General features: G+C 42.3%; 201 protein-coding genes, 3 tRNA genes and 1 riboswitch (1 of these 205 cut by a window edge). Of the genes, 113 read left to right on the plus strand and 91 right to left on the minus strand.

Annotated elements, in window-relative coordinates; translation table 11 throughout:
- Window positions 1-664: 664 nt before the first annotated feature.
- Genes PQG45_RS00005 through PQG45_RS00020 form a run of 4 tightly spaced genes read right to left on the minus strand, consistent with a single transcriptional unit; the run spans window position 665 to window position 6541 of the window.
- Window positions 665-1090, minus strand: a complete 426-nt coding sequence (locus tag PQG45_RS00005) for a Fur family transcriptional regulator (protein WP_315577433.1) — start codon at window positions 1088-1090, stop codon at window positions 665-667.
- A gap of 2 nt (window positions 1091-1092) precedes the next feature.
- Window positions 1093-2901 carry an ABC transporter ATP-binding protein gene (locus PQG45_RS00010; RefSeq protein WP_315577432.1) on the minus strand — a complete coding sequence of 603 codons (1809 nt, stop codon included), beginning with the start codon at window positions 2899-2901 and terminating at the stop codon, window positions 1093-1095.
- Window positions 2902-2906: 5 nt separating this feature from the next.
- The gene (locus PQG45_RS00015; RefSeq protein WP_315577431.1) at window positions 2907-3917 is read right to left on the minus strand and encodes a gliding motility protein GldB-related protein; all 1011 of its coding nucleotides are present in this window, start codon (window positions 3915-3917) and stop codon (window positions 2907-2909) included.
- A complete protein-coding gene (locus tag PQG45_RS00020) occupies window positions 3917-6541 on the minus strand; it encodes a valine--tRNA ligase (protein WP_315577430.1) in 2625 nt (874 codons plus the stop codon). The genes PQG45_RS00015 and PQG45_RS00020 overlap by 1 nt, the downstream gene beginning before the upstream one ends.
- A gap of 110 nt (window positions 6542-6651) precedes the next feature.
- Between PQG45_RS00020 and PQG45_RS00025 the strand changes: the two genes are divergently transcribed.
- Entirely contained in the window at window positions 6652-7083 is a 432-nt protein-coding gene (locus PQG45_RS00025; protein ID WP_315577429.1) for a sterol desaturase family protein, read from the plus strand.
- 2 nt (window positions 7084-7085) lie between these two features.
- Here PQG45_RS00025 and PQG45_RS00030 read toward each other — a convergent pair whose 3' ends face one another.
- From PQG45_RS00030 to PQG45_RS00040, 3 genes are read right to left on the minus strand one after another with little or no spacing between them, the layout of a single operon-like run.
- Window positions 7086-8336, minus strand: coding sequence for a sulfate adenylyltransferase subunit 1 (locus PQG45_RS00030; protein WP_315577428.1), 1251 nt, complete (start codon window positions 8334-8336; stop codon window positions 7086-7088).
- A gap of 17 nt (window positions 8337-8353) precedes the next feature.
- Window positions 8354-9268, minus strand: coding sequence for a sulfate adenylyltransferase subunit CysD (gene cysD, locus PQG45_RS00035; protein ID WP_315577427.1), 915 nt, complete (start codon window positions 9266-9268; stop codon window positions 8354-8356).
- A gap of 9 nt (window positions 9269-9277) precedes the next feature.
- The gene (locus tag PQG45_RS00040) at window positions 9278-9970 is read right to left on the minus strand and encodes a phosphoadenylyl-sulfate reductase (protein ID WP_315577426.1); all 693 of its coding nucleotides are present in this window, start codon (window positions 9968-9970) and stop codon (window positions 9278-9280) included.
- A 96-nt stretch (window positions 9971-10066) separates the two neighbouring features.
- Here PQG45_RS00040 and PQG45_RS00045 point away from each other — a divergent pair, with 96 nt between their 5' ends.
- The 4 genes from PQG45_RS00045 to PQG45_RS00060 all read left to right on the plus strand — a co-directional run bounded on the left by PQG45_RS00045 (window position 10067) and on the right by PQG45_RS00060 (window position 14699).
- On the plus strand, window positions 10067-10777 hold the full coding sequence (locus PQG45_RS00045; RefSeq protein WP_315577425.1) for an AlbA family DNA-binding domain-containing protein: 711 nt from the start codon (window positions 10067-10069) through the stop codon (window positions 10775-10777).
- Complete coding sequence (locus tag PQG45_RS00050) at window positions 10774-12138, plus strand: hypothetical protein (protein ID WP_315577424.1); 1365 nt, start codon at window positions 10774-10776, stop codon at window positions 12136-12138. The genes PQG45_RS00045 and PQG45_RS00050 overlap by 4 nt, the downstream gene beginning before the upstream one ends.
- Before the next feature lie 190 nt (window positions 12139-12328).
- Entirely contained in the window at window positions 12329-14302 is a 1974-nt protein-coding gene (locus tag PQG45_RS00055; RefSeq protein ID WP_315577423.1) for a KUP/HAK/KT family potassium transporter, read from the plus strand.
- 1 nt (window position 14303) lies between these two features.
- Complete coding sequence (locus PQG45_RS00060) at window positions 14304-14699, plus strand: HIT family protein (protein ID WP_315577422.1); 396 nt, start codon at window positions 14304-14306, stop codon at window positions 14697-14699.
- On the opposite strand, the gene PQG45_RS00065 is transcribed toward PQG45_RS00060, so the two are convergent.
- On the minus strand, window positions 14691-15716 hold the full coding sequence (locus tag PQG45_RS00065; protein WP_315577421.1) for an NAD(P)H-dependent glycerol-3-phosphate dehydrogenase: 1026 nt from the start codon (window positions 15714-15716) through the stop codon (window positions 14691-14693). The two genes, PQG45_RS00060 and PQG45_RS00065, sit on opposite strands and share 9 nt — an antisense overlap.
- 102 nt (window positions 15717-15818) lie before the next feature.
- Here PQG45_RS00065 and PQG45_RS00070 point away from each other — a divergent pair, with 102 nt between their 5' ends.
- Window positions 15819-18515 carry a glycoside hydrolase family 2 protein gene (locus PQG45_RS00070; RefSeq protein WP_315577420.1) on the plus strand — a complete coding sequence of 899 codons (2697 nt, stop codon included), beginning with the start codon at window positions 15819-15821 and terminating at the stop codon, window positions 18513-18515.
- A 66-nt stretch (window positions 18516-18581) separates the two neighbouring features.
- Here PQG45_RS00070 and PQG45_RS00075 read toward each other — a convergent pair whose 3' ends face one another.
- From PQG45_RS00075 to ettA, 5 genes are all read right to left on the minus strand, one after another.
- Window positions 18582-19040: a DUF1569 domain-containing protein gene (locus PQG45_RS00075; RefSeq protein ID WP_315577419.1), complete on the minus strand. Its 459-nt coding sequence runs from the start codon at window positions 19038-19040 to the stop codon at window positions 18582-18584.
- 72 nt (window positions 19041-19112) lie between these two features.
- The gene (locus tag PQG45_RS00080; RefSeq protein ID WP_315577418.1) at window positions 19113-21299 is read right to left on the minus strand and encodes a glycosyl hydrolase family 28 protein; all 2187 of its coding nucleotides are present in this window, start codon (window positions 21297-21299) and stop codon (window positions 19113-19115) included.
- A 53-nt stretch (window positions 21300-21352) separates the two neighbouring features.
- On the minus strand, window positions 21353-22312 hold the full coding sequence (locus PQG45_RS00085; RefSeq protein WP_315577417.1) for an AAA family ATPase: 960 nt from the start codon (window positions 22310-22312) through the stop codon (window positions 21353-21355).
- Window position 22313: 1 nt separating this feature from the next.
- Window positions 22314-22685, minus strand: coding sequence for a DMT family protein (locus tag PQG45_RS00090; RefSeq protein WP_315577416.1), 372 nt, complete (start codon window positions 22683-22685; stop codon window positions 22314-22316).
- Entirely contained in the window at window positions 22686-24350 is a 1665-nt protein-coding gene (ettA, locus tag PQG45_RS00095; protein WP_315577415.1) for an energy-dependent translational throttle protein EttA, read from the minus strand.
- A gap of 193 nt (window positions 24351-24543) precedes the next feature.
- On the opposite strand from ettA, the gene PQG45_RS00100 reads away from it, so the two are divergent.
- The gene (locus PQG45_RS00100; RefSeq protein ID WP_315577414.1) at window positions 24544-25818 is read left to right on the plus strand and encodes a DUF349 domain-containing protein; all 1275 of its coding nucleotides are present in this window, start codon (window positions 24544-24546) and stop codon (window positions 25816-25818) included.
- Here PQG45_RS00100 and PQG45_RS00105 read toward each other — a convergent pair.
- Window positions 25807-27177: a UDP-N-acetylmuramate--L-alanine ligase gene (locus PQG45_RS00105; RefSeq protein WP_315577413.1), complete on the minus strand. Its 1371-nt coding sequence runs from the start codon at window positions 27175-27177 to the stop codon at window positions 25807-25809. The two genes, PQG45_RS00100 and PQG45_RS00105, sit on opposite strands and share 12 nt — an antisense overlap.
- 103 nt (window positions 27178-27280) lie before the next feature.
- On the opposite strand from PQG45_RS00105, the gene PQG45_RS00110 reads away from it, so the two are divergent.
- A complete protein-coding gene (locus PQG45_RS00110) occupies window positions 27281-28756 on the plus strand; it encodes an arginine decarboxylase (RefSeq protein ID WP_315577412.1) in 1476 nt (491 codons plus the stop codon).
- 11 nt (window positions 28757-28767) lie between these two features.
- A complete protein-coding gene (locus PQG45_RS00115) occupies window positions 28768-28890 on the plus strand; it encodes a hypothetical protein (RefSeq protein WP_315577411.1) in 123 nt (40 codons plus the stop codon).
- Here the strand turns inward: PQG45_RS00115 and glpK are convergent.
- Together glpK and PQG45_RS00125 are read right to left on the minus strand one after the other, a co-directional pair.
- Window positions 28887-30386, minus strand: coding sequence for a glycerol kinase GlpK (glpK, locus tag PQG45_RS00120; RefSeq protein WP_316070035.1), 1500 nt, complete (start codon window positions 30384-30386; stop codon window positions 28887-28889). The two genes, PQG45_RS00115 and glpK, sit on opposite strands and share 4 nt — an antisense overlap.
- A 1-nt stretch (window position 30387) precedes the next feature.
- On the minus strand, window positions 30388-31089 hold the full coding sequence (locus PQG45_RS00125; protein WP_315577409.1) for an MIP/aquaporin family protein: 702 nt from the start codon (window positions 31087-31089) through the stop codon (window positions 30388-30390).
- Between the two features lie 92 nt (window positions 31090-31181).
- Here PQG45_RS00125 and ruvB point away from each other — a divergent pair, with 92 nt between their 5' ends.
- The 3 genes from ruvB to PQG45_RS00140 are packed head-to-tail and all read left to right on the plus strand — an operon-like array spanning window position 31182 to window position 35484.
- Entirely contained in the window at window positions 31182-32207 is a 1026-nt protein-coding gene (gene ruvB, locus PQG45_RS00130; protein ID WP_315577408.1) for a Holliday junction branch migration DNA helicase RuvB, read from the plus strand.
- Window positions 32207-33382 carry an FAD-dependent oxidoreductase gene (locus PQG45_RS00135; protein ID WP_316070036.1) on the plus strand — a complete coding sequence of 392 codons (1176 nt, stop codon included), beginning with the start codon at window positions 32207-32209 and terminating at the stop codon, window positions 33380-33382. The genes ruvB and PQG45_RS00135 overlap by 1 nt, the downstream gene beginning before the upstream one ends.
- 2 nt (window positions 33383-33384) lie before the next feature.
- Window positions 33385-35484, plus strand: a complete 2100-nt coding sequence (locus tag PQG45_RS00140; RefSeq protein WP_316070037.1) for a prolyl oligopeptidase family serine peptidase — start codon at window positions 33385-33387, stop codon at window positions 35482-35484.
- A 68-nt stretch (window positions 35485-35552) separates the two neighbouring features.
- On the opposite strand, the gene PQG45_RS00145 is transcribed toward PQG45_RS00140, so the two are convergent.
- On the minus strand, window positions 35553-36299 hold the full coding sequence (locus PQG45_RS00145) for a T9SS type A sorting domain-containing protein (RefSeq protein ID WP_316070038.1): 747 nt from the start codon (window positions 36297-36299) through the stop codon (window positions 35553-35555).
- A 163-nt stretch (window positions 36300-36462) separates the two neighbouring features.
- Here PQG45_RS00145 and PQG45_RS00150 point away from each other — a divergent pair, with 163 nt between their 5' ends.
- Window positions 36463-38208, plus strand: a complete 1746-nt coding sequence (locus tag PQG45_RS00150; protein WP_316070039.1) for a sensor histidine kinase — start codon at window positions 36463-36465, stop codon at window positions 38206-38208.
- Entirely contained in the window at window positions 38198-38893 is a 696-nt protein-coding gene (locus PQG45_RS00155) for a response regulator transcription factor (RefSeq protein WP_316070040.1), read from the plus strand. Before PQG45_RS00150 ends, PQG45_RS00155 begins: the two co-directional genes overlap by 11 nt.
- On the opposite strand, the gene serS is transcribed toward PQG45_RS00155, so the two are convergent.
- The 4 genes from serS to PQG45_RS00175 all read right to left on the minus strand — a co-directional run bounded on the left by serS (window position 38890) and on the right by PQG45_RS00175 (window position 42735).
- On the minus strand, window positions 38890-40161 hold the full coding sequence (serS, locus tag PQG45_RS00160) for a serine--tRNA ligase (protein ID WP_316070041.1): 1272 nt from the start codon (window positions 40159-40161) through the stop codon (window positions 38890-38892). The two genes, PQG45_RS00155 and serS, sit on opposite strands and share 4 nt — an antisense overlap.
- Before the next feature lie 9 nt (window positions 40162-40170).
- Window positions 40171-41490, minus strand: coding sequence for an aspartate kinase (locus PQG45_RS00165; RefSeq protein WP_315577401.1), 1320 nt, complete (start codon window positions 41488-41490; stop codon window positions 40171-40173).
- A gap of 11 nt (window positions 41491-41501) precedes the next feature.
- A complete protein-coding gene (ribH, locus tag PQG45_RS00170; protein WP_315577400.1) occupies window positions 41502-41981 on the minus strand; it encodes a 6,7-dimethyl-8-ribityllumazine synthase in 480 nt (159 codons plus the stop codon).
- A gap of 73 nt (window positions 41982-42054) precedes the next feature.
- Window positions 42055-42735 carry a tetratricopeptide repeat protein gene (locus PQG45_RS00175; RefSeq protein WP_315577399.1) on the minus strand — a complete coding sequence of 227 codons (681 nt, stop codon included), beginning with the start codon at window positions 42733-42735 and terminating at the stop codon, window positions 42055-42057.
- 175 nt (window positions 42736-42910) lie between these two features.
- Between PQG45_RS00175 and PQG45_RS00180 the strand changes: the two genes are divergently transcribed.
- Window positions 42911-44461 carry a glycerol-3-phosphate dehydrogenase/oxidase gene (locus PQG45_RS00180; RefSeq protein WP_316070042.1) on the plus strand — a complete coding sequence of 517 codons (1551 nt, stop codon included), beginning with the start codon at window positions 42911-42913 and terminating at the stop codon, window positions 44459-44461.
- Here the strand turns inward: PQG45_RS00180 and PQG45_RS00185 are convergent, their stop codons facing one another.
- Window positions 44462-44683: a DUF2795 domain-containing protein gene (locus PQG45_RS00185; RefSeq protein WP_130895915.1), complete on the minus strand. Its 222-nt coding sequence runs from the start codon at window positions 44681-44683 to the stop codon at window positions 44462-44464. It abuts the gene before it with no gap.
- A gap of 134 nt (window positions 44684-44817) precedes the next feature.
- On the opposite strand from PQG45_RS00185, the gene PQG45_RS00190 reads away from it, so the two are divergent.
- On the plus strand, window positions 44818-45573 hold the full coding sequence (locus PQG45_RS00190; protein ID WP_316070043.1) for a copper homeostasis protein CutC: 756 nt from the start codon (window positions 44818-44820) through the stop codon (window positions 45571-45573).
- Here the strand turns inward: PQG45_RS00190 and ftsZ are convergent.
- The 6 genes from ftsZ to PQG45_RS00220 all read right to left on the minus strand — a co-directional run bounded on the left by ftsZ (window position 45570) and on the right by PQG45_RS00220 (window position 52425).
- Entirely contained in the window at window positions 45570-46847 is a 1278-nt protein-coding gene (gene ftsZ, locus PQG45_RS00195) for a cell division protein FtsZ (RefSeq protein ID WP_316070044.1), read from the minus strand. The genes PQG45_RS00190 and ftsZ overlap by 4 nt on opposite strands.
- A 52-nt stretch (window positions 46848-46899) precedes the next feature.
- Window positions 46900-48387 (minus strand): M28 family peptidase, encoded by a 1488-nt coding sequence (locus PQG45_RS00200; protein ID WP_315577395.1) that lies wholly within the window; start codon window positions 48385-48387, stop codon window positions 46900-46902.
- Window positions 48388-48455: 68 nt separating this feature from the next.
- On the minus strand, window positions 48456-49460 hold the full coding sequence (locus tag PQG45_RS00205; RefSeq protein WP_316070045.1) for a thioredoxin family protein: 1005 nt from the start codon (window positions 49458-49460) through the stop codon (window positions 48456-48458).
- A 24-nt stretch (window positions 49461-49484) separates the two neighbouring features.
- Window positions 49485-51014, minus strand: coding sequence for a YifB family Mg chelatase-like AAA ATPase (locus PQG45_RS00210; RefSeq protein ID WP_316070046.1), 1530 nt, complete (start codon window positions 51012-51014; stop codon window positions 49485-49487).
- Between the two features lie 44 nt (window positions 51015-51058).
- Window positions 51059-51961 (minus strand): S66 peptidase family protein, encoded by a 903-nt coding sequence (locus PQG45_RS00215; protein ID WP_316070047.1) that lies wholly within the window; start codon window positions 51959-51961, stop codon window positions 51059-51061.
- A 134-nt stretch (window positions 51962-52095) separates the two neighbouring features.
- A complete protein-coding gene (locus PQG45_RS00220; RefSeq protein ID WP_315577391.1) occupies window positions 52096-52425 on the minus strand; it encodes a DUF721 domain-containing protein in 330 nt (109 codons plus the stop codon).
- 349 nt (window positions 52426-52774) lie between these two features.
- On the opposite strand from PQG45_RS00220, the gene PQG45_RS00225 reads away from it, so the two are divergent.
- From PQG45_RS00225 to PQG45_RS00260, 8 genes are all read left to right on the plus strand, one after another.
- On the plus strand, window positions 52775-53611 hold the full coding sequence (locus tag PQG45_RS00225; protein WP_315577390.1) for a MotA/TolQ/ExbB proton channel family protein: 837 nt from the start codon (window positions 52775-52777) through the stop codon (window positions 53609-53611).
- A gap of 68 nt (window positions 53612-53679) precedes the next feature.
- The gene (locus PQG45_RS00230) at window positions 53680-54279 is read left to right on the plus strand and encodes an ExbD/TolR family protein (RefSeq protein WP_315577389.1); all 600 of its coding nucleotides are present in this window, start codon (window positions 53680-53682) and stop codon (window positions 54277-54279) included.
- A 26-nt stretch (window positions 54280-54305) separates the two neighbouring features.
- A complete protein-coding gene (locus PQG45_RS00235; RefSeq protein ID WP_315577388.1) occupies window positions 54306-54821 on the plus strand; it encodes an ExbD/TolR family protein in 516 nt (171 codons plus the stop codon).
- A gap of 34 nt (window positions 54822-54855) precedes the next feature.
- Window positions 54856-55674 (plus strand): energy transducer TonB, encoded by an 819-nt coding sequence (locus PQG45_RS00240; protein WP_315577387.1) that lies wholly within the window; start codon window positions 54856-54858, stop codon window positions 55672-55674.
- 69 nt (window positions 55675-55743) lie between these two features.
- On the plus strand, window positions 55744-55989 hold the full coding sequence (locus PQG45_RS00245; RefSeq protein ID WP_315577386.1) for a hypothetical protein: 246 nt from the start codon (window positions 55744-55746) through the stop codon (window positions 55987-55989).
- Window positions 55979-56911 carry a PstS family phosphate ABC transporter substrate-binding protein gene (locus PQG45_RS00250; protein WP_316070048.1) on the plus strand — a complete coding sequence of 311 codons (933 nt, stop codon included), beginning with the start codon at window positions 55979-55981 and terminating at the stop codon, window positions 56909-56911. The genes PQG45_RS00245 and PQG45_RS00250 overlap by 11 nt, the downstream gene beginning before the upstream one ends.
- Window positions 56912-57071: 160 nt before the next feature.
- The gene (locus PQG45_RS00255) at window positions 57072-58772 is read left to right on the plus strand and encodes a tetratricopeptide repeat protein (RefSeq protein ID WP_315577384.1); all 1701 of its coding nucleotides are present in this window, start codon (window positions 57072-57074) and stop codon (window positions 58770-58772) included.
- 50 nt (window positions 58773-58822) lie between these two features.
- On the plus strand, window positions 58823-59596 hold the full coding sequence (locus PQG45_RS00260) for an SDR family NAD(P)-dependent oxidoreductase (RefSeq protein ID WP_315577383.1): 774 nt from the start codon (window positions 58823-58825) through the stop codon (window positions 59594-59596).
- Between the two features lie 35 nt (window positions 59597-59631).
- Here the strand turns inward: PQG45_RS00260 and PQG45_RS00265 are convergent.
- From PQG45_RS00265 to PQG45_RS00295, 7 genes are all read right to left on the minus strand, one after another.
- Window positions 59632-59705: transfer RNA gene (locus PQG45_RS00265), tRNA-Pro, on the minus strand.
- Between the two features lie 34 nt (window positions 59706-59739).
- The gene (locus tag PQG45_RS00270; protein ID WP_315577382.1) at window positions 59740-62610 is read right to left on the minus strand and encodes an Ig-like domain-containing protein; all 2871 of its coding nucleotides are present in this window, start codon (window positions 62608-62610) and stop codon (window positions 59740-59742) included.
- A 502-nt stretch (window positions 62611-63112) separates the two neighbouring features.
- Entirely contained in the window at window positions 63113-64009 is an 897-nt protein-coding gene (locus PQG45_RS00275; RefSeq protein WP_315577381.1) for a hydroxypyruvate isomerase family protein, read from the minus strand.
- 18 nt (window positions 64010-64027) lie between these two features.
- Window positions 64028-64384: a hypothetical protein gene (locus PQG45_RS00280; protein WP_316070049.1), complete on the minus strand. Its 357-nt coding sequence runs from the start codon at window positions 64382-64384 to the stop codon at window positions 64028-64030.
- A complete protein-coding gene (locus PQG45_RS00285; RefSeq protein ID WP_316070050.1) occupies window positions 64384-66042 on the minus strand; it encodes a complex I subunit 4 family protein in 1659 nt (552 codons plus the stop codon). The genes PQG45_RS00280 and PQG45_RS00285 overlap by 1 nt, the downstream gene beginning before the upstream one ends.
- Window positions 66042-67901: an NADH-quinone oxidoreductase subunit 5 family protein gene (locus tag PQG45_RS00290; protein ID WP_316070051.1), complete on the minus strand. Its 1860-nt coding sequence runs from the start codon at window positions 67899-67901 to the stop codon at window positions 66042-66044. Before PQG45_RS00290 ends, PQG45_RS00285 begins: the two co-directional genes overlap by 1 nt.
- Before the next feature lie 61 nt (window positions 67902-67962).
- Window positions 67963-68208 (minus strand): MoaD/ThiS family protein, encoded by a 246-nt coding sequence (locus PQG45_RS00295; RefSeq protein WP_316070052.1) that lies wholly within the window; start codon window positions 68206-68208, stop codon window positions 67963-67965.
- Window positions 68209-68231: 23 nt separating this feature from the next.
- Between PQG45_RS00295 and moaA the strand changes: the two genes are divergently transcribed.
- The 3 genes from moaA to tnpA all read left to right on the plus strand — a co-directional run bounded on the left by moaA (window position 68232) and on the right by tnpA (window position 70887).
- On the plus strand, window positions 68232-69227 hold the full coding sequence (gene moaA / locus PQG45_RS00300; protein WP_316070053.1) for a GTP 3',8-cyclase MoaA: 996 nt from the start codon (window positions 68232-68234) through the stop codon (window positions 69225-69227).
- Window positions 69228-69230: 3 nt separating this feature from the next.
- Window positions 69231-70211 carry a bifunctional heptose 7-phosphate kinase/heptose 1-phosphate adenyltransferase gene (locus PQG45_RS00305; RefSeq protein ID WP_315577375.1) on the plus strand — a complete coding sequence of 327 codons (981 nt, stop codon included), beginning with the start codon at window positions 69231-69233 and terminating at the stop codon, window positions 70209-70211.
- A 256-nt stretch (window positions 70212-70467) separates the two neighbouring features.
- The gene (tnpA, locus tag PQG45_RS00310) at window positions 70468-70887 is read left to right on the plus strand and encodes an IS200/IS605 family transposase (protein WP_315577374.1); all 420 of its coding nucleotides are present in this window, start codon (window positions 70468-70470) and stop codon (window positions 70885-70887) included.
- Window positions 70888-71263: 376 nt separating this feature from the next.
- Here tnpA and PQG45_RS00315 read toward each other — a convergent pair whose 3' ends face one another.
- From PQG45_RS00315 to PQG45_RS00325, 3 genes are all read right to left on the minus strand, one after another.
- On the minus strand, window positions 71264-71650 hold the full coding sequence (locus PQG45_RS00315; protein ID WP_315577373.1) for a RidA family protein: 387 nt from the start codon (window positions 71648-71650) through the stop codon (window positions 71264-71266).
- A gap of 106 nt (window positions 71651-71756) precedes the next feature.
- The gene (gene cobA, locus PQG45_RS00320) at window positions 71757-72542 is read right to left on the minus strand and encodes a uroporphyrinogen-III C-methyltransferase (protein ID WP_316070054.1); all 786 of its coding nucleotides are present in this window, start codon (window positions 72540-72542) and stop codon (window positions 71757-71759) included.
- Window positions 72539-74623: a nitrite/sulfite reductase gene (locus PQG45_RS00325; protein ID WP_316070055.1), complete on the minus strand. Its 2085-nt coding sequence runs from the start codon at window positions 74621-74623 to the stop codon at window positions 72539-72541. The genes cobA and PQG45_RS00325 overlap by 4 nt, the downstream gene beginning before the upstream one ends.
- 114 nt (window positions 74624-74737) lie before the next feature.
- Here PQG45_RS00325 and PQG45_RS00330 point away from each other — a divergent pair, with 114 nt between their 5' ends.
- The 11 genes from PQG45_RS00330 (at window position 74738) to PQG45_RS00380 (ending at window position 81389) form a co-directional block, all read left to right on the plus strand.
- Window positions 74738-76210, plus strand: a complete 1473-nt coding sequence (locus tag PQG45_RS00330) for a S10 family peptidase (RefSeq protein ID WP_316070056.1) — start codon at window positions 74738-74740, stop codon at window positions 76208-76210.
- A gap of 23 nt (window positions 76211-76233) precedes the next feature.
- Window positions 76234-76321 (plus strand) — tRNA-Ser (locus PQG45_RS00335).
- A gap of 418 nt (window positions 76322-76739) precedes the next feature.
- Window positions 76740-77192, plus strand: coding sequence for a helix-turn-helix domain-containing protein (locus PQG45_RS00340; protein WP_315577369.1), 453 nt, complete (start codon window positions 76740-76742; stop codon window positions 77190-77192).
- Complete coding sequence (locus PQG45_RS00345) at window positions 77183-77770, plus strand: mobile mystery protein B (RefSeq protein WP_315577368.1); 588 nt, start codon at window positions 77183-77185, stop codon at window positions 77768-77770. The genes PQG45_RS00340 and PQG45_RS00345 overlap by 10 nt, the downstream gene beginning before the upstream one ends.
- A 1-nt stretch (window position 77771) precedes the next feature.
- Window positions 77772-78515, plus strand: a complete 744-nt coding sequence (locus PQG45_RS00350; RefSeq protein ID WP_316070057.1) for a glycoside hydrolase family 25 protein — start codon at window positions 77772-77774, stop codon at window positions 78513-78515.
- Window positions 78516-78709: 194 nt separating this feature from the next.
- Window positions 78710-79378, plus strand: coding sequence for a hypothetical protein (locus PQG45_RS00355; protein ID WP_315577366.1), 669 nt, complete (start codon window positions 78710-78712; stop codon window positions 79376-79378).
- Window positions 79379-79465: 87 nt separating this feature from the next.
- A complete protein-coding gene (locus PQG45_RS00360; protein ID WP_315577365.1) occupies window positions 79466-79696 on the plus strand; it encodes a hypothetical protein in 231 nt (76 codons plus the stop codon).
- Entirely contained in the window at window positions 79686-80021 is a 336-nt protein-coding gene (locus PQG45_RS00365) for a type II toxin-antitoxin system PemK/MazF family toxin (RefSeq protein WP_315577364.1), read from the plus strand. The genes PQG45_RS00360 and PQG45_RS00365 overlap by 11 nt, the downstream gene beginning before the upstream one ends.
- A 46-nt stretch (window positions 80022-80067) precedes the next feature.
- Window positions 80068-80313 carry a DUF6364 family protein gene (locus PQG45_RS00370; protein ID WP_315577363.1) on the plus strand — a complete coding sequence of 82 codons (246 nt, stop codon included), beginning with the start codon at window positions 80068-80070 and terminating at the stop codon, window positions 80311-80313.
- A gap of 160 nt (window positions 80314-80473) precedes the next feature.
- Window positions 80474-81064, plus strand: coding sequence for a 3-keto-disaccharide hydrolase (locus PQG45_RS00375; protein WP_315577362.1), 591 nt, complete (start codon window positions 80474-80476; stop codon window positions 81062-81064).
- A gap of 52 nt (window positions 81065-81116) precedes the next feature.
- A complete protein-coding gene (locus PQG45_RS00380; RefSeq protein WP_315577361.1) occupies window positions 81117-81389 on the plus strand; it encodes a rhodanese-like domain-containing protein in 273 nt (90 codons plus the stop codon).
- A gap of 39 nt (window positions 81390-81428) precedes the next feature.
- Here the strand turns inward: PQG45_RS00380 and lpdA are convergent, their stop codons facing one another.
- A complete protein-coding gene (lpdA, locus tag PQG45_RS00385) occupies window positions 81429-82823 on the minus strand; it encodes a dihydrolipoyl dehydrogenase (RefSeq protein WP_315577360.1) in 1395 nt (464 codons plus the stop codon).
- An 81-nt stretch (window positions 82824-82904) separates the two neighbouring features.
- On the opposite strand from lpdA, the gene prfB reads away from it, so the two are divergent.
- Window positions 82905-83979 (plus strand): peptide chain release factor 2 gene (gene prfB / locus PQG45_RS00390; protein WP_315577359.1). Its coding sequence is split into 2 segments (ribosomal slippage): window positions 82905-82964 and window positions 82966-83979, totalling 1074 coding nucleotides; the frame shifts between segments, so codons are not numbered across the junction.
- A 70-nt stretch (window positions 83980-84049) separates the two neighbouring features.
- On the opposite strand, the gene PQG45_RS00395 is transcribed toward prfB, so the two are convergent.
- The 7 genes from PQG45_RS00395 to PQG45_RS00425 form a co-directional block, all read right to left on the minus strand.
- Complete coding sequence (locus tag PQG45_RS00395; protein ID WP_315577358.1) at window positions 84050-84379, minus strand: hypothetical protein; 330 nt, start codon at window positions 84377-84379, stop codon at window positions 84050-84052.
- On the minus strand, window positions 84360-84722 hold the full coding sequence (locus PQG45_RS00400) for a phage holin family protein (protein WP_315577357.1): 363 nt from the start codon (window positions 84720-84722) through the stop codon (window positions 84360-84362). The genes PQG45_RS00395 and PQG45_RS00400 overlap by 20 nt, the downstream gene beginning before the upstream one ends.
- Window positions 84723-85106 (minus strand): TraR/DksA family transcriptional regulator, encoded by a 384-nt coding sequence (locus PQG45_RS00405; protein WP_315577356.1) that lies wholly within the window; start codon window positions 85104-85106, stop codon window positions 84723-84725. It lies immediately after the preceding gene.
- A gap of 154 nt (window positions 85107-85260) precedes the next feature.
- Complete coding sequence (gene pnuC, locus PQG45_RS00410; protein ID WP_316070058.1) at window positions 85261-85809, minus strand: nicotinamide riboside transporter PnuC; 549 nt, start codon at window positions 85807-85809, stop codon at window positions 85261-85263.
- Window positions 85806-86453: an endonuclease III gene (nth, locus tag PQG45_RS00415; protein ID WP_315577354.1), complete on the minus strand. Its 648-nt coding sequence runs from the start codon at window positions 86451-86453 to the stop codon at window positions 85806-85808. The genes pnuC and nth overlap by 4 nt, the downstream gene beginning before the upstream one ends.
- Window positions 86454-86492: 39 nt before the next feature.
- Entirely contained in the window at window positions 86493-86666 is a 174-nt protein-coding gene (locus PQG45_RS00420) for a hypothetical protein (RefSeq protein ID WP_315577353.1), read from the minus strand.
- Window positions 86667-86679: 13 nt separating this feature from the next.
- On the minus strand, window positions 86680-87279 hold the full coding sequence (locus PQG45_RS00425; protein WP_315577352.1) for an RNA polymerase sigma factor: 600 nt from the start codon (window positions 87277-87279) through the stop codon (window positions 86680-86682).
- Between the two features lie 245 nt (window positions 87280-87524).
- Here PQG45_RS00425 and PQG45_RS00430 point away from each other — a divergent pair, with 245 nt between their 5' ends.
- A complete protein-coding gene (locus PQG45_RS00430) occupies window positions 87525-88127 on the plus strand; it encodes a hypothetical protein (RefSeq protein WP_315577351.1) in 603 nt (200 codons plus the stop codon).
- A gap of 41 nt (window positions 88128-88168) precedes the next feature.
- Here PQG45_RS00430 and PQG45_RS00435 read toward each other — a convergent pair whose 3' ends face one another.
- From PQG45_RS00435 to PQG45_RS00450, 4 genes are read right to left on the minus strand one after another with little or no spacing between them, the layout of a single operon-like run.
- Window positions 88169-88885, minus strand: a complete 717-nt coding sequence (locus tag PQG45_RS00435) for a pyridoxine 5'-phosphate synthase (RefSeq protein WP_315577350.1) — start codon at window positions 88883-88885, stop codon at window positions 88169-88171.
- A gap of 34 nt (window positions 88886-88919) precedes the next feature.
- Window positions 88920-89912 (minus strand): aspartate-semialdehyde dehydrogenase, encoded by a 993-nt coding sequence (locus PQG45_RS00440; RefSeq protein WP_315577349.1) that lies wholly within the window; start codon window positions 89910-89912, stop codon window positions 88920-88922.
- A gap of 11 nt (window positions 89913-89923) precedes the next feature.
- The gene (locus PQG45_RS00445; RefSeq protein WP_315577348.1) at window positions 89924-90430 is read right to left on the minus strand and encodes a hypothetical protein; all 507 of its coding nucleotides are present in this window, start codon (window positions 90428-90430) and stop codon (window positions 89924-89926) included.
- A 30-nt stretch (window positions 90431-90460) separates the two neighbouring features.
- On the minus strand, window positions 90461-91078 hold the full coding sequence (locus PQG45_RS00450; protein ID WP_316070059.1) for a 5-formyltetrahydrofolate cyclo-ligase: 618 nt from the start codon (window positions 91076-91078) through the stop codon (window positions 90461-90463).
- A gap of 80 nt (window positions 91079-91158) precedes the next feature.
- Between PQG45_RS00450 and ileS the strand changes: the two genes are divergently transcribed.
- From ileS to PQG45_RS00480, 6 genes are read left to right on the plus strand one after another with little or no spacing between them, the layout of a single operon-like run.
- Window positions 91159-94563: an isoleucine--tRNA ligase gene (ileS, locus tag PQG45_RS00455; protein ID WP_316070060.1), complete on the plus strand. Its 3405-nt coding sequence runs from the start codon at window positions 91159-91161 to the stop codon at window positions 94561-94563.
- Between the two features lie 6 nt (window positions 94564-94569).
- Window positions 94570-95958 (plus strand): MBOAT family O-acyltransferase, encoded by a 1389-nt coding sequence (locus PQG45_RS00460; RefSeq protein ID WP_315577345.1) that lies wholly within the window; start codon window positions 94570-94572, stop codon window positions 95956-95958.
- Entirely contained in the window at window positions 95958-96998 is a 1041-nt protein-coding gene (locus PQG45_RS00465) for a hypothetical protein (RefSeq protein ID WP_316070061.1), read from the plus strand. The genes PQG45_RS00460 and PQG45_RS00465 overlap by 1 nt, the downstream gene beginning before the upstream one ends.
- Before the next feature lie 6 nt (window positions 96999-97004).
- Window positions 97005-98732, plus strand: a complete 1728-nt coding sequence (locus tag PQG45_RS00470; RefSeq protein ID WP_316070062.1) for a tetratricopeptide repeat protein — start codon at window positions 97005-97007, stop codon at window positions 98730-98732.
- Between the two features lie 25 nt (window positions 98733-98757).
- Window positions 98758-99582 carry a DUF4292 domain-containing protein gene (locus PQG45_RS00475; RefSeq protein WP_315577342.1) on the plus strand — a complete coding sequence of 275 codons (825 nt, stop codon included), beginning with the start codon at window positions 98758-98760 and terminating at the stop codon, window positions 99580-99582.
- Window positions 99582-100994 carry a murein hydrolase activator EnvC family protein gene (locus PQG45_RS00480; RefSeq protein WP_315577341.1) on the plus strand — a complete coding sequence of 471 codons (1413 nt, stop codon included), beginning with the start codon at window positions 99582-99584 and terminating at the stop codon, window positions 100992-100994. Before PQG45_RS00475 ends, PQG45_RS00480 begins: the two co-directional genes overlap by 1 nt.
- On the opposite strand, the gene PQG45_RS00485 is transcribed toward PQG45_RS00480, so the two are convergent.
- Complete coding sequence (locus tag PQG45_RS00485) at window positions 100991-103327, minus strand: TonB-dependent receptor (RefSeq protein WP_316070063.1); 2337 nt, start codon at window positions 103325-103327, stop codon at window positions 100991-100993. The genes PQG45_RS00480 and PQG45_RS00485 overlap by 4 nt on opposite strands.
- Window positions 103328-103525: 198 nt before the next feature.
- On the opposite strand from PQG45_RS00485, the gene PQG45_RS00490 reads away from it, so the two are divergent.
- The 5 genes from PQG45_RS00490 (at window position 103526) to PQG45_RS00510 (ending at window position 108080) form a co-directional block, all read left to right on the plus strand.
- Window positions 103526-104029, plus strand: coding sequence for an RNA polymerase sigma factor (locus tag PQG45_RS00490; RefSeq protein WP_315577339.1), 504 nt, complete (start codon window positions 103526-103528; stop codon window positions 104027-104029).
- Between the two features lie 117 nt (window positions 104030-104146).
- On the plus strand, window positions 104147-105619 hold the full coding sequence (locus PQG45_RS00495; RefSeq protein WP_316070064.1) for a phytoene desaturase family protein: 1473 nt from the start codon (window positions 104147-104149) through the stop codon (window positions 105617-105619).
- 7 nt (window positions 105620-105626) lie between these two features.
- A complete protein-coding gene (locus PQG45_RS00500; protein ID WP_315577337.1) occupies window positions 105627-106433 on the plus strand; it encodes a phytoene/squalene synthase family protein in 807 nt (268 codons plus the stop codon).
- Window positions 106433-107155: a sulfite exporter TauE/SafE family protein gene (locus tag PQG45_RS00505; RefSeq protein WP_316070065.1), complete on the plus strand. Its 723-nt coding sequence runs from the start codon at window positions 106433-106435 to the stop codon at window positions 107153-107155. Before PQG45_RS00500 ends, PQG45_RS00505 begins: the two co-directional genes overlap by 1 nt.
- A 7-nt stretch (window positions 107156-107162) precedes the next feature.
- Window positions 107163-108080 carry an ion channel gene (locus PQG45_RS00510; protein WP_315577335.1) on the plus strand — a complete coding sequence of 306 codons (918 nt, stop codon included), beginning with the start codon at window positions 107163-107165 and terminating at the stop codon, window positions 108078-108080.
- Window positions 108081-108220: 140 nt separating this feature from the next.
- Here PQG45_RS00510 and PQG45_RS00515 read toward each other — a convergent pair whose 3' ends face one another.
- Window positions 108221-110560, minus strand: coding sequence for a M1 family metallopeptidase (locus tag PQG45_RS00515; protein WP_316070066.1), 2340 nt, complete (start codon window positions 110558-110560; stop codon window positions 108221-108223).
- A 173-nt stretch (window positions 110561-110733) separates the two neighbouring features.
- On the opposite strand from PQG45_RS00515, the gene xylA reads away from it, so the two are divergent.
- From xylA to PQG45_RS00530, 3 genes are read left to right on the plus strand one after another with little or no spacing between them, the layout of a single operon-like run.
- Window positions 110734-112062, plus strand: a complete 1329-nt coding sequence (gene xylA / locus PQG45_RS00520; protein ID WP_316070067.1) for a xylose isomerase — start codon at window positions 110734-110736, stop codon at window positions 112060-112062.
- A gap of 18 nt (window positions 112063-112080) precedes the next feature.
- The gene (locus PQG45_RS00525; protein WP_316070068.1) at window positions 112081-114741 is read left to right on the plus strand and encodes a glycosyl hydrolase; all 2661 of its coding nucleotides are present in this window, start codon (window positions 112081-112083) and stop codon (window positions 114739-114741) included.
- Window positions 114738-115397: a DNA alkylation repair protein gene (locus PQG45_RS00530; RefSeq protein ID WP_316070069.1), complete on the plus strand. Its 660-nt coding sequence runs from the start codon at window positions 114738-114740 to the stop codon at window positions 115395-115397. The genes PQG45_RS00525 and PQG45_RS00530 overlap by 4 nt, the downstream gene beginning before the upstream one ends.
- Before the next feature lie 75 nt (window positions 115398-115472).
- Here PQG45_RS00530 and PQG45_RS00535 read toward each other — a convergent pair whose 3' ends face one another.
- On the minus strand, window positions 115473-117284 hold the full coding sequence (locus PQG45_RS00535; protein WP_315577330.1) for a glycosyltransferase: 1812 nt from the start codon (window positions 117282-117284) through the stop codon (window positions 115473-115475).
- A 3-nt stretch (window positions 117285-117287) separates the two neighbouring features.
- Complete coding sequence (locus PQG45_RS00540; protein ID WP_315577329.1) at window positions 117288-118217, minus strand: isoaspartyl peptidase/L-asparaginase family protein; 930 nt, start codon at window positions 118215-118217, stop codon at window positions 117288-117290.
- A gap of 129 nt (window positions 118218-118346) precedes the next feature.
- Between PQG45_RS00540 and PQG45_RS00545 the strand changes: the two genes are divergently transcribed.
- The 4 genes from PQG45_RS00545 (at window position 118347) to smpB (ending at window position 122307) form a co-directional block, all read left to right on the plus strand.
- A complete protein-coding gene (locus tag PQG45_RS00545; RefSeq protein ID WP_315577328.1) occupies window positions 118347-120773 on the plus strand; it encodes a penicillin acylase family protein in 2427 nt (808 codons plus the stop codon).
- Between the two features lie 4 nt (window positions 120774-120777).
- Entirely contained in the window at window positions 120778-121116 is a 339-nt protein-coding gene (locus PQG45_RS00550) for a hypothetical protein (RefSeq protein WP_316070070.1), read from the plus strand.
- Window positions 121117-121194: 78 nt separating this feature from the next.
- Complete coding sequence (locus PQG45_RS00555) at window positions 121195-121785, plus strand: OmpH family outer membrane protein (protein WP_315577326.1); 591 nt, start codon at window positions 121195-121197, stop codon at window positions 121783-121785.
- A 60-nt stretch (window positions 121786-121845) separates the two neighbouring features.
- Window positions 121846-122307, plus strand: coding sequence for an SsrA-binding protein SmpB (smpB, locus tag PQG45_RS00560; RefSeq protein ID WP_315577325.1), 462 nt, complete (start codon window positions 121846-121848; stop codon window positions 122305-122307).
- Here the strand turns inward: smpB and PQG45_RS00565 are convergent.
- From PQG45_RS00565 to PQG45_RS00575, 3 genes are read right to left on the minus strand one after another with little or no spacing between them, the layout of a single operon-like run.
- A complete protein-coding gene (locus PQG45_RS00565) occupies window positions 122297-122839 on the minus strand; it encodes a CopD family protein (RefSeq protein WP_316070071.1) in 543 nt (180 codons plus the stop codon). The two genes, smpB and PQG45_RS00565, sit on opposite strands and share 11 nt — an antisense overlap.
- A complete protein-coding gene (locus PQG45_RS00570; RefSeq protein ID WP_316070072.1) occupies window positions 122839-123573 on the minus strand; it encodes a polyprenol monophosphomannose synthase in 735 nt (244 codons plus the stop codon). The genes PQG45_RS00565 and PQG45_RS00570 overlap by 1 nt, the downstream gene beginning before the upstream one ends.
- 3 nt (window positions 123574-123576) lie before the next feature.
- Window positions 123577-124140: a DNA-3-methyladenine glycosylase I gene (locus PQG45_RS00575; protein WP_315577322.1), complete on the minus strand. Its 564-nt coding sequence runs from the start codon at window positions 124138-124140 to the stop codon at window positions 123577-123579.
- A 222-nt stretch (window positions 124141-124362) separates the two neighbouring features.
- A riboswitch (cobalamin riboswitch) is annotated at window positions 124363-124556 on the plus strand.
- A gap of 74 nt (window positions 124557-124630) precedes the next feature.
- Here PQG45_RS00575 and PQG45_RS00580 point away from each other — a divergent pair.
- The gene (locus tag PQG45_RS00580) at window positions 124631-126571 is read left to right on the plus strand and encodes a TonB-dependent receptor plug domain-containing protein (protein ID WP_315577321.1); all 1941 of its coding nucleotides are present in this window, start codon (window positions 124631-124633) and stop codon (window positions 126569-126571) included.
- A 31-nt stretch (window positions 126572-126602) separates the two neighbouring features.
- Here the strand turns inward: PQG45_RS00580 and PQG45_RS00585 are convergent, their stop codons facing one another.
- Window positions 126603-127136, minus strand: coding sequence for a DUF4833 domain-containing protein (locus tag PQG45_RS00585; RefSeq protein ID WP_315577320.1), 534 nt, complete (start codon window positions 127134-127136; stop codon window positions 126603-126605).
- 148 nt (window positions 127137-127284) lie between these two features.
- Here PQG45_RS00585 and PQG45_RS00590 point away from each other — a divergent pair, with 148 nt between their 5' ends.
- From PQG45_RS00590 to infB, 3 genes are read left to right on the plus strand one after another with little or no spacing between them, the layout of a single operon-like run.
- Window positions 127285-127824, plus strand: coding sequence for a ribosome maturation factor RimP (locus PQG45_RS00590; RefSeq protein WP_315577319.1), 540 nt, complete (start codon window positions 127285-127287; stop codon window positions 127822-127824).
- 18 nt (window positions 127825-127842) lie between these two features.
- The gene (gene nusA, locus PQG45_RS00595; RefSeq protein ID WP_315577318.1) at window positions 127843-129090 is read left to right on the plus strand and encodes a transcription termination factor NusA; all 1248 of its coding nucleotides are present in this window, start codon (window positions 127843-127845) and stop codon (window positions 129088-129090) included.
- A 59-nt stretch (window positions 129091-129149) separates the two neighbouring features.
- A complete protein-coding gene (gene infB, locus PQG45_RS00600) occupies window positions 129150-131882 on the plus strand; it encodes a translation initiation factor IF-2 (protein WP_315577317.1) in 2733 nt (910 codons plus the stop codon).
- A 53-nt stretch (window positions 131883-131935) separates the two neighbouring features.
- Here infB and PQG45_RS00605 read toward each other — a convergent pair whose 3' ends face one another.
- The 3 genes from PQG45_RS00605 to PQG45_RS00615 are packed head-to-tail and all read right to left on the minus strand — an operon-like array spanning window position 131936 to window position 136659.
- Complete coding sequence (locus PQG45_RS00605) at window positions 131936-133042, minus strand: GNVR domain-containing protein (RefSeq protein WP_316070073.1); 1107 nt, start codon at window positions 133040-133042, stop codon at window positions 131936-131938.
- A gap of 13 nt (window positions 133043-133055) precedes the next feature.
- Window positions 133056-135551, minus strand: coding sequence for an SLBB domain-containing protein (locus tag PQG45_RS00610; RefSeq protein WP_315576183.1), 2496 nt, complete (start codon window positions 135549-135551; stop codon window positions 133056-133058).
- A gap of 52 nt (window positions 135552-135603) precedes the next feature.
- On the minus strand, window positions 135604-136659 hold the full coding sequence (locus PQG45_RS00615; protein ID WP_315576181.1) for a PorP/SprF family type IX secretion system membrane protein: 1056 nt from the start codon (window positions 136657-136659) through the stop codon (window positions 135604-135606).
- An 86-nt stretch (window positions 136660-136745) separates the two neighbouring features.
- Between PQG45_RS00615 and PQG45_RS00620 the strand changes: the two genes are divergently transcribed.
- On the plus strand, window positions 136746-139547 hold the full coding sequence (locus PQG45_RS00620) for a T9SS type B sorting domain-containing protein (RefSeq protein ID WP_316070074.1): 2802 nt from the start codon (window positions 136746-136748) through the stop codon (window positions 139545-139547).
- Here PQG45_RS00620 and PQG45_RS00625 read toward each other — a convergent pair.
- The 3 genes from PQG45_RS00625 to uvrA all read right to left on the minus strand — a co-directional run bounded on the left by PQG45_RS00625 (window position 139544) and on the right by uvrA (window position 145849).
- Window positions 139544-141460 (minus strand): amidophosphoribosyltransferase, encoded by a 1917-nt coding sequence (locus tag PQG45_RS00625; RefSeq protein WP_316070075.1) that lies wholly within the window; start codon window positions 141458-141460, stop codon window positions 139544-139546. The two genes, PQG45_RS00620 and PQG45_RS00625, sit on opposite strands and share 4 nt — an antisense overlap.
- An 83-nt stretch (window positions 141461-141543) precedes the next feature.
- A complete protein-coding gene (locus PQG45_RS00630; protein WP_315576176.1) occupies window positions 141544-143019 on the minus strand; it encodes an NADH-quinone oxidoreductase subunit N in 1476 nt (491 codons plus the stop codon).
- A 4-nt stretch (window positions 143020-143023) separates the two neighbouring features.
- Window positions 143024-145849: an excinuclease ABC subunit UvrA gene (gene uvrA, locus PQG45_RS00635; RefSeq protein ID WP_315576175.1), complete on the minus strand. Its 2826-nt coding sequence runs from the start codon at window positions 145847-145849 to the stop codon at window positions 143024-143026.
- Window positions 145850-145968: 119 nt separating this feature from the next.
- Between uvrA and PQG45_RS00640 the strand changes: the two genes are divergently transcribed.
- Together PQG45_RS00640 and PQG45_RS00645 are read left to right on the plus strand one after the other, a co-directional pair.
- Window positions 145969-146541, plus strand: a complete 573-nt coding sequence (locus PQG45_RS00640; protein WP_316070076.1) for a hypothetical protein — start codon at window positions 145969-145971, stop codon at window positions 146539-146541.
- A gap of 91 nt (window positions 146542-146632) precedes the next feature.
- Window positions 146633-147613 carry a ribonucleoside-diphosphate reductase small subunit gene (locus tag PQG45_RS00645; RefSeq protein ID WP_315576171.1) on the plus strand — a complete coding sequence of 327 codons (981 nt, stop codon included), beginning with the start codon at window positions 146633-146635 and terminating at the stop codon, window positions 147611-147613.
- 46 nt (window positions 147614-147659) lie between these two features.
- On the opposite strand, the gene PQG45_RS00650 is transcribed toward PQG45_RS00645, so the two are convergent.
- A complete protein-coding gene (locus PQG45_RS00650; protein ID WP_315576169.1) occupies window positions 147660-148238 on the minus strand; it encodes a HupE/UreJ family protein in 579 nt (192 codons plus the stop codon).
- 104 nt (window positions 148239-148342) lie between these two features.
- Here PQG45_RS00650 and PQG45_RS00655 point away from each other — a divergent pair, with 104 nt between their 5' ends.
- A complete protein-coding gene (locus PQG45_RS00655) occupies window positions 148343-148774 on the plus strand; it encodes a nuclear transport factor 2 family protein (protein WP_316070077.1) in 432 nt (143 codons plus the stop codon).
- On the opposite strand, the gene bioA is transcribed toward PQG45_RS00655, so the two are convergent.
- From bioA to PQG45_RS00670, 3 genes are read right to left on the minus strand one after another with little or no spacing between them, the layout of a single operon-like run.
- Window positions 148763-150058 (minus strand): adenosylmethionine--8-amino-7-oxononanoate transaminase, encoded by a 1296-nt coding sequence (gene bioA / locus PQG45_RS00660; RefSeq protein ID WP_316070078.1) that lies wholly within the window; start codon window positions 150056-150058, stop codon window positions 148763-148765. The genes PQG45_RS00655 and bioA overlap by 12 nt on opposite strands.
- Window positions 150036-150641, minus strand: coding sequence for a dethiobiotin synthase (gene bioD, locus PQG45_RS00665; RefSeq protein WP_316070079.1), 606 nt, complete (start codon window positions 150639-150641; stop codon window positions 150036-150038). Before bioD ends, bioA begins: the two co-directional genes overlap by 23 nt.
- Window positions 150634-151788: an aminotransferase class I/II-fold pyridoxal phosphate-dependent enzyme gene (locus PQG45_RS00670; protein WP_316070080.1), complete on the minus strand. Its 1155-nt coding sequence runs from the start codon at window positions 151786-151788 to the stop codon at window positions 150634-150636. The genes bioD and PQG45_RS00670 overlap by 8 nt, the downstream gene beginning before the upstream one ends.
- Window positions 151789-152075: 287 nt before the next feature.
- On the opposite strand from PQG45_RS00670, the gene rho reads away from it, so the two are divergent.
- Together rho and ygiD are read left to right on the plus strand one after the other, a co-directional pair.
- The gene (gene rho, locus PQG45_RS00675; RefSeq protein ID WP_316070081.1) at window positions 152076-153599 is read left to right on the plus strand and encodes a transcription termination factor Rho; all 1524 of its coding nucleotides are present in this window, start codon (window positions 152076-152078) and stop codon (window positions 153597-153599) included.
- Between the two features lie 2 nt (window positions 153600-153601).
- A complete protein-coding gene (gene ygiD / locus PQG45_RS00680; RefSeq protein ID WP_316070082.1) occupies window positions 153602-154411 on the plus strand; it encodes a 4,5-DOPA-extradiol-dioxygenase in 810 nt (269 codons plus the stop codon).
- On the opposite strand, the gene rocD is transcribed toward ygiD, so the two are convergent.
- The 4 genes from rocD to gcvP form a co-directional block, all read right to left on the minus strand.
- Entirely contained in the window at window positions 154408-155625 is a 1218-nt protein-coding gene (gene rocD, locus PQG45_RS00685) for an ornithine--oxo-acid transaminase (protein WP_316070083.1), read from the minus strand. The genes ygiD and rocD overlap by 4 nt on opposite strands.
- Before the next feature lie 175 nt (window positions 155626-155800).
- Window positions 155801-156976: an acetyl-CoA C-acyltransferase gene (locus PQG45_RS00690; protein ID WP_316070084.1), complete on the minus strand. Its 1176-nt coding sequence runs from the start codon at window positions 156974-156976 to the stop codon at window positions 155801-155803.
- A 2-nt stretch (window positions 156977-156978) separates the two neighbouring features.
- Window positions 156979-159381 carry a 3-hydroxyacyl-CoA dehydrogenase/enoyl-CoA hydratase family protein gene (locus PQG45_RS00695; protein WP_316070085.1) on the minus strand — a complete coding sequence of 801 codons (2403 nt, stop codon included), beginning with the start codon at window positions 159379-159381 and terminating at the stop codon, window positions 156979-156981.
- A 174-nt stretch (window positions 159382-159555) separates the two neighbouring features.
- Window positions 159556-162435: an aminomethyl-transferring glycine dehydrogenase gene (gene gcvP / locus PQG45_RS00700; RefSeq protein ID WP_316070086.1), complete on the minus strand. Its 2880-nt coding sequence runs from the start codon at window positions 162433-162435 to the stop codon at window positions 159556-159558.
- Between the two features lie 105 nt (window positions 162436-162540).
- Here gcvP and PQG45_RS00705 point away from each other — a divergent pair, with 105 nt between their 5' ends.
- Entirely contained in the window at window positions 162541-164139 is a 1599-nt protein-coding gene (locus PQG45_RS00705) for a M28 family peptidase (RefSeq protein ID WP_316070087.1), read from the plus strand.
- A gap of 262 nt (window positions 164140-164401) precedes the next feature.
- On the opposite strand, the gene PQG45_RS00710 is transcribed toward PQG45_RS00705, so the two are convergent.
- The 9 genes from PQG45_RS00710 to PQG45_RS00750 all read right to left on the minus strand — a co-directional run bounded on the left by PQG45_RS00710 (window position 164402) and on the right by PQG45_RS00750 (window position 174089).
- Window positions 164402-166549: a DUF4954 family protein gene (locus PQG45_RS00710; protein WP_316070088.1), complete on the minus strand. Its 2148-nt coding sequence runs from the start codon at window positions 166547-166549 to the stop codon at window positions 164402-164404.
- Window positions 166546-166929 carry an SMU1112c/YaeR family gloxylase I-like metalloprotein gene (gloA2, locus tag PQG45_RS00715; RefSeq protein WP_316070455.1) on the minus strand — a complete coding sequence of 128 codons (384 nt, stop codon included), beginning with the start codon at window positions 166927-166929 and terminating at the stop codon, window positions 166546-166548. The genes PQG45_RS00710 and gloA2 overlap by 4 nt, the downstream gene beginning before the upstream one ends.
- 211 nt (window positions 166930-167140) lie before the next feature.
- A complete protein-coding gene (locus PQG45_RS00720; RefSeq protein ID WP_316070089.1) occupies window positions 167141-168559 on the minus strand; it encodes a glycoside hydrolase family 130 protein in 1419 nt (472 codons plus the stop codon).
- A gap of 204 nt (window positions 168560-168763) precedes the next feature.
- Window positions 168764-169084, minus strand: coding sequence for an MmcQ/YjbR family DNA-binding protein (locus PQG45_RS00725; RefSeq protein WP_316070090.1), 321 nt, complete (start codon window positions 169082-169084; stop codon window positions 168764-168766).
- Between the two features lies 1 nt (window position 169085).
- A complete protein-coding gene (locus PQG45_RS00730; protein WP_316070091.1) occupies window positions 169086-170036 on the minus strand; it encodes a phytanoyl-CoA dioxygenase family protein in 951 nt (316 codons plus the stop codon).
- Window positions 170037-170096: 60 nt separating this feature from the next.
- A complete protein-coding gene (locus PQG45_RS00735) occupies window positions 170097-170729 on the minus strand; it encodes a LolA family protein (protein WP_316070092.1) in 633 nt (210 codons plus the stop codon).
- On the minus strand, window positions 170729-171574 hold the full coding sequence (locus PQG45_RS00740) for an ABC transporter permease (protein ID WP_316070093.1): 846 nt from the start codon (window positions 171572-171574) through the stop codon (window positions 170729-170731). Before PQG45_RS00740 ends, PQG45_RS00735 begins: the two co-directional genes overlap by 1 nt.
- Complete coding sequence (locus tag PQG45_RS00745; RefSeq protein WP_316070094.1) at window positions 171571-172479, minus strand: ABC transporter ATP-binding protein; 909 nt, start codon at window positions 172477-172479, stop codon at window positions 171571-171573. Before PQG45_RS00745 ends, PQG45_RS00740 begins: the two co-directional genes overlap by 4 nt.
- A gap of 35 nt (window positions 172480-172514) precedes the next feature.
- The gene (locus PQG45_RS00750; protein ID WP_316070095.1) at window positions 172515-174089 is read right to left on the minus strand and encodes a hypothetical protein; all 1575 of its coding nucleotides are present in this window, start codon (window positions 174087-174089) and stop codon (window positions 172515-172517) included.
- A gap of 119 nt (window positions 174090-174208) precedes the next feature.
- On the opposite strand from PQG45_RS00750, the gene PQG45_RS00755 reads away from it, so the two are divergent.
- Genes PQG45_RS00755 through PQG45_RS00845 form a run of 19 tightly spaced genes read left to right on the plus strand, consistent with a single transcriptional unit; the run spans window position 174209 to window position 190124 of the window.
- Window positions 174209-174781 carry an ArsR family transcriptional regulator gene (locus PQG45_RS00755; protein WP_316070096.1) on the plus strand — a complete coding sequence of 191 codons (573 nt, stop codon included), beginning with the start codon at window positions 174209-174211 and terminating at the stop codon, window positions 174779-174781.
- Complete coding sequence (locus tag PQG45_RS00760; protein ID WP_316070097.1) at window positions 174781-175734, plus strand: glycosyltransferase family 2 protein; 954 nt, start codon at window positions 174781-174783, stop codon at window positions 175732-175734. Before PQG45_RS00755 ends, PQG45_RS00760 begins: the two co-directional genes overlap by 1 nt.
- A complete protein-coding gene (locus PQG45_RS00765) occupies window positions 175728-176603 on the plus strand; it encodes an alpha-1,2-fucosyltransferase (RefSeq protein ID WP_316070098.1) in 876 nt (291 codons plus the stop codon). Before PQG45_RS00760 ends, PQG45_RS00765 begins: the two co-directional genes overlap by 7 nt.
- A 17-nt stretch (window positions 176604-176620) precedes the next feature.
- Window positions 176621-177280: an FkbM family methyltransferase gene (locus tag PQG45_RS00770; protein WP_316070099.1), complete on the plus strand. Its 660-nt coding sequence runs from the start codon at window positions 176621-176623 to the stop codon at window positions 177278-177280.
- Window positions 177250-178233 carry a glycosyltransferase family 10 domain-containing protein gene (locus PQG45_RS00775; protein ID WP_316070100.1) on the plus strand — a complete coding sequence of 328 codons (984 nt, stop codon included), beginning with the start codon at window positions 177250-177252 and terminating at the stop codon, window positions 178231-178233. The genes PQG45_RS00770 and PQG45_RS00775 overlap by 31 nt, the downstream gene beginning before the upstream one ends.
- Before the next feature lie 44 nt (window positions 178234-178277).
- On the plus strand, window positions 178278-178859 hold the full coding sequence (locus PQG45_RS00780) for a hypothetical protein (protein WP_316070101.1): 582 nt from the start codon (window positions 178278-178280) through the stop codon (window positions 178857-178859).
- Complete coding sequence (locus tag PQG45_RS00785; RefSeq protein ID WP_316070102.1) at window positions 178849-179478, plus strand: HAD family hydrolase; 630 nt, start codon at window positions 178849-178851, stop codon at window positions 179476-179478. Before PQG45_RS00780 ends, PQG45_RS00785 begins: the two co-directional genes overlap by 11 nt.
- The gene (locus PQG45_RS00790) at window positions 179471-180199 is read left to right on the plus strand and encodes a glycosyltransferase family 2 protein (protein ID WP_316070103.1); all 729 of its coding nucleotides are present in this window, start codon (window positions 179471-179473) and stop codon (window positions 180197-180199) included. The genes PQG45_RS00785 and PQG45_RS00790 overlap by 8 nt, the downstream gene beginning before the upstream one ends.
- The gene (locus PQG45_RS00795) at window positions 180196-180516 is read left to right on the plus strand and encodes a hypothetical protein (RefSeq protein ID WP_316070104.1); all 321 of its coding nucleotides are present in this window, start codon (window positions 180196-180198) and stop codon (window positions 180514-180516) included. The genes PQG45_RS00790 and PQG45_RS00795 overlap by 4 nt, the downstream gene beginning before the upstream one ends.
- Window positions 180513-181331 (plus strand): FkbM family methyltransferase, encoded by an 819-nt coding sequence (locus PQG45_RS00800; RefSeq protein WP_316070105.1) that lies wholly within the window; start codon window positions 180513-180515, stop codon window positions 181329-181331. The genes PQG45_RS00795 and PQG45_RS00800 overlap by 4 nt, the downstream gene beginning before the upstream one ends.
- A gap of 5 nt (window positions 181332-181336) precedes the next feature.
- A complete protein-coding gene (locus tag PQG45_RS00805) occupies window positions 181337-182101 on the plus strand; it encodes a hypothetical protein (RefSeq protein WP_316070106.1) in 765 nt (254 codons plus the stop codon).
- Between the two features lie 2 nt (window positions 182102-182103).
- Complete coding sequence (locus PQG45_RS00810) at window positions 182104-182856, plus strand: glycosyltransferase family 2 protein (RefSeq protein ID WP_316070107.1); 753 nt, start codon at window positions 182104-182106, stop codon at window positions 182854-182856.
- Window positions 182840-184366, plus strand: coding sequence for a lipopolysaccharide biosynthesis protein (locus tag PQG45_RS00815; protein ID WP_316070108.1), 1527 nt, complete (start codon window positions 182840-182842; stop codon window positions 184364-184366). The genes PQG45_RS00810 and PQG45_RS00815 overlap by 17 nt, the downstream gene beginning before the upstream one ends.
- 3 nt (window positions 184367-184369) lie before the next feature.
- Window positions 184370-185326 carry a WavE lipopolysaccharide synthesis family protein gene (locus tag PQG45_RS00820; protein WP_316070109.1) on the plus strand — a complete coding sequence of 319 codons (957 nt, stop codon included), beginning with the start codon at window positions 184370-184372 and terminating at the stop codon, window positions 185324-185326.
- Window positions 185287-186504: an O-antigen ligase family protein gene (locus PQG45_RS00825; RefSeq protein WP_316070110.1), complete on the plus strand. Its 1218-nt coding sequence runs from the start codon at window positions 185287-185289 to the stop codon at window positions 186502-186504. Before PQG45_RS00820 ends, PQG45_RS00825 begins: the two co-directional genes overlap by 40 nt.
- Complete coding sequence (locus tag PQG45_RS00830; protein ID WP_316070111.1) at window positions 186491-187555, plus strand: glycosyltransferase family 4 protein; 1065 nt, start codon at window positions 186491-186493, stop codon at window positions 187553-187555. Before PQG45_RS00825 ends, PQG45_RS00830 begins: the two co-directional genes overlap by 14 nt.
- Window positions 187552-188421 carry a hypothetical protein gene (locus PQG45_RS00835; RefSeq protein WP_316070112.1) on the plus strand — a complete coding sequence of 290 codons (870 nt, stop codon included), beginning with the start codon at window positions 187552-187554 and terminating at the stop codon, window positions 188419-188421. Before PQG45_RS00830 ends, PQG45_RS00835 begins: the two co-directional genes overlap by 4 nt.
- Window positions 188422-188424: 3 nt before the next feature.
- Window positions 188425-189237 carry a glycosyltransferase family 2 protein gene (locus PQG45_RS00840; protein WP_316070113.1) on the plus strand — a complete coding sequence of 271 codons (813 nt, stop codon included), beginning with the start codon at window positions 188425-188427 and terminating at the stop codon, window positions 189235-189237.
- Complete coding sequence (locus tag PQG45_RS00845) at window positions 189234-190124, plus strand: NAD-dependent epimerase/dehydratase family protein (protein WP_316070114.1); 891 nt, start codon at window positions 189234-189236, stop codon at window positions 190122-190124. The genes PQG45_RS00840 and PQG45_RS00845 overlap by 4 nt, the downstream gene beginning before the upstream one ends.
- Here PQG45_RS00845 and glmS read toward each other — a convergent pair whose 3' ends face one another.
- Window positions 190125-191960 (minus strand): glutamine--fructose-6-phosphate transaminase (isomerizing), encoded by a 1836-nt coding sequence (gene glmS, locus PQG45_RS00850; protein ID WP_316070115.1) that lies wholly within the window; start codon window positions 191958-191960, stop codon window positions 190125-190127.
- A 268-nt stretch (window positions 191961-192228) separates the two neighbouring features.
- Here glmS and PQG45_RS00855 point away from each other — a divergent pair, with 268 nt between their 5' ends.
- The 3 genes from PQG45_RS00855 (at window position 192229) to PQG45_RS00865 (ending at window position 196882) form a co-directional block, all read left to right on the plus strand.
- Window positions 192229-194082 (plus strand): glycoside hydrolase family 13 protein, encoded by a 1854-nt coding sequence (locus tag PQG45_RS00855; protein WP_316070116.1) that lies wholly within the window; start codon window positions 192229-192231, stop codon window positions 194080-194082.
- A gap of 266 nt (window positions 194083-194348) precedes the next feature.
- On the plus strand, window positions 194349-196271 hold the full coding sequence (locus PQG45_RS00860) for a sensor histidine kinase (RefSeq protein ID WP_315576100.1): 1923 nt from the start codon (window positions 194349-194351) through the stop codon (window positions 196269-196271).
- 5 nt (window positions 196272-196276) lie between these two features.
- Window positions 196277-196882 carry a DNA-binding response regulator gene (locus PQG45_RS00865; protein WP_316070117.1) on the plus strand — a complete coding sequence of 202 codons (606 nt, stop codon included), beginning with the start codon at window positions 196277-196279 and terminating at the stop codon, window positions 196880-196882.
- Between the two features lie 198 nt (window positions 196883-197080).
- Here the strand turns inward: PQG45_RS00865 and PQG45_RS00870 are convergent.
- From PQG45_RS00870 to PQG45_RS00880, 3 genes are all read right to left on the minus strand, one after another.
- Window positions 197081-197152, minus strand: a tRNA-Arg gene (locus PQG45_RS00870).
- A 12-nt stretch (window positions 197153-197164) separates the two neighbouring features.
- The gene (locus PQG45_RS00875; RefSeq protein ID WP_315576090.1) at window positions 197165-197881 is read right to left on the minus strand and encodes an RluA family pseudouridine synthase; all 717 of its coding nucleotides are present in this window, start codon (window positions 197879-197881) and stop codon (window positions 197165-197167) included.
- Window positions 197882-198035: 154 nt separating this feature from the next.
- Complete coding sequence (locus PQG45_RS00880; protein WP_316070118.1) at window positions 198036-199214, minus strand: anhydro-N-acetylmuramic acid kinase; 1179 nt, start codon at window positions 199212-199214, stop codon at window positions 198036-198038.
- A gap of 183 nt (window positions 199215-199397) precedes the next feature.
- Between PQG45_RS00880 and lhgO the strand changes: the two genes are divergently transcribed.
- From lhgO to PQG45_RS00920, 8 genes are all read left to right on the plus strand, one after another.
- The gene (gene lhgO, locus PQG45_RS00885) at window positions 199398-200600 is read left to right on the plus strand and encodes an L-2-hydroxyglutarate oxidase (protein WP_315576087.1); all 1203 of its coding nucleotides are present in this window, start codon (window positions 199398-199400) and stop codon (window positions 200598-200600) included.
- 277 nt (window positions 200601-200877) lie between these two features.
- A complete protein-coding gene (locus tag PQG45_RS00890; protein WP_315576085.1) occupies window positions 200878-202626 on the plus strand; it encodes an ABC transporter ATP-binding protein in 1749 nt (582 codons plus the stop codon).
- 99 nt (window positions 202627-202725) lie between these two features.
- Window positions 202726-204402, plus strand: coding sequence for a dihydroxy-acid dehydratase (ilvD, locus tag PQG45_RS00895; protein ID WP_316070119.1), 1677 nt, complete (start codon window positions 202726-202728; stop codon window positions 204400-204402).
- 86 nt (window positions 204403-204488) lie between these two features.
- The gene (gene ilvB, locus PQG45_RS00900; protein ID WP_316070120.1) at window positions 204489-206231 is read left to right on the plus strand and encodes a biosynthetic-type acetolactate synthase large subunit; all 1743 of its coding nucleotides are present in this window, start codon (window positions 204489-204491) and stop codon (window positions 206229-206231) included.
- Between the two features lie 4 nt (window positions 206232-206235).
- Window positions 206236-206766, plus strand: coding sequence for an acetolactate synthase small subunit (gene ilvN / locus PQG45_RS00905; protein ID WP_315576192.1), 531 nt, complete (start codon window positions 206236-206238; stop codon window positions 206764-206766).
- 32 nt (window positions 206767-206798) lie between these two features.
- On the plus strand, window positions 206799-207842 hold the full coding sequence (ilvC, locus tag PQG45_RS00910) for a ketol-acid reductoisomerase (RefSeq protein ID WP_316070121.1): 1044 nt from the start codon (window positions 206799-206801) through the stop codon (window positions 207840-207842).
- A gap of 89 nt (window positions 207843-207931) precedes the next feature.
- Complete coding sequence (ilvA, locus tag PQG45_RS00915; protein ID WP_316070122.1) at window positions 207932-208930, plus strand: threonine ammonia-lyase IlvA; 999 nt, start codon at window positions 207932-207934, stop codon at window positions 208928-208930.
- Window positions 208931-209143: 213 nt separating this feature from the next.
- Window positions 209144-210283, plus strand: a complete 1140-nt coding sequence (locus PQG45_RS00920; RefSeq protein WP_316070123.1) for a 2-isopropylmalate synthase — start codon at window positions 209144-209146, stop codon at window positions 210281-210283.
- Here the strand turns inward: PQG45_RS00920 and PQG45_RS00925 are convergent.
- Together PQG45_RS00925 and PQG45_RS00930 are read right to left on the minus strand one after the other, a co-directional pair.
- Complete coding sequence (locus PQG45_RS00925; protein ID WP_316070124.1) at window positions 210272-211762, minus strand: hypothetical protein; 1491 nt, start codon at window positions 211760-211762, stop codon at window positions 210272-210274. The two genes, PQG45_RS00920 and PQG45_RS00925, sit on opposite strands and share 12 nt — an antisense overlap.
- The gene (locus PQG45_RS00930) at window positions 211759-212832 is read right to left on the minus strand and encodes a mechanosensitive ion channel family protein (protein WP_316070125.1); all 1074 of its coding nucleotides are present in this window, start codon (window positions 212830-212832) and stop codon (window positions 211759-211761) included. Before PQG45_RS00930 ends, PQG45_RS00925 begins: the two co-directional genes overlap by 4 nt.
- A gap of 50 nt (window positions 212833-212882) precedes the next feature.
- On the opposite strand from PQG45_RS00930, the gene PQG45_RS00935 reads away from it, so the two are divergent.
- Both PQG45_RS00935 and lptC read left to right on the plus strand, forming a co-directional pair.
- Window positions 212883-214256, plus strand: a complete 1374-nt coding sequence (locus tag PQG45_RS00935) for a hypothetical protein (protein ID WP_316070126.1) — start codon at window positions 212883-212885, stop codon at window positions 214254-214256.
- Between the two features lie 4 nt (window positions 214257-214260).
- On the plus strand, window positions 214261-214806 hold the full coding sequence (gene lptC, locus PQG45_RS00940) for an LPS export ABC transporter periplasmic protein LptC (protein ID WP_316070127.1): 546 nt from the start codon (window positions 214261-214263) through the stop codon (window positions 214804-214806).
- On the opposite strand, the gene PQG45_RS00945 is transcribed toward lptC, so the two are convergent.
- The 4 genes from PQG45_RS00945 to recN are packed head-to-tail and all read right to left on the minus strand — an operon-like array spanning window position 214803 to window position 217860.
- The gene (locus PQG45_RS00945) at window positions 214803-215210 is read right to left on the minus strand and encodes a c-type cytochrome (RefSeq protein WP_316070128.1); all 408 of its coding nucleotides are present in this window, start codon (window positions 215208-215210) and stop codon (window positions 214803-214805) included. The genes lptC and PQG45_RS00945 overlap by 4 nt on opposite strands.
- The gene (locus tag PQG45_RS00950) at window positions 215210-215761 is read right to left on the minus strand and encodes an SCO family protein (RefSeq protein ID WP_315576067.1); all 552 of its coding nucleotides are present in this window, start codon (window positions 215759-215761) and stop codon (window positions 215210-215212) included. The genes PQG45_RS00945 and PQG45_RS00950 overlap by 1 nt, the downstream gene beginning before the upstream one ends.
- 52 nt (window positions 215762-215813) lie before the next feature.
- Complete coding sequence (locus tag PQG45_RS00955) at window positions 215814-216203, minus strand: hypothetical protein (protein ID WP_315576066.1); 390 nt, start codon at window positions 216201-216203, stop codon at window positions 215814-215816.
- Window positions 216193-217860 carry a DNA repair protein RecN gene (recN, locus tag PQG45_RS00960; protein WP_316070129.1) on the minus strand — a complete coding sequence of 556 codons (1668 nt, stop codon included), beginning with the start codon at window positions 217858-217860 and terminating at the stop codon, window positions 216193-216195. Before recN ends, PQG45_RS00955 begins: the two co-directional genes overlap by 11 nt.
- A gap of 141 nt (window positions 217861-218001) precedes the next feature.
- Between recN and sucD the strand changes: the two genes are divergently transcribed.
- The 12 genes from sucD to priA all read left to right on the plus strand — a co-directional run.
- Window positions 218002-218880 carry a succinate--CoA ligase subunit alpha gene (sucD, locus tag PQG45_RS00965; protein ID WP_315576062.1) on the plus strand — a complete coding sequence of 293 codons (879 nt, stop codon included), beginning with the start codon at window positions 218002-218004 and terminating at the stop codon, window positions 218878-218880.
- A gap of 10 nt (window positions 218881-218890) precedes the next feature.
- Window positions 218891-220081, plus strand: a complete 1191-nt coding sequence (locus PQG45_RS00970; protein ID WP_316070130.1) for a hypothetical protein — start codon at window positions 218891-218893, stop codon at window positions 220079-220081.
- 91 nt (window positions 220082-220172) lie between these two features.
- Window positions 220173-220964 (plus strand): uroporphyrinogen-III synthase, encoded by a 792-nt coding sequence (locus tag PQG45_RS00975; protein WP_315576058.1) that lies wholly within the window; start codon window positions 220173-220175, stop codon window positions 220962-220964.
- 94 nt (window positions 220965-221058) lie between these two features.
- Complete coding sequence (locus tag PQG45_RS00980; protein ID WP_315576056.1) at window positions 221059-222039, plus strand: PorP/SprF family type IX secretion system membrane protein; 981 nt, start codon at window positions 221059-221061, stop codon at window positions 222037-222039.
- Window positions 222040-222200: 161 nt separating this feature from the next.
- Window positions 222201-223328 carry a T9SS ring complex lipoprotein PorK/GldK gene (gene porK / locus PQG45_RS00985; RefSeq protein WP_315576054.1) on the plus strand — a complete coding sequence of 376 codons (1128 nt, stop codon included), beginning with the start codon at window positions 222201-222203 and terminating at the stop codon, window positions 223326-223328.
- Between the two features lie 27 nt (window positions 223329-223355).
- Window positions 223356-224114, plus strand: a complete 759-nt coding sequence (gene porL, locus PQG45_RS00990) for a type IX secretion system motor protein PorL/GldL (protein ID WP_315576052.1) — start codon at window positions 223356-223358, stop codon at window positions 224112-224114.
- Between the two features lie 28 nt (window positions 224115-224142).
- On the plus strand, window positions 224143-225732 hold the full coding sequence (porM, locus tag PQG45_RS00995) for a type IX secretion system motor protein PorM/GldM (protein ID WP_315576050.1): 1590 nt from the start codon (window positions 224143-224145) through the stop codon (window positions 225730-225732).
- Window positions 225733-225742: 10 nt separating this feature from the next.
- Window positions 225743-226645: a type IX secretion system ring subunit PorN/GldN gene (porN, locus tag PQG45_RS01000; protein ID WP_315576048.1), complete on the plus strand. Its 903-nt coding sequence runs from the start codon at window positions 225743-225745 to the stop codon at window positions 226643-226645.
- 212 nt (window positions 226646-226857) lie between these two features.
- Window positions 226858-228327, plus strand: a complete 1470-nt coding sequence (gene pyk / locus PQG45_RS01005; RefSeq protein ID WP_315576046.1) for a pyruvate kinase — start codon at window positions 226858-226860, stop codon at window positions 228325-228327.
- A 16-nt stretch (window positions 228328-228343) separates the two neighbouring features.
- A complete protein-coding gene (locus tag PQG45_RS01010) occupies window positions 228344-229114 on the plus strand; it encodes a lysophospholipid acyltransferase family protein (protein ID WP_315576044.1) in 771 nt (256 codons plus the stop codon).
- Between the two features lie 2 nt (window positions 229115-229116).
- Window positions 229117-229722: a gliding motility lipoprotein GldD gene (gene gldD, locus PQG45_RS01015; protein ID WP_315576042.1), complete on the plus strand. Its 606-nt coding sequence runs from the start codon at window positions 229117-229119 to the stop codon at window positions 229720-229722.
- A gap of 44 nt (window positions 229723-229766) precedes the next feature.
- On the plus strand, window positions 229767-230686 hold the beginning of the coding sequence (priA, locus tag PQG45_RS01020; protein WP_315576040.1) for a replication restart helicase PriA. The gene runs 1582 nt beyond the window's last position; only the first 920 of its 2502 coding nucleotides appear in the window; it begins with the start codon at window positions 229767-229769; the stop codon falls past the right edge of the window.

Raw genomic sequence — 230686 nt, forward strand, 5'->3', positions numbered from 1 at the left:
GAGAAGTTAAGCCCCGCACCGCTGATGATACTGGGATCAAACCCGGGAAAGTAAGTAAGCTCCAAGTTATTATAGAAGACCTGCACCAAAAGTGTGGGTCTTTTTTTATGCCCTACAGTCGCTAGTCACTAGTCGCTAGTTGTCAGTCGCTAGTCGCTAGTCTCTAGTCGACAGTCCAACGGAAAACCTCTTACCTCTTACCTCTTACCTCTTACCTCTTAATTCTTAGTTGTCAGTCGCTAGTCATCAGTGGGCAGTGGTTAGTCCGGAGGGAATTAGTACGAAGTCCGAAGGGAGTTAGTCGTCAGTTATCAGTGGGCAGTGGTCAGTCCAGAGGGAATTAGTCCGAAGTCTGAGGGATGTGGGCTTACCTCTTCACTCTTCACTCTTAACTCTTAACTCTTAACTCTTAATTCTAAGTTTTCGGTCGCTAGTCGCTACTCGACAGTCCAACGGAAAACCTCTTACCTCTTACCTCTTAGTTGTCAGTCGCTAGTCCGAAGGGAGTTAGTCGTCAGTTATCAGTGGGCAGTGGTCAGTCCAATGGATTCACTCTTACCTCTAAACTCTTACCTCTTAATTCTTAACTCTTCATTCATACCTAGCAAGATGTTCGAGTGAAATAGGTCCCAAATTCCAAAGTCTAAAGTCCAACGTCCAATGTCTACTTATTACATCCCCTACAAACGCCTTGAATCAATAAATTACTTTCCTGCTTAATAAAATACTCAGGTAATATGATCTGTGGAATATGCACAGTCTCTAAACATGTTGTTTGGCCGCATTGCGTACACTTGAAGTGTACATGATCGTGCTGATGTTGGTGTGTATCTTGGTGGCAAGTATCATGACATAAGGCATATTTGATACTCCCTTGGTCATCTAATACTTTATGAAGTAATCCACTAGATAAAAATGATTTTAAGGTCCTGTATATAGTGACGCGATCAAATTCCTTCGATAAGGTTTGTTCGATGTCTCCCTGACTTAATGCATAGCCTGCTTGTTGGAATGCGGTTAATACCGCTAGCCGACTCTCAGTTGAGCGTAATCCAAATTGATCTAAACGAATTTCTGGTATGGATGCCATTGTTATGCCTGTAAATACTCTGTTTGTAATGCCACCATATTACGATAAACGCCATTTTTGATCTTCATCAAGGCATCATGATTTCCCTGCTCCAATATTTTTCCCTCCTCCATCACAATGATTTGATCCGCTGAGCGTATCGTTGATAAACGATGCGCAATAATCAAACTGGTTCGGTTTTTCATCAACTCTTCTAAAGCCGACTGAACCCATTTTTCTGATTCCGAATCTAACGCACTTGTCGCCTCATCCAAAATTAAAAACTTTGGATCACGCAATATTGCTCGTGCAATTGCTATTCGCTGACGCTGACCGCCTGATAATTTTACCCCGCGTTCTCCCACCAACGTTTCCCATTTCTCAGGGAACGATTCGATAAATTCTTTGGCAAAAGCTTGTTCTGCCGCAAATTCAATTTCTTCTTGACTTGCCCCTGGTTTACCATATGCAATGTTTTCACGAATGGTTCCCCCAAATAAGAGTACTTCCTGTGGTACAAGTGCTAGCATTCCCCGCCAATCACTCACAGAATATTCTTGAATGTTCCGACCATTTAATTTGATTTGACCTGCATTGGGTTCATAAAAACGCATCATTAATTGGGCCAAAGTGGATTTACCAGTCCCCGATGTTCCCACAATCGCAATCTTTTGGCCTGGTTCAATATCGATGGAAATGCCTTTTAATATCTCTACCGATGGGCGACTTGGGTATGAAAAATGTACATTTTCAATCGTGATTTTTCCAAATTCAATCGCCTTAGGTGATTCTTGTGAAACCAAATCGATCTCTGAAGGATCTTCTAAAATCTCCAAGATACGATCCGATGACCCAATCGTCTTTTGCAACTGCGCATAGATATCTCCTAAACCACCTACCGATCCTCCAATGAATGCCGTATAGAAAATAAAGGTCAATAAATCAGCCAATATCATATCACCCTGCGCAACCAATGCAGCCCCATACCACACAACACCAACAATTCCCCCGAACAAGGCGAAAATGACAAAGCTTACAAAGGCTCCCCGCATCGTTGCTGCCTTTAATGCGGCTTCAATCACGCGATTTAAAGAGCTCGTGTAGCGATTGACCTCATAGGACTCATTTGTGAATGATTTAACTGCCTGAATCGATTGAAACGTCTCCTCTACAATAATGTTCGTCGCCGCCAATTCATCTTGTGATTTTTTGGAAATCTTCCGAATGAACTTGCCAAATACAATCGCCGCAACGACGAGTACCGGGAAGGTAGCCAACATAAATAGCGTCAATTTCCATGACAAATACGTAATCAATGCGATTCCTCCTACAAGTGTAAATACTTGTCGGAAAAACTCGGCTAATGTAATCGATAACACATCTTGCAATTGCGTGATATCTGACGTGATCCGACTCATTAATTCCCCCACGCGTCTTTTTTCAAAGTGAAAAATAGGCATGGTGATTATCTTGGCATATAAGTTCTTGCGCACATCTCGCATAGCCTTTTCAGAAACTTGCGCGAAAGTATAAATACGTAGAAATGATAAAATCGCTTGAATAATTAATACCGCGAAAAAGAATAGGGTTACTTCATTAATGTGGTAATTCGATTTGCCCTCGATTACCTTTGTCATTTGACCAATCAACAAGGGGAAACTCATCGTTGTCAAGTTTGACAACAATAAAAACAACATGCCCGTGATAAAGGTCCACTTGTATGGAATGACAAACTGGAATATTTTCAAAGCCTTTTTCAAGCCTTGCTTATCCACTTTTACCTTATCCTTTGGTTCAGGGCCTGAACCAAAACTCTCATGTCTTTTTGCCATTGGTTTTATTCTTTTTCCGGCTCTCCACGGTAGCCCGATTTCAGAAATAACTGATTGTAATCGGGATCTGTCATTAACTTCGTGAGTGTAAGCTTTGGATTTTGTTTCCAGTATCTATCTACAATGCGCCATCCTAACCACCGACCAATCGATCCCGGACATGCCGGTCCAATCTCTGGTGTTTTGGGGCGCTCTCCCAAATATTTATTTTTCGTTAATTCTTCTTGATTGAACAACAATTTCTTATCGATGAAATGTTCCCAAACCTCCTTTTGGAAGGCGTTTGTTTCGGTTAATTCTTGGCTTGTGTAACCAAACAATAGCGAATCGGCTAATTCAGGTAATATCTTCTTCGTGAAAACAAAGCCTTTCCCATACCAAATCATATCACTTAACAAGGTATGGTCATCCTCATTTTGACGATTAACAAAGGCTGAATACTGTAAGATGACTTGGCCAACAAGCGCTTGGGGTTCTAATCGGCGTAATTGATAATCATAGACTCCAGGAGGCACGTATAATCCCTTTTTGCCCATGAAAAAATCTAAACCAATGACAATTAAGCTGTCGGAGACTTGTAAATGTTGGGCTGTGAATTCACCGCCCACGCCACCAAAACCCGAGAATACCGTCCGGATTTTAGGCGTTCTTAATCCAGGGAATTCTTGTTGAATACGCTCAAATGCCAAATGTAATTCCTTCTCCAATCGATCGCCACCAAAAAAAGCGGAATCTTGGCTCTGCTTGTAAAAAGCTTGTAATGAAGGGTTTTGGTATAATTGATATAAGTCGCGCGCCAGGAAAGGGGTCTTTTCGGGCGGACAACTGAAATAGCCAATCCCAATTTCCGGATGCTTCTTCAAGATGGAATCAATTGCCTCAGCCGATTTAGCTTCGGCTAATGACCTGTCTAATCGTTGCATATCCCATTTGATTTTGGGTGCACTTTGTTCTTTTTCAGACTTCGTACACTGCCAAAAAAATAAAGCCAAGAAAACGATTAGTATCCTTTTCATTATCCCAATCGAGCTAATAACTCCTGCAATGATTTGATTTTGTTTTCCGCATCCGAAAGCTTTTGACGCTCCCGTTCCACTAAATCAGCTTTCGCATTTTGTACGAATTTTTCATTCGCTAATTTGGCCTCTACCGACTTTTTGAAACCCAATAGGTATTCCAATTCCTTCGCTGATTCAGCTTTTAAAACGGCTGGATCTTCATCGCTGGCCATCGGAATGAAGAATTGATCCGATTTTACCACAAAAGTTTGCGCATCTACGATGGGTTCAGATATGAATGTGATCGATTCTAAATTCGCTAATTTTTGCATGATTGCCTCAACAGCTGCATAGGCTGCTGGTTGCTCCGACTTAATGCAAAGAGGTAAAGCCAACTTGGGTGATAATTGTTTCGAATTACGGATCTCACGCACCTTCGTTACCACCTCGAACATCGCATCAAATTGGGCAATCAAAGCCTCATTAGCAACGCCTGCTTTTGGAAATTCAGCTGTACAAATTGTCGCGTTTACAGCTCGCGTATCAATCGCCTGCCAAATTTCTTCCGTAATAAATGGCATATACGGGTGCATTAAACGCATTAAGGAATCGAATAAGCCAAGTGCTGCATCCAAGGTATCCGCATGAATTGGGCTTTGATAAGCGGGCTTAATTATCTCTAAGTATTTTCCACAGAAATCATCCCAAACCAAATTGTATATGCTCAATAAAGCATCCGAGATACGGAACTTGCTGAAGTGATCCTGAACCTCAAGGATTGTTTGGCTTAATTTTGATTCAAACCAAGCCGTTGCTAGTACATGCTCGGGTAAGGATGTACCTGGAACTACCTCGAGCCCTTTTAATAAACGGAACGCATTCCAAATTTTGTTAGAGAAATTTCGTCCTTGTTCACATAACTTATCATCAAACAATAAGTCATTTCCTGCTGGTGCAGAAAACAATAATCCTGAACGAACACCATCCGCTCCGAAACGTTCAATTAATTCCAACGGATCTGGAGAGTTTCCGAGCGATTTGGACATCTTTCGCCCCTGTTTATCGCGTACAATTCCCGTCAAATATACATTCTTGAATGGCAATTCATCACGCCACTCATAACCCGCCATAATCATACGTGCCACCCAAAAGAATAAAATATCGGGTCCAGTGACTAAGTCATTTGTTGGGTAATAATATTTGATCTCTTCATTGTCCGGATTCTCAATGCCATCAAATACCGAAATAGGCCATAACCAAGACGAGAACCACGTATCCAACACATCGGGATCTTGTGTTAAATCATCTTCAACTAACGCGAATAATTGGTATTTGTCACGTGCGATGCGCAAGGCTTCTTGCTTGTCTTTCGCAACAATCACGGTGCCGTCTTCCATGTAGAAAGCAGGGATTTGTTGGCCCCACCACAATTGGCGTGAAATACACCAATCGCGTACGTTTTCCATCCATGAACGATACGTGTTCTTAAACTTCGCTGGATGTAATTGAATATTATCATTCATGACATTGTCTAAAGCTGGCTTCGCCATCTCTTCCATTTTCATGAACCATTGCAAGGATAATTTTGGCTCGATCACCGCCCCTGTTCTCTCGGATGTTCCAACGGTCGATTTGTATTCTTCTGTTTTAGCTAAATAGCCTTCTTCAGTTAGTTGTTTAATGATGCGTTTGCGCGCTTCAAAACGGTCAACGCCTACGAATAGGATAGCCTTTTCATTCAAAGTCCCATCGTCATTTAATAGATCAATAACAGGCAACTTGTGTTTTAAGCCTAATTCATAGTCATTTAAGTCGTGTGCAGGGGTTACCTTTAAACAACCCGTTCCAAACTCCGCTGTAACGTATTCGTCGGCAATAATCGGGATCTCACGATCAATCAATGGGATACGAACCTTTTTGCCATGCAAATGCAGGTAGCGCTCATCAGTTGGGTTAACGCAAATGGCTGCATCCGCCATAATGGTTTCAGGACGAGTCGTTGCAATCGTTACAAATCCAGAACCATCTACAAGTGGATAATTGATGTAATGCAATTTGGCCTGAACGTCTTTGTAGATTACTTCTTCGTCTGATAAAGCTGTTTTTCCTTGCGGATCCCAGTTGACCATACGCACGCCTCGGTAGATTAATCCTTTGTTGTACAAACGTACAAAGGTGTCAATCACCGCTTGATATAAGGATGGCTCCATCGTGAAACGGGTACGATCCCAATCACATGAAGCGCCTAATTTCTTTAATTGATCGAGGATAATTCCTCCATACTTATCCTTCCATTCGAAAGCATGTTTAAGGAATTCCTCGCGTGTAATGTCTTTTTTCTCAATGCCTTTTTCCTTAAGCATCGCCACGACTTTCGCCTCAGTTGCGATCGAAGCGTGGTCTGTGCCCGGTACCCAGCAGGCTTCCTTGCCTTCCATACGCGCTTTTCGAATCAACACGTCTTGAATCGTGTTGTTGAGCATGTGTCCCATGTGCAATACGCCCGTCACATTGGGTGGAGGGATGACGATGGAATACGCCTCCTTGTTGGGATTTGGCTTAGAAGCAAAGACCTTTTGCTCTAACCAATAGGCGTACCATTTTTGTTCAATTTCCTGCGGGGCGTAATTCTTATCAATCATAAAAGCGTATGAGTATTTATAGCCTACAAAGATAATTGATTTCAACTAAAGGAGGGGGTGGAATTTAAAACAATTCGCTGTAATTTTGGTTAAAATCCAAATTACAAATTATGGGAATTCTACTTTGGTTGGGGACATTTTTAGGAATGGAAGGTGTTGCTTGGTTTACACATAAATACATCATGCACGGAATCATGTGGAACTGGCATGAATCCCACCATGTGCATCACAAAAACCTATTAGAGAAAAACGACCTATTTTCAGTTGTATTTGGGGTTTCTTCTACAGCTACGATTATCATCGGAGCTGAAATTCCAGCTTATTGGCCTTTGTTTTACATCGGATTAGGTATCGCAACCTACGGAATATTCTATTTTATCTTTCACGATATCATCGTGCACCGCCGCGTTAAAATCAAATATAAAGCGGGTTCGGCTTACATGAAGCGCATTATGAAAGCGCATTACGTGCATCATGAGGTGCATACAAAAAAAGGCGCAGAGGCTTTTGGATTCCTCTACGCCCCTAAAAAATATCAATAGATCTATTGAACGAATCCTACGCCAACGGTCGAGTTAGAGAATTCATCGATTAAAATAAATGCTCCATTCGCAGGGTTGTTTGCATAAACATCCGCGCTAATCGGCTGTGCCGTGCGTAATGCAATGCGACCAATTTCATTCAGTTTCAAGGAATCAACCCCTTCCGTTGCCGTTTGAGCAACAACATCCAATCGCTCCGTAATCTGCGAAATCTTTGCCTTCGTGATGTTAATGCCGTGCTGTAATAAATAGGTTTTTCCCGGGGTAAGGGCTTGATGATCAAGCCAACAAACCTGCGCCGAAAAGTCTTTTAACTGTGGAGCGTTCGCTTCCGAAGCTAGTACAATCGTATTGCCTCGGGAGATGTCGATGTCGGTAGATAAGGTAATCACCACCGAATCACCCGCTTTGGCATTGGATAATTTCGACTCAAATTTCTCGATCGTTGCGATTGTGCTTTCCTGACCTGTTGGGAGTACACGAATTTCATCGCCCACTTGGAATGTGCCTGAGCTGATTTTTCCAGCGTATCCACGGAAGTCGTGGTAGGCTTCTGTCATAGGACGAACGACAAATTGAACCGGAAAACGTGCTGGGGCATGTGCCAATGTCTCCGCATATTCAAAAGCCTCCAGTTCCCCTAAAAGTGTATTGCCCGTAAACCAAGGCATATGCTCCGCTTTTGTCGTAATGTTTTGACCGTAAAGCGAAGAAATAGGCAAGAAACTAACCGCTTGACCTTCGAATGTCGTTTGCGCAACAAGGTCCGATAAGCTAGCCTTAATGGCTTCAAACGTGGATTCTTGGTATTGCACCAAATCCATTTTGTTGATGCATATGATCACTTTGGGAATGCGTAACATGGCTGCGATCGATAAGTGACGAGCCGTTTGTTCGACCAATCCTTGGCGGGCATCCACCAAAATCAAGGAAACCTTCGCATTGGATGCGCCTGTAACCATGTTTCGGGTATATTCTACGTGACCTGGCGTATCGGCAATGATGTATTTGCGGGTCGGAGTAGAGAAATAAATATTGGCTACATCGATCGTGATGCCTTGCTCGCGTTCAGCGATAAGGCCATCAGTCAATAAAGAAAGGTCTAAAAAGTCCAGCCCTTTACGTTTCGACGCCGTTTCAAGCGCTTCGATTTTATCTTTGGTAATCGAATTTGTTTCGTATAATAAGCGACCGATCAAGGTACTTTTCCCGTCATCGACAGAACCTGCGGTTGCTATGCGTAATATATCCATTGTCTTTCTTCGCTTGATTAAAAATACCCTTGTTGTTTCCGTTTTTCCATCGCTGCCTCGGAGCGCTTATCGTCGATACGTGCTCCTCGTTCTGAAATTTCAGCAGATAAAATCTCCTCGATGATGACATCGATTTCCGTTGCTTCAGATGCGACAGCTGCTGTACAAGTCATGTCACCCACGGTACGGAAACGAACCGTTGCCTCAAATGGAATCTCGTCTGCCTCTTTGTTTAGGTGTTCTGAATCTGCCCAAAGCATGCCATCGCGTTCGATGACCTGGCGTTTGTGTGAAAAATAGATGGATGGGATTTCCATGTTTTCTTCCTTGATGTAATTCCAAACATCTAATTCTGTCCAATTGGAAATAGGGAAAACGCGAACATTTTCGCCTACGGCAATGCGGCCGTTCAACATATCAAATAATTCTGGGCGCTGGCGTTTAGCATCCCATTGGCCGAAGTCGTCACGAACCGAGAAGATACGCTCTTTGGCTCTTGCCTTTTCTTCATCACGTCGAGCGCCACCAATACAAGCATCAAATTTGAATTCTTCGATTGTGTCAAGTAAGGTTACGGTTTGTAATACGTTTCGAGAGGCATATTTGCCTGATTCTTCCTTGGCCTTACCTTGGTCGATGGAGTCTTGAACATAGCGCACGATTAATTCCGCGCCCGTTTCTTTAGCTAACCAATCTCTGAATTCGATGGTTTCGGGAAAGTTATGTCCCGTGTCAATGTGTACTAAGGGGAATGGAATTTTACCTGGATAAAAGGCCTTTTGTGCCAAGCGTACCAAGGTAATGGAATCCTTTCCTCCTGAAAATAATAGGGCAGGGCGCTCGAATTGAGCGGCCACCTCACGCATGATGTAAATGGATTCGTCCTCCAGTTGGCGTGGGAAATGTCCGATTTTATCGTTTAACTTATTCATATGCTACGATTAGGCGTGTAAACCACATTCTTTTTGCGAATTTTCCCACCACCAGCGACCCGCGCGTGGGTGTTCTCCTACCGCAATGGCACGTGTACATGGTGCACATCCGATGGAGATGAAGCCTTTTTTATGTAAAGGATTCTGAGGAATTTTATATTCAGCTAAATAATTTTCCAAGGTCTCAAATGACCAATCAATTAATGGATTGATTTTATATAGATTTTTCTGTGCATCCCATTCGATCATGGGCATATCAGCCCGATTATCTGATTGTTCGGCACGTAAGCCCGTAATCCATACATCAGCCCCTTGTAAGGCACGATTAAGGGGTTCGATTTTCCGGATGAAACAACATTCTTTTCTATTTTCTACGGACGTGTAAAAGGAATTAAAGCCTTTTGTTTCAACTAGGTTTTCTACCGCCGCTGTTTGAGGAAAGTAGGTTTTCAGATTGAAGCCTAACTTTTTTACGGTTAAATCAATGAGTTCGTAAGACTCCTGAAATTGTCGGCCTGTATCCAGCGTGAAAATTTCAATAGCCAGTTTTTGCGAAGTAATGGCGTGGGTTATGGCTTGATCTTCTTGCCCAAAAGAGGTAGAAAAGACGATTTTTTTCCCAGCGAATAGTGCAGCGATTTTCGTTAGTCTTTCCGCTAATGTGGCTTTTTGAAGTGTATTTTCGAAATTTTCTGGTACCATTTAGTTGAAATTTTCACAAAGATATACAAAGTCTATATAATTGCTATACTATGAGAAAAAATAATATAGAATGTTTGAAAACTTTTATAAATTGAAATGAGTTTAAAGACCATGCGGACAGGAAACGAAATCGTGTTAGATCAAGCCACAAGCAATGAGGCAGAAATGTATTTGGATTTACGTAATCTGAAGCATTTGGTGCGTCATGGCGAAGGCCAGCGGCTCGAGTTCAAAATGAAGGTTAAGTTCCCCGAGAAGATCGTTAAAGAGCTTGTTGCATTCGCGAATTCAGATGGGGGGCATTTATTTGTAGGCGTTTCGGATGATGGTCAAATCGAGGGGTCTAAGTTTGTGGACGAGGATCAGTTTTTACTCGAAAAAGCAATTTCTCAATATTGCTTCCCAGCCTTTACTTATCATGTGTATCGAATTCCGCTAGAAAACGGTCGGGCGGTATTAGTTTATCAGGTCTTTGAGAGTGTGGATAAACCTCATTTTGTCCAATTGGAAACGGATCCCAATCCGGTTTGCTATGTCCGTGTCAATGATCGCACGATTAAAGCGAGCAAGGAGATGAAGCAAATTTTGCGCCGGGAAAATGAGGAGGGATTGTCTTTCGCTTATGGAGATACGGAGCGCTGGTTGATGGAATATCTGCGTGCACATGAGCATATTACCTTATCAGAATTTGCTTTACAATGTCAATTGCCTGCATGGCTAGCTTCCCGCAAGTTGGTTCTCCTGGTATTAAGTCGGGTCCTGAAAATTGAACCCGGAGAAAATCAAGATCATTATTCGCTGCGATGAAAAAAGGAATATTCGTGTTGGCCTTTTTATCATTTGCCTGTTCGAAAGAGGCAAATGACCCGACTGTTATAGCACCGGGACCTAGTATAAAGGTTTCCTCCTTTGATTTGATGCAGGATAAATTATTGACGCCAAGTTGCGCGACTGCAGGGTGTCATTTGTCCACGAAAGATGCGAGTTTCGCCCAGCATGGATTGGTATTAGCTAAAGGGACTTCTTATGCCAATTTGGTGGGAGTGGCTTCGGTGAATGCGATAGCCTTGAAGAATTCGGTCATTCGAGTTCGAAAGTTTGCTTCGGGTGAGAGTTTATTTTTTCACAAACTGAATTGGGACTTAAGTCATCATGGGCTTGTGAGTTATGGTACTCCTATGCCACTTGGTGGAAAGCCAATAAGCAAAGGCCAATTGGCCTTTGTGCAAAAATGGATTGATGCGGGTGCCCCTGCGACGGGTGAAGTAGCTGATGCCGGTTTATTGGATGATACCACGCCGAGTTACGTGGAAGAGGCCAATTTCACGCCTTTGCCCTCACCGGCTGAAGAAGGTAATTCAGGAATTCAATTGAAAGTTGACCGTTTCGTCGTTCCGCCCAATTTTGAACGCGAATTATTTGTGCGTCGGCCCCTAAATAATACTGCACCGGTGTATATCGCTCGGATCAAATTAAAATCGAGAGCCAATAGTCACCACATGGTCTTGTATGATTTTCGATCTAAATCTTTATTGCCTAACCTGGATGAATTGCGAGATTTAAGAAATTTAGACAACTCTTTAAATATTGGGACTGTTATTCAAATGTCCAATCATATATTTTTGGGTGGTGGTACGGATCCGAATTCGGATTATCGTTTTCCAGCGGGTATGGCCTTGCAGTTGCCCGTGAATGCGTCGATTGATTTGAATCCGCATTATTTCAATAAGACTTCTGAGAATTTGTATGGCGAAAACTATGTGAATTTATATACTGTTCCAGCAGATCAAGTCAAGCAAGTTGTCAAAATGATTGATTTTAACGTCACGAATTTCACATTGCCTGCGAATCAAAAAACGACGATCACGCGCGATTTTAAATTTGATAAGCCCGTAGCGGTTGTTTCTTTGACATCTCATTTCCATGCCCGAGGAAAGCTATTTCAAATAAAGATTAAAGGTGGGCTCCGTGATGGGGAAGTCATTTACGAAAATACCGATTGGGCACATCCGAAGGTTATCAATTATGATACGCCTATATTGTTACAAGCCGGTGAGGGATTAACATCGGTTGCCACCTATTTGAATGATACCAATAAAGATCTCGGATTTGGTCTCACATCTGAGGACGAAATGGATATCATTTTTGGCTATTATTATGAGCGTTAAATCCCAAGCATTCAGGCTTTTGGTGAAAAGTTTTCGAAAGCTATTTGATATCTAAAACATTGAATTATATTTGCCTCCGCTTCTTGAAATATTTCAAGAAATTACACCAAAATAGTACAATTTTCTGCAATTTTTGCACTCTAACCATAAACGATTCTGCTTGGATAGATATTTACTCCCCTAGGTTATAATGGAACACAAACACAAGAATAAAATGACGGCTGCCGGGTTATTGGTAGCCATGGGAATTATCTACGGTGACATTGGTACTTCACCGCTTTATGTGATGCAAGCCATCATCGGAGACAACCCAATTAATGAGTTAACGGTATTAGGCGGATTGTCTTGCATTTTTTGGACGTTGACACTTCAGACTACACTGAAGTATGTAATCTTGATTTTACGGGCTGATAATAAGGGTGAAGGAGGAATCTTTGCCCTTTTTGCATTAGTTCGTCGGCATGCCAAATGGCTCACATTACCCGCGATTATCGGTGGTGCAACCTTATTAGCCGATGGTATCATTACCCCTCCCATTTCCGTATCATCTGCGGTAGAGGGTCTTCGTATGTTACATCATCCTGATGGGACACCGTTTGTTACGGATACCGTTCCTTTGGTGATTGTCATTCTAACCGGATTATTCTTGTTCCAGATTTTGGGTACGAAGATTGTAGGTAAATTCTTTGGCCCTATTATGTTGGCTTGGTTTTCGATGTTAGCCTTGACGGGTATTTTAGGGATTCAAGATGACTGGACGATTTTACGTGCGGTTAACCCGATGTATGCATGGGAATTGTTGACGACTCATCAGGCTGGTACTGCTGGTTTTTGGAGTTTGGGTGCCGTTTTCCTTTGTACAACAGGGGCAGAGGCTTTGTATTCGGACTTAGGACATTGTGGTCGTGAGAACATTCGTGTCTCATGGGTGTTTGTCAAAATTGCTTTATTACTTCAATATTTCGGACAGGGTGCTTGGTTGTTGTCTCAAAATGGAACCTTGCTAGGTGTTCAAAAGCCCATCTTTGAATTGTTGAAATCTGAATTAGGGGTTCAGTTTCTTTTCTCGGGCATCATGCTTGCAACTTTGGCGGCAGTGATTGCTTCTCAAGCTTTGATCTCAGGTTCCTTTACGTTGATTTCAGAAGCGATTCGTTTGAACTTTTGGCCTCGCGTTCGCTTGATTTATCCATCTGATCAAAAAGGGCAATTATACGTTCCTTCCATTAATTTATTGCTTTGGATGGGTTGCGTTGGCGTTGTTTTGTGGTTCCGCGAATCAGCAAATATGGAAGCGGCTTATGGTTTAGCCATTACGATGACCATGTTAATGACAACTTCGCTGATGGCTTATTACCTGCACATCAAGAAAATTGACATGTGGTGGATCTTGTTGTTTTTGGTTGTTTATGTGTCGTTGGAAGGCGCATTTTTAGTGGCCAACTTGCAGAAATTCTGGCATGGAGGTTACGTTTCGCTATTTATTGCTGGGGTTATTGTCTTGTTGATGTGGGTTTGGTTCCGCGCGACGCGTATTAAAAAGAAGTTGACCGAATACGAAAAATTAGCGGATTACATTGAGCCATTGAAGGAATTAAGTAAGGATGAAACAATTCCAAAATATGCGACGCATTTGGTATTTATGTCCAATGCCGCGCGCGTAACGGATATTGAATCAAAGATTATCTATTCTATTTTTCAACGCCGTCCTAAAAAAGCGGACATCTATTGGTTTGTCCATGTGGATACCATGGATGATCCATATACGATGGATTACAAGGTTACTGTGATTGAGCCAGATGATATTATCAAGGTCAATTTCAAGCTGGGCTTCCGGGTGGAGCAACGCATCAACTTGTATTTCCGGAAGGTTGTGGAGGAAATGGTTGCTCGTGGCGAAGTGGATATCACATCGCGTTACAAGTCATTAAACGAGCAAAATGTGATTGGAGATTTCCGCTTTGTCGTTTTAGAGAAATTCTTGTCTTACGATAATGAGATGCCATTGCTAGACCGTTTGGTGATGAAAGCACACTTCTTTGTGAAGCAGTTTACGCACTCGGAAGACAAGTATTTTGGTTTGGATAGTGATGCGGTGAAGTTGGAAAAAGTACCTTTAATTATCAAACCGATTACGAAATGTAATCTGAAACGAATCGATTAATATGGCAACGATATTTACCAAAATTGTGAATCGCGAGATTCCTTGTCACTTGATTGCAGAAGACGATCGATTCATGGCTTTCTTGGATGTAATGCCGCTCGTGGAGGGACATGTCTTAGTGATTCCCAAACAGGAAGTTGATTACATTTTCGACTTAGATCCTGAGCTATTGGGCGACTTGATGAAATTTGCCCAACAAGTGGCTCCAGCCATTAAGAAAGCCATTCCATGCAAGCGTGTCGGTGTTGCGGTGATAGGCCTTGAAGTGCCTCATGCGCACGTGCATCTAGTGCCGATGAATCGCATGCTGGACATCAACTTTTCGCAAGAAAAATTAAAGCCCTCGCAAGAATCATTAGCTGCTACTGCTGAGAAAATTCGTTCTTATTTACTTTAAGAAACCTTTCAATTTATTCATTTCCACTTGCGGATTCGCCTTCTGATATACGATGTTGTAAACAGCTTCGATGATCGGAAGGTGAATGTTGTGTTGGCGTGAAATCGAATAGATACTTCGCACGGCATAATAGCCTTCGGCAATCATGTTCATTTCGATTTGCGCTGATTTGACGGAATATCCCCGACCAATCATATTACCAAAAGTCCGATTTCGCGAGAATTGCGAATAGGCGGTTACCAACAAATCCCCTAAGTAGCCTGAACTATTTAGATCGCGATTCGTCTCGGGATAAACGGCATCCAAGAATATTTTGATCTCTTGCATGGCATTACTTACTAAAACGGCCTGGAAGTTGTCGCCAAATCCCAAACCGCGCGTGATGCCACACGCCATCGCAATGATGTTCTTAATAACGGCACAATATTCAACGCCATATAAATCCTCGATGGCATGCGCCTGTAAGAAACGGCTATTTAATAGATTTGAGAAGGACTGTGCCACGGCCAAAGAGGGCGAAGCAATCGTTAAATACGATTGTTTTTCAAGCGCAACTTCCTCCGCGTGACAGGGTCCTGCAATCACACACGTTTGACTAATGGGTACATTGAATGCTTTTTCCATCCAGTCGGTGACCAGTAAATTCTCCTCTGGAATCATTCCTTTGATGGCAGAAACAATCTTCTTGCCCTCAAAATGTTTGCTATTTAAATCCTTTAAGGTTTCGGGAATGAATGCCGCTGGAACGGCTAAAATAATGTATTCGACACCGGAAAGGGCTTCCGACATCTTACTGTAGGTCTTTACTTTGCGGGGATTGATGGCCACATCCGTTAGGTAACTTGGGTTGTGGTTGTATTTACGAATGAAATCAACGTCCGATTTTCTGCGAATCCACCACTTGATTTTTACCTGGTTTTCCGATAAAATTTTGACAAGTGCTGTTGCCCAACTACCTCCACCAATCACTGCAACTTGCGTGGGAATCTTCTTTTTTAATTCTTCTAATTGACTCATAGCTGTAAAATTACCTATTAAATTAAAAATTAGCTGAAACAATCAGAAAAATTGCCAAATTTGTTTCTTGCAAGGCCAATGCTGTTGCACAAAACTAAACCTATGAAAAAACTATTACTACTCCTATTCTTAGGGGCGAACTCGCTTGCTTTTTCACAAAAAACGACACAACCATTACCTGAGCATCCCAGGCCTGATCTATTGCGAACCCAATGGTTGAATTTAAATGGATCCTGGGATTTTGCTTTTGATTCGACCTTTGTCATCCCGACTAAATTTGCACATAAAATTCAGGTTCCGTTTCCATGGGGTTCTAAACTTTCAGGAGTAAAGGATGAAGCCGATGTGGCATGGTACCACCGGACATTTCAGGTGCCTGCTGCGTGGGGTTCTAAGCGAGTATTTTTGAATATTGGTGCTTCGGATTGGCATACTTTGGTGTATGTAAACGGAAAATTTGTGGGAGAGCATAAGGGCGGTTATACCCCGTTTGATTTCGATGTGACCTCATTTATTAAGGCAGGCCAAACGCAGCGGGTGGATATTCGCGTCGATGATAAACGACGGATGTTTACTTTGTATGGTAAACAGGGCTATGGGAATGCACGAGGACTTTGGCAGACCGTTTATTTAGATGCACGTGGTGCTGATTACATTGACCATTTTGCGGTATACCCAAATATTGATAAGGGCACAGTTCTCATCAAAGCTTATTTAGGGGGTGAAGCTTCGAAAGATTCACAGTTGAGCCTAAAGCTTTCGAATGGGCAATCAGCTATAGCTCTTGTGAAAAAGGGTTCAACTATTGCGGAACTCTCGTTGCAATTGAAAAAAGCACATTTATGGTCGTTGGAAGATCCTTATTTGTATGATTTGACTTTAGCATTGGGCTCGGATGAGGTGCATGGGTATTTTGGGTTTCGGAAGATTTCTGTGACGCCCCTTCCAGGTTCGAAGATTCCGTACATCGCGTTGAATAATAAGCCCATTTATGTGCAATTGGCATTGGATCAAAGTTATCATCCCGATGGATTTTATACCTTCCCGACCGATGCATTTATGAAAGATGAGATCATTCGAAGTAAACGGATTGGGTTGAATGGGATTCGGACACACATCAAAGTGGATATCCCGCGTAAGTTGTATTGGGCAGACAAATTGGGTTTATTAATTATGTCGGATTTACCTAATGCATGGGGGGAACCGGATGCGGATATGCAACGCGAATCAGAATATACACTGCGGGAAATGCTGAAACGCGATTTTAATCATCCGGCCATTTTCTCTTGGATTACATTTAATGAGACTTGGGGTTTATTTACGCATGTTGATAAAAAATCAATTTACACGCCAGAAACACAAAAATGGGTGGCATCGGTTTATCGTTTGGCCAAATCTTTGGATCCAACGCGTTTAGTAGAAGATAATTCAGTTTGTTGTGGACGCGGGCATACGGAGACAGATATTCAGTCATGGCATGCATATCAGGCTGGATATGAGTGGGACAAATTAATGGACGATCAGTCGAAAAATTTGTTTCCGGGAAGTCAATGGAATTTTGAAAAGGGATATGTGCAAGGTTCCCAACCGATGATTAATTCGGAGTTTGGGAATGTTTGGGGGTATCAAGGAAGTACGGGCGATGTGGATTATACGTTTGATTACCACAAGGCGATGAACTCATTTCGGAATCATCCGAAGATGGCGGGTTGGTTGTATACAGAACATCACGATGTGATTAATGAGTGGAATGGCTATTATAAATTTGATCGAACAGAAAAGCAAACGGGTTTAGATGCTATTGTTCCGGGCATGAGCTTGAAGGATTTGCATGGACCTTTTTATGTGTCGACTGGGCAGGAGATTACCTGGGCAGGGAAGGCCGGCCAAACGGTGAAAATTCCTTTGCATTTATCTTCCATGACAGATTTGTCGGGGGATTTACGTTTAAAAATTTCATTCGCAGGCGTTACCGCATGGGGTGAAAAGCAAAACCATTGGACCAAAGAATTGCCCCTACATTTTGCTCCATGGGATGTGAAAGCCTTGGATTCCTTGGCTGTGGTTTTGCCCAAAGATAAGTCGGTGAATACGCTATCCTTTGTCTTAACGAATGCATCAGGTAAGGTATTACACCGAAACTTTGCACATATCATCGTGGAGGAAGGGAACTTGAAACCATCGAATCCTAAAATGGAATTTGTCACTGTACCTGTGGAGCGATTTAGTGCTTCATTATTTCCCGACAAACAATGGTCCGGAGTTTTAGGTCATAAAGTAAATGGGGCAGGGGCCGGCTATTTCGAATATGAGTTTCCGATTTCCGGGTCTGATATTTCCGAGGTTCGTTTTATGGTGGAGGCGTCGTCCAAACCTATTTTAGGGAAAGATCGCTCGGATGCTGGAAAAATGGATGGAGATTACATGCTTGGGAAAGGAACTTTTGATCCAGGAGTCAATCCAAACGCGTATCCGCAAACGGATGTTTATGCTTCTCCGGCTAATTTACGTGTTTCGGCGAATGGCATAAATGTCCTAGAAACGGTGTTGGCGGATGATCCTTCGGATCACCAAGGCATCTTATCATGGCATTACCAAGCTCGAAATAATAAATTGGATGAAGCGGGAACCTATGGCTATTTAGTGCAGGGCCTAATTCCACCGGCTGCCTGGCAAGTTGCATTGAAAACAGGAAAATTGGTGCTTCGTTTTGAATCAAAACGCGGAGGATTAGCACTTTATGGGGATCAATCAGGGCGTTATGTGACAGACCCGAGCATCTTGATTTTGCGAAAGTAAATTATCAAACTCTTGAACTTTTTCCCCACTACCTTTGCCAAACCTTGGAGGATTGGCAAAGGTTAATTAGACCCCGAATTGTTGGAGATGGTGGTCGATATGTTTATACAACAGATTGTTCCATTCCGTTGCTGAAAGCACCCCTAAACTTAACGAAGGCGTGGCAGCTAATTTTTCGGTGCCCATTTCTTGAATGGTTTTTATGTATCCTTTCAATCCCTCTTTTTCTTTTTCGAAATCATATTGATCCGTACGAATGAAACTCGGTGCGGTAGGCAAATTCTGTTTATAAGGGACCTCATTAATCATGGATTTTTTAAGAAATAATTTCAAAATAATGCGCATGAATAAGGGCGGTTGGTCTGTATTTGTCCCAAGAATCTGCTCATATGGGACTGCGCAATGCGAAAGCATTTGGCCTACGGTCATCTTACCCCAAAGCCCCTGAGTTTGTGGGTTTAGCAGATCTATTCTACGAAACAATTCCGCTGTTGTAGACGCAAGGTAAATGGATGGATATCCCATAAAATTATCAGTTAGTTGAACTTTTTCCCTCGTACCTTTGGCAAACCTGGTTTGAGGATTGCCAAAGGTAAGTTAATTTAACTTCCAATTCTTCACGTGATACAATTCCGATTTCTTCGTTCCCGTCTCCGTGAATTTTGCTTGATTTATCGTAATGTCTTTCGCTTCAATCACTCGATATCCTTGTACACTCTCAATATCCAAATTAGTTAATTGGATATGGTGAATAGGCATTTCGGGTAAGCCACGAATTAATAAGCCAGTCTCGGCCCCTTTGGCTACTACATTTTCCACATAAATATTTTTGAATTGAGGAGTTCCTTCATTTACAGGTAGTAATTCGATTTTGGGTGTTTCACCTCCATTTCCGAAGGTTGCCACAGGGTCTTTTCCTTGGTAATACATGTCGAAAAGGATTGCCTCTCCCGCAATATTTTTCATCGAAATATCTCGAATGTAGACGTTTTCTACCACGCCACCCCGACCGCGTGCGGTTTTGAACCGAAGTCCTACGTCTGTTCCTAAGAACTGGCAATTGCTGACGAATAAGTCATGTACGCCTCCCGACATCTCACTTCCAACGACAACACCCCCATGTCCATGGAACACAACACAGTTTTCTATTAAAATATGCGCACTTGGTCTGCCGCGTTTACGGCCTTCCGCATCTTTACCTGATTTGATACAAATCCCATCGTCTCCTACATCGAAACGCGAATTGCGCACCGACACATATTCACAGGATTCGATATCGATGCCATCTCCATTTTGGGCATACCAAGGATTTTTTACCGTAATATTCTCCACGGTCAAATGCTTGCATAGCAATGGATGTACATTCCAAGCAGGGGAGTTTTGGAAGGTAACGCCCTCCAATAGTACCTGCTCACATTCACGTAAACTAATCATATTCGGACGAACAAATTCCTTGATTTCCTCCGTATTCGCTTCTGTAAATCCAGCTGCCACAACGCCTGGTTGGTCCATGGTCGAGGCCTTCAACGCACCTGCCGTGGGATACCAAGTTTCTTTTTTGCCATCCAAAACACCCCCAGAGCGCACTAATTTGTCCCATTCGCCGGGAGTTAATTTCCCTTTCTTCACAGGACGCCAAGCTTCTCCAGCCCCATCGATAATGCCGAAACCCGTAATGGCAATATTGTGTGCTCTTAATGCCGAAATAGGGGATTGTGCGCGGATCGCATCTACGCCTTCCCAGTTAGTTCTAACCAGTGGATAGTCTTTCGGATTGCTGCTGAATTGCAAAACAGCTCCTTGTGCTACATGTAAATTGACATTCGACAGGATTGTAATGGGGCCACTAATCCAGAATCCCGCGGGGATCAAGACAACGCCTCCTCCTTGTTGGTTCGCCACTTGAATCGCTTGTTGGATCGCTCCAGTATTTAATGTAGCTACGGAACTTTTAGCACCATATTGAACAATGTTGAAGGTATCCTTTTTGAATGCGGTTCCCGCAACATTGGGTAGCTCGAAGGCGTATTTTTGTGTGTATGCTGATTTCTTTAAGAAACTTTTTAAATGCTCGGTGGAATTATTGAGCGCATCTGCCACCAAATTTGCCACACGCGTTGCCCCATAAGGAGAGAAGTGCGTGTCGTCCGCAACGCCTTTCATGAATTTCTTGAAAATGCCAATCGGATAATGTAGGAAAAGTTTTTTGGCTCCTTCCGGGCCTTCTTGTTGGATGATTGCTTTGCTTGCCTTTTCGACATCAATCAACATCACCTTTTCCTGTGTAGCTACTTCTCTGACTACGGAAGGGTAGTCGGCATGCTGATCCACAAATACCTCTGTCGAATCAAATTTACGTCGCTGGGTGGGTGTTAATAATATAGGTGTGGCACCCGCTGCTCGAGTCTCCTTTACATAGCGAATCAAATTCGCCCGAAATTCCGTTTGGGCAGGTGCAAATCGGGAGGTATCGCTCGCTTTGGCATCGTTATGGCCAAATTGAATAAACACATAGTCGTCTTTTTTCAATTGAGCTTGAACCTTTGCCCAGCGACCTTCGCGACGGAAACTTTTCGTACTTCTCCCGTTGTAGGCGTGATTTTGCACTTCAACCGCTTCGTTAAATAGCTTGGCAAAGGGCATACCCCAACCGGTTTCCGGGAAATCTGCGGGGATTTTGTCGGCCATCGTAGAATCCCCGATTAAAAATACGCGGAGGGGTTCGGTGGCTGAGAAGCTGAAAAGTAAAAAAGTGCTGATGATCAGCGCAAAACGAAGTTTCATAAGGTCATAATTTGACCTTAAAAGCGTTTATTCTGTCAGATTTACTGTATAGACTAACGATTAATCGCCACTGAACTCAAAATGGTCTGGATAATTTGCAAACTCGTAATGTTATCCGCCTCTGCCTCATAGGTTAAAATGATCCGATGATTCAACACATCTGGCGTCATTTCCTTAATATCCTCGGGCAATACATAATCGCGTCCTGCCAAATAAGCCATTACCTTGGCTGCTAAATTGAGATGAATACTTGCGCGAGGCGATGCTCCAAATTGAATGTAATCTGCCTCTTTCGTCAACCCGTAATCAGCTGGATTTCGTGTCGCAAAAATCAATTCGATAATGTAACGCTCCAAGGTTTCCGAAATGGTAATTTCATTGATTTCCTTACGTATCGCTTGAATATCTTTTAAACTCAAGATGGATTTTGGCTCATATTTGAAGTCCATGTTGGACATCTTGCGCATCACTTCCAACTCCTGCTCTTTGTCCAAATAATTCAAGAAGACCTTCATCATGAAGCGATCCACTTGCGCCTCTGGCAAAGGGAATGTTCCTTCTTGCTCCACCGGATTTTGGGTCGCTAAAACTAAAAAGGGTTTGTCTAAGGGATATGTCGTTTCGCCAATGGTCACCTGCTTCTCCGCCATCGCCTCAAGCAAGGCTGATTGCACCTTTGCGGGCGCACGGTTAATCTCATCAGCTAAAATAATTTGCGCGAAAATAGGCCCTTTTTTAACTTCAAATTCGTTTTTCAACGGATTGTAAATCATCGTTCCAACAAGGTCGGAAGGAAGTAAATCCGGCGTAAACTGAATGCGTTGGAAATGTAAATCCAAGATTTTGGCAAGCGTATTGATGGTTAAGGTCTTCGCAAGGCCTGGAACCCCTTCCAAGAGGACGTGCCCGCCGGTGAATAGGCCAACGAGTAATCGGTTGATCAGGCGTTCTTGCCCCACAACCACTTTGCCCATTTCATCAATGACTGCTTGAATCTTTTCTCTCGAATTCATATTACCATTTTTTAAAAATCACGATGACCGCGAGGATGATTAATCCAAAGCCGACGAAGTGATTCCAAGCTAATTTTTCGGACTTGACTACGAAAATAAGAAAAAGTGTGAACACTATCAGGGATAATGCCTCTTGAATCGTTTTCAGTTCGAAGAAAGTGAACGGTCCGCCGTTCGCTTTAAATCCTAATTTGTTGGCAGGAACTTGCAATACATATTCAAAGAATGCAAGCCCCCAACTAAACAAAATGATACTCCAGATTCCTGCATGTTTTAGCCAGGAAGTCTCTTTCCATTGTAAATGACCATACCAGGCAATCGTCATAAATAAATTAGATAATGCCAAGAGTATGATTGTAATCAATCCTCTCATCTACTGCAATTTCTTATAACGAATACGTTTCGGTGCCGCGTCGCCTAAGCGTTTCTTGCGTGCCTCCTCATATTCAGAATAATTTCCTTCAAAGTAGGTTACCTGCGAATCGCCTTCAAATGCCAAAATATGCGTAGCAATACGATCCAAGAACCATCTGTCGTGGGAGATGACTACCGCACAACCTGCAAAGTTCTCAAGTCCTTCCTCCAATGCACGAAGCGTGTTCACGTCCAAATCATTGGTTGGCTCATCCAGCAATAACACATTCGCACCTTCCTTCAGCATCATCGCTAAGTGAACACGGTTACGTTCTCCACCCGATAGATTACCTATTTTCTTTTCTTGATCTGCCCCATTGAAATTGAATTTACTCACATAAGCGCGTGCATTCGACTGCTTCCCACCTAACATGATCCAATCGTTTCCTTCGGCAATCGTTTCGTAAACAGATTTCTCTGCGATGAGTTGATTGTGTTCTTGATCGACATAGGCCAATTTCACCGTTTCACCCACCTCAAAGCTTCCAGAATCCGGTTGTAATTGACCCGTAATTAATTTGAACATCGTCGTCTTTCCAGCACCGTTGGGCCCAATGATACCCACGATACCTGCAGGAGGCAATGTAAAACTTACATTTTCATACAATAATTTGTCGCCAAAAGATTTGGAAACGCCTTGTACTTCAATGACTTTATTGCCTAAACGAGGGCCCGCAGGAATGAATAATTCCAATTTGTCCTCTTTCTGGCGATTTTCTTCAGATAATAATTTCTCATAAGCACCAATACGCGCTTTGGATTTTGCTTGACGGGCTTTAGGTGCCATGCGTACCCATTCCAACTCGCGTTGCAAGGTCTTTTGGCGACGCGATTCCGTCTTCTCTTCTTGCGCTAAGCGATTCTGTTTTTGCTCTAACCAGGATGAGTAGTTTCCTTTCCATGGAATCCCCTCGCCACGATCTAATTCTAAAATCCAACCAGCAACGTTATCCAAGAAATAACGATCGTGGGTTACAGCAATGACCGTTCCTTTGTATTGACGTAAATGTTCTTCTAACCAATCGACCGATTCGGCATCCAAGTGGTTGGTAGGCTCATCCAATAATAACACATCCGGTTCTTGCAACAACAAGCGGCAAAGCGCCACACGGCGTTTTTCACCCCCTGAAAGTGTGCTGACAAGTGCATCCGAATCTGGACAACGCAGTGCGTCCATGGCTTTTTCCAAACGTGTATCTAATTCCCATGCATTGCAATGGTCAAGTTTTTCTTGAACCTCGCCCTGACGCGCCAATAATTTATCGAAATCGGCATCTGGATCTGCAAAGGCCTCATTGATTTCATCGAACTCTTTTAAGAGGTTTTTGATTTCAACGACAGCTTCTTCTACAACCTCTAATACGGTTTTGTTTGGATCTAATTGAGGCTCTTGTTCAAGCAAACCTACGCTGTAACCTGGAGACCATACAACATCCCCCGTGAAGGATTTATCTAAACCTGCAATGATGCGAAGTAAGGTTGATTTACCGGAGCCATTTAGACCTAAAACGCCTATTTTGGCGCCGTAGAAAAAGGAAAGGTATATGTTTTTAATAATCGTTTTCTGTGGTGGGATGACTTTGGAAACCCGTTCCATCGAAAAGATAATCGTCTCGTTACTCATGTTATTTGCTTAAAATTTTAAAAGAACCTGCAAAGAATGTGAAATTTGTGTAAAAAATTGAATTTCAGCGACGGAATTCTTCATTTATTCATAAATTTTTAGATAATTTGTGTCAGGATTTTAATTGAATAAATCCAGATGTTAAGCCCTTGAGTTAGCGCGTTTGCTCGAAGCTCTTTATTTAAACCCTCATATGAACCACCTCGTTAAAAATGAGTACGGATTTTGCCAAGATGGCAAAGTGTACATCAATGCCTATTTAAACTTCCCACAGCGCGAAATCGGATTTGTTCGGAATACAGAACAAGAAGCCCTTGACTACTTTGTCAATCGCTTTGAATTAGCCAAAACCAAGGTTATTCAATTAGCTTCCGAAATCAACGATGTTCAAAACAAAGGATCTTATTTAACCAAAGTTGTTCAAATGAAGGCCTATTTGGCAGAATTTGATGGCCTTGGCGATTTTCAGCCTTTGTTCACCCAATTGGATTCTTTAGAAGTCTTTTTGAAGGATTTAATTCAAAATAATCAAATCAAAAATCTGGAAATTAAACGTGCGCTCATCGAGGACGCAAAGCTTATCGCAGGTCAAGAAGATGTTTTGCAGGCGACGGAGGATTTGATGGAATTGAAAGCGAAGTGGGTTAAAACAGGCCCGGTCGATAAAAAATATCAAGATAGCCTAAGTGAGAATTTTCAAGAGGTCATGGATCATTTCTTCTTGCGCCGCCGCGCTTATTTTGAAGAAAAAAATCGTCAAATCGATGAGAAAATCCTGACGCTTCAAGGCTATATTGATTCCGTTCACCAATTGCGTAAAGCGGAAGATTTGGATGATTCAATCATCAAAGTAAAAGAATTGCAAAAAGAATGGAAGAATGTCATCGGTTTGCCCCCTAAGAAACAATCCATGCTATGGAAAAATTTCAAGAAAGCGAATGACATGTTCTTCGAGAAATATAACCGCGTCAAAGGCATCGAATACAAGCCGCGCGTGGATCCGCGCATTCAAGAATTGACCACCATGACGGGTGAGTTGGAGTTGAAATTACATGACCAACCGAATATGACCGCCACTGCGGATCTAGCCAAAGCCTACCTCGTGAAATGGAAGGAAATTACCGCGCAGATTAAGTCGGTCGACCGACAAATGGCCGAGCGTTTCCGAAATGTATGTGATAAGATTTTCGAAATGAACTATTTGTTGCGTGTGATTTCGTATCGCCATCCTGCTTTAAACGAAAAGCCCCGCATCGAGCAATTGAAGATTATGATCAATCAAATGGATTACATGACGAAGAAGGAGCGAGGTGAGTTGGAGGATTTTATCGCCCAAGCAGAAAATGATCGTCAAATGGAAGAAAAGCCCATCATCAGCAAAATCAATACGCAAAAGCGTAAGATTAGCATGAAGGAATTGCTTTTGACTGGATTCAAAACTGAACTTGACGCCTTGCTAAACGCCTAAAAGATCCATTTCTATTCCCAAAGCCGGAAGATCTAATCCATCAAATGTGCCTGATGACATCATCAATAGATTTGCATTTGACCAGGTTTGAGCTAATAGCGCCTGTTTCAGTGTATCAGCGTCTCGAATGACCTTCAGGTTGGGATGCTTGAAGTAGGTTTGTATAACAGATTCTTCGATGCGGTCCATGCGTTTGATTTCGCGCGCATGTTCGCTTAGATAAACAATCGCATCATCCGCTAAATTCAAGGTTCCCTCATATTCGGGTAAAAAGGCAGGGTTTAGGCTACTGAATGTGTGAAGCTCTAAACATGCGACTAGTTTCCGATTTGGGAATTGATTTTTCAATGCCTGCGTGGTTGCATTGACCTTGGAAGGCGCGTGTGCAAAGTCTTTATACAACAAACTCGATTCCGAGGATGCTACGAGTTCCAAACGCTTGGCAGCGCCTTTGAATGTGGCGATTGCCTCATAAAACGCGGTAGGTGATAACCCGATTTGCTCACAGATCAAGCGTGCCCCATTTAAATTTTTCAAAGTATGTTCTCCAAAAACTTGAATCGGATACGCTTTCCCATCTTCGCCTTTTAAGATCGTCTGCCCGTCTTTGATACTGGCAGGATGTGCTTCATACCCTGTTTTTTCACAATGTTCAGGACAATCTGCCGCTAAATCGTTTAAGACCGAATCCGTTTGGTCGAAGAATAAGCTACCCGCTTTAGGTAATCCTGCAAGCAACGTTTTAAACGAGTCTGTATAGGATTCAAAGGTCGGATAGACATTGATGTGATCCCAAGCAATGCCTGAAATCAAACAGATATGGGGCTGGTAAAGTAAAAATTTGGCCCTGCGATCAATCGGCGAAGCCAAGTATTCATCGCCTTCAATGATGATGATGGGAGCATCAGAAAGTGAAGCCATTAAATCGAATCCTTCGATACGGGCACCCACTAAATAATCAAATTTTCGACCTAAGGTTTTCAACACATGTAGGACCATCGAGGTAATACTCGTTTTTCCATGACTTCCCGCAATGACGATACGTTGTTTGTTGATGCTTTGCTTATATAAAAAGGATGGATAGGATTCAACTGGAATACCTAATTCCTGTGCTTTTAGTAATTCAGGGTTATCTGGTCGGGCATGCATGCCTACGATAACCGCTTCCAAATCAGATGTTATTTTTTCCGGGAACCAACCAAATTCCTCAGGGAGAATGCCGTGTTGGGCTAATAAACTTTTGGAAGGCTCATAAATCTCATCGTCGGAGCCACTGATTTCGTAGCCTTTTGATTTCAATGCTAATGCTAAATTGTGCATGGCAGCGCCGCCGATTGCGATAAAATGTATTTTGGGCATAATAACTTAATCTGTATTTCGTTTGCAAAGTACATACTTTTATTGCAGTTTTGCACGTTTTTCCACAAACTCAAGTACGCTTGAGTACAATTCATCTGACTGAATGAAAAATTACGTCGATCTAATTGATCAAACCATTGAATTCCCCACGCGTGAATTCAATATCAATGAGAATAATGAGTTGTTATTTAACAACGTACCCTTGATGGAAATCATCAAACAATATGGTACGCCGTTAAAAGTTTCCTATTTGCCAAAAATCTCCGAGCACATCGAAAATGCCAAAGTGCTATTTCGTAATGCGATCAAGAAATACAATTACAAGGGTAATTATACCTATTGTTATTGCACAAAATCTTCTCACTTTTCATTCATTTTGGAAGAGGTATTGAAGCAACATGTGCACTTGGAAACGTCTAGCGCGTTTGATATCCCCATTATCCGGGATATGTACAACCAAGGAAAAATCACGAAATCGACGTATATTCTTTGCAATGGTTACAAGCAGCCTTTGTATACGCAATACATTTCGGAATTGATCAACGACGGATTCAATTGCATTCCGGTGTTGGACAATTTAAAAGAAATTGATTTTTATGAGAAGTCGGTGACGGCTGAGAAAGCGAATCTTGCGATTCGTATCGCAACAGATGAGGAGCCCGATTTCGCATTTTATACCTCTCGTTTAGGTGTTCGTTATTCGGATGTGATTTCCTTGTACGAGGAGAAAATCAAGCCGAATCCGAAGTTTAAATTGAAGATGTTACACTTCTTCATTAATACGGGTATCAAAGATTCTGCTTATTACTGGTCGGAATTAAGTCGCTTTATTTACAAATATTGTGAATTAAAGAAGGTGTGTCCCGAATTGGATTCTATTGATTTAGGAGGTGGTTTGCCGATTCAAACTTCGCTTCAGTTTAATTACGATTATCAAGCGATGGTCGATGAAATTGTGGAATCGATTTCATGGATTTGCAATAAAAACAATGTGCCGGTTCCAAATATCTTTACGGAGTTTGGGTCGTATACCGTAGGGGAGAGTGGTGCGGTTTTGTACGAGATTATTGACCAAAAATTGCAGAATGATAAAGAGTTGTGGTATATGATTGATGGTTCATTCATTACCCAATTGCCAGATTCATGGGGCATGAACCAAAAATACATTATGTTGCCGGTCAACAACTGGAGTTCACCTTATCAGAAGGTCAACTTAGGTGGTTTGACCTGTGACTCGATGGATTTCTACAATACGGAAGCGCATAGCTCCGATTTATACTTGCCTATTTTCGAGGAAGATCAAGAACGCCAATATGTAGGATTTTTCCACACGGGTGCTTACCAAGAATCTTTAGGTGGATATGGGGGAATTCAACACTGTTTGATTCCTGCTCCGAAACATGTGATTGTTGACCGACTTGAAGATGGAACCATTACCACACGCTTATTTCAAGAGGAGCAAGCGAGCGGTTCGATGTTGCATATTTTAGGATATAATAATCCTGCCGTTAATAATGTCGTTGTCGGTGCCGCGGATGAGGTATCCAAGGGAAATACAAAGAAATTAGCTTCCGTTTAATTCAGAAAAACATGAAAAAAATTATCGCATTAGGTGTTTTGGCAGGAATGATTTTGAGCTCATGCTCGCAACAAGCCAATTGCCCAGCTTATGGTACGACACGTGCGGATGCTCCTAAGGTAAAAAGAGCTTAGTCTTCCGCCCAGTCGAAACTTTTTGTAACGGCTTTTTTCCATTGCTTCCGTAGCTGATCTCTGCTTTCGGCAGGCATGCTTGGCTTCCAGGTATGGGCAATCGCCCAGTTTTTCCGTAAGTCATCCAAGTTTTCCCAATAGCCCACGGCTAGTCCGGCTGCATACGCAGCTCCCAAGGCAGTCGTCTCGATGATTTTCGGGCAAATAACTTCTTCTCCCAATATATCGGATTGAAATTGCATCAATAACTGATTTACCACCATTCCTCCGTCTACACGCAAGGATGAGATGGCAATACCCGCATCTTTTTCCATCGCTTCTAACACCTCCCAAGTTTGGAATGCAGTTGCTTCTAGCGCTGCTCGTGCGATATGTGACTTATTGATGTAACGGGTTAATCCTACGAGTACTCCGCGCGCATCAGATTTCCAATAGGGTGCATAAAGACCTGAAAATGCAGGAACAAAATAGCAGCCGCCATTATCATCGACTAGTTTGGCTAGCTTCTCAATATCCGGGCTGTTTTTAATGATACCTAAATTATCCCGCAACCATTGTACGAGTGCGCCCGTAATCGCAACAGATCCTTCCAATGCATAATGCACCGGTTCGTTTCCTAATTGATAGGCTACAGTTGTTAATAAACCATGTTGGGATGGAACGGGTTTTAAGCCGGTATTCATCAGCAAGAAACATCCTGTGCCATAGGTATTCTTGCCCTGACCTGGGTTGAAGCAAGTTTGGCCAACCAATGCGGCCTGTTGGTCCCCTAAAATACCTGCCAAAGGCACGCCACCTAAAACCCCTTTTGCATGGCCATAGACCATAGAACTTGATTTAATTTCAGGAAGCATTTTTTTAGGGATATTTAGCACTTGAAGGATTTCATCATCCCATTGGCACGTTGCCAAATCCATCAATTGCGTTCTACTCGCATTGGTTACATCCGTGATGTGAATTCCCCCTTGCGTTCCGCCTGTTAAGTTCCAAGCTATGAAGGTATCCATGTTACCAAAAAGGGAATCGCCTTTTTCGGCGTCTTCGCGGAGGCCTTCGATGTTATTGAGTAACCAACGTAATTTTAATCCACTGAAATAAGTCGCTAATGGCAATCCTGTTTTCGCACGAAAACGATCCATGCCGCCATCTTTTGCGAGTTCGGCTAACTCATTTCCGACACGCGTGTCTTGCCAGACCAAGGCATTGTAATAGGCTTTTCCGGTATGTTTATTCCAAGCAACTGTCGTTTCCCGTTGATTGGTAATTCCCACGGCAGCAATATCCTTCGCAGAAAGATTTGCTTTTCCTAAGGCCAGGCCAATCACCTCTTGTGTGTTTTTCCAAATTTCAGAGGGATCATGCTCGACCCAACCGGCTTGTGGATAAATTTGTTTGTGTTCTTTTTGGCCTACGGAAATTATCTCGCCGCCTTTGTTGAAAATGATAAAACGAGAACTCGTAGTTCCTTGGTCAATCGAACCGATATACATGTGCATATTAATTTAACGTCAATAAATAGGCGCCTAATACAGCACCAGCAGCAGGACCTAAGACAGGAATCCACGCATAAGACCAATCCGAGTCCCCTTTGTGTTTAATGGGTAAAATGGCGTGCATGATGCGCGGGCCCAAATCACGTGCCGGATTAATTGCGTATCCTGTCGTTCCGCCTAATCCTAGGCCAACAACCCAGACTAAGATTCCGACCATAAATGGCCCTAATCCCGTTTCGATTGTGCTAAATGTGCCGAGTGCAAGGACAGCCAAGGCAGATGCAAAGGCTTCTGAAATAAAATTGAATGGGGTATTTCGAATAGCAGGATCTGTACAGAATGAAGCCTTAATGGCACCTGCATCCTCTGTGATGTCGTAATGCGGTTTATAGTGTAACCAAACCAACAATTGTCCCAGCATCGCACCTAGTAATTGTGCCCCGATGAAGGTGGGAAATAAACTCCAATCCCCTGATTTTACACAGCCTGCTATCGTAACGATTGGATTTAAATGAGCTCCTGAACTTCCGAAATAAGTGGAAACAAAGATGGCTACGGTTACAGCAAATGCCCATGCAGCCGCAATGGCTAACAATCCGGTTCCGTTTCCTTTGGTATTTTTTAAAAGTACATTGGCGACAACGCCATTTCCGAGGTATAATAGGGTAGCTGTTCCGGCTAACTCGCCGATAAAAATGGAGCTCATAGGTTTAGATATTCTTGTTGGTTTATCAAAACTATAAAATCTTCGCAATAAAAAAATTATCTTTGAGTTCAATTTTGAATCAACAGAGTCCTATGCGGGAAGATTATTTAACAGGGGATGCGGAAGCATTGAATCCACAAGAACGTGAGTTTGACAAGGCTTTACGTCCGTTGAGTTTTTTCGATTTTACCGGCCAAGGAAAAATCGTTGATAACCTTAAAATTTTCGTAGGTGCTGCCAAAGCCCGCGAAGAAGCATTGGATCACGTATTGTTGCATGGCCCTCCTGGCCTAGGGAAGACTACGCTTTCGCATATTATTGCCAATGAGTTAGGCTCTACCTTGAAAATCACGTCGGGGCCCGTTTTGGATAAGCCTTCAGATTTAGCGGGTTTATTGACAAATCTGCAACCCTTTGATGTGTTATTTATTGATGAAATTCATCGCTTGAATCCGATTGTGGAAGAGTATTTGTACTCGGCCATGGAGGATTATAAGATTGATATTATGTTGGATTCCGGCCCCAATGCTCGTTCTATCCAAATTAGTTTAAATCCCTTTACGCTAATTGGCGCAACGACACGTGCCGGTCTTTTAACTTCGCCCTTGCGTGCTCGTTTCGGGATTAATGCCCGTTTAGAATATTACGATGCTAAATTATTAACAGGTATTGTCAAACGTTCTGCCCAAATATTAAAAATGCCCATCGAAGAATCGGGTGCATTTGAAATTGCTCGTAGGAGCCGTGGAACGCCTCGTATTGCCAATAATTTATTACGTCGGACGCGCGATTTTGCCCAAGTTAAAGGTAACGGAGAAATCGATGTGCGCATCGCACAAATCGCCTTGGACGCCTTGGATGTGGATCAAAATGGTTTGGATGAAATGGATAATCGAATTTTGATGACGATTATCGAGAAGTTCAAAGGTGGTCCAGTCGGTTTAACAACGATTGCCACAGCATGTGGGGAGGAGGCAGAAACCATTGAGGAGGTTTATGAACCGTTCTTGATTCAAGAGGGATTTTTGAAGCGAACATCTCGTGGTCGGGAAGCTACTGAAAAAGCCTATCGACACGTGGGCATTGAACCGAAAGCCCAAACCGGATCTTTATTTTAATGCGTTATTTTATCTTATTTTTATTGTTGGCCTCAACCTGTTTTGGCCAAAAAGTTCAGTCTTTCGACGTCATTGTCTATGGTGCAAATCCATCCGGGCTAATGACTGCCTATGCGGCAAAAGCAGCTGGTAAGAAGACCTTAGTTATCGATGCCGCTGTTGCGTGGCCGTATGCACAGCAGGGCTTTGGCCTAAAGTTTGAATTGAATCCTGCCCAGATTCAAGGATTAACGCGCGAATTCTTTCGAAAAGTTGGGGGCAAATTGGGCAAATTTCAAGCATATGAATTTGAAGCCTCGATGGGTTATGAGGTATTGCAAAGCTATTTAGCGGACTCAAAAGTAATCGTTTGGCCCTCGCATCAAGTCATTTCAAGTTTGGTGGAAGGAAATGAGGTAAAACAATTGACGCTGCAATCGGAGGAAGGGGTAAAATTGGTGAAAGCGAAATCGTATATTGATTGCTCGTACACGGGCGATATGTTACTGAAAACAGGTTATCAACCAACCAAAGAATTGGAGGAAGATGGCATGGGCGGGTCGACGAGTCGTTTGGTTTATGGGGAGCCTACATGGTCCAACGTGCAAGCGCCCGTGTTAATCTCTGGAAAAGGATCTGATGTGGCTAATATGCTGATGGGGCAAACTGCTGCTATCAAAGCTTTGGAATCCATGGCGCGCGACATCCCCGTGGCGAAAGTGACGCAAGAAGAAATTGACCGATATTATAAATACAATCCTTGGATGGATGGTTCGCGTCCCGACTTAATTGTGGATGATGCGGAGGCGGCTAATATGGAGATCATTGGGCATTGGAATAAGATCAAGAATCAGCCAGGTACTTTTGGTCCTACTTTTTTACAAACAAATCCCTTGGATGATTTAGGGTCTCGTATACGATTTACATCAAAAAATCCGTTGAAAGGAGATTACCAACTCTATTATTATATTCCCGCTTTGCGAGGAGGGACAACTGTCATTAATTTGGAAGTGTATGTGTCCAAAGTCCGCCATGTGGCGACTTTACGATTGGCTCCAAACACTTCGGAAACCTGGGTTCCCGTGGGGACCTATCATTTTGAAGATAATACAACGGGAGACGTATTGGTGTCTCAACGAGGTGCGAATGGCCTGCTCGTTGCGGATGCGGTTTTATGGTTACCCAAAAATAAATAAGTATGAAAAAGTATTTGATTTTACTCATGGGAATGCTGGTGAATTCGGCCGCTTGGTCACAATTAAATTATCCGAAAACGCGTCAAGTGGATCATGCGGATACCTACCACGGTGTAAGCGTGGCAGATCCCTTCCGCTGGTTGGAAGATGAAAATAGCGCCGAAACAAAGGAATGGGTGAAGGCTCAGAACAAGGTTAGTTTTGGCTATTTAGAAACGTTGCCCATGCGTGAAACGTTCAAGAAACGCATCGAGCAATTGAGTGATTACGAGAAAATTTCGGCACCGTTCAAACGTGGTGATTGGTTCTATTTCTATAAGAATTCAGGCCTGCAAAATCAATCCGTTTTGTATCGCCAAAAAGGCTTAACAGGTACTCCCGAGGAGGTCTTGGATCCCAATAAATTATCAACGGATGCGACAACGCGTTTGACCGTTTTTAGTTTAAGTAAGAACGGACGCTATGCTTGTATCGGATTGAGCAAAGGGGGTAGTGACTGGCAAATTTTTGGTGTTCGGGACATGGAAACGGGTCAAGATTTGCCGGATCAATTGAATTGGGTGAAAGTAAGTGGTGTCGCCTGGAAAGGGGATGGCTTTTATTATTCGCGTTATCCTGCACCCGCGGAAGGCAAGGAATTAAGTACCAAAAATGAAAACCATCAAGTTTGGTTTCATCAGGTGGGTAGCTCGCAAAGTCAAGACCGTTTGGTTTATGAGGACAAAAGAAATCCACAGCGTTTTCATACGATGAGTACGTCGGATGACGAGACATTGGCTTATTTGACGATTAGCGATCGCGGCAAAGGTTTAGATGGTAATGCGCTTTGGTTTATTCGCACAGATGTAGTAGGCGATGTTTTCCGCCCGATTGTTCGCGAACCGGGTGCCTTTCATTATTCGGTTGTGGATAATGAAGGAGATCGTCTGATTTTGGAAACGAATGATGGAGCACCCAATGGTAAATTGGTGGAATTGTCTTTAGCGAAGCCAGAGAAGGTGAAATGGAAACCTTTGGTTGCGGAACGAGCAGAGCCTTTGCAGGCGGTTACAAGTGCGGGTCACCGACTATATTTGACCTATCTAAAAGATGTAACGTCACGTACCCTGATTTATAATTACAACGGTGTGGGCATTGGAACAGTGAAATTACCTGGTTTAGGTAATGTGAGCGGTTTTCATGGGGAGAAGGAGGATAAGTGTAGTTTCTTCACCTATTCATCTTTCAATTTCCCTCCGACGGTTTATAAATATGAAATTGCTCAAAACACGAGCAAAATATTTCAAAAACCTAAATTAGCCTTTAAGCCTGAAGATTTTCAAGTCATTCAAAAGTTCTATACGAGCAAGGATGGAACACGTGTTCCGATGTTCATTGTGAGCAAAAAAGGCATGGTATTGAATGGGAAAAACCCAACGATTTTACACGGTTATGGCGGGTTTAACATTAGTTCTACGCCCACTTTCACAGCAAGTTTAATGGCTTGGTTGGAGAAAGGTGGCGTTTACGTATTGGCAAATTTGCGTGGTGGTAGTGAATATGGTGAGAAATGGCATCAAGCTGGAATGAAGCTTAACAAGCAAAATGTCTTTGATGATTTTATTTATGCGGCGAAGTATTTAATCAAACAAAAATATACTTCTGCGTCTTATTTGGCGGCATCTGGTCGGTCTAATGGAGGATTATTGGTTGGTGCGGTCATCAATCAGCATCCTGAGTTATTCGGAGTTGCATTGCCAGGCGTAGGGGTAATGGATATGTTGCGCTTCCAAAAATTTACGATTGGTTGGAATTGGATTGCCGATTACGGCTCGAGTGACAACGCGGAAGAATTCAAAGTTTTATATAGCTATTCACCACTGCACAACATTCAAGCGAAGTCGTATCCTGCGACCTTGATTACCACAGCAGATCATGATGACCGTGTGGTTCCTGCGCATTCGTTTAAATATGCTGCGACTTTACAAGCGAAGAATACAAGTAAGAATCCGATGCTTATTCGCATTGATACGAATAGTGGGCATGGTTCGAGTAATACGGCGAAGTTGATTGAATTAACCGCCGATATGTATGCATTTGCTTGGGCAAATATGGGGAAATAAAAAAGGTCCCAAACAATTGCTTGGGACCTTTCAATCTTCCCTCGGATATTTCCGAGGGAATGATATAACTAATCAACCTTAACTCTTCGTACAGCACCGTCATTTCCTTGCGTTACACGTAAGAAATATACGCCAGCACCGGTTTTCTTTAAGTCAATTTGACCTAAATAATCCCCTTGAAAATCTTTCACTTGGTCAGATGCAATTTCTTTGCCATTCACATCCAGGATCGAGATGTTCACATTCCCTTTTTCAGGTGCGTTAAACTTTACGCTAATTTTTCCGTTGAACGGTTTGTTTGGCGTTGCTTTTAAGCCATGAATGGTTTTTGAACCTTCCGCGAATACATCTTGGTGGATATTTCGGAACATTTTCATGTGATTGCCTGGGCCATCTAATTCCATATTGAATTCATGTGGTCCTTGGATATCTTCTGAAATAATGTTGCCGTCTTTGTCTCCTTTACGGATGATCATGACACGCTTTTCTTGGCCTGGCTTGTGATTCCCTTCTTTATGTTCAATGATAACTTCATTGCCATGATGCGGCATCATCATTCCCTTTTCTTCTCGTTTGTTGACATCCATGCGGATGATTTTCTTTACATCTCCTGATATCTTAATGTCTAGGTCGAGGGAATCTGTGAATTTTTTCAATTCACCTTCTGCCTTACTGATATCTGAAAAATGACGTTCAATGACCTTTTGTTTGCCATTTTCCTCTACCACAATTTTGATGGTAGCTTCTTTTTTATCTTGAGCCCAAGCTGTTGAACTCGCGAATGCCAAAGCGGCTGAAAGAATCAAATATTTCATATGTTTGTTTTTTTAATGCGGAGCAAACTTACGAAAAGGCTTGGAATCATGTTTGTTAAGAAGTGTTAATAGCTCTTTTATCCTCCCCGCATTTTGATAAATTTGTTCTTTCGATTGTAACGAAGGTATGACCCAGAAGAAAATTAGGTTGATTATTGGCTTTATGACCCTTGCTTTAGTGGGGCTTATCGCTTTTCAGGCCTATTGGCTCGGTTTCATGCTGGAGACTAAAAAGGAACAATTTGCTTCGGATGTACAAGATGGATTAGCTCAGGTTGTTCGAAAACTCGAAAAGCAAGAATTGGTGATGTTGGCACAAAGACAGAAGACCTATGAAACCCAACAAAAAAAGCTAAAAGAATTATCGGCCAAATTAGCCTCGGAGAAAAATCCTGAGTTTATTCCCCCTCCACCTGCAGAAAACAAAATTGCAGAATCGTTCATCGGACCAGACCCTTCTCATCGAAATGAATTAGGAGCAATCCACAATGAAGTCAGATCGGATATCATGTTTGTTCGCAAATCATTTATGCTGCCCAATGGACAGATTGCTGAAATAACGGAAGAATATCAGGTGAATGTAGATCCGGAACAAGATATTCAACGCAGGTTGCAAGAAGACCAACAGTTATCGGATATGTTGAGCGGAGTGCCTGCCAAAAATAAAAGCATCAATATTCGTAAGCAGCGGATCGCGCGCGCGAAAAAATCCCTGCGGAGGCGGGAGGGATTATCCAAAAAGAATCGCCGTGCTATCGGAAAAGCTATTAACCAAGTTGCGAAAACGGAAGTCGACAAGGTCATTCAAAAGACGGCCATGGCGAAAGAAGTTTTTTCGGATTTTTTGTTTAAAGAAAGGCCGATTGCCCAACGCGTGGAACCACATTACATCGATAGCCTACTGCGGCAAGAATTAACGGCTAAAAATATTCATTTGGCTTATTCCTTTGGTATCGCACCTCAAGCGCCGAAGCAGGCAAAGGATTGGATTTTTGCCTCACAGGCCAACATTAAAAAACATGCTCCACAGTTTATGGCATCATTGTATCCGAATGATTTACATGCCTCTGGCCAGTTTTTGCATGTGTATTTTCCGGATTCCTTGGGTTTTATTTGGCAGACCATGGGAGTGAATCTATTGGGTTCGGCCATTTTGCTTTTGATTATGATTGGCTGTTTTTATATCGCCATGATGACCATTCTCAAGCAAAAGAAATTGGCTGAAATCAAAAATGATTTTATCAATAACATGACGCATGAATTCAAGACGCCTATATCGACGATTTCATTGGCGACGCAATTGATTCAGGAAGATTCGAGCGTGCTGGAAAATGGAACGGTTCAGCGGTATCTTGGAATTATCAAGGATGAAAATGTACGTTTAGGCCAGCAGGTTGAACGCGTTCTTCAGACCGCTCAAATGGAACGCGAAGAGATTGTACTCAAGAAGAAAAATGTGGATGTGAACGCGCTGATTCAGCAGGTTATTGAAATGAACCAACCGATGTTGATGGCTAAAAATGGGTCAATTCATACGTCGTATACCACGGAGACCGCGAACCTGTTGATCGATGAAGTACACATGAGCAATGTGATGAATAATTTAATTGACAACGCGGTTAAGTATAGTGCAGATGCACCTCAGATTACCATTACCACAGCTATAGATGAATCGGGATTTCACATTCAGGTGGCAGATCAGGGAATCGGGATGCAAAAAGAAGTGTTAACTCAAGTTTTTGAACCCTTTTACCGGGTGCCTACGGGGAATGTCCATAATGTTAAGGGCTTTGGGCTGGGCTTGAGTTATGTGAAGAAAATTGTAGAAGCGCATGGTGGAAACGTTCATGTAAAAAGCCAATTAGGCAAAGGAAGTACATTTGAAATGACGATACCTTATGGCAACTAATCCAAGTATTTTATTGGCGGAGGATGATCCTAATTTAGGTTTATTGCTTGCGGAATTTTTGAAGAAAAAAGGGTACGAAGTCGCTTGGGCGCATGATGGGGATCAAGCACTTGACCTATTTGTGAAAGGCCATTTTGACCTCTGTGTTTTTGACGTCATGATGCCTAAGAAGGATGGGTTCTCCTTAGCCAAAGACATTCGCGCAACACATTTAGACGTGCCGATCATTTTTTTAACTGCAAAGTCGATGGAGGAAGATACCCTACAAGGCTTTAAAGTAGGGGCTGATGATTACCTGACGAAACCATTTTCGATGGATGTTCTTGTCGCTCGCATGGAGGCCGTATTGCGTCGCACGCATTCAGATAAATCTTTGCCTGCTTTGGCAGATGAAATTGCCTTAGGAGATTTCCTATATTATCCCGCGAAGTTGCGATTGGTTTTCCAAGGGAACGAACAAAAGTTTACCCCAAAGGAAAACGAGCTCATGAAGTTGTTGTGTGAAAACCTAGGCCGACCGGTTAGTCGATCTTATGCCTTGAAATTAATATGGGGAGATGACACCTACTTTAACGCGCGCAGCATGGATGTCTACATGACGAAATTACGCAAGCTTTTAAAAGAAGACCCTCGCGTACAATTAATGAATTTGCACGGCGAGGGTTTTCGATTGAGTGTAGACTAGTTGATATGTGTATAGCCTGTATATGGCACTAATACCGCTGGAATCTTAATTCCATCCGGTCCTTGATTATTCTCTAAAATTGCTGCTACGATACGTGGCAATGCTAATGCTGAACCGTTTAGGGTATGGCACAAGATTGATTTTCCATCTATTTTCGTGCGTAATTTTAAGCGATTTGCCTGGTAGGTTTCAAAGTTGGAAACGGAACTCACTTCTAACCAGCGACCTTGTGCCGCCGACCAAACTTCCATGTCATAGGTCAAAGCAGATGTAAAGCCCATATCACCTCCACATAGACGTAATACGCGATACGGTAGTTCTAATTTCTGCAAGATGCTTTGAACGTGTAAGGACATTTCCTCTAAGGCCGCGTATGAATTTTCCGGCTTTTGAATTTGCACAATTTCGATTTTATCGAATTGATGCAAGCGGTTTAAGCCACGAACGTGCGCACCCCATGAACCTGCTTCCCGACGGAAACATGGCGTATGGCCTACGTTTTTGATTGGTAACTCTTTCTCATTAACAATCACGTCACGGTATAAATTCGTAATGGGCACCTCAGCTGTTGGGATTAAATACAATCCTTCTGCTTGTGTGACATACATTTGGCCTTCTTTGTCCGGCAATTGTCCCGTACCAAATCCAGAATCTTCATTGATTAAGATAGGAGGCTGAATCTCATAGTAACCCGCCTTGATGGCTTCATCTAAGAAGAAGTTGATCAACGCACGTTGTAAACGAGCACCTTTTCCTTTATATACCGGAAAACCTGCACCTGTAATTTTATTGCCTAAATCAAAGTCGATGATGTCATAATCCTTGATTAAATCCCAATGTGGTTTCGCGGATTCAGTTAACGTAGGAATTGTTCCCCAGTTTAATACGACTTCATTATCTTCAGCCACTTTTCCTTCCGGAACAGAACTGTGTGGTAAGTTTGGAAGTGTGACTAATAGGTCGGTTAATTCTTTTTCTGCGACACGCGCAGCTTCTTCCATAACCTTGATATCACCTTTAAGTGCTGCCGTCTCGGCGCGTTTGCCCTCTGCTAACTCTTTCTGGCCTGATTGCATCAATGCGCCAATTTCCTTCGCAGCGGCATTTGATTTTTCCAAGGCTTGTTCAGCTTGTTGGAGCAAGGATTTCCGCTTGTCATCCATTGCGATGAGTTGGCCTACGATATCAGCGGGATTTGCCACATGTTTTTTCGTTAAACCGGCAATCGTAAGTTCCGTGTTTGTCCGGATAAATGGAATCGTTAACATGGCGTTTATTTAGAAAAGTCCTTCGTTTAATGCGTTTAAGGCATCATTTTTATGTTTGGCGTCGACCAAAAGGGAGATGTTGTGTTCGGATGCTCCGTAAGAAATCATGCGAATCGGGATGTTTTTGATGGCATCCAATACTTTGATGGCAATTCCTTCTTTATCCGCCCAGAAATTACCCACAATGCAGATAATGACTTGGTCCTTATCGGGATCTTCTAATTCTGCAAACTCACGCAATTCGCGCATGATGGCATCTAGGTTGGCCGTTTGATCGATGGTTACCGAAACCGAAACTTCGGATGTGGTAATCATGTCCACGGGTGTTTTGTATTTTTCGAAAATCTCAAATACACGCTTCAAGAAACCATAGGCATTCAACATACGCGTTGAATGAATGTAGATGGCTGTAATGTTGTCTTTGGCAGCGATGGCTTTGATTTCTACGTCGGTCGACTTTTCTGAAATCAAGGTGCCAAAAGCACTCGGTTCCATCGTATTTTTCAAACGCACGGGAACGCCTTTGATCTTCGCGGGAGTAATCGTGCTTGGGTGCAAGATTTTTGCCCCGAAGTAGGCTAGCTCTGCCGCTTCTGCGAATGACAATTCCCGAATAGGGAAGGTGTTTTTCACGATGCGTGGATCGTTGTTATGCATGCCGTCGATGTCCGTCCAGATCTGAATTTCTTCTGCTTGCACTGCACCACCGATTAAAGATGCTGTATAGTCCGAACCACCACGCTTCAAATTATCCACTTCGCCTGCCGGGTTGCGGCAAATGAAACCTTGTGTAATGAATATTTGCTTGTCTTTAACGGGCGCTAGGGTTGCCGCTAATTTGGTTGAGATTTCCGACATGATAGGCTCATTGTCGGCATCGATCACCATAAAGTCTAAGGCAGGTAACAAGGCAGAATTAACCCCTTCTTCCTGTAGATAGGCTTCGAAAATTTGGGTAGAAAGTAATTCGCCCAAAGCGACCATTTCCTTTTCCTGTTTAACGGTATAGGGAAGTGTTGCAATTAAACCATCGATGAACGTGAATTCTTTCTCAACAATTGCTTGACCTTTCGCTAAGCCTGCTGGCGTTTGATAAAGTTCCGTTAAAAACGTATCGTAATGTGCGCGCAAATCAGATGCTTTGGCTTTGGCCTCCGTTTGATTTTGTGCGATTAACGACTCTGATATCGATAACAATGCATTCGTGCTACCTGATAATGCTGATAAAACAACGATTTTAGGTTTCCCGTCCTCAGTAATGAGTTGACGAATCGATTGCATTCTTTCTGGTTTTCCTACGGATGTACCGCCAAATTTCCAAACTTGCATAATTGTATATCTTAATTAATTGCTAACATTTTAATGGCCGTCATGGCAGCCTCATCTCCTTTGTTGCCATGTTTTCCGCCTGCGCGATCCATGGCTTGTTCTTGATTGTTTGGGGTTAATACGCCAAAAATGACAGGTTTATTGTATTTCAAGCTGACATTCGTGACGCCATCCGCCACGGCTTGGCAAATAAAGTCGAAGTGGCGTGTTTCCCCTTGAATGACACATCCTAAGCAAATCACCGCATCGATGTCTGCTTTCTCTGCCATCTTTTGCGCCCCTAAACTTAATTCAAAGCTGCCAGGAACCTGCACACTGATGATATGGGATTCTTGAACTCCATATTTCAATAAGGTATCATAAGCGCCAGTGTATAGAGCTCCTGTTACTTCTGTGTTCCACTCTGCGACCACAATCGCGAAACGCTTCTGTGAGACATCAGGTAAGTTGGCAGTACTAAAATCACTTAAGTTTTTTAAGGCAGATGACATGGCATTGGGGCTAAAACAAGAGGGGATAAAAGCTGATGCTCTTATCCCCTCTTGACAATTTCGTAAACTTATATTATTCAGAGATAGAGCTTTCTAAAAGCGCCTTGTATTTCTTTGCTGGAATTGCTTCTGCAGCTTCTGGATATTTTTCCGTAATCGCTGTGTAGGTATCCAACGCTTCTTTCGATTGTTTATTTGCTTCGTATGCGTTTGCAAGTTTCAACAAATAACCTGGAGAGAAGAATTTATTCGATTTGTAATCGGCGGCTTTCGTGTAAAATTCGATTGCTTCTGAGTATGCTTTCTTTTCTGAATAAGCATCTCCGATCAATGAATATGCACGTGCTTGTACTAATAAATCGCCACTGCTGAAATTTTTCAATTTCTCAATTGCGTTATCGTATTTACCTTGTTTCAACAAGGTAATGCCTAAGTATAAGTCTGCAAGGTTTTGTGTGTTGCCACCAAACTCATCTGAAACTTTTGCTAAATCTTTCGACGCAGAAGCTAAGGAATCAGATTCAAATGCGTAAACAGCTTTGTATAATTTCTTTTCACCTTCAGCATCTTGTGTATTTTGGTACCATTGGAAACCAAAGTAACCTACGATGATTACAACTGCAACGGCTGCAGCACCTACGATTGTTGATTTATTTTGTTCGAAAAATCCAGTGACCTTTTCTACTTCGTGTTGAAGCGCCTCTGGGCTCTCAATGATTTCAATGGATTCGTTAACGTCTTTCTTCTTTGCCATAAAATTATAATGCTTTGTTACTCGAGCTAGTTTATGTTACTAGCCAAAGGACTGCAAAATTATAAAATCTCTTCTATTTTTATCAATTTTAAATGAATCTTTTGCGTTTTATTTTAGTATTTGTTGAGTAAATAGAAGTAAATCGTACTTTATCCTTTGTAAACCTCGTAAACAGATGGCCTTTAACCGTGCGGATCAATTAACGAAATTGAGTGAACCTTTTGATTTGTGTATCATCGGGGGTGGTGCGACGGGAGCTGGGGTGGCATTGGATGCTTCGCTTCGGGGTTATCGTGTTTTATTGATTGAGAAAGGGGACTTTGCATCTCAAACCTCATCTAAGTCCACTAAATTAGTGCATGGCGGTGTTCGGTATTTGGAGCAGGCATTCAAGAAATTGGATTGGCAACAATTCAAGATGGTTTACAAGGCCTTGCATGAACGCAGAATTTTGTTGCAAAATGCGCCGCATTTGGCACAACCCTTAGCATTATTGACTCCTTGTTATACCTGGTTTGATCGCATTTATTACCGCATAGGCATGTGGGTATATGATCGCATCGCCGGACATACGAATTTAGAACCAAGTCGTGGTTTGGGACCCAAGCAAATGCGGGCGTTGAGTCCAGCATTATCATTGGAGCATGTTAGAGGTGGGGTTTTATATTTTGATGGCCAGTTGAACGATGCCCGTTATGCATTAGCAATATTGCAGTCTGCTGAAGCCGCTGGAGCTTGTGTTTTGAATTATGCAGCGCTAACCAGTTTTATACATTCACCAAAGAGTTTAAAAGTCAAAGAGGTTTGCTTTCAAGATGTCATTTCAGGGGAGTCTTATCAAGTTGCCGTGAAGGCTGTCGTTAATGCGACGGGACCGTTTACCGATGCCATTCGTTCCATGGCCAATCCAAAATTACGGCCGCGCATGAAGGTTAGTAGGGGAGCGCATATCGTTCTTCCAGCTTCCTTTTGGCCCGGAGAAACAGCTTTGTTGATTCCCAAAACAGACGACGGTCGTGTGATTTTTGTGATCCCTTGGCAAGACTATGTATTGGTAGGTACCACAGATGAGCCTGATACCTTGCGTGAAAATCCACCTATATTATCCGAAGAAATCGATTACCTACTCGATTATTTTAATCGCTATGCGACCGGAAAGGCGTCTCGTTCTGATGTGTCCGCGACCTTTGTGGGTCAGCGCCCTTTGCTGCAAGCGGCTTTGGATGCAGCGATGGCATCTGATACGAAATCCTTGGTTCGAGATCATGAAGTAGAAGTGGATGGTCGTAGTAAATTAGTTAGTATTATGGGTGGTAAATGGACCACTTACCGGGTTATGGCATCCGATACGCTCGATGTATTGGAACTTGAAGTTTTCAGTCGGTCCCCTCGTGCTTGTATCACAGCGAACTATTCACTTTCGGGTGGCGACGAATCGATGCGTGAGCAATTTCGAGTAGCAACGAAAGCCTTAGGTTTAGCGGAGGCTACACATCAACATTTATGGGAGACTTATGGATCTCATGGTTTTGCCTTGTTAAAAGGTGATTTGCAATTGGTACATCCCGACTTGCCTTATATTAATTCAGAAATTGAATATTTGAAACAACATGAAATGGCAACGTGTTGGGATGACGTATTGATGCGTCGCTGGGGGCTTGGTTTGAGAAATCAACGGCTATGTGAGGAAATAAAGGGCATAAAAAAAGAGGCTTTCGCCTCTTAATTAATACTCGTCTTCGTTGAAGAAGAAATCATCTTTTGTTGGATAATCTGGCCAAATTTCTTCGATGCTTTCGAAGGGTTGTCCATCGTCTTCTAACTCTTGTAAGTTTTCAACAACTTCTAAAGGGGATCCGGTACGAATCGCGAAGTCAATTAATTCATCTTTGGAAGCTGGCCAAGGCGCATCTTCTAGATAGGAAGCAAGTTCTAATGTCCAATACATATTTTAGGAATTTTATTATTTCATTTTGATCTGTGTGCAAAAGTAAAATAAAAAAATATTTATAAAAGATTTATTTCTTAAATTTTCGTTAATTATCAAAAAAGCTATTTAACGGCCTGTTTAGGCCTATTTTTATGAAAAGAAAATCGAGCCTTGCCGTTGAAGTTTGTGCCTATTCCTTGGAATCTTGTATTGCGGCTGATCGTGCAGGCGCGGATCGCGTCGAGTTGTGTGCATCGCCGCATGATGGAGGATGTACACCATCCACAGGTCTTGTCCATGCGGTGTTAGCGGCGACTTCCTTGGAAGTACATGTGATGTTGCGCCCTCGGGGTGGAGATTTCTGCTATGATACTTTTGAGAAACAAACGATGTTGGCGGAGGCTGTTAATCTCGTTCAAGCTGGCGTTCATGGCTTGGTGGTAGGTGCACTCTTGCCTAATGGCGACCTGGACGTGGAGTTTCTTTTTGCCTTACGGCAGTTGGTTGGCGATATCCCGTTGACTTGCCATCGCGCGATTGATGTAAGTCGGGATCCAGAGCAGGTTATCGAACAATTAATTGAATTGAATTTTCTGCGTATTTTGACTTCTGGTCAAAAGAATAAAGCGCTCGAGGGGATTGAGAACATAGCCCAAATGGTGGTTCGCGCAGCCGGTCGTATTCAAATCATGGCGGGAAGTGGCGTGAATCCACAGAACTGTCGCCAATTTATCGATGTAGGGGTAGACGCGGTACATACAAGTGCGCGGACTGTTCGCGATTCAGCAATGGATTATCGCCGACCAGGCATTTCCATGGGAGGATTAACCGAAGTGTCTGAATTTGAAATAGCGGTTGCGAGCGAAGAACTTATTCGCGCAACCATACAACAAGTACAATTGGATTAGTATAGATCCGTGGTTACCCACTCTTCTTCCGGAAGTCTGTTTAACGCATAAAGTTTCACAGAATTTCGACGGTAGGTTGGTACATCGAATTCAGTCTCACTAAGACCTCCATTTGCATAAACGTCCACCATGTAATGGAAGCGTTCTTCATCGTTCATCGGATTGCTTGCTGATTCCGTATCCAATGTAATGGTGCTTCCTGGTGTGAATTCACGTTGGCCTAATTCATCAGCTGCTTCGTAAGTTCCGTCTGATGTTTCAAAATAGCCACCAAACTCGTCTCCTTCATGTTCAAATCCTGCTGCGATGACAGTTAGGTATAAGCTATCGCCTAATTCTTCATCTGTAGAGAATCCGAATTTGACCATATCAGCCTGTAAATAAATACGCTCATTTAAATAATTGATGATGATGTTTTGTTCTTTCATCTTCAACTGATTGCTGCTTCCTGTGGAAACAGTTACCAAGATGCGTTTAGCGCCTTTGATTTGTTGTGAATTCAAAAGAGGAGATGTCAATGCTTCTGCAATCGCATCAAATGCACGATTCTCACCAATACCGTACGCTGAACTCATCATCGCTTTACCGGCATTTGTTAATACTTTCTTCACATCCATGAAGTCGGTATTGATATCACCTGGTTTTGCAATCACGTCTACGACCGACTTAACGGCTTTGGCCAAAACGTCGTCTGCTTTTGAGAAAGCTTCCGACATGGGTAGGTTTTCGTAATGCTCTGCCAACTTATCATTCATGACCACGATTACCGTGTCACAATATTTTTTTAATGCTTCAACGCCGTTTAATGCGTATTGAATTTTGTCTCGACCTTCCCAATTATAAGGTGCTGTTACAACAGCTACCGTCAATAAATTACGTTCACGTGCAATTTCTGCAATCACGGGCGCTGCTCCTGTACCGGTTCCTCCACCCATTCCAGCCGTAATGAAAACCATTTGGGTTTCATTGGATAACATGTGTTGGATTTTTTCCCGACTTTCCATGGCCGCCAAACGTCCTACCTCTGGATCTGTTCCAGCTCCTAAGCCTTGTTGGCCCAACTTAATTTTTGTTTGAACTGGGTTGGACGCTAAAGCCTGCGAGTCTGTGTTGCAAATGACTAAATCAGCCCCTTTGATATCCATCTCCTGCATGTGCTTCACCGCATTGGAGCCACCCCCTCCGATACCTACTACTTTAATAATTGATTTGAAGGTATTTTCGGGAATCATTTCCATGTCGTGATCGTAAAATGAAGGATTAGTCGTATTCATAAGGGTATAGAAAAAATCAATTTGATGCAAAAATAATCAAAATGGCGAGAAATTAATTATTTCCCCAACGCCATTCATTACCTAATTCTAATTCGTGCCGTAAGTTATGTTTAATGAAGAAATCACGTGTGGAATAAAAGTCTAATTTCTTCGCAGGAATCGTGTTTGAGTTTCCTAATGCGTACAAAAGCATCGAAGTATATTTGACATTGTTTTCCATTTCTTTTTTGTTCACCAAGCTAAAGGCATCGCAATTTGCATGGTAGCAATCTAATACCGACTTGCTTAGGTTGCCTACCGGGTCAGCTGCGGGAATTCCTTCCATTAAGAAGACTTGATGGTCAGAATGCAGCCCGGCAGAATTATGGATTTCATTCGCAAAGCTAGGGTCGATGGATTTTATTTTATTCCCAATTTCTTTTAATAGGCCCATCATTTCGTCTCGACCCCCTGCATTAAATCCACGTACATCATTCACCATATCTAGATTAATCATGTAGACGATTTCATTGACTTCACCCGTTTTTTTTGCGCGCTCCATGTAGGCTTTTGATCCGAGTAGTCCTTCTTCCTCTCCCATGAATGCGACAAATTCGATGGTGCGTTTACTCTTTAAGCCCAATGCCTTAAAGGTGCGCGCAATGTCGATAACCGAGAAGGAACCGATCCCATTATCGATTGCGCCCGTTGCTAAATCCCAAGAATCCAAGTGTCCACCGATGATGATTTTTTCATGGCGTAGATGTCTACTTTCTCCTTTTAAGGTTGCTACTACATTTCGCGCTTTAATCGGTTGGCTGACGTTATGCATTTCGATCATGCTCAATAAACCGGGTTGGTCCACTAACCATTTTCTTATCTCAGTTCCACTTTCTAAGGAGATGCAAACCGCTGGGATGGAAATTAAATTGCCCGTTACCGAAGCTGTTCCTGTCAATAATACTTGGCCTTTTACAGTATTGACAAAAATAACACCTGCTGCGCCGTATTTGATGGCTAAAGCTGTTTTTTCAGAGCGGTGTAGGTTTTTACTACCTTCGGGGGCATCGATTAAACCAATGTTTGCTAACGCAATTTTCCCCTTAACTAAATCTTTTTTCGCTGCAAAATCGGCATCCAAGCCATTTCCGCAGTCAATAATTTGGCCTTGAATTTTAGATTCAACGGGCGTTAATGCTAACGAAACCACGGGGATTTCACGGAAATCATCCGATTTGGGTGGAGCGACGGATAAGGTCACGGTATCTCGCGCCCATGCTTCTACTTGAAAACCTTGGTATTTTGTATCTCGAAATCCGTATTTCTTGAATAATTGAAACGCGAACTCCTCTGCTTTTTTTCCGTTTTCACTACCCGTTAACCGATGCCCAATCGTGGCACATGCTGTCCCCAAACTTGAATATGCCTGCGAGTTTGTATCTACTTCTTCTTTGATGCGCTTGAAGACGGATTCGAATGATTCCTCCCCAACGAGCGGGATGGCACTTGTAAATCCAATCAGGGATAATGCGGTTAAACAGAATAGTAAGGTTTTTTTCATCGTAGGTTGGTTAAACAGCGTATGTTATCCTGAAAATTACTCGATTTTGCAGAATTAAACAAGAAGTATTAGGGAAGCGGACAAGGATTTTTTGGGTCAGCTTTTCGGGTTAACCATTTACACCAAAAATCCTTTTCTTTTGCTGGGATTTCCTTGCCTTGATAATAGGATTTGATTCGATCTGTTGCCGTAGCAAGCTGATCCTTGTCTAAATCAATGAGGACTTCGAGGACGATGCAGCGATTGGCAATTTGGGCATCCGTGAGCCCAATTTGCTTCAAGCCGAATTTGATGCCCGCAATTCGTTCAGGGTTGAATTTTCGTGATCTACTCGAAAATAAGGTGGACATCAACGTATTTTCAGCCACTTGCCTCACCGTAACCGAGTCATTCGTTTTTCGATAAACAGCTAGGTTGTTGATAAAATGGTCGAACAAGGGATTGTTGTTGTCAAGCATCACTTTTCGGATTAATAGAAATCCTAATTCGGATTCATATTTGTCTTTCGGCAATGCCTCTGTGATTTGTTGGACGATTTCAATATTCTGTACGGTATCCAAGGTCATCCGAGTGAAATTTGCCAAACCGAGCATTTCTTCGAATTCACGTGCGCCTTGTTGGTATTTTTTTAAAGTTGCCTCATCGCGTTTTTGTGGATCGATCGCTTTTCGAAGGCTTGTTAAGATTCCATCGACGGTGTTTAATTCATCGCCCATGGTTTGAACATCCCAAGGTTTTCCATCCGGGCCCAACATGACGAAGCTCGGCGTGGAAGGAACATATACTTTCTGTTTACGCAAAAAGAGTCCATTTTCACGTTTGCTGATATCGAGTTGATAGGCTAAGACGTTTTTATCTAGGAACTGCTTTATTTTTGGGTTTTTTAAGGTGACATCATACGCCATGCAATGCGAGCAGTTGGGTAGATAAGCCTCAAAGAATATGGGTTTATTTTCTTTTTTTGCCCGCGCAAAAATAGCATCAAAACTTTCCAGGGGTTTAAACGAAGGGTTTTGGGCAATACTCGTGCTGAAAATGAAAGTGCTTAGGATACAGATCAATAGGATTCTCATGCGGATTCTTTTTTCAAAAATACACTATCCTCCCCAATTTTCCCTATCTAAACTTCGGTAAGCAATGGCTTCGGATAAATGTTCTGGTAAGATGCATTCGCTTTCGGCTAAATCTGCAATGGTGCGGGCAACTTTGATGATGCGATCATAGGCGCGAGCTGAGAGTGATAATTGGTTCATGGCTGCCTTCAGTCGACTTTCCGATTGTGCGTCTAGCGCACACAGTTGACGGGTCATAGCTCCATCCATCATCGCATTGGTGCTAATGTGCGGAAATTGGGCAAAGCGTTTTTCTTGTATGCGACGCGCACGAACAACCCGTTCGAAAATGTTTTGGCTCGATTCATGCATGGAATGCCTTCGCATTTCCTCAAATTGTATGGGTAAGATTTCGATGTGTAAATCGATACGATCTAATAGGGGCCCCGAGATTTTATTTAAATATCGCTGCACCACTTCTGGCCCGCAAGTGCAATCCTTTGATGGATGATTGTAATATCCACAGGGGCAAGGGTTCATGCTTGCGATGAGCATAAAATTAGCGGGAAATTCTAGGGCATATCGTGCGCGTGAAATATTGACAATGCGATCTTCTAGGGGTTGGCGCATTACCTCCAAGGCATGTTTAGAAAATTCAGGTAGCTCGTCTAGGAAGAGGACGCCATGATGCGCTAAGGTGATTTCGCCGGGTTGTGGGTTTGATCCTCCGCCTATCAAGGCTGTGGAAGAAATACTATGATGTGGTGAACGAAAGGGCCGCTCGGTTAGTAAGGATTGTTGGACCCCCAACTTGCCAGCAATGGAATGGATGATGGTTGTTTCCATTGCTTCTTGAAGACTTAATGGCGGAAGAATACTTGGTATGCGTTTGGCAAGCATGGTTTTGCCCGCGCCAGGCGGACCGATGAGTATTAGGTTGTGGCCTCCTGCGGCAGCGATTTCGATGGCTCGTTTTGCCATTTCTTGTCCGTGAACTTGTGAAAAATCAATGGCATGTGTGGAAGTTTTTCGGACTTGTGGTTTAATTTGGGCGGGTTTGTGAAAGGTTTTGCCGCGAAGAAATTGGACTGTTTCTTGCAACGTTTCCATCCCAAAAACCTCCATCTCTTGCACATAAGCAGCTTCGTGTGCATTTTCCAGTGGTACAATGATTTTTCGTATTCCACATTTACGGGCCTCCATTGCGATGGGTAAGGCGCCTTTGATTGGTCGAATGATGCCATCGAGCGCTAGTTCGCCCATGATGACATATTGGTCTAAAGCGAGCAAATCGATTTGTTCAGATGCCTGGATCACAGAAAGGGCAATCGCTAAATCATAGGCCGACCCCTCTTTTCTGACGTTGGCCGGCGCAAGGTTAATCACCACCTTCCGGCGGGGAAAAAAGCAACCCATTTGTTTGATGGCAGATTCAACACGCAGAATAGCCTCTTTGATGGTGGAGTCGGGGAGACCAACCAAATGACATTTGCTTCCTTGTCCTACGTGGGTTTCAATGGTAATTAGCGCCGCGTTCACGCCAAAAACGGAACAGCCAAAGGTTTTTGCTAGCATGATTTTTTTTGATCAAAACTAGCGTTTAAACGATGGCCTACAGCTTAAAGCTGTCCAGTTAGTTGGACATTTTCATTATTTACCAAGAACTTGATTTTTGTTCCAAAAGGCAATGCGAAATTGTTTGGAATATGACCTGCTGGGAAATTAAAGGCAATGGGATAGTTTGTGCCGGCACAATGTTCGAGGACAAGTTCTTCGACTGTTTTTCCGATTTCCAGTTTAGCCTCTTCGCAATCGGTAAATCCACCGATGATTAAACCTGATAATTGAGACAAATAACCTGCACGTTTGAGTTGGACCAACATTCTGTCAACATGGTACAAACGTTCTCCTATTTCTTCGATAAATAAGATTTTCCCTGCGGGGTTAGGGAAGCTTTCAGAACCGATCAGGTGAGCTAGCAGCGATAAGTTTCCGCCAACTAATGTACTTTCCGTTTCGCCTTGCCGGTTGGAAAGGTGTGATGGGATTTGAATATTCGTTTCACCTTGAAATAATAGTTGGTGCAAGGAAAGCAATGCCTTTTCGCCTCCCTTTTGGCAGAAATTATTGGGCATTGGCCCGTGGATGCTTGAAGTACCGAGTTGATCCATTTGGCATAAAATGGCTGTGATATCTGAAAATCCAATAACCCACTTGGGGTTCTCGTTAAAATCGGAAAAGTCCAAAGCGTCTAAAAATCGACTACTGCCATAACCACCGCGCAATGGGAAGATGGCCTTTATGCTTTTATCGTCCAGCATGCTTTGAAAATCTGCCCGACGTTGTTCGTCAGTTCCCGCTAGGCCAAAGTGTTTGGCAAGAAAATTTTCGGCAAATACAACTTCTAAGCCCCAGGATTTCAATACATCAATTCCTTTTTTCCATTGGTCGGAACTCGGAGGAGAAGCTGGAGAAACAATGGCTACGCGGTCACCTGGTTGTAGAAGTTTTGGGGTAATCATTTGCTGAGGGGAAAATGGACTACAAATATGTTTTATTTTTTTGGGATGCGTGGGGGCTGATTGAACTTATGCTACTAATATATATACGCCATCCGGGTTAGTTTAAATCGCTAACGCAAAGCGCGTTCGGCAATTTACAGGAAGATTACTTCTTGAATTACGGTTTTGCCTGCGTGCTTATTAATTAATTCAATCATTTTTTGTTTTGCCATGATGAGTTCCTTTTTTAGGGGTGCAGAATCAATTTGAAGGTATAATTTCAGGTTTTTGGCATAAACTTTTGTGGTTCGTGCAGCAATGGGTTTACCCATGATTTCTGCCCAATTGGCTGCAATCGAAGTTTCATCGAACTGGTTTTGCAATTTATAGACACGTAAAAGTGATTCAATCGCCTCTTTAAGCGGTTGGCTATCGTTTTTCCGGGTGGCGGCGCGAGGACCTTTGGGGCTAAAAGGGGAGTCCATGGGTTGAAATTATTGAATGCAAATGTACGGTATTTTGGTACTTTAAGGCGTGTAAATAGGTTTAAATTAATTTTTTTTGAAAATTTTTCAAAAAAATAATTCTCAAAAAAGTACCTAATAAAGGGGGGATTTTCCGATAAAATATCAAGATAATACAATAGCGTTGGGGGATGTGAAAGTATTTTGGGAAGCCATGTTAAATGGACTTGTGCAAATTAATTCAGAATTCTATTACTTTTGCCTTTACCGAAAAAAGCTGTGGAGTTAAAACCTATGAAAACTACTCCCACATTTTTCAACAAGTTTTATTAACAAAAAAATAATTCTTTAACCCCAAATTACCAAACTAATGAGTACACAACAACCAAAGCCAGCTGCTAAGCCAGCTGCAACTGAAAAAAAATCAGGTGGAATTTCTGCCGGTTTAATTCTAATTGTTCTTTTTGCCATTGCATTAGCTATTTACAACTTTGTAATGGGAGATCCATCTCACTTTGAAGGCGGAACAACAGAAGGACACCCACTACCAGGCGATTACTTTGGTGTCGTTTACAAAGGTGGAGTTATCGTGCCAGTTTTGATGACTTGTTTCTTAACTGCATTAACATTCTCAATTGAGCGTTTATTCACAATCGGTAAAGCAAAAGGTACTGGTGATGTGAACGCATTCGTACGTTCGGTACAAGCAGCTTTAGACAAAGATGATGTTGAAGCAGCTTTGAAAGCTTGTGATAAGCAAAAAGGTTCAGTAGGTAACGTTACATTATCTGCTATCAAAAAATACAAAGCGTTAATTTCTGAAACTTCTTTAGACAAGGAGCAAAAATTAGCTGCATTGAGCAAAGAAGTTGAAGAAGCTACTTCATTGGAATTACCAATGTTGGAGAAAAACTTGACTATCATTGCAACATTGGCATCAGTATCTACTTTGATCGGTCTATTAGGAACGGTAGTTGGTATGATCAAGGCCTTTGCTTCATTAGGTAACTCAGGTGGATCTACAGATTCATCAGCGTTAGCAAATGGTATCTCTGAGGCCCTTATCAATACTGCATTAGGTATCGGTACTTCAGCGATCTGTATCATTGCATACAACGTATTTACAGCGAAAATTGATGAGTTAACTTACAGCATTGATGAGATCGGCTTAAGTGTTAACCAAAACTACGCTACGCATCACAATTAATATTTGAACTGATTTAGGGGCTTTGCCCTTTCATTCAATTTTATTCACTGTTCAAAAAAATAATTGTTATGCCAAAAGTTAAAGCTAAACGACATAGTGTCTCACTCGACATGACAGCGATGTGTGATGTGGCTTTCCTTCTTTTGACGTTCTTCATGTTAACCGCGAAGTTCCGTCCAGAAGAGGCAGTTACAATCACGCCACCATCATCTATCTCAGAGAAACCTTTGAATACGAAAGATGGTATGCTAATGGTTAGTGTTTCACCAGAAGGAGGCGTTTATTTGGCAACTGATGATCAAATGGCAAGAGAGTTTATGTTAGAGCGTATGGCTAATCGCTATGGAATCGCTGTAACGGCTGAAATGAAGAAGAACTTTATGGCTTCGGAAATAGTAGGCTATCCTCTTGGAGCTATGCGTCAGGTGTTGAATATGAAACCTTCAGAAGCTAAAAAGCTAAGCAAGGGAATTCCAATTGATTCATCAAATAACGAGTTGTCGTATTGGGTGGGTTATGCGAAATTGTCTAATCCAGAGTTAAAGGTTGCTATTAAAGGAGATAAAGAGTCTAATTACAAAGTATTTGCTGATATCATCGGTACTTTGCAAGCTCAGAACATCAATATCTTCCAATTGGTAACTGGTCCGGAAAATAAACCGAAATAAGTTTTCATTTTTAATTACAAACAGAAATGGCAGAAATAGATAGCTCCGGCGGCGGGAAGAAAGGCGGGAAGAAGCGTAGTAAAAAGATGTCGACCAAAATCGACATGACACCTATGGTGGACTTAGGCTTCTTGTTGATCACTTTCTTTATGTTAACGACTACGTTAGCAAAACCCGTTACCATGCAATTAAACATGCCTGATAAAACGGATACGAAGGAAACTTCACCAGTTAAATTGTCTGAAACACTAACCGTGTGCCCAGACGAAACGAAGGTGTATTACTACCAAGGTATTCCTACTGAAGCAGGTACAGTAATGCAGGTGACCAACTATTCTGAAACAGGCATTCGCAAGGTTATTGCGGATCTTAAGGCGAAAGTTGGTTCTAATTTTACCATCGTAATTAAGCCTACGAAAAAAGCAAAATATCGTAATATGATTGATATGCTTGATGAGTGTGCAATTACCAATAATAAGCGTTATGCTTTGTTGGATATTGATCCGGATACGGAAGCTTTGATTAAACGATCAGGTAAATAGACCTATTAAATTAATTTTAAATTAAACGAATATTATGTCACAAGTAATAAGCCAAGATGCTACTTTGGACGATATCATCTTCAAAGACAAGAACCGTGAATTCGGTGCTTTTGTTCTTCGGAAGACGTATCCTAAAGTAATGAAGCGGTCGGTATTACTAGGCTCTGCACTCTTTGTCGGTGCTCTTTTGATTGCAGCTTTCTGGAAACAGTTGACTGCAGAATCAGAAGAAAAGACTGAGGTGACTGCTGAAGTAATGAAACTGGATAAGCCAGCTCCAACCAAGAAGGTTGAGTTGCCTCCACCCCCACCGCCGCCACCACCCAAAGAAATTCCTAAGGTGACTACGACGAAATTCTTACCTCCAGAAATCAAGCATGATGAGGAAGTAACGAAGCCTGAGCCGCCACCAGAAGAGGTAAAGGGTAATACAGCAGCTGAATCTGTTAAAGGTGAATCGGAAACGTATGAGCCACCAGTAGATCCAGATGCGAAAGGCGCTGAGCCAGTAGAGCCGCCTAAACCAGCTGAAGATGAAATCTTTACAGCGGTTGAGCAGCAAGCAGAATTCCCTGGAGGACCTCGTGCATTCGGATCCTTCTTGCAGAAAAACTTACGTTACCCATCAGCTGCACAGCGTGCAAACGTGGGAGGTAAAGTATACGTTCAGTTCGTTGTGAACACTGACGGTACAATCCAAGACGTTCAAGTTTTGAAATCTGTAGGTTTCGGTTGCGACGAAGAAGCTGTACGTGTAATTAAATCGGTACCAAGATGGACTCCTGGTAAGCAATCGGGTCGCCCAGTGCGTTCTCGCTTTACACAGCCGATCACGTTCGTGTTATCTGAGTAATTTTTATTTGAAGATTCATGTCAGACCTGCTAAATGTTATTTGGCAGGTCTGATTGTTTAAACTCCATTATGAAACGATCCATGGCCCTTTGGGTAAATATTTCTTTTCGTGTTTTTGTTGCATTCGCTTATACTTTATTAGGAGCTTATGTGGCTTTTTGGTCTTCTTTTGACTTAGGAACTTGGAATGGTGTTTCCATTGTTCTATTACTCGGAATCCTATTCATCCTTTATGGATTGTTTCGGATTTGGCGCGCATATTTGTATTTTCGAGAAGCGGATGAATCATCTAATTATGCTGAATATGAAGACTAATGTATTTGCCTATTTATTAATGGGCCTGATTGCTATGAGCTGTGGCTCTAAGAAAAGTGAGTTGAAAGATGGTCCAACCACCGGGACGATTAGTCTAGGGGTTGATGAGTCTTTTCAGCGGATCGTGGAGGCGGAGAAAGTTGCTTTCCAGGAATATTACCACTATGCAAATATTAAGCTTCAGTTTAAGCCGGAAAATGAGGCTATTGCTGATTTGTTAAATGACAAAGTGCGTGGAGTAGTCGTGACAAGAGAGTTGACTGATGCGGAGAGGGAAGTTTTTGAGCGAGAAAAAATTGTCTATCGTAGCTTTAAGTTTGCGGCGGATGGAATTGCATTGCTTGTTCATCCTAGTAACAAGGATACATTGATTGGTTTAGACCAATTGAAGGCTTTGTTGGCAGGTAAACAAAAATCTTGGAAATCAATCGGGTCATCACGTTCCGGTGATGTGGAACTGGTTGTTGATAAGGCTAATTCGAGTAACATTAAATTTCTTGTCGACTTATTTGGATTAGGAAATAGCGGCTTAGCTGTTTCAGCCGCGGGGTCTAATAAGGATGTAATTGAATACGTTAAATCGCATCCGAATGCCTTGGGAATCATTGGGTCTAATTGGATTAGTGATGGGGATAATCCAACTTCGCTTGGATTTATCCGTTCGGTTAATGTGATGTCAGTGGCTAAAGAGTCAAGTTTGCCTAAGGCAGAATTTTACCAACCCTTTGGCTATAATTTAGCTTTGAAAAAGTATCCACTACGTAGGGAAGTAAAGCTTATCCTAAAAGAATCGCATCAAGGTTTAGGGACAGGTTTTGTTAATTATGTTACCGGTGACATGGGACAATTAATTGTATTAAAGTCTGGCTTGATCCCGTTAACCCGCCCTATCACGATTAGACAGTATCAAATCAGTCAATAATGGCTAATTTGTGACATATGTACTTGACTTTTTTACAGAAATAGTAGTATATTTGTTATTTAAAATTTATTAAACTTTTGAGGTAATTAGTTGAACTATTTCAATGTTTACGCCTAAGAAAAATATTATTTAAACGAAATATTAACGTATAATGATGAAAATGAAATCGTGGCTTTTGGGAGTTGGTTTGTTGTTGACCAATTTGGCTTTCGGGCAAACAATTCAAGATGGTTTGCATATGATGGATCGCCATCAGCCTAGTCGTGCTAAACAAGTTTTTGAGGGTTTAGTAGCTGCTCAGCCGACTGGTGAAAATTATTTCTATTTGGGATACTATTTCTTGAATCAACGTGATTGGGATAATGCTCGTAAAGCATTTGAAGCAGGGAAAGCTGCTGATCCTAAAAATTATTTGAATCAAGTAGGTTTGGCTTCTATTCTAGTAGGTCAAAATAAGGTTAACGAGGCTAAGCCAGAGTTTGATCGCATTCTTGCTGACACAAAAAATAAAAACATCGATGTCATGTTCCGTATCGCGGAAGCTTATTCGATGTACTATATTTTAGGAAAAGAAGATGCGTTTAATGCTTCTAATAATGATCCTGCTGAAGCAATTCGTTTGATTGATGCGATTCAAGATCGTATGATGAAGGATAAGAAATTGCCAACTGCTGAGCACTACATCGTGAAAGGTGATGCATTTTTGATCAAGAATGACGGTGGTAATGCCGTAACTGCTTATGAGAATGCAATTGCTCAAGAGCCTCGTAACATCAAAGCGAAAGTTAAAATCGGAACGGTTTACTTACGTGGTAAAAACTACAAAGAGACACAATCTCGTTACAAGGAGGCCATCGATTTGGATTCAAACTATGCGCCTGCATTACGTAAATATGGTGAGTACTTGATCGTGGGTAGCCAATACAAAAATGCATCACGTTATTTCCGTCGTTATTTGGAGAAGGCTGAGGCTACACCTCAGGTGACTTTAGAAACGGCTAAGTTGTTGTTCTTATCAAAAGATTACGATGGTGCAATGAAATTTACGGATGAGGCTGATAAGAAAGGTGTTCAAGATAATGACATCTACCGTATGCGTGGTTACTCAAATGTTGAGATGGGTAATTTCCAACAAGGTATTGATAACTTAGATGGCATGGTGAAGCGCGGTGTTAAGCCATACTTCATGGATGATTTGTATTTCGGTAAGGGATACCAAGGTTTAGGAAAAGATTCATTGGCATTGCTTTATTTAGAGCGTGCGGCTCCTTTGGATACGAACAACAATGTTTATTCAATCATTCACGATGTTCGTTACAAGCAAAAGCGTTATTCAGACGCAGCTGCTGCCGGGATGAATTCGATTCAATGGAAAGTGAAGAAAGCGCAAACAGTAGGTTCTGGTGATTACTTTAAGGTTGCGATGGATTACTACTTAACATCTGCGTTCATTAGCAAATCGGATACGATTGCTCGTCCAGCAATGGCGATGCGTGCAGATTCTATGTTTGCTAAGGCAATTGAAATTAATGACAAATGGCCTCCATTCTACATTAACCGTGCTCGTACAAATAACTTGATTGATTACACGGGAACGAAATGGTTAGGTGCTCCTTTCTATGAGAAATTCTTAGCTGCGGTAGAAACGCAACGTGCTGAAAAGGGTCAATACAAAGAAGATAAGAATCAATTGTTTGAAGCATATAAATTCTTAGGTGGTTATCATCTATCGGTAACGAAGGATGAAGCCAAAGTGAAAGAACTATTCACCAAAGCACAAGAAATCAAGCCGGATGATGTCGACATCAAAGCTTACTTTAATCCGACACCAGCTGCTGCGCCTGCAGCACCGAAGAAATAAATGATTGAAGAAGCCCAGCAATGGGCTTCTTTTTTTTAAACACCTACATTATGGCTTACGCATTAATTACAGGAGCAAGTAAAGGCATCGGGAAAGAGATAGCGAATGAGCTGGCTATGAAAGGCTACGATTTATTGCTCATCGCGCGCAACTCCTATGAACTTCAAATGGTCAAGGAGGAATTTGAAAAGAAATATGGTTTGAAGGTAGATTACCTGGTAGCTGATTTATCCGAGATCGGTTCAGTTGACCGAATTGTTGCTTGGGTAGAAGAGAAACAAGTTGATTTACGGATCTTAGTGAATAACGCAGGTTATGGTTTAGTGGGCCAATTCGAGCAATATAGCTTCGAGGATAATCAAAAGATGATGCAGGTTAATATGCATGCCTTGGTTGAAATGTGCCAAAAATTCTATCCTTATTTAGTAGGCAAAGGACAAGCCTATGTATTGAACATTGCGAGCTCAACGGCCTATCAGGCTATTCCGAACATGAGTTTATATGCTGCTACGAAAGTATTTGTATTGAACTTCTCACGTGGCCTATACCATGAATGGAAGGCTAAAGGAATTTCGGTGACGGTGGTGAGTCCGGGTGCTACAACGACCAACTTTAATGATCGTGCAAACCTTCAGGAGAAGGCTCGTAAAGCAGCAGAGAAGATTACAATGACACCTGCAACTGTAGCTAAACTTGCGGTAGATGGGATGTTCGCGAAGAAAATAGAGGTGATTACGGGTATGGTAAATAAACTGGGAGCTTTTCTCGCTTGGGTGGCACCGAAAGCCATCAGCGAAAAGATCGCCAAAGGAATTTATGAATAAATAGGAAAGGCCAGTTTTACTGGTCTTTTTCTTTTTCGGGATGACAGGATTTGAACCTGCGACCACACGCCCCCCAGACGTGTACGCTACCGGACTGCGCTACATACCGATTTTTACAAAGCTAATTATCCGAAGTTTTCGGCTCAATCGGAGACAATAAAAATTCGTTTTTCTCGCGCCCATTGTTGGGCATAAAACTGCAACAGGTAACTGCCCGTGGGGATTTGTTGGAGGTTTAGCGAACGCACATCCTGCGTGTCCACCATTTGCCATTGTTTAAGCATTTTCCCTTGAAGACTATAAAGCGCTACATGTACGTCTGTTATGTCGTCTTGTATTTCCACTTGAATCTGCTCCCCTTTATTCGGATTTGGATAAAGTCGAATTCCTGGATCATCCTCCGATATCCCAAAACTTGACACCTGATAGGGAGAATAACACAGAACGGGACTGGCATCTGCTAGTAAATATTTTTTGATAGCCCGAACTTGGAAAAACCCCGATTGCCTGATTTTGATTTGTGCTGTGGTGTCGCTTAGTCTTTGGCCATCTAATTTCCATTCATAGGTTGAAATGGGTTCTAAATTACTCGCTTGGATGAAATACATGCCGGATCGTTTGAGTAGTGGCATCCATGGGTTTTCCCGGGCAATGATATGCAAGGGAAGGCTCGGTGGGGACCAGCATCCATATTCATTTTGTGTTTTTAGGTAGATCGTATCGCTGGTGTTTACCACGATGGAATCGCTTTTTGCATGCGTACTCCAACGGAACTCAAAGGCCGGAGTAGCATATACCGTCACGGATTGTCCTTGACAAAACTGCCTATTTAGCGTATGAATGTGTGGCTGTGGTTCATCCGGGTAATAATAGGTTTGTACCGCCTCACTGGGTGGAGACCAACAGCCCATCGAATCTTGCCAAATAGCTTCATAGCTTGCTGGTAGGTGAGAATAAACAAATTGATTGGTTTCGTGCGTAGACCATTTATACCCAATTCCCGTTTTGTCTAGTTCGAGTAAAATTGAATCTCCCCGACAGAATCCGCCGTTGTTTTCTACTCGTATCTGAGGTCTTGCGGGTGTGGGGTTGATAAGAAGATCTAGTGGTTTTGATGGATTCGACCAGCAAATGCCATCTTCAGATACCTGCGCATAAACCTGTATCTTTCCTACTTCAATAGCTTTTGAGATGAATATCTGCGTGTTTTCTTGTCCATTCCATAAGCAGAAAGGATATGTTTCTAAGGTATGAATGCTAATTGAATCGCCTTCGCACATGTCTGAGGAAGGCGTGATCAAGGACGGCATTCCGGGTTTGGGTCGGACATCGATGTAAATAGATTCACTTCGGTAGGAACACGAATTACGTTGAATAATTGCCTGATAATTTCCAGCGGATAGCTCGGCGTTAATCGTATTTGCCCGATCGAAGATATGTCCATTGTATTCCCAGCCGACCATGTGGGCTCCGATGGGCAATTGTATGCTCAGACTCGTTTTCTCGCCCTCACAAACAAAGTTTTGGTAATTAGTTTGAATCGGAATTTCGGGTGGAGTTAGGCCTGGAAGTAATATGTCAAGTGGATCGCTGATACTTTCCGGGCAGGTAATATGTAATTCCGTGTTTTCTGGAACATAGCTTTCAAAATAATTGCTCAACTGAGTTGCCTGCCTGTTAATTAAGATTTGTGTAGCGAGATGACATCCATGGATGTTTAATGCATAGGTCCCCGACTCGCAGTTTTGGTGCAGTTGGTAGCTTAATTGAACATGTGGGAAGGATTGCGATGTTGTATCAGTTGATGGAGGGTTAACGTCAGGAGGTGGCGTGTTTGTGCTATCAGCAGGACTGCAAGTTGCCGAGGAAAGCACTTGAACATTGAAAGCTGTTCGATCGCTTTCACAGCCATTGATTTTTTGGGAAACATATCGGGTTAAAAGACTGTTGGCCGGGTTTGCCACTATCGTGTAACTTGTTGCTGTACTCAATGGACTCGTGCTTGATGCATTCAGATACCAAATATTATTAGTTCCCCCGGATGCCTTGAACGTAATGGAACGTCCAGGGCATATTTCGGAGAGTGTGCCTGTATTTTGAGGGGGATTAGGTTTAGGGAATGCTTGAGCTTGAACACCTGTTGATCGAAGACTTTCGCATCCCGCGTTGATACATGTCGCAAAATAGGTATGCGGGCTTTCATCTGAGAACGTCACGAGTAATCTTGCGCCGGTTCCCACAGGATTTTGTTGTTCATCGTACCATTGCGTTGTATGGGGGGAGCAGCCCGTTGCATTAACCGGAAAGGCTTGATTGAGACAGCCGGAATATACATTTGCGGCGTGTCGGGGCGTTGGACTCGTTTTGATTTGTAAGGTGATTTCGGTCGAGGTGCGTGGGCATGTCAAGGTTTGATTTAGATTTTGGTTGGAACCTTCGTTGTCATTATTCGCACTTACGTTGAAATCGATCCGGATTTTGAATTTTTGCCCATCAAGATTTGCCGAGGATTGTGTAATGCGCAATTGATTTTGTAGGGTCCCTTGGAATTGATTATCATCCATCATATCCACAAAAGGACCTCCATTGATCGAGCGCAACCATTGGTAATGGGTCGCTCCTTCGGTTTGGATGGATTCCAATATCCCATTTCCTCGTTCGCAAATAGCTGGGTTGAGGATGGAATTGATTTTTCGCAGTTGGATGCTCGCAGGATCAGAATAGACATAACAGCTACCTAGGCCAACTTTAACGCGGTATTGCGTCCCCGTGGGATTAGCCGTGTTTCCGGTAGGCATGATTTGGTAATTGGCCTGTGTTGCACCCGTAATATTCGCAAAGTTGGCGTCTTGTGGCCTTTTCTTCTCCCACTGAAATGTTGTTCCATCGCTTACGACGATCATCCGAATGGAGTTGCCATCGCAGTCGGCCTGCGACTGGGGCTGCTGCGTGATGACCGGACATTGTGGATATGCGAGGAAGTGGAGGAGGAGGAGTAAGAGTAAGATTTTCATTTTAATAGGGTTAGGTTTTATGGCCCCAGACTTCAGTCTGGGGATCCCTAGGCTAAAGCCTAGGGTTTTATCTAAGTTTGTTTGCCTTCGGCATCCCTAGGCTAAAGCCTAAGGTTTTATCTAAGTTTGTTTGCCTTCGGCATCCCTAGGCTAAAGCCTAGGGTTTTATCTAAGTTTGTTTGCCTTCGGCATCCCTAGGCTAAAGCCTTGGGTTCTTATTAGACGTGAGTTATCGCGTCTCAACATTCGTTTTGTTTGCCTTCGGCATCCCTAGGCTAAAGCCTAGGGTTCTTATTAGACGTGAGTTATCGCGTCTCAACATTCGTTATAAGCTATTTATAACCTCAGACTTTAGTCTGAGGATTTCAAAGCGAAACTAAACCAAATGTCCAGTTAATCTCATTCCCAAATGGAATCCCCCCTCCGATTATCAACTTAATGATAAAAAAAAGCCAGCCCCCGTTCGACGGAGGCTGGCAAGAAAATCAATAAGATGATAATTTTAGATATCGCAGATGCCAACGGCCTGTGCAAGGGAAGCCATTTTGTCTTCGCGAGCCGGAATGAATTCCTGCCCAATGTATCCTTTATATCCAGTATCATAAATCGCTTTGATAATAGCGCGGTAATTCAACTCTTGCGTATCATCAATCTCATTACGTCCCGGAACACCACCTGTGTGGTAGTGCGAGATATATGGATAGTATTTCTTAATCGTTGCAATTACGTCCCCTTCCATGATTTGCATGTGGTAGATGTCGTATAGCAATTTGAATTTATCGGAACCGACCATCTCACAAAGTGCCGCGCCCCATTCTGTGGTATCCGCTTGGTAATCTTTGTGGTTTACTTTGGAGTTTAATAATTCCATCGAAATCGTCACATTGTAACGCTCCGCGGTCTTCATGATGCGCTGTAAACCTTTTTTGCAGTTGATCAAGCCATCCTCATCGCTCATGCCATCGCGGTTACCCGAGAAGGTGATGATGTTCTTAACACCGGCTTTCGCCGCTTTTGGAATGATATCTTCGTAAAAGCCAACTAAAGCGTCGTGGTTTTTGACTTTGTTAAAGAAGTTCGGGATGTTCATGCCCGCTGGGTATTTACCCCAACCGATTGCCGCGGTCATGTCGTATTTTTTCAGGATATCCCATTCTTCGGGACCTGTTAATTCGATGGATGACAAACCGATGCGTTTGGCATTGACAATTAATTCCTCAAACGGAATTTTATCATAACACCAGCGACATGCAGAATGCTGTACTTTTCCTTTTAGGTCTGCACCCACAGCGATGTCCGCTTTCTTGAAACGGTCCTCCATGGATGAACCGAATAATCCCAAACCGGCTAATCCTGCCGAGCTTTTTAGAATTTCTCTCCGACTCAAATTGTTTTTCATAGTCTTTGTTTGATAGGTTTATTTGAAATTTGCAAGCATGCTCGCCGTTTGGTAAGCAATCTTTGCATTGTATGCTTCTGCAATCGATTTATATCGAAATAGGTCAATAATCGTACCGACCAATAAAAATCCACCCGTAAAAAAATAGAGCAATCCCAAACCGATGCGATCCGTGATGAAGCGTTGCAAGCCAGCAAAGCAAACAAAGCCCGCCAAGGTACACACAAGAATCAATACCGGATCCCGGCGCTTGCTCAAGTAAATCGACATGAACTGGGTTTGTTGGTTCTCCGACATCCCCTGTAGAATCGGCGTGAGGGCATTGGCTTCTGCCAAATCTAAACTAGCCAATTTGGGAAGTATGTTCGAGTTCATCAGTGAAATAGTAAATTCAAACTGTTAGTTACGAAAATTTCACTTAGCTCAAAAATGATTCCCGGGAAAATTCCGAAAATGATGCTCAAGATGCCTAGACCGAAAAGACTGAACTTTTCAAGGATCGTTAAGTCGGGCAATTCCCAGGTGCTTTCGCGAACAAAATAGCTACCCAAATAGATCTTTTGGAAGGTCCATAATAAATAACCGGCACCCAATAAAATTCCCAGTGCACCGAGAATCGCATAGATCGGTGTTAAATTTGTGCTCGTGAAGGCTCCCATCAAACTGAAGAATTCGCCAATGAATCCGGAGAAACCGGGTAGACCCAAGGATGCGAAAATCGCAATGCCGGATACCACCGTAAACCAAGGCATTTTCGTGGCAAGGCCAGCGAAATTATCGATTTGGCGATTGCCTGTCCGACTGTATAACACACCCACCATCAAGAATAATAGGGATGATAAAATTCCATGGGATAATAACTGAAAGATTGCTCCCTGCCAGCCTTCTGGGGTGAAGGACGCGATTCCGACCAACACAAATCCCATATGCGACACGGAAGAATAGGCAACCAATTTCTTCAAATCCGTCATCGCCAAGGCATTGTATGCTCCATAAATAATGGACAAGACACCTAATCCGGCCATGATGCCTGCCGCGTCAACGGCCTCCGTCGGGAAAAACGGAATCGCCATGCGCAACCAGCCATAAGCCCCTATTTTCAACAAGACGCCCGCCAATAAAACTGAGATAGGCGTAGGTGCTTCCACGTGCGCATCGGGTAGCCACGTGTGTAAAGGAACCAAAGGTAATTTGATGGCGAAGCCAATAAACAATAACCAGAATCCCCAGGCACGTCCCGATAATCCTCCTAATAAGAACCCCGATTGTGGACTGAATAGGTTATTCGGTTGGCAGTTTTTGGGATCACTTAACACTTGTAAATCAAAACTGTGCACAATTTGGTTAGGCGCAATTTCATGGGCCGCTAAGGCCGTTTGCATGGATTGCAATGCCTCGATGCCAAAGCCTTGGTTGACGCCTAATTTCTGCAAAGACAATGCCGTTTCATAAGGATCCATGTAGGCCAAGGCGATTCCCAACATCACAATCAGGATGAAAAGCGAGCCCACCAAGGTATAAATGAAGAATTTCAATGATGCGTAATTCCGACGCGGTCCTCCCCAGATTCCGATTAAGAAATACATCGGCAATAACATGAATTCAAAGAAGACGTAGAACAAGAACATGTCCCGCGCAACAAAGCAACCCATCAAGGATGCGTTCAGTAATAAGACCAAGGCATAATATCCCTCGATTTTCTCATGGATGTCTTTGGAGTTCCATAAAGCTACAAAGCTTATCAAACCCGTTAGTAAGATCAACCCGATGCTTAATCCATCGACGCCAAGGGAATATTTGGACACAAAATGTCCCAGGCTTCCCAAGTTTAAATGTATCCAATCGAAGGATTCCGTTAGTTGAAATCCATTGTGTGTTGGGTCAAAAACCAAAGCGATTTTCGCCAAGACAAGCAATTGAATTCCGATGACCGCGATGGACACGAGCCTTGCATAGCTTGCGCCTAATTTCCCAAACCCAACCACGAGTGAGGCAATAAGCGGCAATAGAATGATGTATGATAAGTTTCCCATTAATACAAAAGGTAAATTAGGATGAAAACCAATGTGAAGAATACCCAAAACCAGTAGCGGTGCAATTGCGCCGACTGCCAAGTTCGCAAACGTGCGCCTAAGCCTCGGCTAAAGGATGCAATCAGACTAACGGAACCATCTACGAGATGTTTGTCGGTCCAGGCACTCAGGTGGGCAATGATTACTTGTAATTCCGTGAATTTGACAACGATTCTGTCGACGATGCGTGCGTCGAATCGCTGCATTTGTTGGCCGATATACCAAGCCAACCGATAGGCTGATGGCCACATAAATCCAAGGAATTGATAATTTGTTTGTGGAACCCAGCGGCATGTCAGGTAGGTAATTCCTAGTCCGAGGATCCAAGAACCTGCCGTGATGCCCAACCAAAATCCAGGAATGTGATAATTGTCAATGTGGAAAAAAGCTAGGAATACCGAATGATGTGCATCCATCGGATTTAGCGAAATCCAGAAAAATAAACTCAAGAAAATCAGTAAGCTAATCGGTATCACTTGTAACCATTCCGTGTGTGATTTTTCGAGTACGTGCCCGCCACGGTTTTGGCCTAGGAAAATCAAATAGATTTGTCGGCACATGTACGTCGCCGTTAAACCCATGCCCAATGCTAAAGCCCCTAAAAGCACATAGTAATAATTTGCATAGGCACTATGCTGCGCCGAATCCCACAAGAATCCCGCAATATTCTCCTTGCTGTAAAATCCACTTGTGAAGGGAATACCCAACATCCCCGCGCCAAAAATCAGATAAGCAATAAAGCTCAGCGGCAATTGTTTCCGCAAGCCTCCCATGTTGTGAAGACTTTGTGCATCTGCATGATGCGTCGCTTTTTGGTGGTGCAAATAATGAATCACCGAGCCAGCGGTTAGGAAAAGTCCTGCCTTGAAAATGCCGTGTGCATAAAGGTGAAATAGCGAGGCGCTAGATCCCATGCCCAGCCACATTAAGCCTAATTGCGAAATGGTCGAATAAGCCAAAGCCTTTTTGATGTCGTTTTGAAATAGGGCAAAAAATGCACCTGAAACAAGCGAAATCGCACCAATCACACCCATGAATAAATGCGCTTCCTCCCCGATGAATGGGAAAACGCGAATGCCCACAAATACCCCGGCCGCAACCATCGTTGCCGCGTGAATTAATGCGGAGGCCGGTGTAGGACCTTCCATCGCATCGGGCAACCAGGACATCAAGGGAAATTGAGCCGATTTACCTATTCCTCCCATAATTACCGCAATGCCGATAAGCGCAGGAGCGCTGCCATGCATACCCGAAAAGACAGAAGTTTCGAAGTAATTCGCTAGGCCAATTAAACCAAAAAGCAAGGCAATGTCCCCGATTCGGTTTAAAAGAAATGCTTTTTTGGCTGCTTTGATTGGTGCTTCTTTTTGATGCCAAAAGCTAATTAACAGATAGGAGCAAGCACCTACTAATTCCCAGGCGCCGTAAAAAATATAGATTTGGTCGGTGAGCACAAGGAGTGTCATGGACCCGATAAATACATGTAAATAGCTGTAATATCGCCCTATGTTGGCGTCTTCAGCGAGGTAAGATTTCGAGAAAATTTGGACAAATAAGGCAACAATACTGACCAATAAAAGCAATAATTGGGCGGATTTTGTTACCCAAAAACTCGCCGCAATTGCCTTGCCACCCAGGTCGAACCACGGGTAGCTCGTGATGTTCTCGGGCATGTGGCCCACTTTGAATGCGAGGTAGGTAAATATTCCCGCCAATACGATGGATGTATTGACTTGGACTTTTTTAGGGAGCAACGCAATCAAGCCGGCGGAAAGCCAAGGCAGGATGAGCAGCGCTAAAAAAATCGTTTGTACAGGCATAAAAGTGTTTAAGGAAGCAAAGATAAAATAATCTACTGATTTTGTAGGGAATCAGGGGCAATTATCCGCCAGAAACCGGTGGAATCAAGGCGATTTCCATGCGTTCCTCGATGATGAAATCGGGTTTTGGGAAATGGTGGTCGGCTGCCAGGCGCAAGGAAGGTAAATTGCTAAGCTCGGGAAACGTATTTTTCGTCAGGTTTAAAAGCGTTTCGGCATCTACGAGCTCCTGCGTTTCGATACTTATTTCATCTTTTTTTAGAAGATCGCGGCAAATGCCAAACAGAAGCAGGGTATAGGTGGCCATATTTTTTGTAATTTGCGAGACTAATGTATAAAGATAATCAACTCTTGGATAATCACGGTCGGCCGATGACGTATTTACGTCTCGCGGTGACGGATCGATGCAATTTACGTTGCTCGTATTGTATGCCGGCGGAGGGGATTGTCTACATGCCGGAGCGGGAATTGTTGACCTGGGCAGAGATGTCGCGGGTGGTGCGGGTGATGTATGGCATGGGAATTAACAAAGTTCGGATAACGGGGGGCGAGCCATTTGTGCGAAATGGGCTGATGGATTTTCTGACGGAGATTTCGGCTTTGGAGGGTTTGGAGATTTGTTTGACGAGCAATGGGGTGTTGATTGGGGCGTATATCGACCAATTAAAGTCCTTGGGTATTCGCTCGGTGAATTTGAGTTTGGATGCTTTGGATCGCGATCGATTTAAGCAGATAACCCGTCGGGATGATTATGAGATTGTCTTCCAAAACTTATTGCGCCTGGTAGCTGAAGGATTTGAGGTAAAAATCAATGCCGTGGTTATGAAGGGGCAGAATGAGCAAGATATTTTGGCTTTGGCGGCTTTGACCAAAGACCTGCCTGTTTCGGTGCGTTATATTGAGGAGATGCCATTTAATGGTTCGGGTTTGGTGGAAGGGACTTTGTTTTGGAACCATGAACGAATTTTGAAGGAATTGAAAACTGTGTATCCTTCGCTTAAGTCAATATTGATGCAGGGAGGCGAAACGGCGAATCGTTACGAAATTCCGGGTCATCTAGGTGATGTAGGGATTATTGCTGCATTTTCTCGTACGTTCTGTGGGACTTGTAATCGGGTTCGTTTAACGGCCAAAGGGCAGGTGAAAACCTGTTTATACGATGATGGCGTTTTTGATTTGAAAGCGTATCTTCGCAAGGGAATTTCGGATGAGGAGTTGCGGGAAGTATTGTTGGGATTATACCAAAAGCGGCCTCTCGATGGTTTTGAGGCTGAAAAAAATAGAAAGGGCGTGATCAATGAATCGATGACGACCATAGGAGGTTAATTTATGAGCGTATTAGCTGAAATTATTGATGGCTTTTCGAAGCTGCGGGTCATGGTGATCGGGGATCTCATGGTGGATGCCTACACGTGGGGAAAGGTAACGCGTATTTCGCCGGAGGCACCCGTGCCGGTGGTGAATGTCGTGAAGCGTGAATCGCGTTTAGGTGGTGCAGGTAATGTGGTGTTGAATGTCGCGAGTTTGGGTGCCAAACCGATCGTTTTCTCGGTCATCGGGGATGATGCGACGGGGCAGTCTCTTATCTCGATTTTGTCTGAAGCAGGTTTGTCGGTGGACGGAATCATCCAAGAAGTTGGTCGGCCTACGACCGTCAAAGAGCGTGTGATTGCGGGGTCCCAACAATTAATTCGGGTGGACTCGGAGACGGAAAAAGCAATTTCATCTGCTTCAGAAGCATCGCTAGTAGCGGCGGTCAAAGCAGCTATTTCGCAAGTGGATGTCATTATTTTTGAGGATTACGACAAAGGAGTATTGAGCGAGGGTTTGATTCAGGAAGTGATGGGATTGGCTCGTGTGGCGGGAATTCCTACCGTCGTGGATCCGAAGAAAAAGAACTTTTTTGCTTACCAAGGGGCGACCTTGTTTAAGCCGAATTTACATGAGTTGCGGGATGGTTTGGGCTTGGATGCATCGGATTTGAGTGCTTTGGCCTTGCCGGCAACCGTCAAAAAGTTTAAGGAATCCCAACGATTTGAAGGCCTATTTGTGACGCTTTCGGAGCGTGGCGTGTACATGGATTTCCGTTCCGAGCAGGTAGCTATTCCGGCGCATATTCGTCAGATTGCCGATGTTTCTGGCGCGGGGGATACGGTGATTTCGATTGCCGCATGTGCGTTGGCGGCTGGAGCTAGTCCCGCGCAAATCGCTGAACTCGCGAACTTAGGCGGAGGTTTGGTGTGTGAGTCTTTAGGCGTGGTGCCGATTGATGTGAATTTACTGAAAAGGGAGGCGGCAAGCCTTTTATAGTGATAACCCTAGGCTTTAGCCTAGGGATTCCGGCCGGAGGCCGGTGGGGATGATGTTCAGACTTCGTCAGAAGTCCCCAGGTTAAAACCTGGGGCTATCAATAACCCTAGGCTTTAGCCTAGGGACTCCAGCCGGTGGCGTGTGGATAGACTTAAGTCTGGGGTTATAAATTAATTGATAATCGTTCAGAATTATCATGTTTTTACTTTCACTAAAACCGGAACGATTTCATTTTTGAGAAAAAACTCTTTTTCTCATGTCTCACACAAATCTCAAAGTACATGCAGTTTGGGCAACCAAATTTCGTAAACCACTTTTAATCAAAGAAATTCGATTTTTGATTTGCCAGCATATTCGAATACATGCTCATTCGAAAGGGATTCAAATTCATTCGATTGATGGCTATCATGATCATATTCACTGTTTATTTTCATTGCCTCCCGAATTATCATTAAGTCAAGCGATTAAAATTTTGAAAGGAGAGTCGGCATTTTGGATTAATAAACAAAATTATTTTAGTCACGCGTTTGCTTGGGCAAAAGAATATTATGCCGTGTCTGTCAGTGAATCTGCGGTCCCGGACATTGCTTTATATATTTATGCGCAGGAACAAAAGCATCAACACTTTGATCAAGTGATAAAAGCCTTTGGAGTGAGTAATAACCCTAGGCTTTAGCCTAGGGATTCCGTGAGGAGGTCGGTGTGAATGATTTTCGTGGGGGTGCTTATTACCCTAGGCTTTAGCCTAAGGATTCCGGCGAAAGCCGGTGGGGATGATGTGCAGACTATGTCTGAGAAGGCCCCAGACTAAAGTCAGGGGTTATTAGATAGGGATTCAGGCCGGAGGACGGTGGGGATTATTTGCAGATGAAGTCTAGAGCCCCAGGTTAAAACCTGTAGAGCCCCAGACTAAAGTCAGGGGTTATTAGATAGGGATTCCGGCCGGAGGTCGGTGGGGATTATTTGCAGATGAAGTCTAGAGCCAGGTTGAAACCTGTAGAGCCCCAGACTAAAGTCTGTAGAGCCCCAGGTTAAAACCTGGGGTTATAAATCTAGTTAACCCACGCCGTGAATTCGATTTCCACTTTGTATTGTGGAGCGATTAGGGCAGAGATTTCGTAGATACCGGTTGTTGGTTTTACATCGCCAAAGAAGTGTGCATGGGCACGGGCGATTTCCAAATTTTGAGATATATCCGTGGTGAAGATGCGTGTACGTACGACATCTTTAATGGATGAACCTGCCTCTTCCAAGACGACGGCGATACGCTCGATGATGTTATACGTTTGGGCATAGAAATCATCCGCGGTAACTTTTTCCGCATCGATGATAGCTACTGTACCTGAAATTTCTAATAAGTTTCCTGTTTTTACCGCACGGCAATAACCGAATGTATCTTCAAATGGGGAACCGGAGGAGATGTTGAGTCTTTGTGACATGGTGGTGGGGTTTTGTGAAATCCCCAGACTAAAGTCTGGGGTTATAAGTATGTTTCCTGTCAGACTTCGTCTGAATCCCTAGGCTAAAGCCTAGGGTTATAACGATCTAACTTTTCGCTTGTTTTACAATCTTCTCCCACATCTCCGGCTTTGCGTGGCGAACCACTTCACCGATCACGATGATGGCAGGATTACGAAGGTCTTCTTTTTTTGCCAAATTTTCAAGTTCCGCCGCGGTGGAAATACCAATGCGCTGATTCGACATCGTACCGTTTTGGATGATGGCAGCAGAAATTTCTCCCTTGCCGTATTGTTGGCATAACGAGGCGATTTCGCTTAATTTATTCATCCCCATTAGGATGACCAAAGTTGCTGTAGATTGTAAACCCAGTTTGAGGTCTTCCGATAAGCTGCCGTCCGATTTGGTACCGGTCATCACCCAGAAACTTTCATTCACACCGCGAACGGTCAAAGGAATATCTGCTGCACCGGGCGCCGCATAAGATGAACTGATGCCTGGAATATATCCGGTTAGAAGTCCGTAGGATTTCGCGAATTCGATTTCTTCTTGGCCTCTTCCGAACACAAATGGGTCACCGCCTTTCAAGCGAACGACATGTCCCAACGCATAGGCTTTTTCTACGATCAATTCGTTGATGGCTGCTTGCGAATGGCTCTCGCCAGGCTTTTTGCCCACGTAGATTTGTTCGCAGGTAGGGTAGCAATGCTCTAATAACGTTTTGTCCACCAAAGCATCGAACAATACCGCTTGTGCCGAGGCAATCGCTTTAATCGCCTTCAAGGTGATCAATTCCGGATCACCAGGGCCCGCACCCACCACCGTGAGGCGGGGTTGTGGTTCTAATTTTCTGAAATGTGCTAAATTTTTCATGCGATTGCTTGGCGGAAAGTTGTGGCTGCTGTTAAAAAGTTTTTGGCCTGTTCAGCAAATTGACGCGCAAAGGCTTCTGAGGGTTCGTTTTGGTTGATCTGCAAGACCAATTCCGGGAAGCTCGAAGCCTCAATCGCAAATTCACCTGTCGCTACAAAATGCTCTTCAAACTTGTTGATGACCGCGTTTTGATTGGCTACGGTCACCGATTTATCTAATAACAAGGCTTTGGCAGCTGAAATAAAGACCGAATATGCATGGTAAATCGAATCTGCCCAGCGCTTGTCTTCCAAAGCCGCCGCTGTCCATTCGTATTTTTCCTCCGATTCAAACAATAAGGTCGCTACCAAATCGATCATCACACCGGCACATTCACCTACGCCGATTTCCGTTGCGAAGGTATCCGTCGAGCCCCAATCGATGAAGTCTGCATCTACCAACGTGGTCAAATCCGCAATCGGTTTCAATAGATTGTAGAAATATTTCTCGCCTTGACGATCGTAATATTCGTGGAAGTATTCACCGTCTTGGGCGTTTTCTTCGAAATTGTTCAATAAAACGCGTAGTACTTCGGGACCTCTTTTGGAAGGAACTTTGATGACTTTATCCGCGATACGTCCGTCGCCATTTCCTAAGGTTGCTCCGCCGATCAACACCTGCAAAGCTGGCAAAACACGTTTATCGGCAGCTTTCAAAGATGAACCGTGGAAGCCGATGGACGCCATGCTGTGTTGGCCACAAGCATTCATACATCCTGAAATCTTGATTTTCATCGCTGAATCATGAATCAATGATGGGAATTCTTCATTGATCACTTGCTCCAATTTTGAGGTAATGTGTGTCGAATCCGAGATCGCCAAATTACAGGTATCCGTTCCCGGGCATGCCGTGATGTTCGCGATGGAATTCGCACCGGGTGCCGCCAAACCATGTGCGTTCAATACTTGGAATACATAAGGCAAGTTGGCCGTAGGAACAAACTTCAACATCAATCCTTGGTTGATGGTAATGCGGATATCATCCCCGATGTATCCTTTTAATGCCTCGATTAGCGAACGAGAAGTGTCACTTGATATATTGCCATTCAAGATCCGCACGTAAACCGCGTGGAATCCTTTTTGCTTTTGTTCAAAGGTATTCGTGTCGACCCACGTTTGGTATTCAGCCGTTTCAGGTGCTGCGATGTCTGCTTGTAAACTTGGTTCTGAAACCTCCCAAGCGGATGCATCTGCAATCGAGAAGCTATGATTTTTCAAGGCTTTGGTTTCTGCATTCACCAAATTCATGAATTCCTCAAAACCAATTTTCTGAATCAAGAACTTCATGCGGGCTTTGTGGCGTGAGTTACGCTCGCCGTGGCGATCGAAAACGCGAAGCACCGACTCGATGAATGGGATGACCTGGTCTTCTGCAAGGAATTCGTAGGCGGTATGTGCCAACATCGGTTGGGCCCCCAATCCACCGCCCACCACGACTTTAAAGCCGCGGGTGCCGTCTTGGATTTTGGGAATAAAACCAACGTCATGTAGATACGCGAGTGATGTATCTTCTTCGGTATTGGAGAAAGACATCTTAATTTTGCGCCCCATTTCTTGGCAGATGGGATTGCGTAGGAAATAACGAAAAGCCGCGTCCGCGTGCGGGCTTACGTCGAAAAGTTCTTTGGGATCGATGCCCGAAGTAGGGGAGGCGGTGATGTTACGCACCGTATTTCCGCAGGCTTCACGCAAGGTGATATCGTCTTGTTCCAATTTCGCCCAAAGTTCCGGTGTCCGGTCCAAAGAAACGAAGTGAATTTGAATGTCTTGACGGGTCGTTAAATGCAAGTTTCCAGTTGAATATTCGTCGGAAATATCCGCGATACGCTTCCATTGGTGGAATTGAATCTTGCCATAAGGCAATTTGATTCGAATCATCTGAACGCCTTGTTGGCGCTGTCCATACACCCCACGCGCCAAACGAAGGCTACGGAATTTCTCCTCGTGAATTTCGCCAGCCTTGAATTGGGCAATCTTTTTGGCCAAATCCAGGATGTCTTTTTCTACGATGGGGTTTTCTATCTCAGAGCGGAAACTTTGCATAATGTTATCTTAGTAAGTAATTAAGTCTATATAATATATAGAGTATTAGGCAAAAGTAAGGCAAAACACTTTTATTGCCAAAGAATTTTTATATTCGTTTCTAATTTTTTTAACATGAAATCGATTTTAACGGGAATTATCTTTTTGGCTGTCTTTGGTTTATTTGCGCAAAAGCCTACGATGGACATTCAGGGTGTGGAAGTTGTGAAGACGTCACACGTATTGAACTTGGCCGGCAAGCCTTTGAATTACACGGCATATACCGGTTACATGCACATGAAGGCAGATACGGGGAAGGTATTGGCCAAAATATTTTTCACCTATTATCAAAAAGATGCTGAGGATGCGGGCAAACGTCCCTTGACTTTTACGTTTAATGGCGGACCGGGATCTGCCTCTTTGTGGTTGCACATGGGTGGTGTGGGTCCGAAACGTGTCTTATTGAAAGATGATGGAACGGCGACAGCGCCGCCGTATACGTATGTAGATAATGAATATGGCTGGTTGGACAAAACGGATTTGGTGTTCATCGATCCCGTTTCCACCGGTTATTCACGTGCAGTGGGTCAGGACGCAAGCAAATACCATGGCTATGTGGAGGATATTGAGTCGATTGGTGCGTTTGTGCGTAACTTTTTGAGTCGCTACGAGCGCTGGGCATCGCCCAAATTTTTAGCGGGCGAGAGTTATGGAACGACGCGTGCGGCGGGCTTGGCGAAGCATTTGCAGGATCGCCACCGGATCTATATCAATGGAGTGATCTTGATTTCAGCGGTTTTAAATTTTGGGACGAATGATTATGCGATAGGGAATGATTTGCCTCGCGCTTTATATGTGCCATCTTACACCGCGGCGGCATGGTATCATAAGAAATTGAGTCCAGCCTTGCAGGCAAGACCTTTGGCAGATATCTTAAAGGAATCGGAGGCTTGGTCGATTGGTGAATATGCATCGGCCTTGATTAAGGGCGGATGGATGTCGGCGGCTGAGAAAGATGCCATTGCAGGTAAATTGGCTTATTATACGGGTCTTTCCAAAGACTTGTGTTTACAGGCCAACTTGCGTGTAGACGAGAATCGTTTTTACAAATCTTTACGTCGGGCGGATGGTTTATCTGTTGGTCGCTTGGATGCACGCTTTACTGGTCGGGACCTAGATGATGCGGGCGAATATGTGGATTTTGATCCATCCTTTGCCAACATAGACGGGCCGTTTACGTCGACGATTAATGCGTATATGCAGAAGGAGTTGAAGTTTAAGGAGGAGAAGGGTTATAATGTGTTTGGGGATGTGTATCTGTGGTCGTGCAAGAATGTGCAGAATAAGTATTTGAATGTGGCGGAGAGTTTGCGGGATGCGATGGCGAAGAATCCGGCCTTGAAGGTGTATTTAGGCTGTGGCTATTATGACTTTGCGACGCCGTATTTCACGGCATTGTATGACATTGAGCACATGTTTTTACGTCCGGAGCAACGCAGTAGAGTAGATATCAAGATGTATGAGTCGGGCCACATGTACTACATCCACAAACCTTCCTTGATTCAATTCAAAAAGGATATGGATGGCTTTTTCGATTCGTCGAAATAATTTGCTAGTTTTGCAGTCCATTCAGAGGGGTGTCCGAGTGGTTTAAGGAGCACGCTTGGAAAGCGTGTGTAGGTCTCAAGCTTACCGAGGGTTCGAATCCCTTCCCCTCTACAAAGCCTTCCAGCGTGAGCTGGGGGGCTTTTATATTTTCAGTCGTGAGCCAAGCTTGCTTGGGCGAGCAGATGAAAATATAAAAGGGTCACGATTTGCGTAGCGAATGGTGACAGGCTTTGTGCAAGATGCCCTTTGCGGATGACAGCGGAATGGAGTGGAGCTGTCACTCCCACCTCTACAAGAGAATAAGGAGTCCATTAGTGCTCCTTTTTTGTTTTTAGGGCTTTATATCTACTTATTGTGATATTTCTTCGTGAGAAAAATTTAAGAGATGCATTCTGACAAAATTTTAATTCATCACAATGTATTCTGAGTAGAGTTGTCGAATTATAATTATTAATTAAACGAGGTATAAAGGATAAATATTAATCTAAAGGTTTATATTTGTGATTAAAATATTAACTCAAAGGTTAAAATGAAAAATCTATCCCTTCACCAACTCGACGACCAAATCCATGCATTTGTCAATGGGCAACGGCAGGAACGCATTCCCACTGGCTGGATACATGCCACGCGAACTTCGATTGGGATGACATTGCAGCAATTGGCTTCCCGACTGGGCTTGTCGGTCCCCGCTGTTAAAAAATTTGAACAACGGGAACAGTCCGAAGCGATTAGTTTGGCGAGTTTACGTAAGGTCGCTGCGGCGATGGATATGGATTTGGTGTATTATTTGAAGCCTAAGTCAGGTACATTAGAGGCCATGATGGATGCCCGAATTGAGCAAAAGGCGCTTGAATTAATGCAGGTTTCTAATCAGGCGATGCTGCTCGAAAATCAAATACTTGATAATCATAACCGAGCCCGTGAATTGAAACGCTTAATTTCCGAAATTAGGCAACAGAAATTAAGTAGTTTATGGGAATAGGCTTAGATGCATCAGAATTTGGACAAACACCTATGGATCCAGACCAATTATCCGGTCTGAAGATTCCGATGTTGCATACGCATGCGCAGATTAATGCATACGAACAGGCGAATATCAATGAGGCCTTGCGCTGGTTGATGGGAAAGCGGACATTGCCAACTTTGTTAACGGCTGAATTTATTTGCTTGTTGCATCGTCGCATGTTTGGACATGTTTGGAAATGGTCTGGAACTTTTCGTAAGATTGAAACCAATATTGGCGTGCCTTGGTATACGATTCCTTCGGAGTTAAACGTTTTGCTTGCGGATGTCCAATTTTGGATTCTCCATCAAACGTTTTCTCCCGTGGAAATTGCGGTTCGCTTCAAGTTTCGCTTGGTGTCTATTCACTGTTTTCCCAACGGAAATGGTCGGCATGCCCGACTCATGGCTGATTTATTGATGAAATATAAATTTGGCTTAACCAGCCTTACATGGGGTGCTCATACCGAAGGAGATGTACGTCGCATTTATTTAAAGGCCATTCAGCACGCGGCTGAAGGTAATTTTGTACCCTTGATTGATTTTGCCCAACATTAATATGACTAAAACTGTTTACGCTCTACTCCTTCTCTTTGTTGGCCTCTTAGCTTTCTTGGTCTATTTTCGTTGGCCTACTAAGAAAAAGCACGTAAAACCCGGTGACCCCTGGGAACTTGCCAAAAGTTATGAGGTTAGAGGATTGGACTTGTCGCATTGGAATGGACGTGTCTTGTATGACGATTTAGACACGTTGGATTTTGTGTTTTTAAAAGTCAGTGAAGGCGATGATCGTGTGGATGATACCTTCGAGCAACATTATGAGGCATTCCGAGAACGAGATATCCCCGTAGGAGCCTATCACTTTTTTCGTTTCGATGTAGATGGGAAGGAGCAAGCTCAGCACTTTTTGAAACACTTGGACGGTAGGCGCTTGCAGTTACCCTTAGTGATCGACGTGGAGCAGCATGGTAATCGGGCCATTCCACATGAAAAAGTAAAAAAACGGCTACATGCCTTCATGAAGGAACTGAAAAGGCATACCAAACACCAGCCTATTTTCTACACCAATGGAGATGGCTACCGCGATTTCATCGAGGATGAATTTGGGAATCATACCCTGTGGTTAAGCTCGACGAATACTTGGCGTCCTACCATGATGGATTGTACCTTTTGGCAATTTAATATTGACGCGGATTTGATGGCCATTACACACCGGGCCGACTTGAATGTCTTTCGCGGGAGTAGGGAAGAGTGGGAAGAATACCTAGAGGAGCATAAACCCTATGTGATATCAATGAATTGATAAATTCACAGAAGTCCTTGGGGCGTTACATATAATTTATACTTTCGGTCACAAAAAAACCTCTGATGATTCAGAGGTTTTTAAAAAATCTTTTGATTGGTTACGTTATCCTTTTGGGAAAAGAGGCTTTACCAACCATTACGATGTAAAAGTACACAAGATTTCTGAATCTGAATATGATTTTATAGATAATTATGGAATTTGAAGCATTTGAAATCTTTGTTTCTAAACCTAGGCTAGCTCGTTATTTGATAAGTTGTTCTAATTCACAAGGTAGAGCCATGAAGCTATATGCTGCAAATATTCGTGTTGCTCAGGCATTTTACCCAATATTGAATTTGTTTGAAATATTTTTGAGAAATGAGATAAATGAAAAATTGTCAAACTATTTTGATGATCAGGCTTGGATAATTAATCAAAAAGGAGGCTTTATGAGTGATTCTTCCTTGGGTCCCAAATATTGGTTAAAAACTCAAATTGTTAAAGCGGAAATTAATTTAAAGGGGAAAGTTGCCGCAGGGAATTTAATCGCGGAACAAACATTTGGCTTTTGGACTAGTCTATTCGAGCCGAGACATTATAAACTTATGTCAGGTGTCATTATTAAGTGTTTCCCTAACAAGCCTAGATTCGTAAATCGTAATTCAATCGCAGTTTCACTCAAAGATATTCGGGAATTTAGAAATCGTATTTATCACAATGAGGCCATTTGTTTTATTGGTACAACGATTGATTTTACACAGGCTATAAAAATTAAGAAGGAATTATACGATCTATTAGTTTGGATGAATGCGAATTTGATGGATTTTGTTTACCCTTTTGATTCAATTGATTCTGAAATTGAAAATGCCCTAAGCATTTGATTTTTTTTGAAAACCAATGAATTGATAATCTGCAATTCAGGCTTATAGTATATACTAATAATATATACCTTTGAAAAAAACGAAGAGATGAAAACTTTATCGCTCAAACTGGATGACCATATTTTTGATGACACGGAGGAAATAACGGCACAATTACAATTGGCACGTAATCGTTACATCAATGAAGCCGTTAATATGTACAATTTGGTCCAAAAGCGAAGATTATTGAAGAAAGCCTTAGCCAAAGAATCGCTCTTAACCGCTTCCGATTCGATGGAAGTTTTGCGGGAATTAGATTTGTTGATCGATGGAGATTAAGCAATTTGACATTTGGTTAGCCAATCTAAACTCAAGCAAAGGAACCGAAGCAGGCAAAACCAGACCCGTGGTCGTCGTTCAAACGGACCTGCTCAATGCCGTCCATTTATCTACATTGATTTGCCCCGTTACGACGAATGTCCAACCGAAATTAGAATATTTGCGGGTGCATTTGACAAAAGGTCAATTACCTGAAGTAAGTGATGTGCTCGTCGATCAAGTTCGTGCCATTGATAATACCCGACTTATTACAAAATTGGGACGTTTGACAGAAAATCAGCAGAAAAAGCTTAAGGCTAATTTGAGTATTATGCTTGATTTGTAAGGATGTACGTGTTAAATATTTATTTTCATTCTTATAACTTTCAGCAATGGACACGAAATTAACGCTTAAGCTAGACCATGATGTAATTGAAAAAGCGAAGACTTTTGCTAAGGCCAAGAATACAAGTTTGTCAAAATTGATAGAAAATTACCTCAGATTACTTGTTGATCATGAACGAAATTCTGAGGTAAATACACTCGTGAAAAGTCTATCCGGTGTTTTGCATTTGACGGAAAATTTCAACCACAAGTCCGAATATCAAAAATATATTACATCTAAATACAAATCATAGATGAATCAGATATCATTTTAAATTTGCTTTACAGCATGCCTGCGCCCTTGAAAATAATATCCCCGAGATCATAACACGTAACAATAAAGACTTTAAAAAATCGGTCATGTTTGTCGTGAGTCCCGAAACTTTTTTAACTTCATTATCCTAAACCTCACCCATGAAAAACCTCCTATTCCTCTTGCTCCTTGCAAGCTTCACCTCAAACGCCCAATGGATCGACCTATTCAATGGCCAAGACCTGAACAATTGGAAAGTCAGTGAAAATCCGAGTTCCTTCCACATCGAAAACGGTGAACTGATCGTCAACGGAAACCGTGGTCACCTCTTTTACAATGGCTATACACCCAAGAATTTTGAGGTACACGCGCGCGTGAAAACCTACCCAGGTGCTAACTCCGGTCTCTATGTTTGTACTGCATTCTTGGAAAATGATTGGCCGAAACAAGGCTATGAGATTCAGGTGAATAATTCGCATACCGACTGGCGTCGCACCGCTTCGGTGTATGGAATTCAAGATACCAAAGAAACCTTTGTCAAAGATGGCGAATGGTTCGACCTGAACGTCATCGTACAAGGAAACCACATCACCACGAAAATCAATGGCAAAACCATCATCGAGTTTACAGAACCAGAATCAGTGACTAAAGGCGACGATGCCAGACGCATTCAAACGGGAACCATTGCCATCCAGGCGCATGACCCCAATAGCAAAGTGGTCTATCAGTCCATTCAATTCCGAAGTCTGTAGTTTTTTATCATTTGTAAAAGAGGAGGACAAATAATTTGCCGACCTTTGGTTCATGATGACACAAGCCGACTTAAAACCTTTGCTCAAACACGGGAAAGTGTTTATGCTAGATGTACGTACAAAAAAGGAATTTGAAGATGGCCATATCCCCTGGGCAAAACATATTCCGCTCAACGAACTCGCGGGAAGATTGCATGAAATCCCGACGGATAAACCCATCATCACCGTCTGTGGAAAAGGAGGAGGCCGCTCCGCGGAGGCGGCTGCGATGATACCGGGCGCCGACTGGCTCGAAGGTGGAACGGATGCCTATTTTGGACAATAAAAAAAGAGGAGCGAAGCTCCTCTTTCCTTTTTGTAAATTTTATAAGTCGACTGCCTCGCCGTATGCCGCTTCCGTCGCGCCCTTGAACGCTTCTGAAATGGTCGGGTGCGGGTGAACCGTTTTCATGATCTCGTAAGCTGTGCTTTCCAACTTACGAACAACCACCGCTTCCGCGATAAGTTCCGTTACGTTATATCCGATCATGTGTGCACCTAACAATTCGCCGTATTTGGCATCGTAGATTACCTTCACAAAACCATCACGTGCTCCAGCAGCTGTTGCTTTTCCAGACGCCACGAATGGGAATTTACCTACTTTGATGTCATAACCTGCCTCGATCGCTTTCTTCTCTGTCATTCCCACAGAAGAAATTTCAGGTGAGCAGTACGTACATCCCGGGATATTTGTGTAATCCAATGCCTCCGTCTTGTGACCCGCGATTTTCTCTACGCAAATAATACCTTCTGCAGAAGCTACGTGTGCTAATGCTGGACCTGGCGTTACATCACCAATCGCATAATAACCTGGCATATTCGTTTCATACCATGCGTTCACCGGAATACGTCCCTTGTCCACAATGATACCTACTTCTTCCAAACCAATGTTTTCCAAATTGCAAATCACACCCGCCGCAGAAAGTACGATGTCACATTGGATATCTTGATTGCCTGTTGGCGTTTTTACACTCACCTTGCAACCTTTTCCTTTGGTATCTACCGACTCCACGCTCGATGAAGTCAAGATGTCGATGCCCATTTTCTTGTATTGCTTCGCCAATTCTTTCGATACATCTTCATCCTCTACCGGAACGATGTTTGGCATAAATTCTACGATTGTTACTTTCGTTCCCATCGCCGCATATACATAAGCAAATTCCACACCGATCGCACCGGAACCGATGATAACCATCGAATCTGGACGTTTTTCTAAGCTCATCGCCTTGCGGTATTCAATTACTTTTTCGCCGTCGATTGGAATATTTGGCAAGGCACGCGCACGTGCACCCGTCGCAATCATGATATTTTTTCCTTCGTAAATCGTCGCTTTTCCATCGGCATCCGTAACCTCCACCTTTTTACCCGGTTGGATTTTTCCGTAACCCATGATCACGTCGATCTTATTTTTCTTCATCAAAAACTGAACGCCTTTACTCATGCTATCGGCAACCCCACGTGAACGTGCGATCACAGCAGAGAAATCAGCTTCTGCTCCTTTTACCGTAATTCCGTAATCCGATGCATGTTTGATGTATTCAAATACATTCGCAGATTTTAACAAGGCTTTGGTTGGGATACATCCCCAGTTTAGGCAGATACCTCCCAAAGATTCTTTCTCCACGACTGCACATTTTAAACCTAATTGAGAAGCTCGGATAGCTGCTACATAACCCCCTGGGCCTGAGCCTACCACGATCAAATCGTATTGTTGCGCCATTTTATTGCTTGATTTAAATGAATGAGGCCGCAATTTAGCACAAAATCGGGTATATTTGTACTTTATTTAGCAGAAATCCACATGACAAGAGACAGGTTCAATGACCTGAAAGCCAGAATAGAGGCTTTAAGGAGGTATCTTTGACTACGATCATAAGAAATATTTAATCTCCGAACTGGAGACGGTCACACTCGATCCCGAGTTTTGGAATAATCCCGAAAAGGCTGAAAGCACCATGCGCGAAATGCGTGGGCTGAAATTTTGGACGGATGGTTTCGACCAACTAGCTCGCTCGCAAGACGATCTCGAAACAATCTGGGAATTTTATGAAATGGGTGAAGCCACGGAGCTCGAAGTGGATGCCGAAGGTGCCAAACTCGAAGCGCTCCTCGAATCGCTTGAATTCCGTAAAATGATGTCGGAGGAAGGGGACAACATGAGTGCCGTCCTCGAAATCAATGCCGGTGCAGGTGGAACCGAATCCCAAGATTGGGCGTCCATGTTGCTACGCATGTACCACATGTGGGCTGAAAAAAATGGTTTCAAAGTTCGTCTAGTCGACGAAAACGCAGGGGACGTGGCCGGAATCAAATCCGTGACCATCGAGGTGGAGGGTGAATTTGCCTATGGCAATTTGAAGTCGGAGAATGGCGTTCATCGCCTTGTGCGCATTTCGCCTTTCGACTCAAATGCTCGCCGACATACCTCGTTCGCCTCCGTATACATTTGTCCCTTGGCCGATGATACCATCGAAATTGAAATCAATCCTGCCGACATCGACTGGGATACATTCCGTTCTGGTGGAGCAGGAGGGCAGAATGTCAATAAAGTTGAGACGGCTGTTCGTTTGACGCACAAACCTTCCGGGATTATTATTGCTTGCCAGCAGGAGCGTTCGCAATTAATGAATAAAGAAGTTGCCTTGCGATTGCTGAAATCGAAATTATACCAAATTGAAATCGACAAACGCAACGCCGCGCGCGCCGAAGTAGAAGCGGGCAAAAAGAAAATAGAATGGGGTTCGCAGATTCGATCTTATGTATTGGACGATCGCCGTGTGAAAGACCACCGGACGAATTACCAAACGTCTAATACCGACGCGGTGTTGGATGGCGAAATCAATGAATTCATCAAGGCCTACTTGATGGAAAACTAAGCTAAAATTCCTCTTAACCTTTGGCAATCCTTCAAGGTTTGCCAAAGGTAGTGCTGAAAAAATGAATTTGTTATTTCTTAACTGATTCTTCCTCGAGCTTTCTTAAATAATCAACTAATTGGTCTTTTGCCAAGGATAATGCAATCCCTACGGCATAAGACGTAAGCGCATTGGCTAAAAAAGAAGACTCTTTTTTCTCGGATTTCTTCTCTGATTTGTCACTGCCTGAAAACAAGGAGTACAACAAATAGGCTCCGGCTACTACAGCTCCAGCCACTAGGATTTGGGTACCTTTTTCTTTGGCAACCTGTTTAATATCTGCGATTGACTCACCTATTTTATCTTCGTAATTAGCCGCCTCAGCCTCTAATTGTGCTTTTTTATTCTGTATCTGACTCATCTGCTGTAATGTCTTCTTCTACTATTTCTTCTACCTCGGATTCTACATCATCTGTTGGCTTGCGAAAGCTTGCCACCATGATTCCGCCTACAATAAAGCAAGCACCAGAAACAATTAAATGTCCCCAAAATGGACTGCCTAAATAAGCATTGATCATATTGGCGATGCCATGCAAGAGGAATAATACCCCGATGCCTACCGCAAATGCCAAGATGACGAATTTGAATATACGTTCCAATAAGGCTTCTAAACGCTCTTGAATATCGAGTTTGACAAGTTCAAATTGCGTTTTGAGGTAGTTTTTCAATAAATCTACCAAACCATTATTGTCGAAAAATCCCATCTACCGTTGTTTTAATTTGGCCTCAATCGAATGTTGTGTATGCGGAACTAAGCGCAAACGCTCTTTGGAAATCAACTTTCCTGAATCGATACAAACACCGTATGTGCCGTTCTTGATGCGCATCAACGCATTTTCTAAGCTTTTTGCGAATTTTTGTTGGCGCACGGCCAATTGATTCATACTTTCTTTCTCTTGCGTTTCCGCTCCATCTTCCATGACCTTTGAATTGCCTGATGTATCATCAGTTCCCGGGTCATTTTTTTTGCTTAATGCTGATCTTAAATACTTTAACTCTGCATTGGTTTCCGCTAATTTACCTTGAATGATTGCTTCGAATTCTTTTAATTCTTCAGCGGAGTAACGATTCTTCTCTTCCGTAGCCATAAATAAAAACGCTATTAATTTTACTCGAACACGAAAAAGTATAATTATTTGAATTTCAGCACCTTACTGATCTTGCCGTGTTCTATCCTACAAAGATAATTTTATTGGACAATTTTGTGCGCTGATTCGTATAAATTCTCAGACAAATTTTTAATCACTTGATTTTGAGTTTGTTGCGCCAAGAAATCCAACCGTAAATTGCCATGAAAACAAACAAGATGTACAAAGCCGCGGTACCCCATAAACCGTTAACTAAATACATGCCTATGTACGCGAGGTCAACAAGTATCCACAAAATCCAATTTTCAATTTTCCGTTGGGCCGCCCAATAGGTCCCCAACATACTAAGGCCCGCCAATGTAGCATCCCAGTAAGGAGATTTGACTGCTACGGCAAATCGTTCGTGTAGATAGCCCGCGACTAATCCATAAATTAAGGCTAGGAATAATCCGATGATGATTTGACGGAAACTGCTTTTAGATGGCTTCCACGCAGAATCTTCGCGCTGCCATTGGTATAAACCATAAACAGCCATCAAAATAAATACCCCCTGTAATTCCATGTCGGAGTATAAACCTGCCTCATAAAATACGTACATGTAGATTCCGGAAGCCAATATGTTCCAAATCCAGGCCATTGATTTCCGTTGGCCTGAAAAATAAACCCCTAATATGGAAGCAATAATGCCGGCAGCCTCGATCATTTGTCCTGGTTTTTTGCGAAATAGGCACAAAAATGCGTGATGGAGCATTCCTTGCATTTGGGGGTGCGTGCCAAACAGATATAGCGACCATGCAAAATCAACCAATGATGCGCGACCGGAATAATGTCATTGGGTAAGTGACGTATTAATGCTTTTTCTACGAGTAAAGGCGTCTTCGCCGTTTGTGGTACTAAACCTAATCGTCTCGAAACTCGAAATACGTGGGTGTCCACCGCCATCGCTGGTTGATTATAGATGACCGAAGCGATGACATTCGCCGTTTTCCGACCCACGCCCGGTAGTGTCTGTAAATCCTCCAAGGTTTCAGGTACCTCACCGGCAAATTGGTCTACGATTTTTTGGCCTAAACCTAAGAGATGTTTCGCCTTATTATTCGGATAGGAAACGGAACGGATGTAACTGAAAATTTCCTCAACGCTCGATTCTGCTAAGGCTTTCGCATCCGGGAATCGCATGAAAAGGGCAGGAGTGACTTGATTGATGCGTTTGTCGGTGCATTGTGCAGATAACACAACGGCCACCAACAATTCATAAGGATTGCTGTAATGCAATTCCGTTTCAGCCTCAGGAAATGAGGATTCGAAATGGGAAATAAAAGCTTGAAATCGTTCCTTCTTGAGCATCGTGTGGAATTTGATGCAAAATAAGAAACAATTTCAAGATTAAGATTGAATCGACGCTTTGTGTTTGGAATAATCCAGGATGCGATCAATCACTCGCGCTGACGGGGCTACATAAGCTTGGTCTAGGGCGTTTTGGACCTGTTGGAATGCCGCTAACTCCGAGCGTATTTCCGGGTTTGTTAATTCGTTTTTGCCCGTTTGAGGCTCGTACAAGTTTTTAATAAGGTCATTTGGGGTAAAGCTTTGCGTCATAGGCAATCTCTTGTTTGTTTAGCATTTTCCTCAGGTTGATGAGCGCATAACGCATTCTTCCCAAGGCAGTATTGATGCTAACGCCAGTTTGGTCTGCGATTTCCTGAAAACTTAAGTCTTCATAGTGTCGCATCACCAATACCTCACGTTGCTCATCAGGTAATTTTTTTATCATTTCCCGAATGTTCTCTACTTGATCCGCCTTCATTTGCTGCTCCTCGACCGAGTCCTCTGCAAAATCAAAGCTGTTGAAAACCTTCGAGCCATCTTCTAATACAATCGTCGGATAACGTTTTTCCTTCCGAAAATGATCAATCGCCATATTATGCGAAATACGCAGAATCCAGGGTAAAAATTTCCCTTCTTCGTTGTAGCGGCCCGACTTGATCACGTCGATGGCCTTAATATATGCTTCTTGCATTAAGTCTTCCGCAATGTAGCGGTCCTTAACGATCAAATAAATAGTCGTATAAACTTTGGATTTACTACGTTTGACTAATGTCTCAAACGCTTTATCGTCCCCTTGGATGTACGCTGATAATAAAGCCGCATCGCTAACCTGAATTTTAATCATAAAACTTCAAAATTGTTAACGTAGAGGTTTATCTCATATTGTATCTCCTATCGATTTACTGGGCGAATTGATTAATATTTGTCTTGATGACGTTCCAAATGTAGCCAAAACTTTTTTAAATCAAAATCGTTTTAATTATTTGAGCGACAAAATTCTGGTAAAAAAATCATCTTTTTTGGGATTAATCAAAGGTGGTTTTGCCAAATTGCGTAGCTTTGTTTCATCTTTAATCGAATACCTCCCTTATGAAAAAATTATTCTCTTTAGCTTTTGTCATCTGCGTTTCAGCTGTTCAATTGCTTGCACAATCCAATCCTGCCGATTATGCAGGTACGTTTAAGTTATCCGAAAATCCATACGTAAAGTCGATTACGATTTCAGTGAAAGACAGCAAAGTCATCATGGCTGCTGAAGGTTTCCCAGATGCGGAATTAGCTCCAGGAAAAAATGCAGATGAATTTGCATTAGAAAGCATGGGCGGTACTGTTGTATTTACTCGTGAGGCTGGTGCTGTGAAAGGTGTAAAAATCGAAGCACAAGGTCAAGTGTTAACAGGCCAAAAAGAAGGTGCTACCTTAGCTGATTATGTTGCGTCATTCAAAATGGCCGACAACGAATACGTGAAGAAAATTGTCATTGCCATGAAAGATGGTCAATTGGCATTGAGCTCTGACGCAAATCCTGCAGAAGGTGCTGTCTTGAAACCTAGCAACGCTAAGGATACCTTTTCTGCTACGATTCAAGGATACGATGCGGATGTGATTTTTTCACGCGCTGAAGGAAAAATCACGGCGATTAAATTATCTGTTGCGGGTGGCCAAGTTGTATTAACTGGCGATCGCGAATAAGGATTGAACGGCAAGGCTTGTGCAAAACACAGGCCTTGCTGTTAACTTAATGCTCTTTTGTACAACTGGATTGTGTTCTCTAATCCATAATACAAAGCATCACATATCAAGGCATGCCCAATCGATACTTCATCCAAAGGGGCAACATTCGCCTTAAAGAATGCCAAATTTTCCAAGCTCAAATCATGTCCCGCATTGATGCCTAAGCCTAGTTGGCTCGCACGAAATGCTGCTTTCCGATAGGCCGACACCGCCTGAGTCGGATTCTCAAAAAACTGTTCTGCATAAGGTTCTGTATACAACTCGATCCGATCGGTACCGGTCGTCGCAGCTGCTTCCACCATTTCAAGTATTGGGTCAACAAATATCGATGTGCGAATACCCGCTTCCTTGAATTGGGCGATTAATGCATGTAATAATCCCTGGTGCTGGATGGTGTCCCAACCGTGATTCGAGGTAATTTGGCCTAACGCATCGGGAACCAAGGTTACTTGCTCTGGGCGGACTTCCATCACCAATTCGATGAAGGAGGGTTCCATCGGATTACCCTCAATGTTGAATTCTGTCGTAACAACTTCTTTCAACGCGCGCACATCTGCGTAACGAATGTGACGTTCGTCCGGACGCGGATGCACCGTAATGCCTTCCGCGCCAAAGCGCTCGCAATCCAAGGCCACCTGAATGACATCGGGATTATTGCCGCCACGCGAATTACGTAGGGTGGCAATCTTGTTGATATTTACACTAAGTCTTGTCATGGCATAAAAAAGGCCGGTATCACCGGCCTTCTCATTAAATTAAGTTGTGAGCCGCGAGGTATTCCGCAATTTGGACTGCATTGGTTGCAGCACCTTTACGCAAATTGTCCGCGACAATCCATAAGTTCAAGGTATTCTTTTGCGTATCATCCCGACGAATACGTCCCACAAATACCTCGTCTTTTCCATGTGCGGTGATCGGCATCGGATAAACGAAGTTCTTTGGATCGTCTTGCACGATGATGCCTTCTTCTTTTTCTAAAATAGCACGAACCTCCGCTAAATCGAAATCATTTTCGAATTCAATGTTCACAGATTCTGAGTGACCCCCGATCGTAGGAATACGAACCGTTGTCGCAGTCACCTGAATCGAATCATCCATCATGATTTTCTTGGTTTCCAAGATCATCTTCATCTCTTCTTTTGTATAGCCATTGTCCAAGAATGAATCAATGTGTGGCAATACGTTCAAATCGATTTTGTGTGGGTACACTTTGTTGTAATCGGTTTTTCCTGCACGCTCATCGAACAATTGGTCCACGGCAGCCTTACCTGTTCCCGTTACCGATTGGTACGTAGAAACAACCACACGCTTGATTTTGTATTTCTTGTGTAATGGATTCATCACGACAACCATTTGAATGGTTGAGCAGTTTGGATTCGCGATGATTTTATCTTCTGGTGTCAATGTGCTTGCATTGATTTCGGGAACAACTAATTTTTTAGTAGGGTCCATGCGCCATGCAGACGAGTTATCAACAACGGTAATTCCAGCTGCAGCAAACTGAGGTGCCATTTCCAAAGATGTGCCCCCACCCGCAGAGAAAATCGCTACGTTGGGTTTCATCGAGATTGCTGTTTCATAACCTACCACTTCGAATTCCTTTCCTTTGAAAGCAATCTTTTTACCGATAGAGCGCTCAGACGCTACTGGGATAATTTCAGTGACAGGAAAATTTCTTTCCGCTAATACTTTCAAGATTTCGCCGCCAACCAATCCTGTGGCGCCTACAACAGCAACTTTCATGTTTATATTAATTAAAAATTATACTTCCAATGTAATACCATAGACGCTCCTTGCGCGCCATGGGATTTTACTTCAAAGCTTATTTTGGGATCTTCTCCCACCAAGCTATTGTACTTTGTTAAAGCACGTTTTAAGTGACGCATACTGACGGTTCCCACATAAACATTCACAAGAGCCGCCGCACCAATCGTAGACAAATAAAATCCTTCTGTCACTTGACCGGGTTTCAACAAAGAATAAGCGGATACGCCTAGTCCAATGCTCGATATCCAGGTCATCAGTTTACGTTGGCGTTTATAGGTGTTGAATTCTAAACTGACTTCGGGGTCCCTAGCTTCCAATAATGGAATCTGCAACGCCAATGGATTTTCAATCACCTGCCGCTTGTAAACGAACTTATTACTAAACCCCTGCTGGATTTGTTCAATCGGATACAATTTTTCTGTTGTCGTTTGTTGGGCCCTCAATTCCAAGGAGGCAAAACAAAGTATCCAGAAGAGTAATTGCTTGATTTTCACGAACCAAACGGGGTTAAGTAGCTTGCAAAATTAGGGCTTAAATTCTGAATCAAAAGGATTTTTTTGATAAAATCCATCAAAAAGGTGGATGCCCGTGGGGGTAATGCAAAGGTCCAATGGAATGTCATGCGCTTCCACGTCATCGATCCGCTGAACCGCTTCGTCTAGACAGATACCAATTTTGATGGCATCTGGCCTACAATCCATAAGAAATCGATCGTAAAATCCCTTCCCGTATCCCACGCGGTTGCCTTTGGAATCGAATGCCAATAGGGGAATGATGATCAGGTCAATGTCGGTTGCGGTTATTTTTGTATGCATCAAGGGATTCGGTTCCTTAATTCCCCAGGCCGATGTGATGAAAGTGTCCTCTTTTTGCACGAAATAGGCCAACATCGAATCTTCACCTTCCACACGTGGAAAACAAAGTTTGTGCCCAAGCGACCACAAGGTTTGATGGATTGTCTCCATTTGAACTTCCTTCCGCTCGACTATCGGCTGAAAGCTCATGATTATTCGTGGCTGTGGAAAGCTCGTGATGAAATCCATGAATTCTTGTTGGGCCGACTCGTTCAACAACGCAAAGATGCGTGCCGACACATTTTTGCGTCGGGCCAGTGCAAGCTGTCGGAGGCGAGATTTGTTCATGGCTTTGGCCTTAATTTTTCGGTATTTTTTCTTATTTTTGCTTCAATTTTGCCGATTATTTCATAAAAAACAACAAGACTGTGGCCTTTAAGGAATACAAAAATTTAGATTATGCTGCTGTAGCGGACGAGGTACTAAATTTCTGGAGAGAGAATCAAATTTTCGAACAATCGATTTCATCCCGTGAGGGGAATCCGAGCTTTACTTTTTTCGAGGGTCCTCCTTCGGCAAACGGTACACCCGGTATTCACCACGTGATGGCGCGTACGATTAAGGATATTTTCTGTCGCTACCAGACCTTAAAGGGCAAGCAAGTGAAGCGTAAAGGTGGTTGGGATACCCACGGCCTACCCGTTGAATTGCAAGTTGAGAAAGAATTAGGCATCACCAAAGAGGACATCGGCAAATCGATTTCGGTCGAAGAATACAATCAAAAATGCCGTGAGACGGTCATGAAATTCACGGATCAGTGGAATGATTTGACGGAAAAAATGGGTTACTGGGTGGATTTAGAGAATCCGTATGTGACTTATCAAACCCCTTACATTGAAAGCGTTTGGAATCTCTTAAAACGTTTATACGACAAAGGACTTTTATACAAAGGCTATACGATTCAACCGTACTCGCCAGCGGCAGGTACAGGTTTGTCATCACACGAATTAAACCAGCCAGGTTGTTACCGCGATGTGAAGGATACGTCCTTGACCGCTCAATTTGAGGCAAAAAACACGGCGAAATCAGCCTTTTTATTTGAAAAATCAGGAGGAGAGCCAGTTTATATCTTGGCTTGGACGACGACGCCTTGGACTTTACCGTCTAACTCAGCGTTAACGGCTGGGAAGAACATCGCTTATGTCTTGGTGAAGACCTTTAATCCTTACACCTATTTACCCGTTCACGTGGTTTTAGCGAAGGATTTGGTGAAGAATTATTTCCAAGCTGCGGCAGAAAACGGCGATTTTGATGCCTACGTTTCGGCTGAGAAAAAGCCTAGTGCTATTCCGTATGTGATTGTTGATACGTTCAAAGGATCCAATATCGAAGGCGTGGAATATGTACAATTGATGCCTTATGTTCAGCCAGTAAGTCCTGCTTTCCGCGTGATTTTAGGAGATTTCGTGACGACGGAAGATGGAACGGGAATTGTGCATACGGCGCCTACGTTTGGTGCGGATGACTTTCGGGTAGCCCAACAAAATAACATTCCGGCGATCTTTGTTCAAGATGCCAACGGAAAGGATGTGCCATTGGTGAACCGCCAAGGTTGTTTCGTTCAAGAGGTGACGGATTATGCCTTAGAGCCCGTAAAAGAGGCTTATTTAAGCGAAGAAGAAAAAGAAGCGGCCAAAATCAAGCAGGGCCGTGATAAATATTTGTCTGTTGACGAACGCATTGCAATCCAATTAAAAACGGAAAACAAAGCATTTAACGTTCAGAAATTTGATCACCCGTATCCACATTGCTGGCGTACAGATAAACCCGTTTTGTATTATCCATTGGATTCTTGGTTTATCAAAACCACGGCAGTGAAGGATAAATTGATCGAATTGAATAACACAATTAACTGGAAACCCGAGTCGACGGGTACAGGTCGTTTCGGAAACTGGTTGGAGAACCTCGTTGATTGGAATTTGTCTCGTTCTCGGTATTGGGGAACGCCATTGCCCATTTGGCGCGCAGAAGATGGTTCTGAAGAATTGTGTTTTGGTTCGGTAGAAGAATTAACACAAGCATTAGCCAAGGCAATTGATTCTGGAAAATTAAGTGTTGAACAGCGCAATGGAAACGAAGCATTTATTGCGGCAGTGAAGGCAGGTGAGGCGGATTTACACCGTCCTTATGTGGATAATATTTTTGTATTAAGTCCATCAGGAGTTGTTATGGCACGTGAGGCGGATTTGATCGACGTTTGGTTTGATTCAGGTGCGATGCCTTTCGCGCAATGGCATTACCCATTTGAGAATCAAGAAATTTTCAAACAGTCTTATCCGGCGGATTTTATCTCGGAAGGGGTGGATCAAACACGTGGATGGTTCTTTACCCTCCATGCCATTTCGGCTATGGTGGAAGAGTCGGTGGCGTTTAAAAATGTCGTTTCGACCGGTTTGGTCCTAGATAAAAATGGCAATAAAATGTCCAAACGTTTGGGCAATGCGATTGATCCATTTGATACGCTTTCGAAATACGGGGCGGATCCTACGCGCTGGTACATGATTACCAATGCGCAACCTTGGGATAACTTGAAATTTGATTTAGCAGGCATTACCGAGGTGCGTAATAAGTTCTTTGGTACGCTGACAAATACCTATAATTTCTTTGCCATGTATGCGAATTTGGATGGGTTTACGCCTAATTCAAATGGGGTTGAAATGGCCAATTTGACGGAATTAGATCGCTGGCTCCTTTCAAAATTAAGTAGCTTGGTTGCGGAAGTTGATGAGGCTTATGCAACCTATGAGCCAACCAAAGCAGGACGTGCGGTACAGGATTTTGTGTGTGATCATTTGTCCAACTGGTATGTTCGCTTGTCACGCCGACGCTTCTGGAATCCGGAGGATACGAACCAAGGGATTTCAGCTGATAAAGCCGCGGCATATCAAACTTTGCATACCTGTTTGACGACGGTTGCGCAATTAATGTCGCCGATTGCTCCATTCTATGGGGATTGGTTATATAAGAATTTAACAGGTGCGACTTCGGTACATTTAACTGATTTTGTACAGGTGAATCCTGCTTGGCAAAATGCGGATTTGGAAGGTTCGATGGATATGGCACAACGCATTTGTTCATTGGTTCACTCGATTCGTAAGGTGCATAAATTAAAAGTGCGCCAGCCGCTTGCACAAGTGTTAGTTCCTGTGTTACAGGAATCCGCACGTGAGCAAATACGTCAAGTGGAAGATTTGATTAAATCCGAGGTGAATGTGAAGTTGGTGAATTACCTAGACGATGCATCCGGCGTATTAAGCAAGAAAGTCAAACCAAATTTCAAGGCCTTAGGTCCGAAATTCGGGAAAGATATGAAGGCCGTTGCCGAAGTGATTACGGGCATGAGCTCGGGTGATTTGTCGCAGATTGAAACAGCTGGAACAGCTAATTTACAAGGCTTTGACATTTCATTAGCGGATATTGAAATAGTTACGGAAGACATGCCTGGTTATTTAACTGCTTCAGAAGGTGGATTGACCATTGCCTTGGATAATACCTTGACGCCGGAATTGGTTCAAGAGGGAATGGCTCGGGAGTTTGTTAATCGTATTCAGAATTTGCGAAAGGATTCCGGTTTTGATGTAGTCGATAAGATTTCGATTGTTGTTGAACAAGGTCCTGCCGCGTGGATGGAAAGTATTCAAGTCTTTGGCGGCTATATTCAGCAAGAGGTTCAAGCTTTGAGCATTACGATTTCACCAGCTTTAACAGGAGAGAAAGCAGAACTTGTGATGGATGACGCAACTTTATTTGCCCAAATTCAGGTAATCAACTAACAGACAATGGTATTCAATTCCTTGCAGTTTTTGGTGTTTTTTGGAATTGTGACCACCGCCTATTTTTTATTGGCACATCGCTTTCGTTGGGTGCTTTTGTTGCTTGCCTCGTGCTACTTCTACATGGCATTTCAGCCCATTTATTTAGGTATTTTAGGCTTTACCATCGTGGTGGATTACTATGCCGGGATCTATTTGGAACGTTTTCAAGGCAATGCGAAGAAGCTATTTTTAGCGGTAAGTTTGTTGGCAAATGTGGGTGTTCTAGCGGTATTCAAGTATTATGCCTTCTTTACGGGCAATTTCATGGTCGCGGCAAATTATTTTGGATACGCTGTTCAGATTCCTCAGTTGTCGATCCTGTTGCCCATTGGATTATCCTTTCATACTTTTCAAGCCATGAGTTATACCATTGAGGTTTATCGAGGGCACCAAAAGGCAGAACGAAATTTTGGGATTTACAGCCTATATGTAATGTTTTATCCACAGTTGGTTGCTGGCCCTATCGAGCGTCCCCAAAACCTCATTCATCAGTTTTACGAAGAGCATTTCTGGGATACGGAACGGATAAAAGCGGGTCTGTTTCAAATGGCGCAAGGTCTTTTTAAGAAAGTCGTTATCGCTGATCGTCTTGCTATTTTAGTAGATTCCGTATATGGCAGTTTGGCAATTCAATCTGGTGGGAATTTGATCTTAGCGGCTGTGTTTTATTCGTTTCAAATTTATTGTGACTTTTCGGGCTATTCCGACATGGCGATCGGAGCGGCGAAAGTGATGGGCTTTGATTTGATGACCAATTTTCGCGCACCTTATTTAGCGAAGTCCATTCCGGATTTTTGGCGCCGTTGGCATATTTCACTTTCTACTTGGTTTAAAGATTATGTGTATTTTTCACTAGGCGGCAATCGGGTTTCCATTCCCCAATGGTATTTCAATATCATGGTGGTCTTTATTATCTCAGGTTTTTGGCATGGCGCGAGTTGGAATTTTGTGATTTGGGGTGCCTTGCATGGGATTTTTCAATTGGTCGGTATTACGCTGAGTCGGCGATTCCCTGTATTATCACCCGAACATGCTCGAGGGTTTTATTTGCGATTCTTACAGCTCTGGACATTTGCATTGGTAACTCTTGCTTGGGTATTTTTCCGTTTGCCCCATTTCGCGGAAATAAACTTATTTGTTAATCGTTTAGGGGTTTGGAATGTCGATGCACCCTTGGGAATGCATCGGAATGAAATCATTTTGAGTTTATTTTTGATTGTGGGATTATTGGTTTGGGATCGTCAATCAAGTAAAAAAATGCGTCCAAAGATGTGGCTATTGCCGCTGATGCTCTTGGCGATTTATTTCTTGGGGGTATTTAGTTTAAAACAGTTTATTTACTTTCAGTTTTAATGAAAAAAGCGCTGGCCTTTTTGGTGTTGATTGTTCTGCTAGGGGTTCTTGGAATCAGTAGTTCAGATCAGGCGATGCGTTGGATTTCCAAGGCAAGGTATCAGCAGCAAGGAAATTTGGGTTCCGATAAATACCGATTCGGGGATTTGTATGGCCTTACTTATTTGCCTGCTTTTCGCTTGGAAAAGGATACGTCCTTGATTTCGAATCAATATACTTCCCCAGGCTTACGCGATACGGATTTGTATATTATTGGGGATAGTTATTTGTATAGCTATATGCAGATGGATACGTCCAATTTTGCGCGTGCTAAACGTTTAGACTTCCGGAAATGGTCGGATGGGGGCGGTGCCCCAATCGCATTTACACCTTCCAGTCATAAAAAGGTATTGCTTATTGAGAGCGTCGAGCGGAATATTTGGAATGTTATTGACATCATGCGTGTCAAGGCACATTTGGAAGGCTATCGCGCGCCTTTGACGTGGGATGAAAAACTTAATGCGTGTTTGGCAGATGCGCTTTATGATCCCAATTTGGAGCAGAATATTGATTTTACCCTGTTTAATTTCCAGGCCTTAAGTTTTATTAAATCATTCAAAGCGCAAGGGAATTTGAGCTTGTTTAATCGGACGACTGCCGACGTGGTTCTTTCGGAGGACCAAAAATTTCTCTACATGAAGGAGACCATGGATTCTATGCAAAAAGGGAGTTCATTTTATCCGCTTCGTTCACAAAACATCCAAGATCTTTTAGGTCGCATGGCGAAAATCGAGCAATATGCGGAAAGTAGAGGTTTTGATGAAGTCGTTTTTAGTTTCATACCCAATCCCGTTGCCATCACACAGACGGAATCTACGCCTACGAATCACTTGATACCTAGCTTGGCTTATGCAAATCAAGGTCGACTAAACCTAGTTGACCCGACGCAGGTGTTAATCAAAGGGGGTAAAAGTTATTTCTTTCGATCGGACTCGCATTGGAATCAGCAAGGGGCTCAGGCCTGGTTGAATCAACTGAATCAATATTTACTTAAGCTATAGGGGAATATGACGCAGCAAAACATCGGTTTGGGATTGTTTAGGCGCTGGCTGCTGCTTTTGTTATTTGTTGGTTTTTCTTCATTAGTGACTGCCCAAGGTAAAAGATTAATCCAATCGAAGGCAGGACAGGAAGCCCTTTTTCAGGAGGGGATGCGTCATTACATCAAAGAGGATTTTTCAGAGGCTATCTTGGTTTGGGAGAGTTTGGCATCGGTTGTTTCCAATGAACCTTCCTTGTCTTTTTACCTAGCTAAAGCCTATCTGGCCGAAAAGAATCCCAAAAGTGCTTTGGTTCATGCGCGCAGAGCTCATGAATTGTCACCCTATTCGCTCGATTATGGCTTATTCTTTGCGGAGCAGTTGTTGGCCGATAGGCAGATTTCCGAAGCCATTACCTGCTTGACGAAGCTAAGCCAATACGATGAGTCGCACCCCGAAGTCAATTTGTTGTTGGCCCAGGCCTATTTATGGTCGGAGCAAGGAGCCCTTGCCTTGCAAGCTTTGGATCGCGCGGATCATTATGTAGGCGAATATCCTGCCATTATTCGGACAAAAGAATTTATCTTATTAAAGCAGAAGCAGTTGACAAGTGCATTGAAGGCGGGCCAACGATTACTTGCGTTGGACGATGAAGAGCAGTTGTTTACCTGGGATCAGATGGATGTTGCTTGGGACTTGAGTCAGGCAGATTCGGTACAAACAGATCTGCGGAATTTGCAAGCGCAATATCCTGCGCAAGGCCAACTCGCTTTATTGCTGACGAACGGTTACCTGCACCAGAAAAATTTTGATTCCTGTATCATTCAGTTGCGTCGTGCCGCGGAGGATCATGAAGTGTTGCCTTCCATGGTGGCACAAGTCACGATGAAAGTTTTTGAGTTGATCGATGATCCAATCAAATGGGAGCAGGCTAATCAATTGGCAACGCATTGGTTGTCCATCTACCCGGAGGAACCTCGTTTTTTGGCGATACAAGGAGATTTATTTGTGAGTGCTTCCAAAATAGAGGAGGGTCAGCGGTTCTATTTGCGCGCGGCGCGCATGGGGGATCCTAAATATGAGGTTTGGGCACGAATTATACAGTTGGACTTTGAATTAAATGCAATCGATAGTGCATCCGTTCACGCATTAGAGGCATTGAAGGCATTTCCTAGACAAGGTTTTTTGAATTTCCAATTGGGCTTCGCGCGGTATCTGCAAGGGAATAATACCGATGCTTTAAAGTATCTGGAGATTGCTCGAGGAATCATCAAGCCCTCGGATAATTGGAATATGCAGTTATTTTCAATGTTGGGCGATGTTTATCATGCCGTCGGCAGATCCAAAGATTCGGATGCTGCATTTGACAAAGTGTTGTTATTGAATCCGACCGATGAACATGTCTTAAACAATTACAGTTATTATTTATCCTTACGCAAAGAGCAATTGGTGAAGGCGGCTGGGATGTCAAAGCAATTGGTTGATAAATTTCCGAAGGAAGGCACCTATTTGGATACCTATGCGTGGGTCTTGTATCAGCAGGGGGAATTTGCGGAGGCTTTACGTTACCTGGATAGGGCAGTAGCGGATGAGGAATCTCAAAGTTCAGCGGTTTGGGAGCATCATGGCGACGCATTATTTCGCTTGGGTCGAATTCGGGAGGCCGTAAGTAGTTGGGAAAAAGCAAAGGCTTTACCAAATGCCAATCAAAATCTTGATAAAAAAATCAAGATGAGGCAAATTGTCGAAAATTGAGATAATTTTGCATATCAATAGTATTATGGGTCGATTTGTATCACTCTTTTTGGTTTTTGTTCTCTTGCAGGCTTGTAAAACGGGTTCCGTTGTGCAGGTTGCTCAGCAGATGCCTGTAGATACAGTTCGTGTGGTTTTACCCATTGATACGATTCAGCACGAGGAGCCAAAACCCAGTGTGACCGATGAGCGAGATTCCAAAGAAGCCGCGGATGATTTATCATTTAGTTATTTGAAGGCCAAATCTCGGGTCGCGTGGAAGTCGGGCACCAATACAGACAATTATTCGGTCGATATTCGCGTTAAAAAAGACAGCATTATTTGGGTGAATATTTCACAGTCGGGCTTAACGGGCGCAACGGGTTTGTTTGGTCAAGACCGCGTACAGTTTTACCAAAAGATCAGTGGGGAATATTACAATCTGACCTATGATAGTTTGAGTACGATGATGGGTTTTCGGATTGATTACCGGATGTTACAGTCTTTGATTGTTGGGAATCAACCCTTTAAAAAGAATAATTCGCGCGTAATTCGGGAGAACGAAAACATCATTATCAAGCAGGATTCGGGTCGAATAAAGATCGATAATATGTTGGGTCCGAATCGGAAGTTGAAGAAATTATTGGTTCGAGACGAGCCATCAAGCAATAAATTGACTTTGGATTTTGAGGAATTCACAAATCTGAATCAGGTTATATTCCCGTTTTCGAGTCAGATAACCTTGGACGTAAAAAACAAGGATGATAAACGAGTGACGACGGTCATTCAAATTAAATATTCGAAAGTAGAATTGTTAGAAACACCTTTGGAGTTTCCCTTTCGGATTCCAGCTAAATTTTTGAAGAAGTAATGCGTTATATCGGTTTAATTATAAGTTTGTTTTGTGTGTTCTCTGCTTGGGGTCAGGTGGATAAAAAGGCGCAATTAGAGCAACAAAAGAAGGATAATTTAGCGAAGATCAAGGAATTGAATTCGATTATCTCACGTACATCAAAGAAGAAGAATGTTTCGATCGGGAAGTTGAATGTCTTAAAGGAGCAGATTGTTGTGCAGAAAAAGCAGATCAATGTGTTGAATGAGAACCAGGCCATGCTTGCTGCGGAGGCGACAAAATTAACGCGGGAGAGTGATGTGTTGGCAGCGAAATTAGAACGCTTGAAGAAAAACTATGCCTTGATGTTGTATGAGGCGCACAAGGTTTCAACGGTGTCTAATAAAATCAGTTTTTTATTATTGTCGCAGGACTTGGGCGAGTTTACCCGTCGCTTCGATTACCTCCGTCACTTTACATCCAACCGAAAGCAACAAGCACATAAAATTTTTGAAACACGTCAGGATTTGATGACTAAGAAGCAGCAAGTCGTGTTTAAAAAGAATGAGGAGAAGAAGGTATTGGTGGAGAAAGAAAAGGAAAAAGCAACCTTGGAAGTGTTGAAGACAAAGGAAACGAAGGTGGTGACGGTGTTGACCCAACAAGAAAAGAAATTGCGTACGGAGTTAGAGCGCAAGAAATTAGCCATTCGAAAGTTGGACAATTTGATTGCAGGAATTGTACAGCGTGAGATTCAAAAGTCGATGGAGCGTGAGCGAAAATTACGGATGGCTGCACAAACACGCAAATTAGAGGTAAATAAGCCTGCCTTACCAAAACCGAAATTAGAGGAGGGGATGGTTAAAAAGTATGAGAAGCCTACGGGAGCGGAGTCCAAAGAAGAAGCAAAATTAGAGGGACGTGTTGAAAAAAAGGAAGTTGTTAAGCCGAAGAAAGAAGTGGCTACTCCTGTTGCTAAAGTCGAGGAGCCTGTATTGAATTCGAATACCTATTACATGAATGCGGATGAGGCTAAATTAGCTAGTTCGTTTGCCGCATTGCGTGGTCGGATGCCATTCCCGGTACCTTCCGGATTTATTTCGGATCATTTTGGTGTACACAAACATCCGGTCTTAAAAGGGGTAATGGTGAATAACAATGGGATAGACATTCAGACATCAGCTGGGTCTCCGGTACATACGGTTTATGATGGAGTCGTTGCTACGGTTCAAAATATTCCCGGTATAAACATGGTTGTCGCGATACAGCATGGAGAGTATTTTACGGTCTATAGCAAACTGGCGAATGTTTCCGTGAGTACGGGCCAAAAGGTAAAAACGGGACAGCGCATCGGTTCAGTTGCATCTGATGAAGATGGGACGTCAGAAATCAATTTTCAAGTATGGAAAAACACGGTTCATCAGAACCCAGAAAGTTGGTTGCGCCGCTAGATTTTATACAAAATCCGTAAGCTAATATTGCGGCCTTGGTCATCCGTAAAATATCGGAAGCGGTTTAAATAATCGCGGTATGCTGTATTGAATGCATTGCTGATTCGAACTCCGAGGTCGATTTTCTTTAAACGTATGCCCCAATTTGCTTGAACGAGTTGGTAGCCTTTAGGTGGCACGGCGTAATCAGTTCCAGGTTCAACACGAGTTTGTTCCCCCACTTGAACGATGCCCACGCTCACATATTGTTTTTCCTGCATCCATCGATAGCTGATGGTATATTCAAAGCGATTGGCAGGGATGTTGACGAGGTAATGAAAGTTATGACTTGCGTCGAACGCATGGACAATACTTGATTTTTGCTGGACGGATAATTTAGGACTTATTTGGTAATTTATTTGGGCGTCTATCCCTTGAAAAACAGCATTGATTTGTTCATAGGCGAATGCTGGGAAGGCCCCCCTGACAGTTGTGAAATAGATAGCATTGCCTTTGTCAACCATCGGTCGCAGGTAAATGAAATTTTGGATGTAATTGTTGTATAGGCCGACTTCTATTTGCAGGTTTTTAGGAGCATAGATGGTATTTAAACTCAGGTTGTAAGCCGTTTCACCCTTCAGGCTCGGGTCGCCAATCTCAAATGCAGCTGCCCCATGATGAACACCATAAGAAAAAAGCTCATTCACGCTTGGCGCACGGAAAGCGCGTGCCAGAATCAAATGATTTTCCAAATTTTCCGTCCAACGGTATTTAAGTCCTAAACTTCCTGAAATACCTAGATAGCGGTTTTCCTTCCTGTTAATGATGTTGGAATAATTGGATTTTGGTCGGTGAACATCGATGGTTTTTTCATCGAGGCGGAGGCCAACTTCCAGTTCGTATTTTTCTTTGACCAATCGTTCGATGGCGAATAGGCCAAAAGTATTTTGGAAATAATTAGGTAACAGGCTTGTGGTTAGCGTCGGATTGGTAACAATTTTTCCCGAGGTTATATTGCCTTGCAGTTGAAAATTTACGCCAAATTGACCTTTCCATTGTTGGCTTGAATTTGATTCATCGAGCAGTATTTCACCGTTAAATGTTCGTAGTAGAAATTGTAAGGTGTTTATATTTTTCCCGGCTCGAAGTACGTCCAGTTCCAGTCGTTCGTCATTTTGGACGGCTAGTGTTGTCCGAATCGCCCGGCCATTGGATAATTGATATTGCGACTTTAGCTTTCCTAGGCTGTGTGTGACATCTTGATTAGGCCGGTCAATTTTTCTGCTAAATTCTTGGGGGGTAAATATGGGAAAAGGCCTCGTTCGGGCGATGGATTTTTCGAGGTCATTTACGTTACCAATATGTGACCCAAGGTATATCCCGATAACCGAATGGAAATGGCTGAAAAATACATCATTCGACCACTTATTCATTTTGTAGCCCAGCGTGGCTGAAAAGTTTTGTTCCCGAATACCCGTATTGGCTAGGTTGTAATGGGCCGTTTGAATATTTCCGCCATCTTTCAGGGTGCCTTGTATGCGCCATCCCCAACCGTTATTATTTTTGATGCCTCCTTGTAAAAGGCCAGAAATAACGCCTTGTCGGCCATTTGTAAAATAGATCGATTGGATTTCGCCACTTATGCCGGCCGTATCGGGCAAGGCGTCAGGTTCCATCATGATGATTCCACCAATGGCATCTCCACCATAGCGAAGTCCTCCTGGGCCTTTGATTACTTGAATGTTTTTTGAAATGAATGGGTCAATTTCCGGAGCATGTTCGCTACCCCATTGCTGGCCTTCTTGCCGAACACCTTGGTTTAAAATAATGACACGGGACGAATGCATTCCATGAATGACGGGTTTTGAAATGCTACTTCCCGTTTGTAAACTTTGCACGCCACTGATCCCGCGCATCATCTCGCCTAAGCTGAGTCCATCGCGTTCCGCACGTTCTTCTTTGCTGAGGCTTCCACGTAACTGGGCGCTTGTTTCAGTTTTTTTTCCACTGACGATGACTTCTTGTAAATGTTCGTCGTGGTCGGCTAAGCTAAAATTCTCATGGTGGTTTTCTTCATCCTTGATTAAGATGGGAATTTCAACGGAATTGAAGCTACTCATTTGGCATATTAATGTATATGAGCCAGGACATAAGGCCGATATTCTAAAATGACCTTTGCTGTCGGATTGAGCGAATTTATTAGTTCCTTTTATGTAAACAAATGCTCCAGGAATTGATTCTTTATTCTCTTTTGAAGTGACATTTCCTTCTAATGTACAGCCACATGAACTTTGTGCCCGTGCAGGTAGACTCGCAGTTAAAAGGAATAAAAGGAAAATTATGTTCCGGTGCATGGGGTATTAAAAGACGTTAAATATAGCTCCATTTATGCGATTTGCATAGGCTGTTGGCTTAATCTCGAAGGAAAGACGACGAACTCGCAAATCATGTCGATAAAATTTTGTTTAATTTATTTTGAAAAATGTTAAACAATTATTTGTTTTGTTTAATCTTTTGGTAAATTTGTTAAAGACAATTAAGCACAAAAAAACATGACAGCTTTAGAGTTTTCATATCAGGTAGGTACTTTTTCGAAGTTTTTGAAGCCCTTTGCATTACGTTTAACACGTGATGGAGATGACGCCAACGACCTAGTTCAAGATACCTTAGTCAAAGCGTTTACGAATCGCGAAAAATATTCGGATGGAACAAATTTGAAAGCATGGTTATTTACGATCATGAAGAATACGTTCATCACGCAATACCAACGGATGGTTCGTCGGAATACGTTTATTGATACCACGGATAATTTACATTACATCAATTCTTCGGAGTCGATTCAGTTGAATGGTGCGGAGCGCTCATTCATGAACGAGGATATTTCGCTGGCTATGCGAAATACAGAAGAAATGTACCGTATTCCTTTTCTCATGTACTTTGAAGGATTTAAATACCATGAGATTGCCGAGGAATTAGATTTGCCCATTGGTACGGTCAAGAATCGAATTCACATTGCAAGAAAGACCTTGAAAAGTCATTTGAGCATGTATGCATAGGTTATTCATATTGTAATAATTAGTTTTTTGGTTAACAGAAGATGTAGTAAAAAGTCAGATTTTATCTGGCTTTTTCTTTTGTTAAAAGGTTCTTAGTTTTTAGTATATTTGTTTAGCATGAAAAAGAAAAAAGTAATAGTAATTGGAGCGGGATTCTCAGGTTTGTCCACGGCTACGGAGTTGGCGGATAAAGGATACGAGGTGATGATTGTTGAAAAGAATGAACAGGCTGGAGGTCGTGCACGTGTATTCAAGGAGCAAGGTTTTACATTCGACATGGGTCCCAGCTGGTACTGGATGCCGGATATCTTTGACAATTATTTTGCTCGTTTTGGTAAGAAAACGTCTGATTATTATACCTTAAAGCGCCTGGATCCATCATACAGTGTTATTTTGTCTGATTCGGAAGTGGTGGATATGCCGGCCGATTATGACGCTTTGCGTAATCTTTTTGAATCGATTGAGCCGGGTGCGGCGAATGCGCTAGATCGTTTTTTGGAGCAAGCCGCCTATAAATATAAAGTGGGTATTCAAGAATTTGTCTGGAAGCCATCTGTGAAAATTACGGAGTTTTTGAGTTTACGAATTCTAGTAGATGCACTTCGCATGGATGTGTTTTCTTCGTTTTATTCCCATGTGCGGAAGTTTTTCAAATCTGATACGTTGTTGAAATTAATGGAATTTCCGATTCTGTTTTTGGGTGCTATTTCACAAAATACCCCCGCCATGTACAGCTTGATGAATTATGCCGAAATTAAATTAGGCACGTGGTATCCGATGGGAGGGATGCATTTAATTGTCAAGGGCATGGTGGATTTGGCCCTGTCAAAAGGGGTTCAAATTGAATACCATGCTGAGGTCAACGGATTTGCGATTGAAGGTGGGAAAGTTAAGGGAGTTAAAACATCGAAAGGTGTTTTTGAAGCCGATGCCGTGGTCGCTAGCGCAGATTATCACCATGTGGAAACCTTACTTGGCGAGGCGCATCGAAATTACGATGAGGCCTATTGGGACAAGCGCGTCATGGCTCCGTCTTCCTTGTTATTTTATTTAGGAATCAACAAGCGTTTACCTCGTTTGAAGCATCATAACCTGTTTTTTGATCGGGATTTTTCCATACATTCCCATGAAATTTATACAGATCCTTCTTGGCCCTCTGATCCCTTATTTTATGCTTCGACGCCCTCGGTGACGGATCCTTCTGTGGCTCCTGATGGTTGTGAAAATCTCTTTTTATTAATTCCTGTTGCGCCTAATTTGGAAGATACGGAGGCCGTTCGTGAGCAATATTTTGAACAACTCATGGACCGCTTGGAGCTATATTGTGGTGTCTCGATTCGTGATGCGATTGTTTACAAACGTTCTTACGCGCATCAAGATTTTATTGGAGATTACCATGCCTTTAAAGGAAATGCCTATGGCCTAGCGAATACCTTGATGCAAACGGCGATATTGAAGCCGAGTTTAAAAAATCGTCATTTGAAAAATATGTTTTATACGGGCCAATTAACAGTTCCTGGGCCAGGAGTTCCTCCTTCTTTGATTTCGGGAATTGTGGTTGCCAAAGAAGTAGATAAGCTTTTGAAATAATTGTAGCATGGATTTATATTTACAAGTTTCACTGGATGCCAGTAAGCGGTTAACGCAAGCCTATTCCACTTCTTTTTCTTCAGGAATTCGAACGCTCGACAAGGAATACCACGAGGCGATTTATGCGATCTATGGGTTCGTTCGTTTAGCCGATGAGATTGTGGATACTTTTTACGATCAAGATCAAGCAGCTTTATTAGCTCGTTTTCGGCAGGATACGTATCAGGCCATCGAGGAGAAAATCAGTCTGAATCCCATTTTGCATTCGTTTCAGTGGGCTGTCAATACCTTTCATATGGAGCGGGATTTAATTGATGCATTTTTGTATTCGATGGAGATGGATTTGACAGATCGTGATTACGATGTGGCCTTGTATAAACAATACATTTATGGTTCCGCGGAAGTAGTTGGGTTGATGTGTTTACGTGTTTTCTGTGCGGGGGATTTAGCTGAGTATGAACGACTAAAACCTGATGCATGTGCCTTAGGTTCAGCTTTTCAAAAGATAAATTTTTTGCGGGATATTAAATCGGATTTTGAAGACCGAGGCCGCGTATATTTCCCTGGGATTGATTACGAGCAATTGACCGATTTGCAGAAAAAGGAAATAGAGGCCGACATACAGCTTGATTTCGATGCGGGTTTACGCGGAATCGAAAACCTGCCAAAAAAGGCCAAAAAAGGGGTCTTGCTTGCCTATGAATATTACATTCGTTTGTTTGAAAAAATTAAGCAGGTGCCTGTTGAGCGTTTGAAATCGGAACGTATTCGCGTCCCTGACTGGGAAAAATTATTAATTTATTTGCGCGTATAATGGAATTTGGGTTGCTAATCTTTTTGCTAGGCACCATGGCATTTTTATATGCCTCGGTCGGTCATGGAGGCGCCTCGGGTTATCTGGCCGTTTTAGCTATTTTTAGTGTGGCACCTGCTGTTATGAAACAAACAGCGCTCTTGCTGAATTTAGGTGTTTCCTTGATGTCATTTATCGCATTTTACCGACAAGGCTTTTTTAAGTGGCGGCTGTTTTGGCCTTTTGCGCTGGCTTCGATTCCCGCTGCTTTTGTCGGGGCTCGCATCCCCTTGAGTGATGCTACCTATAAGCAAATTTTAGGATTTTGTCTTTTCATTGCCGTGCTTCGAATGATTTCTATTTTGCGTGAAACGGCATCTAAACCTTTGCCGCTTTGGGCAGGGCTTTCTTCCGGTGGAGCCATCGGTTTGCTTTCTGGCATGATTGGGATTGGTGGCGGAATTATTTTAAGTCCCATCTTATTGCTCTTTCGCTGGGCAAGTTTGAAAGAAGCGGCGGCGGTTTCGGCGCTATTTATATTTGTCAATTCGGTTTCGGGCTTGGCCGGACTAAAAACTTGGATTCCGTTAGATCAGTCTTCTTTGGTCTATTGGTTGATTGCATCGCTGATTGGTGGGTTTTTAGGTGCGCGATGGGGCGCTGGAATTGCTTCCAATACCAAAGTAAAATGGATATTAGCTTTGGTGCTTGTGATTGCTTCCGTTAAATTGTGGTTTGTTTAATTCAGTTATGAACGAAAGTATCAATCAAAATACGGGTTTCGGGGAACGTAGCACCGATATGGGTGGTCGCATGGTCAATAAGGACGGCACCTTCAATATCCGCAGGATCGGTATTCGCGTGCATCATCGGGTTAGTAATTATCAAAATATGTTGACGATGCCTCGTTGGCAATTTCTACTTGTCATCTTTTTCGTTTATCTACTAATTAATTGTTTTTTTACCGCACTCTATTGGTATTCGGGCACTGAAGGTTTGCAAGGAATATCCCATCAAAAAGACTCGTTGGGGAAATTAAAAGAGGTGTTTTTTTTCTCAACGCAGACCTTAACCACAGTGGGTTATGGGCGTATTAATCCAATAAGTGAGACGGCTAATTGGATTGCCGCGATTGAATCATTGATCGGCTTTTTGTCCTTAGCCATTGCGACGGGTTTATTATATGGCCGATTTTCTCGTCCTCGGGCGTTCATTCGATTTTCAGATTTGATTGTTTATACGCACTACAAGGGTGGAAAAGCATTGATGTTTCGCCTGGTTTGCTACAAGGATGACCATCTATTAACGAATGCTGAAATCAAAGTGAATGTGCGCATCGTTATGGAAGATAATTCCTACCGGTTTTACAATTTGAAATTGGAGCGAAGCCGCGTAGATAGTTTGGTCTTGAATTGGACGGTCGTGCATCCAATTGATGAGGATAGTCCTTTTAAAGATTTGTCTCAAAAAGAAATTGTTAATCTTCAGCCTGAAATTTCAGCTTACTTAACGGGCTTTGATGAGGTTTATTCATCCATGGTGGTTGCGCGTATTTCCTATGCCATTCAAGATTTTAAGTTTGGATTTAAATTCTTGCCGATGTATTTCAGCAAATCCAAACGTACAGATTTGGATTTAGCCAAACTAAACCTCATTGATCAAGAATAAAAAAATCGAATAGATGGCTATTCGATTTTTATCAGTTTCTTGTTCAGGAAAATCAGTTTTTTACTTGGTGCTTTGCATCTAAAAACTGATTTTTGCTAACGCTGACGGGGTTTCTAACCCCGTCAGCGTTTACCCACTTGCTAGTTTTTCGAACCGGTGACAGCTCCTGATTTTTTGGCATTTTGAGCCTCCTGCATAGGATTTTGGCCTCCACTGTAGCTTCTCGGCTGTGCTTTAAATAATTGTACACGCGTCGGTTGAGCTGGCTCGCGCGGATATGCGTTATCTTCCGTATCAATGTCAGCAATCTCAAAATATGGATCTAATGTCCACCTGACCACTTTCTTTGTTGTGGGAATGATTTTCTTAGCTTGTACATCGTTTAAGCGCCAAATTTCAGCCGGGAAACGTAATACCTCTTCCGTGCCATCCTCGTAATTTAATTTGACAATCACTGGCATAGGCAATCCGCCTTTGTTTTTGAAATTCACCACATACAGATTTTTGCCTTCTGTGATGGACTTACGCTCGTCTGCCGATAAGCCGCTTAGGTAATCTTGGTACTTTTTCTTTTCCGTTTCTGTTGTCGCAAAGCGATCATACGTATTGTAGAAATCGGTTAAATCAGGATTTTCTTCAACAAAAGTGGAAGTTATTTCTGTTTTGTTACGGATGTTCGTTATGGTTTGTTGTTTCGCAACGGCTTTCGCTTTTTCTGTTTCCTTTTTCGCAACTGGATCCATATTATCTAGCCCAAACCATTCCACTGTTTCGATCGCTTGGTTAACCGGCTCTGTTCCGTAGAACCAGCCGCGCCAAAACCAATCCAAATCCACGCCTGATGCATCTTCCAAGGTACGGAAGAAATCCGCTGGATAGGGTTGCTTAAATGCCCAACGACGTGCATATTCTTTAAATGCATAATCAAATAATTCGCGACCCATCACCGTTTCACGTAAGATATTTAATGCCGTTGCAGGTTTAGCATACGCATTATTCCCAAAATCCATGATGTTCTCTGAATTTGCCATAATAGGGACTTGATTCTTCGAATCCAAGCGCATGTATGGTACGATATTTTGTGGATCTCCGCGGCGCGCAGGGAAATTACGATCCCATTCTTGTTCGGCTATAAATTGACAAAATGTATTTAATCCTTCATCCATCCAAGACCATTGACGCTCATCTGAATTGACAATCATTGGGAAAAAGTTGTGTCCCACTTCGTGAATAATCACACCGATCATGCCGTTTTTGACATTCTCCGTGTAGGTTCCATCCGTTTCTGGCCGACCGCCATTAAAAGAGATCATGGGATATTCCATGCCTCCTCCTAAGGTCGAATGACATGAAATCGCCACGGGATATGGATAGGCAACGGTTCTTTTCGAATAAGAGCGTAGTGTATGCGCTACGACCATCGTTGAATATTTTCCCCAAAGTGGATTTCCTTCTTTCGAGTAGTATGACATCGCCCATACTTTCTTACCTTCTACATCCACCTGTAAGGCATCCCAAATAAATTTGCGTGAAGCTGTAAATGCGAAATCACGAACATTGTCTGCCTTAAATACCCAAGTTTTTTTACCTGTTGGCTTTCCTTTTTCAGCCGCTTCAGCTTCTGCTTGTGTCACAATTTCCACGGGGCGCGTTGCCGTTTTTGCTTTGTCCCAACGCTTTAATTGCGTTGACGACATTACCTGATTCGGGTTGAGTAATTCGCCACCAGCTCCTACAACCATATCGTTTGGAGCCGTGATTGCAACTTTATAATTTCCGAAGTTCAATGTGAATTCACCTTGTCCTAGGAATTGTTTGTGCTGCCAGCCATATACATCGTTGTAAACGGCCATGCGAGGGAACCAATGTGCAATGAAATAATTGGCATTGCCATCTTTGGCAAAAAACTCATACCCTGAGCGACTCAAATATTCAGTAATTAGGTAATTCCATTCGATGTTAAAGCTTACAGAACCTCCTGATTTTACCGGGGTAGGTAAATCGATACGCATCATCGTTTGATTTATCGTATGGCGTATTGGGTTTCCTTTAACGTCTTTCACCGCCGTGATTTTGTAACCATAATCACGGGTATCTGTTAGATCGTTAAACGTTCTAGAACTTATGCCTGTTTTTATCTCACCGGTATCGCCCGTTTTACTAGCAGCATTTTTTTCGAAAACATTTTGATCGAGCTGAATCCACAAATAAGGAAGTTCGTCTGGCGAATTATTGAAATAGGTAATCGTTTCCGTTCCTGTGATTTTTTTGTTGATATCATCTAATTCAACCTTGATATCGTAATCAGCGCGTTGTTGCCAATATTCTTTTCCGGGTGATCCACTCGCCGTGCGGTATGAATTAGGGGTTGGTAGGGTCGATTCTAATTGTTCAAATCGTCCGTTTGCATTAAATGCTGTTTGAGCAAATGTTGGTAATGAGATGATTATCAACAAACTTAGTTTAACGAGTCTTTGCATAATGAAGTAGTATTTTTTCAAAAATAGAAAAAACAAATTAGAATCATACCATATATATATAATGCACTGTGCTATACTATGCTAAAAAAAATAGCAAAAGCATTTGGATTCATTCGGAGAATTTGTAGTTTTGGACCTTATCAAGCAAAAAATAATACTAATTTTTGAATCACATGAGTGTATTAATTGGACAAAAAGAATATTTCAAAGGGATTGGTCAAATCAAATTTGAAGGCCCTGAGTCAGATAATCCCTTAGCATTTCGCTATTACGATGAGAACCGTATCATTGCGGGGAAATCGATGAAGGAACATTTGCGTTTTGCGATTGCCTATTGGCATTCCTTCTGTGGCGATGGCGCAGATCCTTTTGGTCCAGGAACGCATCATTATCCTTGGGATGTTGCTTCGGATGCACGCCAACGTGCCGCTGATAAGGCTGATGCAGCATTTGAGTTTATTACGAAAATTGGTGCACCTTTTTATTGTTTCCACGATGTGGACGCGATTGAAGGACATAATGATCCCAAAGAATTTACGGATCGTGTGAAATTCATCTCGGATATCTTTGAGAAAAAACAAGCAGAAAGTGGCGTTAAATTATTGTGGGGAACGGCCAATTTGTTCTCCAATGAGCGTTACATGAATGGAGCTTCTACAAATCCGAATTTCGAAGTTGTGGCGCATGCGGGTGCTCAATTGAAAGGTGCCATCGATGCAACAATCAAGTTAGGTGGAGATGGTTATGTGTTCTGGGGAGGTCGCGAAGGTTATATGACCTTGTTAAATACGGATATGAAGCGTGAGCGTGAGCATTTTGCTCGTATGTTGCATACCTGTGTTGAATACGCACGCCGCAATGGTTTCAAAGGAAAGTTCTTCATTGAGCCTAAGCCTTGTGAGCCTACAAAGCATCAATATGATTATGATGCAGCAACGGTTATTGGTTTCTTACGTGAATTTGATTTATTATCTGAATTTGGATTAAACCTAGAAGTAAACCATGCGACTTTGGCAGGTCACACGTTTGCACATGAATGCCAAGTGGCTTCGGATGCGGGCATGTTGGCTTCCATCGATGCGAATAAAGGTGACTATCAAAATGGTTGGGATACAGATCAGTTCCCTACCGATATTTACGAATGGGCGGAAGCGATGTCAATCATCTTGAAGCAAGGTGGATTAGCTGGCGGTGGTATCAATTTCGATGCGAAACGTCGCCGTAATTCAACGGATGCTGCGGATTTATTCTACGCACACATTGGTGGTATGGACACAATTGCTCGTTCCTTGATTATCGCTGACAAATTAGCGAATCACGGTGAAATGGATCGTTTGAAAGCTGCGCGTTATGCAAGCTTTAACGCGGGTAAAGGGGCTGATTTTGAGGTTGGCAAGCTTAAATTAGAAGATTTATACCAAATTGCTGTGGAGATTGGCGAGCCTGCCATGATCTCAGGAAAGCAAGAATATTTGGAGAATTTGTTAGGTCGTTTTGTCTAAAAAAACGACATTCGGGTTATGAGACGTTTCGCATACCTGTTTATCATTTTCTTTTTTATCGGAAAAGCAGCTGGAGCTCAGACTCCTGCTGCTTTTTCTACTTCTAAGCCTTGGGCGTATTGGTGGTGGCCCGGCAGCGCGGTGACCGAAAAGGGAATTACGCATAATTTGGAGGCTTTTGCCAAGGCTGGTTTTGGCGGCCTGCATATTATTCCCATATATGGTGCCAAAGGCTATGAATCTTCTTTTTTAACCTACCTAGGCCCAGCTTGGAAGCAGAAATTTTCTTTTGTACTCAAAGAAGCTCATCGTTTACATCTAGGCATCGACATGACCTTGGGTACCGGTTGGCCGCTCGGAGGTGCCCATGTGAGCGCATCCGATGCCGCGAAACGTTACCAACTTGAAACCCTTACACTTTCCCCTAATCAATCTTTTCAAATGCCAATTGGTGATGTTCAGGCCGTTTCGGTGTTTGTGGAGGGGAATTTTGAGCAAGAATTAATCCAGGCGCACGTAAGCCACTATACTGCTGGGCCAAAGGGCGCTACGATTTATGTGTTGGTTGAGCAGGGGACGGGCCAACAAGTAAAGCGAGCGGCCCCAGGGGGTGAAGGTTTAGTTATCGATCATTTTTCCAAAACCGCTTTTGAACATTATCGAACCGAATTTGTGCCCTTGCTTAAGCAAGCTCAAACTCCTTTGCGGGCTTTGTACAATGATTCCTATGAGGTGTATGGCGCAAACTATACTCCGAAATTGTTTGAGACATTTGAGCAATTGAATCACTACGATTTGCGGAAGCATTTGGATGTCCTGGCTAAGCCAAAAGCGGAAACCGAGGATGAAAATGCCATTTGGGCGGATTATCATCGTACCTTGTCGTCTTTGTTGATGACTGAATTTACACAGCCCTTTGCCGCTTGGATAAAGCAAATGGGCTTTGTTAGTCGGAACCAAGCGCATGGTTCACCTGGGAATTTATTGGATTTATATGCGGCGGTAGATATCCCCGAAACGGAGTTTTTTGGTAGTAAACCTTTCGATATTCCTGGCTATCCCATGGATCCAGATTATGATAGTGTTCGTTTTGGCATACCCGATGTCCGCAATTTAAAATTAGCCTCTTCGGCTGCTAATTTGACTGGAAAGAAATTGGTTTCCTCTGAAACAACGACCTGGTTAGGAGATCATTTTAAGGTCTCGCTGGCCCAAGTAAAGCCGGTGGTCGACCAAGTATTTATCGGTGGCGTAAATCATTTGTTTTTTCATGGCGCGACCTATTCACCACCTGAGGTGGCCTGGCCAGGCTGGCTATTTTATGCAAGTACAAACTTCAATCCCCAAAGTCATTTTTGGGAAGCTCTGCCTTCCTTGAATCAGTACATTGATGTCTGTCAAAAAATGTTGCAAGCGAACCGAACGGATTCGGATGTCTTGATGTATTTTCCCATGGAGGATATTTGGCACGATCGAAATGGTTTGGGGAAAACGCATCCATTGGATTTGCATGCGAATAGCCGTGATTGGATGAAGAATACGTCCTTTGGTCACTGGTCGGAGCACATGCAAAACAAGGGTTACCAAGTAGATTACATATCCGATCAGTTGATGGCTGAACTACAGCCTACGTCTAATCGAACCTGGAAAACTAAATCAGGTGCGGAATACAAAGTGCTGTTAATCCCTGCTGCACATTATGTTTCGTTGGCCACCATGGAATTATGGGCCAAATGGGTGAAACAAGGTATGCCTGTTTATTTTCTCGAACACTTGCCTTTACAGGTCAATTCGTTTGGTTTGACATCAGATGAGAAAAATCGATGGGCTGTTGCCAAAGAGACTTTGTTAATGCATTGGGTTTCTGATCCAATCAATGTACTTGAGCGCTACCGTGTCACGAGAGAGCCAATTGCGGATCAAAGGATTTCCTTTATTCGGAAAAAGTCTGCCGCTGGTGCACAATATTTTATCGCAAATCTTTCGAATAAGTTTTCGGATGGTTTGGTTAGATTGGCAAAAATCAATGCCGGAGTTGAGTTAGAGGATCCGCTCACGGGCGAAATTCGGAAACCCATTTTGCGTAAGGACAAGCAATTCTACTTGCAATTAGCTCCTGGCCAAAGTTTGCTCGTTCGTTCGATTCCTGTACTAAAAAAAGCGATTCCTGCGGAAATACCGTCGAAGGTTTTTACGCCTTTGGTCCCGAGTACCCAAATTCAATTGACGTTCCCTCAACGTATATTGCCTGCTCAAACCATGGAATCCATGCAGTTTTGGACGGAAGATTCAACGACCCAGGACTACTGGGGAAAAGGAACTTATGCATTTGATTTTGATTTATTGTCTGAACAGATTCCGCAAGCCAAGGTTTTGCATGTTGATCAAATTCGCGATTGGGTACGTGTGAAAATGAATGGGAAAGATTTAGGGCTGATTTGGTCATTGCCTTACCAACTGACAATTCCTTCCGGGGTGTTGCAGGAGAAAAATCACATTGAGCTGGAGGTGATGAATGTATCAGCTAATCGAATTCGCCAACTAGATCGTGCGAAATTCAATTGGAAGAACTTTTATGAGATAAATTTTGTAAATATTCAATACAAACCTTTTGATGCATCCACATGGGCCGTGACGCCGAGTGGGATTTCAGGGGAATTATATTTCAGTAATCGATGAATTTTGTTTTCGCCATCAAGGAGGCATTTTATGCCTTAGATAATCCGGAGAATGCCTATTGGATGCGCTGGTATATGCGTGACCAATATCCATTTATTGGGATCAAAAAGCCAGAACGTGGCGTTGTTTTTAAAGCAATTTATAAGGAGTATGGCCGCGGGGAAGATTGGTTTGAGGTCTGTTCGAAATTGTTTGCCATGCCGGAACGCGAGTTTCAGTATGTCGCCATGGAATATATGTTGAAGGCCAAGAAATCCTGGGATTCACGTATACCGGAACTCATTGACCGCTGGGTGGATGAAAAAACGTGGTGGGATGTTGTGGATGTGCTCTCTCCCAAAGTGTTGAGTGATTATTTTATATTGTTTCCTGAGCAACGTGATATGTGGGTAGCTCGTTGGATGCAATCGCCTATTTTCTGGCATCAACGACTTTGTATTCTATTTCAATTGAATTACAAAAGCCAAACGGATTTAGAGCTGTTGCGTCAAGTGATTTTGTCTTTGAACACGTCCAAAGAATTTTTTATTCAGAAAGCGATTGGCTGGGCTTTGCGGCAATATGCGCGGACGGATGCCGATTGGGTACGCGCATTTGTGGAAGAACATAAACTGATGCCTTTGTCGAAACGGGAGGCTTTGAAGCACATTTCCTAAGTACCTTTGGCAAACCTTGGAGGATTGCCAAAGGTAAGGAGAATGAAGCTTTTTCGAAGCGCTAAAACTGATAATCTATTTTCGCTTTTTTAATACGGCTAGTTCATGTGCCGTATCGTAATAGCCGCGTAAATTAGACCAATCAAACGTATCGGCAATACTTTCTACCCGATTACGTTGCGTGATTCGATCGCGCTGGGTTTGTTGGGTGAATTTGAATAACATGTTCGCTAATTGCTCGGCTGCTTCTTGATAATTCTGCGTCTTCCGATTCACAACACTAACTCCCCATTGCTCGTAGTCGCGCATAATTTGCATCATGTAATCCCCAAAGCCGGAAAGATCCGATGTGACCGTAGGCACACCACGCGCCATACATTCTAGTGGCGTATAGCCCCAAGGCTCGTAATATGAAGGGAAGACACCCAAGTGGCAACCACGCACGAATTGGCCATAATCCAAGCCAAATAATGGGTTCGTCGAAACAATGAAGTCGGGGTGATACACCACCTTCACCTTATCATCTGCATTATTTAACAATTGTGTGCGATGCAAATTACGGATGATATCATCTTCCTGTTTTAGCAAGTGGGTGACTACCTTCGGTCTTGCATTCGTTTTCCAAGTTTGTACGGTACGGCGTAATCGTAAACGCCAATATTCATCTACAAATTGATTTAAATCGGGCAATTGCAAGTCGTTCGATGAAGCGGCAGCTTCGAAAAGTTTGTCGCCTACTTCCTTCTGAATCGCTTGACAGTTCTCGCGAATCTCATCCAAAACCGCACGGGAGTGCAAGACTTCTGGGTCAATGGAATGATAAGGTTGCTTGGTGATGAAGAACATGATCACGGTTTTTTTAGAACCGGATTCTTTCATTTTGCGATTCAGTATTTCCAAGGCATCGAGTGTGATGTCATATCCTTTGTTTGAATATTCAAATCGCCCCGAGGTAAATAAATAAAGTGTTTGATCTAAATCGAATGCCTGGTTTTGAAAGAAATGCCCCATAACAAAATCCGAAATGCGCTTTTTGTAGAGCGAGTGAAGATTTTGGTGTTCATGCATGGCGGCGAATCGTTGGATATTCAAGCCATTGGGTAAAATCAATTCAGGTATCCGACCTAAAAATGCAACACATTCTTTGGCGGTGATGTCGGAAACCGTGGTTAATACATCTGCTTTTTGCGCTGCGGCACGTTCGAAGGACGCCTGTGCTTCAATACCGTAATGCACGGCTTCTTTATGCCAATTGAACGAGTCCAACACGTCATAAAAATTCGGAACGTTTCCTGCGAGGTAACGGCCCAGCATGGTCGCATGCGTGGTGAAAACGGTAGAAACTTTGACCTTATCTTTTTTCAGATCCGGTAAACACGTCGAAGCCATCCATTCATGGAAATGAACGACGATGTCTTTTTTCGATTTATTTTCTGTCGCGAATTGTGTTAAGAATATGCGAATAAGTTCACCTAGTGCGATAGTTTGGTTGACCAATTCTTCTACCCCTAAGGTTGAGATTTTGTGGTTATCCCAGATTTTCCCTTTGATTTCATCTACTTGATCATAGATGGACGCAATGTCGAATAAGACGATTTTGGGTTTACCTGTGATGAGCCAATTTCCATAATGAACCTGGTAGCCCATCGCACGCATGGTTAAAATGGCACGTCCGACCGGCGAGTCATCCGTTACAGGTAAGGCCTCAAATTCAGCGGCAGCCGTTTGAGGAAAATAGGGGCCTAATAACAAATAATCGTCGCCCCATTTCTCCACCATGGAAGGGACTTTGGTTCGAATAACGGTGTAAATGCCGCCTACTTGGTTACAGGTTTCCCAGGCAACTTCCACTAAAAACTTCTTCTTTTCGGCTACTTTCTTCTCCATAAACTACATGTATGAGGCACTCTCAATGACTTGAGTCTTGCCGTTTTTGGTAATCGTATAACTAAAACCTTTTTGAATGGAATAGGCTCCCACGTCCCCTTTCTTATTGATTGCCAAATATCCCACTTGGAATTCTTGGTATTTGTAACGCTTGACGATTCGCATAATGGCCGCCTCGCACGCTTGCTGCGGGGTCATCCCTTGACGCATAAATTCGACAATTAAAAAGGACCCTAAGGTTTTCATCACGAATTCCCCTAGTCCGGTTGCACAGGCTCCGCCGACTTCATCGTCGCAAAAAACAGCGCCACCGATGATCGGTGAATCACCTACGCGGCCATGCATCTTAAAGGCCATGCCACTCGTAGAACAGGCACCTGCAATTTCCCCCGCTTTGCCCAGGGCGAGAAGTCCGATGGTGTCGTGACGTTCAATATTAACTTTGGGTTCGTATTTGGCTACTTTTTTCCATTCCTCCCATGCTTTACGGGATTTCTCGGTTAATAAATCTTGCTGCTTAAATCCTTGTGCCAGCGCAAATTGTAAGGCTCCTTCTCCGGAGAGCATGACATGAGGTGTTTTTTCCATGATGGCCCGAGCGACCGAAATAGGGTGCATGATCCCTTCTAAAAAAGTAACGGAACCCGCATTACCCAAATGATCCATGATGCAGGCATCCAAGGTTACGTGACCATCCCGATCTGGGTAACCGCCGTAGCCAACCGTTGTTTCCTCCGGATTTGCTTCCGGAACCCAAGCGCCAGCTTCCACGCCATCCAGCGCCTTGCCTGTTTGTAAGATTTTATCATATCCCGCTTTCGTTCCCGCTTCATTTTTCCAGGTTGCGATGATGATCGGTTCAGGATTTTGGATGTTAACTGTGCTTGCAACACCGAGTAAACCTGCCGTTTGCAAAAATGATCTTCTTCTCATGGATGGGGAATTAGCGAAATTTATTTAAAGATAATTTATTTGTTGATTGTATAACTATTGCGTAAAATTGTCTTTCTAAAATAGAAAAAATTCTTTGAAAAATCATCAATCTCCTATTTATATCAACAAATGAAATTCATTAAATCTATTATTCCACTGATTTTAGCTATTCTAGTGACAATTGGTTGGGATCGCTCGTGGGGAACCATCCCGCCTTTTGGTAAATTATTAAGTCCTTATCACGGGTTTTGGATTAATGCTGAGCTAGCTGGCTCGGAGGAAATGAGTGAAGAGGAGTTGAAAATTCCAGGTTTAATCAAGCCAGTCAAAATTGTTTACGATGAGATGGCCATTCCGCATATTTTTGCTGAAAATGACCATGATTTATTCTTAGCGCAAGGTTATGTGACGGCCAAAGATCGATTGTGGCAAATGGAGTTTCAGACGCATTTTGCCGGTGGTCGAATTTCTGAAATTGTAGGTGAAAAAGGGCTCGCTTCAGATCAATTTCAACGCCGCATGGGTTCCGTTTATGGTGCCGAACAATCTTTTGAAGGCATGAAACAAGACCCACAAGCCAAGGTGGCTTTGGAGGCTTATTCGGAGGGGATCAACGCCTACATAGCTTCGCTTTCTGAACGTGAATTGCCTTTGGAATACAAATTATTGAATTATAAACCAGAACCATGGACACCCATTAAAAGTGCCTTGTTTCTGAAAAATATGTCATTTGTGTTAGCGTCCGGTACGGATGATTTAAAAATGACTAACATCCTTCGTCAATACGGTCGGGAAGTGGCAGAAGATTTATTCCCGAATTATCCGTTTGAGGAGAGCCCAATCATCCCTGCTGGATCTCCTGTCGATTTCAAACCCGTGCCTATTCCTGCGGCTCCGAAAGATTTTATGGGTTTAGGAAGTGCCATGAAGACGCCTGAAAAAGACCCGAATATTGGCTCGAATAACTGGGCTGTTGCTGGAAACAAGACCGTTTCAGGTATGCCTATTTTGGCAAATGATCCGCATTTAACGTTGTCTTTACCTTCAATTTGGTACCAGGTGCAATTGGTAGCTCCGGGTGTTAATGTGTATGGGTCTACGATGCCAGGAACTCCGAACGTTATCACGGGTTTCAATAAAAACATAGCGTGGGGAGTAACCAATGTTGGGTCTGATGTATTAGACTGGTATCAAGTAAAATTCAAGGATGCGGCTAAATTGGAATACTGGCATGATGGCCAATGGAAGAAAACCAAATTGCGCATTGAGACCTTTAAAATTAAGGGCAAAAAGGATTTTGTGGACACCGTTTTCTTTACCCACCATGGTCCCGTTGTTTATTTGAGTCATGAAAAGGCGTTTAAATCCAATATCCCGGTCGGGCACGCTCTGCGTTGGATTGCCCATGAGAAATCACAAGAGCTAACGACCTTTTATCGCTTGAATCGTGCCAAAAACTACACGGATTACACAGAGGCATTACGGTATTTTTCAGCGCCTGCACAGAATTTTGTGTTTGCAAGTAATGAAGGTGACATTGCGCTTTGGGTCAATGGGAAGTTTCCGTTGAAATCGAAGTTGCAAGGCAAGTATTTGATGGATGGGACGGATGCAGCGGCCGACTGGAAAGGTTACATTCCACAGGCGCATAATCCACATGTGAAAAATCCGGTACGCGGATTTGTAAGTTCTGCGAATCAATTTTCTACAGATCCGAGCTATCCGTATTACTTGGGTTGGCAATATGCCCCCTCTGAGCGTGGTCGCCGAATTAATGAGCGTTTAGCAGCTATGCAAAAAGTGACGATTGATTCCTTGCGCGGATTACAGAATGATAACATGAATATTCGCGCTCGAAAATTATTGCCCTTGTTGATGCGTTCTGTGAAATCAACGGACAAGGCCTTGGGTATATTGAAATCGTGGAATTTGCAAAATGCACCTGAGTCCATTGGTGCAACGATTTTTGAGACATGGGTGCTCAATTTACAAGCTTTTTTATGGGATGATGAGTTTGCATCCGATGAAAAGATTCCGATGAATCGTCCTTCCATTGATCGTACCATTCATATGATCGAACATGAGGCAAATGCTCGTTGGTGGGATAATGTCAAAACTCAAGGGCAAAAGGAAACGATGGATCAGATTATTTCAACTTCTTTCCAGGCAACCCTAGATACATTAGTAAAACAGCATGGAGCTTTGGGGGCAGATTGGGCTTGGTACAAACACAAACAGACTGGTGTTCGTCATTTGATTCCAGGCATGGATGCCTTAAGTCGTTTAAATATTCCGATCGGTGGGGGAGGTTCCATTGTGAATGCATCCACGACCAAAACAGGACCGTCTTGGCGATTTATTGTGGAATTGTCGAAAACGGGCAATCCGAAAGCCTATGGCGTTTACCCAGGTGGACAATCCGGAAATCCGGGTAGTGCGCATTACGATGACTTGATCGATACATGGGCAAAAGGAGAACTTCGCCCACTGTTATACCTAGATAATGCGAATCAATCATCGAGTCGTATTCGTAAGACAATCACTTTATCAAAATAAAATCATGCAAAGCAATACAATACGTATCATCATTTTTATCCTCGTAGGAGCGCTCGTGGGTCTGTATTTACCCTGGTATGCCATGGGAATTCAAGCAGGTATTTTAGCCTTTTTGTTGCGTTTTCCCACGAAAAGCGCATTTACAACGGGTTTTATTTCTGGGTTTTTGCTTTGGGGTGGCTCCGCTTGGTGGTTAACTTATTCGAATCCTAATGCCTTGCCCGTTCGGATGGCTACTTTGTTGCCGCTGCAGGGAAGTGTCGCTTTGCTTTATTTGGTTACTGGACTTATCGGAGGAATCCTGCTAGGTCTTTGGGCTTGGGCGGGGGCTAGATTGCGATAGAATTTTTAAAAATTTAGGACAATCAAAGCATAGATTGTATATTTACCATTAAATCCATTTATAATTAAAATTAAACCCGTGAAAAATTCAAGTATATCTTACGTTTGGTTAGCAGTTTTAACGCTCGCTGTCGCTTATTCATTCTTCAAGCCTACGACAGGTGCTGGTTCTGCAGGAGCAGGCGTAACCGCTGAAGGAAAGCGTATCGTTTTTGTTAACTCAGATTCATTGTTGACGAATTACCAATTTTACAAAGACGCTCAAAAAGAATTTGAAAATAAAGGATACCGTTTACAAGTTGACTTAGGTCAAAAAGAACGTGCTTTACAAGGTGAATTACAAGCAATCCAACAACGTGCTGCTGCGATGACGCAAGCGCAATTGCAAGCTGCTGATATGACCTTGAAGAAGAAAGGTGCTGAATTGCAACAATATTCACAACAAAAGCAGGCAGAATTAGGCCAAGAGCAAGCAAAGAAAAACGAAGAATTATACAACAACATTCGTGAGTATATCGCGAAGGTGAACAAAGAAAATAAATACGAATTCGTTTTAGGTTATTCAAAAATCGGTGGTGGTATTTTATTTGCTGATCCATCTGTTGACGTTACTCAGAAGTTGGTTGACGGTTTGAATAAAGAATACGCAGCGAAGAAAGCTGAGAAATAGTTTTACAAGTACGAAGGAAGCCACGCAGTCTTGCTGTGTGGCTTTTTTGTTTCTAATCACATGGCAAAGGATAAAATCCAAAAACAAGTCGAGATTAAAAACCGTCGGGCATCCTTTGAATATGCATTCTTGGATACCTTCACGGCAGGGCTTGTTTTGACCGGTACGGAAATCAAGTCGATCCGACAAGGAAAGGCTAACCTAACGGATGCCTATTGTATTTTCTTTCAAGACGAACTTTTTGTTCGGAACATGCACATTTCCATGTATGATGAGGGAACGCATTTCAACCACGATCCCTTGCGCGATCGCAAGCTCTTACTTTCGAAAAGAGAACTAGCCAAATTGCAGAAGGAGTTGAAAAACGTGGGTCTAACCATCATCCCTACCAGACTCTTTATTTCGGATAAGGGTTATGCCAAATTGAATATCGCATTAGCGAAAGGTAAGAAGACGTTCGATAAGCGAGATGATATCAAAGAAAAGGATATCAAGCGTGAAATGGATCGTTCTATGCGTTAGATCGAATTTTCTTGACGATCGTCACGGCTGCCATGATCACGATGGCAAAGATGATGAAACCGCCCATGCCCATCAACATGTCGAATGTGTTTTTGGCGATGACCAAAAATACCACAGCAACTAATAAAATGGTTGCAATCTCATTGAACAAGCGCAATTGTCCACCTGTTAAGATGAATTCGGATGCCCGAAATTTTCGGATGAGGTGTCTGCAGACAAAATGGTAAATCGTGATTCCCACAACAAAGCATAATTTCAAATGAAGCCAGGTGTGCGAACCGAAGGAATCCCACCAAGTTAAGTAAATCATGCTCAAACCCGTAATCCATGTTAAAAACATGGCAGGAATCATGATGGCATTAAAAAGCAATTTTTCCATCTTCTCGAATTGCTTCGAAAGTATTTCCCTCGCTTGTGCATCCTTTTCCTGTGCCTCGACATGGTAAACCAATAGCCGCGGCAAATAGAATAATCCTGCGAACCAGCTCACAACAAATATAATGTGCAATGATTTAAGGAAATTATAATCCATTAGTTGGCCTGATAGCGTTTGAATAGACTGTTGACTTTTAACTGGATCACCCCAAATATCGCCTCTTTAAAGATATTTGCCGACATTTTACTTTCGCCTTTGGTGCGATCTGTAAAAATAATGGGTACCTCAATCATTTTAAACCCGTATTTCCATGTGGTGAATTTCATTTCCACTTGGAATGCATAGCCAATGAATTTGATTTGGTCCAAAGGAATCGTTTCAAGTACCTTTCTTCGGTAACAAACAAACCCCGCCGTGGCATCTTGAATCGGCATGCCGGTAATGAATCGAACATAAAATCCAGCAAAATAGGACATCAAAACGCGTCCGATAGGCCAATTGACCACATTTACGCCATTGATATACCGTGAACCAATCGACATAAACGCTCCTTGATTTGCGCATGCATCATATAAACGAATCAGATCATCTGGATTATGCGAAAAGTCGGCATCCATCTCAAAAATGTATTCGTAAGATTTTGCTAAGGCATATTTGAAGCCTGCGATATAGGCAGTCCCCAAACCTAATTTCCCTTTTCGTTCCAGTAAATGAATGCGATCGGGATGGGCTTGTTGGAGTGTTTTAACACACGCCGCCGTTCCATCAGGAGAGCCATCATCCACAATTAACAGATCAAAAATAGGTTCTAAGCTCAACACCTTCTCGATGATGGCTTGAATGTTTTCGATCTCATTGTAAGTCGGAATGATGACGATCCGCGTATTCATAGGTTATTTCTTGTAACAGTAACAGCTTGTTAAATGGTCGTTTACGAGCCCTGCGGCTTGCATGAAAGAATAACAGATGGTAGGGCCCACAAACTTGAAACCTAATTTCTTGAGATCTTTACTGATGCGAACAGACAAGTCTGTTTGAGCGGGTAAATCCTTTTGCTCGGTAAACTGATTTGTTATGGGATGCTGCTCTACATAATCCCAAATAAATCGGTCAAAGCTACCAAATTTTTCCTGAATTTGGATAAAAGCGCGTGCATTCGTCCGAACCGCTTCGATTTTTAACCGATTTCGGATGATTCCTGAATTTTCTAGGCATTGGGCTAGTTGGGCATCTGACCACATACTTAATGTTTGTGCATCGAATTGAACAAAAGCCGCTCGGAAATTTTCTCGTTTTCGCAGGATGGTGATCCAGGATAGGCCCGACTGGAATCCTTCTAAGATTAATAGTTCGAAGAGTTTTGGGTCATTGTGTTCGGGTACTCCCCATTCGTTGTCGTGGTAGTCGATGTAGAGTGGGTCGTTTCCAGGCCAGATGCAACGTGCGGGTGTGTTCATGTGGTGATTAGGTTTAGGGTAATCCCCAAGTTAAAACCTGGGGTTATGGGGTTTGGGGTAAATTCCCAGGTTAAATCCTGGGGTTATGGGGTTTGTTTTCTAGTCCTAGGTTTTTGCCTTGGGATTCCCAAGTTAAAAACCTGGGGATATAAGTCCATGTGCAAAAATTGCTAATTTTTTATTCATTGCCACAAGACCATGCATTATTATCAGTTTATCGTTAAGTTTGTGACAGTTTAGGGTGTATCGTATGTGTCAACGTATGTTACTTAATAGGGAATTTAGTTAAAAGCTAAAACTGTCCCCGCAACTGTGAAATTCCAAAATGCTTTTCATCTCAGGTCACTGGCTTCGGCTGGGAAGGCAGAAAAGAAACGGAATTGAGTCAGGAGACCTGCCTTGAATAATTCTTGACCTTGTATCACGGAGGATGCGATGGGGCCGAGCGTTCGATTACCTTTTTATTTGATCGCCCCAATGGGGTAAAAACATGTTTAACATTCGATTGACGCTTATAACAGCGTTTTCATTCGCATGCCTACCAAGTTTGTATGCAGCGAAAACGGCTATTCGCCTGGATTCCTTATTAACAGAAGTTCAAGTGAAAGCCTCCAAGTATCCTAGTAAATTGGCCCAAACAGGCAAGGTGATTACGGTGATTTCTCAAGAGCAGATCCAACGAAGTATCGGGAAAAACTTGGGGGAATTGCTGCAAGAAAGTGTCGGTATTTCCATTGTTGGGGCTCGAAGTGCTCCAGGTAGTAATCAAGAAGTTTATGTTCGGGGAGCAAACACAGGAAATGTATTGCTTTTAATTGACGGCTTTCCTGCCAACGACCCTTCTCATATTTCGTCTGTCTTGGATTGGAATTTAATTGATCTGGGAAGTTTGGAACGTATCGAAATTATGAAAGGTGGACAATCTACCTTGTATGGTTCCGATGCGATGGCGGGGGTTATTAATTTAGTTACCCGTAAATCGGGCACCTCCATTAGCCTTCATGGCGGTGGCTTAGGTACACATGCGGAGGCATTTCAAATCCAGAAAACAATCAAGAAATTACATTTGGGTCTTGGCTTGAAAAATTTTCAAACACAAGGGTTTTCAGCTGCAGCAAATCAAGAAGAAAAGGATGGGATGGGCCAACAAAACATTCGTGTCAATGTAGGGAGTACAGTAGGTAAGCATTCAGACTGGGATTTATATTACCAAAGTGAATTTTATCGTGCTGATTTAGATGGCGGGCCGATGATTGATGAACGTGATTATACAGCAAAAGCTTCAAATCATGCTTTTCGAGCGCAATTTCACCGACAATTTGTGCGGGGTGATTTGTTTGTTCGTGTGTTTCAAGATATCACTCATCGCTTTTTTCGCAATGACTCGACTGATATTCCGGCGAATGCTTATTCTAATTACAGCGAGTCTGCCTATGTGGGTTTAAATCAAGGAGCTGAAAGTTATGTGAAATGGCGTTTGCCGGCTTCAATTCAAACGGTAGCTGGAGTCGAGTACCGAAATCAAGCAACGACGCAAACGGATTTTTCGATTAGTGGATACGGACGCTATGATTCACCTGCATTAGCGGCCTCTTTGGCCAACATTCAATTGGTTGCAGGTTATTTGACATTTGAAAAGCATCAAGCAGATGCCTGGGGTTTAGAATTAGGTGGCCGATTGAGTAATCATTCCTTATATGGCACTAATTTTACTTACCATGTGAATCCATATGCCTATGTCTGGCCCAAAGGAAAGTTGTTTGCTAATTATTACAGTAGCTTCAAGGCGCCATCTTTGTATCAACTTTATTCACCTTATGGTAATCAAGCACTACAAGCAGAATATGGAAAAACACTTGAAGCTGGATTCGAACAGCAGTTGGAAAAGTTTACTGTGCGCTTAGTCGCTTTCCAGCAGGATGTTCAAGATGGGATTATATTCCAATCGATTATGGAAGAGCCTTATGGGCGCTACATGAATGTAGCTAAGCAAAATACGAAGGGACTTGAATTAGAAGCGCGCTATGCTTGGAAGGGTTTCTCCACAGAATTAGCTTACACCTATTTAGATGGGCAGATGAATCAGGTAATCAATGGAAAAGATTCGACTTTTTCATCGTTGATTCGCAGACCTAAGCACCAGGTCTCCTTGCGTCTAAACCAGCAATTGACGAAAAGGTGGTCGGCGAGTATATATACCCAATATGTGGGGGAACGTACCGATTATTATTATGATGATGCGAGTTATCAAACGCAAGATGTGACGTTAGGGCGTTATGTATGGACGGAATTGCAATCCACGTATTCGTTCCATAAACATTGGCGATTACAGGCTTTGATGAAAAATGTATTGAATCAAAGGCCCGTCGAACAATATGGGTATTCGGGGCAGCCGCGCAATGTACAGCTTAGTTTATTGGGCACTTTTTAACTGAAAATAGCTCCGAAAGGGGCTATTTTTTTTAAGGCTTGAAACGTTCGTAAACGTCTTTGCCGGTCACGGGGTCTTTTCCGTACAGGTCGATGTAGTTGACGGAAGGCATCATGTGGCTTTCGTCAACACTGACATATACACGTTTAAGGATCTGTAATTTGCCGTTGATCGGAAATAGGGCAATGGGTGTGCCTCGTGCGTCAAGTTTGACTACGAATTTACGTTTGCGGTATGCGAGAAAGTATCCTTCAAATGCGTTTGATTCCGCGTTGATTGCGTTTGTATAAAGGCCGTAAGCTAATGTTCGCTGGATGGTTGTTAATTCTTCTTTTTGACCTCTTTCGCCATAACGAATCCAATAAGTATGAACGGGATCTTTTGCATTCAGCGTTTTACTTGAAGATAAATTAGCATCATAAACAACCGTATTCGCGTTCGAGCTTCGTTGGATATAGAAAAGTCTGATGGGGGAGTCAGGTGGGGTGGGGAATCGTTCAGCCGGATTTGCTAAGGAATTAAGTCCTGAGCAAAGGAAAAGAACAAGCAGGGAGAAGCGATTCATACAAGCAGTTGTGGGTAGGTAAAGTTGGGTAAGCCGGTAAATTTGGTCTCGAAATTAGTGAAATATTTTGGACAAAAAGAACATGGACTTGGTCAGATAGCCGCTACTTTATGCCGATATGTTGCATTTTGGAAAAAAATGCCTACCTTTGCCAAGGAAATTTAAGAAAGAAGAGGGGTTTTTAATCCCTCTTTTTGTTTTCAAGGTATTGATGGAAGATTTAAAAACAAAGATTAACGGTTGGATTCAGGAGTATATCGGTGATGGTCCTATATTTTTAGTGGATTTGTCGGTAAGCAAGGGACTCAAGCGTTCGTTGGTGACCATTCTTGTTGATACCATGGAAGGAATTACCATAGATGCTTGCGCATTGATGAGCCGGAAGTTGGCCCATCACATGGAGGAAAATCTTTGGATTGAGGAAGCTTATAATTTAGAAGTTTCATCGCCAGGACTGGATTTTCCTTTGTCACAGGGTTGGCAGTTTGAAAAGAATGCAGGCCGTACGGTAAAAGTATGGTTGAAGGACGGAGAAACGGTGATGGGAACATTGCAGGGACATACGGCAGATTCCATTCAGGTGTTGACGGAGAAGACGGTTAAGCATCGTAAAGTTGTAGCAAAGGAACCAACGGTTTTTGGTTTGCAAGCGATAGATAAAATAAGAGTACAAGTTTCATTTCAATAAAAAAACGTAAGGATAGCAATGAACAGTGTTGAATTAATTTCGTCATTTTCAGATTTTGCTCGGGAGAAGAACATTGACAAGCCGACAATGATTTCGGTTTTGGAAGAGGTTTTTCGTACGATGATTCGCAAGAAATTCGGTTCCGATGAAAATTTCAATGTCATTATCAACCCCGAAAGTGGTGACTTAGAGATGTGGCGTACGCGCGAAATCGTGGACGATAACTCAGAAGATATTTGGGATTTTGATAAAATACCTTTGGCGGAAGCTAAATTGATCGAGCCAGATTTTGAGATTGGTGAAGAGGTAGCTGAATTGATCAAATTGGAGGATTTCGGTCGTCGTGTTGTTCAAACGGCTCGTCAAACCTTGATTCAACGTATCAAAGATATCGAGAAAGAAGGCTTACATGATAAGTACAAGGATTTGGTAGGGGAGTTAGTTACTTCGGAAGTTTACCAAATTTTAGGTCGTGAATTGATCTTATTAGATAATGAGGACAATGAATTGGTGTTACCGAAAGGTGAAATGATATCAAAAGATCGTTTCAAGAAAGGTGAGACGATTCGTGCCGTTATTCATAAAGTTGAGATGTCAAATGGTACACCACGTATCATTTTATCTCGTGTTTCCCCTGTATTTTTAGAGCGTTTGTTCGAGCAAGAAATACCTGAGATCTACGATGGTACTATTTCAATTCGTAAAATTGTTCGTGAACCAGGTGAGCGTGCGAAAGTGGCTGTTGAGTCATTCGATGATCGCATTGATCCAGTAGGAGCATGTGTGGGGATGAAAGGTTCTCGTATTCATGGCATTGTTCGTGAATTACAGAATGAGAATATTGACGTGATTAACTACACAGATAATTTAGAGTTATTGGTGGCGCGTACGTTAAGCCCAGCGAAGTTAAATTCAATGGCAATTGACAAGGAGCGTCGTCGTATTTCGGTTTATTTGAATTCAGATCAGGTTTCTATGGCGATTGGTCGTGGAGGTCAAAACATCAAATTGGCTGGTAAATTAGTGGGATATGAAATTGATGTATTCCGTGATGTACCGAAAGAAGAGATGGATGATGAGGATGTAGAATTGACAGAATTCTCCAATGAGATTGAGGCTTGGATTTTGGATGAGCTTCATAAAATTGGATTGGATACAGCGAAGCAAGTATTGGCTTTATCTAAAGAAGAATTAGAGCGTAGAACGGAATTAGAAGAGGGAACCATTGAGGAGATCTTAGCTATTTTACGTTCTGAGTTTGAATAAGAATAACGCTGTATCGAGTAAGAATTTTAAATTGAAAGCATAAGTATTTAGTAATTTATATGGCAGAAGAGAAGACAATGCGATTAAGTCTTGTAGCAAAGCAAATAAACATGGGAACGTCTACGATCCTACAGTTTCTTTCTGCTAAAGGACATAAAGTCGATAATAACCCGAACGCAAAGCTTAATTACGAGCAATTGAGTTTGTTGGCAGCAGAATATGGTGCAAACCATTTGTTGGCAACAGAGGAGGCTCCTAAGAAGATTGTTGAGGAGCTTGTCGTGCCAGCTCCCGTGGTTGAGGAGAAGAAACCTGAGCCGGTTGCTGTAGTAGAAGTTGCTCCAGAGCCTGTGAAGGAAGTAGCTCCAGAAGTACCTGTGGTGAAGGAAGAAACGCCTGCGCCTGTAGCTGAAAAGCAAGTTGGCCTTAAGGTTTTAGGTAAAATTGATTTGGACAAAAAGGGTAATCCTGTACCTCCAAAACCAGCACCGAAACCGGAGCCAGTTGTGGAGAAAACTCCCGAGCCCGTTGTAGCAGAAAAGCCAGTCGAGGAAGCGCCTGTTGCGCCTGTTGAAGCTGTTGTTGCACCCGTGGCACCTGTTGTTACTCCAGCGGCTCCCGTTGTGGAGGACATTCAATTGATCGAAGCGAAAGGAGAGACCTTGAAAGGTTTAACGGTTTTAGGTAAAATTGAATTGCCCGTTGATAACGGCCGTGATAGCCATAACAAGCACAAGCGTAAGCGTATTGTTAAAGAGGAGAAAAAGCCTGTTGTCAATGAACAACGACCTAATAATCCGAATGCTGCCAATAATAAAAAGGATTTTGGTAAAAAGCCTGTTCCCGGAGCTAAACCAGGAGGACCTCGCGAGGAACTTTCGGATAAGGATATTCAGGAGCAAATCAAGGCTACGATGGCGCGCCTTCAAGGAGCGACTAATAAACAAAGTTTTGGTGCAGATAAGCGTCGTGTAAAACGTCGTGAACGTGCGGATGCTGAAGAAGCACGCCAAATGGCTGAAGATGAAGAGGCAAAAGTCTTGAAGGTAACGGAATTCGTTTCGGCGAGTGATTTAGCTTCATTGATGGATGTTTCGGTCAACGAGGTTATCTCAACTTGTATGAGTTTGGGTATGTTCGTTTCGATCAACCAGCGTTTGGATGCGGAGGCGATTACCATCATTGCAGATGAGTTTAGTTATGAAGTGAACTTCATTTCAGCGGAAGAAGAAATTGATGCCGTTGAAGAGGAAGTGGAAGATGATCCAGCGGATTTAGTTCCACGTGCACCGATCGTCACGATCATGGGTCACGTTGACCACGGTAAAACATCCCTTTTGGATTATATCCGTAAGTCAAAAGTAACCGCAGGTGAAGCCGGTGGAATCACGCAGCACATTGGTGCATATTCTGTTGAGACTGAATCAGGAAAGAAAGTTACGTTCTTGGATACTCCGGGTCACGAAGCCTTTACGGCGATGCGTGCGCGTGGTGCGAAAGTGACGGATATTGTTATTATCGTGATTGCAGCGGATGACTCGGTCATGCCGCAAACAAAAGAAGCCATTAACCATGCGATGGTTGCAGGTGCTCCGATTGTCTTTGCATTCTCGAAAGTAGATAAAGATGGCGCTAACACGGATAAAGTACGTGAAGAATTAGCGACCATGAATATGTTGGTGGAAGATTGGGGTGGTAAATACCAATGCCAAGAGATTTCATCAAAATCAGGTTTAGGTATCAACGACTTGCTTGAAAAAGTATTGTTGGAAGCTGAGATGCTTGATTTGAAAGCGAATCCTAAAAAGAAAGCTATCGGTTCGGTGATTGAAGCGGAGTTGGACAAAGGTCGTGGTTATGTAACGACGATGATGGTTCAGGATGGTACGTTGAACGTAGGTGACATGATGTTAGCAGGCGACAATTACGGTCGTGTGAAGGCCATGTTTGATCACCACGGAAATAAGATTAAAAAAGCGGGTCCTTCTACACCGGTACAAGTACTTGGTTTAAATGGAGCACCTCAAGCAGGTGATAAATTAATCTGTTTAGAAAACGAGCGTGAGGCGCGTGAAATAGCCAACAAGCGTGAGCAAATTTTGCGTGAGCAATCGTTGCGTACCCGCAAGCACATTACTTTAGAAGAGATTGGTCGTCGTAAGGCGATTGGTACATTCCGTGAGTTGAACGTGATTGTTAAAGGTGACGTGGATGGTTCTGTGGAGGCCCTTTCGGATTCATTATTGAAATTGTCGACAGAAGAAGTTCAGGTTCGTATTATTCACAAAGGCGTAGGTCAAGTATCTGAGTCGGATGTGGCATTAGCTTCTACATCAGATGCGGTGATTATTGCGTTCCAAGTTCGTCCTTCGCAAAACGCACGTCGTTTAGCGGAATCCGAGCAAATTGAAATTCGTAATTATTCCATTATCTATCAGGCAATTGATGAAATCAAAGCTGCGATGGAAGGATTGTTGGCTCCTGCGTTTGAAGAGGTTAACACGGCGAATATCGAGGTGCGTGATGTATTTAAAATTACGAAGATTGGTACAGTAGCAGGATGTTATGTCTTGGATGGTACTGTGAAACGTGCACATAAAATTCGTGTCATTCGTGACTTTGTTGTGATACATGACGGAGAGATTTCAGCATTGAAGCGTTTCAAAGACGATGTGGCTGAGGTGAAATTTGGCTACGAGTGTGGTATGTCGATCAAAGGATTTAATGATCTAGAGGTAGGCGACCACTTAGAGTGCTACGAAATGAAAGAAGTAAAACGTACCTTGAAATAAGCAAGACGTTAATAAATAAAAAAGCCGTCCGTCGATTGACTGACGGCTTTTTTTTATGCGAATATTTCACGCATGTTGGCTGTCTTTAGAAAGAGCCCAACGAGTGATGCGAATAAGCCAAGAAACATCGCTCCCAGCGTGATGAGGCTTCGTTTGGGGCTCGAACGTTTCAAGGGGATTTGAGCGGGTTCTAATACTTTAAACACCGGCGTTTCTTTCTGTAATTTTATTTTAGCCTCCGTCGTTTGATTCGTTAAGTTCGAATACACATTAAAGGCTAAATCAACCTCGTATTGTAATTTCTTTCCTTGGTCCTTGGCAACATTCAAAAAGACATTTCGATTCTGATCTTTGTAATTCGAAAGTGTAAATAGTGATTGATCATAGCGTTTGCGGGCTTCTGCTTGGCGATCCATTAAGAAATCTAACTCTTTTCTTGCCTTTTCAGTCCGGTATTGAACAATGTATTTTCTGAGTTGAATTAAGATTAAATTAGCCAAATTTGCTGAAACGACTGGGTCTCCCGTGATGGCGGTGATTTTGATTAAATTATTTTTCTTGTCAACCTCCACGCTAATGGCCTCTCTCAATTCTTTCAGTGAAGTTGATTCTTGTTTGGAAATGTTGATTAAATCAGGACTCAAAACCCCTTTGGGAACCGTGATATTTTCAAGATCATTCGCTGCCTGACTTTTATCTTTTTTGAAGATGGGAATAGGCGCATTCGAATTATCTTGCTTGAGGTAGTCGGCCAATTTTTGGAACTTTTTTTGTCTCAAATTGTACACTTGAGATTGACTAAGTTCGAGTAAAAATGGGATGCTTTGAACAATTTCAGGATACATCGCTGGTTGGATGACCTCCGAACCGGCCATAGCGCCCGATAAATTAATTCCGGCTAAACCAGCCAAGGACGAAAGTCCGCCTAAGCCCCCGCTGCCGGAGGATCCACCGAGTTTCGAATCAACTTCGGGCAATAATTTCACTTGTGATTCATATTCACTATCAAGTGTTAGTGATAGCAATGCACCTGCTGCTGTAAAGATGACCGTTACAAGTAATAGGGTTAGTTTGTACTTAACAATAGCATTCCAGATTTCAGAAAAATTGATTGCAATTTCATCCGAATGGGTAGGCTGGGGGACGTTTTGTTCGTTCATGTAGCTTGACTTTTTACTTCGGGATGTTATTAATCAATGTGATAATGGCAATGGACACAGATACTAAACTAGATGTTAGTCCGATGGCCTCAGCAGCCGATAATCCTTTTTTGCGATTTTCCGGATAGGTTGGAATGACGATTTCTGAACCGGGTTCAATTCTTGGGTTCTTCTTGAAGATAAGGAACTTTCGAATTTGATTCGAAACGCCATTCGCATAGGTTACGTACATTTTTTTACGGTTTGCATTAACCGTGTATCCGCCTGCTTCAGCAATGTATTCCTTTAAGGTAAAGTCTTCTTTGTAACTGACTGCTAACGGATTTTGAACAGCTCCTGTGAGTTTTACCGTTTGAAGTAATCGCGGGATTGTTAATTCATCTCCCGCCATTAATTGTAAGTTTTCTTGAGAGGCAGGGTTATTTAACACCTCTTTTAAATTTACTCCTACCGTCATCGTACCCCGAATTAATTTACCTCCTTCTAGGTATCCTTCCGTGCGTAAGCCGCCTGCACGCTTAATTAAATCAGAAATGCGTTGTTGGTTATTTTCAATCGCATATGATCCGGGAAAATTAACCATCCCTTGAATTTTAACAGAGCGTTGTTCTTCGTAGTTCGGCGCCCGACGAATGGATATAATGTCAAAGGGCTGCAGGGCGATTTGATTACCATCGTTTGCGATTTTTAGGCTACCATCGATGGCGAAGCTAATGATTTCGATTTTCGCGGCTTGGGGATCCGAAGTTCCGTGTGTTATGATGCGTCTGGCTAATTCTAGGTTCGCATAACTTGCTGATTCTTTCAAGCCTTTGGCCTGTAAAATTAAATCGGCGACCTTCATGCCTTCTTTGTATTCGAATTCTCCGGGTGCATTTACCTCCCCGACGATATTGACAGAGCGTTTTTCTCGGAGCATATTGATCGAATATACTTGCAAAACATCTTCCCGTTGCAGGCTAATATCGCTTGCCTCGCCTCGTAAGATTTTACCTAAATCAAGGGATAAAACTTCTGGGTCATAATTCTCTTTCCGGCGCGTTAATGTAGCGCGATTCAAAAAGGCGTCTTCCCGCAAACCTTCTGATTTCTTGATGAGATCCTTGACCGTATTCAATCCTGCTTCAATTGCATAATGACCTGGTCTGAAAACGGCACCTTGTACCTCGACGCGGTTTTCATAACGTTCAATAATTGTTCCTATCGTATAAACATCCCCATTATTGGGTAAGAAAGTCTCCACCTCATCTTGACTGATGTTGAGTAATTTGATTTCTCTTGACGTATTTCGGCGTACATTGATGGTGTACGTATATGCTTTTTCGGTGAAGCCACCTGCATAACGCAAGAGGTCTTTGAAGTTTTCGCCTTTGACCATTTCATAGATATAGGGACGTTTTACTTCGCCGGAAAGCTCCACACGATTTTCGTAATCACCTACTCGAATGATGTCCTGGTCATTTAAATGAATATTGTCTTTTTGATCAGCGCGCAATAAAAAGTCATATAAATCCAAGGTACGAATGACTTTGTTCCCCCGAATAACCCGAATGTTTCGGAATGAACCATTTCGGTTCGGACCACCCGCCAAATACAAGGCGTTGAATACAGTTGCTAAAGAGGATACGGTGTACGAACCCGGGAAATTTACTTCGCCTGTCAAAATAACCTTGATGCTTCGAACGCCTGCTAGTGTTACTTGGGCAGATGATCCGCTTCCAGGTTTATTCAAGCCCTGGTACAATTGACGCAAGCGACTAATGATTCTTTCTCCTGCAGCATCAATCGACAATCCGTTGACATAAATAGGACTTAAATTAAGGATTTTTACGGTCCCTTCTGGGCTCACAGTAACTTTGAAATTATCAAGCACATCTCCAAAGATATGAATGTCCAATGCGTCATCTGGACCTAATTGATAGCTTTTGGGCGTAGCAATACGCATATCGGGCTCAAAAGTTAGCTTATCATTTTGAAATAGACTAGCTCCGAAAATTTTCTTGTCAAGTGAACTCGCTACCCGTTTTTGTAGGCTGTTGTATTGGTTGACTAGGCTATCATTGTAGATGTCGAGTGGCCTAGCAAGTAATTTTCGTTCATCTAAATTTAACGGACTTTCATGTAGAATAGGTTGATTAACGCGCGCAGGATTATTAATGACAAAGGTTTTGTTAGCCCTGCTTTCTACGCTCTTATTCACTTCTTGATTGTTTGCCTTAATGCTTGCCTCCGTCGCTGGTGTTTGAATGGTGGCCATTCTTTCACGCATTTTAGCAACGTCTGCTGAGGTGTATCCTTGTGTCAAGGCTGCTTTTTCGATATCGCTTTCCGACATGCCGCTTGCCTGTGCCTTATCCATAAATAGCTTTACCTCTGAATCAGAAAGGTCGTCAACATTTCGTTTGATACCCATGTTGAACTGTGCCATGCCTGCATGCGAAAGGAGCAAACAGAGTATGCAGGCAAATCGTGTGAGGTAAGGAGTAAGGTTTATTTTAAACTGCATCATGTGCTTTTAATATTTCAGTAAAGGTAAAAATTTTATGGCTATCCTTTCAAATTTAAAACTTTGGACAAGAAAGGTTTCGCTTCCATTTGACGAAGGGTTTTTTCAAGGAGAAGTCGAAATCGAACAAATAGGCTAGCGACAATTCATGGGCTCCACCAGCCGCCGGGCCTAGGGCAGACATCGTTATGTCGTAGGAATATCCAATGGAGAAATTATCTTGTTTATAGCCCACTAATGCGACAATTGACTCCCGATTAGGTGTGCCAATCTTGGATTTTACTATTGGAATTCCGCGATACCAAAGACCAAAGACCATCGGTGACAAGGTTACATAAGCACCCATATCCAATTGTTTGAAATCCCCTTGTTGCTTATAATGGACAACGGGACTGATACTTTTCTCGTTATTTCGATCCTCATAAGAATCCGCTTCGTAGAAATTCTCTTGTAGGATGATTTTGGTTCCCACTTGCACACTAAATTTAGTGGCTAACAGGTCCTCTGTAGAGGAAATAAGGGATTTATTAGGTTGATTTAAGTGATGCGCTGAAAAGCCGATCCAGTAGTTACGGGTGTTTAATAATCCGCCTGCACTCAAGTCAACGTAGGCGCGTTGGTTATTCATGCTGGACAGTAATGGGTCATTACTCGCTCCTAAACTTCCACCTATTAATAAATTGTTGATTTGATCTCCTGTAATCAAATTACTCATGTCTAAACCCCGGTTCACATAGGTCCCTTGCATACCCATGGAAAGAGTTTGGTCTGGACTCAAATCAATGTGATAGGCATATTGAAGCCCTAAACTGGTTGTTTTGAGGTTGGCAAATTGCTTATCTGTCGTGGCAATAATTCCCACGCCGCTGTTGATGCTGCCAATGCTTAAATCTGCTGAAAAGGAGGTGAACTGGTAGTTGGCCTCCAAATTAGGCCATTGGTTCCGATAGTTGAAATTGACTTTTGATGTACTATTGATGCCGGCAAAAGCGGGAGATATCAAAAGGGGTGCTGAGTAGAATTGCGATAATTGCGGATCTTGTGCTCGACCCAAGAATGGGATGCAAACACAGATTAGGCGAAACACGAAAATGGCTAGGCTTTTTTTCATACCGCTCATTATAGCCCCGCAATTTAGGTCTTCGCTTTACAAAAACCAATAAAATGCGTTAATTTGTACAAGCTGACCCAAAACCTATGCTTCGGAGCATTTTCCTTTTTTGCTTATTAATGGGGGTGAATTTTTTCACCTGGGGGCAACGTATCATATACCGAAATAATTGTTTGACTCCATGTGCGGATTGTAGCTCGTCGGCTTCAAGTGACATGGCTACCGTTTTTGAGTTTTCGGAAAACCTGCCTAGTAATTCGAAGTATTTATGGGATTTTGGGGATAGTGGGTCACCATCAAATACGTCAACGGATCATACAGGGATTCATCAGTATTGCAGTCCAGGAGCGAAGACCGTTACTTTGACTGTTCAAACGGGTACCACAACAACAAAGTATACACAGGTTGTTCAAATCGGTCGTCTGCCATTTATTTACCTGGGTAAAGATGAAAAAGATTCGACAATAACAATCTGTAAAGGGCAAAAGGTTACATTGAAGGCCTTTGGCAAAGTCGGGAAACCTAATTACCCCATCCAAATTGCCTGGTTTCCGAAAGGAGAAACGACCGATGAAATCGTTGCGGATTCTTCGGGTTGTTATGCTGTGCAGGTGACTGAACCCACTTCAGGTTGTACTGTCGAAGCTAAAATGCAGGTTAAAATTTGTGGGGACCGTGATCCCAATGCAAACATTAATAAGTATGTGGATGCTTGGTATTTTGGGAATGGCGCAGGTGTCCTTTTTATTGGATCTGCGGATTTTCCTAAGGACACCACGGGCGGTTTGGTCGTTCCGGAGGGTGTGGCGAAAATGACTGACCCCACCAATAGTTTGATTTTTTATACGGATGGACAAAAAATCTTTGATCGAAATAATAATCCCATTTATGCTGTGGGTGATACGACCAAGCGACTGAATGGCGATTTGTCAAATGCACAAGGGGTAACGGTTATTCCTAAAACATCATGTAAAGGCTGTCAAGCGGAATACTATGTTTTCACCTTGTCCAAAAACACGAAAGGCGAAAACTTGCTGTATTACAGTATCGTCGACATGAAGTTGAATAAAGGGAAAGGGGGTATTTCTGTGCTCAATCAATTGGTCAGTCCGGTTCCAGCCACTTCCCGATTATTAGCCTCTGAAGGTGGTCAAGGCTTTTATTGGCTCGTGGTACAGGATATGAATTCGAATACGACGCGGACGTATAAAATTTCAAATGTTGGTATTTCTGCACCACAAACGAGCGTAGGGGGAACACAAATGACAAGCACAACGGGCAATGGGTCAACGACGAAAATTTCGGTTGATTGGACAAAAATGGCTGTTGCCGTTCCTGGCCCACCTCGAAATAAAGTTGATTTATTCGATTTTGACCCATCGACAGGAAAGCCAACCTATCAGATGAGCATTGATCTAGGTCCAAGTCCCCCAACGGTTTATGGATTAGAGTATTCACCCAATAAAGATGTGTTGTATGTAAGTTTAAAAGGTGATGGTGTAAGTGTTCCTTCAACAATTTTACAATTCGACTTGTCCTCCAAAGATTCAGTCACCGTGGCCAAATCAAAAGAGGAACTCTATTCGAGTTTCGAAAAAATAGGCGCATTGCAGGTTGACCCCGTATTCAATACCGTCATATTTGTTGCAATTGATGGGAGTAACACATTGGCAAAAATTACAAACCCCAATGGCCTATTGAATGCAACGGATACTACGATTGTTAAAGCAAGTTTTGTTCGTAATGCTGTGACCTTTTCTACGCCCGGTGTGACAAGTCGTCTTGGTCTGCCGCCTTCCATTCCGAGTCCACAGGATCCGAGTAGCCCGCCGAGTATTTCAAAACCCAAATGCAAAGGGACTTCCTTTGAATTTACGATCGATCAGAAGTTATGCGATCCCTTAAACAACGACCGGATAGATTGGAGAATTTATCAAACGGTATTGAGTCCGTTCCCGAATAAAATTGGGCTCATGGTGCCCTTGGATTCAACCAAGTTGATTTACAGTTTTACAGGTGCCACATTAAAATTTGATTTTCCCGTTTCTGGGAAATATGTTATCACCGCGGCAATTAGCAATAGCTGTATCAAGAACTTTCCTTTGGATGCACAGGAATTTGATATTGTTGTGTTAAAACCAACTCAATTGACGCCTGTCTATAATCGAATCTGTAAAACGGATGCGCTTGTCGTTCCGACTCAACTACCTATTAGTTCTAATTTGCAATATCAATGGAGTACAGGCGCACGAACACCATCCGTTCAAATTCCAGCTCCTGGCGGAAAAGTTTCGTTGATGTTGTCTGATTATGCGACAGGTTGTTCTGTTAAGTTAAGCACAGAAGTGAATTTTCTGGACAATCCTCATTTTATTCCCAAGACAGCCTATTCCATTTGCATGGATGAGCCTAAGCCTTACAATTTACAATTGAACGGGAAAGTTGATAGTTTGAAATTCGAATGGAAATTAGGTTCTGCCGTGATAAGTACGCAAAACAAAGTTCGCGTCACCTTAGCAGGTACCTATACGGTACGAATCACAGATCTGGATAATTGCAGTATCGATCACACCTTTGCCGTTTCAGACAAATGCGAGCCTACGTTATTGACACCCAATGTCTTCACGCCCAATAATGATGGCAAGAATGATTTCTTTATTCCTCAGCCCAAAAGTCCGCTGCGGGCTAAAATCTTAGGGCTGCAAATTTTCAACCGCTGGGGTGAATTGCTATACACCAGCAAAGGACCTGAATTTGCTTGGGATGGGAAAGTCAATGGAACACGCGTTCCACAAGATTCCTACGTTTGGCAGCTCCAATATGAATCCTTGGATTATCCTGAACGCGGTACGCTGACAGATCGAGGTGGCGTATTAGTGATCTACTAATAAGCACGCACCTCAATGCCTTTCATGAAATTCACGAATGATTTGTTTACGACCTGATTTCCACCTGGTGTAGGAAAGTTTCCTGTAAAATACCAATCGCCTAAGTGGTTCGGACAAGCAATATTGAGGTTTTCAACGGTTTGGTAAACAATCGAAAGCTCAGCCTGAAGATTTTTAGGTTTAACGATTTCGGCAATTTTATCCGAAATCTCTTGATCTGTAAACGGCGCATATATCGCCTTGACAAAGTTCTCCTGTGATGCGGTGCCATTTTCAAGGGCCAACATGCATTTCAAGTTTACCTCATCTAAGATATGCTCTAGGTTTCTTTCTTTCAATAAGGCCAATGCCGCACGGAATGCAACAAATTCCTTCATTTTGGACATATCAATCCCATAGCAATCCGGATAACGGATTTGTGGCGCAGAAGAAACAATAACAATTTTCTTCGGAGATAATTTATCCAATAAACTTAAAATACTCTTTTCCAACGTCGTACCCCGCACAATTGAATCATCAATCAATACAACGGAATCCACATTTTTCTCAATCACCTCATAGGTCGTGTCATACACATGTGAAACCATATCGTCCCGCATCGCATCACTCGCAATGAACGTACGAACCTTCACGTCTTTGGAAATCAATTTCTCCACCCGCGGTCGGAACGTAAGTAATTCTTCTAGTTGGTCTTCAAACAGAATCCCTTCCATGATCGCTTGCTTCCGCTCTTTGGCCAAATGATCTTCTAAGCCGTCAATCATGCCTAGGAAAGCACTTTCAGCCGTATTGGGAATGTAAGAGAAAACGGTGTGTTTTAAGTCCTGTTTAACCTCATCTAAAATTTGAGGTATCAATAAACGGCCTAATTTTTTACGCTCGCGGTAAATATCTGGATCCGATCCACGAGAGAAATAGATGCGTTCAAACGAACAAGATTTTTGCTCGATGCGGTCAATGAAAGGAACTTCTTCCACGGAACCATCCATCGCAATAATCAAGGCGTGTCCAGGTGTAATTTCTTGGATTTGATCGTAGGCACAATTGAATGATGTTTTAATCGCCTGCTTTTCGGAAGCAACGACTACTACTTCTTCATCCATGTAATAATAGGCCGGGCGAATACCTGCCGGGTCACGTGCCACAAAGGAAGCGCCGTAACCGGTCATTCCAACCATAGCATATCCACCATCGAAATCTTTACAAGAGCGTTCAAGAACGCGTTTTAAATCAATATTTGCGGCTAGTACATCCGACAACTCCGGATTTTCGTATTGGTCTTTGAACTTCCCAAATTGGCGTTGGTTTTCTTCATCCAAGAAGTGACCAATTTTCTCCATCACAGTCACCGTATCCACTTTTTCTTTCGGGTGCTGACCTAGGGAAACCAATTTGTCGAATAAATCGTCCACATTGGTCATGTTGAAATTACCCGCCATCACCAAATTTCTACTACGCCAGTTATTTTGACGAAGCATCGGGTGGCAGTTTTCGATTTCATTTTGTCCGTGCGTTCCGTAACGTAAGTGTCCTAATAAAACCTCACCCGTAAACGCGACATTATCTTGCCACCACGCCGCATCATGAACAGCATCTATGCCGGTCTCGCGTTTCGTGTCTTTAGCAAGTTTTTGTGCTTTTCTGAATTTCTTGTTGATTTTGCCGAAGATATCCGCAACGGCTTGCGGCTCGACTGAACGGTAACGGCTGATGTAGCGGCTTCCCGGTTTTACGTTGATCTTGATGTTCGCCACCCCAGCTCCATCTTGCCCCCGGTTTACTTGCTTTTCCATCATGAGGTAAAGCTTGTTTAAGCCATACATCGGCGTATTGTACTTGTCCAAGTAGTGCTGAAAGGGTTTTCGCAATCGGATCAGTGCAATTCCGCATTCGTGCTTGATGGATTCAGACATTGGGGGTGTGGGTTTTGGCTAATAATTAGCCCAAAATTAGCTAAATATTATGAGCAACAAATGTTATTTTTTATTTTTTTAATCTAGGCTTTCCAAATGCTGTAAATAAGCGTAGGGAATAGCATACAGGCAATAATTCCGCATGTCAGTACCCAATAAATCCAGTTGTTTTTAAGCGTGTCTGCTGGATGAATTGCATCCCCTTTCTTAAAGTACATTTGAAAGGGAATTCGTAGGTAATAATAGATGGAAATCGCTGTCATTAATATTGCCGTAACCAAGAGGATTAAGATCGAATTGCTTTGGGTGATTTGGTACTTTTCCCATAATTGGCTGAAATAGTTGACCTTAGCTAAAAATGTTCCCGTCGGCGGCAAACCGATTAGCGCAATAAAGCCAATAAACAAGGTCAATGCACGAACGGGATACGTTTGTCCAAATCCGGCCCATTGGTCCATATCGTTCTCCTGATAACCTGGAGTTTCTACTTCATCCAAGATGTAAAACACTAAAATCGTGCTCATGCTATAAACCAAACTATAAAATAAGAGGTTGTCGACACCTTGTTCTGCCGGCATCAACCAGGCCATGGCCAAGAATCCGCCATGCGCAATGCTCGAGTAGGCTACTAGGCGTTTGGCATTCAGCTGATTGAGGGCTCCTAAATTTCCAACGAGTAAGGTTAATATCGCCAACAACGCAATGACATCTTGCATGGAAACGGGTACAAAATGTACGAGGCGGATGCCCAACCATGCCACAGCGATTTTGGGTGCTGTGGAGATCCAACTCATCCAACTTGCTGGTAGACTTTCCATGACATCTGGACTCCATGGATGAAATGGCACCCATGACATTTTAAATAAAATACCGGTTCCCACAAGCGCTAAGGCCATGCCAGCTAAATAAGTATCCGCCGTGGCTAAGCCTCTGCTAAAGGCAGGATCTAAGATTTGCATGGTACCTGTGATCCCATAAATCAATGATAGACCGTACAATAACATGGCTGATGTCCCCATTCCGAATAGCACATAGGGTAATGCCGCGCGAACACCTTCTTTGTCTTTGCGCAAACCTACCAGTAAATAGGTCCCTAAGGACATTAGTTCGATGCTCAGAAATATGCTTAGGAAATGAATACTCAAACTGGTCAGTAAAGACCCAAGGAGAATCGAGAAGAATCCAATTTTCTCTTCGAATGAAAAGGATTTTTGTTGGTATTGATTGATGCTAATGATGATGAATCCGATACCCAAAATAAGGCAATTGATGGCATTCGCGCCTGGATTTACCCACAGCATACGGAAGGAAACGAAACCTTCGGTGCTATGATGCATGCGCTGATAAGCAAGAAGTAATGCCAAAATAAGTCCTCCCTGTGCGATGAGGTAACGCCAAGAATGTGTGCTTTTTTCGCTACCAACCACTAAAAACAAATCCCCTACAATGCTGACAAGAATCCAAGAGGCAATTACTAATTCGGGTAAGATGTACTGATACCCCTGCAAGATTCCTTGCAATTTGATTGGTAATGCCTGCATGAGTCCTTCTGTGATCATGGATTTACATTTTTTGTTTTAAGTAATGGGCCGTTGGATTATTATCTTTTAGTGCGCACATCGCTTCGGGTGTACCTTCGAAACTTAAATGCCCGCCATTTTCGCCACCTTCTGGACCTAGATCGATAATGTGGTCAGCACATTTAACAACTTCCATGTTATGTTCAATGATGATCACAGTATCGCCCTGCTCCACCAAATCGTGCATGGCCTTCAATAACTTTTTGATGTCGTGAAAGTGTAAACCAGTTGTAGGCTCATCGAAAATAAACAAGGTTTTTCCTTTGTTTCCGTTTCCTTTACCTAAAAAGCTGGCCAACTTGACGCGCTGAGCCTCACCACCCGAAAGGGAATTTGATGATTGCCCCAACTTGATATAACCTAAACCTACCTGAAAGAGTGGGTCAATTTTCTCCGCGATTTTTGGAGCTTTTTCCTGAAAATAGGGGATGCTTTCCTCTACCGTCATGTCCAATATATCGGCAATATGTTTGTCTTGGAATTTGATGTCCAAGATTTCTTGTTTGAATCGTTGGCCGTTACAAGACTCGCAAGTCAATTTGATGTCGGCCATGAATTGCATCTCGATGGTAATTTCACCCTCGCCTTGGCAGGTTTCGCAGCGTCCACCTTCCACATTGAATGAAAAATGCGCCGGTTTATACCCGCGGGTTTTCGCTAGCGGTAATTCGGAAAACAAGGCGCGAATCGCATCATAGGCCTTGATGTAGGTGATCGGATTGGAACGCGAGGATTTCCCGATGGGCTGTTGGTCCACCATTTCAATGCTCGCAATTTTATTGATACTTCCGCCTAATTCTCTGAATCGACCGGTTTCTTCGGTACCTAATTGCAAATTGCGCAACAAAGCCGGATACAGGATTTTACGAATTAAAGTCGATTTTCCTGAACCGGAAACACCTGTCACCGCAGTCATGATGCCTAATGGAATCTTGACGTCGATGTTTTTTAAATTATTTTCATTGGCACCTTTGATTTCGATATGCGCCAACGCTTTTCTTCGGAAACTCGGAACTTGAATGGTGTCTTTACCCTGTAAAAAACGTAACGTGTGACTATCGGTCGTCGTGTCCAATAAAGCTTCCGCCAAATTTCCCTGAAAGCTCAGTTGGCCTCCATGTCTTCCTGCCTCCGGCCCAATATCAATAATCTGATCCGCCGCACGCATGATGTCTTCCTCGTGTTCTACAACGATAACTGTATTGCCCATGGATTTGAGCATTTCCAAGACCGAAATCAATCGTTCGGTATCTCGCGGATGCAATCCAATACTTGGTTCATCGAGAATATACATGGAACCAACCAAAGCACTTCCTAATGAGGTTGCAAGTTTGATTCGTTGGAATTCACCGCCCGAAAGGGTAGAAGTCAAGCGGTTCAAGGTCAAATACCCTAATCCCACGCGGTTCATGTAATCCAAACGGTTTTTGATTTCGATTAAGATTCTTTTGGCAACGGCCGTATCGGTTTCATTGAGTGTTAATTCATCAAAGAAGTCCTTAACCTTTGAAATAGGCCAAAGTACCATGTCGATGATGGATGCACCTTGAACCTTCACATAGCCGGCGTCACCCCGTAAACGAGAACCTTGGCATGCAGGGCAATTCGTTTTGCCGCGATAGCGCGACAACAATACACGGTACTGAATTTTATAGGTTTCTTTTTCGAGGTGGTCGAAAAACTGTGTTAGTCCGGCAAAATATTTATTTCCTTTCCAAAGTAATTGCTTTTCCTTTTCAGTCAAATCCTTGTAGGGGCGATGAATCGGGAAATCAAAATGAATGCCATTGCGCAATAAGGGATGTAGCCATTCGCTCATCCGCTCACTGCGCCAGGGAGCAATCGCACCTTCATAGACCGATAAATCATGGTCGGGAATGACCAAATCCGGGTCTAAGCCTAATACCTTGCCATAACCTTCGCAGTTGCGGCAAGCTCCATAAGGATTATTGAATGAGAATAAATTCAAGCTAGGTTCTTCGAAAGCCATGCCGTCAAGTTCGAATTTATTGGAAAAGCATTTACGTTTTTGGTCTTGTATTTCGACCCAACAAACACCGTCACCCTCGAAATAGGCCGTTTGAACGGAATCGCCTAATCGGAAAATGGTTTCTTCGTCTGCATTTGCGATCAATCGGTCGATGAGAATCGCAATATCGTTTCGCTTTTTGGAAAGACTTTTTAAGGTTTTTTCATCTTCCACGAGCTCTTCCAAATCCAAGATTTCGGATTCGATTTTCAGTCGGGTATAGCCCTTTTGAATGAGCAATTGGCATTCTTCGAGCAAGGATCTTTCGACGTTATGCAGCAAAGGTGCAAGAATTAAGACCTTTTTTTGATCATGGGATACGATCCAATCCACAATTGTGGAGACGGAATCCTTTTTTACCTCTTGGCCAGAAACGGGGGAAATTGTTTTCCCGATGCGAGCAAAGAGCAATTTAAGGTAGTCGTATATTTCAGTGGTTGTACCGACTGTAGAACGCGGATTTTTTGTATTTACTTTTTGTTCGATCGCAATGGCCGGTGCAACTCCTCGGATGTAATCGACGGCTGGTTTTTCCATACGTCCTAGGAATTGGCGTGCATAGGAATTTAGACTTTCGACGTACATTCGTTGGCCTTCAGCAAATAAGGTATCAAATGCGAGGGATGATTTTCCTGAACCGGATAAGCCCGTGACAACGACCAGTTTATTTCGAGGAATGGCAACGTCCACATTTTTTAGATTGTGTACGCGGGCACCTTTGATAATGATGTGTGTTTTGGGATCTAAATTTTCGAAATCTTGGGGTGCAGGAGAACTCATATCTCAAAATTATCCTTTAATTTTGATAAACCCAACCCTTAAGCTTTGGCAATCCTTAAAGGTTTGCCAAAGCTAAGTTCGGAGAAAGTTTTTTTTAGCTGTTTCAACTACTTGATAAAATGAAATCGACTTACTTATTTTTTGCAATTTTCTTCAGTGTAATAAGTTTTAATTGCCTTGCTCAAGACCCGGTTGTCATTGCCGAAGAAGGCGCTCGAGGCGATCTGGATGTGGAACCGGATGTACGCGATTTGAGTTTTCGGGAGCGTTTGCATTTGGGCGGAGGAATTTCAGGATTAAGTTTTGGTAACCCTACCAGTATCGGTGTTTCACCGATGGTGGGGTATATGGCCACAAATACCACGATTGTGGGCCTTGGGATGACGTATCAGTATTATGCATTTCGGGGCTATGCGGCGTCAAACTTACTTGGAGAGCGGATTTTTGTTCGTCAATATGTGCCGGCGCTATCAGCGTTACTAGGTCAAAGTTATTTGACTGCCCAGGTGGAAAACTTTAGTGACCTATCAAATTCCTTTGCGGAATATTCGAATCCGATATTGGTGGGAATCGGGATTGGATCGAAGATCGGAATCAATTTAAATGTGATGTACGATTTAAATTATTCTGCCTCAAAAGTGTCTCCTTATGGCTCTGCCTTGGTTGTCCAAGTTGGCGGATTTTTCTTTTAATTTTTTTAAAACAATTTAGCCTAAAATATTGTCTTAGTATTCGAAGAATATCAACGAGAAATTCTTAATTTCGAATTCATTTTTTATTCACATGTCAAAAGAACTTTTATCTGAACCTCTTTTAGTTGAGGACCCAAATCGTTTCGTTTTATTCCCGATCAAACACGATGATATCTGGAGATTTTACAAACAATCACAAGCGTCTTTCTGGACTGCTGAAGAGATTGATTTGCAACAAGATTTATCGGATTGGAAAAAATTAAATGATGGCGAGCGTCATTTTATTTCGCACGTTTTAGCCTTTTTTGCAGCCTCAGATGGGATTGTAAACGAGAACTTGGCGAACAACTTCTTAAAAGAAGTTCAATACGCAGAGGCAAAATGTTTCTATGGTTTCCAAATCATGATGGAAAATATTCACTCGGAAACCTATTCGCTTTTGATTGATACTTACATTCAAGAACCGAAGGAAAAAGATCGTTTATTGCGTGCGATTGAAACGATTGATTGTGTGAAGAAAAAAGCTGATTGGGCTTTGAAGTGGATTGAGAGCGATAACTTCGTTGAGCGTTTGATTTCATTCGCTGCTGTAGAAGGTATTTTCTTCTCAGGATCATTCTGCTCTATCTTCTGGTTGAAGAAGCGTGGTTTGATGCCAGGCTTGTCATTCTCGAATGAATTGATTTCACGTGACGAAGGTTTACACTGTGACTTTGCTTGTCTATTGTACGCGGATCACATTAAAAATAAAATTTCGCAAGAACGTATTTATGAGATTATCTTAAATGCAGTTGAAATCGAGAAAGAATTTGTAACGGTTGCTTTACCCGTTTCATTGATTGGTATGAATTCCGATTTGATGTGTCAATATATCGAATTTGTTGCTGACCGTTTATTGGTTTCATTAGGTTGCCAAAAGAACTACAATGCAACGAATCCATTCGATTTCATGGAGATGATTTCTTTGCAAGGTAAGACCAACTTTTTCGAGAAGCGTGTGGCTGAATACCAAAAATCAGGCGTTATGGCTGATAAGGATTCGATGTCATTCTCGATGGACGAAGATTTCTAGTCAATATAGTTTTAACGAAGAGCCCGGCAGCGATGTCGGGCTTTTTTTATGGCATGCGTTCTACCAACATGGGTAATGCCAAACCGATGATAATCCCAGAAATGACGTATACATAATGAATGCGTTTGATGCGTGTGAAACTAATCAAGCCTGTAGTTGCAATCAAAATCAGCGATACGATAATCAATTGGCCAAGTTCAAGCCCAATATTGAATGCTAATAAAGGGCTGAATAGTGAGGATTCTTTCCCTAATAGGCTTTGTAGGTAGTTGGAAAACCCCAATCCATGGATGAGTCCGAAAAAAAGGACGATGTAATAGGGCGTTTTCGAAGGTGACCGTTTTTTGTTATCCTTGAAATTTAGATTTTGGATTGCTGATAGCAATATGGTACAGGGAATTAAAAATTCAATCCATTCGGGATTTACGGAAATCCAACCGATGGTCGCTAATGCGAGTGTCACAGAATGGCCTAGGGTAAATGCAGTAACCAACCATAAAATTTGCTTGATATCAGCCCAAGTGAAAATGCAGGTAATCGCCAAGATGAACAATAAATGGTCCATGGCTTGCCAATTCAATATATGTTGAAATCCTAAACTAAGGTAGGTCCAGAAATAGGTCATACTGACAATTTTTATCGCCTAAATGTATAAAATTTTCGGGATTATTTTTTGTTGGTCAATGAGTAGAATGCGCGCCGGTGTGTATTTTAGAAAAAAATGAAACTATGAAAAATGCATTAATTGGCTTTTTGGCATTATTAACTTTCCAAGTTTTCGCACAAAAACCGAGTGTAGAATCCTTAAAAGGTGCTGAAATGGCACGTTTTAATGTGATGGTTGCGAAAGATCGCGCAGGTCTTGAGGCGGTATTACACAATGATTTGACCTATTTTCACTCGAGTGGTGCTTCCGACAATAAAGATTCTTATATCGCTTCGATCTTTTCAGGAAAATCAAATTACCAATCCATCGAAGTTGTTGAGTTGTTGACGCGCGTTTACGGCAAAACAGGGATTAACACGGGAATTGTCAACATTATGAACATCAATGCGGAGGGAAAGGCAACGCCGCTTAAACTACGCTTTACAGATGTTTTTGTATTCGAGTCGGGACGCTGGCAAATGGTTTCTTGGCAGTCGACGAAATTAGCCAACTAATTCAGCCACAAAATTTTCGATTTCCGAATAAATCAACGCAAGTTGTTCGTTACTTATGCAGTAAGGGGCAAGGATATATAAGGTATTACCGAGGGGTCTCATGAGGATCCCTTTTTTTATGAAATACTGATAGGCACGATCCCGAATGGAATGCATATATCCATTGGATTCCCCTACGGCAAGTTCAAATGCGATGATGGTTCCTTGGATTCGAATTTGTTTGATGATACCATGGTCTTGATTTTTGTTTTTCCATGCCTGATGACTTGCCTCTACCCGCGAGATGTTATCCCAGGTTTCTTGTTTTTCCATTAAATCCATGCTGGCAAGCGCTGCCGCACAGGCCATTGGATTTGCGGTGAATGAATGGCTATGAAACAAGGTTTTCTTGCGGTCATCGGATAAAAATGCGTCAAATAGGGCATTCGAACATGTGGTAATTCCCATGGCCATCATTCCGCCGGTCAAACCTTTGGAAAAACAAGCGATATCAGGTTTATGAGTCAAATAGTCCATCGCGAACCATTTTCCAGTTCTTCCGAAACCGGTCATGATTTCATCGGCAATGCATAAGAGTTGATTTTCATGCGCGAGTGCAATCAAGGAATCCAAGGTTTCCGGTGCATACATTTTCATGCCGCCAGCCCCTTGAATCAAAGGCTCAAAAATGAAAGCTGCATATTCATCCGCGTGATTCATTTTTTCGCGCATCGCGGCAATGCAAGCATCCGCATCGCTAGGACTCGGAAGGAACTCCACCTCGAATAACATGTCCTGAAAGGGCGCATTGAAGGCACTTGGCGCACCGAGACTCATCGCGCCAAAGGTGTCCCCATGGTATGCATCTTCAAAGGCAATGATTTTGCGCTTTTGCGTTTGGCCTTGATTGTGAAAAAACTGTAGGGCCATTTTGATGCCTACTTCCACGGCGGTACTGCCATTGTCGGAGAAGAATACTTTCTGAAAATTGGCAGGTAAGTGTCCAAGTAAACGCTCGGATAATTGAATCGCCGGTTCGTGCGTGAAGCCGGCAAAAATAACCTGCTCTATTTTTAGGGCCTGCTCATATATTTTTTGTGCCAAATACGGATGTCCATGTCCATGGATATTTACCCACCAGGAAGATATGGCATCGATGTATTGTTTGCCATCAGCATCATATAAATAGACGCCTTTCCCGTGCGTGATCGGAATCGAAATGGGTTCGATTTGATGTTGCGTGAATGGATGCCAAACGACAGCAGCATCACGTTGGGATAAATTAGCGTTGGAATGATTCGGCATAATGCGCAATGATGCTAGGGTTTATTTCTTTTTCTTCGTTGACACGTAATAAAACCGGAAGTTCCGTATGTTTCAATATAAACGCTTCCCCGGATGAATTTGTTGGGCCATTGAAAATAATTCCTGCCATGGAAATGTTTCGGGATTTCAATATTTCGAAGGTCATCAAGGTATGATTGATACTTCCCAAATAGTTCTTACTGACCAAAATCACAGGCAAGCCCAAATGCTGTATGAGATCTAGGTTGGTTTGGTGCTCGTTCAAGGGAACCATGATTCCTCCCGCTAATTCAACTATCAAATTTTGTTGGGTATCGGGTAAATGAAATGCATCTAAAACTATCCGAATGCCATCCATTTCCGCAGCTGTATGCGGAGAAAGTGGGTTTGTTAGCATATATGTTGAATCAAACACATGCGTACCCGGAACCCATTGTTGGACCCAATACGCATCTCCATCGGTCAGATTACCTGCTTGTACAGGTTTCCAATAATCCGCTTGCAAGGCTTTGGTGACGATGGCCGAGCAAACTGTTTTCCCAATCTCGGTGCCGATTCCGGCGATGATGTATTGCTTAGGCATTAGATTCAAGGGTATGTATGAGTCGCTGCATTGCTTCTTGTGAAGTAGATGCTGTCAGGGTAATTCGAATGCGTTCTTTTCCTTTGGGTACAGTCGGGAAAACGATCGGTTTCACGGCAAATCCTGCAGCTTGCGCCTTAGCAGCTTTGGCACGTACTTCCTCGTTTCCTGTGACAAAAAAAGTTTGAATCGCTGTTTGGCTGTCTCCCCATTCAGCAGCTGTTTGTAGGCTTCTAAAGTGATGAATATTGGCTAGCAACGAAATGCGTTCTGCATCGGCTTTGGCCACAAAGCTCATTGCCGTGTGTAGGCTCAAGACATGATGTGGGGTAGGGGCCGTTGAATAAATGAAGGGTCTCGCAAAATTAATGAGGTAAGTACGAAGCTCTTCTGAACCGAGTACCACCGCACCTGCGTTTCCCCAGGCCTTACCGAATGTGATTACACGGGCAAAAATGGAATCTTGGATTCCTAATTCCACGCATAATCCTGCGCCATTGGGGCCATAAACGCCTCCCGCATGGGCCTCGTCTACGATTAATTCAAAGTTGTATGTAGCTTTTAGCGCTACTAATTCTTGTAGCGGAGCTACATCGCCATCCATGGAATAGATGGATTCAACCACCACCCATTTAATGGTTTCTAGCGGATATTGCTCCAATAAGTGGACCAAATCTGTCAGGTCATTGTGTTTGAATATCCGTCTTTCCGCGGGTGATAAACGGAGGCCATCAATTAAACTCGCATGCAATAATTTATCGCAGAAAATAACATGTTCTTTTTGTGTCAAGGAAGCGATTAGCCCCAAATTTGCCTCAAAGCCTGAGCTAAAAAGCAAGGCTGCCGGTGCTTGATGCAAGGCCGCACATTTGCTTTCAAAATCCTCCATATAGGAATGATTCCCTGAAATTAATCGGGAACCCGTCGAGCCATTAATAGGGGAATTTTGGTCCTGTGCGCTTAGCCAAATCTGAATGTCCTCGAATATTTGTTTTGCTAATTCCCGGTTTTTGGCAAGACCTAAATAGTCATTGGAACAGAAATCGGCCAACTGATCCACGGAGACCAAAGCACGCAAGAGCCCGGCGGATTTTCGTTCGCTTAAGGCATTGATCAGGCGGTTATTAGCTGGGTTCGTGTTTGACATAATTGTGCGTAAAACTACGAAACAAGGGGCAATTCCGACAGGAATGTTTTGAAAAAATGCGTTTATCGATTAATTGCAGTAAAAACAGGAAATAATGCTTGACAATTCGATAACTCTAACGTAGTATTGCACAACGTTTCAATGTCGTAAACGTTTCTGTTAACAAATCACCCAAGTTTTCTCTGTTGTGCTGCTCATCCAAAGGATTGTGCTTCATGTTTTAAAGAGCAATTTTATTAAATTTTGGGCTTTGTTTCATCAAAAAAATATCAACTTATTTCCCTTTTATGGATAATAAATCCGATTCATCTAACCGTCCTAAGCGTCAACGAATTCAAAAAACATCAGAAGAACAAGCCCCATTATTACCGATGGGAGAGGCTCCTGTTGTCGAATCAACTCCCGAAGTGTCTGAAGAAACACCTTCTGCGAAGCCTGCACGCAATGTGCGTCCTCGTAAAGGAAAGTCAAATCAAGCGGAGGAGGCTCCCATTGAAGTAGAAGGCATCATCGAACCGGAAGAAGTTGATACTTCTTTTGTGACAAGCGATGCTCCACTGGCGGCTGATAAAGTTTCACCTACGGATGCTCCCGTTGATTTAAATACCCTGCCGAAGGAAGATGCGCCGGCGCAACAGCCTCAACATCAACATCGTCAGCACCGTAATAATTACAATCAAGTCATCAAAGAATTGGATGGTTTAATTGATAATGAAGGGGTTTTGGAAATCATGCAAGAAGGCGGTTACGGTTTCATGCGTTCATCGGATTACAACTATTTGGCATCACCGGATGATATTTATGTGTCACCATCTCAAATCAAAATGTTTGGTTTGAAAACAGGGGATACGATTTTAGGAAAGATTCGTCCACCGAAAGAAGGGGAGAAGTATTTCGCTTTGTTGAAAGTGGAATCTGTGAATGGAAAAACAACGGATGAGATTCGCGATCGGATCAATTTCGAATACTTAACGCCTTTGTTCCCCGAGGAAAAATTAAACTTGTCTTCGACGCCTGATAATTATTCGACGCGTATTTTGGACTTGTTTGCTCCGATCGGTAAAGGACAGCGTGGAATGATCGTGGCCCAACCGAAAACGGGTAAAACGGTTTTATTAAAGGACATTGCTAATGCAATTTCGCGTAATCACCCAGAGGTTTATTTGATTATTTTATTGATCGATGAGCGTCCTGAGGAGGTAACGGATATGCAGCGTTCGGTTCGTGCTGAGGTGATTTCATCTACGTTTGATGAGCAAGCAGAGCGTCACGTGAAAGTGGCTAACTTGGTTTTGGAGAAAGCAAAACGCATGGTGGAATGTGGTCACGATGTCGTGATTTTATTAGATTCAATCACGCGTTTAGCGCGTGCTTACAATACCGTTGTTCCTTCTTCAGGTAAGATTTTATCTGGGGGTGTGGATGCGAATGCCTTACACAAACCAAAACGTTTCTTTGGTGCGGCACGTAATGTGGAAAATGGTGGTTCATTGACCATCATTGCAACAGCCTTGATTGAAACCGGTTCGAAAATGGATGAGGTAATCTTTGAGGAATTCAAAGGTACTGGTAACATGGAATTACAATTGGATCGTAAATTGGCCAATCGCCGTATTTATCCTTCGATTGATGTAACCGCTTCAGGTACGCGTCGCGAGGATCTATTGATGGATCCTGCGGTATTGCAACGCGTTTGGATTTTGCGCAAGCACATGTCGGACATGAACTCGGTAGAGGCCATGGAATTCTTGCAACAGCAAATGAAAGGTACACGTAATAACGAAGAGTTCTTAGTATCTATGAATCGCTAATTATGTCGATTTTACCCATTGAATTACGTTCATCGGATCGTCAGCCCGTTTGGTTTATCGGGCATGGCAGTCCGATGAATGCGTTAATGGACAATCCATTTACGCAATCTTTGAACCAATTGGGTGCCTCTATCGCCCCGCCACAAGCTGTTTTGGTGGTTTCAGCGCATTGGTTGACTCGTGGAGGCTCTTTCGTACAAGCCTCATCCAATCCCGAAACGATTCATGATTTTGGCGGATTCCCGCGCGAATTGCATCAATTTCAATATCCATCGCTGGGCAGCCCTTTTTTTGCGTCGGCGTTGGCAGATCAAGTGCAGGCGATTGAGCCTACCACCGAATGGGGTTTGGATCATGGTGCTTGGACGGTTTTATGTCATTTATTTCCCCAACATAACATTCCCTGTTTCGAATTGTCGATCGACTATTCCCGGCCCTTAGCATACCATATTTCGCTCGCACGAGAACTACAGTTTTTACGTGAAAAAGGTGTTTTGATCCTAGGAAGTGGCAATATTGTGCACAATTTACAGGCCAGTATACCCAATTTAAGCTCGGGTCAAGAGAACTTTGGCTACGATTGGGCGAAGGAATTTGATGTGTGGTCGGCGGAATTGATTGCCGATAAGAACGTTGAGGGACTACTCGATTATGAACGTGCACCCGGTGGGCGCTATGCTGTTCCTACGCCGGATCATTACATTCCTTTGTTGTACAGTTTAGCGCTGGCCCGAAAAGACGAACAAGTCTATACGACATATGAGCAACTCGTATATGGAGGAATATCGATGCGTTGTTTCGAGGTTCGCTAATAGCCAAAGAAAACCTTCTCGATGATCTCACAGGCTTGATCCATTTCGGTTTTCGTAATGGTCAAAGGTGGTGCTAATCGGATTTTGTTTCCGTGTGTAGGTTTTGCCAACAGGCCTGCGCGCATGAAATCCATGCAAATTTCCCAAGCGACAGGACTATCTTCTTCGGTATTGATTTCAATCGCACACAATAAACCTTTGCCGCGCACTTCGCGAATTAAGGCTGTTTTGGCTTGTAAGGTTCGTAAGAATTTCATCAATTGATTGCCACGTTTTTCGGCATTTTCAATTAAATCTTCATCTGCTAAAATGTCAATGGCTACGTTTGCTACGGCGCAGGCCAATGGATTTCCGCCAAAGGTCGATCCATGTTCACCCGGTTTGATGGTCAACATGATTTCGTCGCTGCACAAGACGGCTGAAACAGGCATGAATCCTCCGGATAATGCTTTTCCTAATAAAAGAATATCGGGATGCACGAATTCGTGGTGGCAGGCAAGCCATGCGCCGGTCCGACCGAGGCCTGTTTGAATTTCATCGGCAATGAATAATACGCGGTGTTTTTTGCAAAGGTCCGCGGCTTTTTTTAAGTAACCGGGATCGGGTAGCATCACCCCGGCTTCGCCTTGGATGGGCTCAACCATGTAGGCGGCCACGTTTGGATCTTGCAATTTTTCCTCTAAAGCAGCTAAGTTATTGTAGGGAATTTTGATGAATCCAGGTGCAAAAGGCCCGAAATTATGATAGCTACTTGGGTCCGTAGAGGACGAAATTGCCGCGATGGTTCTGCCCCAAAAATTTCCTTCTGCCACGATGATTTGGGCTTGATTAGTTGGAATTCCTTTTACTTCATACCCCCATTTACGGGCTAATTTGATGGCTGATTCTCCGGCTTCAACGCCCGTATTCATTAATAGCACCTTCTCATAGCCAAATTTTTCTGCGAGCTTTTTCTCGGTAATCCCCAATTGGTCATTGTGAAAGGCACGCGAACTCAGGGTGAGTTTTTGGGCCTGATCTGTAATCGCTTGAATTAATCGGGGGTGACAATGCCCTTGATTGACAGCGCTATAGGCAGATAAAAAATCGAAGTATTTTTTCCCTTCAACATCCCAAACATGTACACCGAGGCCCTTATTTAGGACGACGGGAATGGGATGATAATTATGGGCACCGTATTCAGATTCTAGGCGGATGTAATCGGTTGATGTCATGCTTGAAAATCCCCAGACTAAAGTCTGGGGCTAAAAAGATTTTGTTGATGAGTTCCTGACCGAAGTCTGAAGTTCCCCAGACTAAAGTCTGGGGTTATAAATATTTTGTTGAAGTTTTCCAGACTAAAGTCTGGGGTTATAAATATTTGATATCCCTAGGCTTCAGCCTAGGGGCTTAAAGTCGCTCGTAAATCCCCGCAACGCCTTGGCCTCCACCCACACAGGCGGTTACCATGCCGTATTTCTGGTCACGGCGTTTCATTTCATCAAAGAGCTGAATGGATAATTTAGCGCCTGAACATCCTAGTGGATGTCCCAAAGCAATCGCACCTCCGTTGACATTCACAATGCTAGGATCAATTCCCAAGGTCTTGATGACCGCTAAAGATTGAGCTGCAAAAGCCTCATTCAATTCGATTTGGTGGATATCATTTAGTTTCAATCCCGCTTTTTTCAAAGCTAATGGAATCGCTTCCACGGGTCCGATTCCCATTAAACTTGGCTCTACACCGGCTGTCGCATAAGTCACCATACGTGCGATTGGCTCTAATTTATGTTGTTTCACAAATGCTTCGGAAACGACTAAAACAAAAGCTGCTCCATCAGATGTCTGGGAGGCATTTCCTGCGGTTACCGATCCACCCATCGCAAACACGGGTTTTAATTTACCCAAGGCCTCTATCGTCGTATCGGCACGCGGACCTTCGTCTTTTGAAACCGTCCATGTTCTTGTTTTCTTTTTGCCTGAAGCCGCATCGAAATAATTTTCAGATACGTTGATCGGCACGATTGAAGCATCGAAATGACCTGCAGCTTGCGCAGCTAAGGCCTTTTGGTGAGATGCCAATGCGAACGCATCTTGCTCATCGCGTGTAATTTCATATTTTTTTGCCACCTCTTCAGCCGTTAAGCCCATACCGATGTAGTAATCGGGATGTTCGGAAGCGATGTTGTAATTCAAAACGGTTTTGTGGCCCATCATCGGCAACATGCTCATGGATTCAGTTCCACCGGCAATGATGCAATCCGCGATGCCCGCGGCGATTTTGGATGACGCCAAAGCGATGGCTTCTAATCCTGATCCACAATAGCGGTTGATGATAAATCCAGGTACGCTTTTTGGTAAAGACAATAGCGAAATATAACGTGCCATCTGCATGCCTTGCTCGGCTTCCGGAATCGCGTTACCCACGATTAAATCTTCCACGAGCACCGGGTCCACCGAAGGAACTTGCGCCATTAAATGTTTGATCACCTCTGCCGCCAAATCATCTGGTCGCATGGTTCTAAATCCACCTTTGTTTGCTTTTGCCACCGCCGTGCGGTAACCTGCTATGATATATGCGTTCATGATTAATTTCTTAAAGGTTTACCTCCATTTAATAAGCTACTGATTCGTTCCAATGTTTTGCGTTCGCCGGATAGCGATAAGAATGCTTCGCGCTCTAAGTCGAGTAAGTATTCTTCGGTAACTAATTGTGGCGCATCTAAATCGCCACCACAGATGGCATAAGCTAATTTATTTGCAATTAAGGCATCGTGCTCGGAGATGTATTTACCCATCAACATGCCTTGAATTCCTGCTTTGAATAAAGCCAAACCTTGTTTTCCTTCTACCCAAACATCACTGCGAGGCTGCTGCTGCACATAGCCTGCTTCTGCCAAAGCAATCGCTTCTTTTTTCGCTTCCGAAATCAATTGGCTGCGATTCAATACTATGCGATCTTCTTTACGCAAGTAGTTCATTTCTAAAGCTTCATACGCCGAAGTACTCACGCGTGCTGTGGCAATGTTCATGAAGGCTTCTTGCAAACGGTTGAGCTCGACATCGCCTTTCCGACGGGCATCGCCCATCCGTAAAGCCATTTCTTTGGTTCCACCACCAGCTGGAATTAAGCCTACGCCCACTTCCACCAATCCCATGTATAATTCCGCATGTGCGACAATTTTATCCGCATGTAGATTGATTTCTGTTCCTCCGCCTAACGCAAGTGTATGCGGAGCAACAACCACCGGAATGGACGAGTAACGCACGCGCATCATGGTTTTTTGGAAGATGGCAATCATCTGATTGACTTCATCAAATTCTTGTTGGGCCGCATACATAAACAACATCCCCAAATTTGCCCCAGCTGAGAACGCCTCCACGCCTTCATTTCCGATCACCAATCCACGGTAATCTTTCTCTGCAAGATCAATCGCTTTTTGGATGCCCTCTAAAACCCCTTGGCCCATCGTATTCATCTTCGAATGGAACTCCAAGTTGATGATGCCATCGCCAATATCGATGATGCTCGCATCGTCGTTTTTGTATATGGTTTTCGTTGGTTTTAATATTTGCAGATTGATCTGCTTTTCAGCACCCGGAATGCGTAGGTATTTTTTCGTATGAATGTCATAATATTGACGTTCGCCGTTTTCTACGCGATAGAAAGTGGAATTCCCCGACTTGACCATATCAGTTACCCAGGCTGCAGGCTGAAGTCCTTCTGCGGCCATGAGCTCGATTCCCGCTTGCACGCCGATGGCGTCCCAGGTTTCGAAAATGCCCATTTCCCAACCGAATCCTGCGCAGATGGCTTGGTCTATTTTGACAAAATCATCTGCAATTTCGGGCACGCGAAGCGAGGCATAACGGAAACCATCTAGGATGGTTTTGCGGTAAAATTCTCCTGCCAAATCTTTTCCTGCTAATAAAACCGCGAAGCGATCCGCTAGTTTGTCGATGGCTTTCGTACGTTCCAAAGTTTCAAATGAAACCTTTTGTGACGGACGATATTCGAATGTTTGTAAGTCAAGACTTAAAATAACGGTCTTGCCTCCTTCTTTGGTTTTCTTGTAAAATCCTTGGCCGGTTTTATCGCCGAGCCATTTATTCTCCATTAATTTTTGAAGCATGTTGGGCAATTCGAAAATCGAAATGCTTTCATCGTTTGTCAATGCTTGCTTCAAATTATTCGCTACGTGTATTGTCGTATCTAAACCCACGACATCGGATAAACGGAAGGTCCCGGATTTCGGTCGGCCTACGACTTTCGAGGTCAACTTGTCAACTTGCTCCACCGTCAAGCCCAATTCTTCCACAACCTTCATGGTTTGCATCATCGAATAAACACCGATGCGGTTAGCGATGAAAGCAGGGGTGTCTTTACACAATACAGTCGTTTTACCCAATTGTGTCTCGCCGAATTGTAAGAGAAATTCAATGATTTTAGGATCGGTTTTGGCGGTTGGGATAATCTCCAACAAGCGCAAATACCTAGGCGGATTGAAAAAGTGCGTGCCGCAAAAATGATTTTGGAAATCCTCCGAACGACCCTCGGCCATTAAATGAATCGGGATGCCGGATGTGTTCGAAGTAATTAAGGTGCCGGGTTTACGGAATTGCTCGACGCGGTCGTAAAGTGATTTTTTAATCGCTAGATTTTCCACGACGACCTCCATGATCCAGTCGGCCTGCGCAATCTCTGGTAAATTATCATCGAAGTTGCCCAGTTTGATGTTTTTAGCAAAGCCGCTGCTGTAAAGCGATGCGGGCTTTGCCTGTATAGTTTGTTGAAATGCCGTATTTACAATCCGATTTTTTACGGATGGATGCTCCAGGCTTAAGCCTTTTGCCTGTTCCTCTGCATTCAGTTCTTTGGGAGCGATGTCCAAAAGCAATACCTGAACGCCAATGTTTGCGAAATGACAGGCGATGCGAGAGCCCATAATTCCAGAGCCAAGGATGGCTACGCGTTTAATGGAACGATTCATGTTAATAATTTTGAGGTGTTTATTAGGCCCGGTTAGCGAGTTCTCAAACATCGCTTGGGTCTAACGCAGTAAATATAAAGAAAAAACAAAATGTTATGCAAGCATACTAAATAAAATATCAGTAAAAATCCCCCTGGGTTCGCCAGGGGGATTAAAATAATCAAGGAATTGATTTTATGATGCGTAACTCGAAGTGGGTTCACATGCGCAAACCAAGTTACGGTCACCAAATGCTGAGTCAATACGCGATACAGCTGGCCAGAATTTATTGGCTCTCACATAAGGAAGTGGGAATACCGCTTCTTCACGTGTGTAGGCTTTATCCCAGTCGGCAACCAACACACGACTTTGTGTGTGTGGTGCGTTCTTCAACAAGTTATTTGTTTTCTCTACGCGGCCTTCTTCAATCGCACGAATCTCTGCACGAATGCTCAATAGGGCGTCGCAGAAACGATCTAATTCTTCCTTGCTCTCCGATTCCGTCGGCTCGATCATCAAGGTTCCAGCGACCGGGAAAGAAAGGGTAGGTGCGTGGAATCCGTAGTCCATCAAGCGTTTCGCGATATCTTCTGCTTCTACGGCAGCGGAGATTTTGAACGGACGGCAATCTACAATCATTTCGTGCGCACAACGTCCTTGCGAACCCGTGTACAAGATTGGGAATTCTTTTTCCAATCGCGCTTTGATGTAGTTCGCATTTAGGATAGCTGTTTTAGTAGCCATCGTTAAGCCTTCTCCACCCATCATCGCGATGTAAGCGTAAGAGATTGCTAAGATCGAAGCGGATCCAACGGGTGCAGCTGAAACGGCTCCGTGTGCGGGTGCTTCAACCGAATCCGTAATCACGTGACCAGGTAAGAATGGAACCAATTGTGGTGCCACACCGATAGGTCCCATGCCTGGGCCACCACCTCCGTGTGGAATACAGAAGGTCTTGTGCAAGTTCAAGTGACAAACGTCGGCGCCAATGCGTGCCGGCGAAGTTAATCCCACCTGCGCATTCATATTCGCACCATCCATGTACACTTGTCCACCAAATTCATGAATCATGGCGCATATATCAATGATGCTCTCCTCGAAAACGCCATGTGTACTTGGGTAGGTGACCATTAAACATGCCAAATCATCTTTGTGCTCTTCAGCTTTGGCTCGTAATGCATCCACATCGATATTTCCATTTTCATCACATGGAGTCACAATCACTTTCATGCCTGCCATAACAGCCGATGCTGGATTGGTGCCGTGTGCAGATGAAGGTATCAATGCGATGTTGCGGTGTGAATCGCCACGGGAAGCATGGTAAGCACGAATCACCATCAAGCCGGCATATTCACCTTGGGCACCTGAATTCGGTTGCATAGACATCGCCGCAAAACCGGTGATTTCACATAACCATGCACTTAATTCGGTAATCATTTGTTGGTACCCACGTGTCTGAAACGCCGGGGCAAACGGATGCATTTTGCCTAATTCAGGCCATGTCACCGGAATCATTTCCGTTGTTGCATTCAATTTCATCGTACATGATCCCAAGGATATCATCGAGTGAACCATGGATAAATCTTTGGATTCCAACGATTTCAAATAACGCAACATGCCGTGCTCAGAATGATAACGATTGAATACGTCATGCGACATGAATGATGAGGTACGTGTTAACGACGCTGGAATGTTCCATGCGACAGTCAACTCATCTCCTAAGATTCGTTGGCCCTGAGCTCTTTGGAAGAATGCCAAAATCTCAATCACATCATCTTCCGATGTTGTCTCGTCTAAGGCGATGCTTAACTTGTTAGCATCGTTTTTGTAGTATCTAAAATTGCGCTCCGACTCCTCGGCGTATTCACGAATTTCTTCTGTTTGAGAACCCGTGATTACCGTTAAAGTGTCAAAGTGCTGCGTGTTTTCTAAGCTATAGCCAAGTTTTTTCAATCCAGCGGCCAACAATTCTGTCAAGCCGTAAACGCGAGAAGCGATTTTCTTCAAGCCTTCGGGGCCGTGGTAGATTGAATAAGCTGCTGCCATAATAGATAGCAATACTTGAGCTGTACAGATATTTGAAGTTGCTTTCTCGCGACGAATGTGTTGTTCACGTGTTTGAAGTGCCATGCGAAGCGCACGATTTCCTTCCGAATCTACGGATACACCGATGATACGACCTGGGATGCTACGCTTGTATTTTTCTTTCGTTGCGAAGAAGGCAGCATGCGGTCCACCAAATCCCATCGGTACGCCGAAACGTTGTGAACTTCCTATAACAACATCTGCTCCCCATTCACCTGGAGGCGTTAATAAAGTCAAGGCTAATAAATCCGCTGCGACAACGATTTGTAAGTTTTGCTCTTTCGCGGAAGCAACAAAGGCTGCGTAATCAAATACCTCGCCATTGGCTGCCGGGTATTGTAAAACAATTCCGTAATATTTAGGATTTGTCAGGTCGATTTTCGTATGATCACCTACTTCGATTTCGATGCCGATCGGTTCTGCACGCGTCATCAATAAATCGATGGTTTGAGGCAGGCAAAGCGATGATACGAAAAGGGTTTCTGCATTTGCGCGTTCAGCGGGGCGCTGGCCGTATAACATCGTCATAGCCTCAGCCGCTGCCGTTCCCTCATCTAACAGGGATGCATTTGCTAATTCCATGCCTGTTAGGTCGATGACCATGGTTTGGTAATTCAACAACATTTCCAAACGACCTTGTGCGATTTCCGCTTGATATGGCGTGTAGGCCGTGTACCAAGATGGATTTTCCAAAATGTTACGTAAAATCACGGTTGGCGTGAACGTATCAAAATACCCTAAGCCAATATGGCTTTTGAAGATTTTGTTTTGGCCCATTACTTGTTTGAAATCACGAAGGAATTCAAATTCTGTTTTCGGAGCAGGCAGGCGAAGGCCTTGTGCCAAACGAATTTTTTCGGGTACAGTTTGATTGATGAGTGTATTTAAATCAGCAACGCCGATTTCCTTCAACATGGCGGATACGTCGGCAGGTTCCACATTGTTGTGACGCAAGGAGAAATCTTCCCGATATTTGAAATTTGGGGTCATAGAATACCTGTAAATTTGGATTGAAAAATCGCCACAAAAGTAAGCTTTTTTTAGCGATTTATTTTTGATTCCTTAACTTCGCTTTCTTTAAATTTGTTTTAATCAATGAAAAAATCAACAAACTATCCTTTAGCGCTCGTTCTGTTCGCTAATTTAATTTCATTGGGCGCTTTCGCTCAAGCAAATCCGGTTCCGTATGCTTACACGATAAAGGCGGAAGATTTGAAAAAACACCTCACTTTTATTGCTTCTGATAGCTTGAAAGGCCGAAATACGGGTTCTGTGGAACAAAAAGTGGCGGCTAATTACATCGCAGATCATTTTAAGAAATCAGGTTTAGCCCCTGTGAATGGATCTTATTTCCAAAAAGTCGATTTAGTCAATCGTTCTTGGTCGAAAGTTGCTTTATCCATCAAGGGAAAGGCGTATGAGTATTTAGGCCATTTCATGGCGAATGCCTTGGTTCCTGTGGCAGCTAATTCGAAGTTGCCAGTCGTGTTTGCGGGATACGGGGTCCAACAAGCTGGATTTGCGGATTACGATAAATTATCCGCTAAGGGAAAATATGTTTTGGCGTTCGAAGGAGAAGCGAAAGATGCGCAAGGAAATTATGTGTTATCAGGTACCAAAGATCCTTCGGTTTTTGGAAAAGGCGATGGCTGGAAAGAGAAATTAAAGCGTTCGCAAGCTTTGGGAGCGAAGGGTTTGATTTTGATTTCAGATAAATCGGAGAAAGACTTTGGTAACCAATTGCGTCAGCGTCAGGTCATGATGCAGCGTTTTGGGAATGAGCGTATGGTTTTTGCTGATGTCGCTGCTTCGCCGAATGAAGCACCTGTATTAACGATTTCTTCTGCCATGGCAGCAGAAATTTTAGGTACCACGGAGGCAGATTTGTTGGCCTATAAAGCTTCGGTAGCTGCTGCGAAAAAATCGGTACCTGCTAAATTTAAAGCCTTACCGATTACCTTGACAATCGAACGTACGGAGAAACCGGTGGATACCTACAATGTTGTGGGTTATTTAGAGGGTACGGATAAGAAAGATGAAGTGGTGATTTTGACAGCACATTACGATCACATTGGTATTTCATTTGATGGCAAGATTAACAACGGAGCGAACGATGACGGTTCGGGTACGGTAACGGTGATGGAGTTAGCGGAGGCGTTCGGTCAAGCTGCTGCGGAAGGTAAAAGACCTCGTCGGAGCATTTTATTTATGACGGTAACGGGTGAAGAAAAAGGCTTATTAGGTTCTGAGTGGTATTCAAATCATCCTTTGTTTCCTTTGGCGAATACCGTTTGTGATTTAAATACGGACATGACAGGTCGCTACGATGAGGAGCACATGGGCAAGCCGGATTATATTTATGAGATTGGTTCAGATAAATTATCATCGTCTTTGCGCGAGATTTTAGTTGATCAAAATAAGAAACACGTAGGTTTGGAATTGGATTTTCGTTTCAATGACCCGAATGATCCAAACCGTTTCTATTACCGTTCCGACCACTATAATTTTGCCAAACACGGTATTCCGGTAGCATTCTTCTTCAATGGGGTGCACGATGATTATCACCAACCGGGCGATGATGTAGAAAAAATCGAATTTGATCAAGTTCAGAAAGTTGGCCGCTTGGTCTTCTACATGGCTTGGGAGATTTCGAATCGTGAGGAGCGATTGAAGGTGGATTCGAATAAGCCGTAAATAAGACGTTAGTCTTTGGACATTAGACGTTGGACGTTAGAGGGCCCCAGGCGATGCTTGGGAATCCCCAGACTAAAGTCTGGGGTTATAAATAGCCCTAGGCTTTAGCCTAAGGAAGAGCCGCAGGCTGAAATGTACGACCCTGATCCTCAGGTTAAAACCTGGGGTTATAAATGATGTCTTTAACCCTAGGCTTTAGCCTAGGGAATCGACGCGAAACGCGTCTTCACCTTTGGCAAACCTGTAAGGATTGCCAAAGGAGCTATAGCAGCCCTTGAATTTTCTCCTCAAAAACCCGTTGATTCACCTTCGACTGTTGAATGAATTCGTTATCATCTAAATCTCCAATCACGGCTTCGAGTTCTTTGGCATTGCCAAACATCGCTAAGCGGAAAGGATCTTGGTAATCTTTGGCACGGGACTTTTCGATGCCCTCCGTTAAGAAGCGGGATGTATCCACCGCATTGGCTAACCAAGCTGAAATGTTTTCGATGGCCTTAGGATTCACTTTTAATAAGCCGTTAAGCGCATTTTCGAATTTTTGATCCGGATATAAAGCGGCTTGTTTTTCGTAGAATGCATGGACTTCCGACCACGTTTTAATCCCGCCTGATTTGATCTTGTTTTTCAGGTCTGCAACTGCTCCCGAAGGAATTAATTGACCTCCTAGATTATCCCAAGTTTGAATCGCTGTGGCATTTGCTAAGGTTTTGTTTAGCAAGTACATGGGCTTTTGATCGGGATTTCGTTGGCATGTCGCTACCCATTCTTTCGCGGCATGGTATTGCAATAAGTCACCAAATATTTGATAGGCACGGTGAATTTTTGCTACCCGAGTCTTGCGTTTCGAGTTCTCAATTCCCGTTGCCCAAACAGCTAAGTTTTCTTGGGCGTTTGCTGGATTTTCCAACCAGGCTTTACCCGCTGCTGCGTCTTTTTCGAGCGCATCGCCGACCCATTGGCAAAATAATTCGCGCGCATGCAAGATTTCGCTGACGGTATCTGGTGCCAAATAGTCGAATTCCAATAACATATTTTTCTCGACGCGCTGATCGCGCGCCGCAAATTTCCAGGCGTTTCGCGCGATGGCATACATATTGTATTGGAACCAATAACCCGCGATAATCAATAATCCGCCCGATGCGTCATCGTTGCCCAATAAAGAGAAGGGGATTGGATTGTGAATTTCAGCGGGATAATTGCCTTTGGAAATCAAGTTGAAGGCAGCGAATTTGGAATTGTGTTTTAACGCAACGGACAATCCTGGCCAAAAACCTCTTCCTGCTTGTAATTCTCCATCTGCACCTCTTGAATTATGATTTGAGCCAAGCGTCGCACCCGCTGCCATGTTACTTTGCCCATGGATGATGGCTGCACATAAAAAGGAATTGTTATGATGTTGTTCATGCGCAGGAAAAATCAACGCATTCAATACTTCACAGCACGAAATGGTCGAATTACTACCCAAAAAGGAGTTGATCAAACGCGCTCCATATTTCAATTGACTATGTGCCGCTAAAATGAAACGCACAGCTTTGACACCATAAAATATCCGACAACCTTCATGGATAATTCCATTGACGATTTCACAGCCTTCCCCGATTTGCGTGGAGGCGTGCGGATAGGAAATGATGGTTAAATTCTTGAGTTTATTCGCCCCCTTAATATAGGTGTCCGAACCCATGTTGACATCTTTGATGATGCCCGTATTTTTGATGACGGTACGATCTCCAATTTGACCATAATAGCCTCGGTGTGTCGAAAATTCTTGTTGGGTCAGGTTGAAATAACCCGCTTGCAAGGCTTGGTCATCGCGATCCTGTGTCCACAAAAAAGCATCTGCGGGACGCATCCCGATGAATGGGATAACCTTCCGACCGCCGTTCTCGTTGCCTAATTCGAGCCAAATACGGATGCGCTCTGCTTCTCCGTCTTTGACGATACCATTACCAAATTTGGCTGTAGGGGTCGTCGCTAATTCGTTGACTTGAAGAATCATGACTTCATTGCCAATCTGAAAATGGGAGAGGAGATTCACACGATCGATGGCTACGTTATCGCCAAAATCGCTTGATATGATGGTGGAATTATAAATCCCAACCGGCATGCGTAGGTTCTTAAATTCGAGGTAGCATGACTCCAACATCCCAATTCGAATCAACCCGAAAAAGCGGCAGTTTTTTACGAGATAAGGATTAAAACCCTCTTTCACCCAAATGTCTTTCCAGTTTTCAGCCTCATTTAAGTTGGCCTCCATGATGCTAATTTCACGCGCTGTTAGTTGGCGATAATCAGTTTGTTGGATGCTAGCATTGCGGTATAGGTATTCATTCGAACCCGTTTGCAGGTAGTCGGCGGTAACAAAGCCATAACCTAAATCCGCAAGGGGTTTCTTATCAATTCGATTCATTTCTCGTAAAATTCAATGGGTAGATCGTCGGGATCTGCTATAAAAGTAAATCGTTTTCCTGTAAATTCATCGATTCGGATCGGTTCAGATGTAATATTTTGCCGATTTAGCACTTCGACCATCGCATCCAAATCGTCTACTGAAAATGACAAATGGCGTAATCCTGAAGCTTCTGGTCTTGAAGTTCTGGCCGGAGGATTTGGAAAGGAGAAGAGCTCAATTTGATATAAGCCATTGACTTCCAGGTCTAATTTGTAGGAATCGCGCGCTTCACGGTAGACTTCACGTATGATTTTGAAACCTAGTTTTTCGGTATAGAAGTATTTGGATACTTCGTAGTTTGAGCAGATAATCGCGATGTGGTGAATTCCTGTTATCATGTTTTTTTCCCCCTTCAGCTTTGCCAATCCTCCAAGGTTTGGCAAAGCTAGGGTTGTGGGAGTGGATATGCAAGAGGTATTGGACTCGTGGAGAGAAATTATCAGCATTGTGATAATCTTGGGCTCTAGCCCAGAGGCAGCCTGGGGTATATCCTAAACCCCAGGTTAAAACCTGGGGCTATAAATATGCCAAACGTCTAGTGTCTAACGTCTAGCGTCTAATAGCCACTGCGATTTTGGAATCGGCGGTACCATAATACATAAACCATTTGCCCTTGAAATGCACGAGGCCTTCCACGAAGCAAACTTCGTTGACTTCCCCTACGCGTTCGTAATCTTTGTCAGGCCAAATAAAGGCCTGCTTACTACGATTAATTAGTCGGTAGGGTTTACTCGCATCATAGAGCGCTTGCCCAGCTGCGTAGGTGAATTTAGGAAATTTTGTATCATTAAAATTCGCGGCATTGCTGCTGTTGTAGATCAAAAGAATTCCCTCAGGACGCATTAATGCATAGGGCCCGGGTTCCACCAAGCGTGAATCGAAATAGCCGCTGCGCGGTTGGAGTACCGATATTTTGACTTGATTTTCCGCATTCTCACAAACTTCCCAATGAAGTAAATCGGTGGATTTAGCCATGAATAAATCGGTGTCGCCAAAATACATCCAATAGAAGCCATCGATTTTTTGGGCGATGACCCGACTGTTAATCTCCTTACCCACGATGGCTCCTGATTTGGACCACATATTGATGTATTTTGGACTTGCGAGCATGGGGCCTAGTTTTTCCCAATGTTGCAAATCTTTTGAAATGGCCGAACATAATCTTGCTGTTTTGCCATCATAGGACGTGTAGGTCAGTAAGAATTGGCCATCTTCGGTCTCGATGACGCGAGGATCTTCGATACCCCCTTGCCATTCGTATTGTCTGAATGCATCTTCGCCTGGTGCTAAAATAGGAGACGCCTGTTTCGTGAAATGGATTCCATCTTCCGATATCGCCAAGCCGATGCGTGATGTGCCTAAGGAATCTTGGGCGCGATAGAGTAAATGAACTTTACCCTGGTAGACCAAAGCCGTTGGATTCAGTACATTTTTGTTTTCCCAGCCTACTAATTTCTTTTGTATAGGGCAGTAATAGGTCGCGCGTACATCAGGCTTCATGATGGGGTTTTCCGCATCGGCCTTTTTGAAGCCATTTAATTCCCAGTTCGTTTGAAATGCTGCATCAATGGAGGAATGCATGTTGGACATTTTCCATTGCCCCTTTTGCTTGATAAAATACGCGGTTTCCAACCAGTTTACTTGGCGGTCCCGTCCCATGGCGTGAATCAGCGCCCGGTTTTTATAGAAAACGTGCGCACTATTTTTGTCAACCTGGCTTGCTAGAATTTCGAATTGATTGATACGCTTGAAGTCGGCGGGCCTACCTTTATCCATCCGATTGATGAGTGTATCTAGGGTCCAAATTTCACCGTTTTCAACAAGTTTGAAATCAGGAGTAATCGCTTCTCGCATACCCGCTTTATTCCCAACTGAATAGGCATCAAAAAAGCGTTGAATGGTTTCAGCGGGTTGTTGGGCAATGCTGAAAAATGGAATGATTAAGTAAAATAAGATGTATTTCTTCATATTTATGATCCCCAATTAAGCTTTGGCAATCCTTTGAGGTTTGCCAAAGCTAGCGCGGAGGGGGCGGATTTGCAAGGGTTTTTAGAGTGGAGGGAGAAATTGCCAGAAAAGTGATAACCCTAGGCTTCAGCCTAGGGACTAGCCGCAGGCTGAGGTGTACGTTTCCTAAATCCCCCGACTAAAGTCCGGGGTTGTAAATTATTGTTATTTTGCCACTAACTCATACGAATGACGAATCATATCCTCGCATTGTGTACGACTGAGTCCTTTGCCCATCACGACGGTGTTCCAATGTTTTTTATTCATGTGATAGCCGGGTAATACGGCATGTGGGAAGTCTTCCCGGAGTTGAATCGCACGTTCAGGATTACATTTGACATTGAATCGAATGGGAGTTTCTTCGATTCCCACCAACAAAAACATCTTGCCTTTTATCTTGTAGACGATGTGATCCGGGCCAAATGGCTGTGTTTCTTCCACGCCTGGAAGTGTTATGCAATACTCGCAAATCTCATCGAGGTACATGCTACTTTAATTTAGCTGCAATCCAACGCATTACCTTGGGTAATTTGATGTGATTGTTGATCGTATACAACAGGTTTCGGGTGCGTAATAAATCGGTTTTTAATCCATTCCAGGAATTTTTAACAGCTTCTCCTGTGCGGATATTGACTAAGAACCGACGGATGAATAATTCATGCGTCACCATGTTGGAAAGCATCGGCGTGTAATAAACGCAATCCTTAAAATAGTAGTGTGTAACCTGTGAGAATCGAGTAGAATTTGGGTCGTTTACGGCACTTCCTCCATGAATAATGTTGGATGACCAAATCAAAGCATCTCCTTTTTTAGCAAGAAATTTGACTTTTTGAAAAGGCGATGCCTCCATTAATTCTTCCATGAATGTCTCGTATTCTGGGTAATTATCGTAGGTAATATCTTCGACCGTATTCTTGAAATGACTAAAATTATATTCGGGTGTGCGATGCGAACCTGGGTAGTAAAACAAGGGTCCGTTGTCCTCCGTGATATCCTCTAACGCCACCCAAACGCCACACATGTAGCGTGCAGGCAAGGAGCTAAAATGCATCGTATCCGAGTGTGCTTTTTGTTGGGACCCAACCTTGAAATTCAGCGTTTGGAAGGGAATAACCTCGCGGTCATAAAGCATTTCCAGCGTTTTGATAATTTCGGGATGTGCGGCCATTTGCTTCACAGGCTCCGACTTTTCCCAAAGATCCTGGATACGAATATCATTACGAAAGGTTTCAATGGGATAGTCCGGGTTAAAGCCTTTTTCCTGCATATCACGAATGATTTGGTCAATCAATTCTTCGCTAAAAACATTTTTGACAACCACATACCCTTGTTCGTTGTATTCCTTTGCTAAGGCAGCATCTGCGGCACTTAACTTTTTGGTTGCTAGTATTTTTTGGAAGAATGGGCTTTCTACCCAAGGTAAATTCATTGATTGCATAGGATTGCTAGTTTGGTCCAAACAAGTACCAAGTTAAAAAAGCTAGCCCATTTGTCCAATTTAATTCACCTTGTATTTGCTAAAATACACATCTATACTTCCCTTTTTGGACTTCCCTTCGGTTTCATTCGGGCGGCTTGTTCGGTTGATGTCGGTTGCCAAACCTTTGGGAATTTTAAACTTATTGACATCCATCACGAACTTCATGTGGGAGGGAAGACCAAACGATTTTTCTTGATTGTAGTCAAATTCACAGGTGATTGTGCCGTTGCTCCGACTGGTAATTTGCGATTTGATGACCAATAATGAGCTGACATCTACCCATATTTTTGCCAAAATGATGTTGGAGTCATTCTGAGTGGGTAAGAGCGTAATGATTTCCAAATTGTTCTCTGTTCCAGAGGCGATGGGCGTAAAATCATCTGGCTTGCTGAACAAGAGCGGAAGTTCTGAAAATCCGTTTTTGGGAAGAATGGAAATTCCCGCCGACTTAACCTGAAAGTTGCTTGGATAGCTAAAGTGAATGTTGGCCTTCACAGGTAAAATACGGATTAAGGGGATTTGTGGTTTTATCGTTGCCACCACCTCATAGCTTTTGACCTGATTGAATTTTTGAACCAAGCGCTTAAATGTTTGCGCTGGATTTTGGGCTTGAATCGCCAAAGGAAAAAGTAATAAAAGGATATATTTCATTAGACGGTGATATCTTTTCGGTTAAAAGCAAACAAGGCAACAGTCACGAACAAAACATGATGTAATGTCAAAATCACGAGCGAATTTCGAATGGACTCCCAAGGCAAGGGATCTTCGAAAAAGGAGCGCCATGACGCCATGTGTGTGGTAAATAAGTAAGGGCGTATCGGATCAAAAACGGGTACATCCAGCGTGCCGATAATCGTAAACAACAAGATGATTGCCATCGTGGATACAATAGGTCCGATCGAGTTGTCCGAGAAACAAGACAGGCAAATCGAAAGGTTACTGATTGTCAATAATGCGAAAAAGGCAACGCAAAAAGCCCCCGCGTAACGCCAAAGCACATCGTTCTCCTGTAAAATTACCAATCCGTCGGAGTTCAAAACCATTAAATCTCCGGGACCAAAAAGCCAACGGCCTACGACCACTGCAAGTACGCCTAGCCAAATGACGATCAATAGTGTATAGATACCACCTGCCAAAAATTTGGACCCTAATAATTGTCGGCGCGATATCCGTTTCGTAGCCAGCATTCGTAAGGTACCCATGGCTGCTTCCCCCGAAATTAAATCGCCTGTTACCAGTGCGACCAATAGCGGAATGTGTACGATCAACATTTGTAAAATGATGAAGGCAACGAGATTCCCGTTAAGTACTTCCCCTTCAAAACGTAAGGTTTGCTCAAACGAAGCAGTTACGAAGGAAATCATGGACATGCCATCTGCCTTTAGCGCAAACAGAATGATTCCCACTAAGCCCGTGATGGCAGCAAGCCCCAAATAGCTGCGTGGTTTTAGCGCTATTTTGATTAATTCATTGTAGGTGCTGTATAGAAATATCATGAGGCGAGTAAATTAATGAAGTAGTCTTCTAATTTGCGTTTTGCTTCGATGGCAAAAATGGGAATCCCAGCGTGTACGAGTTGCGCATTCAGGCGCGGGATTTGCTCCTTGCTAATGCTCATTTCGACTGAATTCTCATTGATTTGCACCGGGGAACCTTGACCTTGTAATAATGCCAACAAAGCCTGTAGGGAATCCGAAGCGGTTTGCAGTCTAATAATTTGCTCTTCCTCGTTGAGTAATGCGTGAACATCACCTTCCACGATGCTTTTGCCTTTGTGAATGATGACCATGCGATTACAAATTAATTCGACTTCACTCAAATTATGCGACGAGAAAATGATCGTTTTTTTCTGCTCATTTTTAAGACGTAGAATTAAATTACGCATATCGATGATCCCTTGTGGATCTAGCCCAGTTGTGGGTTCGTCTAGTACAATTAATTCCGGTTGGTGCAGGAGTGTTTGCGCAATGCCGAGCCGCTGCCGCATGCCATGCGAGAAGCCACTGACATGATCTTTTTCGCGCCCTTCGAGTCCCACAAATTCAAGCATGTCAAGAATTTCCTTTTTGGTGGATGGTTTTCCGGAGATACGTGAGAAGATTTGTAAGTTTTGAAAAGCGCTGAGGTATTTATAGAAGTCGGGCTTTTCGATGAGGCAACCCACCTGCGATAGGATTTCACTCCGATGGTTTTGAATGGATTTGCCAAAAAGTTCAATGGAACCTTTGTTGGCTTGGATGAGCGATAGCATGCAGCGCATGGTGGTGCTTTTACCGGCTCCATTGGGTCCTAGGAAGCCATAAACATCACCCGAATTGACGGTGATATTGACATCTTGAACGGCATGAAAATTTCCAAAATGTTTGGAAAGATGTTTGATGCTGACGATTGGATTTGACATAGTATCGTAACGCCCATTCGCCCATTTTGTTTTGTCTAGCGCAGAAAAGTCCTATTTGTTTTCCAAAAGCGTTGACTGCCTGGATCGTAGACATAGATTTGGTAGGTTCCTTTTGCTAGTTGGGCTTGTTGTAGATTGACAATCCCACTATTAGATAGCCATTGGCCATGGAATAGTAAGTTTTTCTTGCTGCTAGGTCTAAATTCAATGTTTTTGACGAAAGCCTTATTTAGCGTTAGTGTATCAATTAAAATTAAATAATAGGGTAGCTGAAGGCCTGTTTCAAAAGGGAAATCATCAATCGTAAGCTTTTGGTTTTCCTCTCGCATGGAAAAAGCCATGCTTTTAGACGCTAGACATAAATTAAGTTGTTGGTCGCTGAGGATCGAATTTTCGCTTTTCCAGAGACCTTGGTTGTAGCTTGGGATGAGGATGTCTGAAGCATTCGATTGGAAACGTTCCGAGGCATAGGTCCATGCGCGGTTGCGCGACCAGTTGGCGGCCTCAGCAGTGGCTTGATGTTTTTGATTGTACATCACGGGTAAGTATTGCACATAGGAACCCGCCCAAAATGCGCCCGATAACAGGACAATCCCGAGAACAATTTTATTCGAAATTTTGGGTAAATACAGCAAATACAAACACATGGCGAGGAGTGGGCTCAAGGTCGCAAATCGGCTGACCATGTAAATGCCGAGGCCATCCCGACTGATGACAATCAGGAGGCAATTTGCCAAAAGCATGAGTATCAATGCTGAAATTTTGGACTGGTGATTGATTTTCGTTAAGCCTCCAATGGCCAATACGAGCAGGATTATTCCCAATATCCAAGCGGCTTCAGTGGCATGGGAAGAAATGACCATGGCGATTGTTCCGGTAAGGTTGAAGAAAAATGGAATCGCATGGGATAACTGGATGGTACTCGTATCTGCGACACTGCCCAATTGCCTCATGTAAACATAGGATGCTAGGAGGATTACGGGAAGTGGTATGAGCCAAAGAATTTCGCGGTAGCGTCTATTGGCCAACAAATAATAGCCGATTCCCGCGAAGGCAAGAACACCGCTACCAAAGGAATAAAAGGCGAGGCCGGCGCATACATTGGCCAAGATAAAATATTTTTTCCCGGGTTTTGAAATGCATTCGAGTGCTAGAATGCTGAATAGGATGACTGAGCTTTGTTGGATGCCTGTCATGGCCCAGTTTGAAATCTCATAATATTGCGGTTGGAACCACAAGAATACGATCGGCAGCGCCATCCAATACGGTTTTTTTGTCTGCTTGAATTGCCAGATAAACCAGGTGCCGATGAGGGCGAGTTGGAATGCGCTGATCAGCAAGATGCGTTTGAAGTTGATGTCTTGAAACAGCAGGTATTGTAAACTAAGTCCTAATTTAGGGACGACAGCCATGTGGTTGTTGTCGACCATGAACAGTTGGGTCAATAAGTCGCTAATGCTTTGTCTTGGATTTGCGAAATGTAGGATGAAGTCGATGAAATTGACGTCATCGAGGTAGGGAGTATTGTTGGAGACCCGGGTGATTTGCCAGAAAAAAAGCAAGGCGATGCCAAGACAAAGGCTGATGCTAAATTTCTGTGTGTTATTCATAGCTGCAAAGTAAATATAATTGCGCGACCGATGGATAATTGCTTGTTGAAAAACTTGTAGCGTGTTCAATATTTAATAAATTTGTTACTCAATATTGTATCAGTCTGCCTTGGGTTCCTGTGACTCAGGTGGGCGAAGCCGTTTCAGGCGAAGGTATTTTGGTATTAGATTCATTATTTTCGGGGAAGATTCGGGTAGCTTTGCTAACCAAATTGTTGTTGAATCCGGTCAGCAAGGTTTACTTGCGTGGATTGGAGCGCGATTTGGGGGTGAGCAGCAATACGGTGCGTTTGGAGTTGAATAAATTGCAGGAGATGCATTTGATTCAGGTGCAGGAGGAGGAGGCGAATGCTAAAGTGAAGCATTATGTGGTGAATCAGGCGCATCCGATGTTTCAAACCTTGCGCGGGATTATTCTGCAGTTTGTGGGTTTGGATCAGATTGTGGATCAGATTATTATGAAACTGGGGAATGTGGACCAGGTGTATTTGACGGGGGAGCTAGCAGAGGGTCGGAATTCACCCTTTGTGGATTTGGTGTTGGTGGGCAATGTGGACCGACCGTATTTATATCAGTTGATTGAGAAGGTGGAGCCTTTGATTCAGAAGAAGGTACGGGTGGGGGTTTTTGGTAAGGGGGAGTTTAGTGAGGGGATGATGGTGGGGGGTAAGTGGATGAAGATGATGGAGTAATGGAGAAGAATTTCAAATCGAAGGAATTACTTGTGAGTATCATTATGCCGGCATTTAATTCCGTTGCAACAATTTCAGAATCCATTCAATCGGTTATAAATCAAACTTTTAGAAATTGGGAGTTAATCATAGTCGATGATCATTCCCAGGATAACACGGTTCAAATAATTGAAGATTATACGTCAAAAGATCAAAGAATACAGTTGATTTCTTTGCCTAAAAACAGGGGTCTTTCCAATGCTCGAAATACGGGCATAAAGAATTCAAAAGGCAAATATTTATCATTTTTGGATGCCGATGATTTATGGCACGCAAGCAAACTGGAAGCTCAACTTGCGTTGCATACCCAAAATCCAACATATCGAATAAGTCACACGAATTACGATTTACTTGTTGAGGGTAAAATTAGATCTCGAAATAGAGGTCAGATTTTTGATTATTTTTATTCGAAAAGTGGAGAATTATATCCACAAATTCTTTACAAAAATAATATTGCAATTCTCAGTGTCATGGTGGACAGAGCATTAGTTATTGACTCCAATGGATTTGATTCAGGACTATGGGCTTTTGAAGATCAAGATCTTTGGATTAAGATTGCACAACAAAAAAATCAATTCGGTTACTTGAATGAAAAGCTTTGTTATTACCGGATTAACCCAAAGGGGATGTCTAGTAATCTTGGAAAATACAGACGAGCGTATAAATTTTTTCTGAATAAGTACGAGCATGAGCTCTTAAGCAATCAGAAATTACTTGATGCACAGGGTGTTTATCTTAATTATTTTGGATTGCAATTCTACAAGCGAGGTGAATTTCAATTAGCATTTCTTTATTTATTGAAAGCTTGGCGCAAACAAAGATTCTCTATCTTAAAAATACTCTTTGGTGGATACTTATTTCTATCATTAATAAAGATGTATTTCGGCCAAAATCGAACTAATAATTCATGGTAATTATTAAAATTACGGGAGGTCTTGGTAATCAATTGTTTCAATTTGCACTGGGGCTTGCCTTGGAGGAAACCCTTGGATTCCAAGTTAAATATGATTTGAGCGCGTATAAAATTGTTGGCTCTAGGAAATTTGATTTAGATAAGTTTGTTGGCAATTTGAAAATTGCCAACAGCGAAGAAATTGAAAGAAATAATAATGTAATTCAAAAAATCAAATTTCAGATTTTTCAATGGGTAGGATTTCCTTTTGGACTAAAAGAATTAAAATATTATTTGGAAAGAAATTTTAAATATGATGCCAACGTATTTGAATTAGCTAATGACGTATACTTGAGTGGCTATTGGCAAAGCGAAAGGTACTTTTTTAACCACCGTGTGAAATTATTAGAGAGAATAAAGATTTCTGATAGTCATTCGCCTGATAGCATGACATATTTGAAACAAATTCGTTCATCTAATTCTGTTTCTATACATGTTCGAAGGGGCGATTATATTTCAAATTCAAAAGCCAATTCCATTTACGCTACATGTGATTTGGGTTATTATGAAAAGGCGATTCAACACCTTTCAGCTCAATTCGAAGATTTAACTTTCTTTGTTTTTTCTGATGATATGGAGTGGGTCACTACGCATTTCTCAAAGTTTGAAAGGATAATTTTTGTAAATGTAAACCTTGGAGATAAGGCTTTTGAGGATCTTAAGTTGATGAGTAATTGCAAGCACAATATTATTGCGAACAGTACTTTTAGTTGGTGGGCGGCTTGGTTAAATCAATATGAACGCAAAGTAGTGATTGCGCCCAAAAGTTGGTACACTCAGAAATGGCGTAATAGTGCTAATTTAGTTCCGGCAGATTGGTACCGACTTTAGTAAATGATATAAATGTTATGATTCTTACGATAGTTAGAAAAATCAGAAATTCAATTCCAGGTTTTGAAGAAAAGCAATTTTTGCGCGTAAAGCCTTGGGTTTTATGTCAAGGAGATAAAACGTTTCGGCTAGATTATAATTTAGATGAAAATTCGATCGTGCTTGATTTGGGAGGATATGAGGGCCAATGGGCGAGTGACATTTTTTCGAAATACCAAAGCCATGTATACATTTTTGAGCCTTACACGCCCTTTTTTGAGAATATTAAAAATAGATTTTTGAAGAATGAAAAAATTAGAGTTTTTAATTTTGGCTTAGCTTCTAAGTCCTCGGATTCGTATCTTTCTTTTAATGGTGATAATACGTCATCCTACATCAATAAAGGAGAAAGTGTCCCTATAAAATTGGTGGATTTTATGGAATTTTATGATTCTCAAAATTTCAAATTAATTGATTTAATTAAAATCAACATTGAAGGAGCAGAATATGATTTACTTGAGAGTCTTATCATTCGAGGTGAATTGTCAAAAATGAAAAATATTCAAGTTCAGTTTCACGATTTCGTACCCAACGCAGAGAAAAGAGTGGCTGAAATTAGATCTAAACTAAAACTTACCCATAAACCTACATACATTTTTGACTTTGTTTGGGAAAACTGGGAATTGATAAGCGATTGAAAAAAGTTAAATTAACTTTTCCGTATGATTGGCCTTTACTTAGGCAAACGCCGAATAGTCTAGGAATTTGGGGTGATTATGAATTTCATATCAATTCAGAATCTAATGAGGGCTTTCATGCATGGGTGGTATTCAATAGTTTACTAAAAGAGGATGAGGTCACACTTGCAATTAAGTCAAATACAATCTTAATAACGGGTGAAACTTATGATTTGCAGTTATATCCAAAGTCCTTTACGAAGCAGTTTTCTCACGTCATTACCAATCAAACCCAAATCATTCATCCTCAAAAATGTAATATGCATACGGGTGCTCCCTGGTTTGTTAACAAAAGTTATGATGCGTTATCGGAAATGAAAGAGGTTTCAAAAACGAAATTGATTTCAATTGTTACCTCTGATAAGTTAATTACCGATGGACATAAATTGCGTTTTGACTTCGCACATCGATTAAAGGACTATTTTAAGGATGAAATTGATTTGTTTGGAAGGGGAATTGTTGACTTTGATGACAAATGGGATGTGTTAGCTCCTTACAAATACAATATTTGTATCGAAAATGGCGAACACCAAGATTATTTTACTGAAAAATTAAATGATTGCTATTTAGCATATACCTTTCCAATTTACCATGGTTGTCCTAATATTACCGATTATTACACCAAGGATTCGCTATATCAAATTAATATAAATGACTTTGAGCTTTCGCTCCGAGCTATTGAAAAAATTCTTAATTCCCCAATGTATTATGAAGCGCATTTGGAATCTCTTCAAATAGCTAGATTAAAATGTCTAAATGATTATAATTTGTTCGCTATCATTGCTAGTTATTTGGACCAAAATGGTGATTTTAATGAATTGCCAGAGCGAGTTCAACTGAAAAGTATGCGTTTTGCTCCACAAGCAATTTTAGAGAAGGTTCAATTTAAATTGAAGAAAAAGTGGAAATTATAAGTCACAGGGGTTTCTGGTTATCTAGTGATGAAAAAAATTCGAAGTTGGCTTTTCAGCGCTCGTTTCAACAGCATTTTGGAACCGAAACTGATATTCGAGATTTCAATGGGGAATTGGTCATTTCGCATGACATTCCCGTATCTAAAGAAACATCAATCTATGACTTCTTTTCTCTGTATCTTGAACAAGACAGTACTCCAACCCTTGCCTTAAATATTAAATCAGACGGGTTAACGAAAGTCTTAAAATCTAAAATTGAAGCTTTCGGCATTCAAAATTATTTCTGTTTTGACATGTCGATTCCAGATACGATTCAATATGTACGTGAAGGTCTGAACTTCTACATCAGACAAAGTGAGTATGAACAAGATCTACCATTTTACGAGGAGGCTTCTGGAGTTTGGTTAGATTCTTTTCACACGAATTGGTTTTCCAATGAATTGATAGAAAATCATATTCTTGGAAATAATAAGTGTGTTTGTATCGTTTCCTCTGAGTTACATGGCAGGGACCATATTCCGCTTTGGAATCAATTATTGGAATTTTCTGAATTACGTTCAGATCGGTTGATTTTATGTACAGATTTGCCAGACGAGGCAGTAATTTATTTTAAAAATGAAAATTAAAGCAGTCCTTTTAGATATGGATGGAGTGCTCATCGATGCGAAGGATTGGCATTATGAGGCATTGAATAAGGCATTAGGCTTATTTGGATTGGAAATTAGTCGGTATGATCATTTAGTTACTTTCGATGGGTTGCCTACACGAGATAAACTCAATATGATCTCGAGTGAATCGAATTTTCCTAAAGGATTGCATCAGTTTGTGAATGAAATAAAACAGCAGTATACCATGGAGGTAATTTACACGGCTTGCAAACCGAAATTTTATCATCGTTACGCTCTTTCTAGATTAAAATCTGAAGGTTACCAATTAGCTGTTTGTTCAAATTCGGTTCGGAATTCTATCGAAGTCATGATGGAAAAGGCAGCTCTGAAAGAATATTTGAGTTTTATTATTTCAAATGAGGACGTAATACATGGTAAGCCGAATCCTGAAATGTATACGAAGGCGATCAATACATTAGGTCTTTCACCAAGCGAATGTCTGATCATTGAAGATAATGAAAACGGCCTCAAAGCAGCTTATGCGAGTGGGGCTCATGTACTAAAGGTTGATAAGATTCAGGATGTGAATTACTTTAATATTAAAAATAAAATAGTAGCAATCGAAAATCATGCTTAAAATAATTATCCCTTTAGCTTCAGATCATTTTATTGATGAAAGTGGGCAGTTTAACTATCCGCTTCCGCTTATTGAGATTAATGGTAAATCTGTGATTGAGTATGTTTTAAGCGATTTAAATAAAATATCGGGTGAGAAGCAGTTGATTTTTATCTTGAAAGACCAGGATTGCACAAAATATAATCTTGATAATTCGTTAAAATTATTGGTCGATAATCCGATTATCGTCCCACTTAAAGCCAAAACGAAGGGTGCCATTTGTAGTATTTTGATGGCGGTTGATTTTATTGATCAAGACGATGAGTTACTTATTGTTAATGCCGATCAAATTATTTCATGTGATTACAATGAAGTACTTCAAGATTTAAGAACTCAACATGCGGATGGGGGCATAATTAGTTTTAAGTCGGTTCATCCAAGATGGTCATATGCCAAGATTATAGACGGAGAAGTATTTCAAACAGCAGAGAAAAATCCCATTAGCAATGATGCGATTGCAGGATTTTATTATTTCCACCAAGCAGTTGATTTTATTGAAGGGGCTTTCGATGTAATTCGATACGATGAGAATTATGAAGGGCGTTTTTATACCTCGAGTGTATTTAATCAAATGATCTTAAAAGGGAAAAACATCAAATCATTTCCGATTTCACCAGATCAGATGCATTCGTTCTATTCCGTTCAGAAACTTAAGGAATTTGAAAAATACTTATTAGGATGAAAAAACAACAATTAGCTAATATGCTGGGAGGTTGGTTTATTGGCGATTTTGAGCCATCTCTCTTACCGAGTTCAGATTTCGAAGTTGCCGTGAAGTATTACGACGCAGGTGATTTCGAGGCCTCACATGTGCATAAAATTGCCAAAGAATTTACAGTGATTGTAGAGGGGGAAGTAAAAATGAATAATCAAATATATAAATCGGGGGATATCGTTCAAATTGAACCTGGGGAGTTTACGGATTTTGAGGCTTTGACTAAAACGATTACGGTCGTCGTGAAAACGCCAAGTGTGAAAAATGACAAGTATCTTTTATGAGCGGTTTGAAAGATTGGGTGAAAAAATACAGGGTATTGAATCAAAGTTTACATATTACATATAAACTGATCAAGGCAATTTTAGCCATCAAAATTAACGCCCATGCTTTACGGGAATTTACCTTTGAATGGCGGGGTGAAGTGGGCTTAGGAGAACAGAATCTAAATTTCTATCAAAATATCTTCAAGAATCTGCTGAAAGACCCAAAATTGGTAATACTTGATGTAGGAGCAAACGATGGGTGGTTTTCGAAGATTGTATTTAGATTTTGGCCCAATGCAAAAATCATTTCTTTTGAGCCGCTTAAATCGATGCATCCATATCTTGAATTACTCAAACAGCAAAAAGAGACGTATACCTATGAGAAAATTGGATTAGGGGAGGAGAACAAGAAATTTATGATCAATGAAATTGGTACTTCAGGTCTCAGCTCATTCAAAGAGATTCATTCGAGCTATGCTTATGACGCAAAATTCTTTAATCAACAGGTAAATAAATCATATGAGGTAGATGTTTTGACCTTGGATGATTATGTAACTAATCGGCAAATTGAAGGGGAATTTTGTTTGAAGGTTGATACGCAAGGATTTGAAATGGAAGTGTTAAGAGGCGCACAAAAATTATTTGAATCGAAGCGAATTAAAATTGTCATCATAGAATTAATGACAATTGAAAAATATCAAGGTGCAACCCTTTACCATGAAATTATAGGTTATTTGGAAATACGAGGACTTCGTTTAGTTGATATTCATAATTCGTATTATGAGGAAAATGGAAAATTAAGTGAATTTGATGCGGTGTTTACATTAATTTAATGAGTATGATTCTGAGCATTAGATGGTTTTTTTACAGTGTATTTTATTTGTTAAAAATAAAACAAATAACATATCGGAAAAGCTGGATTCTTTCGCGTACCGCCTGCTTAGTAAATGATACTTATCCCCTTTTAAAATTGAATAATTCGGATATATATAATGTACAGAAAGGCCGAGTTGATTTGTTAAATAGTTATTTTACAAATTCTTATGAAAGGCCTAGATTAGGTTTAATTAAATACATCAATAGGCCGGATATCAAGAAACTTTTTATTCAACAAAAGTATTTCTTCTTACCCCGAAAGAATAAACCGAGTTTATTTATTTTGGATTCATTTAGTGAGTTAGTCGATAAACGATTTGTAGGAAGAAGTCCAGTGGAAGGTGCATTTAATGCTTATTTTTCTGATGTCGATAGTCGTATTTCAAAGAAAATGGTTTGTATGGATTTACTTGCTGAAGATAAATTGTTTGATTCTTACTTGACATTCTTTAATGCCTTTAGAAGTTATTCTGATTGCCCTATATTATTTGTTTTATTCCCTGATAAACTTGAAAAAAGACAGTCCTATCTTACTCGGTCAAGAGCCATCAAGGAGTCAATCGAACGAATTAAAATCCAAATCCCGAATTTTCATGTATTTGAAATCCCGGATAATTTAGTCAATCACGCCAAAAATGATTCGAATCCTTATCATTTCGGAAAAGAAGTCTATGATTCCCTGGCGAATCAGATAATAATGAGTAATCTTTTACCTGTAAAAAATTGACAATGCATTTAAATGTGGTGATACCCATGGCTGGCTTAGGTAGTCGATTTGCAGAAGAAGGCTTTTCTCTGCCTAAACCATTTATTGATGTTGATGGCCTTCCCATGATTGTGCGAGTTCTCGAGAACTTAAATTATCCTGATGCTCATTATATCTTGATTGCTAGAAGTGAACATTTAGAAAGATATCCTGCTATTGTAACTAGTATTGAAACTAGGTTTCCAAATATTCGTTTTGTTTCGGTTGATCAATTAACGGAAGGCACGGCTTGTACCATTTTATATGCTAGGCAGCTTATTAATAATGAAAATCCACTTTTGATTGCGAATTCTGATCAACTCGTTGATTTGAACATGGCTGATTTTATAGCTGATGCTGATCGGCGAGATTTGGATGGTTCCATTCTTTGTTTTAGAGATGCTGAGTTAAATCCCAAATGGTCATTTGCACAGGTAGGCGAAGATGACTTGGTGATTCAGGTAAAAGAAAAGGTTGTTATTTCAGATTTGGCGACTGTGGGAATTTATTATTTTAGTCAAGGCTCTGATTTTGTTAATTCAGCCATCGACATGATTATTCAAAATGATCGCGTGAATAATGAATTTTACACCTGTCCGAGTTATAATTATGCCATAAATGCGGGAAAACGTATTGGAGTATATTTAATTGATGCTATGCAAATGCATGGGATTGGGACGCCAGCTGATTTAAAAGAATACTTGCATTTTAAAAGATTCGATGCCTCGAAGTCATAAGGCAATTGATGGTTTTGCGGTTGATTTGTTGGGTCAAATCATCAATCAATTCTTGACTTTCGTCTCGATTCCAATAATCATTTCGAATACCAATCAGTCCAATTATGGATTTTGGTTAACGATTGGTTCGATTATGACATGGATTTCCATTACTGATTTAGGAATCGGGACGGCATTAACAAGGCAGTTGATTAAAGTTCAAACAATATTTGATGGTGATCAACTTTTGGATAAGCGGAATGTCTTATTGAGTACATCATTTGTGTTTTTTCTTATAGCTGCTATCGTCTTTTTTGTTTGTTCGATATTCCTTTACCCTGTATCGATTAAATGGTTTCATATTTCAGCTGCTGACAATCGAACGTATTTTCTCACCTATTTTCTTGCAGCATTTGCAGGTGCTATTTCACTGCCTCTTTCAATTTATGGCGGAATATTAGAAGCCAATCAAAAAATGGTATTAAATCGAAATGTGGCAACAGGAGCGTCTCTTTTTAATATATTGTTCTCGGTAATTTGTATTTATATTTTTAAAGATGTGCAGTTTTTGGCTTTGTCCTTATTGCTTACCGTTCTATTAAAATCGCTCATACTTTATTTCTTTGCCCATAAAAATTATGCATTTTCGTTAAATTTTTCTTCATTTTCAAAACAGGAATTTCAGGGATTATTAAAATTTGGAGGCAACTTTCAACTTGCAAAATTGGCTAATACGGTCGCGAGTAACACGGATAATTTATTCATAGGTTCTAATCTTGGTTTGGGATTCGTTCCTATTTATACATTTACATCAAAATTTTTTCAAACTTTTTCCGTCGTAATTGTCAGTAAAATTCCAGGGGTCATATTTCCCGGATTAGCTGAAATTTTTGACCAAGATGGACAGCATAAAATACAAATTGTCTTCACGTGCTTAATCAAATTATTAGTTAGAATAGGAATATTTGGATCAGTTTTTGTATGCTTATTTAATCATGTTTTTGTTCGTTTATGGGTCGGAGAATTTAACTACGGAGGTGATTATTTAAACTGGGTTTTAGTTTATTTGTTGTTTTACGAAACCATTTTTCGAGGTACTGCATCGATTATCTTGGTTTATGGCGATATGGCAAGTTGGGCTTACGTTTCACTTTTTGAGGCAATTTTGAATATAATCCTTAGCATTCTGCTTGTTCGAGATTATGGATTAACCGGTATTGCTTTTGCCACGGCAGCGAGTAGAACATTTACAACAGGGGCCTATCTGATTTTTTATTTTATTCGGAAAGGATTAATTAATAAATCATTAATCAAAGTTGTACTAGAGGTTTTTTTGAAGTCTATACCTACGATCGTATTTTTATTCTTGTTTCAACTGTATTTCATTGATCAGAATTGGTTTGGGTTGGCAGCTGTTGGAATACTAGGATTACTGATTAATGTTATAACATTTGATTTATTGACTATTTGGCGATTTAAGCATGAAGGCTGGAGGGAAATTCTTTCCAAGGTCTTACATAATGGAAATTAAGAGATGCAAGTAAAATTGATTCGATTTATTGTTTTGCTACTAGAACGGATAACCGCTCATTTTGTATCAATTCATTTAAGGCCATGGAAATTTTTAAAGCATGTTCTTAAATCTGATTATGATTCATACGGCAAATATCAAAGTGAATGGTGTATTCTGTTGCAAGGTCCAATTATCACAAAAAACTCCTTTACACTTCAAACAATTCTTTTATATCGCTATGTTTATCCAAATGCAAAAATTATACTGTCAACCTGGAAGGATGAAGCAAAGAAGCTGGATAAGAATAAATTGAATGATTTAAAGGTCGATGTGTTGTTAAATACTAAGCCTGATTATGTCGGAATTTCAAACATCAATCTACAACTGGTATCTACGATTGCAGGGATAAACTTTGCTTCCGACCAAGGGGTAAAGTATGTTTTAAAAACTCGAACAGACCAACGAGTTTGTAAGTCACTGGATTTTTTAGGTCACATGCGTAATCTCCAAACAAATTTCCCTAGCTCAAATGATAAAATGGATAACCGCTTGATTGTGGCTAGTACGAATTCTTTTAAATCTCGACTGTATGGAGTTACTGATATGTATATGTTTGGTAGCATTTCTGATATGAAATTATTTTGGCAAATTCCTACAGAGCAGAAAAGCGAAACGTTACATGAAGTGAAAACAGATCCCGTTTATTTTATTTCAAACAAGCAGGCTGAGGGTTATTTAGTTAGTCATTTCTTTAACTCTATCGACTTTTCGCCAAGTTGGTCGGTGGAAAATAGTCATTATTTCTTATCTCAATTTTTCTGTATTGTAGACAAGGAGCAACTTGATCTATTTTGGTTAAAGTATGAAAGATTTATCGAGTCGTTTTCTTTTCTTCGAAAGAATGATGCTAAGAATTGGGAAAGGTTTGAATTTGCTGATTGGCTGAAAGCCTACATTATGTATCGGAAAATAGAATAATGATCGGCCAGTGGTTTAAAAATATGGTGATGATAATGCTCTCAGGATTACTTCTGATTGATATTATTGGCGGCTATGCGCTCGCTCAGGGGGAGCAAACCTCTGTTATGGTTATTTATAAGGGTTTATTAGCCGCGTCAATTAGTTTCTATTTAGCTCGGTTAAAATCTTTTTGGTATTTTATCATACCTACTTTACTTTTTATTATCCTCTTTGTTTTTGCCTCTTTCCAGAGTGGTTCAATCGGAAACTTAGGGGAAAAGTTGGCCCTTTTTTTTAGGTTCCTCTTTAACAGCGTTGTTTTTATTTTTCTTGTTTCAGAACTAAAAGCGAACAGGCAATTTGGCCGTAAAGTGATTTTATTTATTTATTTCAGTTTTGCGATTTTGGCAGGATCCATCGTGTTGGGAGCTTTTGGATTTGGGAATAGCACCTACAGTGATGCGGAAGTGGGGTCGAAGGGATATTTTGAAGGGGGGAATGATATAGGCGTTGCCTACTTAGTACTTGGCTCTTTCTTATTGTTTGGGCTATATCTACAAAAAAAATCCTTGTTTATTCGTGTGTGTTTCATTTTACTACAATTAGCAATTGCTCTATTAGCGTCAACCAAATTGGTAATTTTGGGTTCCTTAATTAATGTGCTCTATGTATTATGGAGTTTTATTAGAATTAATATTTGGATTAAATATTTGTACTTAAGTCTCGTTGTTACAATTCTGTTAAGCGGATTATATTGGGGAATTCAATCAAGTGGCTTATTGGATAGGCTTTTAACAAATTTTGATAAGGGGGATATCCTTTTTGTTTTACTTTCTGGAAGAGACAATACGGTATTAGAGGGCTTTGCCAACTTCTTAAAATCAAATTTAATTACAAAATTTTTCGGATTTCCACAGATTCAAAATTCTGAGATGGATGGTTTTGATATCCTCTTCAATTTCGGTTTCATGGGTGTGCTATATTTTCTTTCTTTGGCTATTTTGCTATATAGAAGATTGAATAAACTAATTGCTATTGGATATTCAAATGCAAAATTTGGTCGATTTATCTTCATATTTTGCGGTGCATTAGGTTTAATCGCCGGTCACACCTTATTTTCAACACAAGGTGGACTTTTTCTTTTCGCAGTCATCGCGATGAGTTATTATCAACCATTTTTCAATGTCCAGAAATAAGGTGGGAAAACCGAAAATTGCTTTTTTGTTGCCTCAATTGATTAAGGCGGCTCCCATCATTTACAATAAAAACTTGGTAGCGCATTTGCAAGATGAATTCGATATCACAGTTTTTTATTTCCAAGGGGACGATAAGGTAGGTTTCACATGCAAAACCCAATGGATTGACTATCAAAAAGAATTTAGTTTTGAAGGCTTTGATTTGGTTCAAAGCTTTGGTTATCGTCCAGATGTTTATTTAGCCCGAAATCGAAAGCGAATAAAAGCCCAATTGGTATCAACATTACATAGTTTTATATTTTTTGACCTACGATCGCAATATGGGTATTTAGCATCTCTTGTATTTGGGACTTGGTGGCTTTATTGTCTCATGAAATTTGATCAAATAGTTTGTCTGACCCAAGTAATGAAGGATTATTATGGTTCTTTCTTGCCAAAGCAAAAATTGAATGTAATTCATTCTAGTCATGTTGTCATTCAACAGACGGAGGCTACAGATTCCAAAATCGGAGATGAGATTGCAAATTTTAAGTCGAATAAGGTTCTGTTAGGCATAATTGCGAATCTAACTTATCAAAAGGGGATTGACCATGTTATCAAAGCAATCGCCGATTCGGAGCAATATAAACTTCTTATCATCGGTGATGGAAGGTACCGTAAAACCTTGGAAAAGATGGTGGCGGATTACGGTTGTGAATCAAAATGTTTGTTTTTGGGTCACTTGGAAGACGCTCATCAATTCATGCCATTATTGGATATCTACGTCATGTCATCCTATCAAGAAGGATTTGGGCTTGTGGGATTAGAGGCAGCACATTACAAAATTCCGATTGTGTGCAACGATATTCCCGTCTTTCGAGAAATCTTCATGAATGGAATAGTGGAGTTTTATCAAGCAAATTCCGCAGAATCACTTCTACGGGCTTTAGATGATGTTTCTGGAAACATGATCGACTATGGAATTAAATTGCATGAATTTTGTACTCCGAAATATCGGATAGACAAGATGTCTAATGAATATAGTAAACTTTATACGACAATAATTGAATGAAAATTAAGCTTTTTGTGCCCTATTTTAATGAACAAATGGTTGCCAGAATTAATATTTTGTCTGCTATGAAATGGGTTGATGAGATTCATTTAACGGAAGCTAATTATACTTTTCAAGGGAAATACAAAGATTATAGTTTTGATTATGATATATTTTCAGGGACAGTTGATAAGGTTAACTACCATGCTATTGATGTTAAGAATTATTTTTTATTTAATAGGAGATATATTCCACATCTTGGTGGTCAACACCGCCCCGAATGGCATCCCAAAATTTTCTTTAACACCTCATGGTATAACGAGGGAGTTCAACGAAATCGCTCATGCGATCGTTCCCTGATCGAAGATGATGATATTATTATTCTTTCTGATATTGATGAAATAATTGATCCTAGAAAAGCCGATATGATTATTGCTGCTGTTGAAAAGCATAAAATTGTAACAGTAAGATTGAATTTTTCCCTCTTGTATTTTAATCTTTTTTCAAGAAGTTGGAGCGGACCCAGTGATTACAGCTATCGAATATTTATCATGAAAGGGTCTGAATTTAGAAAAAGGAATTTTGATTATGATACGCTCCGAAAATTAGGAGAAAGAAGCCAATTGTTGAACGAGGTATATTGTTTACCTGAAATTTGTGGATTTCATCATTCTTGGATCGGGAATAAGGAATTAATTAAGGTGAAATTAAATGCGTATGCTCATGTAGAACATCGCACTATCGATAATGATGAACATATAGATGCTTGTCTTCGAAATGGTAAATCATTATTCGACAATCATGAGTTAATTGTTGATAATTCCATAGAGCTTCTGGAGGAGATCGAACTCAATCGCTCTCGATATAAGTCGTTTTTCTTTGAATAACGGATGAAAATCACCGCCTCCATTGTTCTCTATAATAGTGAATCATCCTCCATTATTCACTTGGTAGATTCTCTCATCCTTCAAGGTGTGCAGCATGTATATTTAATTGATAACGCTCCAATAAATCTTCAAAAGGATTTTGTTCAAATTTCTCATTTAACCTATCTTCACAACCCTACCAATCCAGGATTTGGTGCAGCACACAATATCGCTATCGATTTGGCCATAAAAGCGGGTTCTAATTTTCATTTTATTGTTAATCCAGATATCCAGTTAGGGGATGGTGTTATCAAAAATATGGCAGATTACATGAATCTAAATTCTGAAGTCGGCTTAATGATGCCTCAAGTCTTAAACGCAGACGGTACAACTCAATTCTTGCCAAAATTACTGCCAACACCTTGGAGTCTATTTAGAAGGAAATTTAAATGGCCAACAAAATCATATTTCCAGTTTCTGGAGACGTATGAGTTAAGGGGTGCTCCAAGTTCCCAGATTTATCAAAGCCCCATAATTTCAGGTTGTTTCGCATTATTGAATCTTACGGCTGTGCGAAAAGTGGGGAGTTTTGATGAATCATTTTTTATGTATTTTGAAGATTTTGACTTGTCTCGTAGAATGCAAAAGCAATACAAAACAATTTATTTCCCGCTCGTACATGTCGTGCATGGATATGATTCTGGGGCCAATAAAAATTTTAAGTTACTTTATGCATTTATCTGTTCAGCTATAAAGTATTTTAATAAATGGGGATGGCTCTTCGATAAAGATCGTGGCCAAATCAATAAAAAAACATTATCCCAATTTCAGTTGTGAATATTGTAATAAGTGGTACGAGTGGATTTCTAGGATCTAATCTTATTCCTTATCTGGCTCAATCTGTGTCAATCATTCGGTTAGAAAGAAACGGTGATTTTGTGAATATGATAGCTAATGCTCAAGTTGTTATCAATCTTGCGGGTTTGGCACATGATACAGAAAATGTCACTGACGTTGGAGCTTATTACCAGGTTAATACCGAATACAGCAATCGGCTTTTTGATGCCTTCCTCACTTCCGATGCCGAGGTTTTCATTACCATCAGTTCTGTGAAGGCGGTTGCCGATGTTGCACATGAAATTTTGACGGAGGAATATAGCCCAAATCCACAAACCCATTATGGGAAAAGTAAGTTGATGGCGGAATACTATATCAAGTCCAAACAAATTCCTCCAGGGAAACGAGTCTATATTTTACGTCCTTGCATGATTCATGGGCCTGGAAATAAGGGTAACTTGAATTTGGTTTATCAGGTGATAAAAAGGGGATTCCCTTGGCCTTTAGCAGTATTTTCCAATAAGCGTTCCTACTGTAGCGTGGAAAACATCTGCTTCGTCATGAAAGAATTAATCGAACGAAAAGATATTAAATCGGGGACTTATCACATTGCCGATGATGATGCGCTTGATACCAATCAAGTCATTCAGTTGATTGGGGAGTCTTTAAATCAAAAAGTTTACTCAATCCCAATTCCTAAACGTTTCATAACGTTTATCGCCCGTTTGGGAGACTTTCTTAATTTACCTCTAAATTCAGAGCGTCTAAATAAATTGACTGAAAACTACCTTGTTTCTAATCAAAAATTGAAAAATGCGCTTGGCAAAGAATTGCCCATCCAAGCAAGGGAAGGCTTATTAGCCACTTTGGCAAGCTTCAAATCTTGATTACTCAACCGTCACCGACTTCGCCAAATTACGTGGTTTATCCACATCCAAGCCGCGCAACACCCCTATGTAATAGGATAGTAATTGGGTCGGCAAGACGCTAATCAGCGGGGCCAACAACTCATCCACCTCCGGCACAACCATCACATGGTCTGCCATATCGCGAATCAGCGTATCTCCTTCCGAAATCACCGCAATCACCATCCCTTTGCGGGCCTTGATTTCCTGGATATTACTCACAATTTTCTCGTAATACGCGTCTTTCGTTGCGATAAACAAGACCGGTAGGTTTTCATCGACCAATGCAATCGGTCCATGTTTCATCTCCGCTGCCGGATATCCTTCCGCATGGATGTAGGAAATTTCCTTCAATTTCAAAGCCCCCTCTAATGCAACTGGGAAATTATATCCTCGACCTAAAAACAAGAAATCGCGCGCATCTGCATAATGTTTCGCAACCTCTTTGATTTTTTCATGTGTCGCCAAAGTTATTTTTACCTTTTCAGGGATCAATGCCAATTCTGCGATTAAGCGATCATATTCTGCCGTAGCTAAAGTGCCTTTGGCCTTACCTATTTTCATCGCCATCATGGCAAGGACGGTCAATTGTGCCGTGAAGGCTTTGGTACTCGCCACCCCAATCTCCGGTCCGGCATGCGTATAGGCACCCGCGTGAGAAATACGTGCAATCGATGATCCCACGGCATTCACCACCCCAAAAATAAAGGCGCCTTGTTCCTTCGCGCGTTCGATGGCCACTAAAGTGTCCGCCGTTTCCCCACTTTGGGAGATCGCAATAATGATATCGCCTGGCCCAATCACTGGGTTCCGGTAACGGAATTCCGAGGCATATTCCACCTCCACCGGAATGCGGCAAAGGGTCTCAATCATGTATTCGGCGACTAAGCCGGCATGCCAACTCGTTCCGCAGGCAACAATCACGATTCTTTTGGCCTGCGCAAAAACAGATAAATGTTGTTCAACACCCGCTAAAGTCAGCGTCATGTTTTCGCTGTCCAAACGACCTCGCAAACAATCCGTCAAGGATGCCGGTTGGTCAAAAATCTCCTTCAACATGAAATGGTCATAGCCTCCCTTTTCGATTTGGGCTAATTCCATGTCTAATTGTTGGATATATGGCGTAATAGGTTCATTTCCCAAATTCTTCAAGATGATTTCATCTTCGGAAATGATCGCCAATTCATAGTCATTTACGTAAATTACCTTCTTCGTGTATTCGATAATCGGGGAGGCGTCAGATGCCAAAAAGTGTTCGCCATCGCCCATGCCAATCACCAAAGGACTCCCTTTGCGCGCTGCAATGAGGCGATTCGGGAATCCTGTTTCCATCACGATAATCACATAGGCACCCACCACACGTTTCAAAGCGATGCGCATCGCTTCTTCCAACGAGTAATTATTGCTCTGTTGGATTTCCTCAATGAAGTTGACCAAAACCTCCGTATCCGTCGCACTTTCAAAAGTATAGCCCTTCTGAATTAACTCTTGTTTTAAAGAAGCATAGTTTTCAATGATCCCGTTGTGTACCAAGGTTATTTTACCCGAATTCGATTTGTGTGGATGTGCGTTGACGTCAGAAGGTTCGCCGTGCGTGGCCCAACGGGTATGTCCGATGCCCACAGTTGCCGTTTTTGTGATGTCATCCGTCCATGCTTCCAACTCGGCAACACGTCCTTTTTTCTTGAAATTCGTTATTTCTTTGCCGTATAGGGCGATTCCTGCGCTGTCGTAGCCGCGGTATTCCAAACGCTTAAGTCCTTTTAAAATGATGGGGTAAGCGGCTTGTGAGCCGATGTAGGCGACGATTCCACACATAAGATGCTTGTTTTAGGGCTATTTGAGTTACAAATATCTCGAAATCTACGTGGAAAAGCAAGGTGGGTAAGGGTAAACGCTGCCGGGGTCAACGACCCCGGCAGCGTTACGCAAAGAACCACTTTTTCGCCAGTTTCACTACCTAAAACATGATAATTTTCACATTTTTAGGGCATTTTATGCGCTTTTTTGAGCCTTTTCACCTAATTTTAAGTCACAGGTTGTTGGGGTCCTGACCCCGACAACCTGAACAAAACCCTTTAGATTCATGAAGAAACTTATATTATTCCTATTCGCAGCGATTTGTCCGCTAGCCCTTCAATCCCTTCAAGCACAAGATTTACGTATCGAACCGCTCAATTGGTGGGTAGGCATGAAAAACCCTAAATTACAGCTCCTGATCCATGCTAAGGATCTGAAAGGAGCCGAGGTAATTGCTACAAAACCAGGCTTAAAGATTGTAAAAGTGCATACGGCCGACAGCCCGAACTACTTGTTCGTTGATTGTGAAATATCGAAAAACGCGCTGGCGGGGTCATATCCGATCGATATCAAAAAAGGCAACAAAACCCTCCATCACATCGACTACAAACTCGATTCTCGGACGCCTAATTCCGCGAATCGTCCATCGTACTCAACAAAAGATGTCATTTACCTGATTACGCCCGATCGTTTCGCAAATGGTGACCCGAGCAATGACGCGGCTCCTGGTTTCCGCGAACCGAATCCTGCGCGTAACGAAATGTATGGGCGGCATGGGGGTGACTTAAAAGGCATCATTGACCGTTTGGCTTATATCCAAGACATGGGATTTACGGCTATTTGGAACATGCCTGTGATGGTTAATGACCAGGCGAAGGAGAGTTACCATGGTTATGCGATTACGGATCATTATTTGATCGACCCGCGTTTTGGTACAAATGCACAATACAAAGAGTTAGCAGAAAAGGCGGGCCAAAAGGGCATTAAGCTTATCATGGATGTCGTGTTAAATCACTGCGGCGATGGCCACTGGTGGATGAAGGATTTTCCATTCAAGGATTGGATTAATTTTGACGGAAAATTTGTCTCGACAACGCACCGTCGGGAAACGGTTCAAGATCCACATGTATCACAATTTGATGCTAAAATGCAGACGGAAGGCTGGTTCGTCCCAGCAATGCCAGATTTAAATCAAAAGAATCCATTTATGGCAAATTATTTGATCCAAAATACCATCTGGTGGATTGAATATGCACATTTGGGTGGTATTCGAATTGATACGTATCCCTATTCCGAAAAGCATTTTGAGGCGCGTTGGTCTGATGCAGTCTTGGCTGAATATCCGAACTTAAACATGGTAGGCGAGGAGTGGTCATCGAATCCGATCATTACGTCTTATTGGCAAAAAGGGAAAGTCAACCGGGATGGATTTAAATCATCCTTGCCGGCATTGATGGATTTTCCCTTACAAAATGCCGTTTCGGAAGCGATGAATGAGAATGACCAAGACTGGGGCAAGGGCTTGAATAAGATTTATTCGGTGATTTCGAATGATTTGGTGTATGCCAATCCGGATAATTTGGTGGTTTTTGGTGATAACCACGATATGTCGCGTTTTTATTCGCAGGTCAAACACGACCAAGCATTATTCCGCATGGGAATGACATATTTGTTGACGACACGTGGCATTCCACAAATTTTTTACGGTACGGAAATCTTGATGTCCAATCCCAAAAGTAATGAACATGGAGAAATTCGTGGTGATTTTTATGGCGGTTGGCCTGGAGATGCCAAAGATGCTGTGACCCAACGCGGTTTTACGGCTGATGAAAAAAGTGCGCAAGACTTCTTTAAAAAGTTATTGAATTGGCGGAAGAATAATGCCGTGATTCATGAAGGGAAATTGACACATTTTGGTCCTGAAAATGGAGTCTATGTCTATTTCCGTCATTCGGCAAAAGGGAAAGTGATGGTCGTGATGAACAAGAATGCGAATTCCAAAAGCTTATCGATGGATCATTATGCGGAATTGATTAAAGCTGGGGCTCAATTGAAGGATGTCTTAACAGGAAAGAAGCAAACCCTAGGTTCCACATTGGAAATACCGGCAAAAGCGGCCTTGGTATTTGAGGTGCAATAATTTCCGACCGATTCATAAGTATTGTTTTTTGTTAATCCAAGTGTTTTATCGGTAGGCGCACGCGTGGTCAATGCCTCCTCAAACGATATTAAAGAATACTTTAATGGCGCTGTTGATGAGTTAAGAATTTATAACCGCAGCTTAAGTGCTTCTGAAGCCTATTCCCTTTACGTGCAATAATTGAGTTTTACATTTGATTTTTAAATAGAAGAACTTATCTTGAAGGCATAAAGCCCTGCAAAGGCCCTAGTTCTAATCAAAATCAAATGCATATAAGTAGCCTTTTCAAGGCCCTACTTCTTATTACTTTACTCCTTTCTTTTCAAAGTTGGGCAGATGATTCCTACAACCCAGTCAAATTTAAACGTGATTTGCGTTTCCAGGATCCTCAGTTTATGTGGACTACCTGGGATCGTGTTTTCAAAGAAGATGGCGGATTCTTTTCGAATGCCAATGTCGGTGATTTGGAGCGCATTTTAGAGGCTCATTGGGCGGATGCGCGGAAAAAGAATAACCTCGATCTAATGATTAAGGCCGCGATTCCACTCGCGATGGTCTACCACAATCAGGCCAAATTTACCCATGGTCTTCCCTTTTTTGAGTTTCTTTTTGAACATGAAAAGCAAGTCCCTGCCTATTATTGGCGCCATGTGCTCATTAAATTAGAGGAGGAATACCGCGGCAAAAATGAAATCGAAAAGGCAATTCCCATTCGTCGCTTACGCATCAAATTAGGATTTATCAAAACCTTCTGGGAAATCTACCGCGAATGCGGACTTTTTGAAGATGCCCTGCGTGATTTTATCCAGTTTCAGCCAGTTCCTGCGCGTGGCGATTATCGCCGACTTTTTTATCTGCAACGTTTGGGTTGGTTATATACCGATTTGAAAAATTTCAAAAAGGCGCGGAATATTTATGCCCAAGGCTATCGAGAAGTGGCTGAGGTGCGGGCAGCGTCAAAAGCTACCTATCTACCTCGCGAATTGCGCTATTGGGAAGGTTTGTTCAAAGGCCTCATGGCCGAATGCGACATGGAACTGGGTAACTATACGCATGCCATTCCCATGTTGCGTTTCGACATCCAGTCAAGTTTAGATAATCCGGACAATCAAATAGGAAAAGAAATATCCTTAGCGCGCGCTTACCTCCACAGAAAAAGTTGGGAATCTGCCAAATATTACATGGATCATGCGCGAATTTTGATGGCTCAAAAGGTTATACCGACCGTTAAACTCATGATGCTTGATGCCTATGCAGATTACTATGCTGCGCAACAGCAATATGATTCTGCCTATTTTTACAACAAAGCATTGCATGCTTATCGGGATACGGTGAACGCGCATATCAATCGGAATAAATCAATCTTGCTTTTAGGCCAACTTGAATTAGCCAAACACCGCGAAGAATCGCTGAAAAACAAGCATCAAGTGGAGGTCTATTCGGAATCATCCAAATTGCAAGAATTTAAAATCAAACTACTGAGCCTTATCCTGGGTGCGATTATTTTTGGGTCGATATTGCTCTATGTTAATTTTCGTCAAAAAGGATTATTGAACCAGAATCGAATACAATTGGATTTGGAGCACGAGCGCAATGCGGTCCTTTTAAAAGAATTGCATCACCGTGTGAAGAATAATTTGCAGGTTATTTACAGTCTGTTGAACCTACAGAAGCGCCGAACGAAAAACATCGAATCCGTTGATTTAATTACGGCCCTTCAAAACCGAATACAAACCATCGCTTTGGTTCACAATAATTTATTCCAATCCGACGAAATGGAATTTGTCCAGTTGGACAGCTATGTCCGAACCTTGGTCGAACACCTGCAACAAATGTATGCACAAGAGGAAGTAAACCCTGTTCAGATTTACTTCGATATTCAGGATTCGATCAAGTTGCGCTTTGAACGTATAGGGACATTGGGTTTGATTATCAATGAAATTGTGTCGAATGCATTTAAGTATGCGTTTGTCGAAGCGGAACAAGGAATTTTACGGATTGAGATTGACCAAGAAGGTTCCCAAATTCGAGTCATTATTGAGGATAATGGGCCGGGTTTGGTGGATGAGATTAATCGAAATTCCAATTTAGGTATGCGGCTTATTCGAATATTGAGTGAGCAAATGGGGGCGACCTATACCCTGCATCAAAGCCAAGGCATCAAGCATTTAATTACTTTTAACGTGTAGCATTTATGGAAGAAAAGCGGGTATTGATCTTAGAGGATGAGATTATTGTGGCGTTAGATATCAAAGAGATTTTAGAGAATTTGGGATATCGTTGTTTGGTTTTTCATGCGTTTAATTCAGCGTTAGATTCACTTGTCACCTTTCAGCCGCAATTATTGATTTGTGATATTAATATTGGAGAAGGCCCATCGGGCATTGATTTTGTCATTCAGGCACAAAACCGAGTACCTGGTTTAGCTGTCATTTACTTGACAGCGTTTAGTGACCGACAAATCGTCGAAAAAGCGGGGAAAACGCATCCAGTTAATTACATATTGAAACCCTGGAGCGATCATCAAATTCGGGTGTCCGTTGAAATGGCATTTGACCAAATTGCGGATGGCGGTAAACTGAGTCAAAAGCTCGTGGATCTCACGCAAGCCGAATTGAAAATTCTCGAATTAATCGCGCAAAATAAGAAGAGTAAGGAGATCGCCGACTTATTATTTATTTCGGAAAAGACGGTCAAAAATCACCGGTATCACATTAGTAAAAAGCTGAATTTGTCGACGGAAAATAACAGTTTACTTACGTTTGCCTTAAGTCACTTTGGGTATAAAAATGAGGCCTAGGTCTCATTGTAGGAGTCGCGGGAAGAACGTTCCTTTGTATGGTAAATAACCCTAGTTCTATAATAACACGCGATTACCTAACCCTAATACCTTCAATTTATACAAAGCCTCTGCTAGGGATAGCGGGGGCTTTATTTTTTGGTAATAATAAAAGGACATCTCTCACGAAATGTCCTTTTTTATTGTCCGATACATTTGTAGCCCCGGAAGGAATCGAACCTTCATCTTAGGTACCGGAAACCTACATTCTATCCATTGAACTACGGAGCCAGGGTTGCAAATTTACGAATACTTCTCCAATTGTCTTACCAAGACATTGAAATCTTTCGGATAGGGTGCCTCAACCGTTATGGGACTTCCGTCCATCAAGTTGAAGCTCAAACTATGGGCATGCAAGGCCACCCGGCGCATCAAGGGACGCTCTTCGGTATCCTTTTTTAAATGGAAATTTCTTTTCAAGTCCGACAAATACACATCCTTTCCGCCATACATCTCGTCGGCTACGATGGGTGCATGCAAACAGGTTAAGTGAATGCGGATTTGGTGCATGCGGCCTGTGATGGGCATACATTCGACCAAGGTATATCCCTTGTAAACTTTCAAGGAACGGAACCAAGTTTCCGCATGCTTGCCGTTCGATCGTGCGATAATCACCTTGCCGTCTTTGAGGGGGAGGATGGGTAAATTCACCAACATGCCATCCCAGTCGTGCATGCCTTCCACCACGGCGTGGTAGCGTTTGGCTGTTTCCCGGTGCTCGAACTGCATGGAAATATGTCGGTAGGCCTCCGGATTTTTGGCAATCACCAAAGCTCCCGTTGTTTCCTTATCCAATCGATGTCCCACCTGTGCATCTTCTGAATACACTTTTGCCATGCGCAAAATGCTGGGTGCATAATCATCCTTCCGCTCATCCAGCGTCGCGATGCCCGATGGTTTGTTGATGACGATGAAATCGTCGTTTTCGAAAAGGATGTAATCTTGTAATTTGTATTTCATATATCAGTCGCTAGTCACTAGTCGCTAGTCATTAGTCCGGAGTCCAAAGTCCGTAGTTGTCTCTCTAATTTCTTCACTCTTAATTCTCAACTCTTACTTCTTACCTCTTACCTCTTCACTCTTACCTCTTACCTCTTCACTCTTATCTCTTATCTCAATTCGGTAAACAAATCTTCCCCATCGTCATCCACGGCGAATCACCCAGCCGGCGATCAGATGCCGGATTCGAATCCATCAAGGTTTCATTGGCCAACAAAGCAAATAAAACAGCTTCTTTTGCCGCAGATTCAATACCTAAAACAGCCGAATCTTGAATCGTAAAACCGGGCAAGAGTTGGGCCAAATGCTCCATCATCAAGGGATTTCGCGCGCCACCACCACTCACATAAACGTATCCTTCTTCCAATCCCGTGTAATGTTGAATAGCCAAGGCAATTGTTTCAGCAGAAAAATAGGTGAGCGTTGCGATGCAGTCGGCCGCACTCAGTCCTTCCGGAACCATTTGGCTGATCCGATCCACGTTGAAATATTCAGGTCCCGTACTTTTAGGGAATGATTCTTCGAAAAAGGGTAGGGCTAGCAAGGCTTTTAAAAATGCCGCATCGACTTTGCCCGATCGCGCGATTTGGGCATCTTCATCAAATGATTTTTCAGTATAATTCGCTCTTACCCATGCATCAATCAAGGTATTTCCAGGGCCTGTATCCGTTACTAAAATATCGGTAGGATCTTGATTCGCGGGCAAATAGGTGAAATTCCCAATGCCCCCAATATTCAAAAGTATTCGCTCCTCCTCGGCTTTGGTAAATAGAAAATAATCCCCAAACATGGCCAAAGGCGCACCTTCGCCTCCCGCAGCCACATGTTTTTGACGGAAATCCGAAAGCGTAATGATTCCAGTTAAATGGGCTAAATGATCCCCATCACCTATTTGTAAAGTTGAATGAGGGTTTGCACCTGTTCGATCGGGACAATGCATGACGGTTTGCCCATGAGATGCTAATGCGTCTACGTCGGTTGGATTCACGCCCCAACGAGCTAAGGTCTCCAAAATAATCGATGCATGTGTCCGCGCGATGTTCGCGTTCAAGGTGCACAGGCTAGGAAAATGAATGGTTTCCTTTGCAAAAACAGCCCGAATGGACTCCTTGAATTCAGTGGAAAAAGGCACGGAATCAAAATGGATTAAATCACATGTGGTTTCAAGGCCTTGCCCCGTAAACCGACATAAGGCCATATCCAATCCATCCAAAGACGTGCCCGACATCAAGCCCAAAATTAATCTGCTGGGCTTTTCTGCAATTTGATATAACTGTTTAATCTGTGGATTCAAGTCTTTCTATTTTTCGCTCGTTTACCTTTGGCAATCCTTAAAGGTTTGCCAAAGGTAGTGCGCAAAGCTACAAAAAAATCCCCCAAGGGAGTTCGAAAATTCGCCAAGTACTTGATAATTAATTGATATTTCCGACGGATGATTTCGTATCTTTGGGGCTTAGTTAATTCACTCATCCACCTTATGGCATTAGATGTAATCATCGTCGGCGGAGGCATCGTGGGCCTCGCGACAGCTCACAGATTATTGGAGGCAAATCCTGCATTAAAAATCGCGCTTTTTGAAAAAGAAGCGATGGTCTCTATGCACCAAACAGGTAATAACTCAGGTGTCATTCACTCGGGTTTATATTACAAACCGGGTTCTTTGAAGGCCAAAAATTGCATCGAAGGCTACCACCAATTAATCGATTATTGCCAAAAAGAGGAGATTCCTTTCGAATTAACGGGTAAAATCGTTGTGGCGAGTACCCAGGACCAACGGGTTCAATTGGAGAATTTGTACCAGCGGGGCCAAGAAAATGGGTTGGATGGCTTGAAGAAGTTGAGCTTGGAGGAAATGCGTGAACACGAACCGCATGTGATTGGTGTAGAAGGCATGTGGGTGCCGCAAACCGGTATCGTCGATTACCGTGCTGTTGCTGCGAAACTAGCGCAAGGGATTCAAGCGAAAGGCTGTGAGGTACATTTGGGTGAAAAAGTGATTGACATAACCAAAGGCCTTAGCTATTCCATTGTCGAAACGAATAAAGCGGTATATGAGGCGAAATTGATCATCAATTGCGCGGGTCTATACTCGGATCAAGTTGCGCAATGGACGCAAAAAGAACCTTTGGATGTACGTATTGTGCCATTCCGTGGGGAATATTTTAAGCTCAGAAAGGAAAAGGAATACTTGGTTAAGAACTTGATTTATCCTGTTCCTGATCCCAACTTCCCGTTCTTGGGCGTTCATTTTACCCGCATGATGCGTGGGGGAGTGGAGGCTGGACCTAATGCCGTTTTGGCCTTTAAGAAGGAAGGCTATACGAAATTAGGCATCAATGCGAAAGAACTTTGGGATACCTTAACTTGGCCAGGATTCCAAAAAGTAGCAGTAAAATATTGGGAAACGGGTCTCGGTGAAATGTACCGCAGTTTCTCTAAAGAAGCCTTTACCAAAGCCCTTCAAGGATTAATTCCTGAAATTCAAATCGATGATTTAGTCGAAGGGGGTGCCGGTGTTCGAGCTCAAGCGTGTGATCGTAGTGGAGGCTTACTCGACGATTTCTCGATCGTACAAGATGAGAAAGTGATTAATATTTTAAATGCGCCTAGTCCCGCAGCGACTTCATCTTTGTCGATAGGCAAGACGGTGGCGGAAATGGCTTTGGGGCGGTTTGAGTAAAGGCGCCTATTTGGGTTTGCCCAGACTGAAGTCTGGGGTTATACGTCGGCTGATGAGGCGATGTTTGCGTTTTTTCCCCCAGACTGAAGTCTGGGGTTATACGTCGGCTGATGAGGCGATGTTTGCGTTTTTTCCCCCAGACTGAAGTCTGAGGTTGTACGTCGGCTGATGAGGCGATGTTTGCGTTCTTTCCCCCAGACTGAAGTCTGGGGTTTTTATAACCCTAGGCTTTAGACTAGGGACCCAACCGTAAGGTTGGAAAATGTAAAATAATAACATGAAATTACTACTTAAATACCTTACTCAATACCGCTGGCGCGTTTTCGCTGCCTTGGGACTTGCTGCGACCAACCAGATTTTCTCCTTGATGGATCCCTATATCTTTCGGAAAATCATCGATGATGTAGCGGCGGTCTATCACGCGGAAACACATACGATGTCTCAATTCGTGGATGCCATTTGGCCTTTAGCCTTAGCTTCTGTGGGAGTTGCTTTCGTGAGTCGGGTAGCGAAGAACTTTCAAGACTACATGATTAACACGGTTACCCAAAAAGTGGGAGCCAATTTATATTCGGATGGAATCCGACATTCCTTGGAATTGCCGTATGAGACCTTCGAGGATCAGCGTTCTGGCGAGACCTTGGGTAAATTGCAAAAGGTAAGAGTCGATGTAGAGAAATTAATCACTTTGGGGATTAATATTCTATTCCAATCGGTCATTGCATTGGTTTTTATTTCCATTTATGCATTCTCGGTACACTGGATGGTGATGCCGCTTTTCCTAGTCACGGGACCTTTGATTGCCTGGGTTTCTTCTGTCTTAAGCAAGAAAATTAAAGTCATTCAAATCGAAATAGTCAAAGAATCTACGGGTTTAGCGGGCTCTACCACGGAGTCTTTGCGCAACATCGAATTGGTGAAATCACTCGGTTTGGCAGAACAAGAAATAGCTCACTTAAATGCCACGACAGAGAAAATTCTTAAATTGGAATTGAAAAAAGTGCGTTATGTGCGCTCTATGGCCTTTGTTCAAGGTACCTGCGTGAACTTATTACGTATGCTGATGGTGGTCGTTTTGATTTACCTAATCTATAAAGGCCAAATCACCATCGGGCAGTTTTATTCTTTGAACATCTATTCGTTCTTCCTATTTAATCCCTTGCAAGAGATTGGAAATGTGGTGAACACCTTCCGCGAAGCGGAGGTTTCGCTCCAGAATTATGAAACAATCTTATCGATCCCAAGCGAAAAGAAACCGGAGAATCCCAAATCAATTACGCACATTCAGGATTTGACTTTTGATCATGTCTCTTTCCAACATCAATCTGCGACGCAAGAAGCCTTGTCGGACATTTCTTTCCAAGTTAAAGGTGGAGAAACCATTGCTTTTGTAGGGCCATCGGGGGCGGGAAAATCAACCTTGGTGAAATTATTGGTGGGCTTGTACCGACCGAAAAAAGGTCAAGTATTCTACAATGGTGAAGCGGGTGATTCGATTGATTTCGATCAATTACGTAAGAAAATTGGTTTCGTTACCCAAGACACCCAATTGTTTTCAGGGTCCATTCGGGAGAATTTATTGTTCGTAAACCCGAATGCCACGGATGCGCAATGCATGGAGGTATTGGAAAAAGCGGCTTGCCAAAGTTTGTTGGCACGGGCCGACAAAGGCTTAGACTCCTTGATCGGAGAAGGAGGCGTAAAAGTGTCTGGCGGAGAGAAGCAGCGTTTAAGTATCGCTCGCGCCTTATTGCGTGATCCCAACTTATTGGTTTTCGATGAGGCGACTTCGGCTTTGGACTCCTTGACCGAAGAGGAAATCTCGGAAACGATTCGTGCGGTTTCGCAAGCTTCGGAGCATTTGACAATTTTGATTGCGCACCGTTTGTCTACGATTATGCATGCGACACGTATTTATGTGTTGGAGAAGGGAAAAGTCGTTGAATCGGGGAATCATGATAGTTTGCTGGCCGACAAAGGTTTATACTATGCCATGTGGCGGCAGCAAGTAGGGGAAAACAAATAATTTATTTTGTAATTCCTTGATTTGCCATATATTGTTTGGCAATCCTTTGGCTTGAACAAATAGGATTGCGTATATTTGTCGTTTGTAAAAATTTAAATTATGTCATTAAATAAATTCTCGAGAACACTTACACAAGAAGTTACGAATCCGGCGGCGAAAGCAATGCTTTATGGCATTGGATTGACTCCTGAGGATATGAACAAGGCTCAAATCGGTATCGCAAGTACAGGTTATGAGGGCAACCCGTGTAATATGCATTTGAATGGATTATCTGTACATGTGAAAAAGGGAATTCAAGAAAATGGCATGGTGGGATTAATTTTTCATACCATTGGGGTTTCTGATGGAATGACGAATGGTAATGACGGGATGAGCTATTCCTTGCCATCGCGTGATATCATCGCTGATTCAATCGAGAATGTAGTTGGCGCACAATGGTACGATGGCGTAATTGCTGTGGTAGGTTGTGATAAAAACATGCCGGGAGCCATGATGGCTTTGGCACGTGTGAATCGTCCGGGTATGTTGGTTTACGGTGGAACCATTCGTTCAGGTTCTTACAAAGGAGAAAAATTAGATATCGTTTCAGCTTTTGAAGCTTTAGGAAAGAAATACGCAGGAAACATTTCCGATGAAGATTACGAAGGAGTTATTCGTAATTCGATTCCAGGCCCGGGTGCTTGTGGTGGAATGTACACCGCAAATACGATGGCATCATCCATGGAAGCGATGGGTTTGGTTTTGCCAAATTCCTCGACGTATCCAGCGACGCATGAAGGTAAAAAAGAAGAATGTTTGGCGATCGGTGCTGCGATGAAGGTATTGTTGGAGAAAAACATTTGTCCGCGCGACATCATGACACGCAAATCATTCGAAAATGCGATGACCGTGGTGATGGCCTTGGGTGGAAGTACAAATGCTGTTCTGCATTATTTAGCGATTGCCCATTCGGCTGGCGTTGAGTTTACGTTGGATGATATTCAAGCGATTTCAGATCGTACGCCACTATTGGCCGATTTGAAACCGTCAGGAAAATACTACATGGAAGATGTGTTGGCGATCGGAGGAATGCCAGCCATTTTGAAATATTTATTACAAGAAGGATTCTTACACGGCGATTGCATGACGGTAACGGGCAAGACCATGGCGGAGAATTTAGCTGATGCACCTGATTTGAATTTTGAGACGCAAAAAATTGTCTATCCGATTTCAAACCCGATGAAACCTACAGGTCACTTGCAAATCTTGTATGGCAATTTAGCTACGGAAGGAGCGGTTGCTAAGATTACAGGTAAAGAAGGTGAGCGTTTTGAGGGAACTGCCAAAGTGTGTGAGCGCGAAGAGGATGTGATGGAATTCTTGTCAAAAGGTGAAATTAAAGCCGGACATGTGGTTGTGATTCGCAACGAAGGCCCGAAAGGTGGTCCAGGAATGCCGGAAATGTTAAAGCCTACTTCCGCCTTGATGGGTGCTGGTTTAGGTAATTCGGTTGCCATGATTACCGATGGACGTTTCTCTGGAGGTACGCACGGATTTGTGGTAGGGCACGTGACGCCAGAAGCACAAGAAGGAGGAAATATCGGTTTGGTGAAAGATGGTGACAAGATTACCATTGATGCGGTCGATAATAAAATCATCTTGCATGTATCAGATGAAGAATTAGCAGAACGTCGGAAAGCATGGAAACCAAAGGTTTCGCCGCATACATCCGGAGTTTTGCGTAAGTATATTAAAAACGTTGCCTCAGCCAGCCAAGGTTGTGTAACAGATTTGTAAAAAATCAACAATTCAATTTTTTTCTAACGCATGAAGGCTTAAATTAGCTATTCATAAGTTGATTAAAGATAAAATAGTAAAAGACCATGGGACAAACCCAAACCCAACCCGCTGATTCAAAACAACCCGAACAGAAGAAATTCTTAACGGGAGCACAGGCTATTATGGAGTCATTGGTCGCGCAAGGGGTTTCAACTATTTTTGGATATCCAGGGGGGGCCATCATGCCTACCTACGATGCTTTATATGATTATCAAGATCGTTTGAAGCATATTTTGGTGCGTCACGAGCAGGGCGCTGGTCATGCCGCACAAGGTTATGCACGTATGCTGAATAAAGCAGGTGTTTGCATGGTGACTTCGGGTCCGGGTGCCACCAACTTGATTACGCCTATCGCGGATGCGATGTTGGATTCAACGCCGATGGTATGTATCGTAGGCCAAGTGAAAGGAAATTTACTGGGAACAGATGCTTTTCAAGAGTGTGATTTGATTGGTATTTCCATGCCTGTAACCAAATGGAATTACCAGGTTATGGATCCTAACGAGATTCCTGAAATTATTGCAAAAGCATTTTACATTGCAGAAACAGGCCGACCAGGTCCTGTATTGATAGATATTACGCGTACGGCTCAATCCGAAATGATGACCGTCCCTTTTGAATATAAACCTTGCTCGACGATTATCTCGTATAAACCGCGTGTGGAGCCGAAGCAAGAACATGTGGAGGCGGCAGCTAAATTGATTAATAGCGCCAAGAAACCTTATATTTTAGCTGGACATGGTGTCTTAATCGCCGGTGCTGAAGAAGAATTGAATGCGTTGGTTGACAAGGCAGGAATTCCGGTTGCGACAACGCTTTTGGGTATGTCGGCGATGGATGCCGATCATCCGATGTACGTAGGCTGGCCGGGTATGCACGGAAACTACGGCGCGAATGTGCTGACGAATTCTTGTGATGTATTGATTGCCATCGGTATGCGTTTTGATGACCGGATTACCGGTGATTTGGCAACCTATGCGAAGCAAGCAAAAATTGTCCATATCGAGATTGATCCTGCGGAAATTGATAAAAATGTGAAAGCGGATGCGCCGGTAGTAGGCGATGCGAAAGCTGCCTTGAAAGCCTTGCTTCCATTGATTAAACCGGCAGAACATTTGGAATGGCGTGCCGAGTTTGATTACTACTTCAAAGAAGAGCACGAGAAAATCACCTTGAAAGATGTTTTCCATGAAGGAGATCAGATTAAAATGGGAGAGGCGATTGCGATGATGTCCGACAAAACGAAAGGAGAGGCGGTTGTGGTGACGGATGTAGGCCAACATCAGATGGTGACGAATCGTTACTATCGTTTTAAGAAAAGAAATTCAATTGTAACATCGGGTGGAGCAGGAACGATGGGTTTTGCCTTGCCTGCTGCCTTTGGTGCGAAAGTAGCCGTTCCGGAACGTGAAGTCGTTGCAGTGATCGGGGATGGAGGTTTTCAAATGACTTTGCAGGAATTGGGTACCATCGCGCAAAGTAAACTTCCTGTTAAGATTATCATTTTAAATAATAACTTCCTCGGGATGGTTCGCCAGTGGCAAGAGCTATTCCATGCGCGTCGTTATTCATTTGTTGAATTAGAAAATCCAGATTTCATCACGATTGCGAAAGGCTTTGGAATACCCGGGCATACAGTAACGGATCGAAATTTATTGAGTGAATCTTTGGATACCTTATTGAATTCAGAGACTCCTTATTTATTGGAAATTGTTTGTGAAAAAGAAGGGAATGTTTTCCCGATGGTGCCTGCGGGCAGTACTGTAACCAACGTAAGGCTCGAGTAATATGTTGATAAATTATACCCTTTCGGTTTTTACCATGAACACGGTCGGTTTGTTAAATCGGATCACGATCATTTTCACGCGTCGTCGCCTGAATATTGAGAGTTTGACGGTTTCGGAAACGGAGCGACGTGGTGTTTCGCGTTTCACGATTGTGATTCGTAGCGAAAACCGTGATGTTGTGGAAAAATTAGTTCGTCAGATCCGGAAGGTGACGGACGTATTAGCGGTGTATGGCTATTTGGATGACGAAATCATCTACAATGAGGTAGCCTTGTTTAAATTGGCGACTCCACTGGGAGGCGAGCCGATTGACGTGAAGACGATCAATCTTGATTGGAATGCCAAGGTGGTTCATTGGGGATTGGAATACGTGGTGGTAGAGAAAAATGGATCCGAAGAAGAATTAGGCGAATTTTATAACTACTTGAAAAAGTGGGAAATTTTAGAGTACATCAAATCCGGTCGGATTGCCGTAGGTAAAACGGAAAAAGGTTTGGTTGAATTTCTTCCCGAGGGTAATTGGGAAATAGTATAAGCGAAATAGTATATAAATTAAAAAACAAAAAAATGGCAAAGATTAATTTCGGTGGAGTTGTTGAAGACATCGTAACAAGAGAAGAGTTCCCTTTAGAGAAAGCTAGACAAGTACTAGCTGATCAGACAATCGCAGTAATTGGTTACGGCGTGCAAGGTCCAGGGCAAGCGCTTAACATGAAAGACAATGGTCTGAATGTTATCGTAGGTCAACGTAAAGGTAAAACCTATGACAAAGCTGTCGCTGACGGTTGGGTTCCAGGTGTAACTTTATTTGAAATCGAAGAAGCTTTGGAAAAAGGAACAATCATTTGTTACTTACTTTCGGACGCTGCTCAAATCGAATTATGGCCAACAGTTAAGAAATATTTGACAGCAGGTAAGTCATTGTATTTCTCACACGGATTTGGAATCACATACAAAGAGAAAACAGGTATCGTTCCTCCAGCAGATGTGGATGTATTCTTGGCTGCTCCAAAAGGTTCAGGTACTTCATTGCGTCGTTTGTTCGTAGCGGGTAAAGGCTTGAATTCTTCTTTCGCGGTTTACCAAGATGCGACAGGAAAAGCTCGTGAGAAATGTATCGCTATGGCGATCGGTGTGGGTTCTGGATATTTATTCGAAACAGATTTCTACAAAGAAGTAACATCTGATTTAACAGGTGAGCGTGGTACCTTGATGGGTGCTATCCAAGGTATCTTCGCTGCACAATACGAAGTGTTACGTGAGAACGGTCACTCACCTTCTGAGGCTTTCAACGAAACAGTTGAAGAATTGACACAATCATTGATGCCATTGGTTGCTGAGAATGGAATGGATTGGATGTATGCCAACTGCTCTACGACGGCGCAACGTGGTGCTTTGGATTGGTGGAAGCCTTTCCGTGATGCTTCGAAGCCAGTATTCGAGAAATTATATAACTCAGTTAAGACACAAGCGGAGGCGGCACGTTCAATTGATTTGAACTCACAACCGGATTACCGTGTAAAATTAGAAGCTGAATTGCAAGAAATGCGTGATTCAGAGATGTGGAGAGCGGGAGCTGCTGTACGTAGCTTGCGTCCTGAAAACAACTAATTTTAGCTGTATATATTTGAAGTCGCCTGGGTTTAACCTGGGCGACTTTTTTATTGCCCACCTAGCAGTTTTTTGTACATTTGCAGGGCATGGAATTCAACAAATTAACAGAGGTTCCAAGCCTTCATCAAATCAAACAAGCTGCACAACAAATTCAGGACATTGTTCTGAAGACACCTTTGTTGTATGCTCCCCGATTGTCTGAAAGCTTTGGTGCTAAGATATTTTTAAAGCGGGAGGACCTCCAAGGGGTTCGTTCTTATAAGATTCGTGGTGCCTATCATAAAATTTCCAATATACCTGTTGACCTTCGTGCGCAAGGAGTTGTTGCCGCATCCGCTGGAAACCATGCACAAGGTGTAGCGCTCTCATGTGCCTTACTCGGCATTCAAGCGTATATTTTTATGCCAAAAACCACGCCTTTACAAAAGGTAGAGGCCGTTCGTTTTCATGGCAAAGAGAAAGTCCGAATTAAATTAGTAGGGAATACCTATGACGAGGCATTTGCCGCTGCGCAAACATTTTGCCAACAAAATCATTCGATTTTCATTCCTCCATTCGATGATTATGATATCATAGCTGGCCAGGCAACGGTTGCCTTGGAAATTGTGGATCAATTGCCCACACCCGCTGATTTTGTTTTAGTGGCTATCGGAGGGGGTGGTCTTGCGGCTGGGGCATCATTGGTTTTACATGCCCTTTCGCCTCAAACAAAATTAATCGGCGTCGAGCCTGCCTTAGCTCCATCGATGTCGGAGAGTCTTGATGCACATCAGGTGGTCACATTAGACTCCATCGATTCTTTTGTCGACGGAGCATCCGTGAAACGGGTGGGAGAGAAGACTTTTGGGATTTGTGAGAAATCACTTGATCGGATGTTGGTCGTTGAGAAAAAAGTGCTCTGCCAAACCATGTTGGACTTATATCAATATTACAGCATGATTGTTGAGCCCGCAGGCGCTTTGTCTGTAGCCGCACTGGAACAATTGCGCCCAGAAATTGAAGGGAAAACCGTAGTCTGCGTAATTTCGGGAGGTAATTTTGATACAAAACGTTTTCCTGAGATTAGTCAATTAGCAAAATCTTGATTATTTAAAGAAAAATAAAACACTTTTGTTTTTCGTTCGTAAGGACTATTAATCTTAATTTTAATTGATATTTAGATTAATGATTTTAATTTGATATATTATTCCATAATTTTTAGTTTTTTAGTCTAAATCAGCGGTCGTATTTATTTTTGATTTTTTGCTTCGTACTATAAATAAAGCTAGTTTTGTGTTCGATTTAGCAGACAAAACAATATGAGCAACCGCATTCAAATCTTTGATACTACGTTACGTGATGGGGAACAGGTTCCCGGCTGTCAATTAAACCGCGAGGAAAAAGTTGAAGTAGCATTAGAACTCGAGAAGTTGGGCGTTGATGTTATTGAGGCGGGTTTTCCTATTTCATCTCCTGGAGATTTCGCATCTGTTAAAGCGATTGCTGAAGCGATTAAAGAACCTACGGTTTGTGCGCTGACGCGTGCGAAAAAAGAAGATATTGACGCAGCAGTGGAGGCATTAAAACCTGCACGTCATCCGCGTATTCACACGGGAATCGGTGCTTCTGATGTTCACATTAAACACAAGTTCAACTCGACACGAGAAGAGATTATTGAGCGTGGGGTTTGGGCAGTTAAATATGCCAAATCTTTTGTGGAAGATGTTGAGTTCTTTGCTGAAGATGCTGGTCGGGCAGATTTGCCTTTCCTAGCAAAATTGACTTCGGAAGTGATTAAAGCAGGTGCGACGGTTGTCAACCTACCCGATACTACGGGTTATTTATTGCCGAATCAAATGTATGATCGCATTACATATTTATTCGAACACGTAGATAACATACACCAAGCGACTATTTCCATGCATAATCACAACGATTTGGGATTAGCCACGGCAAATACGATTGCAGGGATTCAAGCAGGAGCACGTCAGGTAGAGGTAACCATGAATGGAATTGGTGAGCGTGCGGGTAACACTTCCTTGGAAGAAGTTGCCATGATTTTAAATGTACATAAGGACTTAGGTTATTCGACGGGTATTAATCCCCAATATTTATACCCGACGAGTTGTTTGGTTTCCAATATGATGGGTATGCCTGTACAGGCTAATAAGGCGATTGTAGGTGCAAATGCATTTGCTCACTCATCGGGCATTCACCAAGATGGTTTCTTGAAACATGCCCAAAATTATGAAATCATGAATCCCGAAGATGTAGGAGTACCGTCATCAGCGATTCTATTAACTTCTCGCTCAGGTCGTGCAGCGTTACGTCACCGCTTAAGTTTGTTGGGATTTGATTTTGAAAAACCAGAATTAGATAAGATATATACGCGTTTCTTACTCATGGCAGATGCGCGTAAAATGATTCATGATGAAGATTTAAAAGAGCTAATCGGTTAATTCATTTGTTGGAATCAATACAAAACGAGACATCTTCTGATCAAAGGGGATGTCTTTTTTGATTTTAATGCTTTGGCTCAACGTATTGATTGGTAAAAATAGGTAAGGTTTGCTCGCTTGTTCCACCAAAAGTATTCCCTTTGTAACTATTGCGTATTCACGAATGCCAACTTCGTATGCTGGCAGAGGCTTTAGCTGCATGGCTTGGGGAATTCCGTTAACGGAAGCCAAGTTAATAACTTCAGCAGGAAAGCTATAATGTCCTGATTTCTTCAGCAACTTGGTTTCACGATCGCCTAAACTATATAAGGTATTCGTGTTAAAATAATATGCATTGCTCGCATCAGCGATTAGGCGTGTTCGCAAATTCTCCAATTTTGGTCCTGCCATAACTGTTGAAAGCCCTACCCAAACCACTGCAGGAATCAGTAAAAATAGACGATTAAAGGGCAGTTGGTATAGACTCGGTTGAATCGCCGCGAAATAGCTAATTAAAATAAATACAACACCATAACTCGAAAACCGTTCCGAAAACAAGGCCCCTAAATCGCCAGCCTGTGCATTGCCGCGCCCCAAGGTAATCATGGCACCCACGGCCATCACTTGCAGGAGAATTAGGCTTGAAAACAAGAGTGCGCTGTTTTTTGTCTGATGGTATTTCCAAAGAACAAATAAGCTATTCATTAAAAACAATGCCCCTATGACCATACTGATGTTCAGGTCTTTTTTGACCGCTCCTCCTACAAAAACAATCGTTCCTTTGACCGTAAAAAGTAATTTCTCTACGATTGATCCCGAAGAAGGTATCGTTGCCGGGGATGCATAGCCAATGAAATAGACATAAAAGACAACAGCTCCCGCCAAACCATACAGCCAAACGCGGGAATCTCGAAGGTAAATCAATAGTAGTAGGATGATGGGAATAAAGGCAAGTCCCTCCGTGCTGAACATGGGGTATAGCAAAGAAAGCCAAATGCCCCATGCCCGACTTTTATGATCACTCATCCCGTATGAAATCCAAATGAGGAAAACGAGTGAGGTCGTATGTTGTAAAACCCCAATTAACGCGAAGTTGTCTAGGTTGCCATTGGGCGCGTAAAGTAAACCGACAAGTGCCACCATGTGCCACGGATTTATTTGATTTCGTTGCACTAATTTGGCAAACGGGTATATGACGGATAAGGTTAGTAGATTCGCCCAAATAGTTAATGATTTGAAATCAAAATTCGTTTCGAATAGCGCATAGATGGCTGTAATCAATCTGGCCATCGGTATTCGATGGATGTAACTATGAAACTCGAACGTGCGATTCCAAAATTCCTTGGCTGTAAAACCCGGCAAGTCTGTAAAATAAGCCAAAAACAAGAAGTCATCCCCCCAATTCGGAAAGTTGATTAAATAGCTAAACAGATTATAAAAGTGAGCTAAAATGATGGCGCCACAAATCCCCAATATGAAGCTCTTTTCTAGGTTTTTCATGCACTCACACTACTCGCTAAAGTAATTTTTTCTTGTTCGAGTATCTCCAAAATGCGCATGTTAATTCGCTGCTTGGTTTGTTGGAACACCGACAAATCCTTCGTCTCCACATAAAACATCACAGAAATGTCCAACGAGTAGGCCCCAAATCCTTCAAAGACAACTTTGGGTTCTTTTTTCTTACATAAGTTTTCTTGTAGGATGTCTGCTGTGATCGATTCAATCGTAGCATTGATTTGCGCTGGAGTCGTTTTCAAGTCACAAGTAATGTTGAATTTGGCTCTTCGATAATCTCGCTCAGTCAGGTTTTCCAAAGATTGCGATGTTAATAATCGATTGGGAATAACGATAAGATTTCCATCATTTCCCCTTAGTCGAGTACTGCGAAAGCCGATTTTCTCAATATCACCTGTAATGACTCCCACTTGAATACTGTCGCCCACCACAAAAGGAAGGTCTAAGAATATCGTAAATGAGGCGAATAGGTTTTCGAGTGTTTCCCGCGCGGCCAATGCCAAAGCCAATCCCCCAAGTCCCAATCCCGTGATCAACGCAACCACATCCACCTCAAAAACACGACCCAATAAAACAAAGCCTGCACCCGCGATAATAAATACGAGTGATAGGTCGTTTAAAAATGGAATGAAATGCTGCTTGGATTTTTGTTCGATACCCTGCCATTTCACTTGCGCAACCAATATGCCTACTTTCACTAAGCGAATGATGACCCATGTAATGGTTAATATAAGGGCAGATTCGAATGATTTCGCGATTAAAAAACGAATACCAAAGTTTTCGATCGAAACCCAATGCCACGCGTTTGGTACACGTAAATTTTGTGTGGCAAAATATAAGAAGATCCAGAAAGTTAAAAGCTCAAAGGGTTTTCGCAATTGTTGAATACAATCCTCGACGGTTATGGACGAATCTGTGAAAAATCGAAGGACGATTTTTGAGAAGGAATTGGAGATAATACGTTTGAATGCGAAACCTACTATCAAGACCGACGCGAATAAAATTAAATCAATCGCCGAGTTTTCTAAAAAATACCAATTGCTTAAGCGCTCCATGCGTGATTCTTACATTATGATTTCAAATATAGCTAATATCTTACTCGATTATGAAAAAAATTACGACCTTTGCAGACTTGAAAGATATAAAAGGGAGGAATTTTAACCGCATGATTTACAATCAATTGACTCATTTAAATAAAAAGGTTTTCGTATCGTTAGGGCTTGTGCTCTTTTTCTTTGCCACTTGCTTGCCGAGTACATCTGCACAAACGATCGTTAATTCACCTCTTTCTTATATCGGAATGGGCGAGTTATATACGCCTGAAACGCCTTCTAATTCGATGATGGGTGGAATTGGTGTTTCGAATTCTAATGGTATTTATTCCAATCAAATTAACCCTGCGCTCCTAGTTCGTAATCAGTATACCATGTTTGAAGTAGGTATTAATGCCGAATTGAAAAACATGCAGGATTACCGTCAGCGCCAACAGGCTTTAGGGGGTAATTATCAGTCGGTGAACTTGACTGTACCTGTCCTTCCAAATCGCTGGACCATGTCTTTTGGGGTTCGTCCGTATTCCACGGTTAATTATGAAACGCGTTCTTACCGTCGTTTAAATGTACTGGGTGTAGATAGTTTATTGTATTCCTACAAAGGCGAGGGCGGTGTTAGTAAGCTTTCTATTGCAAATGGAGTTCGAATAGGCAAGGAATTGTATGTTGGCCTAGAAATGGGTTTTCTATTCGGTGCTGTCAACCGCAATGTGGGTACTCAAAACCTTTCGGATGGCCAGTTTTACAAGATACAGTTGGAGAATCAATCTCGTTACAGTGACTTCACATTCAAAGCGGGAGCCGCTTGGCGCAAAGTGTTAAAAGGTGATGTTGTTTTGAATGCGGGAGCAACCTTAGATTTAAGTCCGAGGTTAAATTCAACATTAGTAAAGCGTTTTGTAACCTATGATTTAGGAGGCTTAAACATTATTAATTCGGATACATTAGCAAAATCACAATCGATTACGCAACAATTGCCTGTTTCCACTCGCTTAGGTGTGAGTGTAGAACGCCTTGCACACTGGATGGTAGGGGTAGATTATGTTCGCACCGACTGGTCCAAAGTTGATAATAATTTAGGGCGAAGTGCTGTATTGCCGGTAAGCCAACAAGTATCGATTGGGGCTGAATACACACCTGATTTTGAATCAATTTCGAATTTTTTCAAGCGTGTTACCTATCGGGTAGGCGTAAGCCAAACGACAACTCCGTATGATTTTGTTGGAAATGGTAAGTACGCGAAAGATCAAAGCCTTTCCTTGGGCGTTGCTTTGCCTTTGCGTAATTTCTTGAACTACATCAATGTTTCTTATCAAATCGGGAAGCGTGGTTCACTTACAGATAATCGCTTAGAGGAGCAATACCATCGCGTGGTTGTTGGTTTAACATTAGGTGATATCTGGTTCCGTAAAGTCAAAATTGATTAATCCCATGTTTGGACATTTGAGATTCCTGCTTCTTGTAGTGATTTCTCTGTTGATTTGGTCTTGCCAAAAAGAGCAAGCCGTGGATAATCGTGTCTATCGTGGTCCAAAATCCGAACTCTTGGGTATCGATATGGTTTATTCAGATTCAGGAAGGACCGTTGTGCACATGATTACGGACCAACAAATTACCTCGCCTACCGAAGATCGTATTTACCCTAAAGAAATGAAACTATGGTTTTATGATAAATTGGGGAACGTTAGTTCACAGATTCGCGGGGATTCAGCGCATTTCTTTCGAACAAACAATTCCTATAAATTGATGGGGCATGTGGTCATCAACAATGTGCTAAAAGGTGAAGTAATGAAAACAGACGAGTTTACTTGGTTGCCTGACGAGAAGCGAATTTTTACGACGAAACCCGTATCCATTAAGACTCGAACCGACATTGTGCATGGTGTCGGATTCGATGCGGCACAAGATTTTTCAACGTATTCGCTGCGACACGTGAGCAATTCCGTATTGACAGTTGATGAATTACCGACGAATTAACGACAATTTTTCAATGCAGCTCGTGCCTCGTCAAATGAGTAGATTTTTTTATCGCCCCAGCTGTCTTTCATAAAAGTTACAAGCTCGGCAATATCGATGGCTTCTAATTTGGTATTCGCTGGCATATAACCCGCATAGGATTTTCCATTAACCTTAATTTCTCCTTTCTGTCCTTGTTTGATAATACAAACTAATTGCTGGGGAGCAACGCGCGTCCAAAGGTCTGTTTTGGCCAATGCCGGGTATAGATCGCGTAATCCACTTCCATCGTTTTGATGACAATTAGCGCAATTTTTTTCATAGATCGATCTTCCTTCAACCACATATTGTTGGTACATGATTTCCTCCTTGCTTTGGCAGGATGCGATTAAAATAATCAGGTTGATGAAAAGTAGATATTTCATTATTTTTCGAGTAAAAGGATTTCAATGTCTTCAATCAAATGGTTCACTTCCGCTTCCTGTGTGCCGTCATAAATGCCGCGAACATGTCGGTTTTTGTCGACCAAAATAAATGCGCCGCTGTGTACAAAACCTCCCGCTTCATTCTTGTCTTCTTGGGCTGTTACCATGTAGGACTTTTCGCCAAGTTTATAAATGGCAGCTTTGTCGCCGGTTAGCATATTCCAACGAGGCGATTTGACTTGTAGTCTTGTCGCATACTGTTTCAAAACGCTTGGCGTATCGTACGTGGGATCGATGCTGTGCGATAGGATACGAATAACATCATTCTCCGCATAACGCTCATATATACGTAAGAGTTGTGTTTTCATTTTCGGGCAAATCGTCGGGCAGGAGGTAAAAAAGAAATCAGCGATGTAAATTTTCCCCGCCATATCTTTTTCACTTACCCATACAGAATCCTGATTTAAAAAACGGAATGCGGGAATTTGGTGATAGACTGTGTCTACTTGACCAGCCACAACACGTGTATCTTTAGGACCTAAAAAAGGCAAATTTTTCTTTTCTTGGCAGCTTGCAATGAGTAAGCTTAGGGCCAACAAAACATTAAGGGCGGTAGGCTTTAGCTGCATCTAAACTGGAGTCCGTGATTTTTTGTAATTCTTTTAATTGATTGTATTGATCGCCGAGGTATTCTATTTTCGACTTTACATCCATCTTTCTGAGGCTATCCACGGAAAAGTGATGCATCCAATCCATCATGGCTTGATCCGATTTTGCCAATGCCTTTTTTAGCTTGTTGACATGCACCGAATCTTTTCCGGTCGATAGGCTATCTAATTGTCCTTGCAAAGCAACAATTTCTTCGGTCTTAGGCATCAGTTTGTCATGCAAGCCCATCACTTTTCCTTCTAACTCTTCACTTAATTTTTCCTCTGCCTGGGAGCAAGAAATGAGACCTACGAGTAAGCCCACAACAAGTATTTTATTTAACATGATTTGCTTGGATTAATTTTCTGACATTATCTTTTAGTTCAACGTATCCCTGCTGACCACCTATCATTTTTGCGATTTCATCGACGCGTTCTTCTCCTTTCAATTCGCGTAAACTAGATACGGTTTTTTCTCCCGCATGGTCTTTGTATACATACCAATGTGCAATACCTGCTGCTGCAATCTGCGGCAAGTGAGTAATCGCAATCAATTGGTGACCTTGACTCATTTGTGTCAACATCTGACCAATTTTAATGGCAATTTCGCCGGAAACACCCGTGTCGATTTCATCTAAAATCAAGGTTGGTAATGCGCGTTTCTGCGCTAAAAGATGCTTAATGGAAAGCATCAATCGGCTTAATTCCCCACCGGAAGCTACCTGTTTGAATGGTTTAGGACTAAGGCCTTTGTTGGCTGAAAATAGCAATTGGATTTTATCAATTCCAGAAATACGCATTTCACGCTGCAAATTTTCCCATGCAAGGGTTGCGTTCGGGATGCCTAGTGCTGCGAGCGAATCGGTTAACTGGGCGACGATGGGATTTAATACCTTATTTCTACTCGCACTTAGTGCGAGGGCTGCTTTTTCGGCAGAGGCTTGATTCATCGCTAATACCGCTTTCGCTTTTGCTATCGCTTCATCCATATTGGAGAAACGCGCAATTTGATCATCTAATTGATTGCGCATGTCGATGAGCGATGTAATATCTGTAACTTGATATTTTTGCAAGAGACGATTCAGTAAATCCAATCGCTGTTGTTGGCGTTGTAAGCTTGCTGGGTCCGACTGAAAATCTTCTGCTTCGCGTTCCACTTCGTTGCTCAAATCCTTAAGTTCAATCCAAATGCTATCTAAGCATGCTTTCCAAGCTTCATACGTAGGATCCCATTTGCTCAATGATTGCGTATGCTGAAGTGCCAAGCGCATTTGTTGGCCGATCGATAGTTCATCCAAACTTAGGAGATTGGCTAATCCGGCTAATTTTTCATGTATTTGTTCGGCATTTTCCCCTTTTTCTACGGCGATTTCTAAGCCTTCGAATTCATCTGTTCGTAATTGGGCTGATTCGAGCTCTTGAAACTGGAATTGCATAAAATCAAGCCCTTGCATGCCTGATGCGGCTTGCTTGACTAAATGATCAACGTGTTCTTGTGCGCTCGTGTAGGCTTGAAACGCAAGCGTATAGGAGCTTTTAAGCGTTTGATTTTGAGCGAAGCTGTCGATTAACTCCAAACTAAAATCAGGGTGTGACATCCACCAAGTGTCTTGTTGGGAATGTACATCGATCAATTCTTGGCCAATTTTACGTAATGAATCGAGCGTAACCGGACTATCATTGACGAACGTACGGGACTTTCCTTGCGGATTAATTTCTCTTCGAATAATGCAAGGGTCTTCGAAGTCTAATCCCTCTTCCTCGAATAGCTGACGGATATGGGGGTAATTTGTCAAGGCAAATGTGCCTTCGATGATGCATTTTTTTTCTGGATCGTACAAGGATTTGCTGTCGGCGCGAGCGCCCATCAACAAGGCAATTGCTCCTAATAAAATAGATTTGCCAGCTCCAGTTTCACCCGTTATGACGCTCAAGCCTTCAGAAAGGCTCAAATTGACGGAGTCAATGAGTGCGTAGTTCTGTATGTGTAATTGTTTGAGCATTCGAATAAATTGGAATTCGAATTTACATAAAAAAATCTGTTCGAATTTTTATTTCATCCGATTAAAGGTTTTTGATGAATATTATCAATAATTTGTACCTTTGGAAAAATTTTACGCCTACGTTTATTTAACCCCTACGAAATGAGTGTTTTAGTTAACAAGAATTCGAAAATTATAGTACAAGGTTTTACAGGAACGGAAGGTTCCTTTCATGCAGAGCAAATGATTGCTTACGGTACGCAAGTGGTAGGAGGGGTAACCCCAGGAAAAGGAGGAGGAACTCACTTAGATCGTCCTATTTTTAATACGGTTGCTGATGCTGTTGCGAAAACAGGTGCAGATACATCGATTATTTTTGTTCCACCCGCATTTGCTGCGGATGCAATTATGGAAGCTGCGGATGCTGGTATCAAAGTGATTATTTGTATCACAGAAGGTATCCCAACCAAAGACATGATTGTTGCGAAAGAATATATTCAAAATCACGCATGTCGTTTAATCGGGCCAAACTGTCCGGGTGTTATGACAGCTGACGAATGTAAAGTAGGTATTATGCCAGGCTTTATCTTCCAGAAAGGTCGTGTGGGTATTGTTTCAAAGTCAGGTACGTTGACTTACGAAGCAGTAGATCAATTAACAAAAGCAGGTTTAGGCCAAACGACAGCAATCGGTATCGGTGGTGATCCTATCATCGGAACGACAACGAAAGAAGCTGTTGAGTTATTAATGAACGATCCAGAAACGGAAGGTATTGTCATGATTGGTGAGATTGGTGGAGGCATGGAAGCTGAAGCAGCTCGTTGGATCAAAGCGGATGGAAACCGTAAACCTGTTGTTGGATTTATTGCTGGCCAAACAGCACCGAAAGGTCGTCGTATGGGTCACGCAGGTGCAATCATTGGTGGTGCTGATGATACAGCGGAAGCAAAAATGAAGATCATGCAAGAGTGTGGTATTCACGTTGTATACTCTCCAGCGGATATCGGTGAAACGATGATCAAAGCATTAGCTGGAAAATAATTCAATAAGGATGATTCCTTTTATTCCAAAATCTGCTAGTCATTTTCCGTTGGGGAAGATTAGCAGATTTTTTTTGTTGTTTATCTTATTGCTTTCCTCGGAGTTGAAAGCTGTTCAATGGCAGCATGTTCAACCCTTGGATAAAGCCTGGCTTGTCTATCAGCCTAATTTAAAAACCTTCCTTCCTTACATCCCAGGAAAGCATTACAGTTTTAAGTCCAAATCGCTCGCGATCTCCTTAAATGAATTTCCGAATACCTATTTACGGATGGAATTGGACGGCGATTATGTGCTTTTTATGCAAGGTACCTTTCATAGTCATCTGGAAAAAGGGAAATTGTATCGCTGGTCGGTTGACAGTCTACAGAAAGTCTATCCCGCTGCTGTTCCCTTGTACTTTAGTTTTTATCAAGCGAATATGGCGGGTCTTCCTAAGGTTGTCCTAGTAGAACGAAAAGTTCAAGATGATAATGTCGCAATCACAGATATGATGAATTTGCGCCAACGAAATGCCTATTTATTCAATCAGTTTTTTGGTTCGGCATTTTTGTTAATCTTGTTTTTCTTGGGTGTATTATATGCGGCGTTCCCTCGCTATTTTGCTGCTTATTTTCGTTTCTCCGATTGGATTCATTGGGAAATCAAAGAGGAGGTATTGTTAAAGAATGCCTTTGCGTTCCCTAATTTGTTGGTCATCGGTCTTTTAAGCTTTATCACAGCTTGCTTCTCATTCTACAATGGATTGCTTAATCAATCAAATGATACCTTTTTTGAATCACAAGAGAATTTACAGCGGTTTTTGCCAACAATCGGATTCATCCTTTCACGGACCTTGTTGGGCTTTGCCTTATTTGTGAGTCGGTATTTTGTTTATAAATTATTTACCAATTTATTTCGACTGCCACACATCGCGGAGGCGCATTATTTTAAGTCCGTTCAGGCCAATCTCCAATTCTTTATCGTCTTATTTAGTTTATTGAGTTTATTCTCTGTGTACATGGGGCCCATGTATCCGGTGAATCTAACGTATATTTCGTATGTGATTACAGTCTATTTTGTTGTTCGGGCTGTATACTTTTTTCAAGTATTTCGTCGGAGCTACTCAGTGAATCAATTATCACTACTTGCCTATTTGGTTCTGATGGAAGGTCAAGTAATGGTATTTGGACTACGAGAATTGATTTTTCCGGAATACATGTAGGGGCAGATAATTATTTGAAAAAATTTGTCGTATATTTGCAGGCATTTTCAGTTTGAGGCAAAACGGGAATGATTAATTAGAATATTTCATTATGAGTTTAGTTGCAAATGTTGCTCAACCTGATGTTAAACGGTTGAAAAAAGTAAAAAGTATCCTGGTTACCCAAGCTGCCCCTGCAGATGCGGCTAAATCTCCTTATTTCGAGATTGAACGTAAATACGATGTTAAAGTTGATTTTCGTTCGTTTATCGATGTGAAAGGGATATCCTTTAAGGATTTTAGAAAGCAAAAGATTGATATCTTATCGCATACTGCGATTATTTTCACAAGTCGTAATGCCATTGATCATTTCTTCCGCATTTGTAAAGAAGCGAAGATCGAAGTGCCTGCCGACATGAAATATTTCTGCATTACGGAGCAAACAGCGAATTATCTTCACAAATACATTGTCATTCGCAAGCGTAAGATTTTTACGGGTACGAAGACGGCTTTGGATTTATTAGAAGTGATCAAAAAGCACAAGACTGAGAAATTCATGTTTCCTTGTTCGAACAAGCGCCAAAAAGATTTACCAGATTACATGGGTACAAATGACTTCCAATTAACAGAAGCCGTGATGTATGAAACCGTTTCCGCAGATCTTTCGGATTTGGAAGATGTATTCTACGATGTGATTGCCTTTTTTAGCCCTTCAGGAATTACCTCCTTATTTGAGAATTTTCCGGATTTCAAGCAAAATAATACACGATTGGCCGCTTTTGGCCCTACAACTGCGCAAGCCGTTCATGATGCCGGGTTAATTTTAGATATTCAGGCTCCAATGCCCAACGCTCCTTCCATGACGGGGGCCTTGGAACATTACATCAAGCAAGCCAATAAATAATTGAAAAGCTCCTTTTGGAGCTTTTTTTTGTTAGATGCTATCCCAATAGGCTTATTTTGTTTATTTTTAGCTCAGCTTTTGCTAACTCATCATCATGCAGGGATTTAAACACGTTTTGGGCTATTTTTTCATGTTTTTGCTGATGATCAGTAGCAACATGGGGTTAAATGCACAACAAATGCCCGGCCTAAGTTTGTATCACCTCAATTCGCTTTATTATAATCCCGCTGCCGCTGGTGCAGGCCGGGATGCCTATGTTCAGGCTCAATATCGGAATCAGTGGACATCCTATGAAACTTCACAAGATGGAAATGGGAATCTGGGTACAAGTATCGTGGGCGTATCGCTTCCCTTAAATTTTCAGCACCTAGGCATGGGCTTGCTTGTGATGAATGACAAAACGCCATCGGGTGTGGGCCAACAAGTCATTCGATTGCAAGTAGCGTACCATTATCCACTAAGTAATGGTGCTCAATTTTCCTTAGGACTCGGTTTTGGTATGCAAAGTAAATCCTTCGATGGGCGAATTTTTCGTGTTCGAGACGTTAATGACCCTTTAGCTGTCGAGTTGTCGGGAAAACAGGTGTCACAAGCTGTTCCTAATTTTAATGCAGGGGTACTTTATACTTCCGACTTGGTCGAAATGGGTCTTGGTATTTCACATTTGAATCAGTCGGCCTATGATTTTGGTAGCCCAACGCTGAAATTAAAAAATGAACTTGCGGCGAATATGCATGTAAAAGCAAATTTGCCCCTGAATGATCGATTTGAATGGAGTCCATTTGCTCAGTTGAATTATTACAATGGCGTTTTATTGCCACAATTGGGGGCGAAGGTAATCTTCCAACAACAATTTTGGGCAGGAGGCGGATATCGCTGGGATGATGCCGCTACCGTGATGGCAGGTGTATCATTTCTGAACAATCGTTTGGACCTAGCCTATGCGATGGATTTGTCGGTGATTAATTCAAACGTAAAATCCAATTTGTCGCATGAGGTGATGTTGCGTTTTGTTTTGCCAAGTTTTCAGACTGCCACCCGATTTGTTCCTATCAAGACACCTCGATTTAATTAAGGTATCTTGAAATTGTCACAAAAAAATGGGGATATTGTACATGTATTATTAGAAATTCCCTTAATTTTGAGGAATTTGATTTAATTGTGTATGCTGAATAAGTTGAACACAATTTTTTGAGATTGATCTCGTTTAAAAAAAAGATATAATAATTCGTCTTTATGAATTTTAAATTTGTTGGAAAGCCTTTGACGCTCATGTTGTCAGCCCTTGCCTTAACTGCTGTCCTTGCGGGTTGTGGAGGGTCTAAAGGAGGCTCAAGTAGTTCTAAAACCCTTAGTAGTGCCAAAGGTTCATCTTCTTCGAAAAAGGGAGGATTGAAAATTGGTAAGGCTGCTAAAGATGCTCCTGGTATAGAAAATGGGGAAATTGTGGCTAGTTCACGTAAAGGATGGAGTCAACCTACGCCTTATGGTATGGTGCTGGTTCCTTCCGGAAGTTATATGATGGGACAAGCGGATGAAGACGTTTCTCGTTCAGGAATTAGCTTCAATAAGCGTGTGACCGTTGCGGCGTTTTACATGGATGACACGGAGATAACTAATCATGAGTATCGTCAATTCACGAATTCCTTGCTGAAAGACTCTGTTTCCGTTTTAGGAGAAGATAAAATCATGACTGAATTCTATCCAGATACAACGGTTTGGAAGAGTGATTTTACTTACCACAATGGGGATCCCATGTTAGAGTATTATTTCTCAAGCCCTGCTTTTGATCAATATCCTGTGGTAGGGGTTAGTTGGGAAGCTGCCAAATATTTCTGCTTGTGGCGTTCCAAAATGATGAATGAATATCGTAAAAAACAAGGTATGTACATGTTGCCTCGTTTTGAATTACCATCAGAATCTGAATGGGAATGGGCTGCACGTGGTGGTCGCGCATCAGGTAAATACCCATGGGGAAATCCTTATGTAGCGAATGCGAAGGGATGTTTGATGGCCAACTTTAAGCCACACCGTGGAAATTATGATGCGGATGGGTATGCATATACTTCCCCTGCGAATGCATATGATCCGAATGATTTTGGTCTGTATAATATGTCAGGTAACGTTGCTGAATGGTGTGAGGATGCCTATTCTGATAATGCGTCGGCGGTTACATGGGATTTAAATACGGTCAACAAAGATGCTGATGAGCCACGTAAAGTAGTTCGTGGCGGATCATGGAAAGATATTGCCTACTATTTGGAAACAGGTACACGCGCTTATGAATTGCAAAACAAGCGGCGTTCATACATTGGATTTAGATCCATGATGCGTTACCTAGGCCGACCAGCTTTAAAGAAATAATTCAAAAAGAAATAAAAGATTAAACAAATGAAGGGATTAGAAAAATCAATCAATGTCGTAGCTAGTTTTGGTGCTGCTGTTGTAATTATTGGAGCATTATTTAAAATCGTACATTGGGAAGGTGCAAATGAGATGTTGATGGTCGGTATGTTTACCGAAGCAGCCATCTTTATTTTGTTTGGTGTGTTGTACATTCAAGCGAAGCCCGAGAAAGAATACAGTTGGGAAAACGTTTACCCTGAATTAGTAGGAGGAGAAGCCGTTGCACGTCCTGCTGGAAATGGCTTGGCTAATTTGGCTAATCAATCAGGTTTAGGCGCTGATGTCGTTGAAAACTTGACGAAAAGCTTGAAAGGTTTAACGGAGACAGCGAACAGCTTGCAAGAAATTTCAAAAGCAACGGGTGCTGCCAATGACTTTGTTCAATCCTTGAATGCGTCTTCAGCTTCCTTAGGTTCATTGAATAAAACGGTTTCTGATGCGAATGCTTCGTTAGGCTCTATTTCGATTTCTTCGACAGAAGCGGCGAAATATGCACAGCAATATGCGAAGGCCGGAGATCAATTAGCTGCATTGAATGCGATTTATGAAACTGAGATTCAAGAATCAAGCAAGCATTTGAAGGCAATCAATGGCTATTATGGAAACGTAAATACAACAGTAGAGCAAATTGCGGCTACGTCTAAAGACGCGGAGCAATTCAAAGCAGAATTAGCTAAGTTGAATGCCAACATTCAGGCATTAAATCAAGTGTATGGCAGCATGTTGACTGCTATGAAAGGATAATTATTGATTTTATTACAGCTTAGATAATATGGCTAGTTTAAAAGAAACACCCCGGCAGAAAATGATCGGGATGATGTATTTAGTACTGACGGCATTACTTGCCTTACAAGTATCAGATGCATTATTACAAAAATTCACCATTTTGAATTCCAGTTTGGAGATCGCAAATCAATCGGCGACTTCTAAGAACAGAGGAATGGTTCAAGGGATTGAGGAGCGGATTAAAGATTTGCCTAATCCAGATGCTTATGCGGATGTGGTAAAACGTGCGAATGAAGTTCGTCGCTTAGCTGACGCCTTAGTCAATCATTTGGATGCATTGAAGAATCAAATTCTTGAAGCAGGTGGAGGAATTGATCCTGAAACGGGTAACATCAAAAATCCTAAAGAAGAAGAAAAGGTATTTACCTTAATGGTGGGTGCTGGCAAATCAGGCGAAGCGTATAAGTTGGAATCCATGTTTTCCCAATATGTAAAGGATTTGGAAAAATTAGCTGATCCAGGAACGAAGTTTCCATCGCTTGCGAATGATGCCAAATCCGATCCAATTGCGAGTAAGGATGCGAATCAGGCCAACAAGGATTTTGCCGAGTTGAATTTTGCTCAAACGCCTGTTCCCGCTGCGATGGCTACGATCTCGCAGAAACAAGCGGAGGTTCGTCGCTATGAAAGTGATGTTTTAGCACAATTAGCTGCGAAAGTAGGAGCGAAGGAAATTAAGTTTGATAAAGTATTTGCGCAAGTGTCTGCGAATGCAAATACGGTAGTTGCAGGGATGGAATACCAAGCGGAAGTGTTTATCGCGGCTACTTCAAGTGGATTTACACCACGTATGAGTTTTAACGGTTCTTCTATCCCAGTGATTGATGGCCGTGGACAAATTAAATTCAAAACTTCGGGTGGAGGTTTTGACGCGAATGGTTTGTCAAAGAAAACGTATACTGCGTCCGTTTCTTACATGAGTCCACTAGGACCGAAGACAGAGACGATTCAGAAAGAGTATTTTGTATTAAAGCCAACGTATAACATTGAAACAGCAACGTTGCCAGCGCTATATTTGGGTTGTGCAAATCGTTTAAGTGTTGCAAGTCCAGGTTTGGGTGCTTTGTGGAATCCTTCCTTCTCGGCTGACGGTGGAGAAGCGATTGGAGGTCAAAATCGTGGGAAGGTTACGATTGTACCTTCTGCTGCTACGGTTACCTTGAACATTGCTAATGGTGGAACGTTATTAGGTAAAGAAACTTTCCGTGTACGTCGTGTTCCAAGACCGGAAGTGCGTGTTTTTGGAAATGGTGGCGAATTGGATGAAAAACGCGGTGCGAGTGCATCAGGATTACGTAGCATTGATGCGCGTGCCATTGCCGATGAATCATTTAAATCAACGAATCCAGAAGATGCTAATTTCCGGGTTTCGGAATTGTATGTGGCTCTTGCGAGGGGGCAACGTAAGATTGATGACATTACCTTGCAAGGTTCTGGCTCAATCGCTAAGTTAGCTGCACAAGCGCAAGCGGGTGATCGCTATTACATTGAAATTAAAGGAGTTCAACGGAAAAATTTTAAAGGAGCTGTTGAAACCATTCCATTTACCATGGCGAAAAACATTCCTTTGAATTAACATGAATCGTATGAAATTAGTAAATAAGTGTTTGTTGATCTTGGTTATAACTGCTTTGGGCTTTGCTACTCAAGCGCAAGAAAAGCCATTGCCACCAAATCAAAATTCCATTCGTCCTATTGATGAATCTAGCATTCATTACAAAGCACGTTTATGGCGACGGATGGATTTGAATGAGAAAATCAATCAACCGTTTTTTTCGGTGAATAATGAGATTTCGAAGTTTATTTTGGACTGGGTTAAAGCAGGTGTATTAACTCCGTACGCGAACGATTCTTTGTTGACCAAATTGACTCCTGAGCAATTTCAAGATAACTTGAAAATGGAAGAGCAATCGGAGCAGGCAGCTTTATCGGATGCTGAAAAGGCTGCAGGTTTTGGTGCCGAGGGTGCTGCACCGAAAGCGGCTGGCACAGATGACGGTTGGGGTGGTGCTGCCAAACCAGCAGGCGCACCGGCAAAGGATGCATTTGAGCAAAAGCCTGCTGTGGCCGCTGTTTCATATTATTTCCCTAAAGAGTTGTCGATTTTGGAAATTCGGGAAGATGCGATTATTGATCGTCGTCGCTCTCGTTTGTATTTCGATATTCAATCAATCAGTTTGATTATTCCCGCTTCTAAAACGAAGGCGGGTTTTGATAAAGCAGTTGCTTCATTTCGTTACAAGGATTTGTATAAATTGTTCCGTTCTAACCCAAATTGCATTTGGTATAATTCTGAAAATGAAATGCAGCATAAGAATATGGCTGATGCATTTGATCTGAGAATGTTCCAAGCGCGAATCATTAAGAAGGGTAACGTTGAGAATAAGTTTTTGACTGATCTTTACGGAGGAGAAAAAGAAGGATTAATGATGTCCCAATTACTCGAGTATAAGTTACTTGAAATGGAGCATGACATGTGGGAGAACTAAGCCCATCCGATACATAGAAAAGGAGCTCCAATGGGCTCCTTTTTTTATGTTCAAACTTGCATAGGATAAAATGAATAAAAAATTAGACACTACGAGTGGAATGTCTCTGCTTTCTTAAATATTTACAAAAAATCGGGTTTATTATCTTGATTTAATTCCATTTTTTGCCGACTTAAATGTAAATTGCAGAGTAATTTGACTAAACATAATCTATGTCGTATCAACGCAAAACAAAAATTGTTGCCACAGTAGGCCCAGCATCTGAAACAAGAGAATCTTTAATTCAATTAGCTCAAGCAGGAGTGAATATCTTCCGTCTAAATTTTTCTCATGGAACACATGAAGATCATTTAGCACGTTTACAGACAATTCGTTCGATTAGCGATGAGTTGGGCTTGAATCTTACTGTTTTACAAGACTTACAAGGTCCTAAAATTCGTACTCAATTAGTGGAGAACAATGGGGTGCCTTTGGAAGCAGGTAAGCAATTAATCTTTGCAATGGATGAAAACCTATTAGGTACATCGGAGAAGGTTGGTACAACGTATACATCCATGTATTTAGACGTTAACGTAGGTGAGCGTATTTTGATGGATGATGGTAACTTAGAAGTTAAAGTGCTTTCGGTTGATAAAGTTAAAAAAGAGGTTGTAACTGAAGTTATTTATGGAGGAATCTTGAAGTCGAAGAAGGGTATTAACCTTCCAGGTACGAAAGTTTCGTTGCCATGTTTGACTGAAAAAGATACAGCTGATTTATATTTCGGTTTGGATCACGGTGTTGATTGGATTGCCTTGTCATTCGTTCGCAAGGCATCTGATATCTGGGATATTAAAGATAAAATTAAAGCATACGGTAAAACAGCGAAGGTGATTGCTAAAATCGAAAAGCCAGAGGCGATCGATAATTTAGATGAAATCATTGAGGCTACGGATGCCATCATGGTAGCTCGTGGTGACCTAGGCGTGGAAATGGATGGTGCAGTTGTTCCATACTTGCAAAAAGTAATGGTGGAGAAATGCACGGCTGCTGGTAAGCCTGTAATTGTGGCTACACAGATGTTGGAGTCCATGATTACCAATCCCGTTCCTACGCGTGCTGAAACATCTGACGTGGCGAACGCTGTATTGCAAGGCGCATCTGCTACGATGTTATCTGGTGAGTCAGCTTCTGGTGCTTATCCAATCAAAGCTGTTGAGACAATGGCTCACATCCATGAGGTGGTAGAAGAGCAACAAAATGCCATTGAAATTGTCCGCGGGGATGAAGCAGCGATTTATTTCAAGAATCACGCCTTAGCGAATACCCCGAATGTTACGTTAACAGATCGCTTAATTTCAGGCGCTTGTCGTTTGGCACGTGACTCGAAAGCCAAAGCAATTCTTTGTATCACGAACTCGGGTCAAACAGCGTTTAAATTGTCTGCTCACCGTCCAAAAGCTGATTTATTTGTGTTTACATCAAACAAGCAACTGATGTCAACGATGGGCTTGTTGTGGGGTGTGAAAGTATTCTATTACGATGCTGCGTCTGAAAGTGCTGAGAAGACTGTTCAAGGCATGGTTGATCGTTTGAAAAAAGAACAATTATTAGCGGTTGGCGATGTTTATGTAACCACGCTTTCCATTCCTGCGCATACAACGAAGAAAACCAATACGGTTCAATTGGGTATCGTAGAATAAATTTCAGGGTTTACCCATGAAGAAAAAAAATCCTTATTTATCAAATCCCTTAATCGGTCTGTACTCTGTATGGACCGGTTTTTGGTTTATTAGCTGGTTTCTAGCGCTTTACCCATTCATGGTAATTTGCTTACAACATAAGGATACGAAGCGCTATGCGCACAAATTAGTTCGTCTTTGGTCACGTTTGTTTTTTGCTTTTGGATTCTTACGATTTGAAGTAGTTTCCGAACAAAAATTAGATCCCAAACAGGTTTATGTTTTCTGCGCGAACCATTTTTCCTATCTGGACATTCCCGCTTTTGTTAAAATTTTACCCAATTATTTTTCATTTGTGGGTAAGAGTTCCATAAAGAAAGTTCCCTTATTCGGATACCTCTATGCGCGTTTGAACATACTTGTGGATCGTAGCGATCGGGCTAGCCGGTCTGCAACACTTGGCAAATCTATCCGTGCACTGCATTCGAAACGGAGCATCATTATTTTTCCTGAAGGAGGAATTACCTCTAAACAATTCCCATTCATGTCGGCTCCATTAAAGGATGGCGCGTTTGCGATGGCGATCCAACAGCAAGTTCCGATTCTTCCTGTCACTTTCTTAAATAATTACCAATTGATGGACGACGAGCAATTTGTACTAAAACCGGGTGTTATTCGGGTACGTATTCATGCTCCCATGGAAACGAAAGGTTTGACCCAGGAAGATTTACCTGTTTTACGCGAGCAAGTTTTTCAAAAGATCCAACAACCTTTGCTGGACTATCATGGTGTAGACATGCCTCATTAGTTATGATGAAATATCTAGGTATCGTTGGGTTATTATTTAGTCTATTGGCCTGTGAGCAAAAGCAAGTGGGTGATGTCCCAAGACCCAAAGGATACAATCGCATAGATCTTCCTGCGGCTCAATATGCACCCTTGGAGGCTGGTCATCCTTATCAGTTTGAGGTTTCCAAATATGCTCAAGTAATTCCTGATACGGTCACGATTGGAAATAAAAAGGAAGTCTTCAAGGCTGAACCTCATTGGATATACTTGTATTATCCGCGATGGGATGCCTTTATTCAAATTACTTATAAGCCTTTGGGTGGTGATAAGCAAAAAATGAAGGCGCTGATCAATGATGCGTTTGCACTCGCTTATAAGCATCAAGCGAAGGCTGCTGGTATCCATGATTACATCATGACGACATCGGATGGTCGTAAAGCGGGTTTGATTGAATTGAATGGCGAAGTGGCTACTTCCTTGCAATTTTTTACAACGGATAGCACCAAGCATTTTCTTCGTGGGGCTATTTATGTAAAAACGGCCACGCAAAACGATTCGTTAGCTCCTGTCATTCGCTTTTTAAAGCAAGATGCCCTGCATTTAATTCAAACACTTTCTTGGAAATAGCGACTTGTTCAGTTCCTGAACTTTGCGTTTATTTGTAGCTTATTATGGGGGAATCCAAGGTGCTTTTTGAGTCTGAAGAATCAACAGTTTTTGTTGACGCACTGCTGCCTTTGCCCATCCCCAGGTATTTTACCTATCGAGTCCCGAGACAATGGGCTAATGGGGTTGAAGCAGGTTTACGTATTGTTGTTCCTTTTGGCAGCACAAAGGTGTTGACCGCGGTCATTGTTCGTGTTCATCATCAACCTCCTAAGCAATATCAAGCTAAATACTTATTGGAGATTCTTGATGAATCTCCGCTCGTGACGGCCTCTCAAATTGCCCTTTTTCAATGGGTAGCTAATTATTACATGTGTTATCCGGGTGAGGTCTTCCAGGTTGCCTTACCGGCTGGGCTTAAAATTTCGAGTCAATCAAAAGTTCAAATTCATCCAGAATTTCAACTTCTGAATGAGTTAACTGAAAAGGAGGCCATCATATTTCAAGCCATTCAGGAAAAAGGTTCTTTGTCTTATGATGAGGTGGCGCGCGTAGCCGAGGTCAAGAGCCCTTATCATCACATCAAGGCAATGGTGGGGAAGGGAGCTATCTTGATTTTCGATGAATTAAAGGATCGTTACACGCCCAAAGTTCAGCGGCGTATTCGATTAACGCAAGCTTATGCGAATAAAGAGGCTATTACTAAGTTGATCGGAGAATTGGAGTCCAAGACGAAGCAGATCAGTATTCTCCTTCATTATTTACAATTTATTCCGGTTTTGCGGGATGCTGAGACGAACCAACGGGGCATAGAGAAATCGAGTTTCGGGCAAGCAGGTTTGTCCGAAAGCGCATTGCAAACACTCACCAAGCATGGGATTTTCGAATCCTTTGAAATTGTTGTCTCTCGTTTTGGTAGTGATTCAGATGATTTTATACCTGCCAACTTTGATTTGAATGCCGCTCAGGAAAAAGCATATCAGTC

It is taken from the genome of Aquirufa regiilacus (assembly GCF_032470275.1).
GTDB lineage: Bacteria > Bacteroidota > Bacteroidia > Cytophagales > Spirosomataceae > Aquirufa > Aquirufa regiilacus.

Coding starts and splice junctions, on each gene's coding strand:
- PQG45_RS00005 (WP_315577433.1), bottom strand. CDS start 1,090: ATGGCATCCATACCAGAAATTCGTTTAGATCAATTTGGATTACGCTCA.
- PQG45_RS00010 (WP_315577432.1), bottom strand. CDS start 2,901: ATGGCAAAAAGACATGAGAGTTTTGGTTCAGGCCCTGAACCAAAGGAT.
- PQG45_RS00015 (WP_315577431.1), bottom strand. CDS start 3,917: ATGAAAAGGATACTAATCGTTTTCTTGGCTTTATTTTTTTGGCAGTGT.
- PQG45_RS00020 (WP_315577430.1), bottom strand. CDS start 6,541: ATGATTGATAAGAATTACGCCCCGCAGGAAATTGAACAAAAATGGTAC.
- PQG45_RS00025 (WP_315577429.1), top strand. CDS start 6,652: ATGGGAATTCTACTTTGGTTGGGGACATTTTTAGGAATGGAAGGTGTT.
- PQG45_RS00030 (WP_315577428.1), bottom strand. CDS start 8,336: ATGGATATATTACGCATAGCAACCGCAGGTTCTGTCGATGACGGGAAA.
- cysD (WP_315577427.1), bottom strand. CDS start 9,268: ATGAATAAGTTAAACGATAAAATCGGACATTTCCCACGCCAACTGGAG.
- PQG45_RS00040 (WP_315577426.1), bottom strand. CDS start 9,970: ATGGTACCAGAAAATTTCGAAAATACACTTCAAAAAGCCACATTAGCG.
- PQG45_RS00045 (WP_315577425.1), top strand. CDS start 10,067: ATGAGTTTAAAGACCATGCGGACAGGAAACGAAATCGTGTTAGATCAA.
- PQG45_RS00050 (WP_315577424.1), top strand. CDS start 10,774: ATGAAAAAAGGAATATTCGTGTTGGCCTTTTTATCATTTGCCTGTTCG.
- PQG45_RS00055 (WP_315577423.1), top strand. CDS start 12,329: ATGGAACACAAACACAAGAATAAAATGACGGCTGCCGGGTTATTGGTA.
- PQG45_RS00060 (WP_315577422.1), top strand. CDS start 14,304: ATGGCAACGATATTTACCAAAATTGTGAATCGCGAGATTCCTTGTCAC.
- PQG45_RS00065 (WP_315577421.1), bottom strand. CDS start 15,716: ATGAGTCAATTAGAAGAATTAAAAAAGAAGATTCCCACGCAAGTTGCA.
- PQG45_RS00070 (WP_315577420.1), top strand. CDS start 15,819: ATGAAAAAACTATTACTACTCCTATTCTTAGGGGCGAACTCGCTTGCT.
- PQG45_RS00075 (WP_315577419.1), bottom strand. CDS start 19,040: ATGGGATATCCATCCATTTACCTTGCGTCTACAACAGCGGAATTGTTT.
- PQG45_RS00080 (WP_315577418.1), bottom strand. CDS start 21,299: ATGAAACTTCGTTTTGCGCTGATCATCAGCACTTTTTTACTTTTCAGC.
- PQG45_RS00085 (WP_315577417.1), bottom strand. CDS start 22,312: ATGAATTCGAGAGAAAAGATTCAAGCAGTCATTGATGAAATGGGCAAA.
- PQG45_RS00090 (WP_315577416.1), bottom strand. CDS start 22,685: ATGAGAGGATTGATTACAATCATACTCTTGGCATTATCTAATTTATTT.
- ettA (WP_315577415.1), bottom strand. CDS start 24,350: ATGAGTAACGAGACGATTATCTTTTCGATGGAACGGGTTTCCAAAGTC.
- PQG45_RS00100 (WP_315577414.1), top strand. CDS start 24,544: ATGAACCACCTCGTTAAAAATGAGTACGGATTTTGCCAAGATGGCAAA.
- PQG45_RS00105 (WP_315577413.1), bottom strand. CDS start 27,177: ATGCCCAAAATACATTTTATCGCAATCGGCGGCGCTGCCATGCACAAT.
- PQG45_RS00110 (WP_315577412.1), top strand. CDS start 27,281: ATGAAAAATTACGTCGATCTAATTGATCAAACCATTGAATTCCCCACG.
- PQG45_RS00115 (WP_315577411.1), top strand. CDS start 28,768: ATGAAAAAAATTATCGCATTAGGTGTTTTGGCAGGAATGATTTTGAGC.
- glpK (WP_316070035.1), bottom strand. CDS start 30,386: ATGCACATGTATATCGGTTCGATTGACCAAGGAACTACGAGTTCTCGT.
- PQG45_RS00125 (WP_315577409.1), bottom strand. CDS start 31,089: ATGAGCTCCATTTTTATCGGCGAGTTAGCCGGAACAGCTACCCTATTA.
- ruvB (WP_315577408.1), top strand. CDS start 31,182: ATGCGGGAAGATTATTTAACAGGGGATGCGGAAGCATTGAATCCACAA.
- PQG45_RS00135 (WP_316070036.1), top strand. CDS start 32,207: ATGCGTTATTTTATCTTATTTTTATTGTTGGCCTCAACCTGTTTTGGC.
- PQG45_RS00140 (WP_316070037.1), top strand. CDS start 33,385: ATGAAAAAGTATTTGATTTTACTCATGGGAATGCTGGTGAATTCGGCC.
- PQG45_RS00145 (WP_316070038.1), bottom strand. CDS start 36,299: ATGAAATATTTGATTCTTTCAGCCGCTTTGGCATTCGCGAGTTCAACA.
- PQG45_RS00150 (WP_316070039.1), top strand. CDS start 36,463: ATGACCCTTGCTTTAGTGGGGCTTATCGCTTTTCAGGCCTATTGGCTC.
- PQG45_RS00155 (WP_316070040.1), top strand. CDS start 38,198: ATGGCAACTAATCCAAGTATTTTATTGGCGGAGGATGATCCTAATTTA.
- serS (WP_316070041.1), bottom strand. CDS start 40,161: ATGTTAACGATTCCATTTATCCGGACAAACACGGAACTTACGATTGCC.
- PQG45_RS00165 (WP_315577401.1), bottom strand. CDS start 41,490: ATGCAAGTTTGGAAATTTGGCGGTACATCCGTAGGAAAACCAGAAAGA.
- ribH (WP_315577400.1), bottom strand. CDS start 41,981: ATGTCATCTGCCTTAAAAAACTTAAGTGATTTTAGTACTGCCAACTTA.
- PQG45_RS00175 (WP_315577399.1), bottom strand. CDS start 42,735: ATGGCAAAGAAGAAAGACGTTAACGAATCCATTGAAATCATTGAGAGC.
- PQG45_RS00180 (WP_316070042.1), top strand. CDS start 42,911: ATGGCCTTTAACCGTGCGGATCAATTAACGAAATTGAGTGAACCTTTT.
- PQG45_RS00185 (WP_130895915.1), bottom strand. CDS start 44,683: ATGTATTGGACATTAGAACTTGCTTCCTATCTAGAAGATGCGCCTTGG.
- PQG45_RS00190 (WP_316070043.1), top strand. CDS start 44,818: ATGAAAAGAAAATCGAGCCTTGCCGTTGAAGTTTGTGCCTATTCCTTG.
- ftsZ (WP_316070044.1), bottom strand. CDS start 46,847: ATGAATACGACTAATCCTTCATTTTACGATCACGACATGGAAATGATT.
- PQG45_RS00200 (WP_315577395.1), bottom strand. CDS start 48,387: ATGAAAAAAACCTTACTATTCTGTTTAACCGCATTATCCCTGATTGGA.
- PQG45_RS00205 (WP_316070045.1), bottom strand. CDS start 49,460: ATGAGAATCCTATTGATCTGTATCCTAAGCACTTTCATTTTCAGCACG.
- PQG45_RS00210 (WP_316070046.1), bottom strand. CDS start 51,014: ATGCTAGCAAAAACCTTTGGCTGTTCCGTTTTTGGCGTGAACGCGGCG.
- PQG45_RS00215 (WP_316070047.1), bottom strand. CDS start 51,961: ATGATTACCCCAAAACTTCTACAACCAGGTGACCGCGTAGCCATTGTT.
- PQG45_RS00220 (WP_315577391.1), bottom strand. CDS start 52,425: ATGGACTCCCCTTTTAGCCCCAAAGGTCCTCGCGCCGCCACCCGGAAA.
- PQG45_RS00225 (WP_315577390.1), top strand. CDS start 52,775: ATGAGTACACAACAACCAAAGCCAGCTGCTAAGCCAGCTGCAACTGAA.
- PQG45_RS00230 (WP_315577389.1), top strand. CDS start 53,680: ATGCCAAAAGTTAAAGCTAAACGACATAGTGTCTCACTCGACATGACA.
- PQG45_RS00235 (WP_315577388.1), top strand. CDS start 54,306: ATGGCAGAAATAGATAGCTCCGGCGGCGGGAAGAAAGGCGGGAAGAAG.
- PQG45_RS00240 (WP_315577387.1), top strand. CDS start 54,856: ATGTCACAAGTAATAAGCCAAGATGCTACTTTGGACGATATCATCTTC.
- PQG45_RS00245 (WP_315577386.1), top strand. CDS start 55,744: ATGAAACGATCCATGGCCCTTTGGGTAAATATTTCTTTTCGTGTTTTT.
- PQG45_RS00250 (WP_316070048.1), top strand. CDS start 55,979: ATGAAGACTAATGTATTTGCCTATTTATTAATGGGCCTGATTGCTATG.
- PQG45_RS00255 (WP_315577384.1), top strand. CDS start 57,072: ATGAAATCGTGGCTTTTGGGAGTTGGTTTGTTGTTGACCAATTTGGCT.
- PQG45_RS00260 (WP_315577383.1), top strand. CDS start 58,823: ATGGCTTACGCATTAATTACAGGAGCAAGTAAAGGCATCGGGAAAGAG.
- PQG45_RS00270 (WP_315577382.1), bottom strand. CDS start 62,610: ATGAAAATCTTACTCTTACTCCTCCTCCTCCACTTCCTCGCATATCCA.
- PQG45_RS00275 (WP_315577381.1), bottom strand. CDS start 64,009: ATGAAAAACAATTTGAGTCGGAGAGAAATTCTAAAAAGCTCGGCAGGA.
- PQG45_RS00280 (WP_316070049.1), bottom strand. CDS start 64,384: ATGAACTCGAACATACTTCCCAAATTGGCTAGTTTAGATTTGGCAGAA.
- PQG45_RS00285 (WP_316070050.1), bottom strand. CDS start 66,042: ATGGGAAACTTATCATACATCATTCTATTGCCGCTTATTGCCTCACTC.
- PQG45_RS00290 (WP_316070051.1), bottom strand. CDS start 67,901: ATGCCTGTACAAACGATTTTTTTAGCGCTGCTCATCCTGCCTTGGCTT.
- PQG45_RS00295 (WP_316070052.1), bottom strand. CDS start 68,208: ATGGCCACCTATACCCTGCTTCTGTTTGGCATTTGCCGCGATCTTCTA.
- moaA (WP_316070053.1), top strand. CDS start 68,232: ATGTATAAAGATAATCAACTCTTGGATAATCACGGTCGGCCGATGACG.
- PQG45_RS00305 (WP_315577375.1), top strand. CDS start 69,231: ATGAGCGTATTAGCTGAAATTATTGATGGCTTTTCGAAGCTGCGGGTC.
- tnpA (WP_315577374.1), top strand. CDS start 70,468: ATGTCTCACACAAATCTCAAAGTACATGCAGTTTGGGCAACCAAATTT.
- PQG45_RS00315 (WP_315577373.1), bottom strand. CDS start 71,650: ATGTCACAAAGACTCAACATCTCCTCCGGTTCCCCATTTGAAGATACA.
- cobA (WP_316070054.1), bottom strand. CDS start 72,542: ATGAAAAATTTAGCACATTTCAGAAAATTAGAACCACAACCCCGCCTC.
- PQG45_RS00325 (WP_316070055.1), bottom strand. CDS start 74,623: ATGCAAAGTTTCCGCTCTGAGATAGAAAACCCCATCGTAGAAAAAGAC.
- PQG45_RS00330 (WP_316070056.1), top strand. CDS start 74,738: ATGAAATCGATTTTAACGGGAATTATCTTTTTGGCTGTCTTTGGTTTA.
- PQG45_RS00340 (WP_315577369.1), top strand. CDS start 76,740: ATGAAAAATCTATCCCTTCACCAACTCGACGACCAAATCCATGCATTT.
- PQG45_RS00345 (WP_315577368.1), top strand. CDS start 77,183: ATGGGAATAGGCTTAGATGCATCAGAATTTGGACAAACACCTATGGAT.
- PQG45_RS00350 (WP_316070057.1), top strand. CDS start 77,772: ATGACTAAAACTGTTTACGCTCTACTCCTTCTCTTTGTTGGCCTCTTA.
- PQG45_RS00355 (WP_315577366.1), top strand. CDS start 78,710: ATGGAATTTGAAGCATTTGAAATCTTTGTTTCTAAACCTAGGCTAGCT.
- PQG45_RS00360 (WP_315577365.1), top strand. CDS start 79,466: ATGAAAACTTTATCGCTCAAACTGGATGACCATATTTTTGATGACACG.
- PQG45_RS00365 (WP_315577364.1), top strand. CDS start 79,686: ATGGAGATTAAGCAATTTGACATTTGGTTAGCCAATCTAAACTCAAGC.
- PQG45_RS00370 (WP_315577363.1), top strand. CDS start 80,068: ATGGACACGAAATTAACGCTTAAGCTAGACCATGATGTAATTGAAAAA.
- PQG45_RS00375 (WP_315577362.1), top strand. CDS start 80,474: ATGAAAAACCTCCTATTCCTCTTGCTCCTTGCAAGCTTCACCTCAAAC.
- PQG45_RS00380 (WP_315577361.1), top strand. CDS start 81,117: ATGATGACACAAGCCGACTTAAAACCTTTGCTCAAACACGGGAAAGTG.
- lpdA (WP_315577360.1), bottom strand. CDS start 82,823: ATGGCGCAACAATACGATTTGATCGTGGTAGGCTCAGGCCCAGGGGGT.
- PQG45_RS00395 (WP_315577358.1), bottom strand. CDS start 84,379: ATGAGTCAGATACAGAATAAAAAAGCACAATTAGAGGCTGAGGCGGCT.
- PQG45_RS00400 (WP_315577357.1), bottom strand. CDS start 84,722: ATGGGATTTTTCGACAATAATGGTTTGGTAGATTTATTGAAAAACTAC.
- PQG45_RS00405 (WP_315577356.1), bottom strand. CDS start 85,106: ATGGCTACGGAAGAGAAGAATCGTTACTCCGCTGAAGAATTAAAAGAA.
- pnuC (WP_316070058.1), bottom strand. CDS start 85,809: ATGATCGAGGCTGCCGGCATTATTGCTTCCATATTAGGGGTTTATTTT.
- nth (WP_315577354.1), bottom strand. CDS start 86,453: ATGCTCAAGAAGGAACGATTTCAAGCTTTTATTTCCCATTTCGAATCC.
- PQG45_RS00425 (WP_315577352.1), bottom strand. CDS start 87,279: ATGATTAAAATTCAGGTTAGCGATGCGGCTTTATTATCAGCGTACATC.
- PQG45_RS00430 (WP_315577351.1), top strand. CDS start 87,525: ATGAAAAAATTATTCTCTTTAGCTTTTGTCATCTGCGTTTCAGCTGTT.
- PQG45_RS00435 (WP_315577350.1), bottom strand. CDS start 88,885: ATGACAAGACTTAGTGTAAATATCAACAAGATTGCCACCCTACGTAAT.
- PQG45_RS00440 (WP_315577349.1), bottom strand. CDS start 89,912: ATGAAAGTTGCTGTTGTAGGCGCCACAGGATTGGTTGGCGGCGAAATC.
- PQG45_RS00450 (WP_316070059.1), bottom strand. CDS start 91,078: ATGAACAAATCTCGCCTCCGACAGCTTGCACTGGCCCGACGCAAAAAT.
- PQG45_RS00460 (WP_315577345.1), top strand. CDS start 94,570: ATGGTATTCAATTCCTTGCAGTTTTTGGTGTTTTTTGGAATTGTGACC.
- PQG45_RS00465 (WP_316070061.1), top strand. CDS start 95,958: ATGAAAAAAGCGCTGGCCTTTTTGGTGTTGATTGTTCTGCTAGGGGTT.
- PQG45_RS00470 (WP_316070062.1), top strand. CDS start 97,005: ATGACGCAGCAAAACATCGGTTTGGGATTGTTTAGGCGCTGGCTGCTG.
- PQG45_RS00475 (WP_315577342.1), top strand. CDS start 98,758: ATGGGTCGATTTGTATCACTCTTTTTGGTTTTTGTTCTCTTGCAGGCT.
- PQG45_RS00480 (WP_315577341.1), top strand. CDS start 99,582: ATGCGTTATATCGGTTTAATTATAAGTTTGTTTTGTGTGTTCTCTGCT.
- PQG45_RS00485 (WP_316070063.1), bottom strand. CDS start 103,327: ATGCACCGGAACATAATTTTCCTTTTATTCCTTTTAACTGCGAGTCTA.
- PQG45_RS00490 (WP_315577339.1), top strand. CDS start 103,526: ATGACAGCTTTAGAGTTTTCATATCAGGTAGGTACTTTTTCGAAGTTT.
- PQG45_RS00495 (WP_316070064.1), top strand. CDS start 104,147: ATGAAAAAGAAAAAAGTAATAGTAATTGGAGCGGGATTCTCAGGTTTG.
- PQG45_RS00500 (WP_315577337.1), top strand. CDS start 105,627: ATGGATTTATATTTACAAGTTTCACTGGATGCCAGTAAGCGGTTAACG.
- PQG45_RS00505 (WP_316070065.1), top strand. CDS start 106,433: ATGGAATTTGGGTTGCTAATCTTTTTGCTAGGCACCATGGCATTTTTA.
- PQG45_RS00510 (WP_315577335.1), top strand. CDS start 107,163: ATGAACGAAAGTATCAATCAAAATACGGGTTTCGGGGAACGTAGCACC.
- PQG45_RS00515 (WP_316070066.1), bottom strand. CDS start 110,560: ATGCAAAGACTCGTTAAACTAAGTTTGTTGATAATCATCTCATTACCA.
- xylA (WP_316070067.1), top strand. CDS start 110,734: ATGAGTGTATTAATTGGACAAAAAGAATATTTCAAAGGGATTGGTCAA.
- PQG45_RS00525 (WP_316070068.1), top strand. CDS start 112,081: ATGAGACGTTTCGCATACCTGTTTATCATTTTCTTTTTTATCGGAAAA.
- PQG45_RS00530 (WP_316070069.1), top strand. CDS start 114,738: ATGAATTTTGTTTTCGCCATCAAGGAGGCATTTTATGCCTTAGATAAT.
- PQG45_RS00535 (WP_315577330.1), bottom strand. CDS start 117,284: ATGGAGAAGAAAGTAGCCGAAAAGAAGAAGTTTTTAGTGGAAGTTGCC.
- PQG45_RS00540 (WP_315577329.1), bottom strand. CDS start 118,217: ATGAGAAGAAGATCATTTTTGCAAACGGCAGGTTTACTCGGTGTTGCA.
- PQG45_RS00545 (WP_315577328.1), top strand. CDS start 118,347: ATGAAATTCATTAAATCTATTATTCCACTGATTTTAGCTATTCTAGTG.
- PQG45_RS00550 (WP_316070070.1), top strand. CDS start 120,778: ATGCAAAGCAATACAATACGTATCATCATTTTTATCCTCGTAGGAGCG.
- smpB (WP_315577325.1), top strand. CDS start 121,846: ATGGCAAAGGATAAAATCCAAAAACAAGTCGAGATTAAAAACCGTCGG.
- PQG45_RS00565 (WP_316070071.1), bottom strand. CDS start 122,839: ATGGATTATAATTTCCTTAAATCATTGCACATTATATTTGTTGTGAGC.
- PQG45_RS00570 (WP_316070072.1), bottom strand. CDS start 123,573: ATGAATACGCGGATCGTCATCATTCCGACTTACAATGAGATCGAAAAC.
- PQG45_RS00575 (WP_315577322.1), bottom strand. CDS start 124,140: ATGAACACACCCGCACGTTGCATCTGGCCTGGAAACGACCCACTCTAC.
- PQG45_RS00580 (WP_315577321.1), top strand. CDS start 124,631: ATGTTTAACATTCGATTGACGCTTATAACAGCGTTTTCATTCGCATGC.
- PQG45_RS00585 (WP_315577320.1), bottom strand. CDS start 127,136: ATGAATCGCTTCTCCCTGCTTGTTCTTTTCCTTTGCTCAGGACTTAAT.
- nusA (WP_315577318.1), top strand. CDS start 127,843: ATGAACAGTGTTGAATTAATTTCGTCATTTTCAGATTTTGCTCGGGAG.
- infB (WP_315577317.1), top strand. CDS start 129,150: ATGGCAGAAGAGAAGACAATGCGATTAAGTCTTGTAGCAAAGCAAATA.
- PQG45_RS00605 (WP_316070073.1), bottom strand. CDS start 133,042: ATGAACGAACAAAACGTCCCCCAGCCTACCCATTCGGATGAAATTGCA.
- PQG45_RS00610 (WP_315576183.1), bottom strand. CDS start 135,551: ATGATGCAGTTTAAAATAAACCTTACTCCTTACCTCACACGATTTGCC.
- PQG45_RS00615 (WP_315576181.1), bottom strand. CDS start 136,659: ATGAAAAAAAGCCTAGCCATTTTCGTGTTTCGCCTAATCTGTGTTTGC.
- PQG45_RS00620 (WP_316070074.1), top strand. CDS start 136,746: ATGCTTCGGAGCATTTTCCTTTTTTGCTTATTAATGGGGGTGAATTTT.
- PQG45_RS00625 (WP_316070075.1), bottom strand. CDS start 141,460: ATGTCTGAATCCATCAAGCACGAATGCGGAATTGCACTGATCCGATTG.
- PQG45_RS00630 (WP_315576176.1), bottom strand. CDS start 143,019: ATGATCACAGAAGGACTCATGCAGGCATTACCAATCAAATTGCAAGGA.
- uvrA (WP_315576175.1), bottom strand. CDS start 145,849: ATGAGTTCTCCTGCACCCCAAGATTTCGAAAATTTAGATCCCAAAACA.
- PQG45_RS00640 (WP_316070076.1), top strand. CDS start 145,969: ATGAAATCGACTTACTTATTTTTTGCAATTTTCTTCAGTGTAATAAGT.
- PQG45_RS00645 (WP_315576171.1), top strand. CDS start 146,633: ATGTCAAAAGAACTTTTATCTGAACCTCTTTTAGTTGAGGACCCAAAT.
- PQG45_RS00650 (WP_315576169.1), bottom strand. CDS start 148,238: ATGACCTATTTCTGGACCTACCTTAGTTTAGGATTTCAACATATATTG.
- PQG45_RS00655 (WP_316070077.1), top strand. CDS start 148,343: ATGAAAAATGCATTAATTGGCTTTTTGGCATTATTAACTTTCCAAGTT.
- bioA (WP_316070078.1), bottom strand. CDS start 150,058: ATGCCGAATCATTCCAACGCTAATTTATCCCAACGTGATGCTGCTGTC.
- bioD (WP_316070079.1), bottom strand. CDS start 150,641: ATGCCTAAGCAATACATCATCGCCGGAATCGGCACCGAGATTGGGAAA.
- PQG45_RS00670 (WP_316070080.1), bottom strand. CDS start 151,788: ATGTCAAACACGAACCCAGCTAATAACCGCCTGATCAATGCCTTAAGC.
- rho (WP_316070081.1), top strand. CDS start 152,076: ATGGATAATAAATCCGATTCATCTAACCGTCCTAAGCGTCAACGAATT.
- ygiD (WP_316070082.1), top strand. CDS start 153,602: ATGTCGATTTTACCCATTGAATTACGTTCATCGGATCGTCAGCCCGTT.
- rocD (WP_316070083.1), bottom strand. CDS start 155,625: ATGACATCAACCGATTACATCCGCCTAGAATCTGAATACGGTGCCCAT.
- PQG45_RS00690 (WP_316070084.1), bottom strand. CDS start 156,976: ATGAACGCATATATCATAGCAGGTTACCGCACGGCGGTGGCAAAAGCA.
- PQG45_RS00695 (WP_316070085.1), bottom strand. CDS start 159,381: ATGAATCGTTCCATTAAACGCGTAGCCATCCTTGGCTCTGGAATTATG.
- gcvP (WP_316070086.1), bottom strand. CDS start 162,435: ATGACCCCAAATTTCAAATATCGGGAAGATTTCTCCTTGCGTCACAAC.
- PQG45_RS00705 (WP_316070087.1), top strand. CDS start 162,541: ATGAAAAAATCAACAAACTATCCTTTAGCGCTCGTTCTGTTCGCTAAT.
- PQG45_RS00710 (WP_316070088.1), bottom strand. CDS start 166,549: ATGAATCGAATTGATAAGAAACCCCTTGCGGATTTAGGTTATGGCTTT.
- gloA2 (WP_316070455.1), bottom strand. CDS start 166,929: ATGATAACAGGAATTCACCACATCGCGATTATCTGCTCAAACTACGAA.
- PQG45_RS00720 (WP_316070089.1), bottom strand. CDS start 168,559: ATGAAGAAATACATCTTATTTTACTTAATCATTCCATTTTTCAGCATT.
- PQG45_RS00725 (WP_316070090.1), bottom strand. CDS start 169,084: ATGTACCTCGATGAGATTTGCGAGTATTGCATAACACTTCCAGGCGTG.
- PQG45_RS00730 (WP_316070091.1), bottom strand. CDS start 170,036: ATGCAATCAATGAATTTACCTTGGGTAGAAAGCCCATTCTTCCAAAAA.
- PQG45_RS00735 (WP_316070092.1), bottom strand. CDS start 170,729: ATGAAATATATCCTTTTATTACTTTTTCCTTTGGCGATTCAAGCCCAA.
- PQG45_RS00740 (WP_316070093.1), bottom strand. CDS start 171,574: ATGATATTTCTATACAGCACCTACAATGAATTAATCAAAATAGCGCTA.
- PQG45_RS00745 (WP_316070094.1), bottom strand. CDS start 172,479: ATGTCAAATCCAATCGTCAGCATCAAACATCTTTCCAAACATTTTGGA.
- PQG45_RS00750 (WP_316070095.1), bottom strand. CDS start 174,089: ATGAATAACACACAGAAATTTAGCATCAGCCTTTGTCTTGGCATCGCC.
- PQG45_RS00760 (WP_316070097.1), top strand. CDS start 174,781: ATGGAGAAGAATTTCAAATCGAAGGAATTACTTGTGAGTATCATTATG.
- PQG45_RS00765 (WP_316070098.1), top strand. CDS start 175,728: ATGGTAATTATTAAAATTACGGGAGGTCTTGGTAATCAATTGTTTCAA.
- PQG45_RS00770 (WP_316070099.1), top strand. CDS start 176,621: ATGATTCTTACGATAGTTAGAAAAATCAGAAATTCAATTCCAGGTTTT.
- PQG45_RS00785 (WP_316070102.1), top strand. CDS start 178,849: ATGAAAATTAAAGCAGTCCTTTTAGATATGGATGGAGTGCTCATCGAT.
- PQG45_RS00790 (WP_316070103.1), top strand. CDS start 179,471: ATGCTTAAAATAATTATCCCTTTAGCTTCAGATCATTTTATTGATGAA.
- PQG45_RS00795 (WP_316070104.1), top strand. CDS start 180,196: ATGAAAAAACAACAATTAGCTAATATGCTGGGAGGTTGGTTTATTGGC.
- PQG45_RS00800 (WP_316070105.1), top strand. CDS start 180,513: ATGAGCGGTTTGAAAGATTGGGTGAAAAAATACAGGGTATTGAATCAA.
- PQG45_RS00805 (WP_316070106.1), top strand. CDS start 181,337: ATGATTCTGAGCATTAGATGGTTTTTTTACAGTGTATTTTATTTGTTA.
- PQG45_RS00810 (WP_316070107.1), top strand. CDS start 182,104: ATGCATTTAAATGTGGTGATACCCATGGCTGGCTTAGGTAGTCGATTT.
- PQG45_RS00815 (WP_316070108.1), top strand. CDS start 182,840: ATGCCTCGAAGTCATAAGGCAATTGATGGTTTTGCGGTTGATTTGTTG.
- PQG45_RS00820 (WP_316070109.1), top strand. CDS start 184,370: ATGCAAGTAAAATTGATTCGATTTATTGTTTTGCTACTAGAACGGATA.
- PQG45_RS00830 (WP_316070111.1), top strand. CDS start 186,491: ATGTCCAGAAATAAGGTGGGAAAACCGAAAATTGCTTTTTTGTTGCCT.
- PQG45_RS00835 (WP_316070112.1), top strand. CDS start 187,552: ATGAAAATTAAGCTTTTTGTGCCCTATTTTAATGAACAAATGGTTGCC.
- PQG45_RS00840 (WP_316070113.1), top strand. CDS start 188,425: ATGAAAATCACCGCCTCCATTGTTCTCTATAATAGTGAATCATCCTCC.
- glmS (WP_316070115.1), bottom strand. CDS start 191,960: ATGTGTGGAATCGTCGCCTACATCGGCTCACAAGCCGCTTACCCCATC.
- PQG45_RS00855 (WP_316070116.1), top strand. CDS start 192,229: ATGAAGAAACTTATATTATTCCTATTCGCAGCGATTTGTCCGCTAGCC.
- PQG45_RS00860 (WP_315576100.1), top strand. CDS start 194,349: ATGCATATAAGTAGCCTTTTCAAGGCCCTACTTCTTATTACTTTACTC.
- PQG45_RS00865 (WP_316070117.1), top strand. CDS start 196,277: ATGGAAGAAAAGCGGGTATTGATCTTAGAGGATGAGATTATTGTGGCG.
- PQG45_RS00875 (WP_315576090.1), bottom strand. CDS start 197,881: ATGAAATACAAATTACAAGATTACATCCTTTTCGAAAACGACGATTTC.
- lhgO (WP_315576087.1), top strand. CDS start 199,398: ATGGCATTAGATGTAATCATCGTCGGCGGAGGCATCGTGGGCCTCGCG.
- PQG45_RS00890 (WP_315576085.1), top strand. CDS start 200,878: ATGAAATTACTACTTAAATACCTTACTCAATACCGCTGGCGCGTTTTC.
- ilvD (WP_316070119.1), top strand. CDS start 202,726: ATGTCATTAAATAAATTCTCGAGAACACTTACACAAGAAGTTACGAAT.
- ilvB (WP_316070120.1), top strand. CDS start 204,489: ATGGGACAAACCCAAACCCAACCCGCTGATTCAAAACAACCCGAACAG.
- ilvC (WP_316070121.1), top strand. CDS start 206,799: ATGGCAAAGATTAATTTCGGTGGAGTTGTTGAAGACATCGTAACAAGA.
- ilvA (WP_316070122.1), top strand. CDS start 207,932: ATGGAATTCAACAAATTAACAGAGGTTCCAAGCCTTCATCAAATCAAA.
- PQG45_RS00920 (WP_316070123.1), top strand. CDS start 209,144: ATGAGCAACCGCATTCAAATCTTTGATACTACGTTACGTGATGGGGAA.
- PQG45_RS00925 (WP_316070124.1), bottom strand. CDS start 211,762: ATGAAAAACCTAGAAAAGAGCTTCATATTGGGGATTTGTGGCGCCATC.
- PQG45_RS00930 (WP_316070125.1), bottom strand. CDS start 212,832: ATGGAGCGCTTAAGCAATTGGTATTTTTTAGAAAACTCGGCGATTGAT.
- PQG45_RS00935 (WP_316070126.1), top strand. CDS start 212,883: ATGAAAAAAATTACGACCTTTGCAGACTTGAAAGATATAAAAGGGAGG.
- lptC (WP_316070127.1), top strand. CDS start 214,261: ATGTTTGGACATTTGAGATTCCTGCTTCTTGTAGTGATTTCTCTGTTG.
- PQG45_RS00945 (WP_316070128.1), bottom strand. CDS start 215,210: ATGAAATATCTACTTTTCATCAACCTGATTATTTTAATCGCATCCTGC.
- PQG45_RS00955 (WP_315576066.1), bottom strand. CDS start 216,203: ATGTTAAATAAAATACTTGTTGTGGGCTTACTCGTAGGTCTCATTTCT.
- recN (WP_316070129.1), bottom strand. CDS start 217,860: ATGCTCAAACAATTACACATACAGAACTACGCACTCATTGACTCCGTC.
- sucD (WP_315576062.1), top strand. CDS start 218,002: ATGAGTGTTTTAGTTAACAAGAATTCGAAAATTATAGTACAAGGTTTT.
- PQG45_RS00970 (WP_316070130.1), top strand. CDS start 218,891: ATGATTCCTTTTATTCCAAAATCTGCTAGTCATTTTCCGTTGGGGAAG.
- PQG45_RS00975 (WP_315576058.1), top strand. CDS start 220,173: ATGAGTTTAGTTGCAAATGTTGCTCAACCTGATGTTAAACGGTTGAAA.
- PQG45_RS00980 (WP_315576056.1), top strand. CDS start 221,059: ATGCAGGGATTTAAACACGTTTTGGGCTATTTTTTCATGTTTTTGCTG.
- porK (WP_315576054.1), top strand. CDS start 222,201: ATGAATTTTAAATTTGTTGGAAAGCCTTTGACGCTCATGTTGTCAGCC.
- porL (WP_315576052.1), top strand. CDS start 223,356: ATGAAGGGATTAGAAAAATCAATCAATGTCGTAGCTAGTTTTGGTGCT.
- porM (WP_315576050.1), top strand. CDS start 224,143: ATGGCTAGTTTAAAAGAAACACCCCGGCAGAAAATGATCGGGATGATG.
- porN (WP_315576048.1), top strand. CDS start 225,743: ATGAAATTAGTAAATAAGTGTTTGTTGATCTTGGTTATAACTGCTTTG.
- pyk (WP_315576046.1), top strand. CDS start 226,858: ATGTCGTATCAACGCAAAACAAAAATTGTTGCCACAGTAGGCCCAGCA.
- PQG45_RS01010 (WP_315576044.1), top strand. CDS start 228,344: ATGAAGAAAAAAAATCCTTATTTATCAAATCCCTTAATCGGTCTGTAC.
- gldD (WP_315576042.1), top strand. CDS start 229,117: ATGATGAAATATCTAGGTATCGTTGGGTTATTATTTAGTCTATTGGCC.